The sequence below is a fragment of the Desulfatibacillum aliphaticivorans DSM 15576 genome (genome assembly GCF_000429905.1).
Lineage (GTDB): Bacteria > Desulfobacterota > Desulfobacteria > Desulfobacterales > Desulfatibacillaceae > Desulfatibacillum > Desulfatibacillum aliphaticivorans.
The window spans coordinates 57,672-270,186 of sequence record NZ_AUCT01000007.1 but is presented as its reverse complement, the minus strand read 5'-3'; the positions used below and the strand labels follow the sequence as shown (position 1 = coordinate 270,186).

The following is a 212,515-nucleotide window of genomic DNA, read 5'->3' as shown; positions in this document are numbered from 1 at the left end:
TTGGTGAGCAGAACAGCGGAGACTATCGTATCAATTTTCAACTGGATTCCGTGGATTCCACGGGCTTGTCCGTGGTTGGCGTGGCTCTGGACTCTATGGCTGACGCCCAGTCTTCCATGGACTTGATAGATAATGCCATGGACGCCCTGAACGCCTCCCGGGCCGACATCGGCGCTATCCAGAACAGGCTGGACTACACATTCGCCAACCTGAACATCGCCATCGAGAACAACACTGCTGCAATGTCCGTCATCCAGGATGTGGATATGGCCGCGGAAATGACCTCGTTCACCAAAAATCAGATCCTGATGCAGTCCGGTACAGCCATGCTCGCCCAGGCGAACTCGGCCCCCCAGACAGTGCTTCAGCTCATCGGATAATCTGATCCAGAGCTTCGACAAACCGGCCCGCCCCCGTAAATCCTCAGGGGGCGGGCTTTTTTCGTTGCGGCCCGCTTCTTGCAAAACCCTTAAAAAGCCTTAAGAAATCGGCAATATTTTCCGATAGGACATATAGGCTTACACCCTTAATTCGGGGATGCTGGGAAATTTTTTCCCTCCCCCGGATCATGACCAAGAAATAACCCGGATTCTCAATGGAGGAGGGTCGGATAATGTCCAGCACAACTTCAGTTTCAGGCCTTGCCAGCGGATTTGATTGGCGCTCTATGGTCGATCAGCTCATGGAAGTGGAGCACGGCACGGTCGATCTTATGACGAAGAAACAGTCGCAAGTGTCGAATGAGCTCAGCGAATGGCGCTCCCTCAACACCCGGCTTCTGGCGTTAAAAACCGCCGCTGAAAACCTTACGAAAGCAGACGACTTTTATGACTACTCCTCCACCATGTCCACGGATTCCAGCACAGTGGACGCCGAAGACCTGGTTTCCGTTTCCACGTCGTCTACTGCTTTGTCCGGCACATACAACATCAAAGTGGAGAAGCTCGCCACCGCGCAGAAGCTGTCCTCCACCTCCTTTACGGACTCCAGTACAGCCCTTGGCTCCGGCTACGAAGGGGAAATCCTGCTGAACGGCAAGGTGGTCAGCATCACGGCTTCCGACACCCTGAAAGACGTGCGCGATAAAATCAACAACGCCAACTCCGGCTCCGACCCCTCTGGGATCACCGCCAGCATCGTCAGCTACGGAACCAATGACACCCGCCTGGTCATTACCAGCGAGGCCACGGGCGAGGACGGCATGGGCATCGCCAACGGCTCCGCCTCGGACCTTATTGAGAAATTCGGATTCGTGGATTCGGTCTCCAGCGTGAAAACATCCATCACCGGCGGCGCCCAATCGGATCAGTTCGACAGCTCCACTCAGGCGATTAAAAGCATTTTCGGCCTTTCAGCCAATCAGTCGGGCAGCGTGACCATCGCCGGGACCGCCGTGGCCATCGACCTGTCCTCGGACTCCCTGGAATCCATCAAGAACAAGATCAACAGTGCAGGGATCGCCGGGGTCTCCGCCTCCATCGTCAGCCAGACCGACGATGACGGAAACAATCTGTACCGGCTGCAGATCGACGGGACCCAGACCTTTACGGACGATCAGAATATTCTGGAAACCATAGGGGTTCTTCAAAAAGGCGTTTCCAGCGTGACCGGAACCACCAGCGCCAACGCCATGACCTCGGAAGGCTCGGTGATCACCGCTTCCACCCTTTTGAGCGACATTGACGGGTACAACACCTTTACGGCCGGAGACTCCATTGACATCACGGGCACGGATCATTCAGGCGGTGCGGTCAACACCAGCTTCACCATCACCGCCTCCTCCACGGTCCAGGATTTTTTGGACTCCGTGGAATCCGCCTTTGGAGACGTAAACGCATACATCACGTCTGACGGAAAGATTGAAGTGGCGGACCAGATCTCCGGCGCCAGCTCCCTGAGCGTCAGCCTGGCAAGCAATCTCGCGGACGGAAACTCGACCCTGGATTTTGGCGCCTTTTCCGCTTTGGATACGGTGCGGGAGCGGCAGCTTGTGGCCGGATCGGACGCCGAAGTCAGCATCGACGGCGTGACCGTGAACAGCTCCGATAATATCATCGACGACGTGCTCGCCGGGGTCACCATCGATTTGAAGAAGGCCGATACCGACACCACCATCTCCCTGACCATAGGGCATGACTACGACTCCATCATCTCCAAAATCGAAAACATGGTGGGCGCATACAACGACGTGGCCGCCTTCATCACGGACCAACAGACCTACGATGAGGAAAACGACACAACCGGCGGACCGCTTTTTGGAGACGGCACCCTGTCCTCCATCAAACGGAACCTGACCTCGGTTCTGATTGAGTCGGTCTGGGGCGTAAACAGCGAATACTCCACCCTGGGCCTGGTGGGCATCAGCGTGGACACGGAAGGCCAGTTGAGCATCGACGAAGGGGAGCTTCGGGGATACCTGGAGACCAACTTCAATGAAATCAGGGATCTTTTCGTAGCCCGGGGAACCACGGATACAGGCTCCCTGACCTATGTGACCTCCGACAGAAACGCCAATTCCGGGGATTACGCCGTATTCATCACCCAGGCCGCCACCCAAAGCACGGCGACGAGCGAAAACTCCTATGCGGGAGCTTTGGGCGCCGACGAAACCATTACGGTGACGGACGGAGACAAAGTTTCCACCGTGGATTTGACTTCCACCATGACCTTGTCCGACGCGGTCAATGCCCTGAATACGGATTTCGACACGGAATACACCCAGACCCTGGCCTCAGGAAACGCCGTCTTATCGGGAGGACTGCCTGCTTCTTCCTCCCTGACCTGGGACTCCATTGACGGGGCCTCTATGGTGGACGGAGACACCATCAATTTTTCCGGAACCTCCCGGGGCGGCAGCACGGTCCAGGGATCCTACACCATCAGCGACGTCACCACGGACACCCTCCAGGACTTTTTGGCGGAGATAGAATCCGTGTTCGGAGACGAAGTCAACGCAGGCGTGGACAGCGAAGGCCGCATAGTCGTCACGGACCGGACTTCCGGCAACAGCAACCTGTCCTTGACTATTGAGGAGCCCGTGGGCAGGGGCTTGGATTTCGGCACGGTGGAATCCACCAACGACGGCGGAACCACGGGCCGCTACGCCCTGGAAGTCACGGCGTCGGTTTCCGCTTCCAACGAGCTGGTCATCACCCATGACTACTACGGCAGCGGCAACACCTTTGAAATCAGCGAGACCGCAGACCTGTTCTGGACGGGCGATCAGACCGTGGATAACGGCCAGGACGTGGCCGGAACCATTAACGGGGAGTCGGCCTCGGGCAAGGGCCAGGTGCTTACCGGCGATGAAGACGAACCCAATGTGGACGGCCTGGTGATCAAATACACGGGAACGGACAGCGGCGTTGAGGTCGGCAACATCAAGCTCACCCTGGGCATTGCGGAGCTGTTCAATAGAACCTTGTTTTCAATCACCGACGATGTGGACGGCTATTTGACCGCCAAAACCGAGTCATTGGAAGACAGAATAGACAGCTACGACGAGAGAATCGAAAAAATGGAAACGCGTTTGACCGCCAGGATGCAGACCATGATCAATCGGTTCATCGCCATGGAGCTGGCTCTTTCTGAAATACAGAACCAGGGCGACTGGCTGACCTCGCAATTAAGCTCTTTGTCTCGTTAAAACTAACAGGCCGCCCGGTTGGGCTGAATGCTAAAGAAATACGGGCGGGGGGCCGATAAGGTATACAGGTGACAATCATATAGGGCCAAGCCCAACAATGTGGAAAGAAGGAGTGACCGATGTACGGGAATAACATAGGCGCATACAAAAAGACCAATGTAGAAACCGCCGATCCTAAAAAGCTTGTAATCATGTGCTACGACGGCGCTATTTTCAACCTGAAAATGGCCAAGGAACGCTACCTGGAGCACAACTACGAAGCCAAATCAGCGGCCCTTTCCAAAGCCATGTTGATCATCGGGGAGTTGAACAGCGCCCTGGACATGGAAAAGGGCGGAGATATCGCCAAGAACCTGAAGGCTATCTACGACTACGTTGTCAGGCGTCTCACCGAGGGGGACATCCACAGGGATTTGACTGCTTTTGACGAAGCCATCACCATCCTGGAAGAACTGGGCTCCGCCTGGAAGGAAATCTTCTACGGCGAGTCCCGGGCCGGAGCTTTGCCGGAGCATACTCCCGCCTGGCAGAGAAAGCCGGCGTCCCTGGTTTGCGCATAAACAACTCCTTCACGCATAGAAAGCGAGGGGACCATGATGCATACGCCAAATAATTCCCGATGCGGTAAAGACCTCGCGGCGCCTTCGTCTCCGGATGAGTTCTGCAATCTGACGGAGCAAAAAGCCGGGCTTTTGGGGAAATACTCCGAGGCCACCCACGAAATCAACAGTGCGCTGGACGAGGAGGACTTCTCCAAAGTTCCCGTGGGCATAAAAAAACGCCGGGAAGTGATAAAACGAGTCAACATCCTGGATAAAAAAATTGAACAGGCCATGTTTGTTCTTCGCATGGACTGCCTGTCCGAAAAGGATCAGGAAAGAGTAGAAGAATCCATCAAGCATATTGAAGAGATCGTCTCGCTGCTAATAGCGGACGAACAAAAATGCCTGTCCCGGGTGAGGGCGAGATACGACGCGGCCAAGTCCGGGATCCTGGACATGCAGGAAAAACGTAAAATGTCCAGGGGATACAGGTTTAATAACGGACCGCGGGCTGCACGATTTGTGGACTCGCAAGTGGGATGAGGCTTTGTATGGCTCGTCCCTTCGCCTGTCGGTCGGGAAGGAGGATTATATCATGATTCTGGAAGCGGTTACTCCAAGGAAGGAAGTCTTGCAGGCCGAACGCGGGCTGCAAGTCGGAACCGCTCCCCCTCCTGTGAGGGAAGTCTCCAGGAAGCAGGAAGAACCGGTTCCTGTCAGGGAAGCGCCGCCGGAAATGGCTCAAAACGATACTGAAGAGCCTAATAAGGATTTGCTTAAAGATATGCTGGAGGTTTTAAAGGCGCACACCGCCGAAAATGCTTCCATGTCGAATATCGGGTTTGAGTACGGGGTTCACGAAGGAACCGGCCGTATGACCGTCACCGTCGTCGATAAGGACACGGACGAGGTTATCCGGGAGATTCCGTCTGAGCGCATTTTGGACCTGATGTCCAAGATGGAAGAGTTGGTGGGAATCTTGTTTGACGCCAAAGCCTGAAAAATCAGGCTCATTCCCAATTGCATACTGGTTTTCCGAACTTTTCAGGGGCCGGTTGTGGATCCGGCTTTCAGTTTGCGAAAAAGTAGTGCTGGAATAAGGACGGTTTTTTGTGTACAAAGGACACGATAGCATTTTAACGAACCGATCCTTGGACTTAGGGAGGCCTTGCAAGATGATCACGGATTTTGGGGACCAGAGCATTCGATGCGTCATTGTTGATGACGACCGGGCTGTTGGAGCTCTTTTGGCGGAACTGGTGGGGCGGGATAATGTGGAGGTGGAAACCTTCACGGACAGCCGCAAAGCCGTGGAAGCCATTGGGGACAGACCGGCCGATATTGTCATCACAGACCTCATGATGCCTGACGTGGACGGTTTGGAGGTGTTGAGCCGCGCCAAGGAGTCCAACCCCGACGTCGTGGTTATTATTGTGACCGGACACGGCACCCTGGAGAGCGCCATTGAGGCGATCAAGGAAGGGGCCTACAACTATATCCGGAAACCTTTCAAGCTCCAGGAGATGGAGATCTGTTTCAACAACGCGGCTGATAAAATCAGTCTGGTTCGCGAAAACAAGCACTTAATGTGGAAGCTGAAGGAGGCGTACCGGGAACTGGTCAAACAGGATGAATCCCAGGAATCTCCCGGCATTAAGGAATCTTCCGAAATCGTTGAAAACTCGGGAAGCATTAACTTTTTCGCCACCCATTTGCCCGGACTCCACCTTATGGAATCCGCCAGGGACCAGGCCAATCAATACGAACGCCTGGAAAACCTCACCCGGTGGCGCAAGGAAGGCCTTCTGAGTGAAAAGGAATTCGTCGCCCTGAAAAGCGAAATCCTTAAAGGCATTGATGAGCATGCATGACTACTTGAAAATCCTCGCCGTGGACGACGATCCCGGCGTTCTGAACGTTTTCAAGACGTATTTTGAACACAGCGACCAATACAGCATAGTCACTGCTTCCGATGGGCCTTCGGCCCTGGATGTCTTCTCCAAGGAACAACCCGATTTTCTATTCACCGACCTGGCCATGCCCGGTATGGACGGCATCGCCCTTTCCAAACGCATCCTGGAGATGGATAACACCATCCCCATCGTGGTCATGACGGCTTATCCCTCCATGGAAAGCACCATCATGGCCCTGCAAACCGGGGTTTCCGACTTCATCGTCAAGCCTTTTAAAATCCGCGACGTGGATTTTATCATCGAAAAGGTCATGGCTCAAAAAGAGATTATGGTGGAAAACCTTCTCTTGAAAAGCCAGCACGCCCGGAAAAAAGAGCTGGAGAAAATCAATATGGAACTGGCCGCCACCGTGGAGGAGATGGAGAAGTTAAACTTCATCCTCCGCAAGGTTGACTGGAAGAAAAACAGCGGAGAGCTTTTCGACCAGTTGACCAACATTTCCTGCGAAATCAGCGGCGGACACCTTTGCTACTTTCAATTGCTGGACGACTCCACGGGAAGCCTGTACCCCCTGGCCCACCACGCTGTGACGGAGGAGTTGGACAATGAGGACGTCCCGGACTTTCTGGACGCTTTGGCCAAGCAATCCCTGGACAAGGCCGGGCCGGCGATCTGGGGGAAAGACCCGGCCAGCGGCTTGATCACGCCTTTGCATGCAGCGGTTTCCATTCCTTTCAACATCAAGGACAAACCCCTGGGGGCCATCACCGTATGCAAGGCCGGGCCGGGGAACGGATTTTCCGAACAGGATCTGCACTACCTGTCCTTTCTGGGCAAGCGGGCGGCTCTGGTTGTGGAAAACACCGCCTTGTACGAAAACCTCTGCCAGAATCTGTTTTCCACCTTGTACGCCTTCGTGGAAGCCATCGAAGCCCGCGATCCATACACCAAGCAGCATTCCGCCCGCGTTGCCGACATATCCTGCATCATAGGCGAACACCTGGGATGCTCGGCAAGGGAATTGGACCTCCTGGATTTTTCAGGCAAGCTCCATGACATCGGAAAAATCGGCGTGCGGGACAAGATACTGCTTAAACAAGCCCAACTGGACGAGGAAGAATTCCGCATCATCAAAACCCATCCTGAAATCGGCGCCAATATCGTCGGACACATGGGCCTGCTAAAAGAAGAAACCCAGGTCATTCTCCACCACCACGAAAGGTGGGACGGCCAGGGCTATCCCAACAAAGTCGGCGGGGAGGATATCCCGTTTTTATCCCGCATAATGTCAGTGGCCGATGCTTTTGACGCCTTGACTTCCGACAGGGCCTACCGGAAAAAGGTGGATGACGCCGCGGCCTGTGAAATCATCAGAAAAAATGCAGGCGCTCAATTCGACCCGGTCGTCGCCGAAGCCTTTCTGGACCTGGCGGCCCAGGGCAAGGTATCAAGCTCCTTATAGTTATTCTACAAAATCCCCTATCAACAGCACGGCCGGCATTTCATTTTGTAACGGATTGTTTTTTTTGCACGCCTACTGGAAAAAGAACGGCATTTGCGACCATGCTTTTCTCATCCTGCTTTGATTTTAAGATTCATAACTTTTGCCCGGTGAATTGTATGACTGTCGGTGAGATAAGTTCATGTCCCCGGAAATCTCATGCACCCACCGTACTTTCGTCGGCCTCAAAAAATCGTCATCCCGGCAAGGGCGACCCGCTTTTCAGGATCGGCCCGCAAGCCGGGACCCAGCGTCATTATTAGACTCGCCCTGGAATAAAATTGCTTGCTTGAAATCGACTTGGTATCAGGCTCTTCACCGATCCCTGTATTGGGCGTAGCCTTTGACATTCGAATAGAAATACGGCAAGGTTGAAGAATGGCCGGTTTGGCAAGGCCGCCCCTTACCCTACATAAGGACCAAACAATGTATCAATGGATATTTCTGGCGATCGCTATTGTCAGTGAGGTGATCGCTACATCGGCCCTAAAATCTTCGGAAGGATTTTCACGGTTGTGGCCATCGGTTATCGTTACTGTAGGTTATATGTCGGCCTTTTACTTTTTATCGCTTACTTTGAAAACCATACCTATTGGGGTGGCTTATGCGGTCTGGGCCGGCAGCGGCGTTGCGCTCATTGCGCTTATCGCCTGGATTTTTTTCGGTCAGGCATTGGATCTCCCTGCAATACTAGGTCTTTCATTGATAGTGGCGGGAGTAGTCGTCCTTAATCTGTTTTCCAAAACCGTTTCTCATTAACAAGAGGATGTCTCCAAAACAATGGAACGAGTTCGGAAAACATGAACCGCGAAAAACATGAGCCTCCCGCAATATCGTCAAAAAAAGTGCAGGCGCTCCATTCCATCCCGCTGTCGCCCAAGCCTTTCTTAGCCTGGCGGCCCGGGGCAAGGCGGCAAGCGCCCTGCAACTGCTTTTTTGTTTAAATCAAATTTCCCATTAAAACAGATTGTTATTCATGGAGTTCCTTTCTCGGAGCTCTCATGTTTTTCCCTGCTCCGTACTCCAATCCCATTCATTGTTCATGCTTTCACTAATGGCACGCTTGTTGCTTCCATGGTTATGACACTGCATAATCAGGAGAAGGATTGCCATGAACAATATCGAAGCATCCGAAAAAAGAGACTATGTGCGCGTTCCTTTTAAAGGAAACGTGACGTTTCGCACCTTAACCGAAGACGAGTTTCAGGCCCAGTACCAGGAAAAGGAAAACTGGAGTGAAAGCGTGAGTCGAGGCCTGATTTCGGAAAACTTTGAGGATGCCAAAAAGGCCGGGGAATCCTCCGTGGATCCCAACCTGGTCCGGTTCCTGCTCCATTTGGAGGACAAGCTGGATCGCATTTTGGGCCTTTTGGGAGACAAATCCCGCAACGGCATGGAGGTGGGATCCGGCATTGACATCAGCTCTTCCGGGATCAAGTTTCGCACCGGCCGCCCCTTGGAGGAAGGCCAGCATCTTGAAATGCGCTTTGTAGTGAGCCGCTATCCCATTGTCTGTCTGGACATCCTCGGCACGGTGACCCGGGTGATCCCCATATACGATCAGGGGGCGAAGCAGTACGAGGTGGCCGCCAACCTGTATGAGTTCGACGGCCAGACGACCGAGGAAATCATGGCTTACGCCTTCCGGGTTCAAAGGGAGGCCTTGCGGTCCAAAAGGAAGCAGTAATCATCGGGGTGCTGATTTGAATATTACCGTGGATATCTCCGATCTCAAGGTGAGCAATAACCCGGATGTCACCTTGGTGACGTACTCCTTGGGATCTTGCATTGGTTTGGCGGTTTGGGACCCGGAGGTCCGGGTGGGGGGCATGCTGCATTATATGCTTCCCGACTCCAGCATCGCCCAGGAAAAGGCCAAGGCCAATCCGGCCATGTTTGCTGACACAGGCATCCCGGCCTTATTCAAGGCCTGCTACAAGCTGGGCGCCCAAAAGCAGCGCATGATCGTCAAGGTAGCCGGAGGCGCCCAACTCATGGACGAATCCGGTTTTTTTAATATCGGTAAACGCAATTACGCCGCGTTGCGCAAAATGTTTTGGCGCAACAAGGTCATGGTCGCGGCGGAAGACGTAGGCGGCATGGTCAACCGCACCATTCGCCTCAATATCGGGACCGGAGAACTGAACATGAAAGTCTCCGGCAAGGGGGAGGGGCTGCTATAATGGACATAGAATCCATACTCAAAGATTTGGAGCAATTGCCTCCGTTTCCAACAGTGGTCGCCCAGGCCCTGGCCCTTTTGGACTCGCCGGACTCCTCGGCCATGGATGTGGTCCAGGTGGTCCAGTACGATCAGGCGATTACGGCCAACGTGCTTAAGGTCTGCAACTCGGCCTATTTCGGCCTTCCCGGCAAGGTGAGCTCCCTTCGGGAGGCGGTTATCAGGCTGGGCAACAAGCAGCTTAAGGAAATCATTCTGACCGGAACCGTGGTCAAGTACTACAAAAACGCCATGGAAGGATACGCCCTGTCCAAGCACGATTTGTGGAAGCACGCCATATCCACCGCCATCATTTCCCGGATCATCTCCAAACGATTTCCGGGCGTGGATGAAGGCGCGGTTTTCACCGCAGGCCTGCTCCACGACGTGGGCAAGACCATCCTGGACGCTGTTGTGGATGAGTATTTCAACCAGATGTTCGCCCTGGTGGGGGAGAAAGGCTATTCCTTCACAGAAGCCGAGCAGGAAGTCCTGGGGCTGGATCATGCGGAAATCGGGGCTCGTATGGGGGAACTGTGGGGCTTTCCCAAAGAAATCGTCCACGCCATCCGTTTTCATCACGCCCCGCCCGAAGGCGATGAGTCCGACCTGGTCACCCAGGTGGTGTATCTGGCCAACGTCATTTGTCTTATGTTGGGCATTGGAGTTGGTCGCCAGGGCCTTCATGTTCGGGGGCGGGACGAAATTCTGGAACAGCATGGCATGGACATCAACGACCTTCAGGTCATCATGGCGGGCTTTTTGGATGAGTACCAGAAGGTGCAGGATATTATCGACCTGGGTTAACGGGCCTTGCTTGCAAGGCGCTGCAGAAACCCAAGGAAAGTAGGATGCGAGGAGATCTATGGGATTCAGACTAATGATTGTGGATGACTCCTCATCCATGCGTTCCATTGTCAAGCGGACCGTCGAAATGTCCGGGTTTGACGTGGAGCAGTTTTTGGAGGCCGACAATGGAAAAACGGCCCTGGAAATCCTGGATAATGAGTGGGTGGATGTGATCCTCAGCGACCTGAATATGCCGGTCATGGACGGAGAAGCCTTTTTGGCCGCTTTGAAAGAAAATCCCATGTTTTCCGAAATTCCCGTCGTTGTAGTGACCACCGAAGGACGGAACGAAAAGCTGCAGCAACTCCGGAACCTGGGCGCCGCCGCTTTTGTAAAGAAGCCGTTCAAGCCGGAAGTCATCCGGGACACCCTGGTCCGCGCTCTTGGCCTGGACTCCCTGGACGGGCTTGGCGAAGACGACGGCGATGACATGGATTTTTAACCCTTAGGAACAAGAGATAGCCTGAGAGGCGATAGGCATGAGTGACATACGCGTTTTGGTTGTTGACGATTCTGCAGTGGTTCGGAAGATCTTCACGGAAGCCCTGTCCAAAGAACCGGGGATTGAAGTGGTGGGCACGGCGCCCGACCCTTACGTAGCTCGGGATAAAATCGTCAGCCTTAAGCCGGACGTCATCACCCTGGATGTGGAAATGCCCCGAATGGACGGCATTACCTTTCTTAGAAAGATTATGAAGTACTACCCCTTGCCCGTGATTATCGTCAGTTCTTTGACAGCCAAAGGGGGGAAAATGGCTCTGGAAGCCATGGAGATCGGCGCCGTGGAAGTCCTGTCCAAGCCGGGCTCCTCATACTCCGTGGGCGACATGAAACAGCAGCTGGCCGACAAAATCCGCGCGGCTGCAAGGGTCAATGTCAGAGCCGCCAGGCCTCAGGCCGCCTCTGCTTCGCCCGTTTCAAGACCCGCCACCAGAGCCCTGACCGAAACCACCAATAAAGTCGTGGCCATCGGCGCTTCCACGGGAGGCACCGAGGCCCTGAAAGCCGTCCTCACCCGTTTTCCCGTCACCATGCCCGGGATCGTGGTTGTACAGCACATGCCCCCCAATTTCACCACCGCCTTTGCGGAGCGGCTGAACGGACTTTGCGAGATAGCCGTCAAAGAGGCGGAAGACGGCGACGCGGTTTTGCCGGGCCGGGCCCTTATTGCGCCGGGGAATTTCCACATGCTCCTCAAACGCAGCGGCGCCCGCTATTACGTCAACGTAAAGACAGGCCCCATGGTGTGCCATCAGCGGCCGGCTGTGGATGTGCTTTTTAACTCCACCGCCCAATACGCCGGCGCCAACGCCGTGGGGGCCATTCTAACCGGCATGGGGTCGGACGGAGCAAAAGGCTTGCTTAAAATGAGGGAGGCGGGCGCACGGACCTTAGGCCAGGACGAAGCCTCCTGCGTGGTTTACGGAATGCCCAAAGAGGCATGGAAGGCCGGCGCCGTGGAAAAGCAGTATCCCTTGGACAGAATAGCCGATGAAATTATTAATCTCTTGTAAAATTAGCCAGGTTGATTGCGAAAGGAATAGCCAAGGTGGAAGACAGGGACCAAGTTCAAAAGATTCTGGATGAAAGCGCTCTATGCGTCGTGACAATGGAGCCGGACGATATTCAGGCTTTGGGTAACATCCTGAATAATTTTGACGCAGTATGCAAAATTGTCCAGGAAACGGCCCCCAAGGCGTGGCTGGATCTATGCGCAGGTTTGAAAGGGGTCGCCGAAAAAATGGCCCTCTTTGAAGTGGATTCTCCCAGCAGGGCCCTGGACGAATTGGGTAAAGGCATTTCCCTTTTGCAGGAAACGCAAAGAGCCGTAGAGGAGGACGCGGGCGAAATCGAAAGGCTTTGCGCATTTTTGCGCGAGTGCCCGTACACGGACTCGACCATGGTATGCGTGGAGCCTTGGGCGACCGGCCCCGAACCGGCTGAGACCGAGGACCAATCCCCTCCCCTGGATTTAAGCCAGGACAGGGAGCTTATCGAGTCGTTCATTCAGGAGTCCATGGAGCACCTTTCCACCATTGAAATTCATGTTCTGGAATTGGAAAAGGAGCCTGATAACCTCCAGTTGGTGGACGCCATTTTTCGTCCTTTTCACACCATCAAGGGCGTCTCCGGTTTTTTGAATCTCAGGGAAATCAACAAGCTGGCCCATCAGATTGAAACCGTTCTGGATGACGCCCGCAGCAAAAAAATTTCCGTAAGCCCCAGTTTGGTGGATATTGTCCTGGACGGCGTGGATTTGGTCACACGCCTGATAGACGATGTGGACGACCGATTGAAAACAGGGCGTTTGGAGCCGGAATACCTTGAGCTTGGCCCTTTTTTGGAGCGCCTGCACACGGTAGGGGAAGGAGTTAATGCGCCTTTGGAGGATGGAGAAGAGGAGAATATTCCTGAGGGCGACGGGCTCGATGTCGGCGAATTGCTGGTAAAAAAAGGCGTTGTTCAGGCCGAGGACCTGGAAGAGGCCCTGGCCAAACAGGCTTCCGGCGAATCCAAGGGCAAAAAGATCGGCGAAATCCTCATAGAGGGAAAAAAGGCCAAGGCCAGAGACGTGGCCCAGGCGCTGCGCAAGCAAAAGGCCGATCGCCAGCCTGCAAAAGCCGCCGGAGGCAACGGCGCCGGCTTCATCAAGGTGGATACCTTGAAGCTGGATAACATGGTGGATATGGTGGGGGAATTGGTCATCAACGAGGCCGTCCTCAAACAGCGTCTGGCCATGGCGGCCGGCAAAGACAGGGACCTGGCCGGAGACCTGGCCCAATTGGGGCGCATCACTTCCGAAATTCAACGCATAGCCATGTCCATGCGCATGATTCCCATGAAAAACACCTTCCAGAAAATGATCCGCCTGGTTCGGGATCTTGCATCCAAGGCCGGAAAAAAGGTCAACCTGGAAATGATGGGAGAGGACACGGAGATCGACCGCAACGTGGTGGATATGATCTACGATCCCCTGGTCCACATGGTGCGCAACTCCGCGGACCACGGTATTGAAATCCCCAAAGACCGCCTTGCCGCAGGCAAGCCCGAAGCAGGGACCATCATATTGAACGCCTATCACAAGGGCGGCAACATGATCATCGAGGTGACGGACGACGGACGCGGCCTGGACAAAGAAGCCCTGACGGCTAAAGCCATGGAAAAAGGATTGATTCAGTCCGCCGAAGGCATGAGCGATCAGGATATTTTCGGGCTGATTTTCCACCCCGGCTTTTCCACCGCCAAAAAGGTGACGGACGTTTCAGGCAGGGGGGTGGGCATGGACGTGGTCAAAGGCGTTCTGGACAAACTCCGGGGAAAAGTGGAGGTCATGTCCCGGAAAGGGCAGGGAACTTCCATTCTGCTTAAGTTGCCGTTGACCCTGGCCGTAATTGATGGCATCATCGTCAGAGCCGGGGAGCAGTCTTACGTCATTCCCACCATCAGCGTTCTGGAGTCCATCAGGCCCAACAGGGAAGACTGCCACACCGTGGTTAACAAAGGGGAAATGATCAAAATCCGCGGAAGTTTGTATCCCCTGATCAGGCTTCACGAGCTGTTTGATTTCCCTCCCAACACCAGAGATCCCTGGGACGCCATTGTAGTCATCGCCGAAAGCGAAGGCAAACAAAAGTGCATCCTGGTGGATGAAATCCTCGGCAAACAGGAAGTTGTGATTAAAAGCCTTTCCGCCATGCTGAAAAATGTAGTGGGGCTGGCCGGAGGGGCGATCTTGGCCAACGGCAGAGTCGGGATGATTCTGGACGTTGCGGGCTTGTTCAGCCTGGTGGAAAGCCAGGCGGAGTATTTGACGGCCTCGTGACGCCGCTGAGCAATTCCCCCTGCCTGGAGGAGGGAACCGGTTGGGGGGAACGATCTTGACGCTTGAACTGACTGACAACGATTTTAAACGCATCAGCACCTTGGTGTACGCCAAAAGCGGCATCAATCTGCACCAAGGAAAAAAGGAACTGGTCAAGGCCCGGTTGGGAAGGCGTTTACGGGCGACGGGGTGTCAAAGTTTTGAAGAGTATTTCGACCTTCTGCGCAACGAGCAGGAGGGCGTTGAACTGGTGAGGATGCTGGATGCGCTCACCACCAACAAGACCAGTTTTTTTCGGGAGAAAAATCATTTCGATTACCTGGAGCAGGTTGTTTTTCCCGAAATTCTTGAACGGAACCGGAAAAAGATAAAGATTCGCTGCTGGTCCGCGGGCTGTTCCAGCGGAGAGGAGCCATACAGCCTGGCCATTTGCATCAGCGAGTATTTTCGCAGCGCGCCGAACCTGGACGCCAAGATTCTGGCGACGGACCTCTCCACGGCCATCCTGAAGCAGGCCGCCGGCGGCGTTTATTCGGAGTCCAAGATGCAGGGCATTCCCATCACCCTGTTGCGCCGGTATTTCCGTAAGGGCTTCGGCAGGCAGGACGGATATTATCAGGTGAAGGAGCGCTTGAGGAATATGGTGACCTTCAAGCGGCACAACCTGATGGAGCAGGCCTCCTTTCTGGAGCCCTTTGATTTGATAATGTGCCGGAACGTTATGATTTATTTTGACAAAGCCACCCAGCACACCCTGGTCAACGGCTTTTACCGGCACTTGAGAAAGGGCGGACGCCTTTTTGTGGGCCACGCCGAAAGCCTGACGGGCATAGAACACCCTTTTACCTACGTCCAACCCACCTTGTATCGAAAATGACGCCTCTTTCGGCTCCCGGCGTCTTTTTCAACCCAGGGAGGATGGACGCCGGGGCGCCGAACGCCCCTCAATTTCAGAATTTGCGACGGCATTCTTCTTTGTCCTGAAGCCCGGCTTCATGGCCGGAGAATGCCGCACTCTGAACGCAACACGGAAAAAAGTGCCGCCGGGAAAATTTGACCCCAATATTTTTCCCGGTTTCGGCTCATTTACACGCTTACCGGAGGTGCGAGCATGGAACCTGACAAGTTTATCGAGGAAACTCTCAGACAAGTGGTCCTGACCGTTTTTGAACAGATGTACTTCATGTTTCCCCAGGAAGTTGGCATGAAAGATGCTTCGGAATGCAAGGGAGACGAAACCTACATTGCCAATGTGGGCCTGAAAAACGGCGGACTGGAAGTGACCATAGCCGGATCCGCCGGGTTATGTGAAAAGATAGCAAGCGCAATGTTCGGAGAAGACAGGGAATTGACCCAAAAAGACGTGGAAGACGTGTTCCGGGAGGCTGCCAACATCATTATGGGCAACCTGATCAACGAGTGCGCCTTTCCGGGGGAAGTGTCTCCGGACATACCCGTGGCCAGGAAGGGAATGGATTTGGAAGACTGCAAAAACGAACATGACTTGAATCTGTTCTTTGAGGTGGAAAACAGCCATTTTTCCGCCCATCTAAAAGGGTCCGCCGCTTCCGATTTAACCTGTTCGGAAGGAAATTTTACGTCCCCCTCGTAGTGAGGAACAGAACTTGCATAACCGATGGCCAAGGGCAAGTCGGGAATGTGGACTTTTTCCAAAGGAGAGAACAAACAATGGATCCGAATTTGAAAGTGCTTGTAGTTGATGACTTTGCCACCATGCGGCGCATTGTAAAAAACATCCTGAAGGATATCGGTTTTACCAATATTTCGGAAGCGGAAGACGGGGCCGTGGCCCTCAAACAATTGCAGGCCGCTCCCGTTGACTTGATTATTTGCGATTGGAATATGCCGAACATGTCGGGCCTGGATCTTTTGAAAGCCGTCAGGGCCGATGAAAAGTTGAAAGCAACGCCTTTTGTCATGGTCACCGCCGAGGCGCAAAAAACCAGAGTGGTGGAAGCGGTCCAGGCAGGAGTGAGCAATTATATCGTCAAACCCTTTACCGCAGACGCCGTAAAGGAAAAGTTGAAAAAGGTCCTGGGATAAGTCCGGGGCGACGCCCCTTTCTTCCGGCTCGGCTTGGGCTGCAGGCTGGAACGGCATGGGGCGCGAGGAGCCAATCCGGCCGATGGCGCCGGAACCTCCGGGAAGCGATTATCGAAGGAGAAGGACATGGTTGACGTAACAAAGATCGGCGGATACTTCATGCCGGACAAACAGGCGCAGAATAAGTCCGGGACATCGGACGGCAGCTTCGGCAACATTCTGGATCAAGTCCGGAAGAACCAGACCTCGCAGGCGACCGAGACGGCTCCCTTGGGGGCGCCCATGCCGGTTCAGGCCGGGCCGGACTATCAGATGATGGCGGCCCAACAGGCGGACAAATTGCTGGGCCTGCTGGAGCAATACACCTCCGCCCTGGAAAATCCGGACGCCACGCTCAAGTCCATGGACTCCATGGTGAATCAAATGGAGCTGGAAGCCGCGACGGCCAAACGTGTTCTAAGCCACGTGGACGCCAACGAAGGCGTGGGCAAAATAGTCAATCAGGCGGCTCTATACGCCAGCGTGGAGGCATTCAAGTTCCGCCGTGGAGATTACGTCTGATCCCCAAGGCGGAGTCATAGTCTGAACATGCGTCATGTTTGATGGGAAACATGCCCTATGATTTGGGGCGGGGGAGGCTTTTCCCCGCCCAATTGTTTTCAGCCCGTTTCGGTTCGTCCGAATGCGGGCTTTTTTAATGAATAAAAAAAAACTTTAATATCGGCGCCTTTTCTTGATTTCCCGCCCATTTTATCATATACTGGGACATTAGAAATAACGAGTTCGCCCAATGGGTCGGTTTTTATTTGTCGGATTTTCTCGGGGCGGCTTAAATAAACTCATTTTAGTTAGGTGAAATTCCCTTCACCAGGACCAGAAAAAATCCTGCCATGGCCACAAAAAAGAAAATGGAAAAAATCCTGTTGGTTGACGACGACCCCGGCGTTCTTGCCACATTGACCGAGGTCCTTTCAGATGCCGGTTATCGCACCCATACAGCGACGGATGGCGCTGAAGCCGTCGCCGAACTGGATAAACAGTTTTTTGACGTGGTGGTCACCGACCTGAACATGCCCGGCATGGACGGAATGGGCGTGCTTAAGCATCTGCAAAAACACTCTCAGGACACCCAGTGCCTGGTCCTCACCGGCTTCGGCAGCATCCGCAATTCCGTGGAAGCCATCAAAATGGGCGCTTTTGACTACATCACCAAGCCCGTTAAGTTCGACGAATTGCTGCACTCCGTTTCCACGGCCATTAAATTCAAACGCCTGGAGCGGGAAAACACCATCCTGAAAAAACAGCTCAAAAAGAAATACCGCTTTGAAAACTTTGTGGGCGACAGCCCTCAGATCCAGCGGGTTTTCGAGCTGATTGAAAAAGTCGCCGACACCGACAGCACGGTCCTGATCACCGGCGAATCCGGAACCGGCAAGGAGCTTATCGCCCGGGCCATCCATTACAACAGCCCCCGGCGGGACGATCCCATGGTGATCATCAACTGCGGCGCCATTCCCGAAGAGCTTTTGGAAAGTGAATTGTTCGGACATGAAAAAGGCGCTTTCACCGGCGCCCATAAAACCCGCATAGGCCGCTTTGAGGTGGCCAACGGCGGAACCATCTTCCTGGATGAAATAGGCGACATGAGCCCCAATCTCCAGGTCAAGCTCCTTCGGGTGATCCAGGAGCAGGCTTTTGAACGCATCGGCAGCACCCGCACCATGCACGTGGACATCAGAATTCTGGCCGCCACCAACAAGGACTTGATGGAAGCGGTGGAAAAAAAGGAATTCAGGGAAGACCTCTATTATCGGTTGAACGTCATCCCCATCGAGGTGCCGCCTCTCAGGGATAGAAAGTCCGACATTCCCCTGCTCATCGACTTCTTTATCAACAAACTGGCCGCCGAAAAGGAAAGACCCGTCAAACGCATCAGCCAAGCCGCCATGAACGCCCTCATGGGCCACCACTGGCCGGGCAATGTGCGGGAGCTGGAAAACGTGGTGGAACGCGTTCTCATCCTTTCCAGCGGAGACACCATCGACAAGGAAGACCTTCCGGCAACCATCCTCGGCCTGGATTCCAAGGAGCCCGAGGCGGGCCTCAAACTCCCCTCCGGCGGCATACGCTTTGACCACGCCGTGGAAGAGTACGAGAAGAACCTTATCGTCCAGGCCCTTGAAGAAGCCAACTGGGTCAAGACCCAGGCCGCCAAGCTGCTCCATATCAACCGGACCACTCTGGTGGAGAAGATGAAGCGGAAAAATATCCGGGGGCCCAACTAAAGGGCTTGCAACGGCGGCCTCTCGCCGCCAGTTTTCCTTTGTCAAAAATATGACGACAAATCGTCCTGCACCCGTCATGGAGGCGTTGATTCACGCCTCCATTCTTTTTTCTTAACTTTTTCTCCCTTGTTTCTCCCATTATTTCAGTTTGTTATTCTGATTTTTCTTGGCCCCTAATCCGTGGCACATTCCTTGCCTTATTACCTGTGCACTAGACCAAGCCTCTGGCTGCATGCCGTTACGGATTTTCCTGGCAGGCTTAGTGAGGCGGAAAACTCAAGGCCGGTGCGACTGTCGTTTTATGCAAAATTTCAAACTAAAAAAAGGCTGCTTACTGATTCTGGCGTTCTTCGCCCTGGCTTCTTCCAGCCTGGCTCAGGGGCAGGTCCGCAAAGTGGAAGCTCGGCTCGTTGACGGCAAAACGCAAATGCTCGTTTCCCTGTCCGACCCGTCCTCGTACACGGTAATCAGGCTTTCTAAAAACGAAGTGCTTTTGGCCTTTCAAAACTCCTCTCTGGGGCCGGGCGCCAACAAGCCCTTTTGGGCCAAGGACTCCCTGATTAAGGATCTGTCCGTTTCCCAAAAGCGCCAGGACGTGGTTTCCATTTTAGCGCTGCTCAAAGAACCGGCCGTCACGCTGGATTATTCCCTCAATAAGGCGAAAACCAGGCTGACTTTGGAAATGGCGGGAAACGCCCCTGCGCCTTCGGCGCCAAAACCCGCCGCCGCCGCGCCTGCGCCGCCTGCCGTAAAGCCGCCGGCGGCGCCCCTGACATCCACCGGAGGGACGGTTATAACCAACGGCCGCTATGATATCGAGGGCAGGCCGACAATTATCAGGCCGGAATCAGCTCCCAAGCCCGAACCACCGCCCGAACCGGTCAAGATTGAGGAAACGCCTCCTCCTGTGGTCAAGCCGCCGGGGGATTCGCGCTATCCCATCAAGCGGCCTTTGAACCCGGCCACGGCGGGGCATGACTTTTCCTACGACGGCCCTTTGTTGAGCGAGGCCAACGGTTCGGGAACTCCCGACCAGGATCTTTTCTCCAAGGCCGTGGAGGAATACAAAACCGGCCAGTGGCAGGACGCCATTCGAGACTTTTCAATCTTGGAGCAGAGCTATCCTCTTTCCGAAAAATTGGAACCGGCGATCTTTCTGACGGCCAGGGCCTATCACGGATTGTACGGCGCAAACCTTACAAAGCGGTTTGTGGACGTGGCCGAAAAATATCGCCGCGCCGTTAAACAGTTCCCCAATTCCCGCTTTGCGCCCCAGGCCATTGTTTATCTGGTGCAGATGTACAAAAAAGTAGGCAATTATCCCGAGGCGGCGGCCTATGCCGACTTGGTCTGGGATAAATATAAGGACCGGGCCATGAGCCCGGATTTTATGCTTTTGCGCGGTCAGGCCTTACTGGCCAACGGGCAAAAGGACCTGGCCCTGGGCGTCTTTGACATGCTTTTAGGCTACTACCCCGACTCCGAATACGTGGAAGCGACCCTCCTGGAAAAAGCCAAAGTCATGCACGAGGAGAGAGCTTATAAAAAGTCTCTGGAAATGCTTCAGGAAATAGAAAAAAAGGAACCTCAGGCCCGGTTCATATATCCCGACTTCTCCCGATATATGGGGGAAAACTACTACCAATTAAAGGCTAATCCAAAGGCCAGGGAGTTGTTCTTTCAAACGGTGAACACCTTTCCCGACACCCCGGATAAAGACATCCTGTTCACCCAAATCGGGGATTCCTTCAAGGACCAAGGCATGCAGGATAAGGCCGCCATGATTTATAAGATGGTGGTCAGCAATTTTCCCGGAAGCGACGGAAGGCTGATAAGCCTTGTGCGCCTGGCGGATTATATTGACGAAAATCCTGATTCGGACATCATGGAGGACAAGACGCCCAAAGACATCCACCAGGAAATCGTCCGCAATAATCCCGACCATCCCCTGGCTCAGGTGTCCATGATCAAATTGGCCCGCCTGGCCCATGATGAAAAAAGATACGAGGACTCGGTTTCCATTCTGTTGGGCCTGCTTGCCCGCCATCCATTCACCAAGCTCCATGACGACGTGCGGGAGGCTCTTCTGGCCTCTTTGGAGGCAATTTTTACAAGGGATCACAGGGAAAAAGATTTCGCCCATATTGTGGAATACTATGACAAGGTTCGGGACGTGGTTCCCTTTGAAGAAATGCCCCAGCTTATGTTCATCGTAGCCAACGCGTACAGGGAGACGGGAATGTGCTCCTGGGCCTTGACCCAACTGGAAAAGGTCTCCCGGTTTTATGACGATCCCAAGCCCGCCGATATCATGTTCATCATGGCGGATTGCAACAAAAAGGTCGGAGAAATCGAAAACGCCCGCAGGCTTTTTGAAACCTTTGTCCTGCAATATCCGGGCGAACCCCGGTTTGTGGAAGCCTATCATCAGTTGGCGGATATTTATCTGGAACGCGGGGAGACCGATCCCGCCATTCAGGCTCTTCGCGTCTGCCTGCGCCCCGGGACTCAATACAGCGATGATTTTAACCTTATGTTTCAATATGCCAAATTGTTGAAAAATAAAGGCGAATATCAAGACGCCGTAGAAGCCTTCAACAAGGCCGTGGATCTTGTAATGAAAAGCGATCCCCCCAACACCCAGGCGGCCGTGGATATTCAGGAAGGCATCGGCGACTTATACGAGGAAATGGAGCTGACAAGCAAGGCCGTAGAGCATTTTGAACAGGCCTTGGAACTGTCCGGAGGCCCCAACTCCTATCCTGCTTTGGAATTCAAGCTGGCCCGTTGTTACGCCTCTTTAGGCGAGGCGGCCAGGGCGACGGAAATACTGGAGTCTTTGGTCCAGTCCGGCGAAAATGTCTGGGCTAAGGCGGCCAAAGCCAAACTGGAGCAGGTTCAGGTGAAAGGGGCCTGGGATAAGACCGGCTGATCTATTTTTTTCAAAAGATTTTGGGCGAGTCAAAATGGGCCGCCTTTCATAGACGAGCGCATCCCAGGCGGCGAAAGAAACATGGAAAAAGACAGCATACTATTGGTGGAACATGAATATCAGGACAGGCTGGCCTGGTCTGATTTTCTGGAAAACCGGGGATACGACATCCAGGCGGTGGGCGACGGCGCTCTGGCCCTGGAAAGGCTGAAAAGCAATGAGTACAACCTGATTATCGCCAATGATCAGGCGCCCGGCCTGAGCGGAGCCGACATCGTCCGCAAAATGGACGGCAAAATCCCCGTAATCCTCGTTTCATCCAACGCCAGCGTGGATCAGGCTGTGGAGGCCATGAAATCCGGCGCCCGGGATTTTCTGCTTAAGCCGGTTAGCGCTCAGATTCTGGGGGCGGTGGTGGGCCGCGCTCTGGGCGTTTCCAAATCCAACGGAACCCCCAAGGCCGCAGGCAAGTCTCCGGTCAAAATCATCACCCAGGATGACCGCATGAAGCGCTGCCTGGAGGTCGTGGACTCCGTGGCCGACAGCAAGGCCGCGGTGCTCATTTCCGGCGAGTCCGGAACAGGCAAGGAGCTTTTCGCCAGACAAATTCATTACAGCAGTTCCCGCAAGGACAAAAACTTTGTGGCCGTTAACGTGGCCGCCTTGCCGGAAACCCTTCTGGAAAGCGAACTCTTCGGGCACGAAAAGGGCGCTTTCACGGGCGCCATCAACCGCAAAATCGGCAAGTTCGAACTGGCCAGCGGCGGCACGCTGCTGCTGGACGAAATCACGGAAATGGACATCGGCCTTCAGGCCAAACTCCTGCGCGTGCTTCAGGAATCCGAAGTGGACCGGGTAGGGGGGACTGCGCCCGTCAACGTGGACGTGCGGGTGGTCGCCACCACCAACCGGGACGTGGAACAAGCCATCGCCGACGGCAAATTCCGTTCGGACCTTTACTATCGGCTGGCGGTCATTCCCCTCAAACTGCCCCCTTTGCGGGAGCGGTCCAGCGATGTGATCCTGCTGGCCGAGCACTTTATCAGGAAGTATAACGCCCGGGACGGGAAGAACGTCAAAGGTTTGACGAAAAACGCCCAAAACACTCTCCTGAATCTTGACTGGCCCGGCAACGTCCGGGAATTGGAAAACACCATCGAACGCGCTGTGCTCCTTTGTAAAGGCGATCAAATCGATCACAACGACCTTTTTATGGAGCCTCCGCCCCCCAAAGCCCTGCCCGGGCAGGACTCTATACCCAGCGTTTCCACCACCTTGCGCGAAATGGAGGAGCAGATGATCTATCAGGCTCTTGACCAGACCGAAGGCAACAGGACCCATGCCGCGCAAATCCTGGGCATTAGCGTGCGCACCCTCCGCAACAAGCTCAACGAATACCAAGCCAAGGCTTAAAGCCTGTTTTCAACTAAAATTTTGTGCGTTTAGTCTAAAAATCTTGAAGCGCGGCGTTAACCCGCTAAAACAGGCATGGAATTTGCTTTATCCAGGAATAACTAAGGATTGCAACGCAAAAAGGGGAAAATCATGCCGGATGCAAGAATCATAGGGAAAACCATTCAGGACCTGGTTCGCAGCCTGGACATCTCCAGAAAGCGCCAGGGATTGATTTCGGGCAACCTGGCCAATATCGAGACGCCGGATTATCACGCCAAGGATCTCGACTTCCGGGAAAGCCTGCAAAAAGCCATGCAAGGCGGATCTAAGGATCTCTCCCGGACCCATTCCAAACACTACAATGTGATGGAGGGAAGCAGCCCGGAAATCACGACCGCTGCGAACGCCGGAGTGGATATCGACCAGGAAATGGCCAATCTGGCGGAAAACAACCTGATGTACCGCTCCAGCGTGGAATCCCTGTTAAGAAAATTCGCATTGATCAAATACGCCATCAATGAGGGAGGCAAATAATGGACCTGTTAAACGCCATGCACGCCAGCGCCAGCGCATTGTCCGTCAGCCGGGCTCAAATGAACGTGGTTTCCGAAAACCTGGCCAACGCAAACACCACGCGCACCGCCAACGGGCAGCCGTATCAGCGTAAGTTCCTTGTTGTGTCCCCGGCCCCGGTCAAGGAGCATGAAAATCTGTCCGTAGGGGAGCAGGTGGTGGAAGGGGTCAAGCTGGTGGATATTGTCGCCGATCAAAGCCCCTTTCCCATGGTGTACCGGCCCGAGCATCCCGATGCGGACGAAAACGGCAACCTTCAGTTGCCCAACGTCAATGTGGTCACCGAAATGGCCAACATGCTCATGGCCAAAAGGGTGTACGACTCCAATGCCGCGGCGTTGAGCACGGCCCGTTCCATGGCTCTCAAAGCCCTGGAAATCGGCAAGTAAAATATGAAATTTTCGGCCTGCAACGGGCCGGACAAGCATAGGAGCAAGTTATGAACGGAGTAACCGGAGTAGGGGGCCAAAGCGTAATCGCCCAGGAAGTAAAAAAAGCGGCGGCCGGAGAGGACGGTTCGTTCGGGTCTGTTTTGAAAAAGATGGTCGATTCCGTGAACGAATCCCAGATCAAGGCCGACGATACGGTGGTCCAAAACCTGGACGGCAAGACCGGCATTCACGAAGCCATGATCGCCCTGCAGGAAGCGGACATCAACATACGTTTTCTCCTGCAGGTGCGTAATAAAGCATTAGACGCCTATCGCGAAATCATGCGCATGCCCTTTTAATCTCTCTTACGGATAAGCACGGTTTAAATGAACGATCTTCTTCAGCGGATAGCGCAAATATTCCAGTCCATGACTCCGGGGCGCAGAATCGCCCTGGTGGTGGTCCTGGCCGGTTTGGTCGCAGCTTTTGCGGCCATGTTTTTCTGGGCCGGAACCCCCGAGTACCAGGTCTTGTTTTCCCAGTTGAGCCAGGAGGATGCGGGGAAAATCGTGTCCAAGCTCCAGGAGCAGAGGATCCCCTATCAGCTCGCTCAGGGCGGAACCGCAGTCTTGGTTCCCGGAGAGCAGGTGTATGAATTGCGTCTTTCCCTGGCTGCCGAGGGGCTTCCCAAAGGCGGAAGCGTGGGCTTTGAAATTTTTGACGAGTCCAGCTTTTCCACCACCGAATTCGTTCAGAAGCTGAATTACCAACGCGCCCTGCAAGGCGAGTTGTCCCGGACGATCGGGCAGTTCAACGAAGTCCGCTCCGCCAAGGTGCTCATCGTTCCCGCCAAGGATACGGTGTTTGTGGAAACCACATCCCCGGCCACGGCTTCCGTTCTGCTGGATCTCGTCCGTCCCTTATCCTCCGGACAGGTCAGCGGCATAGTCAATCTGGTGGCCAATGCAGTGGAGGGCCTGGGAACCGAGCAGGTAACCGTGGTCGACACCACCGGCAAGGTCTGGTTCAAGGGCGCCGGCGAAGGGGACGACGCCGCTCTGGCGGCTAACAATCGTCTGGAAATGCAGCAGCAGACCGAAGACCGTCTTGCCAAGCACGTCCAATCCATGCTGGAGCAGATAGTCGGCCCGGGCAAAGCCATTGTGCGCGTTCGCGCTGAAATGGATTTCGACCAGGAGGAATATTCGGAAGAGACCTACGATCCCGATTCCGTGGTTGTCCGCAGCCAGCAAAAGCGCACGGAGGACACAGTTAAGGAAACTCCCGGCGGGGCCACGGTCAATACCATGAATAACCAGCCTGGAATGGCCAGCGGGGCCGCCTTGGGGCAGTCTCGCACCCAAAAGCAGGATGAAGTCACCAACAACGAAATCAACCGGGTTCAGAGGCGCGTCACCAAAGTGCTGCCCACAATCACCCGATTGTCCGTCGCCGCCGTCCTGGACGGCACATACAAAACCGTTGAAAATCAGGACGGAGTCAGCACCGCCCAGTTCGTTCCCAGAACCGCCGAAGAACTCAAGCAGTTTGAAGGCATTGTCAAGAACGCCATGGGCTATTCCGAAGACCGGGAAGATCAGGTGACGGTCTCTTCCTTCCAGTTTACATCCTTGCCAGGGGCGGACATGGCCGCAGCCGAAGCTCCCAGCGCCATAACAAAATACCTGAACATGTACGGCAAGTGGGCCTTGCTGACCCTGCTTATGCTCCTTACCTTCGTGTTTGTGGTGCGGCCCATCCTCAAAAGCGTCAAGCCGCCCGAACCTGAAAAGGAAGAAACTCAGGCCCTGGAGCATCAAGAAATGGCTCTCCTGCCCGAGGCCCCGGAGGAAATTGACATTTCGTTGCGGGCCAGGCAGCTTGCGCTCGACGAGTTTGAAAAAGCGGAGCAGCTTGTTAGAGGCTGGTTGGGAGAGGTGGAGCAATGAGCGGCAAGACATTAGATCCTGAAAAACTGACAGGTCCTGAAAAAGCGGCTATTTTTCTTCTGGCCATGGGCGAGGACTACGCCTCCAAGGTTATGAAAAACATGGCCCCCAAGGAAGTCAATCGAATCGCCAACTACATGCGGGAAATCCAGTTCGTTCCCTCCAGCGTGCTGACCAAGGTCTACGAGGAATTCGTGGATAAAGTCGAGCGCAAGGACGAGTTGATGATTCAGGGCGACCAGTTCGTGAAAAAGGTGGTGCATTCCACCTTTGACGAACTCACGATCAAAGAGATTTTTCAGGATCTGGACGCCGAGGAAAGGGAAGAGCCCTTTGCTTATATTGAAAAAATCGATCCCCAGGCCCTCATCCGCATTCTTTCCGGCGAGCATCCCCAGACGGTGGCGCTGGTCCTGGCCCATATGAAGCCCGGCCAGGCCGCTTCCGTACTTGCCGGCATGCCCAAGGAAGTGCAGGCCGACATCGCCATGCGCGTTGCCGACATCAATCAGGTTCCCATAGAAATTATCCACGAGGTGGATTCCTCCCTGCAAAAGGAGGTTCTCACCATTTCCGATTCCGGCGGCAGGGAGATCGGCGGCGCCGAAGCCCTGGCCAATATCCTCAACGAGGTGGATAAGGCTACGGAAGAAACCGTCATGACCACCATGGAAGAAGAGCGCACCGAGATTGCGGAGAAGGTCCGCCAGCTCATGTTCGTGTTCGAAGATTTGCTCAAGGTGGACGACAAGGGCATGCGCGAGATCCTCAAGCAGGTGGACACCAGCGAATTGGTTGTGGCCCTCAAATCCGCCTCCGAGGCCATGAAGGACAAGGTTTTCGGAAACCTTTCCCAACGCGCTGCGGAAATGCTGCGGGAAGACATGGAAGTCATGGGCCCCACGCGTCTGGCCGAAGTGGAAGCCGCCCAACAGGGCGTCATTCGCATTGCACGGCAGTTGGAGGCCGAGGGCAAGGTGGTTATAGCCCGCGGCTCCGAGGATGTCCTGGTCTGATATGGATAATCCGAAACAAGAGAAAAGTATGCAATATCAGCCTTTTTTGTTGAATGAACTGGCCAGACCCGAGCCCCCCAAGCCTGCCAAGCCTCCCCGGCATGCCATGCCTGAGGATGAGGGGCGCGAAGAACAGGCTGAGCCTGATCTGGAGCAATTCCATCAACAAGCCCAGGAAATCCTGGAGGAAGCCCGCAAGCATGCCGAGGAAGTAGAGCGGGAAGCCTATGAGCAGGGCTTTAAGCAAGGGGAGAAGGACGGGCAGGAAATAGGGTCCATGAAGCTGGAAAAAATCCTGGACCGCATTGAACAGATTTCCCGGGACCTGGATTCCTATCACGAAACATTCGTCCAAAAACACGAAAAGGAAATTCTATCCCTGGTGTCGGCCATTGCAGCCAAGGTGATCAAGGCTCAGGTGGACCTGGAGCCTGAAACCGTCAAAAATGCAGTCATGGAAGCCCTCTCCGTGGTCTCGGACTGGCAGGAGGTGACCGTTCGCGTAGACCCTTCGGATTTTGAGTTCCTAGATGAAATGAGGCCGGAATTTTTTGAAAAGGTCGCATCCCTTCGCTCCATCAACATCGTGCCCGACTCCTCCGTGGAAAAAGGCGGCTGCATTGTCAGCTCCGATTTCGGAGAGGTGGACGCCAGCATCGAGTCCCGCCTGGACAAGGTCTCCCAGGCTATTATGGACATTTACTACTCCAGGCGATAAGGCGCGTCTTCATGGATTTTTCAGCATATCAGGAAGCGATTCAAATCTCCCAGCCCGTGTTGCCGGAAGGCAAGGTGGATCAGGTGGTGGGCTTGATCGTGGAGGGCTACGGCCCTCAGATGAGCGTGGGCGCCGTATGCGACCTTGTGACCACCCAAGGCAGGCGCATTCCGGCCGAAGTGGTGGGATTCAAGGAAAAACGCATGCTCCTCATGCCTTACGGCGAGATGCAGGGCATCCAGCTAGGGTGCCGCATTGTGCCTCGCCAGCAGCAGCCCCTGGCGCCCGTGGGCGACGCGTATCTCGGCAGGGTCATCGACGGCCTGGGCCAGCCCATGGACGATAAAGGCCCCATAGCCGCCACGGACATGTATCCCCTATATGCAGACGTGGTAAACGCCCTGCATCGCAGGTCCGTCAATCAGGTCTCCGACGTGGGCGTCCGGGTGATCAACTCATTCATCACCGTGGGGCAGGGACAGCGGGTGGCCATCATGGCCGGCTCCGGCGTGGGAAAAAGCGTGCTCATGGGCATGATCAGCCGCCACATGGCTTCGGACGTGTGCATCGTGGCCCTGATTGGAGAGCGGGGCAGGGAGGTAAAGGATTTTGTGGACGAAATCCTGGGGCCGGACGGCATGGGCCGATCCATTGTGGTGGCCGCCACCTCCGACACCTCCCCCCTCGTGCGCATGCGCGGGGCTTACCTGGCCACCACCCTGGCCGAGTATTTTCGGGATCAGGGCAAAAACGTCATCCTTATGATGGACTCCGTCACCCGCTTCGCCATGTCCTCCCGGGACGTGGGCCTGGCCGCGGGAGAGCCTCCCACGGTGAAGGGCTACACGCCTTCCTTTTTCGTCAAACTGCCCAAGTTGCTGGAGCGCGCCGGCAGCGTGCAGGGCAAGGGCAGCATCACGGGCATTTACACGGTTTTGGTGGAGGGGGACGACATGAACGACCCCGTGGGCGACGCCGTGCGATCCATTGTGGACGGACACATCGTCCTTTCCCGCAAGCTGGCCAATCAGGGGCATTATCCGGCAGTGGACGTGCTGGCATCGGTCAGCCGCGTCATGCGCGCCACTGTATCCGGCGAACACACCCGTATGGCCCAGCGGTTTCGCGAGGTTTTGGCCGCCTACCAGAACGTGGAGGACCTCATTTCCATCGGCGCTTATGTGGACGGCAGCGACCCCGACGTGGACTACGCCAAGTCCATGATTGGCAAGATGAAGCAGTTTTTGCGCCAGGACATGATGGAAGGGGTTTCGTACGAGGAATGCGTGCAACAACTGACCGCCTTGTTCGGCACGGTGGAAAAAGCTGCAAAAAAATAGCCGAATGAGACATGTTGGCAGGAAACTTGAAAGAGTTAATCGCACGAACACGGTTTTACGCAGCAGGATTTATAAGGTCTGTTTGAAAGGCCCCCTGAATGAAAAAGTTTCAATTTCGCCTGGAGCCGGTTTTGAAGCTCCGCAAATACAAGGAACGTACAGCCCAAATGGAGTTGGCCAAAGCCCTGGCCGCACTCCAGGAAGCCCAGGCGTTTTTGGAGCAGTCAAGGCTGCAGGAAATAAGCGCTCAGCGGAATTGGGATGCAGGTCTGGAAAAAGGAATGTGGGAAAATGAGTTCAGGATGCACGCGGACCATATTCGAGGACTGAAAGCCCAGACCATGCGGGCTGTGGAAAACGAAGCGCGCTTAAAAGGCGTTGTGGAAAAACGCAGGCAGGAGCTGGTGCAAGCATCGGCCAGCCGGAAATCCATGGAACTCCTCCGGGAGGAACGCTTTACTCAGTATAAGCTGGAAACCGGCAGGATGGAGCAAAAGGAGACGGACGAAATGGCCAGCCTCCACAGATCCACGCAGGAGCGGTTGTAATCATGAAAAATAAGCGCAATCTCAAAGGCGCCCCCATTTTTATTCTGGTTGCGGCGATCATCCTGGCCAAACTTGGGATATCCCTGGTGCTCATGGCCCAGCCCGACCTGAAAGTCAACCTGGAGCCCAGCATGGCCATGGCTCAAACTCCGGCGGAGGAAGCCGCCGCCGCTGATCAACCCAATCAAGGGGGGCGGGACTCTACGGCTCCAGCCGCCGCCATGGGCGAGGGCGAAGCCGCTGCTGAAGATTCCAATATGGCCTTGACTCCCCAGGAAATGGAAGCCCACAAGCTGGAAAGGGAGCGTAAGGAATTGGAGCTCCTTCGTACGGAAGTGGAAGGAAAGATCGCGGAATTGGAAGCCATCCAAAAAGAAATCTACGCCCAGTTGGAGCAACTGGAAGGGGCCTTTAATGCGCGGGAGAAGCACCTTATCAAAATACTATCCGAAATGCCGGCTAAAAAGAGCGCTCCCATGATCGACAAGCTGGAAATTGACCTGGTGGTCAAACTCTTCTCCAAGATGAAAAGCGACAAAGTCGCCTCCATCCTGCCGGAATTGGATCCTGCCAAGGCCGCGGAGATCGGCGAAAAGCTGACGAGCCGGTAATGAGTGGGGGTTTCATAGAAATTATGCAAAAAGATCGACAATCCGGCCTTTACCGGCGGGATCCGCATAGGTTGCTTCGTGGGAGCGGATTTCCACAAGACGCAGGGGAATGGGGTTTTCGTTGGCTTTTTCAGAACGAAAGGATCGGGGGGAACGGTCGGAGCGCGAAGAGTCCGGTTCTCTGTTGTTCAGCCGCTTAGCTGGTTCAATTCTGGGCGTCGTTCTTGGTTGGTAGACGCTGGGGAGGTTCCTGATCCCGTTGGTCATCAAATTTCCCGGTCTTTCTAATGGACTTGTGGCGTCCAGAGTGCGGTGCAGCGTTCCTGCAAATGATTCAGGTTATCAATAAACTGTCTTCTGGTCAATTCATTTATACCGTTTTTTTACTCAGAGCTCTCCGCAAATAGTCTTTCGATGATGGTTTCGGTTAATGGCCTCAGGCTGGGGCGGTCCAGAGCGCTGATGGGCATCCCTTCAAGGCTCCTGCACAATCGTTCCATTTCCTCCGGCTCCACCTTGTCGGCCTTGTTCAAAACGCGGATGGTGGGGATGGCCGATACCCCGATGTCCTCCAGGATTTTGTCCACCGACTCCACCTGCTCGGCCATTCTGGGGTTGCTGGCGTCGATGACGTGAAGCAAAAGGTCGGCGCTTTTCAATTCCTCCAGGGTGGCGGCGAAGGCGGTCACCAGATCCTTGGGCAGATCCCGGATAAACCCCACGGTGTCGGTGATGATGATTTCCTTGTCTTCGGGAAAGCGCAAGCGCCGGCTTGTTGGGTCCAGGGTGGCGAACAGCTTGCTTTCCGCCAATACTTCCGCCTGGGTCAGGGTGTTCAACAGAGTGGATTTTCCCGCGTTGGTGTAGCCCACGATGGAAACGATGGGCAGCCCTTTACGTTCCCTGGCGGATTTTTGCGTCTGCCTGCGTTTGGAGACGTTTTTCAGGGACTTTTCCAAGCGGGTGATACGCTCCCGCACCCGGCGGCGGTCCACCTCCAGCTTGGTTTCCCCGGGACCGCGGCCGCCAATGCCGCCCATGAGGCGCGACATGGCCGTGCCCCGGCCGAGCAGCCTGGGCAGCATGTATTTCAACTGGGCCAGTTCCACCTGGAGCTTGCCTTCGGACGTCATGGCCCGTTGGGCGAAGATGTCCAGGATAAGCTGAGTGCGGTCAATGACCGGCAGTTCCACCTGATTGGTTATGGCTTGAATCTGGGAGGGGTTCAGATCCTGATCGAAGATGACGATGTCCACGCCGTATTGCATGGCCGCAATGGTCAGCTCGCGGATTTTGCCCTTGCCCATAAGAAACCGGGCGTCCATTCTGGTCCGGTATTGAATCATTTCCGCAGCCACAAAGATGTCGTTGGTCCGGCAGAGCTCCTTCAACTCCGTCATGGAATCCGTAGCCTCGCGCCTGGGGGCGTTGGTGACGCTCACCAAAAAAGCGCTGGCCTGCTGCTTCTGGGACTTGGTCACCCCCGAGGAACGGACAAGCTCCGCCTCCAGTTCCCTGACAAAGGCTCGAAAGCTGATATCCCGGGAGCCGGGATCCATGGGGGGCAATACTTCATACGGCGTTTCGCCGGGCTTGCTCGGGATCAGGTGCGCAGCGTGGAAACGATGGGGCGCGCCCGTTTCGTCGAGAGTTACGGCGGTGATGAGGTCCAGCCGCAATAAGGCGAGGTCCGTCAGGTCATCGTCGGTCAGGGGCTCGTTTTTCAGGTGGGTGTGGATTAGGCGCAGGCCGTTCAGGCGCCCCATGGCGGCCCGGTAGTCGTGGAGGCTGGGGATGTTGATCTGGACGCCGTCCCCCACCATCACAAACCGGATTCTTCCCAGCCTGTCCACCAGAATGCCGATCTGCCGGCGGATTTCCGCAGACAGCCTGCCCATGTCCAGGGCCAACTCCTGAGAAACGATCAAATCGGGCGCAACCTTCCTGTTGTAGAATTTTTCCAAATGCTTCAACTGGGCGGTTTTCAACCCTTTGGTATATCCGTATACCTTTTTCACATTCTTCCTAAGTAGGCCAAAAGCAAGCCTCCCGCCATTAAAGCCAGGCCCATTTTGCGAAGATTGGCCGGAGGCATTTCAGTTAGTTGAAGTAAAAACTCCCGGTATTTTTCAGGATTGGCGAACCAGGGAACGCCTTCTATGAACATGGCGACTCCCAGAACGCAGAGCAGGAATTTCATGAAACCCTTTCTTTTAATTATCGGAGGCTGTTTCGCCAAGCGGCGTCCATTGTTTTGGGAAACTAATCGCGACGCCTCCGTTTGTCAAAACAATTTGCTTTACATGGGTGATAAGCTGCAATCCATGCTTGACATCCTCGGTGGTTGAACTAAAAAAGGCATTGGCAATGTACATTAGTGTTTGGCTTGTTGTATGATCCCTGTTTGATAATTTGGCGAACTGAAAAAGCGGAGACATTTACCATGGAATTTGAGGCGGTGATCGGACTGGAAGTGCATGCGCAACTAAAGACCGAATCCAAGATTTTTTGCGGCTGTTCCACAGCCTTCGGCGCTTCCCCCAATACCCACACATGCCCTGTGTGCCTGGGTATGCCGGGATCGCTGCCCGTCCTCAATAAAAGGGTGGTGGATTACGCCATGCGCATGGCTCTGGCCACCCAATGCTCCATTTCTCCTTACAGCAGGTTCGCCCGCAAGAACTATTTCTACCCCGACCTGCCCAAGGGGTATCAGATTTCCCAGTACGAACTGCCCATCGCCGAACACGGCCACTTGATGGTGGATACGGACCAGGGCAGAAAGAAGATCGGCATCACCCGAATCCATATGGAAGAGGATGCAGGCAAGCTGACCCACGACTCCCATCGCCCCGTATCCCGGGTGGACCTGAACCGCACCGGCACGCCCTTGATCGAAATCGTCAGCGAGCCGGACATGAGATCGCCTTGGGAGGCTTCGGCTTACCTCAAGCAGCTTCACGCCATTTTGCGGTATCTGGACATCTGCGACGGCAACATGGAGGAAGGCTCTTTCCGGTGCGACGCCAACGTGAGCGTGCGCCCCAGGGGCCAGGAAGAGTTCGGCACCCGGGCGGAAATCAAGAACATGAACTCTTTCCGCAACGTGGAAAGGGCCATCGCTTACGAAATCGACCGCCAGTCCACGCTGGTGGAAGAGGGCGGGGAAGTGATTCAGGAAACCCGCCTGTGGGACGCCGAAAAAAATCGCACTTTCTCCATGCGCGGCAAGGAAGAAGCCCACGATTACCGCTACTTTCCGGATCCCGACCTGGTTCCTTTGGTCATTGACGAAGCATGGATTGAGCAGGTCAGGGGGCTTTTGCCTGAGCTGCCCGAAGAGCGCAAAGCCCGCTTTTTGGAGCAATACGGGCTGGCCCAGGACGACGCCGTGTTCCTGACAAGCGCCCGGGAAATGGCCGATTATTACGAAGCGTGCGTGGAAATCTTCAACGATCCAAAACAGGTTTGCAACTGGGTGACGGGCGCCCTGGCCGCCTTGCTGAACGCCAAAGGCATCAGCGTGACGGAATCGCCCATCAGCGCCCAGCGCCTGGCCGCCTTGCTCAAACTCATCAAGGACGGCGTCATCTCCGGCAAGATCGCCAAAACGGTTTTCGAGTGCATGGAAACCGATGAGCGCGACCCGGAGGCCATTGTCAAGGAAAAGGGCCTGGTGCAGGTCTCCGATTCAGGGGAAATCGAAAGCATGGTCCAGGAAGTTCTGGACGCCTGCCCCGAGGAAGCGGAAGCCTACCGCGGCGGCAAGAAAAAGCTCATGGGATTTTTTGTGGGCCAGATCATGAAAAAAACCAAGGGAAAAGCCAATCCCCAAACCGTCAACCAACTGCTTAAGGAGAAATTGGATAAATAGTGGACCCACTTGATCCCCCCGTTAAGGGCGTCGAATTCCAAGAATCCGGCCATTGGTCGGATGCGCCGTGCGTAAACGTCTACTTGGCGTTTTGTAATTTACGTTGTCCGTGGTGCAATGCCGCCGAATTGGTAGTGGGGCCGCAGACCAAAGAAACTATTTCTCCCGAGGAGTTGTTTGACGAACTTCAAACCATAAAAAACAAACATCCGGAACTGAAAGCAGTTTGCTTTACAGGGGGCGAACCCACCATGCATCGGGGCTTGCCGGACTTGCTCCGTCGAGTGTGCGACATGGGCTTGGAGACGTGCGTGGAAACCAACGGCACACAGCCCCACTTATTGGACTATGTTATAAATGACGGAATTTTGAATAGGATTTTGTTAGATCTTAAAGCGCCGCTTGAAGATGAGCCTTACTCTATTGCCGCGGGAGTCCCCATTCCTGCAAGTATAATCAAGGAAAGTTTGATTATTATAAAAAAAATGGAGACAGGCCGGATTCTCCGTACTACAGTGGCGCCTGACATTTGCGGCGAGCAGGAAATTCTCCTCATGGCTTCGCAACTCAAAGAATTGGGTTTTTCCAGGCTCACTCTCCATGGATTCGTTCCCGGAGAGGTCCTGGACCCGGACATGAAGGACCTGACGCCCTACACGGAAGACGAGATAAAACGCCTGCAAGGAGCGGCAGACGCAGTTTTTTCGTGAACATCCCAAACGGTGTTCGTTTAAGGAGGTTAATACCTTATGGTCACAATTCGTTTTCTCCCTCACGAAAAGGAAATCAAGGTGGAGCCGGGAACCATCCTGCTGAGAGCCGCCATGGAGGCGGGGGTGCACATCAATGCATCTTGCGGCGGGGAAGGCGCGTGCGGAAAATGCCGGGTGCACATTGAAGAAGGCGAAGTAGAAGGAGGAGGCAGGGAGAAGCTCCGTCCGGAAGACTGGGAAAAAGGCTACCGCCTGGCCTGCAAATCCGTGGTCAACGAAGACCTTACGGTCCTGGTTCCCGTGGAAAGCTCGGTGGATTCAGCGGTTCTCAATATGGCTTCCACTCCCAGGAAGACCGCCCGGATTCAGGAAATGGATATGGATTACCTGAAGGAACAGGGTCTGTTCATTCCTCCTGTGGAGAAAAAGTATCTGGAGCTTACGCCTCCGACTCTCGGGGATAATGTCTGCGACATGACCCGTTTAATCAATCATCTACGCATGCAGGAAAATGAGCACGGCCTGGAAGTGAATCTGCCCGTGCTGCGCAAGCTGCCGGATGCATTGCGCGAAGATGACTTTAAAGCTACTCTCATCCTGGCGCGCCCGGTCCGCAGCGAATGCGGCAAAACGCGCATTATTAATGTACAGTCCGGAAACACCTCGGACAGAAACTTCGCCTTGGCCATCGACATAGGCACCACCACCGTTTACGGAGAGGTGGTCAACTGCCTTACCGGCGAGATTTTAGCGCAATACGGGGAGTTTAACCGCCAGATCAGCTTCGGCGAAGACGTGATCACCCGCATCATGTACGCTGATAAGGCCGGGGGCCTGGACAAGCTGCACCAGGCGGTCATCGACACCATCAATAGTATCATCGCACGGCTGATCAAGCGGTCCAAGATCGATGTGGACGACATATCCGCGGTGGCTCTGGCCGGAAACACCACCATGACCCAGCTTTTGCTCAAGGTCAAAACCAAGTACCTGAGGCTTTCGCCCTACGTCCCGACCTCCACGCTTTATCCGCCCATCAAGGCCGAGGATATCGGCCTTAATCTGGCGCCCCATGTAACGGCGCTGGTTTATCCCTGCATCTCCAGTTACGTGGGAGGGGACATTGTGTCCGGCGTCATGGGGTCGGGTATGTATCTGACCGACGAAACCACTTTGTTCATTGACATAGGAACCAACGCGGAAATCGTGGTGGGCAACAAGGACTGGATGATGTGCGCGGCTTGCAGCGCCGGACCGGCCTTTGAAGGCGGCGGCGTGGAGCACGGCATGCGGGCTTCCAAGGGCGCCATCGAGGATTTTTCCCTGGATCCCATCACCTTTGAACCCATGAGCCTCACCATAGGCAACACCAAGCCCAAGGGCATCTGCGGCTCCGGCCTGATCATCATGCTGGCCTCCATGTTCGAAATGGGCCTCATAGACAACCAGGGCAAGTTCAACCGGAATCTGGATACCAAGCGAATTCGGGAAAAAGACGGCATCTGGGAATACGTGGTGGCCTGGGCGGACGAAACCCAGATTGATCGGGACATCGTGTTCACGGAAGTGGATATTGACAACCTGATCCGGGCCAAAGGCGCCATTTACTCCGGCTGCCACACCCTGCTCAACGAAGTGGGCATGGACATGCAGTCCTTGGACAGAATTATCCTGGCCGGCGGGTTTGGATCTTACATTGATCTGTCCAGCGCCATGACTATCGGTCTTTTGCCGGAACTGGACCCGGGAAAGGTGACATTTGTAGGCAACGGATCCCTGCTTGGCGCCAGAATGACAGTTCTGACCAATAAACTCAGGCAGGATGTGGTGGATGTTACTAATAAAATGACCAATTTTGAGCTTTCGGAAACGCCGTCGTACATGGACCATTACATGGCGGCTCTGTTCCTTCCCCATACGGAAATGGGCCTGTTTCCCAAACTCAAAGAGCGCTTGGACGCCCGGCAGGCATGGAGAGAAGGAAAATCAGATAGTTAGCTTTATATTTTTCCGTTTTTTCCGCCGTCCGTGAAAAAAATGGAGCGCTCCCGCATGGGTAATAATCGGACCAACGGGGTAAAAAGTAGCATTTGTTGGGAATTATTATTGACAAAAATGCTCCATTTGGTAATACGGCAACGTTTATTCTTATCAAAAGGCCCGCAAGGCTTTCATGAGCCCTGCAGCCCGGGTGGGGGCCCGGGAGGTCTTGCAAATATAGGTTTTGATTTTTTTAAAAAGAAGTTAGGCCGGGCAAGGCCGAGACAAATAAAATAACTCGAAGCGCCCCATGGCGCTGCAGCGGTTATTTGCATCGGAACCATCAACAGCAGCATTCAAGGAGGATGCAATGGCATTTGAAGTTTACAAAGAATCGTACACAGGCAGCATTAAGGAAGTTACCCTGGGCAAGGGGGACAAGGCTGTCAAGGTCGGAGGGGAAAATTGTTACCCCTTCTATCTGTTCGAAGGCGCAATGCCCAACAAGCCCGTTATTGCCATGGAAGTGTGGGACATGGTTCCCCCGGAATGGCCGGAAGCCGTCAAGGCGCCTTTTGCCGACGTTCTTGACAACCCTGCAGCTTGGGCTAAGAAATGCGTCGAGGAATATGGCGCTGACATGATCGTTCTCCAACTCAAGAGCACCGACCCCAATGACCAGAATGCTGACGCTGCTTCCGCAGTGGCCACCGTCAAGGCGGTTGGCGAAGCAATCGACGTACCTCTGATGGTCTGGGGCGTTGCCAATCCTGCTAAGGACGAAGAAGTTCTTAAAAAGGTCGCAGAAGAGTGCACGGGCATGGATCTGATCATCGGGCCCGTTGAAGATAAGAACCACAAGGGCATCGGCGCAGCCGCCCTGGGCTTCAAACAAAGCGTGGTTTCCTCTTCTCCCATCGACGTTAACTTGGCCAAACAGGTTAACATTCTACTCGAAAACCTGGGCATGCCCATGAGCAAGGTCCTCATCGACCCCACCACCGGCGGCTTGGGCTACGGCATGGAATACTCCTATTCCATTATGGAGCGCTTGACCATGGCCGCTTTGGCCCAAGGCGACGACAAGCTCCAGATGCCCATGGTCAACAACCTGGGCCAGGAAGTGTGGAAGTGTAAAGAAGCCAAACTGACCGGCGACGAAGCCCCCACTCTGGGCGATCCCGAAAGCCGCGGCATCATGATGGAAGCCACCGCTGCAGTGACCTACCTGCTGGCCGGCGGCAACGTTCTGATCATGCGGCACCCCGAAGCCGTTCGCATGGCCAAGGGCTACATCGACCTGCTGATGGACGGCGGCGCATCCTCCATCGCCGGCATCTCCAAGAAGTTGGACGCTTACGAAGCCGACCTGGCTGCTCTGGCGCCTGCTCCGGACCTGACCATGGAAGAAATCAAAAAGGAAGCGGCTCCCAAGAAAGCCGCTCCCAAGAAAGAGGCTCCCAAGGCCGCCGCTCCCAAGGCTGCTGCTCCCAAGGCCGCCGCTCCCAAGGCTGAAGCTGCTCCGGCTCCTGAAGCCGCTCCGGCTGCTCCCGCCGCTCCTGCAGTAGATGCTGAAGCCGCCGCCGCCAAGGCTGCCGCCGACGCCGCCGCCAAGGCCGCTGCTGACGCCGCCGCCAAGGAAGCCGCCGAAGCCAAAGCCAAGGCTGACGCCGAAGCCAAAGCCAAAGCCGAAGCAGAAGCCAAGGCAAAAGCCGAAGCCGAAGCTCGCGCCAAGGAAGTGGCCGCCCGTGAAACCGAAGAAAATGATCTTCGCGCCAAACGCGCTGCAGAGAAGGAAAAACGCGACGCTGAAAGAGCCGCAGGTCACGAAGTTGAGATCAGCCACACAGCCGCTGCGGTCCAGAAAACCAACCTGGACAAACTGCTTGACAAGATTGACTGGGCCAATTTGCGGAAATAGGCAAAGGACTTAACGGCCTGGACCAAAATGGCAGGCCGCTGCATATAATATTGATTCTTTTTATAATTATGAGGAGGAACCTCGTATGGCGGAAGAAAAAAAAGCCAAGGCCCCGAAAGTGGCTGATCCCGTTGCAGCATCTTATGATGTCGCAACTCAGGAAATGATCAAGCGCGCCCAGGATTTGGGCGTTGAAACTTGTTTTGATCGTGCTGTCACTCTTAAACCCTGTAACATCGGCGCAACCGGCATCTGCTGCAAGAATTGCGGCATGGGCCCCTGCCGCCTGCCTCTGCCCAAGGGCGGAATTGAAGGCGAAGACACCCGTAAGGGCATCTGCGGCGCCAGCCCCAACACCATTGCAGCCCGTAACTTCATTCGTATGATCGCAGGCGGCGCCTCCGCGCACTCCGACCACGGACGTTGCGTTGCCGAGGTTTTTCTTTCCGCAGCCCGGAAGGAAACCGACACTTACCAGATCAAGGACATCCAGAAACTTCTCCAGATCGCTCCTTACCTGGACGTGGCCATTACCGTGGAAGAAGACGGTGAAGTGAAGGATCGCGATATCGATGAAATCGCCCTGGAAGTGGCCGAAGTGGCCATTAACGAATGGGGCAAGGCCGAAGGCGAGCTCAAGTATTGCAAGCGCGCTCCTGAAGCCCGTTATGAATTGTGGAAGAAAATGGGCGTTCTGCCCCGCAACATCGACCGCGAAGTGGTCGAGATCATGCACCGCACCCACATTGGCGTGGACCAGGATTACAAAAACCTCATGAAGCAGGGCACCCGTTGCGCCATCGCCGACGGTTGGGGCGGCTCCATGCTGGCCACCGATCTCCAGGACGTCCTGTTCGGCACGCCTTATCCGCTTCAAAGCGAAGCCAACCTGGGCGTCATGAAGAAAGACCATGTCAACCTGGTTATTCACGGTCATGAGCCTGTTCTGTCCGAAATCATCGTGGCAGTGGCCCAGGGTCAGGAAATGATCGACTACGCGAAAAAAGCTGGCGCCAAGGGCATTCAGCTCTCCGGCATCTGCTGCACGGCCAACGAAATTCTGCAACGCCACGGCGTGCCCCTTTGCGGCACCTTCCTGCAACAGGAATTGGCCATCATCACCGGCGCCTGCGACGCAATGGTCGTTGACATCCAGTGCATCATGCAGAACCTGGCTAACGTAGCCAAGTGCTTCCATACCAAGCTCATCACCACCCATCCCATCGCCAAGATGGAGCAGGACAATGTCATCCACATTGAATTTGATGAACATCATGCTGTAGAAGACGCCACAAAAATCGTCAAGATGGCCATCGACAACTTTGCCAACCGCGGTGAAGACGTTGTAATTCCGCAGCACAAAAATCCGGTCATCGCCGGTTTTGGCGTGGAATCCATCGAATATCACCTGGGCGGTTCTTTCCGCGGCTCTTACTACACCCTGAACGACAACATCATCAACGGCCGTATCCGCGGCATCGGCGCCGTCGTTGGCTGCAACAACGTCCGCACCCGCCACAATTACGACCACATCACCGTTGTCAAAGAACTCATCAAGAACGACGTTATCGTTCTGACCACCGGCTGCAACGCCATTGCTTGCGGCATGGAAGGCCTCCTGACCCCTGAGACTGCTCAGGTGTTCTGCGGCCCCGGTCTGGCGGAAGTCTGTGAAACCGTCGGCATCCCGCCTGTCCTGCATGTGGGCTCCTGCGTTGACAACAGCCGCATCCTCCTGGCAGCCGCTGAAGTTGTGAAAGCCGGCGGCTTGGGCAAGGATCTCTGCGACGTTCCAGCCGCTGGCTCCGCTCCTGAATGGATGAGTGAAAAGGCCATCTCCATTGGTCATTATGTGGTTGCTTCCGGCATTTACACTGTGTTTGGAACCACCTTCCCGACTTCCGGCGCTCCCGTCTTCCAGAAATACCTCTTCGAGGATTTCGAGAAAATGTACGGCGGCATGTGGGATTTCGAGCCTGATCCGATCAAGCACGCTCACAAGATGATCGCCCACATTGACAAGAAGCGCGCTGCTCTTGGCATTGACAAGGCAAGGGAAAGGGTCCTGATGGACATGGCTGACAGGCAGAAGCTGGACGTCGCCTAAGTTAAAAAGAACCACAAATCCTCAACGAAGGAGGAAAGAATATGTCTAAGCTGGTTGCTTTCGCTGCTATTCAAGGCGGCTACAATATCGTTTCTAAAGCAGAAGGTGAGCTCAAGCAGGCTCTGGCGACCTACGATGCTTCCACCAAGGTGGAATTTCCGAACACCGCCTACTATCTGCCCGTTATCTACTCCTTGACCGGAATCAAGGTGCAGACCATTGAAGATATGCAGAAACCCCTGGAAATCGCCAGGAATCTTCTGCCCGCCCACGTCAAGAGGGTGAACCATCTTCCTTACCTCGGCCCCCTGCTGGACGCTGGTATGGCTGCCCTGTTTGCTTTTGAAATTCAGGAAGCTCTCCGTTACGTCAGGGAGCCCGACTTCTACCTGCCTCAGGAAGAAGTGGACCTGGACGCCGGTAAAATCTGGCTGGGCGCCGCCGACGACACCGTGTTCCGTAAAAGGGGCGTGGAATTCGTGGATGGTTCCGCTCCGGGCTTCGCCGCCATCGTCGGCGCCGCACCCACACCGGAAATCGCCAAGGACATCATAGAAGATTATCAGAAGAGAAACCTGTACATCTTCCTGGCCGCCAACCAGAATGGCACCACCTGTGCAGAACAGCTTATTGAAGCTGGCGTGCAGATCGGCTGGAACACCCGTATCGTGCCCTTCGGCCCCGATATTTCTTCCGCCATTTTCGCCCTTGGTTTCGCCAACCGCGCAGCCATGGCTTTCGGCGGCATCGAAGCCGGTGATTACAAACGTATGCTGCTTTACAATAAGGACAGGATTTTCGCTTTCGTCAACGCCCTTGGCGACGTTAACGCGGAATGGGCTGTCGCGGCCGCCGGCTGCGTCAACTGGGGCTTCCCCACCATCGCCGACACCGACATCCCCGAAATCCTTCCCACGGGCATCTGTACTTACGAGCACGTTGTGGGCAACGTTTCCCACGACGAGATCGTGCAGAAATCCATCGAAACCCGCGGCCTCAAGGTCACGGTTTCCGAGATCGACATCCCCTTGTCCTACGGCCCGGCCTTCGAGGGCGAGCGCGTTCGCAAGGACGACCTGTACTGCCAGTTCGGCGCCAAGGAACAGTGCACCGAGTTGGTGAAGATGGCCGAGATGAACGAAATCGAAGACGGTAAAGTCACCGTCGTCGGTCCCGACATCAAGGACTGCGAAGAAGGCAAAGCCTACCCCCTGGCGATTTTCGTCCAGGTTGCAGGCCGCGAATTCCAGGCGGACTTTGAGCCCATCCTGGAACGTCAGATCCACCATCTGACCAACTACATCCAGGGCATCATGCATATCGGACAGCGCGACATCGCGTGGGTCCGCGTGAGCAAGGCCGCCGTGGAAAAGGGCTTCTCCCTGGAGCACATCGGCAAGGTTCTCCATGCCAAGTTCCATCAGGACTTCACCAAGATCGCTGACAAGGTGGAAGTCACCCTGTACACCAAAAAAGAAGACGTGGACAAACTGACTGCCACAGCCCGCGCTGAGTACAAGATGCGCGATGAGCGCGTGGAGAAGATGACCGACGAATCCGTCGAGACCTACTACTCCTGCACCCTGTGCCAGTCCTTTGCTCCCAACCACGTTTGCACCGTCTCCCCGGAACGTACCGGCCTGTGCGGCGCTTACAACTGGATGGACTGCAAGGCTTCTTTCGAAATCAACCCCACCGGCCCCAATCAGCCCATTGAAAAGGGCGAGTGCCTGGATCCTGTCCTGGGCCAGTGGAAAGGCGTCAACGATTTCGTATACAAAGCCTCCCGCGGCAACGTCACCCATTACAACTTCTACTCCATGGTTTACGATCCCATGACCACCTGCGGTTGCTGCGAAGCTATCGCGGCCATGCTGCCTATGTGCAACGGCATCATGACGGTCAACCGTGACTACATGGGCGAAACCCCCTGCGGCATGAAGTTCACCACCCTGGCTGGCGTCATGGGCGGCGGCGCTTCCTCCCCGGGCTTCGTGGGTCACTCCAAATACAACGTGACCCAGAGGAAGTTCATCGCGGGCGACGGCGGCATCAAACGTCTCGTATGGATGCCCAAAATATTCAAGGAAGAAATCAAGGACAGACTCATCAAGCGCGGTGAAGAAATTGGAATCCCCAACTTCTACGATATGATTGCAGATGAGACTGTGGGAACCACCGAAGAGGAAGTGTACGAATTCCTCCAAAAGGTCGGCCATCCCGCCCTTGAAATGGACCCCATTGTTGGATAAGGGCGCCGAGCCTTTACGTGCGGCTTAATAGAACGGGAGGGCCTTCCTGCAGGGCCCTCCCGCAGCCAAGCCGTTTCTAAGATAGAAAAAGGAGACTAAAATGGCATTAACCGGAATTCAGATTTTCAAACTGCTTCCGAAAACAAACTGTAAGGAATGCGGCGTCCCCACATGTCTTGCCTTTGCCATGAACCTGGCATCCGGAAAGGCGGAACTGGACCAGTGCCCTTACGTTTCCGACGAAGCCCGGGAACAATTGGCGGAAGCCTCTGCTCCCCCCATCAGGCCTGTCAAAATTGGTAACGGCGTGCGCGCTTTTACCGTGGGCGGTGAAACAGTCCTGTATCGTCATGAAAAGACCTTTTATAATCCCACAGCCTTGGGCGCCCTGGTTGCTTCGGACATCGCGGACGCTGACCTGGAAAAAATGCTTAAGGAATACAATGCATTCCAGTATGAGCGCGTTGGTCTGAACCTGCGCCCCGAATACCTGGCTGTTAAAGACGTCAACGGCGACGCCGCTGCTTTCGCTAAAGTAGCCAAGACCATCGCCGAGACTTCCGAATTCTGCGTTGTTCTTCTCACCGAAAATGCTGACGTGATGAAGGCCGGCGCCGAAGCCTGCGCCGCCAAGAGGCCTTTGCTCTGCGGCGCTAACGCAGACAACGTCGATGCTATGGGCGCTCTGGCCAATGATATGGGCCTGCCCATCGGCGTGAAGGCCGACGGCGCGGAAGCCCTGATCGCTCTGACCGACAAGTTGACCGGCATGGGCATCAAGGACATCGTCATCGATTCCGGCGCTCGCGAAATCAAGAAGGCTTTCGAAGATCAGGTGACTATCCGCAGGGCGGCCCTCAAATCCGGCAACCGGAGCTTGGGCTTCCCCACGATCACCTTCCCCTGCGAAATGGCTGACAACCTGGCCGTGGAAACCATGTTCGCCGCCACCTTCATCGCCAAATACGGCGGAATGGTGGTCTTGAGCGAACTCAAGGGCGAGAGCATCTTCCCCTTGCTGCTGGAAAGGTTGAACATCTTCACCGACCCGCAACGCCCCATGATCGTTACCGAGGGAATCTACGAGATCAACAACCCCGACGAAAATTCCCCCGTCCTGGTCACCACCAACTTTGCACTGACCTACTTCATCGTCTCCGGCGAAATTGAAGGGTCCAAGGTGCCTTGCTGGCTGCTGATCAAAGACTCCGAAGGTCTGTCCGTTCTGACCGCTTGGGCCGCTGGAAAATTTGCCGGCGACGATGTGGGCATGTTCGTGAAGAAATGCGGAATCATGGACAAAGTCAAGCATCAAGAACTCATCATTCCGGGATACGCTGCCGCAATCGCCGGCGACGTGGAAGAAGAACTGCCGGGCTGGACCATCACTGTCGGCCCCCGCGAAGCAGCTCATATTCCGGGCTTCTTAAAAAATAGGTAAAGGGAGGCGATTATGTTACTCATTGGCGAAAGCTTGAATGTTATCTCCAAAAAAATCGGCAAGGCTTTCAAGGAAAGGGACAAGGGCCCCATCCAAGAAGAAGCCGTATTTCAAAAAGAAGCCGGTATGGACTACATTGACATCAACTTGGGTCCTGCTAAGAAAGACGGCCATGAATTGATGCCTTGGGTTGTTGAAATGGTTCAGGAAGTTGTGGACGATGTTCCGCTGGTTCTGGATACCTCCAACATCGACGCTATTGCTGCGGCTCTGCCCGTCTGCAAGCTGACCCCCATCATCAACTCCATCATGGCACGGCCCGAGCGCTACGAAAAAATGGTGCCTCTGGCTGTGGAACACAATGCCGACTTCGTCGCCCTGATGTGGGGTCCCGACGGACTGCCCAGGGACGAGAACGAACGTGCAGCCCTGTGCGTTGAGCTTCTTTACTTCGCCAATGAAGCTGGCATTCCCAACGAAAAAATCTGGGTGGATGGCATCGTCACCCCTGTGAACATTCAGCAGCCCCAGGCTATCAGCCTCATGAATTTCCAGGGAATGATTCCGGATATGTGCCCCGGCGCCCGGAGCACCTGCGGTCTGTCCAACATCTCCAATGGCCCCCCGGACCACCTGCGTCCCATCCTGAACCAGACTTACATGGTCATGCTGCAAAAATATGGGATGGAATCCGTTATTTCCGACCCCAGAGACACCATGCTCACTGATATCGCCAAGGGCAAACGTCAGGACATCGTAGACGTGATCTACGCTGTCATGGACGGCAATGCTCCCGATATGGGCGGCCTGACCAAGGAGCTCCAGGACTACGTGAAGACCACCAAGGTTATCCTTGGCGAGTCCCTGTACTCCGACTCCTGGCTCGAAATATAGCCAAACCATGCTCGATCAAGGCCCTTCCCTCCTTGCGGGGGAGGGGCCTTTCTTTTTTTGGGCCCTGTTGCAATGCCTCCCGGCCCGCCAGGGAGGCATTGCAACGGGTTTTCGCCTAAAACAAGGCGGTTCCTGCCTTGACATGTATAAAAAAACGGCAGCGGCTTGGCCGCTCCAGGAGGTGCGTTATGGCGCGTGTCGACGATTATTTTAATGCAAAGAAAATCGCCGTGGAATCATTAAGCAAGGAATCCTTTGAAGAACTGGCTGCAAGCTCCGGTTTTCAAAGCCCTGCTGAAAATACCCTCACAGTCCCTTTTTTAACCAGAACCTATAAGGTCGACTTTCCTTCTTTCGACTTTACGGACCAGGACGATCCGGAGGCGGAAGTTCCCATTCAGGAGCAGGTGCTTATCCTGCATTATATGATGGGCGACAAAACCGCCCAGCCTTCCGAAGACTGGGTGGCTTACCGCGAAATTCCCGGGGCGACCTTTTACTTCTCCGCCTTTTGCAAAAGGGCCATCGATCCTTTAAAGAATGTTTTCGAGCATAACCTGGAAGGCCTGGATAAAGGCGCCCAGATCTTGGAAGCCTCGGAGTTGGATTTCGGCGACGCCGGCTATGAGTTCAAACCCTTTCCCCGGGTTCCGGTTCGCATGATCCTGTATGTGGGCGATGACGAGTTTCCCTCGGAAGCCAATATCCTGTTTGACAGCAGCGCCGGAGACCTTCTGTCTCCCGAAGACCTTGCCTGGCTGGCGGGCATGATCGTTTACCGCCTTATGGCCCTTGCCAGATAATCATTTATCTTCCAAAGGAGAAAATATGAACTGGAACGCTCACGGCGCTAAAATTCTCGACATGATCCGGAATTCCAAGCCTTTGGTTCATCACATCACCAATCTGGTGGTGATGAACGACACCGCCAACGTGACCCTGCACATCGGCGCGCTTCCCGTCATGGCCCACGCTGTGGAGGAAATGGAGGAAATGACTTCTATCGCCGGCGCTTTGGTTATAAATATCGGCACGTTGTCCAAACATTGGATCGAGGCGATGTTCAAAGCCGGAAAGACCGCCAACGACAAGGGCATTCCCATTATCCTGGATCCTGTAGGCGCCGGCGCCACCTCGTACCGCACCGAAACCTGCCACCGTTTATTGGAAGAGCTTTCCGTTTCCGTAATTCGCGGCAACCTGGGCGAAGTTTCCATCCTGGCCGGCCTGGGCGGCGAGGTTAAAGGCGTGGAGTCTGTGTCCGCCGGCGGAGACGCCGTGGATGTCGCCAAGGCTTTGGCCGCCAAGCAGAATTGCACGGTTTCCATCACAGGCAAGGAAGACGTCATCTCCGATGGAACCCGAACCGTGCTGGTGGACAACGGCCATGAATGGCTGACCACCCTGACCGGCACTGGATGCAGCTCCACCACGGCGGTTGCGGCTTTTTCCGCCGTGGAAAGAATTCCGGTCACCGCCGCGGCCTGTGCGCTCATGTGCTACGGCCTGGCCGCGGAAATCGCAGCGCCCCAGGCCAAAGGGCCCGCCAGCTTTAAGGTCGCGTTTTATGACGCCCTGTACAATCTCAACGCCGAGCAAATCGAAAAGGGCGGCAGAGTGAGAGAAGTTTCCTGATTCATAAATCCAGGAGGCGCATCATGGACATATCCCAATTGGGCGAGTTTGGCTTGATTCATCGCATCGCCGAACATCTTAAAACTCCGGCCGCCGGGCTTGTTAAAGGCATAGGCGACGACGCCGCCGTGTTTGAAGGGCCTCCCGGCTGGGAGATTGTCATCACCTGCGACGCCCAGGTGGAGGGCGTGCATTTCCTCCCTGAGTCCATGACTCCGGATCAAATTGGCCGCAAAGCCGCCGCCATCAACATCAGCGACATCGCCGCCATGGGCGCCCAACCCACCTTCATGCTCGTTTCCTTGGGTATGCCCAAAACCACGCCGGTTTCCTTTGTGGATGGTTTGTATCAAGGATTCAAACAGGAATGCGACCGCTTTGGCGCTTCCATTATCGGCGGAAACATGGCTCATTGCCCGGAACGCATCTTTATAGACATCACCCTTTTAGGACAGGTGGAAAAGGGCAGGGCGCTTTACCGGTCCAATGCCAAGCCCGGAGACCTGGCTGCCGTCAGCGGCCCTTTGGGCGACTCCGCCGCAGGCCTGGCCCTGCTTCTGGCGCCCGAGGTTCGGGTGGACGAAAAGGTTCGTGCGTCGGTCCTTAAAGCCCACTTTACTCCAAACCCCAGAGTGGATTTGGGGCGCGCGCTCTCCGCATCGGGCCTGATCACCGCCGCCTTGGACGTTAGCGACGGCGCCGCCCAGGATCTGGGCCATATTTGCGAGGAGTCCAAGCTGGGCGCCGTCTTGTGGGCGGAGAAGGTTCCTTTGTCCCAGGCCTGCAAGGAAGTCGGAAAGGCGGCCGGCAAAAATCCATGGGAATTCGCCATGTTCGGCGGCGAGGACTACGAGCTGCTATTCACATTTTCCGAAGAAAATCAGCCGGCCGTCCAAAAAGTTTTGACCAAGGCCGGTTTTTCCATGACCATCATCGGCCGGATGGAAGAGGGCGACCCCAAGGTTCGCATCCTGGATGCCGACGGCTCAGCCTGGAATCCCAAATCCACCGGCTGGACGCATTTTTAGCAGAATTTCCAAATTCAAAATTATAAGGAGGACCCATGGCCCGCATTCCCCTGTTGGAAAAAGACCAGGCAGACCCCATCATGCAGGAACTCTACGAGAGAACCGAAAAAGGCGGTTTTCCCGTCCTCAACCTGTTTAAGGCCGTGGCTCACAGCCCCAAAATGGGCCGGGATTTTTTGCGTTTGGGCACCGCTATTTTAACCAAAGGCGATTTGGATCCCATTTTGAGGGAGCTTGCCATCCTCCGCATCGGCTACGTCAACAAGGCTCATTATGAATTCACCCAGCATGTGCGCATCGGCAAAAAAGTGGGGGTGTCGGACGAGCAAATCCAAGCGGTCAAGGATTGGAAAAACGCCGCAATCTTCACGGAAGAGGAAAAGGCCGTCCTGGATTACACTGACGACGTAAACTTGAACATCCGGGCCTCTGAAGAGAAATTTCAAAAGATCAAGGACCTGTTTGGCGACCGCGTCGCCGTGGAACTGACCCTGACCATCGCCTATTACGGCGCTGTCTCCCGCATCCTGGAGTCCCTGGCCATCGAACTGGAGCCGGGGGTGGCAAGGGAGGATTAGATGTCCTTAAAGGATGACGGACTTAAGGCGAGGAAGCGGGACGCGGAAAGACATGAGCAAAAACAAGAAACTCTGGCCTTATTGAAAATTTTGGAGTTGGGGAACCGGCAAATACAAGCGGGAAATGTTCATCCAGCTTTGGAAGAAATCGAAAAAATTCGTAGGAGAAAAAAAGGCCGTATAGCTTGATTCGCTCAAGGTTTTCTATTGTTGGGTTTCGCAAGCTCAACCCAACCTACTGACTTTTTTAAGAAATCGTAGGTTGGGCAGAGCATGGAAAGATTTTTGTAAGTTCAGCAGGGCAGACCGTGGCTTTGTCTTTTTTAAAAGCCTTATCCCTATCCGCGAAACCCAACAATGGGTATTTAATCCTTCTAAAACTTGGGAAAACCCTCCAAATTAGGCTTCATGGCCGCGCCCAGCCAGGCTATGGTTTCACCCAGGTTTTTCATGTTCAAAAGGCCTTCCTCGTCGGACTTCACATCGCCTTTTTCCAGGCCCACGCCCAGGTTCCAATAAATGGAGCCGGGAACGATCATGCGGTTCATGAGAAACATATGGTTGATGGTGTCGTACACGTGCACCGCGCCCGCTCTTCTGACGGCGACGACCGCCGCGCCGATCTTTCCGGCGAACGCGCCGCCGTTGGCCAGGGCCACGTAACCCGAACGGTCGATCAGGGCTTTCATTTCAGCGGAAACGTCCGTGAAGTAGGTGGGAGAGCCCAAAATAATGGCGTCGGCTTTAATCATTTTTTCAAAGATATCATTGAATACATCGTCCTCGAAAACACAACGAAGATTTTGCCTTTGACCGCATTTTTCACAGGCCATGCAGCCCCGGATAGGCCTCCCGCCCAGTTGAAGCAACTCCGTCTCCCATCCTGCGGCTTCTATGGGAGCCAGGGCGTGTTTTAAAAGAGTCTCCGTGTTTCCGTTTCTTCTCGGGCTTCCGTTAACGGCCAGTGCGTACATAGTTTAAACTCCTGTCTAATTGGGTTGTTTTTATTGGCAGACGCCGTTTGCGCGCCTCCCTCCCCAAAGCGCACATGTACAAAATAGCCAGGATTTCCAGCTTGGCAAGTCCGCATAAACAAAAAAATATACTCCATAGTTTACTTATCTGTAACATTTTGGAATTTTGAATGATTATACAAATATGCCGGCGATTGAACTCCCTAACTAAATTCAAACGAAAAATATACTCCTTGTAAAAAACACCGTGCTATACTTAAGTATTGACCGTCGGTTCAATCATGACTTTGGTTCCCATGCTTATCGAGAGAAATATTGTTTCATGCGTTGTTTTGCCGGAAAATTTTTGTGCTTGCTACTCGCTGTATTTTTTTTGAATTCGTACGGCGTTTCTATGGCTGGGGAATTTTCCGAGGAAGATCCGGCCAGTTCCATGGAGAGAAAGGGGGATTTCGTCCAGGGAGACAAACTGACCGTCATTCAACGCCCCATCCACTCCATCCCTCAATTATGCAATCCAGGGCAGGTTTTTGAGATTTGGGCGTCTGCGCCCGAGGAAACCACGGGCTGGCAGGCCTTTTTGCAATACGAAGAGTACTCTATCGACCTGCCTGTTACGCAAAGCGCTTATGACGAAACGACGGAATGGCATATTCTGAACGTGCAGGCGCCGATTCCGGATTTTTATGAATTGTTCGACTTGGTTGTGCTGGCCAATGGAATCGAGGCGGACACGGCGGTCAACGCGGTCCGAATTGAGCCTGAAACGGACGACTCGTGGTATTTCATTCAGATAACCGACACCCACCTGACCACGCACCGGTATTCCTACGAAAGCGGATACATCAACGACATGAGTGAGTTGGGCGACTTTTTCGCCGTGATTGACGATATCAACATCATCAACCCGAAGTTCGTGCTCCATACCGGGGACGTCATCAATGAAGGCGAGTTGGAGGACTATCTGAACATTGGCTATTTTTCTGCTGCCAAAAACGCCATGCAACTGCTGAACGTTCCCATTTACCTGGTTCCCGGCAGCAACGACATCGGAGGATGGGACGCCACACCGCCGCCCGACGGAACCGCCCGCAACAACTGGTACGACTTTTTCGGGTGGGACATCCTGAAAAATCCCAACGGCTTGTATCCCTATCGCACGCAAAACTATTCGTTTGTATACAATGGCGTGAAGTTCATCGGCCTGGAAGCCTATGAAAACTACGAAAACTTTCAGCCGGACGTTTTCGGCGATTTCAGCTTTACAATCCCCCAGATGAACTGGCTGATTACGGAGTGCGGAACCTCCGAAAGCAGCAAAGTCCTGTTTTATCATTATGACTTTTCCAACCAGCTAAATCTTGAAGTCCTGGGCGTGGACGGCGCGTTGTGGGGTCACATCCATGCCGACAGCGGAAGCGCATCGGCCAGGCCTTTTAACCTGGCTACCGCCAAAGTGTGCGACGGCGAAAGATCCTATAGACTGATCAAAGTGCAAGACGGAGTATTGACGCCCCAGGATACATGCCAGGCCGGAAGCGCCGGCCAAAATCTTACTTTGTCCTATTCCCAGCCTAACGACGGGACCAAATACTCCAACACCGCGATCATAGACAATAACCTGTCCCTGGATTTGGAGCACTGCCTGATTAAATTCCGAACGCCCGCTAACGCCGTGGAAATTCAAACGTCCTATGGAATCATCTCCCAGGCGGCCATAGCAGGGGCCGTAAAAACAGTGTATGTAGAGGCTTTTGTTCCGGCTTCCTCCGAAGTGAGCATTACCCTAAGCTCCAATTCGGGGTCCTGCGACGTCAATTCCGACGGCCGAACCAACCTTACGGACGCCATCCTTGTTTTACGGATGTTATCCGGATTTCAGCAAGAGGACGCCATTGACCTGAATGTGGACGTGAATGGAGACGCCATGCTGGGTTTGGAGGAAGCCCTGGCAATTCTTGGCATCGTTTCCCATTGATTCCATAAAGGGTTAAATGCTCCGAAAGCTCCCTTAGGTAAAGAAACCGTTAATATTGTAGATCAGCGGCTTTGTCCGAGTACAGCAGTTGATGCTCCTCGCTGGCTTCCGCCCAGGATTTACTACTCAGGCTTCCAGTTTGTTCCAATCCGGAATCGCATGGGCGAATTCTTCCTGGAAAGCGGGACGGCGAACATTATCCTTTTTTACCTTGCATGCAAATTCCATCCAACGGGCTTTGTCCTTGATGACGTCCAGCAGCACCTGCCGCACCTTGGCCATTAGCCGGGCTTTTGCCGCGTAGATTTTTCGGGGGTGATTGCTGTTCAAGTCTTCCAGGCCGGAAAGATAGAATCGTAGAACCTCCTCCGGGTAAAGAGTTTTCAGTTCCTTGGCGGCTTCAACGGCGGTTCCAAAATCCCAGCCCAACGGGTATTTCATTTGCTTAAACAGGCCTATGGCCTTGTCGTATTCCTTGCGATGCAGATATATTTCCAGTTGATTGGATTTTTCCGCGGATTTCAGCTTTTTGAGGAATTGTTTTTCATACTCCGCCCACTCTTCCTTTGTACACTTCTTTTTGAATTTCCGGTATGTTTCCAACGTAATGCATTGCACGGCAAGGTCAAAATGAATCGCCAGGTATTTTTTCCGGTCTCCGGCTTCCAGGGCGCGCTCGGCCGAGAATTTCTGTAACTCGTCCATTCTTCCCTGTGCCCTGCGCAACCCCTCCTCACAGGTTTGGATGGCTTTTTCCTTTTCTCCCATCTTCCAGTAGTAGGCAGTCAGGTCATAGTAGTCGGAGCCATAGTGCATGTCAGACAGCCTGAGTTCCAGGTATTTGTCCCTGTCTCCTATGGAACGATAAATACTTCGTGCGCAGTGTTTTCTCCAGGAACTGTTCATTTTTTCAAACTCATGAGCCAGGTTTCTCCAGTCGCCGTCGTCATAGCAAGCGGCTTCCGCCACCTCGTCAAGCAGATCCTCCAGCCCTGAATTTCCGTTTTCGATATAGGGGAGGATTTCCGCTATAAGCTCGCTGCGGCTGTCCGCATCCACATCCTTTTTTTTTAAATGATTGATGATATCGCCCAGCAGCCCCCAAACGCGTTCCTCCTGCCTGTATTCCCCGCCTCCGTATTCATCCAATTCATGAATGTCGAATTCCACCTCCATCCAAAGCCCCATGACGATATCTCCCTGGCTCTTTGCATGGATCTCCGGCGACGCCGGAATTTTGGACTCAAGGAATTCCAGGCATTGGCGTTTTACTGTGGAGTTACCCGCTGCCAGATTATGGATCAGTTCCGTCATGATTTCCCTGGATGCGCCATCCAAAAGCACCGACAGGGCGTCTATTTCCTGCTTTTTCTTTTTCGCCATTTTTGTTCCTTAAAAAACATCTTTTCCGCCGCATCAACCCGCCTAATCCCAATCCGCGTACTGGGGCGGGCTTGCCCCGATCCGGTCCGTAATTCTTGGATATTTTCCCCGACCCGGCTTGGGTTTGATTTCCTGGACATTGATTTGATGAAACCAGTCGTCTCCGAAATCGAACCAATAGCCAAAAATGTCATCCTTTTTCAAGTCCAGGGAGCCAACGGTTTGGAGGACGGTTCCGGCCGGTTTTCCGCCTCCACAGTCTATGTCGTGCTCCGTGGGCAGGACATATCTGTCGGCTTTGGGGTCCATCGGCCCTTCTCCGTTAAGTTGGAACTCGTACATATGCTCTTCCTTGCGGTTGAATGCCTTGAAAATGGCTATGTGCAATTCTTCCAAAGTCTGGTCGCCGCGAATTTCAATGGTGCGGCAAATGGACGGATTCTTTTCCATGAATGCCTGGGTCATGGGGCCTTGAAAAATGCAGACATCCAAAACAAAAACCCTGGGGTCAATTTTAACCCATCTCCCTTTTCGCGTAGTGTCATTTGGCATGGATATTGTTCCTACCTTTCTTTGGTTAACGGTTATGTGAAGTTCGGCGGCTGCCTTAAGTAATGCCCGGTTTTATTCTGAAGCGCCCGGCCCAAGGCGATGAGCTTGGATTCTTCGTGCAGGTTTCCGGTCAGGATGATGCTCACAGGCAGGCCTTGGGCGTTCAGGCCGTAAGGCATGACCAGTTCGGGATGACCGGTTAAATTGCCTTGCAAGGAGGAAACAGTCAACCTGCCCAGCAACACGTCCACATCGCCCATTTTGTCCTCCACCATCTGCATGAGGACGGACCTGGCCCGGCTGGCCTGGACGTATTCCACGGCAGGGATGAACCGGGCCGCCCGAAGCCGTTCCGGCCAGTTGCTGTGCTTAAAGGCCTCGGGGCCAAGATCCTGCATCAAATCCTCGTGGGCTGCCGCGGCTTCCACCGCCATGCATATGGATGCGGAATACACCAGTTTATCAAACGTCCCTGGTTCGAATGGCGGCAGGGGGACCAGTTGAGCCCCCAAATCCCCAATGGCCTTCAGAGCGGTCTTGTGCGCGTTTAAAATATCCGCCATGTATTGATTCTGGGGAGGCATGCTGAGCAGTTCCCTGACGTAACCGACTTTCATATGCCGGACGTCTGGGTATCGATTAAAGCCGCAAGGCAGATCCACCGTGGAGTGGTCCCGGTCGTCACGGCCTGCGATGGCGTCCAGGACCAACGCGCAGTCTTCCGCAGAGCGGCACAAGGGCCCGATTTTGTCGAAGCTCCAGGCCACGGTCATGACGCCGTAGCGGCTGACCCTGCCGAATGTGGGACGCAGCCCCGTATTGCCGCAAACCATGGCCGGGCCCACCAGGGAGTTGTTGGTTTCCGTGCCAAGGGCGAACCCGACCAGACCGGCTGCAACGGCGCTGGCCGAGCCGGCCGAGGAGCCTCCTGAGCCGGTTTTCGGGTTCCATGGATTGCGGGTTCTGCCTCCGAACCACCGATCTCCCGTTGCAAGCTCGCCCAGGGACAGCTTGGCCGCAAGCACGGCGCCCGCCTTTTCCAGCCGCTCCACTGCAGCCGCGTTTTCATCGATGATCCGATCCTTGTACGCCTCCATGCCCCAGGATGTGGGAATCCCCTTGGTTGCAAACAAGTCCTTCACCCCCCAGGGAATGCCGTGCAAAGGCCCTCGATGCTTTCCGGCGGCTCTTTCGCTGTCCGCCCGCTTTGCCTGCTCTATGGCTAAATCCTCGGTCAGGGTTACCACGCATTTCAAGACGGGATCGAACTTTTTCAAGCGGGCCAGATACATCCTGGTAAGGTCCAGGGAGGTGATTTGCCTTTGCGCCAGCAGAGCTGACAATTCAGTTACCGGTAAAAACGCCGCGTCTTCAATGCTTTTTACTCCCTCAACCCGGGGCTCCGGGGCGGGGGAGTCGCCCGATTTTATGTCCGGAAGCCCCTTTCCTGCCGGCAGGGGATTGAAGTGCAGGGGGGAGGGCGTCTGGTTGCCTAATCGCAAGTCCCTGAGGGCTTTGAATATTTGTTTTTGATAACTCAGCCGTTCAACAATCTCACGGCGCTCCTCCAGGGTAAAGGATAGCCCGGCCAGGGCTTCGGCCTGTTCCATCATTTGCAATGTAACGGCTTCTCCGTCCGGAGCCACTGCCGCCAAAGCAGCGGGCAGGCCAGTGGAGGCAAGCCCCAAACCCGAGCAGACAGCCAGAAAAATACGGCGATTCACTCCTTTACTTGTGACGTTGTCAGGCTTCATGGCAGGCCCCCTGGAAGAAAAAAATGAAGATTTATCTTCCCCCTATATCCCCTTTGACGCTCAATGTCCAGACTTCCCCTTGATATTCCTTTGATTTCAGAATATTAGCCTAAACTTGCTCCCGATTATGCAAATGAAAATTTTGCCGCCTAAAAAACGGCCAGGAAGAGGTGATTCGTTGAAATACTACCGTTCTCTTCGATTGGTAAATTAGAATCATAACGCCGGATTTTATGAATTGCAGAGGCCTTCAAGAATTCGTCTTACGATACCGCGTAATTTCAAGACCTTTTAAATATTCCTTTCAAATCAAAGTCGGGACGGCATAGCTGATGAATATTTTGCCTTGACCTTTTTCCCCCCCCTGACTAAGAATTTTATATAGTATAGCTCAACGCTATAAATCATTTCAGCGGGCTGGCGGGGGATTGGTTTAAATCCGGCTGAAATGGAACAGGTCCTTAGTCGGCCGAAATATGCGGTTGACATAAATATACCGTTCAGTATAATTCACCTTCCCTCTTAAGATCGTTTGGACGGCGGCGGGGCCGTAAAAACGCCTTAATAAGAATCCCCCAAAGCATTTCGCCTGCAATCGGCAACAGCGTTAAACACGCACCTGAATTGCAGGCGGCAAAGGAAAGGAAGGCTTCATGAGCGAATACACCGCTATCAGGACGTGCCCTCTCTGCGAGGCGACTTGCGGGCTGGAGATCGATGTGAAGGACGGCGTCGCCGTCAAGGTTCGCGGAGACAAAGAGGACGTGTTTTCCAAAGGATACCTGTGCCCAAAAGGCGCGGCATTGCATGAATTGCATAATGATCCCGATCGGTTACGCCGTCCTTTGGTGAAGAAGAACGGCGAGTTTGTTGAGGTTTCGTGGCGCGAGGCTTTTGAAGCGGTGGAAGCCGGGCTTTTGCCCCTGGTGGAAAAATACGGCCGCGACGCCGTGGGCGCCTACCTTGGCAACCCCTGCGTGCATACCATGGCCGGGATTTTGGCTTTGCGGCCCATGCTGAAAGCCATTGGCAGCAAGAACATGTTTTCCGCCAGCACGGTGGATCAGATACCCAAGCAGGTTTCCAGCGGGCTTATGTTCGGGTCCGTGGCGAACGTTGCTCTCCCTGACATTGAACGCACCCATTTTCTCCTGATATTAGGCGCCAATCCTTTGGAATCCAACGGCTCCCTGGCCACGGCGCCCAACTGGCCCGGCAGGCTTCGCGCCATCAAGGACAGGGGCGGGCGTCTGATTGTGGTCGATCCCATCAAGACCCGGACGGCCGAACTGGCCCACGAGCATCTCGCCATTAAGCCCGGCGGAGACGCCTTTTTGCTCATGGCCATGATCCGGGTTTTGTTTGAGGAAAACCTGGTTGACCTGGGCGGCCTGGACGACGTTTTAAACGGCGTAGAGGAAATCAGGGCTCTATGCCAGTCTTTTACGCCCGAGGCGGTTTCCCAACGCACCGGCCTGGAGCCGGATCAAATCCGCAACCTGACCCGGGAATTGGCCGCCGCCGAATCCGCCGTGGTTTACGGCCGCATGGGAACCTGCACGGTTCCTTTCGGCGCGCTCACCAGTTGGCTGGTGGACGTGGTCAATGCGCTGACCGGCAACCTGGACAAGCCAGGCGGCGCCATGTTCGCCACCCCCGCCCATGCGCCTAAAAAGACCAAGGCGGGCGGCAAAGGGTGGAGCCTGGGCCGTTGGAAAAGCCGGGTGAAAGGTTTGCACGAGGTCATGGGCGAACTCCCTGTCTGCACCTTGTGCGACGAGATGGAAACCCCGGGCGACGGGCAAATCCGGGCGCTCATCACCGTGGCGTCCAACCCGGTCATCGCCCTGCCCAATGCGGCTCGCATGGAAAAATGCCTGGAGAATCTGGATTTCATGGTCTCCGTGGATTGGTACGTCACCGCTTCCACACGCCACGCTAACGTGATTCTGCCCCCGACAGGGCCTTTGTCCACCGGGCAATACGATTTCGGCTTCTACGGCCTGTCCGTCCATAATATCGCCAATTATTCCCCGCCGGTCATCCCCAAGCCTGAGGACGAACTGGATAAATGGGAGATTCTGTACAAGCTGGCCATGATTTTCAGCGGCCAGGGCGCGGCCGGAGATCCGGCGGCCATGGACGAGTTCATCATATCCATGATGGTGGGCGGCGCTTGCAAGCGGGAAGGCTCGCCGCTTTTCGGCAAGCAGGACGAAATCCTCCAGGCCTTGAGCCAATACAAAGGCATGGAGCGTATGCTGGATTTTATGCTCAGAACCGGCTGTCACGGCGAAGGCTTTGGCCTGAATCCCAAAGGGCTCAGCCTGAAAACGCTTTTGGATAATCCCCACGGCCTGGACTTGGGGCATTTGGAGCCCCGTCTGCCGGGCATTTTAAAAACCCCGTCGGCCAAGGTGGAACTGGCCCCGGAGGTTTTAGTCAAGGATGTGGAGCGCCTGGAGCAGGCCCTGGCTTCCCCCCAGGATGACATGGTCCTGGTTGGGCGGCGCCATATCCGCACCAACAATTCCTGGCTGCCCAACATACCTTCCTTGCTGAAAGGCCCCCCGCGCAGCGTCTTGCAGGTGAATCCCCAGGATGCGGACAGGCTTGGACTCAAGCAGGGAGGCATGGCGGAGATAGAAAGCCGGGTCGGCAAACTGACCGTCCCGGTAGAGATAACGGAGAACCTCAGACAAGGGGTGGTCAGTTTGCCCCACGGCTGGGGACATGACCTTCCGGGCGTCCGCATGAAGGCGGCGCGCGCCTACGGAGGCATCAACAGCAACTTTTTGACGGATGACCAGGCATTTGACCCGGTTTCCAACAATTCTGTTCTGAATGGCATCCCCGTGGAGGTGCGCGCCCTGGATTAGGGCCTCCTCCCAGAACCCCCCAAGACCCAGATTTGGAAAGGACTGCAAGATGGAAGAAAAATTTTGGCACAAAAGTTATGATCCCGGCGTACCCGCTTTCATTAACTATCCCAAGGTTGGAGCCCATGAGATTTTGTCCATGACGGCTTTTTCCTGCCCCAATAAAGTAGCTACTTCTTTTTTCGGGACCGAAACCACGTTCATCGAACTGAAAAGGATGTCCTCCCGTTTTGCAAACGCCTTGAAAAACGCCGGCGTTAAAAAGGGAGACCGGGTCGGCCTGCATCTGCCCAACAGCCCCCAGTACATCGTCGCCTATTACGGAGCCTTGAGCCTGGGCGCCATCGTGGTCAACCTGAACCCCATGTACACCCCGGAAGAATTGACCGCCCTGTGCAGCAACACCGGCGTCAGCACGCTCATCTCCTTTGATATGGTCGTGCCTTTGATCCAGGAAGTGGCCAAAGCCGCGAACATCGAACGGGTTATCATCACCAAGGTTACCGATTTCATCAACGGCATGCCCCAGAGCACGCCTGAAGAACTGAAGCTGGAAAAGGAATGGTTCCATTTTTCCCAGTTCCTGGCCGATTGCACGGACACAACCCCCAACAGGCCCCGGATCGACGGCGAAGACGCCGCCCTCATCCAGTTTACCGGCGGCACCACCGGCCTGCCCAAGGGCGCGGTCCTGACCCATAACAACCTGATCGCCGCTTGCTTCAACCTCAAGTTCTGGTGCGATCCGGCCTGGGAAATGCTGTCCGTGGACAAGCGCTACACCCTGTCCGTCCTGCCTTTCTTCCATGTGTACGGCGACGTGGTGGCCATGAACATGTCCATCATGACCGGCGCCACCCAGATCGTGGTTCCGCGTTTTGACATCGAGGAAATCATGGGCATCATCGGTCTCATGGAGAATCCCATGTTCCTGCCTGCGGTCCCGACCATGATCAACGCGATCCTGAATCATCCCAAGGCCAAGGAACTGGAACTGGACCGCCGGTTCACCTTCCTGAACAGCGGCGGCGCCCCCATCGCAGTGAGCCTGCTGGAGCAAGGCCGCGACCTGGGCGTGAACATGTCCGAAGGCTGGGGCATGAGCGAAACCACTTCCGTGGGCCTGGGCACCCCGGTCCAGGGAACCACCAAGCCCGGCTCCGTGGGCATTCCCATTTCCAACATGGAAATCAAGCTCATCGACCCCGAAGACGGCGTTACCGAAGTGGGGCCGGGCCAGAAGGGCGAGCTTTTGATCAAGGGCCCCGTGGTCATGAAGGAATACTGGAACAACCCCGAGGAAACCGCCGGACAGCTTAAGGACGGCTGGCTCCACACCGGCGACGTGGCCATCCAGGACGAGGAAGGCTACCTCTCCATCGTGGACCGCACCAAGGACATGATCATCGCTGGCGGATACAACATCTATCCCCGTGAAATCGACGAAGTCCTGTCCACCCATCCTAAGGTCGCGGAAGTCGTGACCGTGGGCATCCCGGACGAATACCGCGGCGAGACCGTCAAGGCCTATGTGGTGCCCAAGCCCGGCCAGGAACTGACCGAGCAGGACATCATCGCCTTCAGTAAGGAAAAGCTGGCGCCTTACAAGCAACCCAAGATGGTGGAATTCCGCGAGGAACTGCCCAAGTCCGCCGTCGGCAAGCTGCTCCGCAAGGTGCTTCGCGCCGAGCACGAAGCCAAAAAGAATCAGTAAAAGCTCCTGCGGCGCCCCCAGCAAGAGCCGCAAAAGCGCCATACCTAAAAAAACCCGCTTCCCTGTATTGGGGGAGCGGGTTTTTTTGCGTCTTGGCAATTTTTTTCGGTCCGACCATTAAAAAGCCACGAAACTACCGACCAATTTACTTATTAATTGTCCGTTTTAATATAGTATATTGATATTCTGTCCGTCTGCTAAGCCTTTCTGTCAAGGCGCCTTGACAAGGCGCCGGTCTTGTGTCAGGATTCAATGGCAGGACCATTCAGGAGGATGTTTTCTCCGTTTCTGTGCAAAAATATCTTGCCCTGAGAATATAACCGATATAAAATATTTGTTATATTTTTTCATGGCAAAGTTGTTTTCAAGAGTTTGGTCTTTTTAAATGTAGGACCTTTTGGGAAAAATGGTTCTACCGATAGGAACCCGAATTTATGAAAGATAATCCCATGTTTTCCCCCGTCAGGGTGGGCAGGGCCGGCGAAGACGTGGCCCTGCAAATTGAAGCGGCCATCATGGACGGCCGGGTTAAGCCCGGAGAACGCCTGCCCAGCGAACGGGATTTGCACGTCCAGTTCGGCGCCAGTCGGGGCGTGGTGCGGGAGGCCCTTCGGGCGCTCAAGCAAAAAGGGCTCATTGAGATTAAAAAAGGCGCCAAGGGCGGGGCCTTTATTAAAGAGGCGGAGCTTCATAACGCCAGCGAGTCGTTAGGCTTGTTCCTCAAGCTTCAACGCATCAGCGCCCAATCCTTGATTGAGTTCCGCGAAAGCATGGACCGGACCATCACAACCCTGGCCATCACCAGAGCCGACGCCGAAGAGAAGCAACAGCTTCTGGAAGGCGCCATCCAACTGGGAAACCTGCTTAACAAGGAAGATCCGGACATGGATGCGGTCCATGAACTGGACCGGAGGCTGAACATCCGGCTGGCCAGGATGACCAAGAATCCGGTTTTTGAATGGATTATGCGGGCCGTGCAGTTGGGATTAAGCTCTCACGATGCGGTTTTGTACGAAGACGACGAGTACCGTTCCAGAACGGCGGGCAACTGGCGGGAGACCGCCCAGGCCATTGCCGACAACGAGCCTCTGAAGGCGTTGTCCTATATAGGCTACCATTACGTCATGCTGCAAAAATGCCTGGAGGACAGGGAAGTCCAGGAAAACAATCTACGGGCCGAGGGCCAGGACGCGGATTTTTGGGCGTCCACGCCCGACATCCCCGGTCCCTGAAATCAGGGCGTCAGCCCGTTAAATCGGGCGAGGAAGGTTTATTGTGCTAGAAGCAATCCATCTTACCAAAAAATTTGGAGAACTGGTTGCAGTCAACGACTTGAGCTTTAAGGTGGACGAAAACCAGATCTTTGGCATAGCCGGCCCCAACGGCGCCGGAAAATCCACTGTATACAACCTCATCACCGGATTTTACCCCTTTGACGGCAAGCTCCTTTTCAACGGCAAAGATATCGCCGGCAAGAAGCCCCACCAAATCGCAAAAATGGGCATAGCCCGCACCTTTCAGGTTCCCCGCACATTCCCCTCCCTCACCGTGGAGGAGGCGCTGAGCGTAGGCTCGCGCTTTGGGGATGACAACGGCTTTGACTCCCAGTACGTGGATTTTTTGCTGCACTTCCTGAATTTCGAAGAAGATCGCTCTTGCAACACCGGCGCCCTGGACCTGTTGGGCAAGAAAAAGCTCATGATGGGCGCCGCCCTGGCTACAAGGCCCAAGCTCCTTATGCTGGACGAGCCCATGGCAGGCTCCAACGCCCATGAAATCCAGGAGTTGATGGATTTCATCCGCCGCATCAACGAGGAAATGGGCGTCACCATCATCATCATCGAGCATTTCATGAAGGTGCTGACCGAGCTGACGGAAACCCTGCTCATCATCGAGTCCGGCGCAAAGATCGCCAGCGGAGATCCCGAAAAGGTCACCAGCAACAAGCAGGTGGTGGAATGCTACCTGGGGGACGCCTATGCTTCAGACAACTGATCTCAACGCATTTTACGGCCAGTTTCACGTGCTGCACGACGTTTCCATCCACGTCCGGGAGCAGGAAGTGGTTGTGATCCTGGGCCCCAACGGCCACGGCAAAAGCACCTTGCTGAAATCCATTTGCGGCCTGGTGGATCAGGTGCAGGGCGCCATCACCTACAAGGATCGGGACATTACGGGCAGGCCCGCGGAAAAGCTGGTGAACGACGGCGTTATTTACATTGCGGAAAACCGGGAGTTGTTTCCCGAAATGAGCGTGCTGGAAAACCTCAAGCTGGGCGCCTACTCCAAAAACGCCCGGCCTTTTGAAAAGAAAAACCTGGCCAAGGTTCTGGAGCTTTTTCCCAGGCTGGAAGAGCGGAAAAAACAGCTTGCCAGCACCCTGAGCGGCGGCGAAGCCCGTATGCTGGCCATCGCCCGGGGGCTCATGAGCAATGCGGACTTCATGTGCATTGACGAGCCCTCCCTGGGGCTTCAGCCCAATTTACGGGTGGAAGTCTTCAATATTATCAAAGAAATCAACAAGCAGGGTAAATCCATCCTTTTAGTGGAACAGAATATTCCTCAGATTGCTGAGCTTGCCGACCGCATTTACATGCTGGAGGAAGGCCGGATCACCTTTGAAGGCACAGCCCAGGAAGCCGGGGAAAACGAACATTTAAAGGAAATTTTCTTGGGGATGTAATGATGAAATCAATACGAAAAACATGCGAGGCCCCGTTTTAAAATGCTTATGGAATATGTGGACGTATTCATAAGCGGACTGACCAACGGCTCGGTCTACGCCCTCATGGCCGTGGGCCTCACCCTGGTCTACGGCGTATCCAAGGCCTTTAACTTCGCCTACGGCTCCTTTTACAGTCTGGGCGGATACCTGGCCTGGGTGCTTTTGGCCGGCATTGGAATATGGGGCGGATACATCTCCGTGTTCATCGTCGCCCTGCCGCTGCTCATGGTCTTTGGCTACGTGACGGAAAAGCTCATTGTCGCGCCTTTGCGGAGCCGCTCTGACTGGGAGATCAAAGTCATGATGATCACCCTGGGCCTGGCCTTGTTCATGGACAATTTCTACCAGGTGGTTTTTGGATCCCGGATGAAATCCCTGCCGCCCATCGTGGACGGGGTTTGGGATCTCGGGGATATCGTGATTTCCTATCAGGATATAGTGATCCTGGTGCTGTCGGTCAGCGGCATCCTGGCTTTTCGCTGGATTCTCAATAACACCCGCATCGGCATGGCGGTTCGGGCTGTGGCCCAGAACCCGGAAGGCGCCAGGATCGTGGGCATCCCCAAGGACCGGGTTTTCGCCGCCACCTTCGCCATTTCCACGGTCATGGTGGGCGCGGGCGGGGTTTTGCTGGCCCAGAAATATTTCGTCTCCCCCACCGGAGGATGGGACATCCTGGTCAAATCGTGGGTCATCACCGCCTTCGGCGGCATGGGCTCCATCCAGGGCGGCCTGTACGCCGCGTTCATCCTGGGCATGCTGGAAGCCTTTGTGGGCTATTGGTTCGGCATGACCTGGGTTCTTTTTGCATTGTTTGCAGTTCTCTTAGCCACCCTGGCCGTCAGGCCCCAGGGGCTGATGGGCAAATGGGGGTAGTACTATGAGTTGGCAGCGCATGGGCGGCCTTATGGCCATAATATACGGCGGGCTGGCGATTATGCCTCTTTTTGTCGGCGGCGTGGATTACATGATGCATATCCTGATCATGATCCTGATTTGGGGCGTAGTGGCCTCGTGCTGGGACCTGATCATGGGTTTCGCAGGCATTTTCAGCTTCGGCCAGGTGGCTTTTTTCGTCATCGGGGCTTACGCCTCGGCCATTGTATCCAATAAATTCGGCATTCCGCCGTTTTTTTCCATATTCATCGCGGGCGGTATAGCCGCCGTGCTGGGCGTTTTGGTGGGGCTGCCGTGTTTGCGTCTGAAAGGCGCCTACGTGGCTTTGGTGACCTTCGCCGTGCACATGATCCTGGAGCCTTTTCTGAAGGGACACATGGGCCGGGCCATCGGCACGGGCGGCTCCCGGGGCATCCTGACCATCCCCCCCATCAATATTTTCGGATATGCATTCACGCCGGATAACAAGGTGGCGGTGTTCTACCTGACCCTGGTTCTGGCCGTGATTTGCTCCATAATCATCCTCATGGTCATCCGCTCGTTTTGGGGCACGGCCTTTCTGGCGCTGAAAGACAGCGAGGATTTTTCCGCCAGCCTGGGAGTCAGCGCCTTCAAATACAAGCTGGCGGTGTTCGCCCTGACCAGCTTCCTCACCGGCATGGTGGGCGGCTTCTACGCCCATTATGTGGGCATGCTGTCCACACGGATGCTTGGCATAGACCTGTTCGTCACCCTCATGATCATGCTGGTCATCGGCGGAATCGGGCAGTTTCCCGGCGCCATCCTGGGCGCCATAGTCACGGTTACATTGAACGAAATGCTGTCTCCTCTTGGGCCTTACAGGCCTTTGATCCTGGGGGGGCTGGTGGTGGTCCTGGTGCTTTTGCTGCCAGATGGAGTGATCGGCCTTTTACGCCGCATCTTCAACGGAAAAAGCAAAACCCGGGAAGCGGAGGCATGACAGGACGTCTGTTCTTTCCACCCCCAATACTAATTATAACCAAGGAGGTTCCATTGAAAAAGCTGGTTAGTTTGATTCTGACGATCACAGTCGCCCTGGCGATGGCCGTTCCGGTCATGGCCGCGGACACCATTAAGGTTGGCGTTCCCCTGGCTATGACGGGCGCCTACACGGACACCGGAGACAATTACTGGAAAGGCATCAAGATTGCCATCGACGAAATCAATGCGTCCGGGGGGCTGTTGGGCAAACAGCTTGAGCCCGTGCGGTTCGACACCCAGGAATTCGCCCCGGAAAGGGTTATGCAGGGCGCCGACTATCTGTGCGGCAAAATGAAAGTCGATTCCGTGCATGCGGGATGGGCCGGTTGGGGCCAGGACGTGCGCGCCTACGGCAAGTACACCGCTCCTTTCTTCGCTGACGACGGCTCCCAGTCCGCGGTGGACGTATTCAACCAGGATCCCAAGAAATACTCCAACATCTATCAGCTTACGGACACGGACATCAACCAGGCTTCCAGTATGTTCCGGGTTTTGATGGCTCTGCCTTACGAGTACCCCAACAAGAAAGTCGCCATCATCACGGCGGACGACGCCTGGGGAACCGGCGTGGGCGAAACCCTGGCCAAAAACTTCAAGAAGGAAGGCTGGAAAGTGGCTCTGCATGAAGAAGTGCCTTACGGCACCCGTGAATGGGGACCCATCCTCACTCGGATTCGCAAAGCCAAACCCGCTATCATTCATCTGGAAATCGTCAGCGCTCAGGAAGTCATCACCTTCTTCCGTCAGTTCATGGAATCCCCGACAAAATCCATCCTGAGCTACGGCTACTCCATTGTCCCCAGGGAAGTGGTCCAGACCATGGGCACGGAAGCCGACGGCATCATCGGCGAAGTTCCCACTGCCATGCCCACCCCCACCGCACCTACGCCCGAAGCTCAGGCCTGGGTGGAAAACTTCAAGAAAATCTGGGGCCATCAGCCTCAGGCCGGCTCCTGGGCAGCCTATAGCGGCGTAAAAGCCTGGGCCGCGGCCGTGGAAGCCGTGGGCGATGCAAAGGACCATGCAGCCGTTTGCAAATACATCTCCACCAAGGGCTACAAAGGCGAGACCGGCTGGTGGAAATGGGACAAGAGCAACGTCATGCGCGCCGGCGGGGATGTGCCCATCGGACATTATCAGGTGCAGGGCGGCGAGTTGGTGACCATCTTCACCGATCCTCCGGTCAAGCCCTACAAGGACTTCAAATTCCAGACGCCCAGGTGGTGTAAATAGGAATTTTATCGGTATATGGCCAAAACCTTTTTTATCAAGACTAACTTTGACCTGTGCACGGGTTGCAGCCTTTGCCAATTGGCCTGCTCCCAGCGCCTCTTGGGGGGCTACAACCCGCACAGGGCGTTGCTCCGCATAACTCACAAGGCGGAGAATCTCTACCACTTTCCCACGGTTTGCAATCAGTGTGAAAACGCCTACTGCGCCAATGTCTGCCCGGCCAAGGCCATCAGCCGCGATCCCGAAACCCGCGCCCTGGTGGTGGACCGCGATAAATGCATAGGCTGCAACATGTGCCGTAAGTATTGCCCCATTGAAATGGTCGGCGTGGACCCGGACCTGAAAAAATCCGTCAAGTGCGACTTGTGCGGCGGCGATCCCGCTTGCGTGGCAGCCTGCCCGACAGGGGCCTTGGAACTGGCATACAGAGTTGTCCCTGATGAGGAAGAGGAGGAGCCCAATGGCTGATTCCTATATGGGAAAATTTCTGCTGGTGGATCTGACCAATGAAACCTCCCGCACCGTTCCCACGCCGCAATGGCTGAAGGACCAGTTTGTGGGCGGCAAGGGATTCGGCGCCAAACTGCTTTACGACCTCGTACCCAAAGGCGTGGACGCTCTGTCGCCCGAAAACGTGCTCATGTTCTTTCCCGGCCCTCTGACAGCCACGGCCGCTCCAAGCATGCGGGCCTGCGCCGTCACCAAGTCGCCGCTTACGGGAACCTATCTGGATTCCTTTTTCGGCGGCAGGCTGGGGCCTGAAATCAAGTACGCGGGATACGACGGCATTATCATTTTCGGCAAAGCCCCCAAGCCGGTTTACCTTTGGATCAACGACGATCAGGTGGAAATCCGGCCCGCCGGCACGATCTGGGGGACGAACGCCCTGGAGGCCAACGCCCTTATAAAAGAAGAAATAAACGAGCCGGATGCCATGCTGGCCGCCATCGGCCAGGCCGGTGAGAACCAGGCTTTATTTGCCCTTATCTGCTGCGAGTACAATCGCCAGGCGGGCAGGGGCGGGGCCGGGGCGGTCATGGGCTCCAAGAATCTCAAGGCCGTGGCGATCAAAGGAAGCCGGTTAGTCAAAGTGCATGATCCGGAGGCTTTTGATAAGGCCTGCAAGGGCGCATGCGAGGAAATCGCCCTGAGTGCGGAATGCGCCACTTATACGGACGGAGGCACAAGCTCGGCCGTGCCCTGGTCCAATGAAATCGGAACCCTTCCGTACAAAAATTACTACACCCAATCCGATCCCCAAGCCGACAAGATCGGCGACGAGGGGCAGAAGAAACACCTTTTTTTGGGCAAAGCCGCCTGCTTTGGCTGCCCCATACGATGCAGCCAGATGGGAGCGGTCCGCACCGGCAAATACTCCCATTTCATTACGGATATTGTGGAATACGAATCCGCGGCTTTGCTGGGCTCCAACCTGGATATCCACGATCCCAGGGCCGTGGCCCATTTGACCAAGCTCTGCGACGAATACGGCCTGGACAGCATGAGCGCCGGAGGCGTCATCGGCTTTGCATTTGAAGCGGCCGAAAGGGGCGTCATCCAGGCCCCCGACGGGGTTGTCCTTGCTTTTGGCAACGTCCAGGGCGCGGAATACCTGATCAAGTCCATGGCTTTTCAGGAGGACGATCTGGGCAGGCTGCTCTCCCAGGGAGTCAAACGCGCCAGCGCCGTTCTGGGCAAGCAGACCATGGATTACGCCATGCACGTCAAGGGCCTGGAATGCCCTGCCTGGGGGCCGCGAGGCACTCCCGGCATGGGGTTGGCCTACATGACCGCCGATCGCGGCGGATGCCATCAGCGGGGGTTCATGATCGGCTACGACATGGGCGATGAGTACAACGGCGAGCCCGTGGAGATGTATCAGACCAAGGGCCGCGCCGGCATTCTGATCGAGTTGCAGAACTTTCTCGCTGGGACAGACGCCCTGGTCAAATGCGACTTCAGCCAATGCGGAGTCTCCCCCGAGAGCTTCGCCGCCATGCTGTCCGCAGCTACTGGCAGGCAGGTTGACGAAGATTATTTTGATCTCCTGGGCGAACGAATTTGGAATCAAACCCGGATGTTCAATGTCCGGGAAGGCTTTTTGGCAAAGGACGATACGCTGCCAAGGCGTTTCGTCAAACAAGTTCTTCCCGACGGCCCTCACAAGGGACATCGCGTGAGCGAGGCCGACATGGATTATATGCGCCGGGATTATTATAATATACGAGGCTGGGACGAAGAAGGCCGTCCCGAAAATGTGACATTACAAAGACTGGGTCTGGACAAGGCGCCGGTTTTCAAGGAAAGGCCCTAGGCCTGAAAAAATGAAGCAGGAGCAATTATGGCACGCAACTATTACGACTACATCATCATCGGCGGCGGTTCCGCAGGCAGCGTCCTGGCCAACCGCTTGAGCGTCAATCCGTCCAACAAGGTGCTGGTCCTGGAGGCGGGCAGGCCGGATTATAAAATGGACTTCCGCATTCATATGCCCGCGGCCCTGACCTTTCCGCTGGCGGGCAAGACGTATAACTGGTGGTACGAGTCCGAGCCCGAACCCTACATGCATAATCGCCGGGTATACCAGCCCAAGGGCAAGGTGCTGGGCGGGTCCAGTTGCATCAACGGCATGATTTACATCCGCGGCAACGCCCTGGATTACCAGAAATGGGCCAAGGAAGACGGCCTGGAAAACTGGGATTACGCCCATTGCCTGCCGTACTTCCAGCGTTTTGAATCCCGGTGCATGGGCGCGGACGCCTACCACGGCGTGGGCGGCCCCCTGTACCTGACCTCGCCCGACCTGGACAATCCGCTCTTCACCGCTTTTTTCAGGGCCGTCCAGGAAGCCGGATACCCCATCACGGAAGACGTGAACGGCTTCCAGCAGGAAGGCTTCTCCGGCTTCGACAGGACCTGCTACCGGGGGCGCCGGTGGAACGCGGCCAGGGCTTACGTGCATCCGGTGAAGCATCGCGAAAACCTGAAGGTCCGCACCCAGGCGGCCGCTACCCGCATTATGTTCAAAGGCAAAAAAGCCATCGGCGTGGAATACATGAAGGGCAAAACTTTGAACCAGGCCTTTGGCGGCGAAATTGTCTGCTGCGGCGGCTCCATTGCATCCCCCCAATTGCTGCAGGTTTCCGGCGTTGGAAACGGCGAGGATCTCCAAAAACTGGGCATCAACGTGGTGCACGACCTTCCCGGCGTGGGCGAAAACCTTCAGGATCACCTGGAAGTTTACGTTCAATACGGATGCAAGCAACCCGTGAGCATCGCCCCCGCGCTCAAGTGGTGGAGACAGCCCTGGATCGGCTTCCAATGGTTGTTCATGCGCAAGGGCATCGGCGCCAGCAACCATTTTGAGGCCGGCGGATTTATCCGCAGCAACGACGAAGTGGAATATCCCAACCTCCAATACCACTTCCTGCCCATCGCCATCCGCTATGACGGCTCCGTGGCTCAGGAAGGCCACGGCTACCAGGTGCATGTGGGCCCCATGAACACGGACGTGCGCGGTACGGTCAAAATCAAGTCCGCTGACCCCAGGGAATACCCGGCCATCCAGTTCAATTATCTCTCCACGGAGCAGGAGCGGAAAAACTGGGTGGAAGCCATTAAGAAAACCCGGGAAATCATGACCCAGCCGGCCTTCGACGAATTGCGCGGCGACGAACTGGCGCCCGGGCCTCAGTGCCAGACCGACGAGGAAATCCTGGACTTCATCGCCCGGGAAGGCGAGAGCGCCTATCATCCGAGCTGCACCTGCAAGATGGGTACGGACGACATGGCGGTGGTGGATCCCGAACTCCGGGTGCACGGCATCGAGAACCTTCGGGTGGTGGACGCCTCCGTCATGCCTTACGTCACCAACGGCAATATTTACGCGCCCACCATGATGATTGCCGAAAAAGCCGCGGATCTGATTCTGGGCAACACGCCCGCGCCGCCGGTGGAGGTTCCCTACTACACCAAAGGCCAGGATGAAGCAGCTTCCGAAGATTAGCAGCTGAAAATAACCACATTCCTTGTATAGATAAAGAAGCCCTTGGCGAATCTACTCGTCAGGGGTTTTTTTTTATTTGGAGTAAGTCAAGACTCCGCGGGACTGGAAGCCGTGAAATACCAAAAGGCCATTGTAATTTATGCCTGAAAAATTCAAACAGAGGAGCCAATATTAAAAAAATCGCCCGTTAAATAGTTGCTTGTTAAAAAATTGGGGGGTATATGGAACGATGAACAGACACCTATTTTTTATTAAGAATTATTAGCAAATTCAAGATAATCCATTTTTATGCCGATCGTGGTTGTTAGTCGTCCACATTATTGTATTGGCATTAAGATGAAATCTATACAGTGTCGAATTCCTTTGCGAGGTAAAAGGAAATGCAGCGTAAACCCACCTACGAAGAATTAGAAAAAACTGTGGAGTCATTGGAAAACGCACTATCAAGGGAAGGTCTGTCCGGGAATCTTTTTCGGACTAAACAAGGCCAGGCTCCCATGAACCAGAGTTGGTACACTAATCTTTTTGAAAAGCATCTCGACGCCATATATTTGATTGGGCAAGATGGAAGGATTTTGGACGCCAACAAGGCTGCCTGTCGAGCATTAGGGGTAAGCAAGGAGATGATGCGTGATTTATTAATAATGGATATTGATCCAAATTTTTGCATAGAATCCTTTCAATCCTTCTGGGAAGGACACCCTAACGAACTTCCCCGGGTTTTTGAATCTACTCATAAAAATGCTGAAGGAGCAGCGTATCCAGTTCAAGTGATGGGGATTCCTTTTACTGAACATGGACATAAAAGGTTTTTTGGAATTGCCAGGGATATGTCTCATCGTAAAGAGGCTGAGGCAAAAATAAGGGAAAAGGAATCAAACTTTCGGGAGTTGATCGAAACAATTGAAGACATGGTTTTTATATGCACCCTGTCTGGAGAAGTTGTATACGCCAACCCTTTTGCCCGCAAAAGGTTGGGCTACTCTCGGGATGATTTCCAAAATTTGGCTTTTTGGGATTTGTTCCCTGAAGACACTCATGCTGATGCTAGGACCTTTTTTAAGGCAGCCATCACGACCAAGCAGGACTTTCCTTTACCGTTACGAAACAGAGACGGTAGGCGAATTGCCTCAGAAACATGTGCATGGAAAGGGAAATGGGGCGAAAAGGACGCCATATTTCTCGTTTCCAAAGACTTGTCGGACTTACAGGAGAATCTTCATCTTTTTGAACGCCTTTTTAGGGATAATCCTATCCTGATGGCGCTTACAACAATTCCTGAAGGACGGTTTGTTGATGTCAACGTGGCATTTATAAATATGCTTGGTTATTCAAAAGCGGAGATTCTCGGCAATACCGTAGCCAATCTTGGATTGTTTGTTCATCCGGAAAAACAGGCGAATGTTTCAAAATTATTGAGGAAGAATGGAAACTTGAACAATGTTGAACTTCAGGTCGTTACCAAACACGGATCCATCCTCGAGGGCCTGTTTTCAGGAGAAGTTGTGTACTCTAACGGAACCCCGTATTCTCTGACAGCCATGTCCAATATTACGGAGCAAAGAAAGATAGAAAGCGCCTTGAAGCTGCAGGCTATGGTTCTTGATCAAATCCATGATTATGTCACAGTAACGGATACTAAGGGGGTTATCACATATGTGAATAACGCGGTAAAAACGAATCTTGGCTATACGCAAGGGGAGCTGGTGGGGCTATCCACCGAAGTATATGGAGAAAAGTCAGGCCATGGCGCCACGCAACAGGAAATTTTTCAAAAGACGCTGCAGGATGGCAGGTGGCACGGGGAGGTTGTTAATCGAACTATTCATGGACGGGAAGTTTTTTTGGACTCCAGGGTGCAAAAAGTTTTTGATGACTCCGGGGAATGTATTGCTCTTTGCGGCGTTTCCACAGATATAACAGAACGCAAGAAAATTGAACAGGATCTCATAAAAAGTAAAGAACAATATGTATTGGCCATTAATGGCGCCCGCGACGGCATCTGGGATTGGGATTTGCACGACAATAGCCTGTTTTTGTCCCCAAGGTGGAAGGAGATGATAGGCTATTGCGATGAGGAACTGCCTAATATTTTCTCTTCTTTTGAAGACCGCCTGCATCCTGAAGATAAACCCGTTGTACTGAAATATGTGGAAAACTATCTCCTGGGCAAAACGCCTGCGTACTCCATTGAGTTCCGGCTTCGTCATAAAGACGGCTCTTATCGCTGGATTCAAGCAAGGGGGGGGGCCCTCAGGGATGAAAACGGGGTTCCGTATCGAATGGCCGGGTCTCATACGGACATCACGGAACAGAAGTCATTTGAGGAGAAAATTCAACAAGCTCAAAAAATGGAATCCATTGCAAATCTGGCAAGCGGAATAGCACACGATTTTAATAACATTTTAACGCCAATTATGGGCTTGGCGGAAATGCTTACCGAAGATCTGCGCACAGGCAGCCCGGAACAGATTAAGGTAAAAGAGATATTTAAAGCCAGTGAAAGAGCGCGCGATCTGATTTCACAAATTTTAGCTTTTGGCCGCAAGTCGGAAGAAAAGCTGGGCCCTGTAAAGTTTCAATATATACTTGATGATGTGTTAACGCTTTGCCGATCCTCCATTCCAAAAAATATTGAAATTCAGAGTGCAATCCAGAAAAACTGCGGAGCAATATGGGCGAACGCCACTCAACTGCATCAAATTGCGATGAATTTAATTACTAATGCTTATCATGCCATGGAGAATATGGACGGGGCGAAAATTGAGGTGTCTCTCAGAGAGGTGGATCGAGGTTCTGATGATCATGGCTCCTCTGAAATATTGGGGGATAGGCAGTTGTTGTTTTCCGTAAGCGATACAGGCGCTGGCATCCCTCCAGAAATCATGGACAAAATTTTCGAGCCGTATTTTACGACTAAAAAGCAGGGAAAAGGCACGGGGCTTGGTTTGGCAGTTGTTTATGGGATCCTAAAAGAATATGGGGGGGATATCAGGATAGAAAGTGATGTGGGAAAAGGCTCCACATTCCATCTCTATTTCCCCATGATGGAAAAACCAGGTGAATTTGAAAGATCCACCGAAATCCCCAAAATCAAAACTGGTCATGAGCATATTCTTATAGTGGACGATGAGCCCGCTTTGGTCAATTTAGTCAAAACACTGCTGAATAGATTGGGATACCAGGTAACCGCAAGATTGGGGGCAATGGAGGCATTGGAGGCCTTTAAGGCTAATCCTGAAAATTATGATGCAGTCATTTCAGACATGGCTATGCCTAAAATGACCGGGGACCGGCTGGCCGCTGAAATGAAAAAGATTCGGCCTGACATTCCTGTCATGATATGCACAGGATTTAGTGAACGGCTTAATAAAGAAAAAGCGGAAGCTATTGGCATAGAAGGATTTCTTATGAAGCCGTTTAACAAAAATAACCTGGCGGTGATGCTTAGAAAGGTTTTGGATCAGGCAAAAAAATGATATTTCGTCTAAACCTTTCCCTCATGTGAACCCTTGCCCAGGCTACAATAGCACATATAAGGATTCACATTTTCTCCACCCGGGAAAAAACGTCCATATTCAGGGGCGCGCGTTCTCCGGCGACGAGTTTGTAATATCCTGCGGCGGCGATCATGGCGGCGTTGTCTCCGCACAGGGAGATGTCCGGCAAGTGCACGCTCATGCCTGCCTTGGCCGCCAATTGGGTCACACGATCCCTTAAGCAGGCGTTGGCGGCCACGCCTCCCGCCACGGCCACTCTGGGGCAGCCAATGCTTTTGGCTGCGTTGATCAGCTTGGTCGCCAAAACTTCCACCACGGCTTCCTGAAAACTGGCGGCGATGTCCGCCTTCTCATCCTGCCAGGTTTCTTCGTGCACCTGCATATACCGGCCCACCGCGGTTTTGATGCCTGAAAAGGAAAAGTCGAATTTTTTCTTGTCCAGCCAGGATCTGGGAAAGCTGATTTTGTGAGGGTCTCCGCTTTCCGCCAGCTTGCTGATAATTTCGCCGCCCGGATACCCCAGGCCCATGGCTTTGGACACCTTGTCAAACGCTTCGCCTGCAGCGTCGTCCCGGGTCTGGCCCATGACTTCCATGTCCGTGCGGGAGCTTACTTTATAGATGCTGGTGTGTCCGCCGGAAACCAGCAACGCGGCGAATGGGAATTCAGGAGGGGAGGGCGACATAAGGACCGAGTGGATATGCCCCAAAAGATGGTTCACGCCCACCCAGGGGACGTCTAAAGCCAAGGCGTAGGCTTTGGCGAAGGAGAATCCCACCAGCAAGGCGCCCACCAGACCGGGGCCGCGCGTTACGGCTACTCCGTCCACTTGATCCCGCGATATTCCAGCCTCTTCCAGGGCTTGCTCCACCACGGGGGCGATGCTTTCCAAATGCTTGCGTGAGGCCAGTTCCGGCACCACACCGCCGTAAGGGGCGTGCACCTTGATTTGGGAGGCGACCACCGAGGATAGGATTTCCGTTCCGCGGCTGACCACGGCGGCGGCGGTTTCGTCGCAGGATGATTCGATTCCAAGGATTGTTTTCATGGATTTTAAGCTATACTTCAACGTCCTCTATGCAAACGCTGAATTTTTTTAAGAATAATTGGTTCTTCCTGCAGATCTCCCTGAGCCGCGCCATGTTTTGCTCCGAAGGATTGATATAGGCGATGATTATCCCCCGAACCTCTTCCTTGGCAAGCAGGGCGTCAAGGTCTCCCTGGGCGGCGTGCACCGGGTATCCCTGGAGCCGCTTGCCCGCCTTCATGGGATCGTCGTCCAGGAAGCCCGCCGGCACAAGATGTCTGTGCTTGTTGTTCATAATTTCCCGCAGGAGAATTTCTCCGCCTCTGCCTGCGCCGTACAAAAGCACCCGGTCTCCTTTGAGGCTGCTGCGCTTCATGGCGTCCATGAACAGCCGGAAAGAGCCTCTGGTGAGAAGAACCAAGCCCGTGAGGCCAAGCCAGTCGATCACAAACAGGCCTTTGGAAAAATCCTGAAACCGGAACACATAGGTGATTAAAACCACGCTAAGCAGCGTGCCCAGCAGGGTGGCTTTGATGTGCACGTAGATATCATTGAAGCTGAACGAGTCCCACACGCCGCGATACACGCCCATGGCGTAAAAGGCGGTGATTTTGCATCCGATGATAATGGGCAGGCTTTGGAGGAAAACCTCGAAGTAGAACTTGAAGTCCTCCAGATTGAAGCGCAGCCGGTACGACATGTAATAGGAAAAGGCGATGAGCCAGAAATCCAGCACCACAAGGGCCAGTTGGCGCTTGTAGGTCAGTTCCATCAGAACCGGCGTAAAGGTTTTATCCCTAAGTACGGAGAACTCTTTTTCCGGATATACCCGCAACTGAGATAGGTACACGCCCATGAGCAGAATGGCCAATGCCAAAGGGACCAGCACCAGGGGCGTGCTCAGGGTGTCGTGCTTGTCCACGAACATGGCCGCCAGGCCGGAAATGGAGGCGATGGCGTACAAAGCCAGGGCCGCTTTTTTTTCCGACAACCCAATAAGCACCAGCCGGTGCGAGGTGTGGTCCTTGCCGCCCATGGAGGCTTTTCGCCCGGATAGCAGCCGGATGAAGGTCACCAGAGAGGTGTCGAATATGGGGACCATCATCACCATGATGGGGCATGCATATTTGGCGATGCCGTGGGGGGGCGCCGAAAACCCGGCGTAGCAAATGCTCAAAAAAGCCAGGGTAAAGCCGATCACCAGGCTGCCGCAATCTCCCATGAAAATGGAGGCCGGATTGAAGTTAAACACCAGAAAGGCCGCCAAAGACCCGCATAAAATCAGGCACATGACAGCCAGCATAAAGTTGGTGTCCCACAACAGCATGGCCAGGAAAAACGAGGCCGCGGCCCCGACTCCGGCGCAAAGCCCGTCCATGTTATCCAATAGATTCAGGGCGTTGGTTATGCCGACAATCCAGAACACGGAAATCATTGTGTCCAGGGTCATGGACTCGAACCAGCAAAGCCGGTATCCGAAAAAGGTCGCCATCAAGGCCACCAGAATCTGGCCCAGCAATTTGCTTTGGGGCTTGATTTTTAAAAAATCGTCCACCAGACCCAGGATGAAAAGCAGGGTGACCCCAAGCCACAGCACGGCGCCCGCGTGGGGGCCTGCGTGCATGGGGGCGATGCCCGGGACAAAGCTCTTTTCTATGGTGAAGTCCGAAAGAATGTATAGGGGAATGCTGATGCCCGCATAAATGGCGATGCCTCCCATGAGAGCGGTGGGCTTCTGGTGCCACCTGTCCGCCGTGGGATGGGCGAGCCAATCCCTTTTATGCGCCATCCATTGAACCGCGGGAGTGGCTGCAAGGCAAATCAGAAAAGCGGCGAGGGGATAATATAATGCGAGCATTTTTTAGTTTTATTTTCTGGGCGCCTGCCCGGCGCCGGACCGTCTGGGCCCTCAGGAGGCGCAGGTTTGATTCTCCGCCCCCTTGGCGATCCAGGCGAAAAACCGCCCCAAGAAGGTTTTGGGTTTGGCTTTTGGACCTGGAATCGGACAGGATTCGCCTGATTCTTTTATTTCCATTCTATGCGATCGTCATTTTCGCCGCGGGCGGCAATTTCGCCTATGACATAGGCTTTTTCGCCCATGGCCTGCATCAGCTCCAGGGCTTCCTGGACCTGGGGTTCGGGTATGACGGCGACCAGCCCAATGCCGTTGTTGAAAGTGCGCATCATTTCCATTTCGTCGATGTCCCCGGCTTTTTTCATGAACGGGAAAATGGCCGGGTACTCCCAGGAGCCTTCCCGGATAATGGCCTTACAGGACTGAGGAATGGTTCGGGGCAGGTTGTCGATGATGCCGCCGCCGGTAATATGGGCCATTCCGTTAACATGGATGTCCCGGATAAGGTTCCGGACTATTTCCGCATAAATTTTGGTGGGTTCGAGCATGGCTTCGCCCACGGTCATCCCCAGGTCCTCCACGTAGGAGTCCACCTTCAGGTCCAGGTGATCGAAAAACACCTTTCTGGCCAGGGAATACCCGTTGGAATGAAGCCCGGTGGAGGCGATGCCCAAAAGCACGTTGCCCTGGCCCACGTCAGAACCGTCCACGATTTTGAAATTGTCGGCGATGCCCACGGCGAAGCCTGCCAGATCGTAGTCGCCGTCTTCATACATGCCGGGCATTTCCGCGGTTTCTCCGCCTATCAGGGCGCAATTGGCCTGGCGGCATCCTTCCGCCACGCCCTCGATGATATCAGCGGCGGTGTTTTCGTTCAGTTTTCCCATGGACAGGTAGTCCAGGAAAAATAAGGGCTTGGCGCCTTGAACCAGAATGTCGTTCACGCTCATGGCCACCAGGTCGATGCCTATGGTGTCGTGCTTGTCCATCATGATAGCCACGCGCAATTTGGTTCCCACGCCGTCCGTGGAGCTGACAAGCACAGGCCTTTCGTATTGCTCGGTGTTCAGGGAAAACAATCCGCCGAATCCGCCAATGCCGCCGATCACTCCCTGGCGGGGGGTTGATTTGACGATTGTTTTGATCCTGTCCACCAACCGGTTGGCTTTATCAATGTCGACGCCTGCATCCGCGTAGGAAAGGGACTTGGCCATGTATTTCGTACTCCCGCAAAAATTGTTGATATAAACAGGCCGTTGGAGCGGCTTTGGCGCTATGCCGCCTGTCCAATGGCGCCTGGCGAACCCGGGCTTAAGCCCCGGGCTCCCTCCTGATTTGAAAAAGGCCCCGGATTATCTTTCCAGGTTGCGGCTTTCTTGTATCAGCCAAGCCTAAATGGTAGACTTGGCAGGCCCAAAAGTCAAAACAATTTTTTTGACATGCAAGCCGGGGTGGTGTATCAGTATCAACTTTGACAACAGGCGCCATGATGCCTGTAAAACCTTAACCTTATCTTAATAGAGGATTTGCCATGAAAGAGTTCGCCAGATTGGACAGATTGCCCCCCTATGTCTTCGCCCAAGTCAATGAGATTAAGATGGAGGCGAGGCGAGCGGGTGAGGACATCATTGATCTGGGCATGGGAAATCCCGACCTGGGAACTCCCCAGCACATTGTGGACAAAATGGTTGAGGCCGCCCAGAAGCCCCACAACCATCGGTACTCCGCATCCATGGGCATCCGCAAGCTGCGCATGGCCATCGCCGATTGGTACAAACGCCGCTACGATGTGGACATTGACTACGAAAACGAAGCCATTGTCACCATCGGCGCCAAAGAGGGCATCTCTCACCTCGTGCTGGTGACCATCAGGCCAGGAGACGTTGTATTTTCCCCCAGCCCCACCTATCCCATTCATCCGTTTTCGGCGATAATAGCGGGCGGGGACGTACGTCAGATTCCCCTGGGGCCTGACACGGATTTTTTTGAAAACCTGATCACGGCCACCAGGCAGACCTGGCCCAAACCGAAAATGATGGTCCTATCCTTTCCCCACAACCCCACGGGAGAGGTCATTGACCTGGAGTTCTTCACCAAAATCGTGGAGTTCGCCAAAGAACACGACATCATGGTCGTGCACGATTTTGCATACGCAGACCTGACCTACGACGGCTACAAGGCCCCCAGCTTTCTCCAGGCGCCCGGCGCCAAGGACGTGGGCGTGGAGTTCTTCTCCCTGTCCAAAAGTTACAGCATGGCCGGCTGGCGCGTGGGCTTCTGCGTGGGCAACCCGAAAATCGTAGCCGCCTTAAGGCGCATCAAAAGCTATCTGGACTACGGCATTTTCCAGCCCATTCAAATCGCCGCCATCATCGCCTTGAACGGCGAGCAGGAATGCGTGGAAGAAATTCGCCAGACTTATAAAATGCGCCGCGACACCCTGTGCGACGGCCTTGCCAAAATGGGCTGGGACGTTCCTCCGCCCAAGGGCACCATGTTTGTATGGGCCAAGATTCCCGAGCAATACCGGAGCATGGGCTCCGTGGAGTTTTCCAAGATGCTCGTCAAGGAAGCCAAGGTGGCGGTGGCCCCCGGGCTCGGCTTCGGGCATTACGGCGACGATTACGTCCGTTTTGCACTCATCGAAAACAAAATGCGCACCCAGCAGGCATTGCGGGGCATTCGCAACGTCCTGTAACTTCATGGGAGACTATAATGGATAATCTTTCCGGAAACTCCATTTCCGTGGGACTCTTAGGCTGCGGCGTAGTGGGCGCGGGAGTGGCGAAGCTCCTGGCCCAGAACGGCGATCTCATCGCCTCCCGCATCGGCATGGAGATCAAGCTGGCCAAAGCGGCGGACATCAACCCGGACGCCGTTGCCGACCTGAACCTGGCCGACGGGGTTTACACCAACGATGCCATGGATGTGATCAACGATCCGACCATTCCCATCATTGTGGAGCTCATCGGAGGGCAGGGGATCGCCAAGGATTTTGTCCTGGCGGCCCTGAACAAAGGGAAGACCGTGGTCACCGCCAACAAAGCGCTGATTGCGGCCTATCGGGACGAAATCGCCGAAGCCTGCGAAAAGTCGGGCGCGGATTTTCTGTTCGAAGCCAGCGTGGGCGGGTGCATGCCCGTGATAAAAAGCCTGCGGGAGTCCCTGGTCTCCAATAAGGTGGATTCCATTTTCGGCATTTTAAACGGGACGTGCAATTACATCCTGACCCAGATCACACAGGAAGGCATGCCTTTTGACCAGGCCCTGGCCCAGGCTCAGGAACTGGGTTTCGCCGAGGCCGACCCCACCCTGGACGTGGAAGGCATGGACACGGTGCACAAGTTGGCCTTGTCCGTGGCTTTGGCCTTCGGGACCCGGGTGAACTACAAGGAAATCTATGTAGACGGCATCACCCGCATTACGCCCTTGGACATCACCATTGCGGCGGAGTTCGGGTATTCGGTCAAGCTGCTGGCCATTGCAAAGAACCATGGAGACTTTGTGGAAGCCAGGGTGCACCCCACCATGATACCCCACGACAATCTCCTTTCCTCCGTGGGCAGGAACATGAACGCGGTGAAGATCGTGGGCGACGCCGTGGGCGAAATGGTCCTTTACGGCGCGGGCGCCGGCATGATGCCTACGGCCAGCGCCGTAGTGGGCGATATCGTGGACGCTGCCAGGAACATCCAGTTGGGCTGCCATCCCAGGATTCCGGCGTTTTCCTATCAGCCCGCGGCTATCAGGGAACTGCCCCTCATGCCCATGGACGAGTTGGTCTCCCGCTACTACGTACGCTTTTCCGCCCTGGACAGGCCCGGCGTGCTGTCCAAGGTTTCCGGCGTGCTGGCCAAATACTCCATCAGCATCGCCAGCGTGCATCAAAAGGGCAGGCATACGGAAGGCCCTGTGCCCATCGTCATGCTCACCCACGAGGCAAAGGAAGCGAACATCCGTAAGGCTCTGGAAGAGGTCGGCAGCCTGGACGTGATCGCCGAAGCCCCCATGCTTATCCGGATAGAGGATGAAAACCAGGAATAGGCCTTTATCCCCTTGCGCCGGTGGGCCAGGGTAGGGCGATTTCGTGAAGGAATGTAAACATGGACATCATTTGTTGCGATTTGGAAGGGGTTTTCATCCCTGAAATTTGGATTAACGTCTCCAAAAAAACCGGTATTGAAAAGCTCTCCCTCACCACGCGGGATATATCCGATTACGACGTGCTCATGAAAATGCGCCTGGAAATCCTGGATGAAAACAATCTGAAACTGGCCGACATCCAGGACGTGATCGGAGCCATGGACCCCCTGGAAGGCGCCGTGGATATGGTGAACTGGCTCAAGGAGCAGGCTCAGTTGATCATTGTGTCCGATACTTTCGCCGAGTTCGCCGGCCCCTTGATGAAAAAACTGGGCTTCCCCACTCTGTTCTGCAACAGCCTGGAAGTGGACGGCCAGGGCATGGTCAGGGACTACACCCTCAGGCAGCAGGACGGAAAAAGGCACGTGGCAAAGGCTTTGAAAAACCTGAATTTTCACGTGATCGCATCAGGCGACTCTTACAATGACGTGACCATGCTCCAGGAGGCTCATCACGGGATTTTGTATTCCCCGCCCCAGAACGTGATCGACGAGTATCCGCGGTTTCCGGTCACCCGCAACTACGAAGAATTGAAAAAGGCTTTTAAGGACGTATTAGGCTGCAAATGCCATCATGGCGGCTAATAAAAAGCTGCTTTTTCATCGGTATTTTTAAGGGCGTCAATCTCATGGGTTGACGCCCTTTTTTTGTTTTTAATACCGTATTGTTTAAGTCGATACCAAAAAATATCTGTTTTTCCTTGACTTTTTGTGGATTCGCGATATTGGTGAGTGCATCCGTTTTTATAAGGCAAGGGAGATTATTTTTACATTGGTTTGGAGGAAAATCATGAAAAAATCCATGGTGTTTTTAGCTTTCTGTTTGGCGGCCTTTGCTTCCTGCGCAGGAACCGGCTCTTATCGTCAAGTGTACAACAATACTCTGTATTCGAATTATATGCCCAAAAATGAAATTCAGGTGGCGGACTCCATGCAGTACGTTGGAAACGTGGATGACAAGGTCCTGGTTTCCACTTTGAATGATGTGCACACATCCCGTAGCAAAAGCCAGGACCAATGGTTTTTTGTGGAGTGCGAGCAAAATGCCAACAAGCAGCTTCTTGTTAAAAGAGGGCTGACAATTATTGTCCAGGAGCTTGCACCCAACGTAAAAGCCAGGTTTGTAACGGACAGTTTTACAGGTGTTGAGGGTTACCTTGATAAGGGACGGGATGTCATTTTAGGCCAGAATTACGACTGGATAATCATCCCCACCGACTCGCCCCTGCCGGAAGCCGAAGCCAAGGCGCTGGAAGCGAAAGGATATGTCATGCCCAAGGTTTTCATGACTAAATACTCCATCCGCAAGATCAGCGGAAGAGGGGTTATTAATTTTATTTATTTTGAATGTATTGACGACAATCGCTCCCTTTATGACGGGGATGTTAAGCCCTACAACGCCGAACAGAGTGGATGGGACCGGGATTTTGCGGCGGCATTTGCCAAAAGAGCCGCATCCGCCATGGAAATCCGGGAATACACCGGCGAAGGGCTGCCGCAGACTCCGCAGCAATAAATTCGGCGTTAATGGGTTGGAGAAAATAGATCATTCAAACTCAGGGACGAGAATAATGAAAAAATCCTACATATTATTGGTTGTGTCCGTGATGCTGTTCGCCTCCTGTGCAGGCAGGGGGGCCGGACGTTTTGTCCATGGAAACGCCTTTTACTCCATGTATACGCCCAAACTCGAGGTGCTCGTCAGTCCGTCCATGCCCTTTATTGAAGGCGGGGAGCGGGTCGGGATGGGATCGGACTCGGATGAGCCCCATGTCGGCACTAGCGTCAAGAAGCCCTGGTGGTTGTTTGGCGAGCTTAGCCGTTACCGTGAGGCCCCCCTGTATGTAAAGAGGGGCGTTTTGATTGAAGTGGAGGAGCTTCCACGCACCTCCAATTGGGCTTTTCATTCCGATCTTTTGGCAGGCTATCGAAACAAACTGCACCAGGGCAGCGAGGAAATTCTCGGCAAGAATTATAACTGGGCGCTCATCGCGCCTTCGTGGCCTTTCACCAAAACCCAAAACTCAATCCTGGAAAAGGCCGGCTATAAGCTGCCTTATCCTTGCGTCATGCATGTTCTGATTTGCAAACTCAGCAGGACGTCCATGTACTCCGTGACTTACTTTGAAAGCATGGAGGATAACGCCGCCTTTTTTAATAAAGAAAGAGCGCTTGATCAAAGGGATGCGTGGAACAGCAAATATATGACGGAGTTTGTGAAAAGGATGAAAAAAGCCTACGAAATTCTTCCGCTTAATCTGGAGGACGCCGCCAGGCCCCTGCCGCAGGAGCCTGAAGTTCCTTCCGTGGATCCCCCTCCGCCGCCTTCCTCCGGGGATTTCGCGCCCCCTTCGTCGGAAGAAGCATAAAAGGCTCCAGCGGGAGGGCTCTTTCTTGACGAGCCTATGCTCTTCAGGCGGCGAAGATGGATGATGAGGTTTCATTCTCTTGGAGGAATGGTATGAAAAAATATTTGCTCTTTGCTATTTTATGTCTTGTCATGACAACCTCATGTCAAAGTTCCAAGTCGGCGAGATACGTCCTGGATAATGTCCTTTACTGCCATTTTAACCCCAACCTTGTTGTGGCGGTGGACCCGGAGATTCCCTTCATAGCCGGAAAGCAGGAAAACAGCACGGCGATTAGCGCAAACTCCATGAGTTCTTTCACCTGCGTTAACAGTCCTTGGTGGGTGTTTGCCGACTCCGGGGTATACGGGGATTCCGATAATTATATGGAACGGGGCGTTTTGGTGGAACTGAGCATGTTGCCTGCCAACTCCAACTGGGAGGTTAGAACCAACTCTTTAAACAGCTTCGAAAACGCCCTGATGGCCGGCAGCACGCAAATGTTCGGCCATAGTCATGATTTTGTTGTGGCTTATTCCGGCCCCCCATGCGACGAAAAAAAGATCAAATACCTTGAAGAGCAGGGCTATAAAACGCCCGGCGCATGTATAGAGCTCATCCTTTTCAGGAAGGCAGGCCGCAGGACTTTTTATTCCATCACCTATTTTGAAAGCTACGAGGGCGAACACCTCTTTTTTGGGGAGACGCCTCCTTTTCGGGAAGAAGTCATTGGTGGAGAGTCCTTTTACTCGTTGAATGAGGATTTTAGCGACGAGTTTTTAAAAAGAGCCTCCGCCGCCTTTGCAGTGAGCGATATTTATCATTTGCGCAGGCTTGAAAGGGAAGCCCAGGGGGCGCAACAGCCGGAGTCTCCTTCGGCCGAAAGCTCTCAATCTCCGATGCCGGAAGATCCTGCGTCATCAGCGCCGCAGGAATCCTGATCCAAAGGCTTGCTGCAACAGACCAAACGCGCCCCGGCCGACTCGGTTTCGGGAAAAGTTTGGGGCTCAACGGGATTGGAAGTAATGCTTTGAAATCAAGTGCTTATATCTGCGGCTCAGATCTACCTATATATCAGAGCCCGAGAGTCATGGTCCCTTACCCCCTGGCGGGGGAAGGACAGGATGGGGGGGAAACTATCTGGAATAATGTACAATATCACCCCCACCCCAACCCCCCCGTCAAGGGAGAGGGAGTTTTTGAGACGTCGGCTTTGATGTTTGATGCCTCATAGCCTACTGTGCACTCTCTTGAATATGTGAAGAATACTTGATTCCCTAACTCTATGGTCGTTTATTCGTTAGCATTGGCCGCCAATAACATCCAAATCAGAACATGGGATAAATAAAAGGCGCCACGGAACTGCTTTCGGCAAAAAAGATCAACACACCCAAGAAAGCCAAGACAATGACGATCGGCAGCAGCCAGTAGCGTTTGCGAACCTTCAAGAACTCCCAGAACTCAATGATGAACGCTTTGTTTTCAAACTCTTCCATGGCCGGAGTTTTCCATTAAGGGTCGGTTGAATTATACGATTCTGCCTGAGGAATTCACAAGGGAAATCTTGTCCGCGGCAATGCCGGCGTCTTCCAAAAACCCCCTGATTTTGGAAGCGGATTCAGGCGCAGTGATCAGGTAATGTTCGCATCCCAAGGATTCAGCCTGGCCGAGCGGCCTGACCGGTACGCCCAAAACGCGGCTTTTAGAGCATTGGTCGTCTATTATGCAAACCAGGGAAATGGAAGTCTCCTGCAAAGAGACGTAAGCGATTTCCGCCAGTTCCCCGGCGCCGCAAAAGGCCGCGGTCTTTACTCCCCGGGCTTCCAGTTCCTTGAAAAATTTTCCCGTGTTTTCCCGGACTCTTTTGTAAAAGGTAAAGGAATACTGGATGAATTCGTAGGTCAGGCGGGCTTTTTCCGCCGCTCCCTTGGGCGTGAGAATGTACTTCACCCGATTTCTGGGAATCGTCGTGACCTTAAAATACCCCTTTTGAGTCAGCCGTTTGATAAAGGAGTTGACCAGCCCTAAAGAGACGTCCAGCTTGCCGGCAAGGTCCCTTTGGCTGGGCGCCTGTCCGTTTTCGATCTCCTCCAGAATTTTTAAGGTCCGTATGTCCTGGGTGTCCATGGTCTGCAATTCATTGAGGTTAACAAAGACAAGGCCTTGGCGCCTCTGTGTTCAATAAGTGAACATCCCTGAAATTCGCTTACTTGACGCAATTAGTCAAGAAAAATATCCAAGACCGGCCTGGCCGCCTTGATTTTATATCAGCAGGGTCCATATTATAAGTTGAAGAAAGATTAATAAGAGGGATATAATCAAATCATCCGAGAGGGCGATGCCTGCTCGGACCGGGAGAACACATGTGGAAGGTTCAAATCTAACGCGGCGTTATATTTAGATAAGGAGAGTGCTTATGTTCAAGAAAATCCTGTGTCCTATTGACTTGTCCGACGTGTCCCCGAAAATGGCCCCGTTTATTATTGAAATGGCCACGAAGCACGAGGCGGAAGTCCACCTGCTTTTCGTGGTTCGCGTTTTGGAGCATTTTACGGCCTTGTACGTGCCGGATCTTTCCATCAGCAAGCTGGAGCAGGAAATGATCGCCGGCGCCGAAAAGCGTTTGGAGGAGTTCACCGCCGAGAATTTTTCCTCGCTGCCCACGGTAAAGGCCTCCGTGGTCCTGGGCGACGCCTCCGAAGAAATCGTGAACTACGTGAATAAGGAAAAAATGGACCTGGTGATCGTGGGAACCCACGGCCGCAAGGGACTGGAAAAAGTCTTTTTCGGCAGTGTGGCTGAAAAAGTCGTCAAGACCTGCCCTGTGCCGGTGCTGAGCATCAACCCGTACAGGGAGCGCGAAGCATAAACCGCAACTAACGCACAAAAAAAAAGGCGCTCCGCCGCATTTGGCGAAGCGCCTTGAGTCGTTTCCGGTATAGGCCGGGTGGGCCTATTCCCCGGATCCTTTAAAGTACTTGAGGAATTCCGAATCCGTGGATAGCACGATGCTGCTGTCCTTCTTCAAGGTTACTTTATAGGTATCCAGGGTTTTCATAAAGGAATAAAATTCCGGATCCTCGCCGTAGGCCTTGGCGTAAATGGCCGTGGCTTTCGCGTCGGCCCGGCCCTTGATTTCCTGAGCCGTCTTGTAAGCCTCGGAATTGATGCGCTGCAGCTCCTTTTCCATGTCGCCCTTGATGCGGTTTGCGCTGCCCCGGCCCTCGGACCGGATTTTTTCCGCCTTTTGCTTACGTTCGGCGATCATCCGTTGATAGGCTTCATCACGCACGTCCTTGGTGTAATTGACCCGCTTGATTTTGACGTCCAACACTTCAATGCCGAAATCCGCCAGATCCACATTGACTTGATCCTTGACGCGGCGCATGACTTCCGACCGGCCCAGCTTCACCTCGCCCAGAGACCGGGCGTCTTCAAAAACTACGGAAATCGCGTCGTCGCCGGTTTCGGCGCTTTCCTTGTACGCCGCCTTTTCCTGATCCGCGGCGGTTTGGCTGGCCACCATAATTTTCCGATTGGTCATGCGCACGGTTTCGATCAAGGAATTATTGGTTATTTCATCCCTAACCTTGGCGTTGATGATTTCCGAAATTTTTATTTTGGCCTTATCGATCCTGGCTTTGTCGCTCAAACCCTGCACGTTGGTCAACTTGTAGAATTTCAGAGGATCGATGATCTTCCAGCGGGCGAAAGTATCCACCCAAAGGAGCTTTTTGTCGTCCGTGTTGATTTTGTCCGCATCCCCGTCCCATTCCTGCAGGTTTTTGGGGAAATGCACGGCTTGGTGCAAAGGCCAGGGCAGTTTGAAGTGAATTCCCGGATCCGTAATGGTGTCGCCAACGGGACGCCCGAACCAGGTGATAATCACCTGCTCGGTTTCATCTACGGTATAGGCGCAGCTATAAACGACCACGGCGGCGATTATGAGTATAACGACAATGACTTGTTTCATTATTTTATCGCCTCCTTTTGATCGGAAAGGTTCAGGAAAGGAAGCAGGTTTTTCTGGTCCGAATCCACGATATACTTGTCCCCCATGCCGGGCAGGACTTCCCCGATAGCCTCCAGGTACAAACGTCTGCGCGTCACCTCCGGGGCCTTCTTGTATTCTTCATAAAGGCTTAAAAAGCGGTTGGCATCGCCCTCTGCACTGTTGACCCGATCCAGTTCATAGCCTTCCGCAGACCGTATGATCCGTTCGGCCTCGCCCCTGGCGGCGGGAATGGCTTTGTTGTATTCCTCCCTGGCCTGCAGGATGATTTTTTCCCTTTCCTGGTCGGCCCGGTTTTCTTCATTGTAAGAAGGCTGGACCGGCAAGGGCACCATGGTTTTTTCCAGGTTGACCGCAGTCACTTCCAGGCCGGTTTCCGCTTCATCCAGTTCCTTTTGCAGCAAGGTTTTGAATTCCTGTGCTATCGTGCTGCGCTCCGTCAAAACTTCATCCACGCTGCTGTCCCCCACCACAAGGCGCATGGTGGCTTCGGACAGGTCCTCCAGGGTGCTTTCCGGATTGGCGACCTTAAAGCAATAATTGTACGAGTCCTTGATCCTGTACTGGACGCTCCAGGGGACCAGGGCCACGTTCAGATCGCCGGTCAGCATTAACGACACGCTGGCCGTGTCCGATTCCCGTCCTTGAAAGCGGGAGCTGTCTCTATCCGGCGTCTCGTCAATTCCGAACTTGGCGGTCTCGCGCCGGTCCACGGGAACAAGCCTGACGGTTTCAATGTTGAAGGGAAATTTGAAGTTCAGGCCGGGGCCTGTGGTTCTCACATGTTCGCCAAAGCGCTGAACCACGGCCTCTTCATTGGTCCCAACCGTATACATGCTGCTGGCGGCCACGCCCACGATAACCGCCAGAATGACGATCAGCCACCACATGTCCGGCAGTTTGGTCCCTTTGAATTTGTCCAGGATCTCCTCCCAGTTGGGAGGCTCCGGTCCACCGCCTCCGCCGCCCTGTCCGGGAGGCGGGGGCGGTTGCGGTTTGCGCTTGTTTTGCTGTTCTTTCAGTTTTTCCCAGTCCCAAGCCATATTAACTCCTCGTTTTTGCAAGTGTTTGGAAGATGTAAACAACTTATAGGGAAATTACCCCCAGGGGTCAAGGAAAACCGGACCGGAACTCACACGGAAATCCCGGCGAAAAACATGTCTTCTCTTGACAGAACACACGGTTCATATTCATAACAAGATATGGCAGAGAAACGAAAAGTCAAAAAGATCCCCGAAGAGTTGTCCGCAATCCTGGAACGCATCCTGAGCGCGACGGACAACAAGTTGAATCCTGAAATCGACAAGATCTTCGCCGTATGGAGCCAATGCGTGGACCCGGACACGGCCAAAAACGCCCAGCCCGAATCCTTCAAGCAGGGCATGCTCATGGTCAAGGTTTCCAGCGCCCCCTGGAGCCAGCAATTGGAGTACGAAAAGCGCTTGATCATGGAGAGGATCAACGCTCTCATTGGCGCCAGGCTGGTCACGGAAATCCGTTTCAAGACAGGATCCACCCGCAAGAAGACGTCTTCCAAAAAGGCCCGTAAAAATGGTTGACGAAAACGCCCCGGGCCGGGACAATCTGACCAACGACTCCATCCTTGGCGGAAAAATCCGTATATTTCAGGAAAAAAACGGGTACCGGTTTTCTTTGGACGCCGTGCTTTTGCCTCATTTCGTCCAGTGCGGAAAAGATTCCTTAATCGTGGACCTGGGGACGGGCGCGGGAGTCATCCCCTTGATTCTGACAAGCCTTTATCCGGATATCAAAGTCTATGGGGTGGAAATCCAGGATTCCCTGGCCGGCCTTGCGGAACGCAATGTCCGGGAAAACGGCCTGCAAGACCGGATAAGCGTTATACGCCATGACTTGAAAAAATCGCCCATCCAGGGCCTTTCCAAAAATATTGATTATGTGGTGAGCAATCCGCCCTATCGCCGCCTGGGGTCAGGCAGGATCAATCCTGACTCCCAAAAAGCGGCGGCCAGGCACGAAATCCTGGCCAACCTGGAGGATACGGCGGGCGCCGCCGCCCGTTTGTTGGGCAAGGGGGGGCGGTTCGCCGTGGTTTATCCTGCGACCCGAACGGCCGAGTTAATCCATTGCCTGACGAAAAACAGCCTGGAGCCCAAGCGTATGCGGGCGGTGCATTCCAATACACTATCCCCGGCCCGTCTGGTGCTGGTGGAGGCGGTCAAAGGCGCCGGTCCTCAGATTACCGTGGAAAGGCCCTTGTTCATCTACCGGGATGACGACGCTGACGCCTACACGGACGAAGTCCAGGCCATGCTGTATCCGTCGTGAATAAGAAAGGGGAGGGGGGCATGCCGTTAATTGATGCCGTGGACATCCAAGACGCCCAGGGCGAACTGGAGAAGGAATATCTCCATTTCCTTACCTCTATGATTGAGGTTCCGGAGCACTATCGCATGTTTTCTTCCAGCGTGGGGCTCATGAAAGCCAGGCGGGGCCTGGAGGACTATTATCTAAGCCATTCCAAGTTTTCCTTTAAGCTCGTTTGTTTCATACGCCTTATGGCCGCACACGCCCTCAAATTCGAGCCCTGCAAGATTTTCAATCTGAGGCTGCTAAAAACCAAGGAAGGCCTTTTGGATAAATGGGCCAATATGCCCCTTAAAGATTTCAAGGAAACCCCGTTGCCGGAAAACGAAAAAGCCATGCTGCTTTTTGCGATTAAAAGCCTCAAATCCCCCAAATCCATTAAACCCCGCGACCTGGAACCCCTCCGCGCCTTCGGCTACACCGACGGAGACATCCTGGACGCCGCTCATCTGGCCGCCATGGTCAAAACCGAAAAGGAACTCTTCGCCTTATTTAAAATGGGAAAATAGCAAACGGAAGGGATTCAACAATCCCTCAGGGCGTTTACAATCCATTCAATCAGGTGCAGAGTTCCCTGGGCGCCTAAAAGGCATTTGTGCACCACGTCTATATATCCCATGGTAGGCAGGGCGATTTCAACGCCTGTCATCATGCCTTCCGGGTTGGGAATTTGAGCCAGCGAAGCCCCGTCCGCAAAAACCATATCCACGCCGGAAAAATCCGTAACGCCCAGAGCGTCCAGGGCGCCGGCCCGGTTCAGGACCTCTTTCATTTCAGGCATGAGCGGGGAGTCGGCGTCGGTCAGGTCAACCGCAGCAGGCGCCATTCCCAGATAATCGTGCAGCCATTGGGTGAGGGGCAGGGCAATGGAAACCGGCGCTCTGACCGCGAATGTCGCGCCCTTGGGAAGCCCCGTGAGGGAGTTCAGCCTTTGGATGTAGGTCACCCCGCGGATGCGGGCCTGGTCTATGGCTTCAATGGCCGGTTGCGGCGAGACGCCTACGGCCCGGCAGACTCCCCGCACCCATTCTTCGGTCCGGTCAAACCCTATGGGGGCGCCGTTTATGGGACGCATGGTCGGAAGGCCCAGACGGGATTCGCACCACTCTGCAATGCGGCCTCCCAATTCCTCATGCACCATCACATTGCATTGCGAGTTTCCCATCGCCATGATTTCCTCGAAGCTCGATCCCGCGCACACAACCGCACCAACGTTTACACCGCATAGGGCGAGAAGCCGGGTCAGCTCCGCAATGTTTCCTTCCCAATGCTTTTGGAAGATGGAAATCCCCAGAAGGTTTACGGTGCGCTCCAAAGATTTTTTCTGCTGAGGCTTCAAGGTCCGTAAAGTCTGGATGACAGCTTCCTGGAAGCCTTCCTCCATGGTTCCGGAATACCCCGTGGATTCCACGGCGACGCAAGGGATGTCCAGGTTGGCCGCCTGGATGAACCGGTTCAAATCGTCCCCGATCAGGGCCGCGCCCGGGGAATTGACCACCGCAATCAATGAATGGCCTTTGGCGGCGACGGTCGGCAGGATGCGTTCCAGCTTGGCCGAAGCGCCGAACACGTAGTCGTCGCCGTCCAGGTAGGTGGCTGGAACCCGCGGCTGTCCAAAATAAAACTCTTCGAGAAACTGCAAGGGGTCGAAGGAGCTTTCCCGCGGCAATTGCCCTTCCACAATGGCGCCGTGATAGAATTTGCAGCCCGTGGGGCCGTTAAGCAGCACGGCCGCGTCGCGAATGCCTTCCATAGCCATAATGGCGCCGGTCAGGCTGTCAGGAGGCAGACAGGCGTTTGCTTGTTTCATAAGGCGCCTCCCTGATTCACTCCTTCAGCCCTCATAAGCCTGGCTTCGTCCTTGCGCCAGCCCTCCTGCAACGGAGCATTAATCAATCGCCGCCAGCGCTGGGCCAGGGCCAGGCCTCCCAAATGGCCCGTGTTAGGGCATAGGGGGACCGTATCATAATGGGTGGTCTCCGGCAGCCCGGAGGGCTGGTAGTTGCCTAAAAACAAGTCCGGCTTCAGTTTCATGATGTCATCGGCCCGCCTTTGGGGATCGTATCCCACATCAACCGTCAGCCGATCCTTATAGCGCGTGCGATAGCGGTTGTCCTGGGTGTAGTTCAGGATGCCCACCTTGACGACTTCCATGTCCAGGTCAAAAGCCGTTTCCAGAATCCAGTCCACGTCGTGAATATACGTCACCAGCATCAGGCGTTTTCCCGCCAGGTGCGGACGCAAATCGTCGATGGCCTGGAGGTATTCCCCGCGCAAGGCGTCAAAGGCCTGCTCGGCAAGGCTTCCCCGGTCGAAAAAATCGGCGATTTCCCGCAGCCACCGCTCCGTCTCGTGAAAGCCGGAGGGAAAGGGATTTTGTGTGAATGTGCAGCCGAACTTGCCTGTGAGAAAATCCTGGAGCACGCGCCCCAGGTGGTCGAGGTAAGCGGGAAGCTGGAGCGGCGCCCGAAGCAATTCCCGCAATTGCCGCACCGAACATTGGCGTACAAACCGGCAGTTCACCCGCAATCCCAGCATGGACAGCAGGCGTTCCATTTCCCGAAAATTGGACTCGGCGTTCAGGGCGATGTTTTTCTCCGCCACAATATTCACGCAATTTTCGTCGGGCTGAATTTTCGGATCGATAAGCCCGCCCGCGCCTTCCAGACAGGCGTTGATAACGCCCTGCAGATAGTCGCCCTCAATGTCGCCGTCCGTGGTTACTCGCAGGATCTGGGGCGTTGATGCATCCTTGGCGGGCAATGCCTGGTCCACGTCGTCGCCGATCACTCCCGCCGGGCACGTGGTCGTGACGAAAATCGCTTCCGGCTCCATGGCCAGGGCTTTGCCCAGACCGGCGCGAAAAGCGTCCATGCCCCCGTGAATCATGGCGTCGTCGGACATTTCCGTGCCGATCAAAACCGGATTCAATTGTTCGGGGATCCGTACGCCCCGGCTGCGTAACGAGGCCATGCCGCTGGATAGCATAGTGCTGGCCGCAATATGGCTGCAGCTTTTGGGGCCGTGAGCCAGGGTCACGGCGTCGCGAATTTGCGTGAGCGTGTTTACGGCGCCGGTAAAGGCGCAGCCGTGCAAAGGCTCCCGGGCCAGCAGGCTTTTGGATAAAAACCGGGAAGCGCCCTGGCGATTCTGCGAGGAGGCGTGCCCTGGCGTCAAAGGCGTTAATAGGTTTTGCGAGGCTTTATCCGTTCCGGAAAAAGCGGCGGGCTTGGAATTCCGCCCCAGCAGCAGTTTCTCCAGGGCGCTGTCCTCCAAAGGCCGGGGCAGGCAGGGTTTCGCCTGAAACACAGCCTGTGCAAGATTGCGGATGATTTCGGCTTCCGGACTTTCGGGACAGGCTTCCGCCAGGGTTTGCGCCTGGCTTTCCGCGTCATGAAAAGCCCGGCTGCGGGGAATCACCGCAAGAATAGGCGCTCCTACGGCTTGGGCGAAGCGGCGCACGTCCTCGATGTCCCCCTCCCGCTCCCGGCGGTTTACCACCAGTCCCACGGCCCGGGGCTCGCCTTGCTCCATGTTGCAAACGCCCCGGAGGATGTTGTTGGCGGCGTAAAGGGACATGAATTCCTCGGAGGTTGCCACAAGCACGGTTTGGGCGTAGCCTTTGCGCAAGGGCACGGAAAACCCTCCGCACACCACGTCGCCCAATACGTCGTAGATGATGGCGTCGTAGTCGCTCCAGGCGCAGCCCAGGTTTTCCAGGATGGCAAAGGCGCTCAGGATGCCGCGGCCGGCGCAGCCCACGCCCGGCTCCGGGCCGCCCGCTTCCACGCAGTGGACGCCTTTCCAGCCCCTATGGAGAATGTCGGCCAATTGCTGCTCTTCCCGCCGCGTCTCCCGCAGATACTCCAGCACAGGCCTTGGATGGGTTCCGCCCAACAGCAGCCTGGTGGAATCCTGTTTGGGGTCGCACCCGATCTGCAGCACCCGCTTGTCATCCTGGGCCAGCGCCGCCGCCAGGTTCGCGCTCAAGGTGGATTTTCCAATCCCTCCCTTGCCGTATACTGCTATTCGCATGAAAAAGAATTCCTCCGGCAATTCCTCAGAACAAAAAAAATGTCCGGTATCCGGACGTACGAATTGATCCGGAAAGCTAACACAAACGCTCTCACATTGCCAGTGCGGGCCGGGGAAGGATTTTGCACGGCTTTTGACTAAAAAATTCTTTACGGACCATTGCGCCGCTTAATGTCAGCATGAAAATGGTTGTCACATGGCATAACCTCTTGTATAAAAATCGCAGTTCCATCCTTCATTCGAATACGTATTGTAAAAAAAATGCAGACTTTTGGAGATTCCATCATGCCCGACGATTTCACCATTCTTCATATTTCCGACTTGCATATTGAAAGCAGCAAAGCCAAGACCTTTGACCGCTCCGTGGTTCTCGATCCCCTGATTAAAAGGGTGAAGGAGGATGCGGAAGAGGGCCTGGCGCCTGAGATCATCGCCGTGACGGGCGACATCGCCTTTAAGGGGGTAAAGGAAGAATACGCCCTGGCGAAAGATTTTTTCAAAGAATTGTTGGACGCCGTCGGCTTGTCTTACAAGAGCCTATACATCGTCCCCGGAAACCACGACGTCAACCGGAAGAAGTACCGCCCCGGCGACATTCCCCGATATGACGACATGCAAAAGTTGGACGAGGAGTTGATGCATTACCGGGATGATCTGTTAAAGGGCATGCGGGAATATTTTACCTTTGCCGGAGAGCTTTGCCCGCATCTGGAGCCTGTGGAAATGGATCTTGCTCCCTTTGCGAACATCCATGAAATCAAAAATGGCGGGAAGGTAGGCTTGGTCGGCCTGAATTCCGCCTGGATGTGCCGGCAACTGCCCGAGGATCAGGAGGACAGGTTCCAAATCGCCGTCGGCCGCTATCAAATGGAGCAGGCCATGAAAGCCTTGGAAGAAAAAGGCCCCGCGGACGCCAACATCTGCCTGTTCCATCATCCCTTGTCGTGGCTGTGGTCCAGGGACAGCCGGTTGTGCATCAACCGCCTGAACCAGTTTTTCGTCCTGAGCGGGCATTTGCATGAAGCGGACGGAAGCTTTGCCAATACCTATGACGGCCAGCTTTTCAGTTTTCAGGCTGGGGCCGCCTATTATTCCACTCAATTTCCCAACCGGTTTCAATACATCACCCTGGATTGGGGAAGCAAAAAAGTGCGCCTGGATTTCAGGAAGTACGTTTCGGAACGGGGAATATGGTCCCTGGACGCCGATACGGGCGATGACGGCAAAAAAAATTTTGACGTTCCTTTTTGGGAAAAGGACGCCCCCGAACCGGCCTGCCCGGCCCATGCACTGGAAATACCCCAATCTTATCTCGCCTGGATCAAAGATAAATGCGTTTATGTGGACGCGGACCGCCTGCAGGCGGACGGCGATGCCGTCCCCATCGAATTGATGGATATTTTTATCCCGCTATTCTGCCAGACTCCAAAATACATAACGGAAAAGCAGGGTGATGAAATAGAAAGAGATGAAACGTTTGATCAGCGCAAGATGGAACCGGAATTTATCGCGGATACACTTGGAAAAATTACAAAACGATATTGGGCAGTGGAAAAACTTGTTTCAGCTATGCCCCACATGCTTTTGGAAGGCCAGCCCGGTTCGGGCAAGACCACCCTGTTCAAGCACGCGGCCTATTGCATGGCCAATGAGGAGTGCCCCTATCCTTGGTTCCGGGACTTGTGCGGGCGGCTGCCCGTGCTTGTTTTTTTGACCCGATTGTCTACGTTCCTCCAAAAGTGCGACCCCGCAGAGCCTTTGTCCGTCCAAGCCATTCTGGAGCATTATTTTTCCCACATGGAAAAGGTCCTGGATTATTCGGTCATCGAACAATTCTCGGCAGCGGGCAAGGCGGTCTTTCTTTTGGACGGATTGGACGAAATTCCGGAAGCATCCCGCAAACCGGTTATAGAGGCGTTCAGCAACTTTTCCCATACCCATCCGGGGATCAAACTGGTCTGGTCCGGCCGCCCTCACGGTTTAAGGGGCGAGGCCCTCAATCCGTTTCGGCGGTATCATGTTCAAATAGAACCTTTGAATTGGGAGCAAATTCAGGAGTTCATCCAGAAGTGGTTCGCCTTTGTCAATCTAAAGGCCTCGGGCATGGGGGCGCGCACGGCCCAGGACCTTATTGCAGGCATCCGGGATCATGAATCCATTTCGGAGCTCACCCAAAGCCCGTTAATGCTCACGGCCATCTGCCTGCTGTATTATAATGACAAGGAGCTTCCCGGCCAACGGGCGGAACTCTATAAAAAATTCGTGGACAATCTACTGGCCCGCCGTTTTGATGATCCTGGGCCGGTCATGGACTTTTTAAGCGCCTTTGCCTGGAAGATGCATGAAAAGCATGCAAAAGCCGAGGATCAAACTTTTGCATTGAATTTGCTGGCCCAGGCGTTTCCAGCACTAGAGAAAGAAGCAGAAACAAAATACAGGCGGCGCCTGGAGGCGGAATTCCATCGCATCGAACCCCGCTGCGGCCTGCTGAAAAGGGATAACGGCGCCTATGGATTCGCCCACCTGACCTTTCAGGAGTTTTTATGCGCCCATTGGTTGAAAGCCAATAGCCTGGATTATTGGAAGGCGATCCAGCCTTTCCTGAATGACGAGTGGTACAAGGAAGCCGTGGAATTGTTCATCGGCCTCTTGAGCGAAGACAACCGGAAGTGGTCCCACGCCATTGTAAAGAATATTCTGGAAGGCGCGGACCGGGAGCCTTTTCATAAGTGGCGACTGGCGGCCAGGGCCTTGAAGGACATGCACCCCAAAGCCCGGACCGTTGATCTTACGGACCTTGCAACGGAAAAAATGCGCAAAGCCATTGCATCCCGTACCCTGGAGCCTGTTCCCAGAGCCGACGCCGGGGAAATCCTGGGCCGCCTGGGGGACAGGAGGGACTTGGAGGCCTTTGTCAGAATTCCAGGCGGGACGTACCGTTTTAAAGACGGTCAAGTGGAATTGGAGGAATTTGAAATATCCCAATATCCGGTTGCAAACCAATGGTACAAAAAGTTCATGAAGGACAGAGGATATGCTGAACGCAAATATTGGACAAAGCAGGGCCGGTTGTGGCTGAACGAAGAAAAAGAAAAGCAGCCCCGACTTTGGGAGGACAGGCAGTTCAATTGCCCCAACCAGCCCGTGGTTGGGGTTTGCTGGTATGAGGCGGCCGCTTTTTGCAAATGGCTGACAATATCCCGAAACGACGGATTCCTCTACTCCCTGCCCACGCAACAGCAGTGGGAGACGGCCGCCGCAGGCAGGGAAAAGAGGGAATACCCCTGGGGGAAATGGCAGGACGGTTTCTGCAATACCAGTGAAACAGAAATAGCAAAAACCTCGGCCGTAGGCGTCTTTCCCCAAGGCGCAACGCCTGAAAAAATCCACGACATGGCGGGCAATGTGTGGGAGTGGACTCGAAGCCGGTATGATACAAGGGAAGACTTTGATGGAAATGAAACGCCTGTGCTGCGCGGCGGCTCCTGGGTCGGCAGTCAGTTCAATGCCCGTTGCGCGGGCGGCGGCAGGGACGATCCGGCGGGCAGGGGATACGGTGTCGGGTTTCGTTGCGTCAGGACCAAAAAATAACCCTTTGCACTTTTACCCTTTTACCCTTTGCCCTTGAATTGGAGCAAGCCCATGCCCTCGGAAGTGGGTGTTGGCGGCGCCAAGAATAGTTGGTGACAGGCTTCCGCGCCTGTCCGTTATCAGGGCGGCCCCGGCACAGCAGTATCCTGCCGGGGTTGCGCCAGCAACAAAAGGGGCGGCCTGGGATGCTTGTCTAAACGGATAACATCCGGCGGCCGAAAGGTGTTTGTCGAGGCTGTCTTTTTGTAGGTTTTGGAAAAGATATGCCGTTCGTCCAAAATAGATGGAATTTCAATTTCTCCCAAGTCGTTCCTTTTGTCCTATCGGACCCATGCAAAAAACCGCCTTGCCTGGGCCACCCTGTGCTGAGGCGCCCCAGGCCATCATGCAGCAACAGGCCCTTGCGTCTGCTCTTTTATTGGCGCCTTCGTCCATAGCTTTCATTCTTTTATGAAAACAAATGATTGCTGGGGCCGGGCGCCCCACACCAAAGGCGCCCGGCCGAACAAAGCAGAACGGGTTCGTAGCTTAAATCACCGAATCCCGGCCTTCCCAGTACTTCTTACGCATTTGGGCTTTCAGGGCCTTGCCGATCATGGATCTGGGCACCTGATCGATGAACTCCACGCTCTTGGGCGTTTTGAATCCGGCCATGTTTTCCTTGCAATAGGCGATGAGGTCTTCCTCTGAGATTTCCGAGCCCTGTGCCTTGACTACCAGAGCCTTGACCGCCTCGCCCCATTTATCGTCGGGAACCCCGATGACGGCCACGTCGGCCACGGCTTCGTGGGCCATGAGCACGTTTTCGATCTCCACGGGATACACGTTCATGCCTCCGGTGATAATCATGTCGTTCTTACGGTCCACGATGTAAAAATCGCCGTCCTCGCCCTGGCGGCAGATGTCGCCGACGGTTCCCCATTCATGATCCAGGAACGCCTCTTTGGTGGCTTCGGGCTTGTTCAGATAGCCTTCCCACATGCTGTAGCCTCGGCCGTAGAGCACGCCAGGTTCGTTGACGGCCGCCCGGTTTCCGTTTTCGTCGAACACAGCCAGTTCCAGGTCAAAGACCGGCCTGCCCACGCAGCCTTCGCCCGCCGGGCCGTTTTCGTAGGTATAGCGGGAGATGAACCCGAACTCCGAGGCGCCCAGCCAGTTGGAAACCTTGGCCTGGGTAAAGCTGTCGATCATCTTTTTTGCGGTGGCGTTATGCAAAGGAGCGCCGCAAGACACCACGTGGCGCACCGAAGATACGTCGCTGGCGCCAAGGATGTCCGCCGGCGTGCTCAGCATCCACTCGTACATGATGGGCACCATGAAAATCCAAGTGGCCTTGACCCGTTCAATCTCGGGAAAAATCTGGTCCGGGATGAAAGCCGGCAGAATGGCCAATGTCCCGGCGCTCATCATGGTGGAAAAGGTGTATCCCATGCTGGCCGCCGCATACATGGGCGCCGCCGCCAGATACACGTCGTCAGGGGTAAGGCCCAATTCGTGGATCACTGCATTGGCCATGTGATAGTCGCTTTTATAGGTCCGGGCCGCGGCCTTGGGCTTGCCCGTGGTGCCGGAGGTGTACATGAGCAAATGCACGTCGCCGGGATCGGTTTCCACGCCGGGTTCTTCCGCAGGGGCTTGCGCCAAGAGGGATTTATAATCGAATACGCCCTCCAGAGCGCCGTCTTCCACCATGATGACGTGCTCCAGAGACGGAACCTGATCCTTGACGGACAGCACCGTCTCCAGTTCCGCTGCGCTTTTCAAGATGACGGCCCGGGCGCCGCAGTCGTTCAACTGATACGCCACTTCCGGCGCGGTCAGCCGGAAGTTGCAGGCCGTGGCCACGCATGCGGCCTTGTTAATGCCCAGGACCACTTCCGGGTATTCCCGGCAATTGGGCAGCAGAATCAAAACCCGGTCATGCCTGTTCAAGCCCAACTCAAGAAGGGCGTGGCCAAGCCGGTTGCTGTTTTCCCAGACATCGGTCCAGGTCATCGTCTGATCCCCGCATATAACCGCCGTCTTGTTGGGGTATTTGGCGACGTTCATGCGGATGGTGCTGATGTAATCGTCCGCAAAGCTCTTTTTTCCCGGTATTCTTCCAAAATCAAAGGACATAATTGAGGCCTCCTCCCTGCCTTGAAAAGTGAGTCAGAATTCTTTTTGAAATGTTTCACAGACTACGGTCTGTGAAAATGACACAACTCATTGTTCCTGGCAAGAAAGAATTGTTCTGCAGCCAAAACCGCAAGCGTTTTTCATGCAAACAGGCAGTTTGCAGGGCGCCTGCACGGGATTACGGTGTTATAAATTTTTCAGGGGCGGTCAGCAGCTCTTCCAGATGCCGTCCAGAATGGCGCCCACGGTCTTTTGCATGAAGGAGACGATGTTGTAGCTGCCTCGCAGAAGACACCAGTCGTAAATCACTCCGCGGGCGGTGAGGAGTATGATTGCTGTGAGTTCGTCCGGGGGCAGGGGAGAGGCGATTTCCCCGTTTTCCAGGCTTTGGGTGATGAAGGTTCTAATTTGTTTATAAAAGGGCCTTTCCGGGGATACAAAAAAATCCGTGCCCTTTTCCAACTGGCTTCGATAAATTTGGCGGCAAAAGCTGTGGCCCCGGGACATTGCCGTGGTCGCCATGAACTCCGCGACCCACAGGATGCCTTCCTTGGCAGGCAAAGGCTGGGGCGCGCTGTCCATGGAGTTGACGAAATGCCCGTCGATAAGCCGGTAGGTCTCCACGACCAAGTCGTCTTTGGATGGAAAATGGTGGTAGAACCCCCCTTTGGCCACCCCGGCCGCCTTGCAGATTTCATCCACCGTCACATTATCGAATCCTTTTTCCGCAATGAGTTGGGATGCGGTTTCGTAAATGCGCCGATGGGTAATCATGGCTTGTTCCTGCCGTTTTGTCAGTTTGTTGGGGTCTTTAGCCACATTTTCCTCAATCATAAAAAGGTTTCGTCCTTGGGACTTCGGCGCACAGGCCGCCTTTTATCCCTGCGTTCCAAATAATAACCTTGTCAATGGCGTCGTGCCTCCAGACTAATTCTCCGCTTCCAAAAAATCAAGAAAAGAGGAGGCTGAAACATGATTTTTCCCGTTTGATTTGTTGATGAGGCGAGAATTCTTTACAGATGGCGAGTTATTTGATATCGATATTTCTACATGCGGAAAATTTTATCCCGGCGGATGAAGATTTTCGGGCCTTGCATCCTTCCCAAACCAGACGACATCAGGAACTCTTCTTATGTGCATGGATCATGGCGACTCCCTTTGTTCCAACCCTCAACTTCCCGTGGAAATGGAGGAAAAGCTGCCTGCCGTCTTGCGTGAGCTAGGTCATTTGGCGGCCCACGTAAAAGATCTAAGGTTGTCGGCCAATCCTGAACCCTTGCCGACTCAATTGGATCATGTTCGGAAAAACCATGTGATTCTTAATGTGCTCAAGGCGGCGTTGACGGAGGATCGCCCGGGCCTCAAGCGTCCCGTGGCCCAGCGCATGGCAAGCAGGATAGGGGATTACTTTTTATGGAATCGGGCCACGTCCATGCCAGTGATTCACGAACTGGGCGCCTTAAGCGCATGGTGGACCGACCAGGCGCCCCTGGAAATCATCCACAAGGTGCGGGATATCGCCCTGGATTTCATCCTGAACGGGCGGGTCATGCCTATTCAGGAAGTGTGGAAGGATTTGCTGGAGGCGGACCTGGTTTATATGGGGCATTGCGTCTGCAGAAGCTCCGGGATAGCCAATGATTTTAAAGACTCCAAGGGGCGTATTTACACCCTTACTTCAACCAAGGAAAGCCAAAGGCTTTTAAACAGGCTGGTCAACAGGTACGAACACCTTGTGCGAATGCATGGCCGCGCCCCGAACACGGACGACAAGTACAGGCAACTGTTCGAGCGTTTGATCGCCTATCGAAAGGCCGGCGATTCCCGCTACTCCATCCATACCCTCCTGGAGGAAACCTATCCGGCGTGGGAGTTTTTGCCCGTCCTGAAAAAATTCACCCAGTCCTGGATTCGAGGCATGCATAAAAACCGCAAAGCCCATCAAATCCACAAAACCCTGGCCGTGGAAATGGCCAACATTTTCTTTCTTGCCAGGGGCAACATGTTCACCTCCATGAAAATTATCGACACCCCCTACACCATTTGCTCCTGCCCCTCTCCGGACACAGGGGGAGGGTGCACTCTCACCAACTGGTATTACCATGGGCTTTCCAACACCTCTCTCATTCCGGGCAAAGATCCTTCCGCCCGCCGCAGGGACAAAGAGGGCGCCGTCCTGCCTTGCAACCAGTTCCCGGGCAGAGCCCACAGGGAGTGCATGGGCTGCGGATGCAAACACGGCTCTTCCAATCCCCGGTCCGTGGGCGCCGTCCTTAGGCAAGCGGACATTCTCCTTAAAGAACACGGCCTTTCCATTTACAAATCGTAGGTCGGGTTACGAAGTCCGGCAATAGCGCTTCATACGCGCAAAAACGCAGTTGGACTTCAAACCCGACAAATATTGTTCTTTGAATTTTTTTCTTGACGGGATGCGCCCGGCTGTTTTATTTGTTTGGTCAACCAACCAAATAATACTGGAAAAGAAATATCATGGGACGAAAAAGCAACGCAGCCGCCAAACGGATTGAAATCGTGGAGGCCCTTTATGAATGCTTATCTCAAAAAGGGCATGAGACCGTCACCATCAAGGAAATCGCCGTTCAGGCGGGCGTGGCGCCGGGCGCCATCCATTATTATTTCAAATCCAAAGACGAAATCGTGGCCTGCCTTATGGAGTATTTGGCTGAAAAGTACCAGTCCTTGTTTTCCGGGGAATTCTCAAAAATTCAAGGATTAGAGGATTTCGGCGAGCGTTTCGCAGATTTTTTATGCGAGGAGTTCATCTTCAACGTTCCCTTGAATCGGGTTTTTTACAACCTGGTTCAGATGGGGTTTGAAAGCGTGGTGGTGCAAAAGCCTTTGCAGCAAATGATGAGCGTGTATCGGGAGCAATCCCTGGTCCGCTTTGGCGGCCCAGATTACGCCTTTGACGAAAAAGGCTATCTGCTGGTGGCCGTGGTGGAGGGGTTGGCCCTTCAGTGGGTGATAGAACCGGCGCCCAACGAAAAGGAAGGCATTCGCAAAATAGTTCGTTCGCTCATGGATCAACTGGACGGATAATCAAAGAAATAAAGGAGGGGAGGTTATGAAAAAGGAAGATTTTCGCACCAAAAGTTATTGGCTTTCGTCTCGGGAGTACGCCCCCGGCCGCTCCTTGTCCGGCGACATCAAGGTGGATGTCGCTATTGTGGGCGGAGGGTTTACGGGCTTGTCCACGGCGCTGCATTTGAAAAAGGCCGAGCCTGACCTGCGCGTAGCCATTTTGGAGTCTCAGGTGATTGGCTTTGGCGCCAGCGGCAGGAACGGAGGATTCAACATGACCCTGTTCGGCCTGACCATGGGCCTCACCGCGTTGCGTTTTGGGAAATCCAAGGCCAGGGAGGCGCACCTTTACATGGAGCAGGCTGTGGATCTTTTGAAGGACCTGGTTGCGGAGCACTCCATTGACTGCGACTATGAGCATCCCGGATTTTTACGCGCAGCCACGTCCCAGGCGTACAAAAAGCGAATCATGCATGAAGTGGAACTGGCCCATTCCCTGGGTTTGGAGGGCATTGAATGGATTGACCGGGACGCGGTCCGGGAACAGGTGAACAGCCCCATGTATCTTGGCGCCTGGTCCGAGCCGCGATGCGGGATACTGAATCCCGCCAAACTGGCCTGGGGGGAAAAGGACGTGGTGGAAAGCCTGGGCGTGGAGGTGTATGAAAACACCCCGGTCCTGGGGCTTGAACGCACTGCCGGAGGAGCGGTCCTCAAGACGCAAAACGGCTCCGTCTCGGCGGACAAAGTGGTTTTGGCCACCAATGCATGGTCCCACCTTGTTCCCCAGATCAAATGGAAGCAAGCTCCTGTGTGGACCTACATCGTCCTTACCGAACCTCTGTCCCGGGAACAGATGGAGCCCATTGGCTGGAAGAATCGCCAGGGAATCGAAGACGCCAGAAACATGGTGCATTATTACAGGCTTACGGCGGACAACCGGCTTCTTATGGGAGGCCGGGACATAGGCCTGACTTACGGCGCGGACATGGACAACGACTTGAATCCAGGCATATTCGCGGGCCTGGAAGCAGACGTTAAGAAAACATTTCCCTCTTTGGAGAAAGTAAATTTTACTCACCGCTGGGGAGGCCCGGTATCCATAACCGTGGACATGGCGCCCGCCATCGGGTATGTTGGGGATCAGCGCATTGTCTACAGCCTTGGCTGCATGGGCCATGGGGTCAGCCTGACCCATTTGAACGGCGCCACAGCCGCTGATCTAATCCTGGAGAAAAAGACCGACCTGACCGACTTTTTTTTCGTCAATCGAAGGACCATACCCTGGCCGCCCGAACCCATTCGTTTGGCTGCAGCCAAGGCCATTTTGGCCGGCATGAAGTTTCAGGATCGTTTTACGGATCAAAAACGGCTTTAACAGCTTTGTTTTCTGCAGACCAAGCCGGCGGAGCCCGGACAATGCGCGGCCTGTTAAACCCCCTCACCCGATAGGAGATCGACATGCCCCATCTTAAGGAAATCGCATTTATGGACGCAATGGCCCAGGCCGAATTGATCAGGAAAAAGGAAGTCACCCCCCTGGAGTTGGTGGACGCCGCCATTGACCGCATTGAAAGATTAAATCCCCAGCTTAATGCGGTAATCACGCCCATGTACGAACAGGCCCGGGAGGAGGCCAAGGGCGAATTGCCCCAAGGCCCATTCACCGGCGTGCCTTTTTTGCTCAAAGACATAGGGGCCATGGCCAAGGATGCGCCCATGGCTTTGGGCAACAGGGTTTTAAAAGGCGTTTTCAAGCCGGATCATGACAGCGAATTGACGGTGCGCCTGCGCAAGGCCGGCTTTATTATAGTAGGCAAGACAAACACCCCGGAGTTCGGCGCGCTGCCCACCACCGAGCCCCTGGCCTTCGGCCCGACCCATAATCCCTGGGATTTGGAACGCACTCCCGGCGGGTCTTCAGGAGGCGCGGCCGCGGCCGTGGCTTCCCGCATGATCGCCGCGGCCCATGGCAACGACGGGGGCGGATCCATCCGCATTCCGGCTTCGTGCTGCGGCGTGTTCGGGCTCAAGCCCACCCGCGCCAGAAACCCGGCGGGGCCCGATTTCGGCGACATGCTTTCGGGCCTCATCGCCGAGCACGCCCTGACCATGTCCGTGCGGGACAGCGCAGCCATCCTGGACGCCACCTCCGGGCCTGACATCGGCGATCCTTACTGGGCGCCGCCCAACGCCCGGCCTTTTTTGGAGGAACTAGGGGCTAATCCCGGCAAACTCCGCATCGCCGTGGACATAACCACTCATTTGGAAGAAGATCCGCATCCGGACTGCATTAAGGCGGTCGAGCACACCATCAATTTGTGCCGGGAGTTGGGCCACGAAGTTAAGGAAGCCTCGGTGGAATCCACAATCAAGCCCCTGGATTTGCTCAGGGCTTTTGACACCTTGTGGACATCCAATGCAGCCAACACCGTGGGAGCCATTGCCGGCATGGCCAAGATCGAACCTTCCACGGAGTTTTTCGAGCCCCTCACCATGGCTATGTATGAAATGGGGAAAAAGCAGTCCGCCTCGGACTATATGCGGGCCGTCACGCTCATCCAGCGCTTCTCCCGCGAAATGGCCCGCTTTTTTATGGGTTGCGACGTACTCTTGACCCCCACTCTGGGCGAGCCTCCCGTTAAATTGGGAGAGTTTGACGCTTCGGGCGAAAATCCCATGGAGGCCTGGAAACGCATGGGCAGGTTCACGCCCTATACGGCCAAGTTCAACGCTACGGGCCAGCCGGCCATGTCGATTCCTCTGTATTGGAACGGGCAAAATTTACCCATCGGCTCCCATTTTGTGGGCCGGTTCGGAGACGAAGCCACGCTGTTCAGGCTGGCCGCCCAATTGGAAAAGGCCTGTCCTTGGGCGGATCGCCTGCCGCCTGTGTGCGCGTGATTTTTTGAGGGATTCTGTAAAACAACTTGCCGGGTCCGGCCAAAATGCCGCTGAAAAGCCGCAGATAGGCCGGGCCCGGAAAAAATTAGCAGGTGCCCATGGGATCCATGGAGTCCAGACGGTAAGCGGACTCGTTTGCAGTGCTGAGGCTGTCGATTCTCCTCTTTTTCCGCAATTCCACCATGTGGGTGATCTTGGAAATCAATATCCAGCGCAGCATAAGTCCTATGGCGTATTCCTGGCTTTCATCCATTTTCTTCAATTTCAGCCGTTCAATGATCTCATCGATGGCGGGCGCTACTTTCTGATAAATCTCCTCCTGGACCGGAGAGAGTTCGCCTTTTTCCTGGCCTCCCCAAACGGCTGGCACAATAAACCCGTTGGGTTCAAAGCATAGGCGTCCCTGGTGGGCGTTGAATACGTCCATGACAAGATTGTCAATCTTGTTGGCCACCACGCGTCCCAGATGGGTGATATCTTGTGTAGGTTGGGGATTCTCCTTAAACAGCTTCTTAAAAAAATCCATGTTGCTTCCCCTTCATTCTGGCGAAAGAGCCTTTCGTTACAGTTAAAACTGTATATCTGCGGTTGCAATATCCCTGCCAAGTATCCTATACTGTCTTGGCGCGGTTCTGGTTTGCTCTGCTTATCCTATCGGCAGGTAGGCGCAAAAAGTTTATCCCTATGACAAGAAAGGCTCTCCAAAGCTATCATGGACTACGAAGGAAAATTCGCCCTGGCGGAAAAGAACGTGCAGGCAAAAATGAGCTTTTACAAACACCTGACTTTTTTTTGCGTGGGGAACGGCGTTTTGGCGGGGGGGGATTTTTTAACCACTCCTGGGTTAATTTGGTTCCACTGGCCCTTGTTGGTCTGGACTCTCATACTGGGCGTTCATGGTAAAAAGGCTGCAGGCAAGAAAGAAAAGCAGTGATTTTTTCGTTATTACCAATAAGACAGAACGGTAGTTAATTGAAACAGGTTTTGGGGAGGAAAGTGGTCCTGGCCTACAGGATTTTTTGTGTTTGCGACCCCGTTGAAACTGCGCGTCAGCCGGAAATTGGAAGATTTGACAAAAAGGAGTCCCCAGCCGTTTTAACGGTTGAAAACGCAATTTTTCAGCCGGGATTAAGACAAAGCGTCAATCCCTGAACTCAAATTAATCTCATACTCTTAATGGATTAATTGCCATCTCTTCGGCAAACTCCTTGATTTCGCCGTCCCGGAATTTTCTGGTCTTTGCAAAGCGCTTGCACCAAGCCAGAATTTTGGTGGACTTTTCCCAATAATTGTTGGGATAGGGAAAAATCTTCCGGTAATGGATGTTTTTCTGTAAGGCTCCATTGCGTTTGGCTTCCACATAAACGGGTTCGTCCTTATAATAAGGCCAAACCACCATGTCCGCTCCCTTTCCTTCCAAAAGGAACCTCCAATCGCCGTTTGTAACAACTACCAATTCTTCCATAGAACTCTCTTTTCGAATTTATTGTTTCTTAGACGGTGTTCTTCACCGGCTGTGCACCTACGTTCCGCGCCACTATTCTTATCGGTTCGTCCGGCGAAATATTGAGGCGTATTTAAGTCTTGCATGATGGTTATAAGCCTGATATTTTGCTTATAAGTTACCAAGACTGTTCCAAATAACGCAAATTAACAGAACTTGCTGTTTATAACGCCCCATAGTGTTGCATATTGTAACGTAATAAGAGCTTCACTGCGTGAAAGATCAGGCCCTCATTGCAAAAGGATTTTGAATACTCCGTAAGCCGAAAGGATGCGTTTTTCGCTGACCTCAAAGGGGAGCAGGAATTCCGCAGCGCTTTGACGGCTTTGATAGATTCTCCCGTCCGAATCATATACACGTTCAACCGGTCCACGGTGATCTCCATCAGGACGGACGCCAAGGGGATTAAAGCGCTTCGACTACAACACGCCTTCCGGGCGGCCGATTTTAAGACCATGGAGGCCCTGGCTTTTTTCGTCGATGGCAAAGAATTCGATAATAAAATTATTGATAACTTTTTATCAAAAAAACAAGATCTTGTAAAGTTTTTTTCCCGGCCTCGCGCGGAAATGCAGTCGATTGTTTACAAAGGTAAATTTAAAGACCTCGAAAAGGCGCTAAAAAAGGTGACAGCCGACTACGATATCCCCTTGAAAGGCATCAGGATTGCCTGGTCCAAGCCCGGGAAAATCCAAGGCAAACGCCGATCCATACGATTCGGCAGTTTTTCCGCTCAAAGAAGTTTGATAAGAATTCATCCTTCTCTTGACAGTCCTGAAATACCGGACTATTTTGTGGAATTCGTAGTGTACCATGAATTGCTGCATGCTCTTTTTCCTCCGAAGCTGGCAAAAAACGGAGGAAGAAGACGCGTCCATACACCGGAATTCAGAGCCATGGAACGGAAGTTCAGGGAGTATCGGCAGGCCGTGGAATTCGAAAGAAGGTTCATCAGCAAGCATTTGGGCTAAGGGGGGGAAACATTGGCGAATATCCTGATTATCGACGACGATGAAGCCTTGTGTGACATTCTGTCCCGGCGCGTCAAGCAGATGGGGCACGATCACACTTGCGCCTACACCCTGAAAGACGGATACGAAAAAGCGGCTTCGGGGAGCTACGATGTAGTGTTTTTGGACGTAGGCCTGCCTGACGGCAACGGCCTGGACGCCCTGCCCAGGATCCGGGGCCTGGACAATTGCCCGGAAGTCATCATCTTCACCGGGCAGGGCGACCCGGACGGCGCCGAACTGGCCATCAAGTCCGGCGCGTGGGACTATATTGCAAAGCCGCCTTCCCTAAAGGAAATCGTGCTGCCCCTGTCCCGGGCTCTCCAATACAGGGAAGAGAAAAAGCGCAGTTCCTCCAAGGTTCTTATCAAGACCGAAGGCATCGTGGGAAACAGCACCCAGTTGCAAAACGCCTTGAACCTTCTGGCCCAGGCGGCCAGCAGCGATGCAACCACGCTCCTGACCGGCGAGACCGGCACAGGCAAGGAGTTGTTCGCCACGGCCATTCACGCCAACAGCGACCGGGCCGGCAAGGACTTCGTGGTGGTGGACTGCGCGGCTTTGCCTGACACGCTGGTGGAAAGCGTTTTGTTCGGCCACGAAAAAGGGGCGTTCACCGGCGCGGACAAGGCCCATCCCGGCCTGGTGAAGCTGGCTGACGGCGGCACTTTGTTCCTGGACGAAGTGGGCGAATTGCCCTTGTCCTTGCAAAAGCCCTTTTTAAGGGTGTTGCAGGAGCGCAGGTTTCGCCCCGTGGGCAGCCAAAAGGAAGTGACCAGCAACTTTCGCCTGGTGGCTGCAACCAACCGGAACCTGGAGGAGCTCGCCGAAGCCAAACTCTTTCGCCAGGACCTCCTGTACCGCTTGAAAACCCTGACCATCGACCTGCCGCCTTTGCGCAGCCGGGTTCAGGACATCAAGGACCTCACCATATTTTATATGGGCAAGCTCTGCGAAAAATACGGCAAGGGCGCCAAGGGATACTCCCCGGAGTTCCTGGAAGCCCTGGCCGCCTATGAATGGCCCGGCAACGTGCGTGAATTGATCAACGCTCTGGAGCGGACCCTCATCGCCTCGGCCGAAGAGCCCACGTTATTCCCCAATCATCTGCCCACCCACATCAGGGTGAAGCTGGCGCGGGAGTCCTTGCGTCAAAGCACGGCCGGCAAGACCAAAAGTTTCCAGGGGGAAAACCCCCAGGAACTGCCGTCCCTCAAGGATTACAGGGAAGCCGTGGTCTCCGAGGCGGAAGCCAAATATCTGGAAGACCTCATGCTCCTGACCAATCGGGACATCAGGGCCGCCTGCAAGATTTCCGGCCTGTCCCGGTCAAGGCTGTATCACCTGCTGCAAAAACACGGAATCAAGGGGTCCCGTTGACGTCAGGCCAAAAGGCCAAGCCCCAAAACGTGTTGGATTTTAATCATTCCGGAAGATTTTTTTCATGATTTCCAAGGAAAATGTTTTTGGAGAGTTTGTCCGGGAAAAACGCCTTGCTCTTCACCAAGAGGACAAGAATTATTCCCTGCGAAAAGTCGCCATGCGCATTCAGGTGGAGCCTTCCTACCTGAGTAAGGTGGAAAGAGGAGAACAGCCCCCTCCGTCTGAAGCCAAAATTGTGCTTTTGGCCGAGGACCTGGGGGAGGATAAAGACGTACTGCTGGCTTTATCCGGTAAAGTTTCTTCGGACATTCAAGAGGTTATCCGTAAACGACCGGCATTGTTCGCCCAGTTGATCCGGGACCTGAAAGACATGCCGGATAACGCCGTCCTCAGAATTATCAGGGAGGTGCGCGACGGCAATTGGTAGAAGGGAGTATGACCATGATCGAGCTCATGAACGATTCCCTATGCTTTTCGTTTCCTCAGGTTCATCCCTGCGCTAAACTGGGAATTTCTTTTATCCGCACCCTGCGAATTCCCGACGACGGCGCCGCCTATCCCAACCCTCCCCGATTGGGCGCCTTTCCCATGGTCCACGTGGACGACTACGAAAGCTCCGTGCCCGCCCAATGGCTGGAATGGGGCGGCGTCATGCTTCCCATGTATCAGTCCGAAGCCCTTTTGGTGCAGTTTGATCCCGGCAAAACAAGGTACCCTTTCGCCGTCAAACTGGCGGCCGGCAAAATCAACGCTCTCACGGGCGATGCATGGACCAACGATTTGACGCCGCATCCCCAGGACTACGCGGTTTCCCCCCCTCAGGAGGAAATCAGCGGCTATTGCGTGGGCAGGGGCGTGGTGAGGCAATTCATCGCCATGCCTTTGGGCCTGGGAAGCACCGCCGAAGAACAATTGGCCGGCAATCCTAAGTACGGCGGCGTCCAGGTTTGCGCTTATCCCATGAAAGCGGAAGCGTTCGAGCGCTTTTCAAAAAGCCCCGATGAGTTTGAAGTGATGACCGGGGTCAACGAGGAGCAGGCGCCCTTTCATGCAAAAATGGGCCTTGGCCTGGGCGGATTATTGGGCCAGAACGTCAAGCTGGATCCCTTTGGCTATGACGTCTGGGATCGCCAAAATAGGAGCCGCTGCTTCGTCCACTTGACGGATTCCGCCTTGTGGACCGCCATCACCGGCCAGGATCCCCCGGTTGCGCCCCCAAGGGCCATGCATTACAATCTGGCCGGCCTCCCGTATCATGAAGAAATTTATGCGCCCACGCCAGTCCACGAAGGCTCCCGGATTCTGGAAAAATTGCGCACCATTGAGACTCAGGCCGGGGATTAGCCCTTCAGGTCGTTTTATTTGAATTTTCCCCAATGGGGCTTGTCGTCGGACTCTTGCTCTGCAGATTTGGCGCGACGCCTGTCCTTGGCCCGGATTTTGTCGTCATCAACAGCATCCAGCTTGACGCGAAACAAAATCACCCAGGCCAAAGCCGCACAGACGGGAATCCAGACAGGGTAGGGGAAGAACATCCGGCAAAACCAGATCATGGCGGCGCTGCATATTATCTTGACTATTAAAAACAATGTGTTGTTCATGCGCCGCTGACGTCCTTGAGGGTGCAATGAAGGCTTTCTCCGCCCCCATTCGTATTAAAAGGATTCTGGCTCTTTCGGCCGTAGCTTTATGCCTGTGGAGCCTTACCGCTTTTGGCGGACGGGAATTCGTCCGCGTGGAACGCGTCCTGGATGGAGACACGATCATCCTGGCTGACGGCCGCCACGTCCGCTATATTGGAATCAACGCTCCTGAAATCGCCCATGACCACTATCCCGCCGAACCCTTGGGCGATCAGGCCCTGGCGTGCAACCGTGCGTTGGTGCAGGGCGAAAAAGTGCGGTTGGAAACGGACCTGGACCGTAAGGACCGGTATAACAGGCTCCTCGCCTATGTATATCTTAAGGACGGCGTGTTTGTGAACAGGGAAATCATCAGCCAGGGGATGGCCTATTGTTTGTATCGGTCCCCCAATGAAAAACATTTCGCAGCGTTGTTAATGGCCCAGCGCAAGGCCATGCAAACGCAAAAAGGCCTTTGGGCCGGTCTTCACCCCATAAATCAGCCATATTTGGGCAATTCCCGATCAAGGCGCTTTCATCTGCCCCAATGCAAGTCGGCCGCCAAAACCAATCCCAAAAACCGCAGGGACTTTGATTCCATGTGGTCCGCATTTTACGAAGGCTACGCCCCTTGCAAACGCTGTTTGGGGGATTGGCAATCCAGGAAATAAAAAGGTTATCCTATATCAGTCCTTTTTGTTTTCTATCCAGCGCATGAGGGTGGGGGGCGTGCTCATGCAGCTTGAAACCGGCTTCCAGTAGCAATGGGCGGTCAATTCCACGCCGGATTGCAAAATGGAGACCGGCCGGTCCGAACTGACAACAATCACAATCAGGTCGTCGTACATGGCCGTAAACCTGAGGGCGGAATTAAAACGGGCGCCCCTGGCACGGTCTTCGCCGGGGATGGCCCTGCCGTCCAGAATGCATGCAAAGCTCCGTAAAGTCCGGTCCGGCCTGATGTGCAGGGCGCCGTCCACCTTGGAGAGATTCATGGCCAGCGCCAGATAATCGTCCCGGGAGATGTCCAGGGGCTTGTCCAGTTTTTGCCCTGCAATATCAATGGGCTGCTGGCTAAGGTCTATGACCAGGGTGCATCCGTGTTTGTGGTCTTCTGCATGATGCACGATTTCCTTGATGGTCTTCAGCAGTTCACTGGATTGGGTGGGGCTTAAGGAGTACTCCAGCAATATTTCCTCCACCTGCACCAAATTGGCCCTTCTGGAGGAGGAGTGGAACCTGCCGTCGAAAAAACTGCACAGCGCTTCTCCGTCAAAGGACACAAAGCCGTGGGGCCCTGCAAAATCGGCGACAATGGAGTGGGGCGGCATCTCGCCTGAACCGATTCCCGCAATCAGAGACCCGTCGGAAACCAGAAAGTGGTCCGACGACTCTTCCACCGCCTGCATGAGCTTGCGTACGTGCTTGAAGTTGCGCAGGCTGGGGCGCTCCAGTTCGGGGAATAAAACCAGATCCTGGATGTTCTGTATATGGGCCTTCAGGACAAAAGCCAGCTTTCCTCTGGGCCAGAAGCCTTCTTCCATCGTCTTGGAAATATTCAATATCGCGTCTAAAATAGGGTATACCCGCATTTGGATGTCCCATCCCACCCGCATATTCAGTTCGTCCACCAGGCAATCGCGCACGGCGTGGGTGGCGTACTCCCGCAAAATGTAATCGGACATGGAGGAGTAAAACTCGCTGCACGTGGCCAGGTCGTGGGAAAGCAGCCACGTGGCGTGCTCCAGCCAACGTCTTGTGGGGCCGGGGTTGCAAATGTCCGGGTGATGCTCGGTGAACCACATTTGATAATAGGCGGATTGGGACATGCCGCCGAAGGAGATCAATCCGGTCAGGCCCAGGTCCTGGGCCGGGAGCACAGGGTCGAAGAGTTTCAGCGCCTGCACTCTTTCTTCGTCCTGCTTCCAGTCGCACGAATCCAGGTAGATTTTTTTTAAAAGGATTTCGTGGCCGTCCAACAGGTTTTGGGGGTCGTAAATGCGCAGAGGCTCCCCCGGGCTCACAGCATAGATAAGAGCTATTCTGCTTACGCCGGAAAAATGGGAGAGGCCGTCCGCCAATCCGTCCGCAATATGGAATATGCTAAGATTTTCGGTATGCTGCTTGGAGCCTTGACCTCTATGATTTTCCGGATAATGATTATTTTGCATTTTGTATAAGTTCCAGGGCCCTTTCCGCCACGGCGTCATCAGCCAGGCTTTCCATGGCCCGCACCAGATCCTTGGGGGCTTTTTGCAAGCGCATGTTATCTGTGATGGAATTCAATGCGGATTTTCGATTAAAATCATCCATGGACAATATGGCCGAAATTTGTTTCCGGAAGTCCGGATCCTGACGGGCGATTTGCATCAGCGCGACGAAAGTTTCGTTTTCCGAAACAGGCTTTTTTTTCCCAAACAAAAACGGCATAATTAAAATCCTGGGCCTTCCTTTGAAAAATATGATATATGCACACAAAATATTTGTATATTATTTAATGCCTGCGTGTTCCTGTCAATATTCTTTGTGGAGTGAAATATGGCTCTAAACGGCAATCTCGATAGTTTCTTTTTCGCCAGCCTGTTGCAGCACCTGGCCCGGGAGAAACTTACGGGCGTCCTGCGCATTGTGGACGGCCAGGAAGAAGCCCGGGTTTTTGTCAAAGAGGGAACCATCATTTACGCCGTCGGCTCCCACAAGGAAGCACGCCTCGGCCATCTGCTCCGCTCCCAGGGGATAATCAGCGTGCAGGAGCTTCAAAAGTGCGCCGAGACCGCCAAAGAGGAGAAAAAACTCCTGGGCAAGGTGCTGGTGGAAAAGGGCTATATCTCCTCGGATACATTCAAAAAATTCATCGAAAAGCAAATCAGGGAAATTCTGTATAACCTGTTCTTCTGGAAAAAGGGAGAGTTTCATTTTAAGGAAACCCCTTTAAAGCTGGAAGAAGACGTGGTGGTCAATTTAAACACCATTGATGTGATCCTGGAAGCCTCCCGCCGCATTGACGAACTGGACATCATACGCAAACAGCTTCCCGATGAGGATGCTGTCCTGAAGATTTCCGATAAAAGCCCGGATAAAAAAGAAATCAAGCTGGATTCCAACGAGTGGCACATTTTGTCCCTGATCGACGGCAAAAAAAATGTGGGTCAAATCGTCCAGCAAAGCGGCTTTGAAACCTATCCTGTTTACAAACTTTTGTTTTCGCTCCTGTCCTCCGGGCTGATCCGCAAGGTGGAGACCGTGGGGCTTACCGGCAAAAACAGGATTTCCGATCAATCCGGCCTGATCATCGTCCATAACGACGTGCTTGGCGTTGTATACAAGGCCCTGCATACCGAGTTAGGCGCCCAGGCGAATTCGGTTTTCGACAATTCCAAGTCAAAGCTCAGCGCCAAAAAGCGCATTATTTTTCATAAGTTCAGCCCAACCAATCCGGCCATTACCAACGTGCAGGTCGTACGCGAAGGCCTGGAATCCCTCAAGCTGGGCGACCAATCCAAGGCTACGGAGTTTTTGTTGGAAGCCTTGAACGACTACCTGACTTTCGTCCTGGAAAGCACACGAAGCCAGATCGGCGCTTCTTTGACGCAGGACGCCATTGCAGAGGCGCAAAGGGTGTTGTCTTACGTGGATAAATATCACGAAGATTCCGACGAAAAGGATTACGTGGTCTCCCAAATTCAGGAAGTGCTGGCCGAGGCCATTGAAAAGGTCGGGGCCGGAGATAAAGATAAGAAATCAGGCGGGTTGTTTGGCCGGTTCAAAAAAAAATAAAAAAACGGTCTTTCGCCCCGCCGGCGAAAGACCGTGGATGTTCTCCATGTTGTCCGAGCTTAATCGCTTCCTATCCGAATGCCCCCAAAGGCCAGAAAAGCCAATGCCGCAGCTCGTAAAATCACCTGCACCGCAAACAAGACGTTGTCGGGAAACAAGCCGGTAAGCACCTGGGCGTAATCCGAACAGAAAAGCAGCAGCGTGGTTATGAGGATCAGGTTGATCATCTCGCCCACTTTTCCCCCGGCGTATTTTGTTCTGGCTTTGTTAAAGGCGACGAGAATCAACAAATAAATAATCAAAAAGAACAGATACACAACAGTCTGTGCAGACATGTTTCCCTCCGGTCGTTTATATTTACTGGAAACAAGTGGACGTTAAGCGCTTACTGGAATATTATTTCCATACCATTTTCAATGGAAAGAGGCAAAATTTTTTGCTGGTGTTTATTAAAATTTTTGCATATGTACGCCCTATGAATACGAAACGCAACATAACAGGTTCTTATAAAAAATCGCCCGGAGATCCCATGGAGCTCTTTGTCTCTTGCGGCCGGAAAACCGCGCCCATCCTGGCTGAAGAGCTGAAAGGGCTGGGCATTGAGAATATTTCGGAAAGCGCGGCCGGCGTGCGTTTTGACGCGGACCTGGCCACGGCCTATAAAGTGATTTTATGGTCCAGGACCGCTTCTCGGGTGCTCATGACCGTGGCCAAGTTCAAAGCCGACAACCAACAGGCCTTGTACGAAGGCATCCGGGAAATCGACTGGACCGAGCATCTGGATTACCGGAAATCCATCGCCGTGGACTTCACATCCACCCGTTCAGCCCTAAGCCATACCCAGTTCGGCGCCCAAAGGGTGAAGGACGCTGTGGTGGATCAGTTCAAAAAGGACGTGGGCGACAGGCTCATGGTCAACACAAACAGGCCCGACGTCCGCATTAACGTGCACGTTCAAAACGACGAGGCCGTCGCGTCCATCGATCTTTCCGGAGACAGCCTTCATAAAAGGGGGTACCGCCTGGAGGGCGGGGTTGCCCCTTTGCGGGAAAACCTGGCCGCCGCCATTCTTCTGAGGGCCGGATGGCCGGAAATCGCCCAAACGGGCGGGCCTCTCATCGACCCTATGTGCGGATCCGGCACCTTTGTCATCGAAGGCGCCCTCATGGCCGCAAACATTGCTCCCGGCCTCTTGCGCAACTATTTCGGCTTTGTCGGCTGGAAAGGGCATGACAAGTCCCTGTGGGCTGGCATGGTGGGAGACGCCTCGCGTTTGGCCGAGGAAGGTAAAAAGCGCCTGCCCCCCATCGTGGGCTCCGACCATCATCCCAGGGCCGTGGAACACGCCAAGGCCAACGTGACCCGTGCAGGCATGACCGGCTACGTCAAAATCGAGCATCGCGAAATGGCCAAGGCCCGGCCCCCCATGAAAGCCAAAATGCCGGGCCTGGTAGCTGTCAACCCGCCTTACGGCGAAAGAATAGGGGAGTCCGAGGAACTCGCGGCTCTGTATAAGGAACTGGGCTCCGTCCTGAGCAAACGATTCCGCCGCTACAAGGTGGCTCTCATCACCGGCCACCCCGAGGTGGCGAAAAACATAGGCCTTGGCAAACGCAAAGCCAGCACCCTTTTTAACGGCCCCATTGAGTGCAAATTGTACCGGTATGAAGTGGATTAAGCAAACGCCGATAAGTATTATTTCTTTTCAATCCACTTCCCTCCGAGGCCGGCCCCGGCATGTAATGCCAGGGGCCGAAGGCCAATAAGTGCGGCCCGGAAGGATTGTTTGAGTTGGGGACGATGAGCGGACGAACAGTCTCACTCGACTTCCTTTTGTTGGGTTTGAAACCCAACAAATTTGGTCGTTTATTTATTAAGAGCTTATCGGTTGGTATAGTCGGTTTTTTCTATTCCTCATTGTGAAGTGAATTCCATGCGCAGTCTTCTTAACTCCCTAATAATCGGATTTTGTTTCCTGTTTTTCCTATCCCCGGCGCCGGCCCAGCCGGCCATGTATCCCTGGCTGCAGGATGACGCCGTACTTCTGACCCTGGGGGATCGCATATCCCCTCCCAAAGGATTTGAACGGGAGGAAGTGCGGCCCGCCAGCTTCGACTTCTGGCTCCAATGCTTTCCTGTCAAATCCGGGAATCCGCCTGTCATGCTGTTTGACGGCGGGAAAAAAGGGAACCAGTCGGCTCACCATCTGGTCCTGGATTTGGACGTGGGAAACAAGGACCTCCAGCAATGCGCGGACTCGGTCATTCGCCTGTGGGCCGAATATCTCTATTTTACCGGTCAATACAATCGCATTCATTTCAATTTTACGTCCGGGGACAGGGCGGATTTCACCCGGTGGGCCGAGGGATATCGGCCTGTGGTCCAGGGCAGCAAGGTCTCCTGGGTTCAAAAGGGCGACAAAGGGAATTCCTACGAACAGTTTCGGGCTTATCTGGAAAACGTCATGATGTACGCAGGGTCCGCCTCCTTGAGCAAGGAAATGATCCCGGTGGAGGACATGGAAGATATCCGGGCAGGTGACGTGTTCATCCAGGGGGGATTTCCCGGTCATGCGGTGATCGTCATGGACACGGCCGTTCATCCCAAGACCGGCGAGAAGGTGTTTTTGCTTGCCCAGGGATTTATGCCCGCCCAGGATATGCACGTTCTGAAAAACCTGAACCACCCTGAAATCTCGCCCTGGTACAAAACCAACTTCGGGCAGATCCTTTCCACTCCGGAATGGGACTTTGCAAAGACGGATCTCAAACGCTTTCCGCCCCAATAAGAAAAGGAGCCAAAGGCGGCGTCGGGGACGAGTCGCCGCCTTCGGCTTGTGGGGCCTCTAACTATTGGCCGGGGATGCTAAAGGGGGCGTTGGTATGGCATCCCAAGCAGTATACAGTTGAGGCCAAGTGGCCTTTATGGCAAACCGCGCAATCCAAATCTCCAAGGTGAGATTTATGGGGATTGCCCCATTTGCGGGCGAATTCCTCGTCCACCACTCCAGCGAGGGCTTCCCGGCTTTCATGGCAGGCCAGGCATTGTTCGGCTTCCGCCGGATCGTCCCAGCCCGGTTGGGGGGCGCCGTGGCAATCCTGGCAAGACACTCCGTTCTGATAATGCAGCCCGTCCAGATAAGGTGAGGAGTCAATTTCCTGGGAAATCTCCCGGATCATGTTCAACTCCTCCTGGCTTAAAGGCTTGGCGTCGCCCGCCCAACCGGCGGCGGCCCACGTCATAGCCAATAAGCACAGTATGATTAGACGCTTAACAAACTGTTTTTTCAAATGATGCTCTCCCGTTAGAACCAGTCGGATTTAAACCTTGGCCGCGTTCCTGCCCGCAATCCGGCCGAATACCACGCAATCTGGTATGGCGTTGCTGCCCAGCCTGTTGGAGCCATGGATGCCGCCGGTCACCTCGCCTGCTGCGTACAGTTTGGGGATGACCTTGCCCCAGATGTCGATCACCTGGGCGCTCGGGTTGATCCGCAGGCCGCCCATGGTGTGATGCACGGCCGGCCATTGGGCCACGGCGTAAAACGGGCCTTTTTCCAGGGGAATCATTTTGTCGGTGATGGGCTTGTTAAAGTCCGGGTCCGATCCTTTTTTCAGATATTGATTGTGCTCTTCCACGGTTTTTACCAGGGCCGCGGCGGGGATCTTCAGCTTGCCGGCCAATTCCTCGATGCTGTCGGCCTTGATGAATCGGCCCCGTTCCAGGCCTTTGTCCACGTCTTCCTGGGCGCCGCCCATTTTGACGATCATTGCTTCATTGAAAATGGAATAGGTGGGCTTTTCACCCAGGTTGATCTGGGCCTGGGAGCAGACGTCCCGGCGCTCCAGTTCATTGACGAATCGTTTGCCTTCCTTGCTGACGTAGACCAGGCCGTATCCCACGCCGTTAAAGGGGTACACGGCGGGTTTATCCAGAACGCCGGTTTCCGGTTCGGCAAAGGGGTATAGCTGGATGAAGCAAAGTTGCAGCGTGTCCGCGCCGATGGCTTGGGCATAACGGATCATCTCGCCGGTGGCGCCGGGGTGATTGGTGCAGTTGATCTCCGGCACGACGGAGGGGTTGTATTCCCAGCGCATTTTGATGTCTCGGGAGAAGCCTCCGGAAGCCAGAACCAGAGCGCGGGAAACCTTGATATTGGAAACCCTTCGCCCTTTCTTGATCTCCACGCCCAGGACGGGTCCGGTTGCGTTCTCCCGCCAGATCCAGGTGACTTCCACGCCCAGGCGGATTTCAGCCCCTTGAGCCAGGGCGATTTTCCTCAACGGCTCGGTATAGCCCCGGCCCACGCCTTCGGTGCTTGTATGGGTGCGGTAGGCTGTGTGGCCGCCTGCGCGGGTAAGGGCGGGACGTACGGTGCAGCCGCCTTTGTCCATCATCCAGTTCAGGGCGTCGGTGGCGCCGTCAGCCAGAATTTTCACCAGCGCGGGGTCTCCGTAGAAATCGCCGCCTTTCAGGGTGTCCTGGGTGTGCTGCGCCGGGCTGTCTTCGCCCAGTTTCAGCTTTTCCCGCAAATGCAGTTCGTCATCCCACGAGGCGTAAACGCCGCCGTTGATAATGGAATTGCCGCCATAAGAAGGCATTTTTTCCAGGATGACGGTCTTGGCGCCGGTCGCAGCCGCCTCGGCCGCTGCAGCCAAGCCGGCAAAGCCCGATCCGATAATCAGCACGTCCACGGTTTCGTCCCATTGCTGGGGCAGGGCCCGGGCCGCCGCCTGGGCGTCTTTGGCGGTCAGGTTTAAAGCAAGCGGCGCCATGGTTACGGCGGCTCCGGTTCCAAGGATTCCTTTAATGACTGAGCGGCGTTTGATGGTGGTCGATTTTTCTGTTTGGCTCATATTTTCCTCCTCTTTGCGATTGAGCTGCAATCCGGCTGTTTGTAAGGCAAAGCGCATCTTTGCGCTGTGCTTTACCCAAACGGCAAGGGTCATGCCATCGGCGACGCAGGAGAAAAATATATAAATATAAATTTGAATAATAAATTTTATTTCAAATAGTTATTCATAAAAACATAAAGTAAAAGATTAATATCATATCGGGAAATAAAAAAAGGATGCTCTCCGGTGTTGTGTCGGCATTTTTAACCAAATGGAAAGAAACTTGCCGAAAATATCCGGTGAAAAAGTCCTTTTTAAAAATTGGTGAAAGCTATTTATCCAGTCAAAAGGCTATTCCGGCTTCTTGCCCACAACCAGGAAATGCTTGGGCATGCCGTCTTCATAAGCCCGGACGTTCTCAAAGCCTGCCTGCGTTAACTGATCCGCCGCTTCGCTGGAAAGAAAGCGGATATTCTGGGGAGGGCCTTCGTCCATCTCTTTTTTCAGCCAGTCAGCCGCAAAAAAGGCTCCGCCCGGCTTGAGCAGCCTGTAGGCTTCCTTGAGAACGGCCAGATGATCTTCCAACTCATGATGCAGGTTGATGGTAAAAACCAGGTCGGCCAGGCCGTCGTCAAGGGGCAGGGCGGATTCCTCAGTCTTCACGGGGATGACGTCGGGATTTTCCGGTGTGATATTCTCTTCAATCCAGTTGAGCATGATCTGAGACAGGTCGCAGGCGTAAATCACGGAGCCTGTGTACATTTCCTGGAAAGCCTTGGAAAAAAAGGCCGTCCCCGCCCCGATCTCCACCAAAACCTTGGGGTTTTCCAGATTGATCCTGCTTTGGATATATTCAGGAGGGATGTCTTTCAACCTCTCGGGATTATTGAGTTTTTGTAATTTCTTCGCATTGAATTTCCTCTCGTTCATATTATCCTCATAATTACTGCGTTTGTTGCACTTTAAGACAGTCAGATGCATTCCTTGCATAACGCCTTGAGTTTTCTCACGATGAGATTTTCCGGGGGGCCATGGCGTCTCTCCGATAACATGCAACTTTCTCGTTTCCATGTTGCACGTTGGAACGCCTATCTACAATTAATACTGAGCCTTATGAATTGAATGCCCCCATATAACTTCCCACGGGGACCGCGGGAATGAAGGGCCGCAAGTCATTGTCTCTTGATGGAACTGGTAAGGCAGTATCTTGCTAATATTGCGAAGTGACAGCAGGTTTGTCAAGAATCTTACAGCTTGTAAAATCGCCAATGGCAGCCAGCAGTACGTCCAGCTATCCCCTTATTCCCCCCCCTGAATGTAAACAGGCAGCCATTCTCGCTGGATTAGTGAATCCTCAGCCTTGAACCAAATAATGACGTCATAACTTTGGCCGAATTTACCTATATTCTTGGGATTGGAAAGGGTGAGTTCAAAGTCCACCGTAGATCCCGGCGCAACATCAGTGTATTTTGCAGGAGTAAGGCTCTTAATAAACTCCCCTCCGGTAATCTCCTGCCAGGAAACATCAACAGAGGACTGGATTTCGTCCATGGCTTCTGCAATCCTGTCGGCCATCTCAGCGGAATCGGAGGAAAGGTCAAAAAGAAATCCGTCGGTGGCATCCACCACGTCCTGCAGGTCGCCTTCCGTGTCCCCGCTTTCCAATCCGATGACGATTATTTTTGATTCTTGCAGTTTGGTAAGGGTTTCACTGAAAGTCGGACCGGGATAGGCGGGTTCAGCGCTGCTATCATGAAAAGGAGCGTCCGTGCTGAGTACTATTATTTTTTGAACCCCGTCCCGCCATCCTACAAGAGTGGGAGGTATGTCTCCCAGGTCCTCGAAGGATCCGTTTCCATCCACATCTCTCCCCGATCCCCCGGCAGCCTGATACAGCGCCTCCAATTGGGATTCAGGCAAATCGCCTCCATGCCTGAGGGGCTGATCCAACAGGTTAACGGCGTTTATGACGTCCGTTTCCTGATCCGTGATTGACTGGAGCAAAACGAACGCCTCGTCATCGTATTCGCTATATCCGTATGGATCGATGGGGAAGTCAGAAAAGGCAGCTACCCCGAACTGAATATCCAAGTCCCGGTCGGTCAGGTCTTGAATGATAGCGGCGGCGTCCTTCTGGAATGTGTCGATATCATCATAGTAACTGCCTGAAATATCAGTTATAAAAAGTATGTCCGCTCCTGAAATTCCTGAATCGGGAACCTGGACTTGTATAGTGAGGTTTTTTTCCTGGTTCATATACGTAAAGGCTTGTTCAGATTCTTCTTTCAAAACTACGTTCTGGGTGAGCATGGCGCTTTTTACTGCCGCTCCCATATCCAGGTGTTTTTTGGGAGAATAACTGGTAGTCACAATTTCAGGAGCCGTGGAGGTGACGATATGCTTGATTTCCGGGGGCAGCAGGGTGGTGTTGAGGCCTTTCACCAAACTACAGGCGCCGGCTACCAGGGGAGCCGCGTAAGAAGTGCCGTCGCCCGTGCGGCCGGGTGTGATCACATCCACCCCCCCCTGAGCAAAGCCAACTATACATCCTGGAGCCAGGATATCCACAACATCGCCCATTCTACTTCCGTTCCATTCAAAAATGGAGTCGTATCCGGGAGTGCCACAGGTGGCGCCCACAATGATTGTGTAATTTTTCCACATTTCCTCCATGGTCGCCTCTTTTTGAGCGTCGGGAAGATCAAAAAGGTTATCGTCGTGCTTATAAGAGTCATTTCCGGCCGAGAACATCAGCAAGGCGCGATTCTTTCTAGCCACCTGGACAGCTTGGTTTATTCCCGCACGCCATTCTTCCCGCTGTGTTTCCTTACAATCGTTATTAGGGCAGTCTTTTGTGTCTATCCCTATAGAAACATTCACTATATTTGAACCTTTGAAGATGGCTGTCTCTATGCCATATAGGACGTTAGTGATTGCCGTGCTGTGCAACCAGCACAAGTCGGTGAGCGGGAAGCAAGTGTCCCCTATGTCAGGCTCGTACTCAATTTTCTTTTTGCCAACATCCACTAAAACGACTTTGGCTGCCTGATTAACGCCCCTGACATTATGTCCATTTTGGTCATCGTAATTCTCAGCGTCATCCATGTATCCTGCAGCAAAACCCGTGACCCACAGCCCGTGGTGCCCTTTGTAAAAGTTCCAAGTATCGTCATCTTTAATTTTGTGTCCCAAATAGTCATATCGCTCAAGCCTGTTCTCATCCAGAATTTCCTGCCCTGCCTTGAGGCCCGTGTCAACGATCCCAATGGTTACCGCCGCTGATCCAGTGGTTATATTCCAGGCTTCCTGAGCGTTGATCTTCTCTATCCACCAGTCCCCATCCCCATACAAATCGGGAATTTCTACAGCCGCGGACAAGGCGCACACCATATTCAGGCCTGCTCCGTTTACACCGTCCATATTCTGCAAAGCATCAATCAGTCCCAATTCATTGTCGGTTTCAACCTGTATAACTAATAGATCCCGGTCCGAACCAATAACGGTTCCGCCAAGGTCCTTGATTTTAGCAACAAGTGCGTCCAATTGAACCTGGGTGACATCGCTGGAAACATATACCAGCATCTGGTCGGCAGCCGCTTTCACGTCGTAGCCGTCGACAGAAAAAGTCTCTATCCCTTGAATCTCTTGAAATGTGGCTGATGGGGAAAAAACGGCCGCGTTGGAGGAATCGTTCTCTACACTTGTACTTTTATCACTGTCAATGCCGCCGCTAGTGGCCACAATGGTCAATACACCAAGAATCAAAATAAAGAAAATCCCAACGGTTCTATATATTTTTTCCATCTTTTCCTCCAAAATTTAAATACAAATCCTAATCCACCACTTCCATTGATGGGTCCCGGCTATTTTATACTGGGAGGTGAGTACCTTAAGGAAAAAGAAATACCCCGCTAAAATGAATACGCCATGGAAGCGGAATAGGAATATCCTGAAAAATCGGCCTGGCTTTGATTAAAAACAATTGTGTCATCCGTTGGCGGATTATAGCCAAACCTGATATCGCGGTATAAAAAGTCGGCGTCGATTTTAAACTTAGGCCGAACCAGACTAATGCCAATGCCTGATTCCATTCCAAATGCAGTGTCGAAATCTCCCGGCGCGTAATCCCAGTCGAACGAGCCATAAACAGCCCCCAAGCTGATATGGGGTTGAATTCCATGAGGTAACTCGTAATCCAGCTTGGGGCCTAAAGATATAAAGAACACATCCAATCCGTCTGCCGTCACCAACTCCGGCCTGCCTTCCAAACAAAAATGCTCGTTAAAGCGATAAGAAGCTGGAAGTGAAAAGATGTACGCGTTGGAGCCGGCGAATTTCCATGTTTCTGTTTTAGTAGAACCCGCTTTTTTTACTTTAAAATCCTCGATATCCGGGGCGGTATAACCACCCACACGTATGCCAACAGAAACTTTTTTTGTTCCATCAACAGCTTTTTGCTTTTTCTCGAAACCACCATCATGGGCAGGGGAAGAAACTTCTACGTTTGGATCTTCCTTTCTAACCTCTTGAATTTCCGCAGGCGAAGAATTCGCGGCGGCCTGCGGTTGAGACATGGCAACAAGAGGGGGGGGGGTTATATTTTTACCTTTTGGATTCTGGGCAAACATTTTTGTGACTGAATAATAACCCCACATGCCATCGGCTTTAAGAGTATGCATCATTTCTTTTGCTGAAACTGAATCGGCGTATTCACCGACAAATACCATGTACCAGTTGCCCCTGTCTGGAGCGGTCTGCCGTTTTTGAAAGGCGTCCAAACCTTTGGCCCTTAAATTATAGACAAATGCGTCAGCGGCATCCGAGCTTCGAAAGGACGCAATATGTACAGAATAGAAGACATAGTCCCCTGCGGCATTGTTGTGTTTCTCCATACTGGTCTGACCGGATGAATCAGATCCCAAAGGCGCCTGGAGGGCAGCAGCCTGCTCCCCGGCCCCAAATGCCGCATCTTTATTAATCTGCCGAGATTCTGACGGCATAGTATTGACAGTGGTCTGAGGTAAAGACTCGGCTTCAAGGGGCTTTTTATCTTTTTGATGGTCTTCAAGCATCTCAGTGACTGAATAATAATCCGATATGCCATCAGCCTTAAAAGAGAGCATCATTTTTTTGGCTGAGGCTGAATCGGCATATTCACCGATGTATACCCTGTACCAGTTACCCTTGCCCGGGATCGCCTCATATTTTTGAAAGGCATCCAACCCTTTGTTTTTTAGCTGAAAAATAAATTCATCAGCTGCATCGGAGCTTTTATACGATGCAATATGTATGGAATAGAAGGTATTGGCGCCGGCACACATTAACAGTTGAGGAGAAAGCAAAAGTATTGCGATGGCGGCCAATACACCAATTATAGAGGCTGCGAAATTTATTTTCATAATCATCCATTGCCAGGCATAGGAGAACGCCTGTTCCAGACCACAGTCTGCGCCGGTTTGTAGAATTTGAAACTCAAATAAAAGCAAATTATATGCCAAGTGCCATGGGGTGCGGAATTGCCTGCATATCAATTTGTAATGATGATAAGAACATTCTAAAGATTTTAAGATGGGCAAGTCAATTTTTGTCAGGGCGAAATATAAATTTTATTATTAGGGAGGAAGCAGCAATGCTACTGTATGCCGCCAATAGTTTGACAATTCCCGCAGGCTGGGGGGGATCGTTAGGTGGTAATCAATTATGTACTATTTTGAAATAATATATGATTTTTTGCTGAATAGGGCTTGACATTCAAGTCCTTCCCCTTGAACCAGAGGTATATATATAAACCCGGATAACCTCCCAAAAATACCCTCAACTTTTAAACCCGAACGGCATCTACGGGTTATCTTTTAACCGATTTTATAAAACACCCCCCGCTTCCCTCGCCTTCATCTTCGGAACTGCTCGAGCCTGAATCGCCGCCCGAATCATCTCCCGAATCACCACCCGGATTATCGCCTGAATCGTCTCCTGAGTCATCAACGCATGGATCGCCGACATCTCCTATGCCCAAAAAAATCGCAGGATGAAGAAGGGCCAAGAAGGCATCGAAACCGATGCCGTACATTTTGTAGTCGCTGTCTTCAATGGTGTGGGCGGCCAACTGCACCCAGTCATTGGCATTATCGCTATTGATTCGATAATAGGAAGTTAAGGTTCTGGCATCGTTGCTGATAGATATTTTAAGATCGATGGTGGTCGTTGCCGGATCCATATTTTCCAGTATCAGTCCGCCGCCGCTACAAGGTTCAAAATCCCAGGATAGTGAAGAGGGGGCATCGTCGGCGGGAGCAATTCCTGTTTGCAGCACCAAGGCGGATTCTTTTTGAACGCCGTTGATTTCACCATCGTACCAGACGCCACAAACGCTGGGGGCAACTTCTTTAAGGTCCCAGCTTCCCGCAGCGACTTGAAAGGAATAAAATCGGCCGGGAGTGAAGTCTACCCCGGTAAAATTAGTAAAACGGGCTTCCCACTCCCACACTGTGGCAGGGGCTATGAGGTCGGCGCCCCAGCCGATAGAAACGAATCCGTCATCTCCAAGTACCTCCACGCTGTAAAGGCTGTTTGCAACGTCAACAGCAAGGTCTCCATTATTAGTTTCCCAATAAAAATCCCCGTGTTCTTCATTGGAAAGAGTCACGTTGCCATCCGGAATTTCCAGGGTGACACCCTCACTATTCCAGGCTGGCGTGTACAGATCATTGGTTGTGGCGCCCGAAAAATCCCAGGCAATTGTTCGATTCAGGTTGTCGGTATAGTCGAAAGAATCGATATCCACACTAAACGCCAGGGCATGGGTTCCTGCAAGACACAGCAATAACGTCAATCCAATGCACACAAAACGACTGTAAATCATAACTCTTCCTCTTAAAATCATTATTTTTACAATTAAGCGTTAATCTGACATAGAAAAAAAGCAAGTATATGCTATAACTTTTGCTTGTAAAATCAGCGGCTTTTTTACTGGTCAGCATGGATGTTGGATTTGAGTTAATTAGAATATAGCAGTGTTAAAAATATCATAAGATATTTATTCATGACAATTAAAAAGGATATGTATTGCTCATAGAATGGATGCGGATATTGGGCGTGTTGACATTGTGAGCAGCACAATGTCACCCAATAGAAGCGTCTTTATCCGGCCGTGTTGACAGGACTCAAAGCCCTGTCAACATGGCCCGGATTGGGGTTTTATTTCTTTTTTCCGTTGAAGAGGAGGTCTGGGGAATGCGAGGCAGATCAGGCTGGATCCTTGCCTTCCGCCGGCTCCAGACCGGTATCTGCGGGAGCTTCGACCTCTGCATCCTGAGCTTGCACCGGATCTTCCTCCTGCTTTTTGCCGGTGACAAGGCGCTTTAAAAAGCCGAAGACCTTTTTAATCCCGCGCCACAACTTGGGCAGCAGCCAGACCAGCATTAAAAGAAAGATAATCAGCAGGCAGATAAAGACAAGAGGGTAGTGCAGGGCGGCCCACAGGCCGGCGATAACCGCCATGTCCTCGCCTATGGAGGCGGCCCAGTTTGTGAAAGGTTCGGGGGATGTGTTGATCAGCACCCGGGATCCGGCCTTGGTGGCGTGTGTGGCGGCGGCGACGCCTCCTCCCACGATTCCGGCGGCCACCATGATAGCGGGATTCACGTCTCCCACGGCGCCTGCGGCCAAAGCCGCGCCGGCGGGAATGCGGATGAAGGTGTGGATGGCGTCCCAGCCCGTGTCTACGCCCGGGGTTTTATCGGCGAAGAATTCCACCATGAACATGAAACCTGCGGCGAAAAGCACGACAGGCTCGTTAAGCACATGGAGGGTTTCGGGCAGGGCGATGTTGCCGGTGATGCTTAAAAGGCCCAGGACCAGGATAGCGGCGTACAGGTTGACGCCGCTGGCCCAGGCCGCGCCCATGGATAGGGCGATGGCGTCCACGATCTGTTTGTAATCGTCCATAATGTTTACGTACAGTCCTCCTTGTAGTCATGCCGATAATGCCATTGCAGGATTACTGTAGCTAAAAACTGTACTTGATGTCAAAGAACACGCAATCGTTGTCCTTTGCATAGGCGTAATATCCGTCGTCGTCCGCGCCGTACCCGACCACGCCCAGGGTGAAGGTCAGGTTGTCGGTCCAGTCGTAAGCGGATTCCCCGCGGATAAACCAGCCGTCCTCGGCGTCATGCCCCATGGCTGTTGCCAAAAGGGTGATATGAAAGGTGTCGTGCCGAAAATCCCTTTGCACCCTTAAAGCCGCCTCGGGCTGGCTTTGGGGCGTGTTGTCCGGCGCGTTTTCCAACACATCCACGTAGCTGGGGACGTAACGCACCGCCGCGTCCAGGCTGATGGTGGTGTCGGTGAATCCCGAATATTCCAGGCCGATTAGCCCGTCAAAGCGGTCCCGGTCTTCGTTGGGCTCGTTAAAATACTTGAGGCCGGTAAAATAGGCGGCCTCGGCCTTAATCAACCAGTTGCCCAGGGCGATGGCCGTGGAAGCGCCGTACATCTGCACCCGCGCGTAGTGGTATTCATACTCGGGAAATTGGATGACGGGCGGTAGAATGGTGGCCGGGGGTATGAATATGGGCGGCCGGATGAGCTTGAATTCCACGGTTTCCTTTAAATACGGAAGATCCATGTACACGTCCGCGAAATACAGGGACACGTCCCAGCCGGGAAGATGCCCGGATATGCGGGCGCCGTATTCCATGTTTTCTATGGAGTCCACAGGCGGATGGTCGTCCGGCAGTTTGTTTCTTGAGGGGTAGTACATGCCTCCGTAAGGCGGCTGCTGGGCTGGGCGGATTTCCGGGATGACCAAACCCGTGATGGTCCAATAGCCGATGGTGTAATCCGCCCTGGCCATGGCCGTGGGAAGGCGCAGGCCTTCGATGTCCACCATGCCCATTTCGCGGAGATCCAGGGGATTGATCACGTCGGTCACCCGGATATTCTCCGAGGTTCCCCACACCACAATCTGGCGGCCCAGGCGCAGATCCAGGCCTTTGAACAAACGGCCTTCCAGATAAGCCTCCCAGAGTTCGGACTCGGACTCCATTTCGTCCAGGGTCTCCTCGGTGAAATCCTCCCGATCCTTTATATCATAGGCGAAATCGTACCAAAACCGTCCGCCCACCCGGGCTTTCCAGGTTTCATAAATATCCACGTCCAGCTTGGCGTCCAGTTCCGGGCGAAGGCGGTACAGGCCCCGGTAGTCGGCCTTGCACGGCTCCGGGGCGGGCTGGTCGTAGGTGAAGACGGAGGACAGCTTACCGTATCCTGAAACCCGAAGCCGGGACGGGGATTCGGGAATGGCTTCCTCATCCACCACGATTTCCTCGTCCGCTTCTTCAAAAGCGTCCATGGCCTGATCAAAATCGTCCGCCCAGATAGGCGGGGCCGCCAAAAGGCCAAAAACCAATATCAACGCTGCTATCAGTGTTTTGATCGATAAATTAGTCACTTGCGCGCCCCCTCCTGACAAAGATGATGAGAATTACAGTCCGGTTTCCATGCGGCGAGTGGTGAACATGGTTTCATCCATGGGCTGATTGTATTTGATGCTGGTGGTCCTTAAAAGGGTCTGATGGACGATTTCCTTGTTTTTCATGGTTTTCATGGTCATTTCCAGGGCCGTCCAGATTCCGTCGATCTGCTCCAGCTTTTCCACCCGCATTTCCTTGAACTTGTTGCCCTTCGCCCACTGGAACTGGGCGCGGACCACCACGTAATTATCCTGCCTCACAAAAGCCCGGGACTTGAGGTAGCCGTACTCGTCCACCACGTCGTCGTTGATGGGCGTGGACTGGATGACCCAACATTTATGGCCGTCCACGTCCTCTTCCCGCACCATTTCATAGGAGAACTTGGATAATGCCCGTTCGGTCATATCGCCGTAGGTGAAGTCCGAACCCATGAAGGCGCCGTCCTTGTCCGAACTGGCGATGCGTTTGACCTTTTTCAGGGCCGGCAGATACAGCCATTGGTCGTCATCCTTGGATTCGTCGTCGTAATCGAAAGTCAAAAAGGAGGTGTCGCGAACGTCCGCCGGCTCTTCAAAAAACAGGATGCTGTGGGTGTCCTCCCCAAAATCCTTGCGGAAACTCTTGATCTTGCGAACGCGTTGCTTGCCCCGTTTGTCGATGAGGATCATTTCCTCTTCGGAAACGGCGTTGTCTCCGTCGTCCCGGTCGTTGACCTTTTGCATGATTTCCCGGGCCTTGGCGTCGTCTGCGTGAGCGCAAGGAGCGGCCAGGAATAAAGCGGCGAGTGCGAAAAACAACAAAGTCGTGATGGATCTCATGATTTACTCCTTGAATATTTGTGTGTGGATTGTCTCAAAGTCTTTTAATTACCGGTTTATCAAGTCCTGTCGGTTCTTTCAACCGTGCTGAGCCGCCTCCTTGAATTTTGGGCCGGCCGAAACCCCGGAGCCTGCGGAAGCCCGTTTGTCCCTGAAGACCAGGGCCAGCAAGGCGGGGACCACCAGAAAGTCCGCCAGCAGGGCCAGGCTGATGGTCAGGGCGGCCAGGGAGCCGTATGTCATGAGGTTTTTCATGGAAGCCATGAGGAACACGATGAACCCGGAAGTCAGGGCTATGGTGGTGAATAGCATGGCCCGGCCCGTGGTCTGCATGGTTTCGTGCACCGCCCGCCCAGTGTCCTGAAACTGGCCGTAATACCGTCTGAAATTATGCATGAAGTGGATGGTGTCGTCCACGGCCAGGCCCAAAGCCACCGAACCAATGAGTATGGTGAAGGCGTTCAAGGTCAGGTCCAAAGCGCCCATAACGCCCAGGCACACCACAATGGGGGCGATGTTGGGAATCATGGAGATAAGCCCCAAACGGAGGTTGCCGATCATCAGTATCATGAGTACGGTGATGACCAGAATGGCGATGATGTAGCTCTCGGCCATGGTGTGCATGACCGCGTAAAATGTCGAATACAAGAGCTTCATAAGCCCCGTGACCGTGACCTTGTCGTTGGGGAAGGCCTCCTTGAACCAGGCGCTGATTGCATTCACAAAATCGTGGTAATAGACCATGTCCACGCTGGGAACCTTGATGGTGAACCGGGCCTTGGAAAAATCCGTGTCCAGCACCTTTTGCAGGTCGTCGGACCCGGAATTCTCAAAAAGCAGAAATTCCTGGGCGGCCAGTTCCCTGTCCTGGGGAATGCTGTAGTGCTCCGGCTTGTTTTCATGCAAGGCTTGGTTGATTTCCTTGAGAATGTCCGCCGGGCTGCGGGTTTGTCCCACAAACACGCTTTCCGAGGTGAAAGGCTCTATTTTATCCGCCATGGCGGATAGGGCGTTCAACCGGTTCGGCTCGTAAAACCCGTTTTCCTCGCCCGAGTTTACAATGACTTCCATGGTCAGGGTTCCGCCCATTTCATGGTCAATGGTCCGGGTGGAAACCACCAAATCCGAGTCCTTGGGAAACCAGGCCAGGGTGTGGTGGGAAAAATGAAGCTGGGTGATTCCCACAGCCGAAGCCGCCATGATGATTGCGGTGACCGTCAGGATGGTTTTGGGTCGTCCTACTGCGAAATCCCCTATGGCGGATAAAAAAACGTCCAGCCTGGAAGCGCCGTTGTTGGAATGCCTTTGCTCCCCGGAGGGAAAAATGGCGATCAATGCGGGCATGAGAAACAGGCTGAACAGCAGGGCCAGCACAACTCCGGCGGCGGAGAATACTCCCAAGTCCGCAATGGGGGCGATTTCCGTCCGGGAAAAGGACAGCAGGCCTCCGGCCGTGGTCAGGCTGGTCAGCAGCACGGCCAGGCCCGAATGGCCCAGAGCCTTGGCGATAGCCTCGTTGCGCTCCAGGCCCATTCGTATGTTCCGGTAATAGATGGCCAGGATGTGCACGGAATCCCCCACGCCCACCGCCAGGATGAAAGAGGGGAGGATTTGCGTGGGCAGTTTTAAGGGAACCCCGAACATGGCCATGAGCCCCAGGGTGCAAGCCAAAGACAGGATGACCGTGGTGAGCGGCCAGACCACCCCGGCCCAGGTTCGGAAAGCAACTATGAGCAACAGGGCTATCAACAGGATGGCGGCTGCGGAAAATCGGGCGATGTCCCGAAGCATATAATCCCGCAAGTCTTCGGTGAGGACCGGAGATCCCGCCGTATATAATGGAAATTCCGGGCTGGAATGCCTTGCAACCACGGCCCGGACCGCCCGGACTATTTCGGAGTTTTCAGCGTCGGACAAATATTCCGGCTTGACGGACGGGGCGTTAAGGCTGTCGGAAAAAGCGTCGAAACTCGCCCCGGCCATGGGCTTGTACGCGCTGGTTTCAATGGTAATGGCCGTGTAAGTCGCGTCTTCATTGATCAGCATGTTGCGGTAGATGGGCGTGGAAAGAGCCCGCTGCTTGAGCGCCTCCATTTCCCGGGAGGTTTGGGGCCATTCCTCGAACAGGTCCTCCACTATCAATTCGTCCCCCTCGCCCCGGGTGGACCGGGCGTTCAAAACACTGGTCACCTCCTCCAAATAAGGGACGCTATCCTCTAAATCCTGATGGAGGGCCTGAATTTTTTCCAGAACCGGCTGGGAAAACACGTCCACAGGGCCCACGGCAACCAGGATCATCTCGTCCCGGCCGAACTGATCCCGGAACTCGTTGTAGCGGACCATGGCAGGGTCGTTCTCATGGAGCATGCCGGTGGGCGAGGTGTCTATGGTTGTTTTGGGAAGTTGAAAAAGGAGAAAGCCCGACAAGCAGGCGAAGAAAAAGACCGTGATGAAAGGATGTTTGCAGATGAGGCGCCCGGTTTTTTCGAACCAGGCTTCGATGTTGTCCCGCCATGCTTTCATAATGCCGTCCTTATGTGAATGAGTAATCACATCTTTGCGGTCAAGGGGAAATGGCCTCCACAAAGATGTTCCAGACCTTGTGGATGTGTGCCACCAGGTCGAACCGGCCGCCGATGATGTCGTAAATTTCGTCCACGGGCTTGAACAGGCCGATGAACATGACCGCCGTCTCCACCGGGGTGACGTCCGTTCTGATAAGCCCCTGGTCCTGGCCCTGCCGGACCACGTCCTGGAGCCTTAGAATATGGTTTTTGAATATGTCATTGACCTTTTTTTGCAGCTCCGGGTACTTGTAGAGGATCTCCTCGGAATACAGCAGCCGGGGGATGCTGCGGTGCTCCATGATGAACCGCACCCGCTGCATGAGGAAGTACCTGAGGGAGTCCAGGGCGTCCCGGCCGTTGTCCAGGGCCTCCTGGATTTCGTTGGCGAACTGGATGTCCAGAAGATCCAGGACCGCATCCAGCATTTCCGCCTTGTTTTTGAAATGTCTGTACAAGGCCGAAGGGGAGATTCCCACCAGCCGGGAGGTCCGCTCCATGGTCATGGCCGCCACGCCGCGGGTGGAGACCAGGGTGAGGGCGGCCTGGACGATTTGTTTTTTTCTTTCCTGCGTTTTCAGGCGGGGGGTGGCCATGATTCAGGCTCCATCTAAGTGAATTTATGTTCACATATACCGGGAAAGTGACCCTGAGTCAAGGAAGAATTTGTACGCCCGATAAAATTTTGGCCGGCCATCCCCCCCGACTCCTATTTGATTTGCAAATAACAGGAGCCCTGTGGTATATTATCATTTACCTTTCGTAGCAGCGGTGTTTTTTTCGGTCTCATAGGCGGCGTTTCCGCCGCAGGCGTATCCAAACCTTAAAAAGTTGAGGCGCACATGCCCCCGAATACCGATCCGCACCACTATTCCAAAGCCCCCAAGCAAAAAGATCCGGCTTTAATAGCCCAGGACATGGAAGAGCTGTTGAAGCTGGCCCTGGATAGAGGCGCCCGGGAAGTGCGCCTGACCTCCGGCAGAGCCCTGGTTTTTGACGAAAGCCTGGCCCGGGTCGATCCGGCCTTGGAAGATCCCGACAACCTGACGGAACATTGGCCCGTGAGAATGCCCCTGGACTCCCTGTGGGACTCGTTGCGCTCTTTCAAATACGGGGTGTTTTTTTGCTGCCTGGCGCCTTTGGGGATGCCGGACCAGGGGCAGGGGTGGATCGAAGACGTTTATTACAGGCAGGCATGCCTGCAGGCCGCGTCCATTATCACGGCCCTGGAGTCGGACGCCTTCAACAGGGGATACCACATGACCTCGGGTTTTGGGGCGGGAAACTGCCGGTCCGTGTTGTGCCATAAGGAAAGCCGCTGCCAGGCCCTTGTGCGGGCCAAAGGATGCATCCACCCCTACAAGGCCAGGCCCACTCTGGCCGCCGTGGGCATCGACGCAAAGGCCATGGCCCGCAATCTGGACGTCCCCCTGGTTCCCGACCGGGTCAACCTCTACGGCCTGGTGATGGTAGGGTGATCAATCAATTATCCGTCCCGTTCATCCAAACCGTTCATCCATTCGCTGATTACGTTGAACACCAAAGGAATGTTTCCGCACTGGCAATGGTTTTCCGCCTGCTCGGCCTCGGTGAAAATCCGTCCCGTAAAAGAACGCACGTTGGTCAACTCCCGGGCCTGCCGGTGGTAATGCTTGAGCGGAATGAAATGATCCCGGGTTCCGGCCAAAAGCAGAAAGTCCTGCCGCACCTTGCCGGAAACGCCTTTCATGGAGAAATTCCTGGCGTATTGCAGAAAATCATAGGGCGTGGGCTTGCCCATGACGAACATGCCGTGGTTGATCCCCCATTTTGCAAAAGGATCCCGCTCCATGCGCAGGGCCGCCATGCGGTTCAATGCCTTTTTCGCCCTCAAGGCAATGAGGCTTTTCATGCCGATTTCCATGGCCTTGCCTCGCACCGAGGTCAGCACCTCGAAAAAATCGTACATCACGCCCCAGGCGACGACCCGATTGATGCGCGGCTCAAACGCCGCCGCACGGGGCGCCAGATATCCCCCTAAAGATGCACCCACCAGGGCGACGCCCACCAGGCCGTAATGATCCAAAACGGCGCCCACCGCCTTTTCCCATTCATAGGTCATGTGCAGGCCGTTTTTCACCAAAGCCTCGCCCTGGCCCGGACCCTCAAACAAATAAACGTCGTACCCCTGCTGGCGGACGAAGTCTGCGCTGGGATAAAGCTCTTCCTTGCTGGAGTCGTATCCTCCGTGAAGGACTATCGTTCCTTTAAATCCCACGCCTTCCTGCGCCGGAAGCCTGAAAACAGGCAGGCGGCTTTTTTCATAAGGCGCCGCTTCCACATTCAAAGCGCCGCTCTCCAGGTCGTCTTTGACAATTTTTTGAAAAAGCGCCGCGGCCTGGTCGTAAGCCCATTCCTTGTCGGGATCGCCCGGAGTCATGAAAAACTCCGCCCCCCGATAATAGGAGGCGGCATTTTCCCAGCGCTCCTCCTGCTCCGCCAGACGGGCCAACGCCAAAAACTCCCGCTTCCAGTCGTCCAGGTTTTTGATGTTGGACGAGACCGCCCGAATGTCCTCCATGCGGCCTCCGCCCAGGGATATCTGGCGGTTCAACTGAAAGTTGATGTTGGATTCGGGATGAAAATCATATGTTCCTACGCGGAATGAATGCTCCATGCGACCCTCCTTAATGTGGTTCACGTCGTTTATCTTGACAACCCGGGAGAATAATATAAGTAATTGCTCATATTTTCTACTCGCATTGCAAGAGGGGAGGAACGGCATGCTTGATAATGCCTCAAACGTACGCAAAACGCCCATTCAGGGCCGTTCCAGGGAAACGGTGAGCGCCATCCTGGAGGCGGCGGCTCAGGTTTTGGAAGCCAGGGGATACGCCGGGACCACAACCAATCACATCGCTGACCGGGCCGGGGTTTCCATCGGCTCCCTGTATCAATATTTTCCTAACAAAGAGAGCATCGTGTTGAGCCTCATGGAGGCCCACATGGCGGAAGCCGCCTCCGGGACGGACGCACTCATGTCCCGGGTGGAGACGAGGGGGTGCATCACTCCGGACGATGTGAGGGAATTCGTCCAACTGGCCATGGAGCTGCATAAGCGGGAGCCGGGGGTGCATCGGGCCATTGTGCAGGACATACCCATCACCGGAAAAATATGGTGGGAGGCGTTCATGAACATGGAAAGAATCATGGCGGACCGCCTCCAGGTTCTTTTGGACAAGACGCCGGGCGCCAGAAAAACAAAGGGCGGGGCGGCCGCCAGGATGATCATCCGGGTGTTGGAGTCCCTGACTCACCGCCAGGTTATGGATTCGGCGGACCGGCTGGACCAAAAGGAGTTTCTGGAGGAAACGACGGACATGCTTTGTAGGTATATTTTCAACGCCGATAGGGATAAAAGCTGAAACGCGGCCTTTATCCTATGATTTCAAAACCTGACGGATGGTCACGGCCATGATGTGGCGGTCCACGGGCTTGCTTAAAAAGGCTTTGGCGCCCATTTCCTTGGCTTTGAGGGCGTCGATTTTTTCATTGAAGCCCGTGCAGATGATGGTCTTGACGTCCGGGTTCACATTCATCAGCCGATTGATCAGAAGGTCGCCGGTCATCTCCGGCATAGTCAGGTCCGTGATGATCAGGTCAAAGCCTGCGGGGTTTTCTGTATACATTTCAAGGGCTTCCAAGGGGGATTCCACGGCGGTGACCTTGTAGCCCAATCTTTTCAGCCGTCCTTTGATCATGTCCACGATGGGGGGCTCATCATCCACGAATAAGATGCTCTCCGTACCTGTGGGGGTTTCCTGTTGCTTTTGCGGCTCGGAGGGAGCGCCTTTTCCCGCGGAGGGAAAATAGCACTCCACCAGGGCGCCTTTTCCGGGAGCGCTGGAAATGCGAACGCCCCCCCCGTGGGCTTTCATAATCCCCTGCACCACGGACAACCCCATGCCCGACCCTTTGCCCACGTCCTTGGTGGTGTAAAAGGGGTCGAAAATCCGGCCCAGGTCCTCTTTGGCGATTCCATGCCCGCTGTCTTTAACCTCCAAGGACACGTAGTCGCCCGGCAGTAGAACCTGGTCGAAAAAAATCTCCTCGGTGCGGGAGAACACGTTTCTGGCCCGGATGGCCAGGCCGCCGGAAGCGCCTTCCATGGCGTGGGCCGCGTTATTGACCAGATTGATGATTACCTGGCGGACTTGAGTGGGATCGCCCAACACCTTATGGCACTCAGGAGAAATGTCCACGTGAAAGGCGATGTAGGAAGGAATGGAGGCCCGTAAAAGCCCCATGGTCTCCCGGATGGACGAAGGAATGTCCACCAGCTTTCTTTCCGGCGCGGCCGGCCTGCTGAAGCTAAGCAGCTGCCTGACGATTTCCTCTCCCCGTTTGGAGGCGATCTTGATTTCCTCCAAGAACTCCATGGCTTCGTTATCCGCCGGAACGTCGTCCATGGCCATTTCCACATTGCCCAGAATAATGGAAAGCAAATTGTTGAACTCATGGGCCACGCCGCCGGATAGGGTGCCGATGGCTTCCAGCTTATGGGCCTGCTGAACCTGTTGTTCCAGTTCCTTTTGATGCGTGATGTCCCGGAGGAAGTTCAAGGTGGCGTTTCGGCCTTCCCATTCCACGCGTACGCTGGACAACTGCCCCCACTTGACCTGGCCGTCCTTGGTAATGAATCTATGGGAATAGGTGCTGGGAAGGCTTTCCCCCCGGGACCTGCGGACATGCCTGTCCACGACCATGTCTCTTTCGTCGGGGTGAATAAGATCCACAAAGGAGACGGAGCTGATTTCATCCATGGAATATCCCGACACCTGTACAATGGCTGAATTGCTGAACTTGATGTACTCGTCCTGGGCAATGAAGATGACGTCCATGGCGTTTTCCACCAGCGCACGATACTGCTCCTCACGTTTTTTCAGTTCTTCTTCGGCTTTTTTTTGCGGGGTGATGTCAATCAGGGTTAGAAAATCCGCAGGCTTGCCCTTCCAGATTACGGATTTGGAGTATTGCTCGACCCAGCGCTCCTCCCCCTGTTTGGTCAGTAGTTTGTATATGTAATGATGAACGACGCCGTTTTTTTCCCCCGTCATCTTTTTTAAGCCCTGTTCTATAACAAATTCTCGAAAATCAGGGTGAATCAGCTTGGCCATATCCTGATAGTTCATCCGCATGAACTCTTCCCGTTCATACCCGGACATCTTGATCGCCGCGTCGTTGACATATTTGTATATACCGTCCTGCAGCACGATGATGCTCATGATGGCCTGCTCGGAAAGCAGTCTGAATTCCTCTTCGCTTTCCTTGGTCAGCTTTTGGATTTCCATCAGATCGCTTTCCAGTTTTGTGGAATTCAGTTGGATCAGGGCGAAAACAAAAAAGATGCTGAATCCAATGAGGGAAAACATCACCAGTGCATTGACCTGGTCCTCAAAAACAATGGGTTCGGTTGCGTCGAGATGGGACAAGAACACCAACCCCCGGATCATAAGCAGGATTGCGGCCGTCACCTCCAAGCCCATTAAAAGGGCGTAAGTTTTTTCCGGCCGGCTTTTATAAGCCTGCACCGTCTTAAGCAGGCTCATAAGAAAATAGGCTGCGCAAACAAGGGATATCATTGAAACCCTGGCGCCCCTGTTGGGGTATACGGCGGAAAAAATAAATTCGTTGATTCCTGCCAGGGCAAAGACGACGGCGGCATGGATATAGGTGTGGGAGGATTCCCCCATGTATTTTTTTTGGCCTTCGAAAAAAAGGGCCATTGCGGAGCATATCAATCCGTTGGCAATGACCATGGAGGAGTATATTATCGCCTCAGCCCTTAATCCCTCCAACAACAGGCCTGCGCCCATAAAAAGGGTCATCAGGGTCCACTCCCTGAACCCGGGATATGTGCGCCGCATAGCGTTATACGCCAGCATGCACAATCCGAGGGTCAGTATAACTGTTCCCAACACAATAAATATAGTCCTAAGGTCCAGAACCAATGGCTGCATTTGGTTTTAACTTTTCTGCTGAAGGAGCGTTTGACGTTTATCAGTGCTAAATACACAACATGTGAGACGATCTATCTTTATTGGCAGGTTGTGTACGTAATCGAGGTTTGGGTCTGTTAATCTCAAATTGTACCACCAGTGCAGGCGCCAGGACCAGAAAAAAAGGCGAATCCTTGTAAAATGCGCAAAATTGTTGCATGCCGGGCCGCCAGGCAGGCCAAAATGCTTTTCTCCTTGACACGGATGGGAATTATTATAATAACTCCTCATAAATACAGGTGTCCGGAAGCCCGACAGGGCGTCGGGGAAGACGGTGAGAAACCGTCGTGGTCCCGCCGCTGTAAGTGGGGACGAAAGCCGCAAAAAGCCACTGCCGAATTCAAGTCCGGCGGGAAGGCGCGGCCGGTAGATTGATCCATAAGCCAGAAGACCCGACCGGACATATATTTCAAAGGTTTGCGAGGCAACGGACCTGAGAAGGACGCTTTTATGGCGTCGCATTTTAAGGATGAAGAAGCAGGGTGCAATCCTTAAGCCTTATTGTTGTAGGCTTAAGGATTTTTTTATTGGAGCGTTTGCGTGATTTTTCCTAAAAAACGGCTTATTCCGATATGTTTGTTCTTTCTGTTCACCCTGGTTTTATCCGCCCATGCGGAGCAGTCCGGAGTTGGCAAATATTCCCGCATCATATCTTTAGGCCCCAGTATTACGGAAAGCCTTTTCGCCATTGGGTGTGGAGACCTTATTGTCGGCGTTTCCGACTATTGCATCTATCCCCCGGAAGCCCTGGAAAAGCCCAGGGTGGGAGGAATCCTGAATCCCAACATGGAGCGTTACGCTATTTTGCGGCCGGACCTGGTCATTTTTCGGGGCAAGCTGGATAAGGTGAAGGATTATTGCCTCTCCCGGAATATCGACGTCATGGAAACGGAAATGGACTCCATTGCAAGCATCTCCGAGACTGTCAACATTCTGGGGGCCAAGCTGGGTCAGGAGGAAAAAGCAGGGGAGGTGATCGAAAATATTCGCAAGGAACTGGATGAAATCAAGCAGGAGGTCGCAGGCTTGCCCAAACCAAAAGTCTTTTTGTGCGTGGCAAGAACGCCGGGCGGCCTTTCCAGCATTTACACCTGCTCCAAAACCAGCTTTGTCAGCCAGGTGCTGGAAATCGCCGGAGGCGAAAATGTTTTTTCGGACATCCCAACAGCCTACCCGGAAGTCTCCAAGGAAAGCCTGATTCGCCAGGCCCCGGACATCATCCTGGAAATGCGCCCGGCCGAAACCTTTAGCAAAGAGCAAATGGATCGCATGAAAGATGAATGGGCAATTTTGAGAACCCTGCCCGCCGTCAGGAACGGACGCATTCATATTATGACTCAGGATTATCTTTTGGTTCCCGGTCCCAGAGTGGGGCGGGCGGCCCGCGCCATTGCGGACGTCATTCATTCCAATCCGGCTGGCGGAGAAGAATAGCGGACATGACCCAGGAACTGCTGACCCTGCATAACGCAACTTATCAGTATCCGGACAACCCATGGCGTCTGGAACCCTGCTCCCTTGCGTTTAAATCCGGGGAAGTCAAAGCCGTGATAGGCCCTAATGGGTCTGGAAAAAGCACGTTATTGAAGCTGGCCGCCCATGTCATCAAGCCGGGCTCCGGCAAGGTCGTCCTGGACGGCCGGGAGATGAAAAGCATATCCAACCGGGAGCGCGCCAAGGTGCTTGGCTACTTGCCTCAGCACGTCCAGACCCATCTGGATTACACGGTGGGCGAAGTGGTTTCCATGGGACGATTCGCCAGGCTTCGCGGCGCCGGATTTCTGGATTCCAACGACTTGGCCATTGTGGAAAATTGCCTGGCGCAAACCCGTACAACCCACCTGAAGGATCGTTCTTTCACCAATCTTTCCGGCGGAGAACGCCAAAGGGTTGTCCTTGCCTCGGTGCTGGCCCAGGAGCCTCGGGTGCTTCTGCTTGACGAGCCCACCAGCGCCATGGACATGCACCACGAAGTCAGCTTTTTTCAACTTTTGGATCAACTGGTCAAAGGCGGCATGGCCGTGGGCGTGGTGACTCATGATCTGAATATCGCCTCGGTCTTCGCCCACACCCTCACGCTCATGCGCGACGGGGCGATTGTGCAGGAGGGAAGCCCGCGGCGAATCATTACCCCCAAGGTCCTGGGCGAGGCCTACGGCCCGGGCATCGAGGTCATGCAGCATCCGACGCTGGACGTCCCGGTGGTTTTTCCCGCGCCCGGACTTACAGGCGAAAAAGGGGAGGGCAGATGACCAGGATTCTCACCTCCCGGCAATTTTACGGCATTATCGCAATCTACGCCATTGGGGCGGGCGCCATTTTCTTCATCTCGCCCTTTTTAGGAGGCGAAACCCTGAATATGACCAATGTCATGAACGGCCTTTTTCATAACGCCCCCAATGTGGACGCGGACATTTTTGTCTATCATCGCCTGCCCAGAGTGTTGCTCGCCTTTATCGTAGGCGGAACTTTGGGCGTGGTGGGCGCCGCACTCCAGGTAGTGCTGAAAAACGTGCTGGCCGAGCCGTACATCCTGGGAATCGCAGGCGGAGGCGCTGTGGGCGCCGTAGCCGCCATATCCATTCCGGGCATGTTTTTTCATTTCGGGCCGTTCACATCCATCCAGTTTTTAAGCCTGGCGGGATGCATGTTCTGCATCGCCGGCCTGTATTGGCTGGCCCAAAGGCCTACGGGAATTTCCATGAACACCATCCTGTTGGCCGGGGTGACCTTTAATATTCTTTGCGGCGCAGCCATTTTGTTGATACGCTATCTGGTGAATCCTCACCAATTGGTGGCTATGGACCGGTGGATGATGGGCGGATTGGACGTGGTGGGCTACCAGGATCTGGTTTCTCTCACGCCTTTTCTCATTCCCGGCCTGCTCATGGTTTTTATGCAGGCCAATTCGCTGAATCAGCTTGCTTTTGGCGAGGATATGGCACATGGAAGGGGCGTTGACGTGCAACGCGTCCAAAGAATGGTTTTCCTGGGCGCAGGACTGGCTACGGCCGCAGCCGTATCCCTGGCAGGCCCCATAGGTTTTGTGGGGCTGGTGATTCCTCACGCAGTCCGCCGCCTGTCAGGCTATGACCATAGAGTTGTTTTGCCCGCATCTTTTTTATTGGGAGGCGGCGTGCTGACTTTATGCGATCTGGTTGCCAGGACCGCCGTGCATCCCACGGAAATGCCCGTAGGGATTATTACCGCCATTATAGGCGGACCGGTTTTTTTAAGAATATTATTAGTCAAAAAGTAATATATGTATTGGAGCGACATTTTTAACCAAGCAGCGGGAGGATTATTGCTGCGCTTTACTTTTCGAGTGTTTGTGCACACTGAGGAGGAGATGAAAACATGAAGAGGCTATTGATTATTGCTGTACTGCTGGCCTTCGTCGGGGCTGGAAACGCCCTGGCCGCCTGGAATTACGAAGATCTTCCGGCATTCGACCCTGCGCCTGACGCCTGGAACCCATCTGCGGTCTTTGTAGATAATGATGTGCTTACAAACACCCTTTTGCTGTACGCCTCCGGCGGAAAAGTTTACGGCTGGGACCCGGAAACCCTGGAAAGCCAACTTGTGGTGAGTCCCACTCTCCAATCCACCTGGGCTGCAGGCCCGGCCGGAATGGTTCTTGCCTACGATGGCTCGACCTTGTATTTCCACGACAACGGCGGACCTACGAAGTATTTGTACAAGTTTGTTTTCGGCAACGACCCTGAGACCTACACCACATTTAATACGAATTGCGAAGGCTCCATCTATGAATTGGCCATCAATCCCTGGACCGACAGGCTGTGGTTTGTCTCCGGGGATTACGACACCCAGAAAATGTACCTGTACGAAATTGTTGGCGTAGGCACAAAAAGAACGATTAACCTTAGGATGGAAATTGATAATGCCATGACCGATGCCGGCGTTGGTCCTATCGTCTTCAAAGGCCCGAATACGGTCCTGGTGGGCGAAGCCGTCTACGCGACCGAAGGGGCCTTCCAGTGGGTGTATCCTGAAGGCGATCTGGTTGTTGACGACCAGTATGCATATTTTTCCGGAGGCCTTTCCGACGCCGTCCTGGGGTACAGCAACAGGCCTTTCGTGGCCACGGGTTCAGGACAAAATGTCAGTTACATATACAATGGCATGGTTGAGCAGGTCCTGACCCATACCGAAACCGTCGGCGGTCTGGCCTTTGACGGCAGCCAGTTCTATATCGGAACCACCCACGTGACATCCGGCACAGTCAGCTTCGGCGTTTTGAGCGACACGGAAAACGTGAACCTGGTCTCCCCCGCCGAGGGCTACCGCTACGCCCCCATGGACCTCCCGGCAGTGGGACTTCAGGCCTGGAATAATTCCCTGGCCTACTACGGCGATACGATTCTGTATGCGGGCGACAACGGCGGAACCGTCGACATTTACGCCTACAACACCATTTCGGGAACCTGTGAAATGTGGGCGGACGTGGACTTTTCCGAAGGAAGCGATTGGGCGTTCGGCCCGGCCGGCCTGACCGCCGGCAGCGACGGATACCTGTATTACCATGACAATGGAGGTCCCACCAAGTTCCTGTACAGGAACAAACTGTCCGATCCATCCGTCAAAAAGACTCTGTCCCTGTCCGGAACCATAGAAGGCTCCATCTGGGATATAACCTGGAACCCCTGGAGCGAATCCCTGTGGATCGCTACAGCCGATCTGGATGCTGACGTCTTCTACCTGTATGAAGTGAACCAGAATTTCTCCGGAATTGTGGGAGACGGCATTTCCTTTCCCATCCCCCATGCCGCGGACGGCGGCGCCAGCGGCCCCATCATTTTCGGCAGTGAAAAATACTGCTATTACGGCGAATCCGTTTGGGGCGTGAATGGATATATCCACAAAGTCAACGTAAACACAGAAAGGGTCTACAAAGACGTTTTCACCCTGACCGGTGGACTCAATTCCGCCGTATACGGCCCGGATCAGGGCGTTTACGTCAGCACCAGCGAAGGTAACTCCATTTACAAAATCAACACCCTGGACGACTCCAGCGAGTTGGTTGCCGAAACCGCCGGCTCCATCGCCGATCTGGCCAATGACGGAACCTCCCTCATCGTCGCCGCAACCGATCCTGCCACCTATGCAACCGACCTGATGACGATCTGGAAGCCTTGGCTTACCGGCATACCGGACGACCAGGCGCCTACCAATGACCTGGATCAAACCGATTTCACCGTTCAGACCGGCACTGACTCCACAGACAGGGTTGGCATCCAGGGCGGAGCCGGAACCACCATCGAGTATTTCCAATTCCTGGATCCCACGGACATGGATCTTCCGGCCGGCGGCCCCTATAACCTGCGCTACGGCCTGTTGGACTTCCGCGCCAAGGTGGCTGAAGTGGGCGGAACCGCAACCATCTGGATTCGTTTCGGCGAAAATTTGGCGGCCAATCGTCAATGGTGGAAGCTGGATGCGTTGAGAGGATGGTATCAGCCCGAAAACGCCGAATTTATGCAAGCCGGCGATGCCGTCAAACTCACCATTGTTGACGGCGGTGAAGGCGATGCCGACGGCGTAGCCAACGGCTACGTGGTCGACCCTGCAGGACCCGGCTACCCTGCTGCGGACGATGACGATGATACTGTCATTGACGACACCAGTGACTGCTTTGTGCAAACCGCATCCCAGGCCCATACCGGGGCCATGGGGCTGATTCTCCTTCTGGGCGTCGGCACGGCGGCTTTGCTGAAAATACGCTTTGCAGCCCGTTCCTAAACTAAATACGCTCCGGCCAGGCCTTTATCCCGGCTTGGCCGGCCGCTTAAAATCAAGCCAAACTCCGGGGGAGGAATTTAAAAAAATTCCTCCCCCGGCTGTTTTTTCGTCCCTGAAAAATCAACCCGCAGCCTTGACACTTTTTCGCAAAACCGTTAACTACACAGCCAGTAATGGTTAACGACGGGCCCGAGGCGGCCTTATACAACGGCATCAAAGCGCCCTTTGGTTTGAAAGAAAGACCGTCTATATGGATTTAAAAAAATGCCTCGAAATGGCCGAAGCGGCGAAAGCCGGCCTATTGCCCGAAATATCCGACCTGGAGGATCTGGCATGCCTGCCTGAGCACCATGTTTTGGACTTGCTGCCCGCGGCAAATGCCGTCAGGAGGCATTTTTTCGGGGATCAGGTTCATTTATGCTGCATCGTGAACGGCAAGTCAGGTAAATGCAGCGAAGACTGCGCTTTTTGCGCCCAGTCCGCCCACGCTAAAACCAGCGCGCCCGTTTATCCGCTTATTGATTCCGGCAAAATTTTCCAGGGCGCCTCTTACGCCCGGGAGAACGGCGTGCACAGATACTCCCTGGTGGCCAGCGGAGGGCGGCTGCCCAAAGCCGAAGTGCGGACCGTCGCTGAATCTTTTTCCCGCATGGGCGGCGACGGGGTAGGTTATTGCGCTTCCCTGGGAATCCTGGACGCCCAGGATTTCGCCTTGTTAAAGGAAGCGGGCGTGGACCGGTATCATCACAATCTGGAAACGGCGGAAAGCCATTTTAAGGAAATATGCACGACCCATGCTTACAGAGACAGAGTTCAAACCATCCGGGAAGCCAAAAAGGCGGGCATGAGCGTATGCGCCGGCGGCTTGTTTGGAATAGGGGAGAGCGACTTGCAGGTCTTGGAGCTTGGGCTGGCCCTCCGGGACTTGGAGGTGGATTCCGTCCCTGTTAACTTCCTCATCCCCATCAAAGGAACCCGTTTGGAAAAAAGCTCCGACTTGTCGCCTTTGCGCTGCCTGAAGATCATTTCCTTGCTGCGTTTCGCCTTGGGAGGCAAGGAAATCGTCATTTGCGGAGGCAGGGAGTCCAACCTGGAGGAGCTGCATCCACTGGTTTTTTACGCCGGGGCGTCCGGAATTATGACGGGTGACTATCTCACGGCCCCGGGACGCAATCCGCAAAAGGACCATGCCATGATCCGCCGCCTGGGCCTGACCGCTTTACGGGAGGGCGAATAAAAGGCTGTTTTTTTCATAAAAAAAATCCCCGTGTTTTTTTTCCGGTTTAAATTCTATCATTTGCCCCTGAAAAGATTGTGTGTTAAGGAATTATATCCAGAGGGCGGGGCGCCGCAATCCAATGCGGCGCAAGAGCATTCAATCGCAATTCAAAATAAAATCGACAATCCTAAGACAAGCTCCAGCAAGCATAAAAGGAGGGGGAATGGGTATGCCCAAGAGGAATATTCGCATGATGGGGATCGGCCTTGCATTGGTCTTGCTCCTGTTCGGCGCCGCGCCGGCGTTTTCGGCCCTTACGCCCGCTTATGACCAGTATTCTGCCTATAACGGCATTCCGTCGCTTGACCCGGCGCCCAAGCAAGACGAGGGCTCTTTCGCCGTTTATCAGGATTACTTGATTTATCTGGCCTATGACAACGACATCTATGGATACAACCTGGAAACCGGCAATATTCTCAAGGTCTGCAGTTCTGCCATTGTGGCGGACGAAACCCATACCGTAGGCGGGCTGTTTGTCTCCAAGGAAGGCTTTTTGTTTTTCCATGACAGCCAAAAGACCATTTATTACGCCAACCTGGCCGGTGAGTGGCCTGCCATAAAAAGGTACTACGGTACGAGTTGCACCGGCCAACTATATGGCTTCGCTCAAAATCCCTGGACCGGAGCGGTATGGTACATTTCCACCACTATCGTTCATACGTATTTTTACGAGCTGTATTCGGACAAAGATTCCGCTAAAAAGCATATGGTTTATGATCTGCCCCACGACGGAAACCAGGGTCCTATTGCCTGGCTGGGGCCGCGTTCTTTGCTTTCCGGCGAGCAGGTTGGCGATACGGGTTATTTTCATTTGTTGGACCCGGCTTATCCCGGAACTCAGGAAAACGAAAGAGAGATTGAAGCGAATTTTCTGGAATTTCCCGGAGGCGTCTCCGGGGCGGCCCGGGCTTGGTACAATATGGTATACGCGGCCTCGGGTGACGGCCAATCAGTTTATTTAATCCAAATGCCATACAATGGAGACGATGCTTTTAACTATGACAAGATTGCAAGCGCCGACCGCCCGTTGGGCGGGCTGTTTTTTTACGGTGACGAACTTTTCGCAAGCCAGTTTGAGGCGGAGTCAGGCCGGAAAGACGCCGGCGACCTCAGCTACAGCTCTCTGGTAGACGATTACGTTTCCGAAGGGCTGGAATTGCAGGGTAATTATGAAACCTACTACATGGGCTTTCCGGACTATAATCCCAGTTTTGATCAATTCACGGTGCTGGGCAGGAAGATGTACTATCCCAGTTCCGGAAACGTCTACGAATTTGATCTGGATAACTCCGATGAGACGGCGTTGATCATAAAGGACTCGGAAAAGCAAGATCTGGACGGCGTGCTCCCTTTCCAACTGCTGGCCGCCCAAAATGATAAGCTCTATTTTCTGGATTATAACGAAGATCCCAGGTCTTCCATTTATGAGTACGCGTTTGAGGACAACGAAGACAACATCTCTTCCGTGATTACCGGCTGCACCGGCATTCCCGCGGTGCTGGTCGAACATCCGGAAACCGGAGACTTGTACGTCGCTTCTTATGAAGACGGCGGCGATAGGCTTTATTTCAGCCATATCGAGATCGACGGCAGCGTCATAACAAGAACCGTCGTTGCTGATTTTGACAGGTTCCACGGCGGAAATAACGGCCCTGCGATTTTTTCCGGAAGTCAGACCGTTCTTTATGTTGAGAACACCGGAGAAAAGGCCTATTTCCATGAAATCGATACGGAAAAGGGAACCGTGGACCAAGACGTCATGGTTTGGGATTATCCGGTCCGTTCCATGTCTTACGGCCCTTATAATTCCATTTTCATGACAGATGGAGACAACGGCGGGCTTTATGAAATCAAAGCCGGCCAGGCGATTTCCGTGGCGACGGCATTGAACGGCTCGGCTTCAGGCCTCTGTTATGACGGCTATTCCTTGATTATGATGAAAGGCGGTTTTGGCAAGGATTACGATGTGACCGGTCTCTACCGGGTTTGGGAGCAGCCCCAATTCGGCGTCCTGGCTGATGAGGAATGTCTGAATGAAACCATCTCCACCAGCGCCGATTTTACGGTGCTGACCGATGACGGCGAAGCCAGTATAGGCATAAGAGGCGGCACCGACGTTACGGTGCAGTATTTAAAGGCCCTGGATGACGAGTATCTGGACAGCCTGCCGTCCAGGCCTAACTTGCCTTTGGGCGCCGTGGACTTTCGTCTGGCCTATGACGACGACATCATCACCGGAACCATTACGATTTATTTTTCCAAGGAAATGCCTGGAGACACGTTCTGGTGGAAGTACGACGAGGCCAAAGGGTGGTATAAGTACGAAAATTGCACCGTGGCCGACGACGGCATGAGCATGGAGATTGTACTTATAGACGGAGGGGAAGGGGACGCCGACGGAATCCAAAATGGATACGTTGTAGACCCGGGCGGACCGGGCGTTCCGGATAACAACAACAATAAAAAAGTCTGGGGCGATTTCACCGACGATTGCTTTATTAAAGGCGCCCAATCCCGGATTAACTCCGCACTCCTCGCCGTTTTCGCCCTTTTGGCGGCGGCGTTTTTAGGCGCAAACGCCATCCGCAGAAAAATTTCCGCATAAAAAATCAAGCAGCCCCCTTTGCAGGAGCTTTACGCATCCGGCAAAGGGGGCTTTTTCCGTCTTTTATCCCCATAAAGAAGCATTAGGGCCAGCCCTGCTATTGACACCCTGCCTTGTTGGATTTACATATATCCTTTTGCCACAAGGGCTTTGTGCAAAGCCCTGAACTAACGGTTATAATCAAGGAGTCAGAAAAAATGGATTGGATAAAGCGGTTTTCTCGCCGTTCCTTTTTGTGGGTTTTATTTTGGAACACCCTCTTGTGCGCAGCCTTGGTCGTCCCCGCATGGCTGGGCCTGGATGTGCTTTTGAGCTTAGGCAAAGAGGCCGCAGCCCTGCAGCCCGAAGCCAACGTCTCCGCCCGAATCACTGAACTCATGGGCTTTCTGGGAGGCTTCAGGCTCTACGCCGTGGGCGTCATCTACGCCGTGTTCTTTCTTTTTTCTCTGATTCTGTGGCTTTGCGTGAGAGGCAGCGCCAAAAAAGCCGCCGCCCTCGCCGCTCCTCCCGAAAAAGAAGAAAAGTCCAAACCCCAAGTGGACGAAAAAAGCGCCCGTCAAAAGCAAATGGACGATCAGCGCAGGGCCTTGCTTCTTTTTTCCATGCTGCAGCGTGAAGGCCGGCTTATGGACTTTTTTGCGGAAGATCTTAGCTTGTACGAAGACGATCAGATCGGCGCCGCAGCCAGGGGCGTGCAGGAAAGCTGTAAAAAGCTCATTGAAAAGCATTTCAATCCCCAGCCGGTCCTGGATCACGAAGAGGGCGAAGCCATCACCATTGAGGAGGACTTCGATCCGGCGGCTATTAAGCTCATCGGCGCAGTCTCGGGCAAACCGCCTTTTAAGGGGGTTTTAAGGCACCGGGGGTGGCGTGCAGGCCGTTTTGAAATGCCCACGCTTATCGCCCAGGGAGACCCCCGTTTGATCGCCCCGGCCGAAGTGGAATTGGAATAGGGACGGGGCTTGCCGCGCCAGGTTCTATTGTAGGGGCGCTGCTTGCTGCATCAGGTTTCATTGCAGGGGCAGAGTATCCCTGCCCAAATAGGCGCCTCATCCGGTTTTGGGGTTTTACGTTGACAATGGTTTGATTTTGTTGGGTTTCGCATGCTCAACCCAACCTACATCGCTTCTTGCAGAGCCGTAGGTTGGGTGGTTCTGCTGCGAGAATGTAATTGGTTTTTGGCAATGCGCCGGGTGGTATGGAGTAAACGAAATCCTTAGACGTGTTGCAGGTTCACCCAACAAAATCAGCCTGGGAGGCAAGTTTCTACCGTATGCATTCCCGCCCAAATGAGCATTACAATCGGATAAACGCTAAATAATTTGAATTAATAAATTAAACAGAGGGGAAAAAGCCGAAAGTGCCAGACCCGACATATATTATCGGAATCGACTTGGGAACCACCAACAGCGTGGTATCCTACGTCCCAGTCAATACGGAAGAGGGAAAGCATCCGGATATCCGCTTGTTCAAGGTTCCTCAACTGACGGCGCCGGGCGCCATGGAAGAGAGGGAAACCCTGCCGTCATTCGTTCTTTTGCCGGGAGCCCATGACGTACCTGCGGACGGCCTCAAACTGCCGTGGAACGAAAACTCCAATCGCGCCGTGGGCGCTTTCGCCCGGGACCGGGGCGCTGAAATTCCCCATCGTCTCATATCCTCGTCTAAAAGCTGGTTGTGTCAGACCGGGGTGGGGCGGAACAATCCCATCCTGCCTTGGGGATCCAGGGATCAGGACTTGGAAAAGATGTCTCCGGTGCAGGCCAGCGCCGCCATCCTATCTCATATTCGGGACGCCTGGAATCATGTGATGGCCAAGGACGATTCTTCCCTGAGGCTGGAAAACCAGGAGATATTCCTTACCGTGCCTGCGTCCTTTGACGCCGTGGCCCGGGAGTTGACCGTTCAGGCCGCTAAAATCGCCGGCCTGGAAGCCACCTTGCTGGAAGAGCCCCAGGCCGCGTTTTATTCCTGGATTTGGGCCAGTTCCGGCAAATGGCGCGATCAGGTGAATGTGGGCGATCTCGTCCTGGTCTGCGACCTTGGCGGAGGCACCACGGACTTCAGCCTCATCCATGTGAAAGAGGAAGAAGGCGATCTCGTCCTGGAGCGCGTTGCCGTCGGCGATCATCTGCTGGTGGGCGGCGATAACATGGACCTTACCCTGGCTCACTTGGTGGCCGGCAAAGTCGGCAAGTCCGGTAAAAAGTTGGACGCCTGGCAAATGCGCGGTTTGTGGCAGACCTGCCGCAGCGCCAAGGAAGGCTTGCTTTCCGGCCATGGGCCTGAGTCCGTACCCATCAGCATCCTCGGAAGAGGCAGCGGCCTTATCGCCGGAACCATCCGTTCCGAACTGATCAACCAGGAAGTCCGGGAAATCCTGACCAACGGCTTTTTTCCGGTTGTTCCCAAGGACGCCATGCCGGCGACCCAGGGCAGGGCGGGCATGCGGGAAGGCGGCCTGGTTTACGCTTCGGACCCGGCTATCAGCAAGCATCTGGCCGGTTTTCTTTCCCGGTCCGGCGAGAAAATGCCCACTGCCGTGTTGTTCAACGGCGGGGTCATGAAATCCACCCATTTCCGCTCCCGCGTTCTGGATCTTTTAAACTCCTGGTCCGGCGGAGAGAGCGCCGGCGTGCGTGAGTTGGCAGGCGCCAACTTCGACCTGGCCGTGGCCAGAGGCGCCGCGTATTACGGCCTGGCGCGCAAAGGCGGCGCCGTTCGCATCCGGGGCGGCCTGGGAAAATCCTATTATATCGGCGTGGAAGCGGCCATGCCCGCCGTGCCCGGCATGCCCATCCCCATGAAAGCCCTGTGCGTGGCGCCTTTCGGCATGGAAGAGGGAACCGAGGCCGACCTGACGGAAGAGGAATTCGGTTTGATCGTGGGCGAGTCCGTCCGGTTTGAGTTCCTGGGCTCCTCCGTGCGCCATAACGATAATGTGGGGACCGTGGTGGACGACTGGGAGCAGGATATCGAGCCCATCACCCTGGTGGAAACCGTCCTGGAAGACGACGACAAAGGCGCGGTCCTGCCCGTTCGCATTCACGTGAATGTCACGGAAGTCGGCACCCTGGAGCTTTGGTGCGTCTCCACATTGGACGACCGCCGGTGGAAGCTGGAATTTGACGTACGCGAAAAGGAAGACTTTGAGGCTTAAAGCCTGTAATGGGTTTGGCCGGGGAGACGAATAGCTTTGGATATAAACGAAGACCAGATCATAGTAGGCATTGACCTGGGAACCACTAACTCCGCTTTGTCCTACGTGGACCTGACCGGAAAAAACACGGCATCCAAGATCAAGATGTTCCGCACGCCCCAGGTGTTTGCGCCCGGGGAGCTGGCGCGTCTGTCCGTGTTGCCTTCCTTTTTGTATTTGCCCGGCCAGTACGACGTGGACCGGGAAAACTTGAAGCTCCCTTGGAAGGACGAGGAAATAGGCATCGTAGGAACCTTCGCCCGCGAGCAAGGCTCCAAAGTGCCCGGAAGGCTGGTTTCGTCCGCCAAAAGCTGGCTGTGCCATTCCAAGGTGGATCGCACCGCGCCCATTCTCCCTTGGAACGCGGACAAGGAAGTCCAAAAGGTTTCTCCTGTCTTTGCCAGCGGATCCTATCTTAAGCATTTGCGCATCGCCTGGAACCATCAGGCCAAAGGCGTGGACGAAAAATTCCTGGAAAGCCAGTTCGTCATCATTACCGTTCCCGCGTCTTTCGACGAAGTGGCCAGGGATTTCACCATGGAAGCGGCCCGAACTGCGGGCATCGGCGAAGTCACCTTATTGGAAGAACCCCTGGCGGCCTTTTACTCCTGGCTCGTATTCCACGAAAACGACTGGGAAAACTACGTCAAGCCCGGAGAATTGATCCTGGCGGTTGACGTGGGCGGCGGCACCACGGACTTCACGCTCATCACCTTGCGGGAGGTTGACGGCAGTCCTCGGTTTGAGCGCATAGCCGTTGGCGACCATCTTATTTTGGGCGGCGATAACATGGACCTGGCCCTGGCCCGCAAGACCGAAGCCAGCTTCAAAAAAGCCCCCTCCCAATCTTTGAACGCCAACCGCTGGCAGGCCTTGTGCCACCAGTGCAGGCAGGCCAAAGAAGCCATTTTGGGCGGCGAGGTGGACAAAAAGACCGTCACCCTCATGGGCGAAGGCCGCGGTCTCATTGCCAACACCCTGTCTGCAACCCTCACCCGCGATCAGGTGGAGGAAACCATCCTGGACGGATTTTTTCCCGTAGTGGATTCCGATTCCCAGGCGCCCACGGCCCGCAAAGGCGGCATTACCGAGTTCGGCCTGCCCTACGAGCAGGACCCGGCGGTCACCCGTCATATGTGCAAATTTCTGGAGCGCCACGCCCAAAGCGTCAAGGACATGCTGGGCAAGGAAGTTCCGTTCCCGGATCTATTGCTCTTCAATGGCGGCAGCCTGAAACCTGAAGTAATTCAGACGCGTATACGGGAAGGTGTAAAGTACTGGTTTAAATCCGACCGCCTGCCCGGAGTCCTGGAAAACCCCGACCTGGACCTGGCGGTGGCGCGGGGCGCCGCCTATTACGGCCTCGTAAAATCCGGCCTGGGCGTCAAAGTCGGCAGCGGCAGCGCCAGGGGCTATTATTTGGAGGTTTCGGGCGCCGAAGGCCAAAACGGCAAAGGCAAGGCCTTATGCCTCTTAGAGCGCGGCGTGGAAGAAGGCACGCGCATCAACCTGTCCCAGCGCCAGTTCCAGGTCTTGGCCAACCAGCCCGTCAGCTTTCAGGTGTACAGCTCCAGCTACCGCAGCGGAGACAAGGCCGGAGACATCATAGACATCGACGATACCCTGACTCTTCTGCCCCCCATCAACACGGTCATCCAATTCGGTAAAAAGGGCGCGCAAACCCAGATTCCCGTGGAGATTGAAGCCCATTACACCGAAGTGGGAACCCTGAGCCTGTGGTGCAAGTCCGTGAACACGGACCATAAATGGCGGCTGCAGTTTCAGATTCGCAAGCAGGAAGCCGCTCCCCAGGTGGAGGACGCCCAGGTCTTTGAAGAATCCGTGGTGGAAGAGGTCTTTTCCAAAGTCGATGAAGTTTTCGGTAAGAAAAAAGGCGAATTGCCGCCCGAACGCCTGCCCAATGTGATTGCGGAAATCGTGGAATTGCCCCGGGAAAAATGGCCCTTATCCTTGGTGCGCCGCATTGCCGACGATCTCTTGAAAAAGCAGCAGACCGGCCGGGCTCACGGCGCGGATTACGAAGCTCGCTGGCTTAATCTCATGGGCTTTTGTCTGCGACCCGGCTTCGGCGACGCCCTGGACGAACACCGCATGCGCACCTTGTGGAGTTTTTACAAAAAAGGCCCCGTGCATCCCAAGAATCCCCAGGTTATGCTGGAATGGTGGGTCTTGTGGCGCAGGGCGGCGGGCGGCCTGACTCCCGGCCAGCAACGGCAGGTGTTCCAGGACCTCATGCCCCAGATGAAAAACGCGAAGGCCGGAAAACTAAAAATTCCGCCCCAGCAAAAGCTGGAAATGTGGATGCTTCTGGCCAACCTGGAACGCCTGCACATCAAGGACAAGCTGGAATGCGCCAAGCTGCTCATGGAGGAGTTGCATCCCAAAAAGGCCAAGCCTCAGCAATGGTGGTCCCTTTCCAGGCTCGGCTCGCGGGAATTGCTGTACGGCCCCCTGGATCGCGTTGTATACTCTAAGGACGCAACCGCCTGGATCAACACAATCCTGGAAACCGAGTGGAAAAATCCCAAGCCGGTGTGTCAGGCTTTGGCCCATCTTGCCAGGATGACGGGCGATATTAAACGGGATATTGAAGAAACGGATCGGGCCAAGGTCCTGGAATGGATGAAGAACAAGGGCGCGGCCAAATCCCTGACCAAAATGGTCGCCCAGGTGGTCGCCATGGATCGTCAGGAGGAGGATTCCATGTTCGGCGAGGCTCTTCCCGCTGGAATCGTACTGCGGGATTAACGAATTCGCCCTTAAACCGGAGAGAGCTATGCGCGTAGGATATGGATACGATGTGCACCGTCTGGTGGACGGCAGGCCCCTGGTTTTAGGCGGGGTGACTATCCCCTTTGATAAAGGACTCAAGGGTCATTCCGACGCCGACGTATTGCTTCACGCCGCATGTGACGCCTTGCTGGGCGCTGCCGGCCTGGGGGATATCGGCATGCATTTTCCGGATAAGGACCCAAAGTATAAAAACATCGCAAGCACGCGTCTGTTGGAGGAGACAGGCCGAAAAATTGCGCAAGAAGGTTATAAGATTGTTAATTTAGACGCCACCCTGGTGGCGGAGGCGCCGAAAATCGGCCCCTATAGACAGGAAATGGTTTCCGTGATAGCCAAATGCCTTGGCCTGGAAAACCGGCAGGTTAACGTCAAGGCCACCACCACCGAAGGCCTGGGAATAACAGGCAGAGGGGAGGGCATGGCGGCAACTTGCGTCGCCTGCCTGGAATAGCGGATCCAAAGGAGAAAAAAACAAAATGGCACTCACCCTGTACAACACCCTGACCCGGCAAAAAGAAACCTTTAAACCCCTTAAACCCGGGCATGTGAGCATGTACGTCTGCGGCCCCACGGTCTACGACTCCAGCCATATCGGACACGCCAGGTCAGCCGTGGTTTTCGATATTGTTTTCAGGTATCTGCAGGAATCGGGATACGAGGTGACCTACGTCCGGAACTTCACGGACGTGGACGATAAGATCATCAACCGGGCCAATGAAAGGGACATGGACTGCCAGGCCCTTTCCGAAATCTACATCGACGAGTTCCATCGCGATATGGACGCCCTGGCCGTGCTCAGGCCCACCCTGGAGCCCCGGGCTACTGAATTCATCAAGGAAATCATCGAGGTCACCTCCAAACTCGTGGAAAAAGGCCATGCCTACGTGGTGGACGGAGACGTGTATTTTGACGTCCGCTCCTTTGAATCCTACGGCAAGCTCTCCGGCCGCAAGCTGGAAGACATGGAAGCCGGCGCCCGGGTCAAAGTGGACAGCCGCAAAAAGGATCCCTTTGACTTCGCCCTGTGGAAAGCCAAAAAGCCCGGCGAGCCCGCCTGGGAAAGCCCCTGGGGAGAAGGCCGGCCCGGCTGGCATATCGAATGTTCGGCCATGAGTTGGTCCCGTCTGGGTGAAACCTTTGACATCCACGGCGGCGGCCAGGATCTCATTTTTCCCCATCACGAAAACGAAGTGGCCCAGTCAGAAGCGGCCTTTGGTCAGCAGTTCGTAAGATATTGGATGCACAACGGATTTGTGAACATCGACTCGGAAAAAATGTCCAAGTCCCTGAACAACTTTCTCACGGTCAAGGAAATCCTGGACCAGTTCCACCCCGAAGCCGTGCGCCTGTTCCTCCTGTCCAAACATTATCGCAGCCCCGTGGATTTTACCGAGCAGGCCATGAAGGAAGCGGCTTCCGGCCTGGATCGCGTCTACTCCTGCCTGCAACGAATCCTGGAAAGCGTAGGCGGCCTGGACGACGACTTCCAGATCAGCGGCCATTGGTCCCGTTTTTGCGCCTGCATGGACGATGATTTCAACACTGCCGGCGCCCTGGGCATCCTCTTCGAGGCTGTACGCGATGTAAACCGTTTACTGGACGGCGACCTCACAGGCGACGATCAGGTCCGGGCCACGGAAGCGGGGGCGGCCATCGTAAAGATGGGCGGCGTGCTTGGCATGTTCCAGGAAGATCCTGGCGCCTATTTTGAAGGCAAAAAGGAACAAGCCGCCCAGGACGGCGGATTCGATCCGGCCATGGTGGACGATTTGGTCGCCAAGCGCTCCCAGGCTCGTAAGGACAAGGATTGGGGTACGGCTGACGCCATCCGCGATCAGTTGACCGAAATGGGCGTGGCCATTGAAGACACCCCGGACGGCACCATCTGGAAAATGGCGTAGGGGCGCTGCTTGCCGCGCCCGTAATTGCCTGTTTAATAAATAGATTTTGTTGGGTTTCGCATGCTCAACCCAACCTTGTCGCTCCAAGCAAAGCCGTAGGTCGGGTTACGAAGTCCGGCTTTACGCTTCTCATAGGCGTAAACGCTGGCGGACTTCAAACCCGACAATAAATTTCCGTCATTCCTGCGAAGGCGGGATCTTTTAGCGTTTTCCCCGGGCTGAAATTTTCAGCCCTTTTTGCTTTTTCTGCACTAATTGGGATTTTAAAATAAATCCCGAAAGTCGAGTTTGTTCCAAATATGTCCGCCAAAAAAGCGGAGGCGTCCGCCCCGCCCAATCTGGAGGAATTCACTGAATTTCAGGTGGTCTCTCCTTTCGAACCCAAAGGGGATCAGCCCGCAGCCATAGAGTATCTGGCCAAAGGGGTTAACGAAGGCAAAAAGCACCAGGTGCTTTTGGGCGTCACCGGTTCGGGCAAGACTTTCACCATGGCCCACGTGGCCGCCCGATGCGGCAAGCCGGTCCTGGTTTTGGCGCCGAACAAAACCCTTGCAGCTCAGCTGTACAACGAATTCAAGCAGTTATTCCCTCACAATGCGGTGGAGTATTTCGTCTCCTATTACGACTATTACCAGCCTGAAGCCTATTTGCCCAACAGCGACACCTATATAGAAAAAGACTCCAAGATCAACGAAATGATCGACAAGCTCCGCCACGCCGCCACCGTGGCCGTGCTCACCCGGCGGGACGTGATCATCGTGGCCAGCGTGTCGTGCATCTACGGTCTGGGCGCGCCGGAAGATTACATCGCCATGCGCCTGGAGCTCACCGTGGGCATGGAGCTTTCCCGGGAAAAGCTGCTCAAGGATCTGGTGGCCATGCTCTATGAACGCAACGACATGGATTTTCACCGGGGCGTTTTTAGAGTGCGCGGGGATCGGGTGGAAATCTACCCGGCCTACTGGGACGATCAAGCCATCCGCATCGAGTTCTTCGGGGACGAGGTCGACTCCATCTCGGAGATCGACCCGCTCCGCGGCGTTGTGATGAAAAAACTGCAGCGTACCATGGTCTACCCGGCCAGCCATTACGTTACGTCCAAGGAAACCTTAAAGCGCGCCATGGGCGCCATCACGGAAGAGTTGAAGGTGCGGGTGGCCCACTTTCGGGACACAAACCAGTTGATCGAAGCTCAACGCATCCAGGAGCGCACGGACTACGATCTGGAGATGATGCACGAGCTGGGCTATTGCACGGGCATTGAAAATTACGCCCGCCATCTGACCGGCAGGAACGAAGGCGAGCCGCCGCCTACGCTTATCGACTTTTTTCCTGAAGACTTTCTTATGTTCATTGACGAAAGCCACATGGCTGTGCCCCAGGTGCGGGGAATGTTCCGGGGGGACCGGTCCCGCAAGGAAACTCTGGTCCAGTTCGGATTTCGCCTGCCGTCGGCTTTGGACAACCGCCCGCTTATGTTTGAGGAATTCGCCGAAAAGGTGAAACAAGTGGTGTACGTTTCCGCCACTCCGGCCGACTATGAACTGGAAGTGGCCGACGGCGCCATTGCTGAGCAGATCGTCCGGCCCACGGGCCTTATGGACCCGGAGATCATCGTCCGGCCCGCAACCAATCAGGTGGACGACCTTTTGGAGGAAATCCGCGTACGGGTGGAGAATAACGAAAGGGTGCTGATAACCACCCTGACCAAGCGCATGGCCGAAGACCTTTGCGACTACTACGAAGGCCTGGGCGTGGCCGTGCGGTATCTTCACTCCGATATCAAAACCATGGAGCGCATGGAAATCATCCGGGATCTCCGCCTGGGCGAATTCGACGTGCTGGTGGGCATCAACCTTTTGCGTGAGGGCCTGGACATCCCGGAAGTTTCCCTGGTGGCCATTCTGGACGCGGACAAGGAGGGCTTTCTCCGGTCCGCACGCTCCCTGATCCAGACCGTAGGCCGCGCCGCCCGTAACGTGAATGGCAAGGTCATCCTTTACGCCGACGCCATCACCCGCTCCATGAAAATGGCCATGGACGAAAGCCAGCGCCGCAGGGACCTTCAGGCCGCCTATAACGAGGCAAACGGCATTACTCCTGAAAGCATTAAAAAGGAGATCGGCTCCATTTTCGACTCCGTGTACGAGGCCGATTACGTCACCGTGGAAGCGGACAAAAAGGAAGCTCAGGAAGCCATCGAAAGCAAAGACCTGGACCGCCTCATCGCCATGCTGGAAAAGGAAATGCAGCAAGCCGCCAAGGAGCTTGCCTTTGAGCGCGCCGCCGAACTCCGCGACCAGATCAAGGATCTCAAACGCCAGGATTTGGGGATTTAAAGAAACGCCGTTTTATATGATGTTCCCGCTTTTCATTGAGTGAAACCTGGGTGGCATGGCGCCATTATCCTCTCTATCAAACTCCAATCCAATTCCTGCTTCCATCTTTGATCCCTTCTTTGTATAATTCCATGCAAGTTTTTCAAAAACTCAATCAAGAATTTTCACAAAGGAGGGGTTATGAGCACGTATATTAAGACGGAACAAAACGGAAAGTTCGCAGAGGTCGTCCTCAGCCGGCCCAAGGCTTTCAACTCCTTTCATTTGGAAATGATCACGGAACTGGCCCAGGAGCTTACCCGGCTTGCTGTTGATGATTCGGTTCGGGGCGTTTTGATCACCGGCGAAGGCAAGGCATTCTGCGCCGGAGGCGATCTTAGATGGGTTACGGAATTCGCCGAAAAGCCCGGCGCCTCATTCCATACCCTGGCCGCCCAATTTCATAACGCCATTGTGGAAATCAGGCGCATGGAAAAGCCGGTGGTTGCGGCCGTCAATGGGGTTGCAGCCGGAGGCGGATTTTCTCTCGCCCTGGCCTGCGACCTCCGCGTTATGGGAAAGTCCGCCGTGCTAAAACAGGCGTACACCTCCAGTGGGTTGTGTATAGACGGAGGCGGCACCTACACCTTGCCCAGGTTGGTGGGCATGGCTCGCGCTCTGGAAATCGCTGTCTTTGATGAGCCTATTTCCGCGGAAAAAGCCCTGGAATGGGGCTTGGCCACCAAAGTTGTGGAGGACGAGGCTGTGCTGCAGGAGGCGCGCGCCATGATGGGCGTTTTGTCAAAAAAATCCATGCATTCCATTGGCTTGTCCAAAAACCTCTTGAACGACGCTTTTAACAACACCCTGGAATACCAACTGGAGTTGGAGCGGCAGGGCCTCGGCGCCTGCGGCGATCATCCGGACGGCAGGGAAGGCCTGGCCGCCTTTGCGGAAAAGCGCAAGCCGGAATTTGGCAAATAGAGCTGCCTAAGAAATACAAAATGTCATAAACGCCGGCAGCCCGGGCCTTTTAAAATGCTGCGGCCGGAGTTGTCAGGCTCCACCTGGATTTGGCAGGGGATGCAGTCCTTCAAGGCCTGCACATGGGATATAACGCCGATGAGTTTGCCGTCCTGTTTTAAATTGCTCAGGGCGGATAGGGCGGTATCCAGGGTTTCATCGTCCAGGGTTCCAAAGCCTTCGTCCAAAAACAGGGAATCCACCCGGATGTTTTGGCTGGCCATGCCGGACAGGCCCAAAGCCAGGGCCAGGCTGACGATAAAGCTCTCGCCGCCGGACAGATTTTGCGTGGATCGCACCTCGCCCGCCTGATAATTGTCGATGACGTTCAAATCCAGAGGCTCGTTGGGATCCCTGATCAACAAGTAACGGTCGCTCATGGTTTGCAAATGCTTGTTGGCGTGGGAGACCATGATTTCAAAGGTCAGGCCCTGGGCGAAATTGCGGAATTTCTTTCCGTCGTTGGAGCCGATAAGATCGTGGAGCCTGCCCCATTTTTCGCATTCCTTTTTTTGCGCGTCAATTTCTTGTCGAAGGTTCTTGTATTTGTCTTCAAGTTTTTCGTGGGCGGAGAGCTCCTGAGTGATGGCGCCGATTTTCTCCTGGGCGGCCTTGGCCTTGTCGGATAATTCATCATTCTCGCCTTTAAGGCTTTCCATGTCCCGGTCCGTTTTGTTCAGGCTTTTTTCTTCCTGCAGGGTTTTGATTTGCTGCTCCAGCAGGGTTGCCAGGCGGATTTTCTCTTGGTTCAGGCCTTTCTTCAGGTCCTCCAGCCTTTTTAACTCGTCTTTGGATAAAAGGGCGGCGGCATAGGCTTTTTCATCATCAAATCCCGACGCCGACAGATTGGCTTGAAACGCGGCCCCAGCCTTTTCCAGCTTATTAGCGCCTTCTTCCAGACTTTTGGCAAGGTCTTGCAAACGGTCTTGCAGGGATTTTTTTTCGGATTCCAACTCAGCGCATTTTTTTTGGGCGGCTTCCAGCTTTATAGCCGCTTGCTTGACGGCTTGCGCCAGGGCCTTTTCCTCCTGATCCGGGTCTTTGTCTCCGAATATGGACCGGCGTTCCTTGCTTAACTGATCGAAGTCGGCCTTGCGTTCCGTTCTTTTCTGCGTGGCGGCTTCCAGTTCCTTTTGACCGGCTTCCAACAATGCCGCGAAGGATTTTAGACTGGCTTCCAAGCCGCTTAGTTCTTTGAAAAGCTCATCTTTCTCCTTCAGGCGCTTGTCATATTCCTTTAACCGGTTTTTCAGACTATCCAGGATGGTTTTTACGGATTTTGCGGAAATCTCGAACGATCCGTAAGGCGCTACGGCTTCATGCAGGTCTGATTGCGATTTATCCAAACGGAGCCCGGCCTGGGCCAAGTCCTCTTCTGAACGCGTTTGGTTTTCCAGGGCGCTTTCCCGTGCGTGCAGGGCGGATTCGGCCTTTTGGCGGAAGTCCGGGAGCTTTTTTTCAGCCTCATGGAATTTTTTCTCCAACTCCTCCACGGCGTCTTTCTTATGCCTGGCCTTGGAGATGATATCCAGGCAGGTTTTGTTTTCTTGATTACAGCGCTCTATATCTTCCATTACGGTAAGGGTGGCGTCTTTCAGGTCTGCGGGCAGTTCAAGGCTTTTCAATCCGTCCAGAATCTTGTCTTGTTCTTTTTCCAGGTCCGCTTTTAAGGCATTTAACCCGTTGTTTAGCTGCTGAATTTCCGATTCCAATAGGGAGTAATCCTGAGAGGCTTTTTGAATGCTCTGATTGATTTCATTCAGAATTTTCCGACTTTGCTCTAATTCCCGGCTTGTATCTTCCTTTTGGGGGACGTTGCCGACTGCATAGGGATGCTCCAAGGCGCCGCAAAGAGGGCAGGGGGCGCCGTCAGACAGCTTTTTCCGTTCCTTTTCCATGTCGTACACTTTACAAGCATCGAGATGTTTTTCCTCAGCATTGCAAACTAACGCTTCTTGGACGCTTCGTTTTTCTTTCAGACTTTCAATGGTTTTTGAGAGTTCCGGCAGTTTACCTTGGTTCGCTTGCAGAGTTTTTTTATCAATCAGGGTTTTCTTTTTCGCCTCATCAGCTCTGGCGCAGGTGGAGTTCAGGTTGGTCAGTTTTTCAAGGCGAAGGTTGAGGCTTGAGTTATTTTCCTTCCAATCTTCCCACGATTTACCCTGCAGAATTTTTTCCAATTCCTCTTTACGGGTTTTCAGGCTCTTTTCCGACTTTTCCAGTTGCAGTTTTTCGGATTCATATTGCTTATGCAATTTTTCGTGCTTGGTTTTGGCTTTGGAGGCCGCCGCCTTGGCTTGCGTCAGGCTTTTCTTTTTGCCGGCGTGATCATTGCTCGCCTCTTGAAAGCGCCCGGCAATCTGCTCAATGCCGGTAAGGCTTTTTCCCAAGGACTCGCAATCCTTGTTTTTCCGTATAAAGGCTTCTTTTTCGCTGAGTTTTTCCTTCGTGGCCTGGATTTGGCTGCGGGCAGCCGCAATTTCCTTTTCCTGCTTGCGAGTGGAATCCTTGCGCTCCAGCACCTTTTTTTCCGCTTGCTCCAGGTCCTCACCGGCGCTTTTAAGCCGGGTGTCCAGAGTCCGAACATCCTTGATGATCCTGGCTTCCTTTTCCTGATTCTCTTGGGTGGATTTAAGGGCCGCCGCAGCCGCGTCCTTGGCGGCGCTTCCATCCTTCAAGGCCTGCCGGTTATTTGTGAGCTTTTCTTCAAAGTCTGCTTGAACTTTACTCCCTTCCTCTTGGCGCTTTCTCAAGTCCTGGAGCTTGTCATAATCCGCTTCTAAATCGTGGGCTTGCCTGCCCGTCTTCAGCCTATCCAGGTCCGGCCTGGCCTGGGCTTGCTTCTCATCAAAGGCGGCTTGCTGTTGCTTCAAATTCTCCAAGCCCTTGGATAATTTGTCCAGATTTTCCAGCCAGGAGATTTTTTCCTGAACCTCTTTGGCTTGGGCCGAAACGGCTTCCACCTCCTTTTGTTTGATAATGCGGGTATTCTTGAGCTCCTGGATTTCCTCCGGGGAACGTAGGCGGATTTCCCCCAGCCGTTCTTCCAAGCGGTCCTTGGTTTCGTTTTCCGCCCGTTTCCGTTCATGCACCGCTATGGATATAGTGGTGTAAATATCCGTGCCGGTAATCTGTTCAAGCAGCCCGGATCGCTCGTCCGACTTTTCCTTTAAAAAAGCGGCGAAGTTGCCCTGGGCCAGCATTACGGAACGGGTGAACCGCTTGAAATTCATGCCCGTGGCTTCTTCCACGCAGGAGGCTGTCTTGCTGGGCTTGTTTTCGATAATCTCGCCTGAGTCCGCATATGCCAGTTCGTGTTTATAGCCTTGCAGATTGCCGTCGGGTTTATTCCGGGCCCGGCGCTGGCTCCAATGGCAGAGGTAATGGCCTGAATTGGCGCTGAATTCCACTTCGGAGAAGCATTCCCCGGTATGGCGGGTCATGATTTCGTTGGAAGAACCGGTGATGGAAGGCAGCCGGGGCGTCTGGCCGTACAGGGCCAGGCAGATAGCATCCAGAACGGTGGTTTTTCCCGATCCCGTGGGTCCGGAAATGGTAAAAATGCCCGAGGACGTGTAATCAACGGAATTGAAGTCTATTTCCCACTCACCCGGAAGGGAGTTTAAATTCTTAAATCGCAGCCGTAAAATCCGCATCCCAATCTCCTATTCCGCCCTGATGTCCTGCTCATGAATTGAGGCCAAAATTTCCTTAAAGGCGTCCATAAGCTCTTCGCGCTGAAGTTCAGGCACGGACCTGGCCTCCATACACCGGGTAAAAACCGCTTCTTCGGAAAGTTCGCTCAGGGTTTCCAAGGGCGTCTCCCGGCCCATGATCCGAGAGGCCATTCTGAGATCGTTCGTGCGAACCACTTCCATGCCGGTTCCCTCAATCAGGGATTTAACGTCTTCCAGCAGGATTCCTGCGCCGGTTTCGTCGGTGTATTCCAGTTCCAGCCAGGCCTGGCTGCCTTGCTCCTTCATATTTGTGACGGCCTGCATCAACTCGTCATGCCCGCCGCGGATTCGCTTTAACTCACGAAAGCAAGGCGTCGCCAGTTCCCGGACTTGGGGTTGGGTTCCTGTAAATTCCACTTCCAGGACCATTTTATTCTGTTCGGACTCTTTAAAGCTCATGGGCAGGGGCGAGCCTGAATACCGAAAATGATCCCGCCCCCCGACTGTTTGGGGAATGTGCAGATGGCCCAGGGCCAGATAGTCGATTTCCTCCGGAAAAATTTCCGGGCGGGCTTGGCCCAAACCGCCCACATACAACTCCCTGACCCCGTCCTCCTTTTCCGTGCGGCCTCCCGCCGTGAATAAATGCCCCATGGCGACAATGGGGACGGGTTGGTCCAAAGCGTCCCGGGCGGCCTTGGCGGCGCCGCACACCCGTTTGTAGTGCTCCTCGATTCCGGCAAGCATTTTTTGAGCTTTGTCGTCCATGGATTCTCCGGCTTCCGCCAAACGGACGTCCCGATCCCGGAGGTAGGGGACTGCGCAGACGATCAATTCCGGCCGGCTTTTATCATCATTCAAGACCAGCGCTTCGTTTGCAGGATCTTCATCGATCCCTCCCACAACATGGACGCTTTGGTAGCGAAGCAGGGTTTTAGGGGCGTCAAGAAAAGTCGGAGAGTCGTGATTGCCTGCGGTTATGACTACGTGGCGGCAGCCCGTCCGGGATATCTTTCCCAGAAACCGGTAATACAATTCCTGGGCCCGGTTGCTGGGCGTCCCGGTATCGAAAACGTCCCCGGAAACCAGCAAGGCTTCCGCTTGCCTTTCGCGGATGACTTCCAAAAGCCAGTCCAGAAATTGCTCGAATTCGTCGTACCGCTTTCTTCCGTAAAGAGAGCGGCCCAGGTGCCAGTCGGAAGTGTGGATCAGTTTCATTCCCGCTTTAATCCTTAGAGCTTAAAAAATCGACGTGGGTTTTCGCCGCCGGTTAGGGGTATGGTTAAAAACAGTGGTTCTGCGTATATTTATGCTGATTTTTATATAACAAAGGAAGCGGATTGAAAAGGTTCAAATCTTGCCGGAACGCCCGGCGCGTGTTATTATTTGAGTATGGATGCGCGAGCGTAATTGCGTCTGATTTCCTCATGATGGAGGCGGCGGACTTTTGTCTGAAATAGAAAAAAAACTGGCCACATTATCCAACGGACCCGGGGTGTATCTCATGAAGGACGAGTCCGGGGAGATCATCTATGTGGGCAAGGCCAGAAGCCTGAAAAAACGGGTGTCTTCCTATTTTCTGGAGAAGGCCAACCGGGACCTGAAAACCGGCATCCTGGTCAAGAAGATCGCCTCCTTTGACGCTATCCTGGTGACCACGGAAAAGGAAGCTCTGATCCTGGAAGCCAACCTCATCCGCAAGCATAAGCCCCGCTACAATATCCTGTTAAAAGACGGAAAACGCTTTCCCTCCCTGCGAATCGACGTGCGCACGTCCTATCCGCGCCTGGAAGTGGTTAGAAAGGTCAAAAAGGACGGCGCCATTTATTTCGGGCCGTTTTCGTCGGCGGGCAAGCTAAGAAGCACATTAAAGATCATCAACAAGACCTTTCAACTCCGCAAATGCAAGCAAAAGGAGCCGCCCAAACGCAACCGGCCGTGCCTGAACTATCAGATGGGGCAATGCCTGGGGCCTTGCTGCCTTCCCGTGGACCGGGACGAATACCTGGACATGGTGAATGAGGTGATCCTGTTTTTAAAAGGCCGCACAAATGATTTGCTCCAAAAAATCAAGGAGCAGATGGCCGCCGCTTCCGAAAGGCAGGAGTACGAACTGGCTGCTCGCCTGCGGGATCGCATGTTTGCCATTCAGGCCACGGTGGAAAAACAGGCGGCCGTAACCACGGATTTTGTGGACCGGGACGTGATCGGCATCGATAGGGAGCCGGAAGGTTCGGCCATCTCCGTGCTTTACGTCCGGGGCGGCTTTTTGTTGGGGTCCCGGAACTACAACTTTGATGAAGTCCTGGGCACGGACTCGGAAAGCATTCAGGCATTTTTACGCCAGTATTATGACAAGGACCGGTTCATCCCTGACGAGGTGTTCGTTCCCTGCCAATTGGAAAACATGGAGTTGATGGAACAATGGCTTACCGAAACCGCGGAAAAACGGGTGGTTCTCCACTGGCCGCAACGGGGCGAAAAAACCCGCCTCATTGAAATGGCCAACGAAAACGCCCACGAAGCCCTTAAGGACCGCATTTCGTCGGAAAATGTGTTCAAAAGCCTGCTGGAAAGGCTGCAAAAGCGTCTGCGTATGGATCGGCCGCCCCGGCGCATCGAGTGCTTTGACATTTCCCATACCGGCGGAAATCAGACCGTAGCTTCCATGATCGTCTTTGAGGACGGCAAGGAAGCCAAGTCCGAATACCGCACCTTTAATATCGACAGCCTGGACCACCCGGATGATTACGCGGCCATGCACGAGGTCATGGCGCGGCGGTTTTCGCCGGACAAGGATTGGCCCACTCCCGACGTTCTTTTGATCGACGGAGGCAAAGGCCAGCTTTCCATTACGGCGTCCGTTTTGGACGGCCTGGGCGTCATGGGCGCTTTTGAGGTGATCAGCATCGCCAAAAAAGACGAAGCCAAAAAGGAAACCATGGACAAAATCTACCGCCCCGGGCAGGCCAACCCCGTGGTTTTCGGCCGGGACGGGGACGTGCTTTTGTTCCTGCAACGGGTTCGGGACGAAGCCCACCGCTTCGCCATCACAACCCATAGAAAAAAACGGGCCAAGACCATTCGAAAATCCGCCCTGGATAGTGTGCCCGGAATAGGGGAGAAGCGGAAAAAAGCCCTGTTGCGGCATTTCGGCAGCATAAAACGCCTGAAAGAGGCCAGTCCCGAGGACATCGCCCAGGTTCCGGGCATCAGCGTCAAACGCGCCCAGGAGATCCTGGAGGCTCTGGACGCCTGATAACTAAATTGCGAAAGGTTACAAACCATGCCTGATTCAACCATTCCTGTCGTTCTAAGCATCGCCGGATCCGACTCCGGAGCGGGAGCCGGAATTCAGGCGGATTTGAAAACCTTTGCAGCGCTCGGAGTATATGGAACGACCGCCATTACGGCCATTACCGCCCAAAACACCCTTGGAGTGCAGGATTGGCAAGAGGTTTCGCCCGATTTGATCGTCGCTCAAATTCGCGCCGTGGCTTCGGACATGCGTCCGAAAGCCGTAAAAACCGGCATGCTGGGCGGGCCTGAAACGGTTCGGATCGTGGCTCGGGAAATCCGCGATTTGGGGCTTGAGAATCTGGTGGTGGACCCGGTCATGAAAGCCAAAGGCGGGAAGGATCTTTTGCTGCAGGAAGCCTACGAGATTATGGTGAAGGAGTTGTTCCCCCTGGCTCGGGTTGTGACGCCCAATCTGGACGAAGCGTCAGAACTGGTGGGGTATGACGTCAAAGATTTGTCACAGATCAAAGAGGCGGCCAAGGCCATCCAGACCATGGGCCCTGCTGCGGTGGTGATCAAGGGCGGGCACTGCCAGGGTCAGCCCAACGACTTATTGTATAACGGAAGTGAATTTTTTGAGTATCCGGGCAAGCGAATCGACACGCCCCATTCCCACGGCACGGGCTGTACATTCGCCTCGGCCGTCGCCGCGGGGCTGGCTAAAGGCATGAAAGTGCGGGAAGCGGTTTTTCGCGCCAAGGAGTTTACGACAAGAGCCGTCAAACACGGCTTGCCTTTAGGCGGAGGACACGGCCCGGTCAATCATTTTCCCGATTTGCTGAAACAAAAAATACCCGAGGAGTAAAGCAAGCCGGCCGCCTCATTTATTCCAACACAAAAACGGTTCCCGGCCCTTGCGCCCTGGCTTGAGCGAGAGCTTGCTCGGCATTTTCCATCCATCTTTCCATGGTTTCGGGCTGGCCTCCAACGTGCTCTACGATTCCTGCCGTAATGCCGATATCCATGGTTTTACCAAACCAGTCAAAAGGATTCTGTTCAATGGCCTGAGTGAGGCAATGACACCATTCCCGGGCCTCGTTTTTATCCCTGCCCGGCAGGAGAACGAGAAATCGGTCGCCGAACACCCTGGACGGCAGGTCCTCTCTGTGGGAGTTTCTTCGCAAATGCTTGCCAACGAATAAAATGGCGTGATTCAAACCTTTTGGGCCGATTTTTTCCTGAATGTTTTCCATATCTTCCACGTGAATGGCGAGCAGCGAAGAAGTCCGCTTCATGGTCTCCGACCTGGGGATTTCCTTGCCCACGGCTCTTTTCATGATGGAGTCCGTGACAAGGCCGGTCAGGTCGTCCTTAAGGGCTGTATTGCGCAGCCTCAACCGGGCGTTGTTTGCTTTTTTACGAAAGTAGCCGACTTCGCATACCTGGGTCAAAATTTGTAAGCATTCGGATTCAGGCGCCCAGGCAGTCATAACTCCGTCCGCCTGGCCTATGTTGACTATCTTGCAGGCCCCGGGCATATCCCTGCATTCCGCCGTCAAGACAATATTTTTATCCGCTTCCCTGGCCGCCTCGATCCATGATTGCCAATCATGCCCGGTGGAGTATTCCGCGACCACAACGTCCGTTTCCACGGGAATTTGGTCGCCGACAGCCCTGGCCCCATGAATTTTGGGATATCCCTCCAAAACTTTGGAAAGATGCTCGAATATGTCGCCATTGGCGCCGGCGAATAAAACAAACAGGCTGCGTCCGTCCGCCTCAAAGACCCCGTCATTAGCCCAGTGTTCATGCCGCAAGTCCTGAATTTGCTTGACGATATAAGCGATTTTTTCGCCCGACTCATCCACCCGGTCAAGGTATTTCAACACCTTTTCCGCGTCGTCCTTGTTCATGCTCATCAGTTCCAGGTGGCCCAAGAGGCTGGTGAGAGGCTGATTAACCTCGTGGGCCGCCACCCCGATCATGCTGATGATATTTCCCAGGCGTTCGGCTGTCTCCCGATTTTCCCGCAAGTAGTTCATGCGGGAACAGGCCTTACCTAGATCCTGGATTAATGCATGGGTTTCCAGGGCATGGTTCAGGACCATCTCCAGGGACGCTGCGTTAGCGGCGTCTTTTTGCAGACGGCCGCAGACTGAAGGGATCGGCTCATTTTGGGTTTCGTCGTCGTCCAAAAGCGTCAATGGCAGGCCCAGGGATTGGGCCAGGATTTTTTCCTGAAGGGTAGGGGCGTGATCCAGCAAAACCGCATGAACGCCGCCTTGGGCGGCAAGCGATTGCAATTCGTCCGTATTGCGGGCGACTCCGGCGCATTGGAAGGCTTCGGCCCTTTCCAGAATGCGCTCCATGGATTCGCCTGTGTCGGGATTATTGGCGAGAATGCTGACTTTAAGCAATTGAATTGGCGTATCAGAAGCCGTTTTAAAAGCGCCGGCCATGTACACAACCTCCGTGAGAGAATCAGTTTGGGAATACTGCGAATACAGCATGCAAAAAACATCCCAAAATTTTTGAGCAAGAGCTTCCTCATTAGGGTCCGGTGGAAAAAACGAAAGGAAACGCATAGAAACAGATATAAAATACCAAAAAGCCCAAAGATCGCCAAGGGATTTCGCGTCTGCAGCATGCTAAGACTTGACAGCGGGCGTCAAAAAGGCGATTTTATACGTTAGCGAACAATCACGAAGGCTTTACAGCCCTTGAAACCTTTTGAGGCAATTCTTCCTGCGCAAATCTATCCGGCCTTATTGCGTATAGCGTTGCCAGCTGTTTAAAATTTATCCAATCGATAAATTTTGCCGGATTATCGTTAACCTGATAAATCACAAATGGAGGAAGTAATGATCGAAACCAAACTCACCAAGCTGCTGGGCATCAAATACCCCCTCGTGGGCGGAACCATGATGTGGATTACTACGGCCGACTTTGTGGCCGCCATTTCCAACGCAGGGGGGCTGGGCGTTTTGGCTTCCGCGGTTTATCAATCCAAGGAAGAGTTTGAAGTCGCTGTAGACGCTATCCAGAAGAAAACGGACAAACCCTTTGCCGTGAACATCAATCTGTTTCCGGCCATGCGCGCGATTGACAATAACGAGTACGTGGACGTCATGATCGACAAGGGCGTCAAAATCGTGGAAACCTCCGGCCATTCGGCTCCCGAAGAACTGTGCAAGCGCTTCAAGGACGCCGGCATGACCTGGATTCATAAATGCGTGGGCGTCAAGTACGCGCTTAAAGTGCAGGGCATGGGCGCGGACGTGGTCACCGTGGTGGGGTACGAAAACGGCGGCGCCACGGGCAGGCTGGATATCGGCACCATGGTTCTGGTTCCCACGGTTGTGGACGCCGTGAACCTGCCTGTGATCGGCGGCGGCGGCATTTCCGACGGCCGGGGCGTTGCAGCCATTCTCTCCCTGGGCGCCGAAGGCGTGATCATGGGTTCTCGCATCATGGCCACCAAGGAATGCCCCATCCACGACAACCTCAAGCAAGCCTTTGTGGGCGCTTCCGAACTAGACACCATGCTGGTCATGCGCAGCATCAACGCCACGCACCGCGTCTGGATCAACGACGCGGCCCAAAAATGCCGCGAACTGGAAGAGAACCAAGCCTCCTTTGAAGAGCTTTACGAAGTCATCAAGGGCGATAACGCCAAAAAGATGTACGACGAAGGCGACTTGGGCGCGGGCATCGTCTCCTTGGGCCAGGGCGTGGGCATGACCCACGACGTTCCCACGGTGGCCGAACTGTTCGAGCGGATCATGAAGGAAGCCGAGGAAAGGCTCGTAAAGTTAAACGGCCAGATTAAGTGATCGGCTCAACCGCCTGCTATGCCGACAAAAACAGGAGAAATGAATGAGCGACGATATATTAAAGGTGGAAAAAGAGGGGCATATTGCCTGGCTGGTGCTCAATAACCCTCAAAAACGCAACACCATGACCCATGCCTTTTTTTACGGCCTGATCGACATATTCAAGGAACTGGACGCAGACCCGGACGTCCGCGTGGTCGTCATTCGGGCCGAAGGCAAATCCTTTACCGCGGGCCTGGATCTTGTGGAAGCGGGCCAGTCCCTGCTGGGAGGATCCGGGGCCGACGACCGGGAGAATCTCCGCGCCCATGTTCTGGAGTTGCAGGAAAGCATGAACGTCATTGAAAAATGCCGCAAGCCGGTCATTGCAGCCGCGCACAGCCACTGCATAGGCGGCGGCATCGATATGCTCAGCGCTTGCGACATCCGCATCTGCACCAAGGACGTAACGTTCAGCATCCGGGAAACCCGGATCGCCATTATCGCCGACCTGGGCACGCTCCAGCGCATGCCCACCTTGATCGGCCATGGAAGATTCCGTGAACTGGCGCTCACAGGCCGGGATTTCGGCGCTCAGGAAGCCCTGGACATGGGATTTGTCACCCATGTTTGCGAGGATCAGGACGCTTTGATCGCCAAAGCCAGGGAGCTTGCCGAAGACATTGCAGGCCTGGCGCCATTGACGGTGCAAGGGGTCAAGGACGTCATCCTGCACGGCCGGGATAACGGCGTGTATCAAGGCCTGACCTATGTAGCCCAGAAAAACGCGGCCCAGCTTCCCTCCGAGGACGTATTGGAAGCCGTCGCCGCTTTTATGGAAAAACGCAAGCCCGACTTCAAGGGCAAATAGCCTTCACTTAATCATTTTCAAGGATTGTACACGGGCGCGGGGCTCAAGCCTTGCGCCCGTTTTGTTTCATGGCTTTTAGTTTTCCTTTGCCCCTTCCCGGGCTTTTGGTTTCCCTTCAGATTTCCTTCCAAACAGGCACAAACCTTGCAATCAAAAGATAGGCGCTCCTATCCGTCTTCGCATGGGATCTGTTTGTATTTCTTGGGCGCCCAACGCATATTCCTTTTCTTCGGTCCGGTAACGATGCTTGATTCCCGAGGACGCCCAGCCAGCCGGCGCTGTGTATATAGGGCCCCAGCTATTGGCTCACTAAATCAACTGGCAAGCCGCTATGTCCGCGGTCTTTTTATTCATGCACAAACTCGAATGAGGGGTACAAATGAAGATTAAAAGTATTCAGCAGAAGATCGCTTTATCAGCCGCTTTGTCCATCCTGGTTCTGGTAGGAATTATTGTCGCCTTTTTCACCTATGAAATGAACCTGACAGCCGCTGAAAACCGGGAGCTGGCGGAGAAGCAGGGCGTCAAGGATGTTGCGGAAGAAGGCGAAAAGATAGCCAGGGAGATTGAAACGAAGCTTGACCAGTCCTTGTACTTGGCGCGGTCCCTGGCCCAGATGTTATCCGGAGTTAAAGATCCTGACAGGCCCTTGAAAATGTATCGCGATGAATTCACCATCATCCTGAAAACAATGTTGGAGAACAACCCCCAACTCCTCGGCATTTACACCGCCTGGGAGCCCGACGCATTTGACGGCCTGGACGATTTGTACATGGGCGTGGAAGGGCACGATCAAACAGGGCGATACATCCCGTATTGGCACAAGGGAGATGACGGCGAGCCGGTTTTGGAGGCTTTGGTGGACTATGATAAAGAGGGCGCTGGGGACTATTATCAGATCCCCAAAAAAACAATGAAGGAATGCATCCTGGAACCTTATATCTATGAAATTGGCGGCAAACCCGTACTGCTAACCTCCATGGTTGCACCCATTATTGTAAATGACGTTTTTTACGGCATCGCCGGGGTGGACATGAAGCTGGACTCCTTCCAGGCCATGGCCGACAATATGAACCAGTTTTTTGACGGTCACGGGCGGGTTGTCCTGATCAGCAATAGTGGAATTCTTGCCGGAGTCACCGGGAAGCCGGGGCTTGTCGGAAAGCATATGCAGGAAGTGCATAATGATTGGAAGGCTGATATCGGGCATGTTCAGAGCGGAAAGCAAAAAATTGAGGTGGAAGAGGGAAATATTGAAGGATTCATCCCTATTCGCATTGGCCAGACCGGCACCCCCTGGAGCGCTAATGTGCTTGTGCCGGAATCTATTGTAACGGCGCAGGCGGTCGCCAAAGCCGCCAAGGACAGGAAATTGATTATTATAGCTGCTACGGTCAGTGCTTTTTTGATGGTCGTTTGCCTGATTCTGATGTGGTGGGTGGCGGGCCGCATTGCAAAACCCATCAAGAAAGCGTCGGCGTTGATGGATCGCATTTCCATAGGAGACCTGAGCGCCAAAGCCCATATTCAAGGGCGCGACGAAGTCGCCGCCATGGGCGCTTCCATTGATAGATTTGTGGACGGCATGCGCGCCTTTTTGGGACTATTGGAGGAAGTGGCCAACGGAGACCTGACGGTTTCCTTTCCACAAAGGGATGAACAGGATGACATCAGTCCTGTGGCTCAGAAAATGGTGGATTCGCTCCACGCCCTGGCCAGCGAAGTGAATAATGCTTCCGAGCAGGTGCATGCGGGCGCCGGACAAATTTCCTCGGCCAGCCAGTCCTTATCCCAGGGGGCCACGGAGCAGGCGGCTTCTCTTCAGGAAATTACGGCTTCCATGTCGGAAATCGCCAAGCAAGCCAAAGAAAATGCGGAAAACGCCCGGGAAGCTAACAATATCGCACACTCCGTGGGAGAATCCGGGGATAAGGGCGCCTCCCAAATGGAGGAAATGGTTGCTTCCATGGGCGGAATTGAACAGGCGAGCAACGACATTTCAAAAATCATCAAGGTCATTGACGATATCGCCTTCCAGACAAACCTGCTTGCCCTGAACGCTGCCGTGGAAGCCGCCAGAGCCGGAAAACACGGCAAGGGATTCGCCGTGGTCGCCCAGGAAGTGCGTAATTTGGCGTCCCGCAGCGCCAAAGCTGCAGCCGAGACTTCTGAACTGATTGAAGACTCCATCAGGCGAGTGACTGACGGCTCCCGGGTCGCCTCAGAGACGGAGGAAATACTAAGGGAGGTATTGGACGGCATTCATAAAGTAACCAATCTGGCGGGAGAAATTGCAGAGGCCTCCAATGATCAGGCTCAAGGCGCCGCCCAGATCAATCAGGCTCTGGGACAGATTGATTCGGTAACCCAGCTAAATACAGCGAATGCGGAAGAAACCGCATCTTCCGCCCAGGAACTGTCGGCCCAGGCCTCCACCTTAAAATCTTTGATTGGGCGTTTTAAAACAAATGCGCAACGCCGTTCGGGTGATAGGGCGCTCATTTCCGCAAACGACAGTCGCAGCATGCCGGAATTTCCCATGCTGGACGCGCCTGACGACGCCTGGGGATAAAAGCAGCCGCCTTCACCGGCTTGGCGCCGAGCCTTGCTGCGCCAAGCCGGTTTTTTTATACAATACGCTGATTAAAGCGATTTCCCATGTAATAAATCCATGCCCGAGCAAAACTATAAGGAAAGAATTGCCAAATCCTTTCTCATGTCCTATTTTTAGAAAACACAGAAACCTGTAGCCAAGAGGTGAGGACATGACCCAGGAAAACAACAAGGTGAGCAACCTAAGCAAAGTGACCTTATTGCTTGAGGCGGGAACCAGCGAGGACAATATGGATCTCACCCCGGGCAAGTGCCATTTTGAATTTATATTCGGCGTGGCTGTGGAGGGCATGACTCCGTTCGAATACCAATTGCTGGACAAGGAAGTTGGCGCCTCCGTTGTTTTACCCTTGCGCCAGTCCGAATTGGGAGATATTTTCGGACATATCGACGTTCCGTTGTTCCGTCAGATCGATGAAGGCTCTTTTTTCCTCAAATCCACCGTGGACAAGGTGGAGAAAGCGGAAGACCGCGAAATCGTCAAAGCCGTTGCCATGGCCGGCGGACACGGAGAAGCCTGCGGCTGCGGGTGCGGCTGTGGAGGATAATTTGACCAAGGCGCACAGCGCGCTATGATTAAACCGGCGGGGCGAACGTCCCGCCTTTTTTTTGTATCCAAAATGAAGAGGGGTGAACCATGAGCGACGACATTAGAATGTCTGTGGAAATGAGAACCGATTACGACTGTGAAGCCACGGGGTTTCCCGCTGAAAGATGGGGCGAAGCGGTTTTTACCATCGCCGAAGAGGAGATCGCCATTGAGGTGAGCGTGGAGGAAAAAATCACCGTGGCCATTATGGCGGGCGAAACGGGTAAGGAAGCCGTCTGGAAAGGCACCTTGGAGGGCTTAAAAAAGCTCCTGACAGGAGAAATCGCCGGGCGATAAGAGGCGTCGATTAAACCAAGTCCGGAAAGTCCTTTTTCCGAGCCGTAAAAAATGCGTAACCCGCCTGGCAGACAATCATGGACCCTATCCACGCCAGGAGCAGGGCCCAAATGCCGGGCGGGCGGCCCCATACCGCGGCGTTGCGAAAAGATTCCGTAATAAAGCACCATGGATTCAGCCAGGCTACCAAACGGTATGGTTCGGGAACGGCCGTGACCGGGTAGAAAATCGGGGTCAGAAAAAAGAGCATCAACAACCCGATGTTCACAATGTGGGCGGTGTCCCGCAAATAGACTCCCAGAGCGGCGATGAACCACGCCAGGCCGGTGCACATGAGGATAATCGGCGGATAAATCAGAGCTAACAACAGGACGGTCCCCGGAATGCTTCCTCGTATCAGCCAGGTTCCCGCAAGCAGGATGCACAGGCTGCAAAGAGACTGGACCAGAACCGCGCCTAAATTGGCCAATGGCAGGATTTCCAGGGGAAAAGCCGTTTTCCGGATATAGGTCCGGTAGGAAAAGACGGCGTTTGGCGCAGCCTGAAGGGTTTCGGATAGAAAATTAAACGGGATGAGTCCCGCGAAAAGGGCCAGGGCGAACTCGCTGTGGGACCCTGCGCCCTGGGGCCAGCGCGTTTGCAGGATTACGGAAAACACAAAGGTGTAAATGCCAAGCAAGGCCAGAGGATTCAATAGGGTCCAAAAAAATCCCAGGTGCGAACCTTTATAGCGGGCCGCCATTTGACGCCTGACCAGGGGCCTAAGCAGCCAGCGGGAGTTCCAAAGGCTTTTCGCCGTCTCCGCGGGATTTAGGCGGGACGCCAGACTGCGACTCTCCGCCGTAACAACGGTTATTTTTTCCGCTTGATTTTCCACCCCGTCCCCCTGGTTCTATCTACTTGAATTCAAAGGCCTTTAATTTTGCAGGTCCAAAAACAGACAGGTGAAAAGCGTCTGAGCGCAATTCACCTGTCTTGATTATACCGATACTGCAGTTTTTGCAAACATCTCTGGGTTGGCAATGCCTAAATTACGGAATCCTGGCTAGATGGATTCTTTCAAGGCCTTGCCGGGTTTGAATTTAACCGCATTGGAAGCTTTGATTTTGATGGGTTCGCCGGTTTGAGGGTTACGACCCTTGCGGGCTTTTCTGCGCACTTTGGAAAATGTGCCAAAGCCAACCAGAGTCAGTTTGCCGTCCTTTTTCTTAAGAGCCATTTTGACTCCTTCGGTAAAGGACTTGAGGGCCGCGGCCGCCTGGGCTTTCGTGATTTTGGCGTCTTTGGCCATCTTTTCGATCAGTTCGGGCTTCGTCATGTTTCTTCCCCCCTTTCGTAGTAAGAAAACGTGAAGTGGAACTAATGAAATACTGTACCTCTTGTGGAAATTTAGCAAATTTTAAACGCATTCAAAACGAATGTCAATCCCAAAATGCCGAAAAAGCCCGAAATTCGGGCTTTTTTGAATTTTGAACCCTATTAAAAGCCTTAAAACAGGGCTTTGATGAACTCCCTGGCTTCAAATTCCCTTAAATCTTCTGCTTTTTCACCCAATCCGATATATCGAATGGGAACGTCCATGTCGTGGCATATGGAAACCACAATGCCGCCTTTGGCCGTACCGTCCACCTTGGTCAGGATCATGCCCGTCACCCCGATCGCCTCGTGGAACAACTTGGCCTGGCTTACGGCGTTCTGCCCGGTATTGGCGTCAATGACCAGCCAGGTTTCATGAGGCGATCCCGGCAGGCTCTTGTGGCAGCTCCGGCGGATTTTCTTCAATTCTTCCATCAAGTTGACTTGGGTGTGGAGCCTGCCCGCCGTGTCGATAATCACCACGTCCATGCCCCGGGCTTCGGCGGCTGCCACGCCGTCATAAGCCACCGCCGCCGGATCGGAATTATCCCTGTGACGCACTATCTGGACGCCTGCACGTTCAGCCCAGATTTCCAACTGCTCCACGGCGGCCGCCCTGAATGTATCGGCCGCCACCAGCATGACCTTTTGGCCCTGCTTTTTGAAATTGGCGGCCAGCTTGCCGATGGTGGTGGTTTTGCCCACGCCGTTCACGCCCACGACCATGATGACCAGGGGCTTTTTGTTGGGCAGCTCCTTGTTTTCATGGACCGGCTTGATCAGGTCCAGCATGGCGTCTGTAAGGGCGGCCCGCAACTCTTTGGAATTGGTGATCTGCTTTTTGTTCACCTTTTCGGCGACGGGCTCCATCAGATCCATGACCGTGTTCACGCCCATGTCCGCCGTGATCAGCGTTTCTTCCAACTCCTCCAGGGAGTCTTCCGTCAACTCGGTTTTTGTAATGAAAAAATCTTCGATGGGAGTGTTGAGGACATCCCGGGTCTTGGCCAGCTTGTCCTTTAACCTGGCCCCCAAGCCAGCCTCCTGCCTGGGAGAAGCGGGGGGCGCATCCTCCTCGGCCGGAGCGGCCTCTTCAGCTCCGGCGATTGGTTCCTCCGCCTGGGCTTCGGGGGCTTCCTGTTCCGGATTTTTATCTTCGTTCGCCTCTTGGGCTTTTTCCGCCTTGTCTTTTTTTTTAAACCAACTCATGCCGCTTCCTGAGCTTTTTCCAGGTTGACCGACACCACTTTGGAGACGCCTTTGTTCTCCATGGTGATTCCATATAGGATGTCGGCGAATTCCATGGATTTCTTGTTATGGGTTACCATTACGATCTGGGATTTCTCCCCGATCAGCTTCAATAGTTCATTAAAACGCGAAACGTTGGCATCGTCAAGAGGCGCGTCAATCTCGTCCATAAGGCAGAAGGAGGCGGGCTTGATCAAAAAGATGGCAAACACAAAGGCGATGGCCGAAAGGGCCTTTTCACCGCCCGAAAGCAGGCTCATGCGGGTGATCTTTTTGCCCTGGGGCCGAATTTCGAATTCCACGCCGGTTTCCAGGGGCTTGTCCGGCTCGGACAGCTTGATTTCCGCAGAACCTCCGTGGAACAAACGCGGAAAAACCAGGGCCAGCTTCTCGTTGACCTTCTGGAAGGTCTCCATGAATTTTTTCTGGGTGAAGCGGTTGATTTTGCGGATGACCTTTTCCAACGACTCGATGGCGTGCATGAGATCGTCCCGCTGCTGAGTCAGGAATTCGTAACGCTCCTGCAGGGCCTCGTACTCGTTGATGGCGCCCAGGTGCACGTCGCCCATGCGGCCGATCTTCTGGCGCAGGTCGTCCATTTCCATGGCCGCTTCGTCCGCCAGCTTGGGATCGCTGACGTCGGGCAGGCCCTCGTCGTTCCTGGCCTGGGTCAAAGGACGGCCCAGCTTCTCCAGAATGCGGGAGGCCACGGCTTCCTGACGCACCTTGCGCTGGGACTGGGAAAGCTCCAGGTCCCGAACCTTTTCGCGATGGCTTTCCCGCTCGTTCTTAATCCTGGCCTGCATGGCGTCGCTTTCCTTCAGCGAATTCTCGATCTGCTGACGGGAGATTTCCACCTTCTCCAAGGCTTCCTTGGCCTGGGTCAATTCCGTATAAGCATCCGTAAGGCGGGATTCCAGCTCTTCGATTTTATCCGAAGACTGGCCCGAGGACGAACGCCGCCTAAGGGCTTCGCGCTCCGTATATTCCAGGCGCTTTTGGTTTTCCTCTTCAAACTCGGCCAACCGGACGTAAGTTTCCTTTTGGTTGTCCAGGCGGGCGGACAGGGCGCTTATTTCCACGCGAAGATCCGTGGTTTTTTCCGAAAAGCCGTCCAACTCGGCCTCGGCCTGCTCCACCTGGATGGCCGCCTGCTTAACCGCTTCTTCAGCCTGCTGGACCTCGTTTACAGCCTCGTCCACCAAGCCTTTATATTTGGACAACTCTTCTTCCGCGTCGTCTTCTTCGCCCATGAGCTGGTCCTGCTCCGAAATGACGATCTGATGATGCCGGGCCGCCAGCTTTGTGTCTTCTTTAAGGCGCGAGACTTCCTTTTGGGCTTCCATTTCCTCCCGGCCCAGATCCCGCAGGCCTTCCACCATCCTCTGGAGATCGGTTTCCAGGCCCCGGGTTTCCTTTTCCAGGGTTTCCTGGCTTTCCTTGGCCGTCTCCAATTCCTCTTCCAAAGAAGCGATGGTCTCTTCCAGCTGGGTCAACTGCTGCCTTTGGGCCAGGATGCCGGGACCGGAGTGTTCCTGCCCCCCCCCGACGATTCCCCGGGGAGAAACCAGCACCACGCCGTCCTTGGTGACCACGGTCAGATCATTGTAGCCGTTTTTCAATTCCACGGCCGCCTTGGCGTCCTCGGCCACCAGCACGTCGGAAAGCAGCGATTTGATCAGATGCCCGCATCCGTCGGCGGCCTCCACATGCTGAAGCAGGGAAGATGCATGATTCAAGGAGCCGGGGGTGAAGCCCGCATCCACCCAAGAGACGGGCATGAAGCCGGCCCGGCCTTTTTTGGCCTCGGCCAGGTGCTCCATGGCGTCCAGGGCGGTTTGCTTGTCCTTGACGATGACGAATTGCAGAGCCTCGCCCAAAGCCGCTTCCACGGCTTCTTCGTAGCCTGGCTCCGGCTTGACCACGTCGGCCAGCACGCCCAGAATCCGGGAATCCTCCTTGTTGGCTTCCTGATCCCAGGCGACCACCTCGCGCACGCCTTTTTGGAACCACTCCATGTTGCCTTCCATCCTTTTAAGGGCGCTCAACTGGGACTTGGACTTGCTGCGCTCCATGTCCAGGGTCTGGACTTTTCTCAACTGGTCGCCCAGCTCCGCACGCTTTTCCTCCAGGGCCTGTTCAATGTAGACCAACTCGCCCTTGACGGATTCGGCTTCCTCCAGGATGCCTTCCAGGTTTTCTTCCGCGTCGGCCAAAGCCCGCTTGGTTTCCTGCTCACGCTGGCCGGCCCGGACCACTTCTTCGGAAAGCTGGCGGAGCCTGCGGGCGATATCCTGCTTGGTGTTGGCCGCGTTCTGGTAGATGTTGCTGTATTTGGCTTCGTTTCCCAAAAGCTGGGTCAGGCGGGATTTTTCCTCTTCCAACGCCGCCTTGTACCGGGCCAGATTTTGCCTGACGCTCGTGACAGCCTGTTCGTCGTCCGTCAAAAGGGCCTTGGTCTGCTCCAGGTCCCGGGCCGCTTTTTCCATGTCTTCGCGGCACTGGCTCCTGTCCTGGACGATGCGCTCCTGCTTTTCGCGAAGCCCGGCCAACTGGGATTCCAGTTCTCCGGCCTCCTGAGCCAAACGGGAGGACTCGGTCTTGGCGTATTGGAGATCCTTCTCCATCCGGTCCACCTGGCGCTGGAGCTCAAAGCACCGGATTTCCTTTTTATTCACGTCCTCCGCCATGGAGGCGCGTTCCTGGCGGATCTCCTCCATGGCCGCGTCCAGCTTGCTCAACTGGGTGACGTGGGATATTTCCTGGTCCTTCAACTCCTGGAGCAGCCGGTGAGTTTCGGAAATTCTCTGGGTGTACCGGTCGAATTCCAACGCAGCCAGGGCAATGTCTATTTTTTCAATGCGCTTTTTGTATTCCTTGTACCGTTCCGCCTTTTTGGCCTGACGGCTCAGGGAGGCCATGTTGCGCTCCACTTCCGTAATGATGTCCATGACGCGCAACAGGTTGGTGCGGGTGCTCTTGATTTTGGACTGAGCTTCCTTTTTTCGGGCCTTATATCGGGTGATGCCCGCCGCTTCCTCAATAAAAATCCGCCGTTCGTCCGGGCCAGCCTCAGTGATGGCGCCCAGGTTGCCCTGCTGGATCACCGCGTAAGTGCCGGCGCCGATCCCGCTGCCCATGAGCAGATTCTGGATGTCCTTAAGGCGGCAGGGCTGCTTGTTGATGAAATACCCGCGTTCGCCCGACCTGTACAAACGGCGGGTCACCATGATTTCGGAAAAGTCGCGATACTCCTCCGGGCAACTGCCATTATCGTTGGCGAAGGTTATGGAAACCTCGGCCATGTTGACCGGCGGGCGGCTTTTGGAACCCGAAAAAATGACATCCTCCATGGATTTCCCGCGAAGCTGCCTGGCTCGCTGCTCCCCGGTGACCCACTGGATGGCGTCCACGATATTACTCTTGCCGCAGCCGTTCGGCCCCACAACCGCCGACACTCCTCCCGGAAAGGGAATGGTCGTCTTGTCAGGAAAGGACTTGAAACCGCAAAGTTCAAGCTGCTTGAGTTTCATGGAATTTCCACGCTCCTTGAATGGAAACTTGCCGTAATCTCTTCGATGTATTGCAACCGCGGCCGCCTCGCCCCCTTTTTCAGGTTCGGGCCCGCAGTTTATTAGAATGACGCACGGATTTTAAGGACGCCCCCGGCTGATTTTGCCGAGCCCCCTTTAATTTCTTTGGATACTATGGCGCATTTACTATGCAAGTGATGTCCTATTTATCAGAGCTTAGGGCCCTTGTAAAGGAAAAAACACAACAGAGGGTGTTTTGAAAATATTTACTCTACTATATGTGGTGTTTTGATAAGCCTTAGCAATTGGGCTTGGAATTCCAGTCAAGACAGTGGGTTGGAGGTATCGCCGGTTTAAAAAAGGGCCGGCGGGGTAAAAAAAACCGATGGCCATATTTTTCCGCACAGTCTTTTGACTGTAAGCCTGGCGGACGGCTTGCCGTTTATTTATGCTCCGTGCTATATGTTGGAAAAATGTTAAAGCAACACCCTAGGTAGAAAGTTCGAATTGCTGGTTCCCGCCTTTAATGCATAGCAAGGAGAAGATTCCGCACATGGAGCAAGACCGCTTTACTCTGTTGTTCTCCGGTCAGGTCGCCGCTGGCCGTGCGCCCCAGGAAGTTAAAGATAACCTCGCTAAAATGTTCAGGATGACCCCTGACCGCGCAAACAAACTGTTCAGCGGTAAAACGGTTGTCATCAAAAGAGGCTTAACCGCGGAAGAGGCCATGAAATATCAATTGGCCTTTGAAAAGGCCGGCGCCATATGCAGGCTTGCCGCGGAAGCAGGGCAGGCGCCCAAACAGCAGGCGCCGGTTAATGCGGCGCCGGAGCCCATCAAACCCGCGCCCAGGCCTTCGGCGCCCCCTGTTACAAACGCAGAGGACGTGGAGGAGAGCGAGGATGGGGAGGAGGATAGCTCTCTGGAGAAAGAGGAAATTCTCGCCAAGGCCAAAAAGTTGTACATCCTGTTTGACGAAGCCTATGACCGGGCCTTAAAAAAGGATAATGCGGAAAGAAGCGCCAACATCAATGTGGGCATCGGCATCGTGTTTTTGGCGCTTGTGGTCGCGGTCTGGTATTTCACTTCCTTAAAATGGTATTGGGCGCTCCTGATGATTGTGGTTATTTTGGGCGTCATGGGGCTTGCCATTGATTCCGCCGGCGCCAAATTCGTCCGCGGCATTCTGGAGCCTGTCATGAAGCAATGGGATGACAAGGCCCTGGTTCTCGCCGCGTTTGAAAGGTGGAAGGAGTATGTGGGGGACTCGCCCATAAAGGACCAGTTCGGCATGGTCGCCCAGGCTTTGGAAAAGGAAAATCCCCGTTTTAGAAGCCGGTTGAAGAAGTACAGAAAAATTCTGGCGCCGAAAAAGAAAAAGAAGCCTGCTCAGGAACAGGCGCCGCCCCTTGCGGCGGCCGCTCCCGCCGCACCCGCGGCCGCCCGACCTGCCCAATCTGGCGGGAAAGGCTCCCGGCAAGCGCCTGAAGCCCATGAACCTTTCCAATCTGCGCCGCAGGAGGCCCTTAAAGCCCGGCCGTCCCCCGCTGCCCCCCCGGCGCCCCGGCCTCCTCAGGAAGACCCTCTATACAATGAGATACGTTTGCACCTGAGCGAACTGCTGGGCGGGAAAGCGTCCAAACTTACCATGGACGCGCCTTTGCCCTTGCATGCCAACCCCATGATTGCAAAAACCCAGTTGGAAAGCATCCTGGAGGGCATGGAATCTATTTATTCCATTGTCCTGCCCTATAACGCCCAAGAGGGAATGTCCACAGTTGGGGATGTGGTCCGGGCCGTTCACGAAGAAATGGAAGCGGAAGGAAAGTTGGAATCCCATGATTCACCGGTCACCGTAAACAAGCGCGGAGAGCCCGAATACATAAAACCCGAAAAGCCCGGCTGCAGGCATATTATGGGAGGCGTCATCGGTTTTTTGATCGCGGGAGTCTTCGTGGTGCCGCTGGTCCAGGCGGGCGCCAAGGCCGCCGGCCTGTCCGGGGACTGGCCCTGGATCGTCGCCATGATCGCGGGCGTCTCCGCCTGGGGCGCCATCGCCGCCATGATCCGCGGGGAATAAGTTTGTTTTGATATATCGTCTTTGTTGTGTATAATAGATTCTATCCTTAAAAACATCAAAAATTTTATATTAAGGTGGGGTCTGTTATGGACGAATCCAAATTTGAATCTATTCCAGAGAATATTAAACCTTATTTAAATGAAATTGCTGACCGCCTACAGTCCGAACAAGCCGCTGTTATGGTCGGTGCAGGGTTTAGTAAAAACGCCACGCCAAACAGCCCTGCATGCTCAGGATTTCCAGATTGGAACGAGTTAGGAGATACCTTCTATTTAAAGGCTCGCGGTAAGAAGGTGGACTATGAACAACGATACCTCAATGCCATGCGTTTGGCGGGAGAGGTGCAGGCGACATTAGGAAGACCCGCCCTAAATGAATTATTAAAAAAATCCATTCCGGATGAAGAATATGAGCCTTCCAACCTTCATAAGATGTTGCTAGAACTACGATGGACAGATATTTTTACCACTAATTACGATACATTACTTGAAAGGGCTCGTGCTCTGGTCCCTCTGAAAAAGTATGATTTAGTGGTCAACAAAGAAGACTTAATTAATGCAAATAAACCACGAATAATCAAATTACATGGCAGCTTTCCTTCTGAAAGACCGTTTGTCATTACAGAGGAAGATTACAGACGATATCCTACAGACTATGCTCCATTTGTAAACACAGTCCAGCAATCGCTATTGGAAAACACCCTTTGTCTTATCGGGTTCTCCGGGGATGATCCGAATTTTCTGCAATGGATAGGCTGGATCCGGGACAATCTTGGTCCCAAAAATACACCCAAGATTTATTTGGTAGGGGTTCTTAATTTATCAGAAGCACAAAAAAGGCTTCTCTGTGAACGCGATATTGTGGCCGTTGATTTATCTCAATGCCCTGAAGTTCATGGTGATTATCAAAAAGGACTGAAGTTTTTTTTAAATTTTCTCAGCCGTAGGCAAACGGAAGATGACCCTCTGGAATGGCCAAGGGACCCCAAGTTTATGTTTGCCGATTCTAAGAAAAATAAGGTTGAACAATTGAATGAAGTCTTGCCCGTATGGCAAACTCAACGTCTGTATTATCCAGGTTGGGTAATAGTCCCAGAAGATAATCGAAAATCCCTTTGGATTTATACTAATAGCTGGATTAAATTGATTCCCAAGAATGATGAACTCCCTGGCTTTATGGATTTGGAATATGCTTACGAGTTAAATTGGAGAATGGAAAAATGTCTTTGCCCCCTAAATGACTCACAAGCTGAATTTTTTCAAAATATTTTGAATAAATATATGGAACGATATTTATTGAATAACTCTAAAGTCACATTGCCAATACCGTCATCTTCAGATGCTGATTGTTTTTCAGAACGAGTATTGAACAAAAGTGAAATTGAAGATAGGTGGTTCAGTCTTTCCATATCTGTTATGCGCTTTTATCGTGAAGAGGGTTTAATAAACGAATGGAGTGATACCGAGAGGACCATGCAAAGATTAGCAGGGCGATTATCTCCAGAGCAAATTGCTTGCTTGGGTTATGAATGCTGTCTTTTTGCCTTATCTATATTGGACATTCCTGAATTAAAAAAAAGGTTGAGTGACTGGCCCATCAATGAGTCTTTGCCATTCTTTGAAGTTAAAAGAGCGGCTTTATTGATCGAAATTGGGGAAACAAGTAATGCTAAAGAGATTATTGAATCATCTTTAAAAAGAACTAGAAGTCTGCTTAATCAAAAACCAATATCAGATGACTATTCTTTGGCTTCTCAAGAATCCATTGTTATGCTTATCTATGACCAACTTAAATCGGCGCTTGATTTTAGTTATGATAATGAACCACCAACTGCTGATGAGGAGGAATTGGCAAGAGAACTATTTCTATTGTATCGAAATGATCAACAGAAAGCACAAGGAAACGAAGATATTTCAAAATCAATTCTTGTAAACCCAAAATATGATTTTGACCACATTACCCCTGAGAGTGAATGGGAATCTTTGAAAGCAGATTCAGTATGTTCCCCCAAATCGTATTACGATCATTGGATTCGTAAAGCAAAACATGAAATCAGAAAGCGAGAAAAGAGAGAAGCAAGAAAGCGTCGGAATGACCTAAAAAAATACCGTTGTGATCCTAAATATGAATTAAAAATATTTGATATTGGCTTGCAGGAAAGACCTATAGAAAAGCCTGCTCAATATTCAAAAAAATATTTTGATATTGGAGTCAGTGTTCCTATGATTCGTTTTAGGGGGGAGTCTCCTGAAATATTGGATGCATATGCTTTTCTAAGATTTTGTGAAGATACAGGTATTCCATTTAAAATTAGGAATATGTCCGTTGCAACGACAAGTGCAGCAGAAGCATTGCATCGTGTCTCCAAATACTCACCCTATTGGGGACAGTCTATCATGATGCGCCTTGGTGATGACAAGGCCATAGAAAGGCTTTTTAGCAGGGATGTCCTCCATGATATGCGCGTATCTGTAATTAATAGTTATATAGATAGATACTTAGAGTCTTTTAAAAATAATATGGATGAATTTCAGAAAGGAACTCCTCTTGCGTTACTTCTCCCGCGAATGGTGCCGGAAATACTATCTCGTTTATGTTGTAAATGCTCTACTGAGTCAAAGCACAGAATTTTTGATTTCTTGTTGCGTGTTTATCAGTCCAATCATAAAAACAAGTATTCTGGGGTAAGGAGTCTTTTGGATAGGCTCTTGAGTTCATTTTCGATTCGAGAAAGATATAGCTTAATTCCAAAATTACTGGATTTCCCCATACCAACAAATATTGATTCTTATCAGGAGCGTGATTTTCTTCATCCTTTCCTTTTTCTTCACGTCGAGAAGGGTGTGAATATTGTCAACAAGGCAATTCCGGTTTCAAAAGAGCGTATCACATCTTTAATTGATGGAGTTTCGTCTTTGGACACAAGTGAAAGGAAATGGGCAATCTGTTCTTTGAAGGGATTGTATGACTTGCATTTGCTTGAGCCTGAGCAAGAGAATTATTTTTCTAAGGCTTTATGGGAAAGGGTTGATGACACCGGCTTTCCAGTAGATACGGGCCTTTTTAAATTTGTTCATTTGATACTTCCTTACCCTAAAAATACTGATGTCGTATCTCTTTTTAAAGAGTATGTCCAAGGAGCTTCATTTTCGGTTCAAGGATCTGCGGGGGGCAGTATTACTATTGTCGGTTGGAATTGTCCACTGTGTTCAGAACTCCTTGGGGCTAAAGGACATATCCAATGGACAGAAGAAGAAATATTATCCATTTTTTATCGTCTTGTGGAGTGGTGGGATGCTGACAAAGATTATCTCAAGACAGATGACAAACCTACTCTTTTTGGGTCAAAAGCCAGTGAATTTACATATCGTTTTAAAAAGTTGATGGATGTTCTTGTAGCTGTTATCTCGCCCAATATATCTTCTGACATTAGTAAAGAAATTTCAACTGAACTTTCACGGGTAATCAAGGAAATGGGCGAGTACGATTTGTCAACCCTGCGGTTGGAAAGCGCTTTTGCACATGTCCTCAATCAACCATTGGAAGAGTTATTCGCAAAAATATATGGCGCATTAGTTTCTTCCAATCAGGAAGTCGTCATAGACGGATTGAAAGCAGTTCTTGCCATTTTTGAAAACTTAGAATTGAATGGAATTGAAGAATCTGATCTATTCGATCTATTACGGTTATTGGGTCAAATGGTCCTATGGCGAAAAAATACGGCGCTATTTTCCGCCTTGACAGCAGTGCGAGGCATTGTGGCTGACAGCCCTGGCTTTTTTTCCGGCGCGTTTGAAATAGACGTGCTGACAGGGTTGGAAAACATTGCCTCAGATCCTATTGATGACTACCTGGACTTTGCAGACTGGCTGGCTATTCGCAGAGAGGCTGCTAGTTTGGCCTATTGCCTTTACTCCAATTACATTAAGCAGGAAAACGAAGTTCCTCCTCAGATTATCCAGTGGCAAGAAATTTGTCGTTCCGAAGACGAGTTTGCCGAAATTCAAAATCAGTGGCTGGAATAAATACGACAACCTATCCGTTCCTCTTTTATCTATAAATGGGTTGCACGCCAATAGCCGCCCATGTAATATGGGGGCGACTTATGATTAATAGGCTAAGATCATGCTATTTTTTCAGATGGTTGTGGAGTAATAGGCCATGGCCGGGGACGGCCGGGACCTTAGCGGCCGTCTGCTTTCCTGCATGATCTGCAAACAAGCAACCGCTTAATAAATGATGGATAGCGCATGAAACCCTGGTTGATAGTAGGCGGCCTGTTCGCCGCCGGTTTGATCCTGGCTTATGTTTTGGGAAAAACCATCGTCATCGCCCTCATAGGGGGCGCTGCGGGCGGCTTGGCCGGCGCTCTGATCGCATGGTTTCTTAAGGGCAAGGATGCGGTCCAGCCCGCTCCGGAGCCCCAGGCTCCGGTTGACCCCACCGTACCCCTGATGCAGGGGCTGGTGATTTTGAACGTCAACATCCGGGAGCAGGCGATTCCCTCCCAGGCTTTGGAAGCCGTGGAGCGAATCATCGACAAGCTCCGGGACCTTCTGCCTCAAATGAACTCGGACTACAAAGGCAACGACCTGACCTGGGAGGTCAACCGCTCCGCCGAGGACTACCTGTTCCGCATCGTAAAACCCTACATGGCCCTGAATCCAGCGGACCGTCAGGACAAGCTGGACGAATTTCTCCAAGGCCTGGGCGCCATGGAAACCGCACTGGATGAAGTCCTGGACGTGGTTCGGAACCACAAGCAGGGCGAGTTCTCGGTCAAGGCCAAGTTCCTGAACGCCCGTTTTGCAAGATAACGGGGAAAACCAGTTTTTTACAGCGACAGTTTTAACAAGAGGTTGAACCATGGACAACGCCGTCAGAAGAAGGCTGGACTCCCAATTTGCGGCAGCCCGGTCTCTTAATCCCGAAAAGGTCGTCCCCATCAACGATCGGTACAAATACACCATCGAAGACGTGAGCCTGGGCGATTTCATCCGCCTGAATTCCAAGACCTACGTGGTCAAGGAGATTGGCGTATACCGGGAAACCGACGAGGATTTTAAAAAGAAAACAGGCGACCTGTGGACCGAACTCAAGCTCTTTTGCATTGAGGACGGGGAATCCATCCATATTGAATGGGAAAAGGACGACGAGGTGGAAGCCTTTGTCACGGAAAAGACCCTGGATTTCACCCGGATCAAGGATGATCGCGGCGACGGCCTGGACGAAGACGACCTGGACGATCTGGCCGAAGAGGAAGATACCATCTTTTTGGACAAAACTCCCTTTGAGTATGACGACGATTACGCCGCCTTATACGAACGGGAAGGCAAATCCCCGGAAAAAGTGTATTTTTACGACTTCGCGTCCCGGGATAAAAAAATGATCACCATCGAGGAATGGGGCTCGGGCGGCGGCAGGGAGGAGTACCAGTTATTCCTTAGCCGGCAGATCAACCCGGATTCCATAGAGCTGGTAGCCAAATCCTGATGCAAACGGACCAATCCCCATACGTCGATATGTCCGCCTCGGATTTGCGGCTGACACTGTTGGCCGATCCCGTGGACGCCGCCTGTTTTCACGTGCTGGAGGCCGAAAGGCTTGAAGCCAATGGCCTGGAGCTGGAGGCGCGGATCATCGGCGCCAGCCACTGGATTACTTTTCGTACGCCCCAAAATTGCGTGCACGAGTTGTTTTCGTGCCATGAGGCCGTAAACGGAAAGGTTTTAAGCCAATACGGCCCCTTAAAAGCGCCGTTCGGCCCTGTGGAATCGCTTGTGATGGATGAAATGGAGTATTCCTTTCATTACAGGATCGCAAGTCTTAAGGCTTTGGACCCGGAAGCCCGGGAAATCCGGGAAGCCGCGCTCCAGGCTGCAGACAGGGACCGGCAAACGGGCCTGATTTATGATTTTCCGGCGCAAGACGGACTTCCCGCCCCCCAGACCATTGTCTGGGCCTGCCTGGACCCCGGATTGCTGAAACTGGCCACCATCCATTCCTATCCCAACGAAGAAGCCCTGGTTATTACGCACACCAGGATCATTACCAAGTTAGACGGGAGGGCGCCCCAATCATGAAATTGAAGGCCTTATTTATAATACTTTTGGCGCTATCTTTGTCCCTCGCCGGTTGCGGCCTGCCCAAGGACTTGAAACAAGAGGCGGAGGCCCAGGATCAACGGATCAACGATCTGGCCATGAAGATTACGGAAAAAAGAAACGCCTTTGAGCAATTTTCCGGAACCAGTGAGTACGAAAAATACGCCAAGTATGCGGAGCGGGAAGATTGGAAAGGCTGGTTGGACGAAGCTCAGCACATGCTGAACAAGGGCAGGACGGACTATGACCAGAAGGTTGCGCCTTTGTTGGAGGCGAATAAAAAGGATCAGGCGTCGGATTTGATAAGGGCCTTGGGGAATGTGCGCGGCCAGCTTCGCAAAACCGATCAGGCAAGCGAACGGGTGGAAAAGCGCATCGCCTTTTTGAAGAAAACCATGGCCGAAGCGGAGCCCATGGTGGAAAAGGCGGAGCAGGATTTTACCGCTTTGACCAACCAAACGGAGGCCACAACCCAGGTTTTGGAAAAGGCCAAAGCCGATTATCCTGATAAAATCCAGGACATAGACGCCAGGTTCGCCCCGGTTCTTGACCTTAAACAGGAAAGCGCCCAGGCCCTGGACAAGGCCCACGCCCAATTGGAAATGCACAATGCCGCGGAAAACGCTGACTACGCTGTCCTGGGAGACTCGTGCACCCTGATTGAAAAGGATAACGAAACCGTTAAGACTGAATGCGCCGCCCTGGAAAAACGCAGCGCCGAGCTATATAAAAGCTATTCCAAAGTGTTGGAGGATATGCGGGTGGATTATTTTGTCACCATAGGCCGCACATCCTGGGATAACAACGCGGAGTACGACCGGGAAAACGATTATACCTATCCCCCCAAGCAGGTGGACGCGGAATCTTATGAAATTCTGGCGAATCTGCCGGAAAACACCCTCCTGGCCAGGTATCGGGGGAATTTCTATTCCTCCGTGGATTCCCGGGTTTGGAAATCCCTAAATTTCAATCCCACCCTGGAAATGTCCGCCTGGGACGATGAAGCTGAGTTCTGGATTAGTGACATGGACGCCAAATTTTATCATAAGTACTTGATTATAGAAGGCGCCGACCAAAAAAAGACCGATTGGATTGAGGTGGACGAAGACGTCTTTGACAAGTACGAGGACGCCTTGGGCATGACCATCATGTCCAAGCCCTACGGCATGTACGAGGACGAAGCCCTGACCGAACCCATGCCGCCCGGCATGGAGTACGTGGGCAATTCCAAATACGGTGAATGGCGGCAGGATTCCGGCGGCCGGTCCTTTTGGCACTGGTACGGCCAGTACGCCTTTTTCAGGATGCTCATGGGCAACAGGCATTATTATCGCGGAGACTATGACCACTGGCGGCGGGATTACCGGGGCAGAAGGCCGTATTACGGCAGGGGCTCCGACACCTGGGGAACATACTCCAGCCACGGGCGCACAACATACTCCAATTCCCATTACGGACGAAGCGGCGGTTTTTCCAGGTCCACCCCCACGGTCAGGGGCAGCGGACCGGCCTCGCGGGGCGGCGGCCCCGGAACCAGGGGAAAATAAGACAGTTCACGGGCGTTATTTTAAACGCAACGTTTTATCAGGAGGCATAACGGCATGATGCAGGAACTCATATTGACGGGGCACGGATTTGTTTACGCCGTAATCGTTATGGTCTATGTAGTGATCGCCAAAAAAATCATGGATTGGCGCACCAAAGACATGGACGACGACTATGAAATCGAGGAAAAAAGCAACCCGGCCGTGGGCTTGCAAAGGGCGGGGCTGTATTTGGGCATCGCCCTGGGCATGAGCGGCGCTTTGACGGGCGGCTCCATGGGATTCGTCAAGGACATAGTTACCCTGGCCTGGGAAGGCGCCTTGATTGTAATCCTGCTTTTCATAGCCCGCGAGGTGTGCGACCGGGTCATTTTAAGCGGCATAGACAACGACGCGGAAGCGGCCGACGGAAACGCGGCCGTGGGATTCGCCGAACTGGGCGTGTACGTCGCTTCCGGCCTGATCCTCGCCGGAGCCTTTGCAGGGGAGGGCGGGGGCCTATTAAGCGCGTTGGTTTTTTTCGCCTTGGGACAGTTGGTGCTATTTATCCTGTATTTCGTCTATGAAAAAGCCACGCCCTTCAACATTCGGGAAGAAATTAAAAACGGCAACGCCGCCGCCGGACTCAACGCCGCAGGCATGATGGCCGCCCTGGGAGTCATACTCCGCTCGAGCATCGCAGGCCCGGCCATGGGGTGGAGCCAGGATCTTTCCGCCTTCGCCGTCAGCGCCGGAGCAGGGCTTGTTATGCTGTTCATTTTCCGGTGGGTGATTGATTGGCTGCTGCTGCCCAACACGGACTACGAAACGGAAATCAAACGGGATCAAAACATGGCGGCCATCGCCCTCACGGAAGGCGTGCTGCTTTCCGTGGCCATCATCATCGCCGCTGTGCTTTGATCATTTTTTACTGAATAAGTTAAAAAATTCATTCTGTTATAATAGGAAGATAGGGTTGAGAGTCGCTCCAAATACTCCCTCCCCCTTGACGGGGGAGGGTTGGGGTGGGGGTGATGGATTTTAACTTGCTCCCCCCCATCCTGTCCTTCCCCCGCCAGGGGGGAAGGGACGAAGATTTAGCGAATTTAGCCTGAAAAAGGGCAACGGCGTTTAGTCTAAAAGTGGTTTCAATCTTTTTAAATACTTTTCTAACCCATTAATAAACATGACTAAATCAATTAATCAAGAAAACGGCCGCACAGGGAATAAACATCCCCGGTTCGCCTCCTTTTTGCTTGGATTCAGCATGTTCGCCACCGGGGCGTGCGGGCTCGTTTTCGAGTACATCCTCAGCACGGTTTCCACTTACATTCTGGGCAACTCCATTGAGCAGTTCAGCATCACCATCGCCCTCATGCTTTTGATGATGGGCGTGGCCGGATACGTCCAGAAATTCATGTCCGACCGCTATCTGATCGAAAAATTCATATTCCTGGAAACCTTCCTGGCTTTATTGGGCGGTTACGCGCCCATCGCCATATACGCCTCGTTCGGATTCGTCCCGGACCATTTCATGGTCATCAATTATTTTTTCGTCATGGCCATCGGGTTTCTTATCGGCTTTGAAATCCCCCTGGTCCTGCGGATAAACGAAAAATACTCCGAAACCCTGGGAACCAATATCGCCGGGGTGGTGGGGCCGGATTACATAGGGTCCTTTGTGGGCGCCATAGTTTGGACATTTTTCCTGCTGAAGACCTTTCCTTTGACGGAAATCAGCTTTCTGGTGGGCGGAACCAACTTTTTTATCGCGGCGATCACTTTCATGTATTTCATGAAATACGGTTTAGTAAGATACCGGATTATTTGTGTAATTTTAATAGTTATATCCGCCGCGCTTTTGGCTTTTGGATACCTTAGCAACCGGGATTGGAACCTGAATCTGGAGCAAAAGCTCTATGACAGCAAAATCGTTTTTTCCAAAACCACCAAATACCAAAGGCTGGTTTTGACTCACGACGCCCCTTTGAACGACTACCGGTTTTTCATCAACGGAAACCTTCAATTTTCCAGCGTGGACGAAGCCATCTACCACGAGCACCTGGTGCACCCGGCCTTCGCCCTGGTTCAAAACCCGGAGCGGGTGCTTATTTTGGGAGGAGGGGACGGCCTGGCCTTGCGGGAGGTCTTGAAACACCCCCAGGTGAAAAATGTGCTGCTGGTGGACCTGGACCCGGACATGGTAAAAGTGTGCTCCACCAATTCCATCCTGACCCGGCTGAACAATCACGCCTTTGATGACGCAAAGGTTATCGCAAAAGCGTCTGAGGCAATTTCCGGAGACGGCCGGACCCGCGTGTTTCAGGATACGGGCAAGGTACGGCCAAGCGGAGAGCCGGAAACGCAAAGGATCGCTTCGGTAAAAATCATGAATGTGGATGCGGACCGGTTTCTGGATCAGGCCCCCGGCCAGTGGGACATTGTAATTATCGATTTTCCCGACCCGTCTTCCGTGGAGTTGGTCAAGCTCTATTCCCGGGAGTTTTACCGCAAATTGGCCAGGGCCGCAGCGCCGGGCGCCATGGTCGTGGTGCAGGCGACTTCCCCGTATCACGCCAGGGAATCCTATTTATGCATCCGCCGCACCTTGGAATCCGCCGGCTGGAAAACCCTGCCGTATCATGACAATGTGCCGTCTTTTGGAGACTGGGGATGGCTCCTGGCCTGGAAAAACAGGGGCGAGAGTGAAATCCGGGAGAAAATCGCCGCAATGGAATCCTTTGGGGTGGATACAGCCTACCTGACCCCGGATGCGTTCCGCGCTGCTCTGTCGTTCGGAAAAGGCGCTCTTGAAACCAAGGAAACCAGGGTTAACACCCTTATGGAGCCCGCTTTACTAACCTACTATCTGGACGATAGCTGGAAGGCGGAATAGGAGGGTCGCATGGATGTGACTATGTTCTTTATGCTTCTGGGGATGGTTGCAGCGTTGGGCGCTCTCATTTGGTTTCTTGTCAGCGTGTTCATGGCCGATTCCATGCACGGGCTGCTAACCGTGCTTTTTCCCATCTTCGCCATCTATGTCTTGATGGAGCACTGGGCAAAGGTAAAGCGGCCCTTCTTTTTTATGGCCACGGTTTTTACTCTCATAATCTGCATTGCTTCCGTCGCTTGGTATCAAGACGCAGACAATTGCCGGGCCGAGCCTTCCGAGGCTTCCCTAACGCGGCTTACCCAGGGTGATCTTCCTCTAAACCGAAACATATTGATTACGGATCATTACCGGTTTTATTCGGAATGCTATTACGACTATTATGAAGACCTGGAAACCGGAGAAATTGAAGTAGACTGCATCTACTACCAAGTGCTGGCGCTGGATGAGGCCACGGGAGAGCCGATTCCTTCCAAAATTGGCGACCATCTTGTATTCGCCAAAACTGACGCTTACACGGACCTGGAGGATTTACCGGATGACGGCGTCTACGACAGCCTGCAGGGTATTTTTTCGTTTTCGGACGCCGATACCAGGGAACTTGTACTTGAGGATTTTAACAGCATCCATCCTACAGCAGTCTTGATCATTGATCAGGGAAAATGGCCCCTTCCCAGGGAACGTTTTATCTATTCGGCCGTCATTGCAGGATGTTTGTCCCTGCTCTTTCTGGGGCTTTTTTGCTACTCGGTCTACGCCTATTTTAAGCTGAAAAAACGGAAAGAAGTATATTATAAGAATATGGCGCCGCCGCCCTTGCCCCCTGCTTCTCCGCCGCCCCCTCCGCCCAACGTGGAATAACGGAGGGGAATGAGATGCCAGGCCGGGCCGCTGCGGCAGCCTCTATTTATCAGCCTCCGGGCAGAGTCTTTTCCGAAAAGATAAGCTGGTCCTCCAAATAAGGCGGAGGCGGCTGATCTTCCAGGGAGCGCCCGGCTTTCTTATGGATTTTGGAACGGGCGGACTCCATGATTTTTTCGATCTCGGACCACCTTTTGGACACGGGATTCATGCGGGAGTTCAAGTGCCGGTTAAGACGGTAGGTCTGCTTAAGGGCCTCCTGCACCCTTTCGAAATACAGGTCCCGATCTTCGCCTACGCTGGCGTTATAACCGATAATGATATTCTCCAAAGCCTGGTTTATTGCAAAGGCCTCTCCGGCCATGGCGCCCAGGTCTTCCACTACCCCGGGGGCGGCGTCATAGCACTTGATGGCCGCGGCTTCGGCCTTGGCCAGTTCGTTGACCAGGACATCCTCCAAGTCCTGCTTGGAAAACTCAAAATTCTCCGAAGAGGGCAGGGGGGAAGGCATATCCCAGGGCTGGGAGTTTTCCTCCGACTCGGCCTCTTCCTTTTCCCGGCGGGTTTTGATCTTGGCCGAATGGATTTCCTTGAGCGGCGAGGCCGTGGATACCAAAGGCGAAAACGGGTCCGGGCTGTTTATGTCGGCCACGCACTTGAAATATTCCGACCAGGGATAATCTTCCCCGTGTTTGGTGTCCGTGATTCCTACAGTATGAACGCCGGGGTCCATAAAGTCCGGGTATTTCAAAGATAAATACTTAATCTTGTTGTAATAGGCGTTCTGGCGCAGGGACGCAGGCGGGGCGATCCGTTTGGGCTGGCCGCTTCCGAACACCGGATGCATCCAGTGGGGCGAACTGGTCTTGCCGTTGATGGTTTCCACTTCCGTGGCGAATATGTCGTGCACCGGGAATTGTTCCTGCACCACCTGCAGCAAGGCCCGGGGCGACGCGCTGCTTACGATGATTTTTAAGGTTGGAAACGAATCCCTCAGCCATTGGATGTCTTCGGGCTCAATGACCTGACGGTCCGCATGCCGCTTCCACAGGCTTCTGACCAGCTTATGCACGTCCTCCGCCGGAACGCCCGCCATTTGATGCATAAGGCTCAGGCGCATGAGGGCCAGCATCCGGTCCATGGCGTGGGGCCCCAGAGTCTGGCGGATGGTCTTTCTCAGCGGCGATACTTTCCACCCCACCCGGGCCAGGGAATAATACAAAACTCCGGGCAACAGCCATCTTTTGGCCCCTTTTTTGGCGTACCGGCTTTGGGCGGCCTGATCCTTCCAGTTCAGGACGATGGAGCCAAGACGATTTTTATCGTCCATCGTTTCCATATAATCCAGGCCGTAAGCCTGGTAGGCGCACAATTCAAAGCCCAGCATGACGCCGGGGTTGAGTCCTTTATGAAAGGTGCCGTCCAGGTCCAAAACAAGATACCTGGTCTCCGGCCTGAGCAAACGGCCGCACAATTCCCTGAAATCCAGAGACGCCCCGTAGATCTTGTATTTGTCCACGGTTTTCACGTGCCGCCCCTGGTTGTTCCGGTGCATGCCGGGAAAGCGTCCTTCAAGATGTTTTATTTCAGATAGCATGGCCTTTTCCGCGTATTTTGGTTGGGTGCGAAAGTCCGATCCGTTTGAGTACACTCTAAGCAAAAACCTTACCAAAATACCACTTTAACAAACAAGATCTTTTCTGAAAAGCCCAAGGCCCATCCTGACAAATGTTTTACACTATTTTTAAAAGAAAGGCCTGCCCTGGGCGTGTTCACCCAAAGCAGGCCTATGTATTACGATCAATCGTGCGGCCGCAATTTTTCAACAAAGGCGGGATGGCGTTTGACTTGCACCGCCGCTGTTCATCATCCCCCCTTTTGCATGTTGCGGAATTCCTGCAAATGGGCCAGCAGTTCGTCCAGGATTTCCTGGGAGTACAAATCGCCTGCAAGCTCTTCCCACAAGGGGATGGTTTTGGCCTTCAAAAGCTCCATTTCCTCCTTGCAGGGCTGGGCGCATTTAATGCCCCGGCTCATGATGGCTTTCAGATATTTTTCCGACTCCAGGCGTGAGTGTTCGCAAAAGGTCTGGGAGAGCGGAACCCGCATCTTCGCCACCGCTTTTACGTGCTCCGGAGGAACCTGATTCCAAGCGCGTTCAGTTACCACCACAAAGGCCGGAGTGTACCGGATTTTTGCGGAATTGACGTATTCGAACGAGTTGTACAACTGGGTGGCCGCAATCCAAATGGAAGGGGCTATGAGCGCTTCTCCGGCCCCGGACCGGACCGTGGAGGGTATTTCCGCCACGTCGATGGGGATGGGGCTGGCGCCCAGCTTTTCCAGGACCCTTCCTTCCAGGTTTCCGTACCAGGTGATGAATCGGACCTTGCTGAAGTTCTCGCAATGATCCATGGGATATTTACTGGAGTAAATCTGGTCGAAATCCTGGTCCAGCCACTGGAGCACCTTGAATCCTGACTCATCCCGCACGACTGCATCAAAGGTATCGATCATCTTGGTTTTAACGTAATCGATTTCCTCGTAGTTGTTGAACATAAAGGGCAAACCCAGAACAGCAATCTCGTTGGATAGTTCAAAGGTGCCCTGGCCCGAAAGTCCTGCGCCCTGCAACTGGTCGATGCGCATTTTTTTCAGGATTTGCTTGTCGTCCCCCATGACGCCGCCCCAGTAGATCTTAAGGTACAAATCTCCCTTGGTTTGGGCTTCGATTTCAGGCAGCAGAATTTCCTCGAACAATTGGGAATACCCAATGCCCTTGGGCGCCATAGTAGCGGTTTTCCAAATGACTTTTGCGGAGTCCTTGTCGCCGTAGTCTTTGGCAAGGCCCGCAGCGGGTGCAAGTAAGATTAGACAGAGAAAAGCAATACAGATGCGCTTCCACATTTTAAACATTATTCCCCCCCTTGGTTTTGCGTCTATTGTGGTTGGCGATTTTTGATTATGGTTGGATTTTCAGTGCTGGTTGAACTTCTCCTTTCCTAAGGCCTAAACATTTCCATTTGGTGAGAAACCTTGACTTCCAGGCTTTTTGCTTCGGTTATTTCAGGCCCGGGCTCCTCCCCGTCGATCTGGAAGAAGGTTTCTCCGTTCAGACTGATTTTCAGCCAGTCCGTGGATATTTGGTACACCATGGGCGAAAGTTCGTCCAGAGGCATTTTAAAAAATCGCGTCAAATGCATGGCCCACCAATGGCGAATGTCCTTGATGACAGTCACCTCGAACTTACCGTCCGAGAGATCCGTCCTGGAGGATACCTTGGCGCCGCCCGCATAAATGGCGGAATTGGTCACTAATATCCCGTGCAGGCCCACGGGAGCGTTCACGCAGGTTTCCCTGCCGCTGGAGTTTCTGTACCTGATTTCAAAGGCGAACGGGATTGTGTACGCCAGATTACGCAGGCTGAAGCCCGTATACAAAACCTTGTTGATGCCGATGCGAAGCCCGGCCACGGACCTGGGGGTCCTGGGCCGAAAATGGTTGAAGGTGTTGGATATTTTCGCATCATTCCCGATTCCCAAATAGCTGGAAAACAAGTGCTCGCCGTTGATATGCAGCACATCCACCATCTTGGTTTTTCCGGCAAGAAACATGTTGATCATGCCGGGAATGCCCCAGTGCTTAAGCACTTCCAGCACCCCCAGAGACCTTGCGAAATCGTTCCCCACCCCAAAAGGGATAACGCCTATTTTCGGCGGATTGGGCGTTTGCGCCGCAGCCTGAACCAGGGCGCCGAAGGTGCCGTCGCCCCCGGCGCCGATCACAGCCTCGTAATGGGGCGCCAAAGCGCTGGCCTGGGCGGCTATGTCTTTTTCCGTAAAAACAATATCGTACTGGGAATAGGGCACGCGGCCCTTTAACGCATGAGCGATCCGGGAGGCTACAATGGTCCCGGGGCTGCTGCCTGATATCGGATTGACTAAAAACAGAAACTTTTTCATTAACCGATGAACCGGGTAGAATGCCGATAGAAAAATCGCAGTCTGTTAAGAATGAATTCAAATAGTTGATTGCCAATTCCTAACAGAATTGTTAGCGCTTTGCAAGCGTTCAAAAGATGATTTTTTTGCTCCCCCATTGCGGGAAGCGCCATGCCAGGTTATCTTAAAAAGAAAAAAAGGAGGCGCAAAGCATGGAATCGACCCAATGGAATCCCGGCAGTTTGCTTCAACTATCCGGCTATTATTGGAAAACCTGCACCTTGCACGCCGGCGTTAAGCTGGAAGTGTTTTCCTTCTTAAAAGATAAAACCCTGTCCGCGCCCAAGCTTGCTTCCCATATGGACGCGGACCCCAGAGCCCTGGAAGTGCTTTTAAACGCCCTGGCGGGCCTTAACCTGCTAACAAAGTCCGGGGCGGGCTTCTCCAATACGGCAGAGGCGAAAAAATTCCTGTGCAAGGACTCCCCCCAATACATCGGCTTTATGATCATGCACCATCAGCAATTGGTGGACTCCTTCAACAAGATTCCCGAGGCCGTCAAATCCGGCAAGCCCGTCCGCGGCAGGGCTTCATTACAGGACGAGGAAACCCGCAAAAACTTCCTCATGGGCATGTTCAACAACGCCATGGCCATTGCCCCCAAAGTCGCAAAAATTTTGGATCTCAAGGACAGAAAACTCCTCCTGGACCTGGGCGGAGGCCCGGGAACCTATGCCATTCATTTTTGCAAGGAAAATCCCGAGCTCAAAGGCGTGGTCTTTGACCTGCCCACCACCGAGCCCTTTATGCGCCAAACCGTGGAGCGATTCGCCCTGACCGGCAGGATCGACTTCGCCCCCGGCAGCTACCTGGAAAATGACATTCCCCAAGGGTTCGATGCGGCCTGGCTGTCCCATATCCTTCATGGAGAAGGACCGGACGCCTGTCAGGATATCGTATCCAAAACCGCCCAGGCGGCAAATCCCGGCGCCGTGGTGTGGATTCACGAGTTCATCCTGGACGATACGATGGACGGGCCTCTGTTCCCCACCTTGTTCTCCATCAATATGATGTTGGGAACGGAAGAGGGCAGGGCGTACTCCCAGGGCCAGCTAATGGATATGATGCGCAACGCGGGAATGAAAGACATCAAACGGCTGGATTTTAAAGGCCCCACAGACTCCGGGATTATCCAGGGCCTGGTTCCCTGAACGTGGAAAGACATAAAAACGCCGGCCCTCGTTGGAAAGCCGGCGTTTTTTGTCAATCCATTAAAATGGACGTGCATCAGGCGGGGACGGGCCCGTACTGGTTCGACTGGGGCTGGCTGGGGAGCACAAAGAAAATTATAAGAACAATGATTCCAATAACCGGAACCAATCCGATGAGCAGCCACCATGCGGACTTGCCGATGTCGTGAATTCTGCGGAAACCCACCGCCAGGGAGGGAATGAAAACCGCCAGGCTGTAAAGGCCGCTCACCACCCCGGGCAAGCCGAGAATGTTTTCAATGATGCCCAGGCCGACCATGATAAGAAAATTGAACAGCACGAACATCCAGTATTCCTGGCGATGCGCGCGCCCGCTGAATCCAAAATAGTTCTTCAAAACTCCAACATACCAGTTCATTCACTCCTCCTTCACTCAGATTACGTGGTTTAGGTTGGTTCTGATCCAGGTGTAACTATATCATGTCTTACAAGATTTTATCCAATAATGGTCCAGTCCATGGTTTCCTCAGCGGCTGCGGCAATGGACTCCATGTCCTTGTCCCAAGGGCGTCTCATGCCGGCGCCTTTCACGTGAACGACGTCGCCTTTTCTTAGGATGCGCGTCAACGGCCGGTTTATATGTATGGATTAGGAAGCGTTGTTACAGGGAAAGATATACTAATTTTCCCAGGGGCATGCAAGAGGCATTTGGTGAAACACGGGATTTTAACCGGCCATAGTCCCGTTATTTGGAAATAAAACGAGCAATCGCTTGACTAGTTTTTCTCCCTGTTGCACATTCTTCATGGATTGAAGGGTATTGGAGTCACGCATAATACGCACCTGTTTTTACATTTCCATATAGAAAGGCCTGTTTATCATGATCATCACCCAAGCCGGACCGCTTGCAAAAGGGCTGCATATGATAGGTGAACCAGGAGCTCCGGTTTTTTTGCTGGAAGGGGAAAAACCCGTAATATTCGACGCGGGCTTTGCATGCATGGGGCCTCGTTACGTCCGGGAAATCAAGAAGATTTTAAACGGAAACCAGCCCGTCAAATTGTTCCTGACCCATTCCCATTTCGACCATTGCGGCGCCACGGGATATTTCGCCCAGGCCTATCCCGGGATAGAGATAGCTTGCTCGCCTTATGCGGAGTACGTTTTTACCAGACCGGGCGCCGTTCAGGTCATCAAGCAGTTGAGCGCGGTCGCGGAAAAAATGATGGCGGAGAATTCCGGCGAGGAACTGGATGCCGCCCCTTTCATGCCTTTTGAAGTGGGAAAGGTCCTCAAGGAGGGCGACGAGGTCAGGGTTTCCGACTCCCTGACGGTTCAGGTTCTGGAAACTCCGGGGCACACCAAGGACACCCTCAGCTATTATATCCCGGAAATCAAGGCGCTTATCGCCTCGGAAGCCGCGGGAATTCCCAATAAGGACGGCTACATCATTTGCGACATGCTCGTGGATTACGACATGTACCTGGATTCCCTCAAAAAGCTGGTGGCCCTGCCCGTGGAAGTCTTGGTGCTCGGCCACATTTTCGCCTATACGGGAGAGGACGCCGAACAATATCTCAAAAGAGTCATGGACCAATGCGAGGAATTCAAGAACTGGGTCTGGGATCTTCTCCAAGAGCATGATATGGATGAGAAAAAAGTTATGGCGGAAGTTCGGAAAAAAGAGTACGATGACGAACCTTTTCCAAAGCAGCCCGAACCTGCTTATTTGTTGAATCTGGAAGCCAGGATCAGGGCGGTGGCCAAAAAGATGACCAAGGAGTAGTTGGATGAGCGACAAGCCCGCATTAGGAGTGGAACTGGGCGGAGTATTTCTGGATAACCCTGTTATGACAGCCTCCGGCACCTTCGGGTACGCTACGGAGTTCGCCTCCCTCATGGATTTGAATCGCCTGGGCGGCGTCATTGTCAAAGGGTTGTCTCTGGAGCCTTCCCCCGGCAATCCTCCGCCCCGCGTGGTGGAGACTCCCTGCGGCATGCTTAACGCCATCGGTTTGGAAAACATGGGCATCGAGGCCTTTTTCCAGGACAAGCTCCCCGAACTCACCAAGCTGGCGCCGCCGCTGGTCTTGAACATCTACGGTAAAACCAGTGAAGAATACGAAAGACTGGCCGCCCGGATCGACAATGTGGAGGACGTGGCCGGCATAGAGGTGAACATCTCGTGCCCCAATGTTTCCGCCGGCGGCATCGCTTTCGGCGTGGATCCCATGATGGCCGCCCGGCTCGTGGGAAAGGTCCGGGCCAGAACGCGGAAGCCGGTCATTGTCAAGCTATCCCCCAATGTCACGGACGTGACCGCCATCGCCCGCGCCGTGGAGGACGCCGGCGCCGACGCCATATCCCTGATCAACACCCTGACCGGCATGGCCATCGATCTGGACGCCCGCAGGCCGGTTCTGGCCAATATTACGGGCGGGCTTTCCGGCCCGGCCATCAAGCCCGTGGCTCTGCGTATGGTCTGGCAGGTCGCCAAAGTGGTGAAAGTCCCGGTCATCGGAATAGGGGGGATCATGAACGCCAGGGACGCCCTGGAATTTCTTATGGCCGGAGCCTCGGCCATCCAGGTCGGGACCGCTAATTTTGTGGACCCCGCGTCTCCCGTTAAAATTCTCGAAGGCATTGAAGCCTATTTCATGGAAAATCAAATCAAGGACATTTCCGATTTTATCGGTTGCCTGGAAGTATAGTCTGTCATTTACAACTTATTTTAAGTGTTTGAGGAGGCGCCTATGCTTACCACCAAGGAAGCCATCCATCAAAGACGCAGCATCCGGCGGTTCAAGCGGGATTCCTTTCCCGAAGACGACCTCATGGAGATTCTGGACGCAGCGCGCCTGGCGCCTTCAGGATGCAACGCCCAGCCATGGAGATTCAAGATCGTCCGGGACGGCGAAACCAAGCTGCGTTTGGCCAAGGCTGCGTTCAACCAAATGTTTGTCGCCAATGCCCCCGTTATTGTCATGTGCTGCGCGGATGTGCGGGGATATCTGGACGGCTCCATGTCCGGGGTGCAGGATCTGGGAAAGATCACGGCCATTGAGGACCGGATTGCTAAAATCCTGGTTAAGAGAACCGGAGACATGGAATCCCTGCCCGTGGAGCAGATCGGCATACTGGTGGCCCTGAACGTGGCCATCGCCGTGGAGCATATGGTGCTGAGAGCCCTGGACTTCGGCCTGGGAACCTGTTGGGTCAGGCTGTTTGACGTCCCCATGATCAAGGAAATCTTTCATTGGGACGACAATCTCTTTCCCGTGGCCATGCTGCCCATCGGCTACCCGGATGAAGACCCCCAGCCCAGGCCGCGGCTGTCCCTCAAAGAACTGATTTTGGAGTGATTGTATGGAACATGTGGTGATTGCGACATACGTGGCTGGCGCCATAGGCCGCGTGGCCGAAATGCATGCCCGGTATTACAGCGAAAACTGGGGCTTCGGCCTATACTTTGAAGCCAAGGTCGCCAGCGATCTGTCCGAGTTTTTAAACCGGTTCGTCCCGGGCCGGGATTATTTTAAGGTGGCCCTCACCCACGGAAGGGTTCACGGATCCTTGGCCATAGATGCAATCAAGGCCGAAGAAGAAGGCGCTCACCTGAGATGGTTCATCACCTCGTCCGCTTTACGGGGCACGGGAGCCGGCAACCGCCTGCTGCAGGATTCAATCGATTTCTGTAAGCGTCAGGGATACCCGAGCATTTATCTCTGGACCTTCGAAGGCCTGGCCCTGGCCCGCCATCTTTACGAGAAATTCGGCTTTAAACTGGTGGAGGAGCACCCCGGCGACCAATGGGGAGTCCGGGTGAAAGAGCAAAAATTCGTGTTGCCCCTTTAGACGATTTTCGTCTGGCGTCGAAGCTGGTCCATCTTGCGGTTTAGAATTTCCTTCAAAGCCGGAGTGATAACCAGACGATCCATTTTCCCTAAACGGTAGCACTCCAGGGCCTCTTCGACCATGCCTTGGCTTTCATAACAATCCGCCAGCATGTTGTTCACCACAACGCTGTATGGATATAAACTGAGCGCTGTTTTTAAGATGCTGATTTCCTTGCCTTTCTCGCCATTTCTACGGGCGATTGACGAAGCCTTTATCAACAAACACATCAGATCGGTCCATTCCAGGCGGTTTTTGCCTTCCTTTATAACGGCCGACAGATGCTCTTCTTTCAGGCCGACAATTTGAGAGCGGATGTAAAACCGCATGCCCAGGCTTTGCCGGATCAAACGCCCCGTCCTGGATTCAACGCCTTTCATGAGCAGCATGTATTCAAAATAGCCGCGCTGAGCGCCGAAAAACAGATGAAGCGCCTGCCCCTGAAACAGCAAAAAACCGGCAAGGCCGGCTAAAAGGGTGGTTGGAAGCGGGGAGTAAGCCCCGGTTACACAAGAAAGCACAACCCCGGAAGCAATTCCCAAGACGGTAAATGCCAAACTGCGCACGCTCCAGTATTTGATAGTCATATGCCTGAAAAGAGTCATTTTACACGCCATATTCAAAAATAGTTCGATGCCAAACAATTTTTCCGTAAAAAAGCGCATATGAGGATGCGTTAAGAGGACGGTGCGGGGTGGGAGCGCCCCCAAAGAACAGGGCTTATTACTACTGGCGATGCGAAAAGAGGGCCGGAGCGAAAAAGCGTCCGGCCCTTTGCATTTGGATTAGTTTTTTGATTTTTTGTATTTTAAGGCGGCCCCGATAAAATCCCTGAACAAGGGGTGCGGGTTCATGGGCCGGGATTTGAACTCCGGATGGAACTGGCATCCCAGGAACCAGGGGTGGTCTTCGATTTCCACGATTTCCACCAGGGTCTGATCCGGCGACATGCCGCTGATAATCAAACCGGCTTCCTTTAAGGCGTCCAGGTATTCCTGATTGAATTCGTAACGGTGTCTGTGGCGCTCCGAAATCATATCCTCGCAATAGGCTTTGCAAGCCAGGGTATCCTCCACGAGTTTGCAGGGATATTTTCCCAGGCGCATGGTGGCGCCTTTATCCGAGGTCACGTCCCGCTTTTGGATGGTGTCGGTTTTTTCGTCGTACCATTCCTTCATAAGATAGATGACCGGGTCGGGCGTATCTATATCAAACTCAGTGCTGTGGGCGTTTTTGATGCCGGCCACGTGGCGGGCGTATTCGATGACCGCAATCTGCATGCCCAGGCATATGCCGAAATAAGGGACCTTGTTTTCCCGGGCGTATTGGACGGCCATGATTTTGCCCTCCACGCCCCGGGAGCCGAAACCGCCCGGAACCAGCACGCCGTCCGCCTTACTTAAAATGGCGGCTACGTTGCTTTCCGTAATGGTTTCCGAATCCACGAACTCCAGGTGGACCTTGCTTTCGTTGAACACGCCGCCGTGGAAGAGGGCTTCATTCAGGCTCTTGTAGGATTCCCGCAGGTCCACGTATTTGCCCACGATGGCGATGGTCACTTCGTCCTTGGGGTTTTCGATTCTGCGGATCAGATCGTGCCACGCCTCCAGCCTGGGAGCCGGAGTCCACATGTTCAAAAGCTCCACGATTTTTTCATCCAGGCCTTCCTGGTGATAATTCAGGGGAACCTCGTAGATATTCTTGACGTCAATGGCCGTAAAGACCTCGTCCTTGCCCAGGTTGCAGAACAGGGCGATTTTTTCCTTAATGCTGTCGTTCAATACCTGCTGGGTGCGGCAGAGGAGGATGTTGGGCTGGATGCCGATGCTGCGGAGTTCCTTGACGCTGTGCTGGGTGGGCTTGGTTTTGACCTCACCGGCCGTGGCGATGTAAGGCACCAGGGTCAGGTGGATGTATAGGACATTGTCCTTGCCCACGTCCGACCGGAACTGGCGGATGGCTTCCAGGAAAGGCAGACTCTCGATGTCGCCGATGGTGCCGCCGATTTCCACAATAGCCACGTCCACGCCGTCCGCGGCCAGCAGGATGCTGTTTTTGATCTCGTCCGTAATATGAGGAATTACCTGGACCGTGCCGCCAAGGTATTCGCCCCGCCGCTCCTTTTGGATGACGGAGTAGTATATTTTACCGGTGGTGAAGTTGCTGTCCTTGCCCAGACGAACATTGGCGAACCGCTCGTAGTGCCCAAGGTCCAGGTCCGTTTCCGTACCGTCGTCCAGCACAAACACCTCTCCGTGCTGGAAAGGGTTCATGGTGCCGGGGTCCACGTTGATGTACGGGTCCAATTTCTGGAAGGTGATGGAAAGCCCTCTCGCCTCCAAAAGCGCGCCAATGGAAGCGGAAGCCAAACCTTTTCCCAAGGACGAAAGCACCCCTCCGGTCACAAAAATATACTTTGTTTTCTTGTTCATTCCCTGTCCCTCATGTTTCGGAAATATTATAAGGAAGTTTTGATTGTTCAATAGCCCATTAAGCTCGCCTATGTCAACCGGGCTGAAGCCTAAAAATCGTCTGAAATAATTCCCTAAAGGCGAAAACGCATGTGGATTCGGGCAAGTGCGCCGATAAATTTTTTTCAAAATTTTTTTTGGTTTTCTTGATCTCACACTATCGATGTGAACCACTTCATGTGGTATTATAGTCATTGACCACCCCTTCCCATAGTGCTATGAAAGGCCTCCCATAACATCAACCCAACCACGTTTATTGGAAAGGATTTTGAATGAACCCAGAGCATGTAGTCATCGTTTCTACAGAACTTTCCATACCCGCCAAGTCGGTGGAAGCCACGGCCCTGCTGCTGGCGGAAGGCGCCACTGTTCCCTTTATCTCACGATACCGCAAGGAGGCCACAGGCAGCTTGGATGAGGTGCAAATCACCTCCATCAGGGACAGGCTCGCCCAACTGTCGGCCATTGACGATCGCCGGGAAACCATCCTGCGTTCCTTGGAGAAAAACGGCCACCTGACCGACGAACTCCAGGGGCAGGTCATGGCCGCCCAGTCCATGTCCGAGTTGGAGGACATTTACCTGCCTTACAAGCCCAAGCGCAGGACAAAAGCCACCATCGCCCGTGAAAAAGGCTTGGAGCCTTTGGCCATGGTGCTATTGGAGCAGGACGAGTCCATCGATCCCCTGGCTTTGGCCGCCAACCACGTGGATCCGGAAAAAGGCGTGGAAAACGCGGAAGACGCCGTTGCCGGCGCCCGGGACATCATCGCCGAAATCATCAGCGAGGACGCCCAGGTAAGGGCTGATATGCGCGATTTCTTTTTTAAGACCGCCATGTACCGCAGCACGGTGGTCGAAGGCAAAGAGGAGGAGGGCGCCAAGTTCAAGGATTATTTTGAATGGGAAGAGCCCATCTCCAAAGCGCCGTCCCATAGAATTCTGGCCATGCGCCGCGGCGAAAACGAAGATATCCTGAACCTGGAAATGGTTGTGGACGACGACCAGGCCCTGGAAATCATACACCAGCATTATCTCAAGGGCGACAGCCCGGCCTCCCAGGAAGTCAAGCTGGCCATTTCGGACGGTTACAAGCGCCTTTTGTTCCGGGCCATGGAAACCGAAGTGCGCCTGGCCTCCAAGGAAAAAGCCGACGAAGAGGCGGTCAAGGTCTTCGCCGACAACCTCCGGCATCTGCTTTTGGCCTCTCCTTTGGGCCGAAAAAGAGTGCTTGCCATCGACCCCGGATACCGCACCGGGTGCAAGGTGGTGGTCTTGGACCGCCAGGGAACCCTGCTGCATTACACCGCCGTGTTTCCCCATTCCTCGGACCGCCAGGTTCTGGAAGCGGAGGAAACCGTCAAGAATCTGGTGCGGCAGCATCAGATCGAGGCCGTAGCCATCGGTAACGGAACCGCAGGCCGTGAAACCGAGGCCTTTGTCCGCCGTTTGAACCTGCCCCCGGAAGTCATGGTGCTTTCCGTGGACGAAAGCGGGGCTTCCATCTATTCCGCGTCTGACGTGGCCCGCAAGGAATTCCCGGATCACGACGTGACCGTGCGCGGCGCCGTGTCCATAGGCCGCAGGCTCATGGATCCCCTGGCCGAGTTGGTGAAGATTGATCCCAAATCCATCGGCGTGGGCCAGTATCAGCATGACGTGGACCAGACCATGCTTAAAGGCGCTTTGGACGATGTGGTTATCAGTTGCGTGAACAACGTGGGCGTGGACTTGAACACGGCCAGCCCCCAGCTTTTAAGTTATGTGTCCGGCCTGGGCGCACGCCTGGCTCAGCGGATTGTGGATTTCAGGACCGAAAACGGCCCGTTCCGCTCCCGTGCGGCCTTGAAGAAAATCCCCCGCCTGGGACCCAAGGCATACGAACAGGCCGCGGGATTTTTAAGAATTCCCGATGCGGAGAACCCCCTGGACGGCAGCGCCGTGCATCCGGAAAGCTATCACGTGGTGGAGGCCATGGCCAAGGACGCAGGCTGCGAAATCCCCCATCTCATGAGCGAGGAAAGCCTCCGCAAGCAAATCGACCTGAACAAATACGTCACCGACAAACTGGGCCTGCCCACCCTCACGGACATCATGGCCGAACTGGCCAAGCCGGGCAGGGACCCCCGCAAGGCCCTGGAAGCATTCTCCTTTTCTAAGGATGTGACCGAAATGAAAGACCTGGAGCCGGGCATGGAGCTTCCCGGAATCGTCACCAACGTGACCAATTTCGGCGCCTTCGTGGACGTAGGCGTGCATCAGGACGGCCTGGTTCACATCAGCCAGCTTTCCGACGGCTTTGTCAAGAACCCGGCTGACGTGGTAAAGGTGCAGCAGCGGGTTAAGGTGCGGGTGCTGGAAGTGGACTTGCCGCGCAAACGCATTTCCCTTTCCATGAAAAAGAAGATCGATGAACGAGATCTCCAGCGCGGCCCCAAAGGCGGAGGAGGCGGCGGACGTCCTCCCAAGCAGAAAAAGGAAGATGCGCCTTTCAACAATCCCTTCGCCAAACTGGGCAAGCTGGGCAAGTAAAAGCAGCGCCCTTCCACCCCCGCCAAAAAGCGCAAATATCTCAACCCAACCTGCTGATTATATAAAAAATCGCAGGTTGGGTTGAGCATATGAAACCCAACAGCTATAATAATCGTTTAAGGAGCGAATCACATGCGGGCAGTGGTGCAGCGGGTAAAGTCAGCCAGGGTGAAAGTGAACGGCAAGTCTGTGGGCGCTATTAACAAGGGCCTTTTAGTGCTTTTGGGCGTAGCCCCGGAAGATACTTCCAAAGAAGTGGAATACCTTGCCAAAAAGATAGTCGGTCTTAGAATATTTGAAGACGACAACGGCAAGATGAATCTCTCCCTGGACGAAGTGGGGGGCGAGATGCTGGTGGTTTCCCAGTTCACCTTGTACGGCGATTGCCGCAAGGGGCGCAGGCCTTCTTTTGTAGGCGCTGCGCCCCCCGAGTTGGCCGAAAAGCTCTACGAAGAGTTTGTGAACGTGGTGGATTTGCTGGGAATCAAAACAGCCACCGGAAAATTTGGAGCGATGATGGACGTGTCCCTGGTTAACCAGGGCCCTGTAACCCTGATTGTGGAAAGCAAATAAGGAGGTTCCCATGAAAAAAGCGCGCACCGGTTTGTTGACGGTATTGTTGGTTTTGGGGCTTTTTACGGCCAATGCCATGGCCCATTGCGAAATCCCCTGCGGCATATACGACGATCCCATGCGGATCGCTATGCTGAACGAGCATATCGCCACCATTGAAAAATCCATGAAGTCGATCATAGAATTGGAAAGGGCGGATCATCCCCACTACAACCAGTTGGTAAGGTGGATTACCAACAAGGAGGATCACGCCAACCAATTCCAGGAGATCGTGACCCAGTATTTCATGACGCAGCGGATCAAGCTGGACGCCCCTGATTACGATAAGAAAATTGGCGTGCTGCACCGTATGCTGGTATACGCCATGAAATGCAAGCAGACCACGGATTTGCAGAACGTTGTGGTTCTGCGGAGTTTGGTCAAGGAATTTGAAACACTATATTTTGCAAAATAAACAAATAATTAACCATTAATTCCTAAAGTGCTACAGGAGACTTGATGGCCGAAAGTATAACGAAAAAACAAGCCCAGGATTTGTCCAAAAAACTCATGCGCAAGCCCAAGCTGGTTTGGGACGCATTGAGCAAAACCGAGCAGGGCAAAGCCATGAAGTTCGCGGAAGGATACAAAACCTTCCTGGATAACGCCAAGACCGAACGCAGGGCCGTGGCCGAAGCGGAAAAGCTGGCCCTATCCGCCGGATTCGCCCCCGTGGAGGAAGCCGGAGCCAACGATCTTGTCTATAAGGTCTGGAAGAACAAATGCATCATCCTGGCCCGCCTGGGAAACAGGCCGGTTGCCGACGGACTGCATATTGTGGCGTCCCATATAGACTCCCCGCGCCTGGACATGAAAGCCAATCCCTTGTACGAAGAGGTTGATATGGCCTTTTTCAAGACCCATTATTACGGAGGAATCCGCAAGCATCAATGGTTCGCTCGCCCTTTGGCGCTCCATGGCGTGGCCGTGAACGGCAAGGGGGAAAGCATCGACATTAGCCTTGGCGAAGATCCCAATGATCCGGTGTTTACGGTCCTGGACCTGCTGCCTCACCTGGCGCGCAAGCTCCAGGCAGGCAAAAGCCTGGCCACGGCCTTTGAGGCGGAAAAGATGAACATCCTTCTGGGCAGCCTGCCTTTGGGGCCGGAAAAAACCACGGATCGGTTCAAACTCATGGCCATGAACCTGCTGCACGAAAAATACGGTCTGGTGGAAGAGGATTTCCTCACCGCTGAGATTGAAGCCGTGCCAGCCGGCAAAGCCAAGGACGTGGGCTTGGACAGAAGCCTTATCGGCGCTTACGGCCAGGACGACCGGTCCTGCTCCTACTGCGCCATTCAGGCTTTGATGAAGCTGCGGAAAAAGCCGGAATTCACGGGCTTGGCCTTTTTGGTGGATAAAGAGGAAATCGGCAGCGAAGGCAATACGGGCGCAAAATCCAAACTCCTGGAAACCTTTATTGCAGACCTGCTGGAGCTGACAGGGGAGGGCGCTTCCGCCCGAAATATCGGCTCGGCGTTCATGAACTCAAAAGCCCTGTCCGGCGACGTAGCCCCGGCTCTGGATCCCGACTACCAGTCCGTGCACGAAAAAAATAACGCCGCCAGGCTGGGCTACGGCATCTGCATGACCAAATATACGGGCTCGGGCGGCAAATCCGGCGCTTCCGACGCCCATGCCGAACATTTAGGATATGTCCGCAAGGTTTTTGAAGATAACAAAATCATTTGGCAAATCGGCCAGTTGGGAAAAGTGGACGAAGGCGGCGGCGGAACCATCGCCAAGTTCCTGGCCGCCCACGGGATGGACGTGGTGGACTGCGGCCCGCCCATCCTGGGCATGCATTCGCCTTTTGAAATCGGCTCCAAGGCGGATATGTACATGGCTTTCAAAGCCTATGCAGCCTTTTTTGAAGCGGGATAAATTTTCAAGAGAATACGCAACAAAGGCGGGACGGCGCATTCATCAATGCGCCTCCCGCCTTTGTTATTTCATTTTTTATTCCCCTTTAAAATCCGGCTTCCTTTTTTCAAACATGGCGTTCAAGGCTTCCATGTGGTCGTTGGTGTTGTGGCATAAGGCCTGAAAGGCGGCGGACTGCTCCAGAAGATGGGGCAGGGTGAGATACTGCCCCATGTAAAGAAGCCGTTTGGCCATACGCAAGGCTTCAGGCGGCTTGCATGCAATTTTGTCCGCCAATTCCCTGGCTCTTTCCATAAGCTGATCATGCTCCACCACATAATTGACCATGCCTATATCCATAGCGCTTTGACCGTCAATGATATCGCCGGTAAAGGTGATTTCGCAGGCCTTTGCCATGCCCACGGCGCGAGGCAGAAAATAAGCTCCGCCGTCGCCCGGAATAATGCCTACGTTCAGAAAGGTTTCGCCGAATTTGGCCTTGGTGGAAGCCACCCGCATGTCGCACATGAGGGCCAGGTCGCAGCCGGCGCCGATGGCCGGCCCGTTCACCGCCGCAATGGTCGGGACTTCCAAGCCGTGTATGGCCATGGGAATGCGCTGGACGTTCTTTCTGTATCCTTCCATGAGCTTGGACGGGCTGCCGGCGAACATCCCTTCTTTTTTGGCCATTTCCTTCACGTTGCCGCCAGCGGAAAAGGCCGGGTCCGCACCGGTGATAATCAGTACCCGCACGTCAATATCGTTATTGATCATCCGGCAGACCTCTTCGATCTCCTGGATGGTGTTTGCGTTGGTGATGACGTTTCTGGTCTCCGGCATGTTCAGGGTCAGGATTGCGACCCGTCCTTGGGTTTCGAAAAGGATGTCCTTAAATTTCATGGGTTTTCTCTCCGTTGTTTTTGGGCGAAAAGCCGTTTGATGAAAGGTTGATTAAACCCTTATATCATCATGGCTTTGGCCTTTTTTGTCCAGGGGATTTTTTACACACACGGGAAAAATCTATTCTTCCACCTCATACAAATATATGGGATCGTGGTTCAAGGCGCCCTTGGGCTTGATTACGGAGTAAGGGCTCCAGCCGGGCAGGGGGAAATTGGCGGAGGCCGCCTTGGCGCCGGGTTTGAGTTCTTGCTTTAGTTTTTGGGAGAGGTCGTGCATGACGTCGGGAAAGAGGTAGCAAAAAACGTAATCCGCTTGGGAAAGGTCGGCCCGGAAGAAGTCCCGCGCCTTGATTTTTGCTTTGGATAGAAAAAGATTGCGAGCTTTAGCAGTGAGGAGCGCCAAGGGATTTAGGTCATAGCCCACGGCCCGGACTCCGTATTTTTTCACCGCGCCGGAAATCACCCGGCCGTCCCCGCATCCCAAGTCTATAAACAAGGCGTTTTCCTCCATGGGCATGGATTCCAGAAAGGCGTTCACCCTGGCTTGGGGCGTTGCCACAAACAAGGCGCCCCGGGTTTTGGGCAAGACCATGGCGGTGCAAACCACATAGACGAATTTGATCAAAAAAAGCCCCCCAAGCAAGGCCAGGGGGGCGAGAATCCACATGGGCACAGGGTGGCTCCTTCGGCTGGCGGTTTTAATCGCCGCCCTTATACCATAATTTTCACCCCGTGGTCTCTTTTATCAGTCAGGATTTCAAAGGCCGCCCGGTTATTGGTGTACAAATGGGCCGTCTCGCCGTAGTTGTCTATGAGATCGATTTCGCATCGGGCGATTTTTGAATTAAGGCAATGCTTCACTCCGCCGGGAGGATTGTAATAGGTGAGTCCCACAAAATCCTCAACCTGGGCCTCCACACGGCCCTTGATGGAGAAATCCTTGCTCTTGGAATTGAAATTCCAGGTGAAATAGTCAAATTTTCCCTGCGCCTTCAGGCTTTGGGGAATGGTGTTCAAAGCGTACTCTTTGCCTTTGTGGCGAAGCACCACCACTGTCATGTACGGCGTCCAGACAGGCCCGAACTTCAACCGGGCTGTGGCAAGCTCCAAAAAGCTGTCCGGGCTGTTATCAAACCCCGCCACCTGTCCCCAGGCGTAAAGATCGGTATGTTTGGTCCCCCAGTTATGATTCTGGCTTCCGATCCACTCCTCCAACTTCCATTCCTGATCGTTCACCGTGATTGCTCCGGAAAAGGAGGCAAAAGGCAGGGGCACGCAGGCTTTGGCCTTGGGAAGCCCGGCCTCGTATAATTTCTCCGCCAGCAGAAGCAGGGGAGGGGCGTATCCTGTATAGACCAAGTCCCAGGAAATTTCATTGCCGCCTGTCTTGGCGCTGCCCTTAAGCGCCCCGCCATCCAGGGTGCAATCCCCGATTTTGGATTGCAGCCCGCTTTTGGAAAAAGACGTTTGGGTAATGGGAACCTCGTTCTTGGCGGCCGTATGCTTGCCGGTTTCCTTGTCAAAGACCATGGCCCATACTTCGCCGATGGCCTTGTCCGGTTCGTCATTGGGCGAAAAGATGGTGTACCGGATCCAAAACGCCTGCGGCTTTGCAGGATGGTTGGCCCTTAAAAAATAGCTTTCGTAATGTCCTTGCTTTTGCCCCGCTACGTACCGGGTTTTATTCGCGTCTTCCCTGGTTGCCTGCATGGCCTGATCCCCCCTGTTGT

The 212,515-nt window shown here is 53.8% G+C and carries 172 protein-coding genes and 1 riboswitch; of the genes, 119 read left to right on the top strand and 53 right to left on the bottom strand.

Annotated features, from left to right (window positions below):
* The 30 genes from G491_RS0108630 to G491_RS0108485 form a co-directional block, all read left to right on the top strand.
* On the top strand, window positions 1-380 hold a 380-nt coding region (locus G491_RS0108630; protein WP_028314310.1), incomplete at its 5' end, for a flagellin.
* A gap of 233 nt (window positions 381-613) precedes the next feature.
* Window positions 614-3,646, top strand: a complete 3,033-nt coding sequence (fliD, locus tag G491_RS0108625; RefSeq protein ID WP_028314309.1) for a flagellar filament capping protein FliD — start codon at window positions 614-616, stop codon at window positions 3,644-3,646.
* A gap of 119 nt (window positions 3,647-3,765) precedes the next feature.
* The gene (gene fliS / locus G491_RS30010) at window positions 3,766-4,206 is read left to right on the top strand and encodes a flagellar export chaperone FliS (RefSeq protein WP_012609789.1); all 441 of its coding nucleotides are present in this window, start codon (window positions 3,766-3,768) and stop codon (window positions 4,204-4,206) included.
* A 33-nt stretch (window positions 4,207-4,239) separates the two neighbouring features.
* Complete coding sequence (locus tag G491_RS0108615) at window positions 4,240-4,731, top strand: hypothetical protein (RefSeq protein ID WP_139264892.1); 492 nt, start codon at window positions 4,240-4,242, stop codon at window positions 4,729-4,731.
* Window positions 4,732-4,783: 52 nt separating this feature from the next.
* Window positions 4,784-5,188 carry a flagellar protein FlaG gene (locus G491_RS30005; RefSeq protein WP_012609791.1) on the top strand — a complete coding sequence of 135 codons (405 nt, stop codon included), beginning with the start codon at window positions 4,784-4,786 and terminating at the stop codon, window positions 5,186-5,188.
* A 175-nt stretch (window positions 5,189-5,363) separates the two neighbouring features.
* Window positions 5,364-6,059, top strand: coding sequence for a response regulator (locus G491_RS0108605; protein WP_012609792.1), 696 nt, complete (start codon window positions 5,364-5,366; stop codon window positions 6,057-6,059).
* On the top strand, window positions 6,052-7,563 hold the full coding sequence (locus tag G491_RS0108600) for an HD domain-containing phosphohydrolase (protein ID WP_035218201.1): 1,512 nt from the start codon (window positions 6,052-6,054) through the stop codon (window positions 7,561-7,563). Before G491_RS0108605 ends, G491_RS0108600 begins: the two co-directional genes overlap by 8 nt.
* Window positions 7,564-8,028: 465 nt before the next feature.
* Window positions 8,029-8,361 carry a DMT family transporter gene (locus tag G491_RS0108595; protein ID WP_012609794.1) on the top strand — a complete coding sequence of 111 codons (333 nt, stop codon included), beginning with the start codon at window positions 8,029-8,031 and terminating at the stop codon, window positions 8,359-8,361.
* A gap of 352 nt (window positions 8,362-8,713) precedes the next feature.
* Window positions 8,714-9,289 (top strand): PilZ domain-containing protein, encoded by a 576-nt coding sequence (locus tag G491_RS0108590; RefSeq protein ID WP_028314306.1) that lies wholly within the window; start codon window positions 8,714-8,716, stop codon window positions 9,287-9,289.
* 16 nt (window positions 9,290-9,305) lie between these two features.
* Window positions 9,306-9,785, top strand: coding sequence for a chemotaxis protein CheD (locus G491_RS0108585; protein WP_028314305.1), 480 nt, complete (start codon window positions 9,306-9,308; stop codon window positions 9,783-9,785).
* The gene (locus tag G491_RS0108580) at window positions 9,785-10,630 is read left to right on the top strand and encodes an HDOD domain-containing protein (RefSeq protein ID WP_028314304.1); all 846 of its coding nucleotides are present in this window, start codon (window positions 9,785-9,787) and stop codon (window positions 10,628-10,630) included. The genes G491_RS0108585 and G491_RS0108580 overlap by 1 nt, the downstream gene beginning before the upstream one ends.
* Window positions 10,631-10,688: 58 nt before the next feature.
* Window positions 10,689-11,114 (top strand): response regulator, encoded by a 426-nt coding sequence (locus G491_RS0108575; RefSeq protein ID WP_028314303.1) that lies wholly within the window; start codon window positions 10,689-10,691, stop codon window positions 11,112-11,114.
* Between the two features lie 37 nt (window positions 11,115-11,151).
* Window positions 11,152-12,186, top strand: a complete 1,035-nt coding sequence (locus G491_RS0108570) for a protein-glutamate methylesterase/protein-glutamine glutaminase (protein ID WP_028314302.1) — start codon at window positions 11,152-11,154, stop codon at window positions 12,184-12,186.
* Window positions 12,187-12,221: 35 nt separating this feature from the next.
* Window positions 12,222-14,495 (top strand): chemotaxis protein CheA, encoded by a 2,274-nt coding sequence (locus G491_RS0108565; RefSeq protein WP_035218198.1) that lies wholly within the window; start codon window positions 12,222-12,224, stop codon window positions 14,493-14,495.
* A gap of 55 nt (window positions 14,496-14,550) precedes the next feature.
* Entirely contained in the window at window positions 14,551-15,372 is an 822-nt protein-coding gene (locus G491_RS0108560) for a CheR family methyltransferase (protein ID WP_136360558.1), read from the top strand.
* Between the two features lie 234 nt (window positions 15,373-15,606).
* On the top strand, window positions 15,607-16,107 hold the full coding sequence (locus tag G491_RS0108555; protein ID WP_028314300.1) for a chemotaxis protein CheX: 501 nt from the start codon (window positions 15,607-15,609) through the stop codon (window positions 16,105-16,107).
* 77 nt (window positions 16,108-16,184) lie between these two features.
* Window positions 16,185-16,559, top strand: a complete 375-nt coding sequence (locus G491_RS0108550) for a chemotaxis response regulator CheY (RefSeq protein ID WP_012609803.1) — start codon at window positions 16,185-16,187, stop codon at window positions 16,557-16,559.
* Window positions 16,560-16,685: 126 nt separating this feature from the next.
* Window positions 16,686-17,120: a hypothetical protein gene (locus tag G491_RS0108545; protein ID WP_028314299.1), complete on the top strand. Its 435-nt coding sequence runs from the start codon at window positions 16,686-16,688 to the stop codon at window positions 17,118-17,120.
* A 329-nt stretch (window positions 17,121-17,449) separates the two neighbouring features.
* A complete protein-coding gene (locus G491_RS0108540) occupies window positions 17,450-18,844 on the top strand; it encodes a sigma-54-dependent transcriptional regulator (RefSeq protein ID WP_012609805.1) in 1,395 nt (464 codons plus the stop codon).
* Between the two features lie 301 nt (window positions 18,845-19,145).
* The gene (locus tag G491_RS0108535) at window positions 19,146-21,776 is read left to right on the top strand and encodes a tetratricopeptide repeat protein (protein ID WP_028314298.1); all 2,631 of its coding nucleotides are present in this window, start codon (window positions 19,146-19,148) and stop codon (window positions 21,774-21,776) included.
* 81 nt (window positions 21,777-21,857) lie between these two features.
* Window positions 21,858-23,189 carry a sigma-54-dependent transcriptional regulator gene (locus G491_RS0108530; RefSeq protein ID WP_028314297.1) on the top strand — a complete coding sequence of 444 codons (1,332 nt, stop codon included), beginning with the start codon at window positions 21,858-21,860 and terminating at the stop codon, window positions 23,187-23,189.
* Between the two features lie 132 nt (window positions 23,190-23,321).
* A complete protein-coding gene (flgB, locus tag G491_RS0108525) occupies window positions 23,322-23,705 on the top strand; it encodes a flagellar basal body rod protein FlgB (RefSeq protein ID WP_028314296.1) in 384 nt (127 codons plus the stop codon).
* Window positions 23,705-24,133, top strand: coding sequence for a flagellar basal body rod protein FlgC (flgC, locus tag G491_RS0108520; protein ID WP_012609809.1), 429 nt, complete (start codon window positions 23,705-23,707; stop codon window positions 24,131-24,133). Before flgB ends, flgC begins: the two co-directional genes overlap by 1 nt.
* A gap of 50 nt (window positions 24,134-24,183) precedes the next feature.
* Window positions 24,184-24,474, top strand: a complete 291-nt coding sequence (gene fliE, locus G491_RS0108515) for a flagellar hook-basal body complex protein FliE (RefSeq protein WP_012609810.1) — start codon at window positions 24,184-24,186, stop codon at window positions 24,472-24,474.
* Window positions 24,475-24,501: 27 nt separating this feature from the next.
* The gene (fliF, locus tag G491_RS33580) at window positions 24,502-26,064 is read left to right on the top strand and encodes a flagellar basal-body MS-ring/collar protein FliF (RefSeq protein ID WP_012609811.1); all 1,563 of its coding nucleotides are present in this window, start codon (window positions 24,502-24,504) and stop codon (window positions 26,062-26,064) included.
* On the top strand, window positions 26,061-27,080 hold the full coding sequence (gene fliG / locus G491_RS0108505; RefSeq protein ID WP_035218194.1) for a flagellar motor switch protein FliG: 1,020 nt from the start codon (window positions 26,061-26,063) through the stop codon (window positions 27,078-27,080). The genes fliF and fliG overlap by 4 nt, the downstream gene beginning before the upstream one ends.
* 28 nt (window positions 27,081-27,108) lie before the next feature.
* A complete protein-coding gene (locus tag G491_RS0108500) occupies window positions 27,109-27,798 on the top strand; it encodes a FliH/SctL family protein (protein WP_028314294.1) in 690 nt (229 codons plus the stop codon).
* Window positions 27,799-27,809: 11 nt separating this feature from the next.
* Entirely contained in the window at window positions 27,810-29,138 is a 1,329-nt protein-coding gene (locus G491_RS0108495; RefSeq protein ID WP_012609814.1) for a FliI/YscN family ATPase, read from the top strand.
* Between the two features lie 98 nt (window positions 29,139-29,236).
* The gene (gene fliJ / locus G491_RS0108490) at window positions 29,237-29,686 is read left to right on the top strand and encodes a flagellar export protein FliJ (protein ID WP_028314293.1); all 450 of its coding nucleotides are present in this window, start codon (window positions 29,237-29,239) and stop codon (window positions 29,684-29,686) included.
* 2 nt (window positions 29,687-29,688) lie between these two features.
* On the top strand, window positions 29,689-30,297 hold the full coding sequence (locus tag G491_RS0108485) for a MotE family protein (RefSeq protein ID WP_028314292.1): 609 nt from the start codon (window positions 29,689-29,691) through the stop codon (window positions 30,295-30,297).
* Between the two features lie 21 nt (window positions 30,298-30,318).
* On the opposite strand, the gene G491_RS0108480 is transcribed toward G491_RS0108485, so the two are convergent.
* The 3 genes from G491_RS0108480 to G491_RS0108470 form a co-directional block, all read right to left on the bottom strand.
* Window positions 30,319-30,564: a hypothetical protein gene (locus G491_RS0108480; RefSeq protein WP_012609817.1), complete on the bottom strand. Its 246-nt coding sequence runs from the start codon at window positions 30,562-30,564 to the stop codon at window positions 30,319-30,321.
* A gap of 116 nt (window positions 30,565-30,680) precedes the next feature.
* A complete protein-coding gene (hflX, locus tag G491_RS0108475) occupies window positions 30,681-32,315 on the bottom strand; it encodes a GTPase HflX (protein ID WP_012609818.1) in 1,635 nt (544 codons plus the stop codon).
* Window positions 32,312-32,497 carry a DUF2065 domain-containing protein gene (locus tag G491_RS0108470; RefSeq protein WP_012609819.1) on the bottom strand — a complete coding sequence of 62 codons (186 nt, stop codon included), beginning with the start codon at window positions 32,495-32,497 and terminating at the stop codon, window positions 32,312-32,314. Before G491_RS0108470 ends, hflX begins: the two co-directional genes overlap by 4 nt.
* Window positions 32,498-32,740: 243 nt before the next feature.
* Between G491_RS0108470 and gatB the strand changes: the two genes are divergently transcribed.
* The 12 genes from gatB to G491_RS0108400 all read left to right on the top strand — a co-directional run bounded on the left by gatB (window position 32,741) and on the right by G491_RS0108400 (window position 48,720).
* Window positions 32,741-34,171: an Asp-tRNA(Asn)/Glu-tRNA(Gln) amidotransferase subunit GatB gene (gene gatB, locus G491_RS0108460; protein WP_028314291.1), complete on the top strand. Its 1,431-nt coding sequence runs from the start codon at window positions 32,741-32,743 to the stop codon at window positions 34,169-34,171.
* Window positions 34,171-34,881, top strand: a complete 711-nt coding sequence (locus G491_RS0108455; RefSeq protein ID WP_028314290.1) for a radical SAM protein — start codon at window positions 34,171-34,173, stop codon at window positions 34,879-34,881. Before gatB ends, G491_RS0108455 begins: the two co-directional genes overlap by 1 nt.
* Before the next feature lie 39 nt (window positions 34,882-34,920).
* Complete coding sequence (locus G491_RS0108450) at window positions 34,921-36,882, top strand: ASKHA domain-containing protein (protein WP_012609822.1); 1,962 nt, start codon at window positions 34,921-34,923, stop codon at window positions 36,880-36,882.
* 352 nt (window positions 36,883-37,234) lie between these two features.
* A complete protein-coding gene (locus G491_RS0108440; RefSeq protein WP_028314289.1) occupies window positions 37,235-38,785 on the top strand; it encodes an acetyl-CoA decarbonylase/synthase complex subunit delta in 1,551 nt (516 codons plus the stop codon).
* An 85-nt stretch (window positions 38,786-38,870) separates the two neighbouring features.
* The gene (gene cooS, locus G491_RS0108435) at window positions 38,871-40,892 is read left to right on the top strand and encodes an anaerobic carbon-monoxide dehydrogenase catalytic subunit (RefSeq protein WP_028314288.1); all 2,022 of its coding nucleotides are present in this window, start codon (window positions 38,871-38,873) and stop codon (window positions 40,890-40,892) included.
* Between the two features lie 41 nt (window positions 40,893-40,933).
* Window positions 40,934-43,144 carry an acetyl-CoA decarbonylase/synthase complex subunit alpha/beta gene (gene acsB / locus G491_RS0108430; RefSeq protein WP_028314287.1) on the top strand — a complete coding sequence of 737 codons (2,211 nt, stop codon included), beginning with the start codon at window positions 40,934-40,936 and terminating at the stop codon, window positions 43,142-43,144.
* 100 nt (window positions 43,145-43,244) lie between these two features.
* On the top strand, window positions 43,245-44,585 hold the full coding sequence (acsC, locus tag G491_RS0108425; protein ID WP_028314286.1) for an acetyl-CoA decarbonylase/synthase complex subunit gamma: 1,341 nt from the start codon (window positions 43,245-43,247) through the stop codon (window positions 44,583-44,585).
* A 12-nt stretch (window positions 44,586-44,597) separates the two neighbouring features.
* A complete protein-coding gene (locus G491_RS0108420; RefSeq protein WP_012609827.1) occupies window positions 44,598-45,479 on the top strand; it encodes a dihydropteroate synthase in 882 nt (293 codons plus the stop codon).
* 188 nt (window positions 45,480-45,667) lie between these two features.
* Entirely contained in the window at window positions 45,668-46,282 is a 615-nt protein-coding gene (locus tag G491_RS0108415; RefSeq protein ID WP_028314285.1) for a DUF3786 domain-containing protein, read from the top strand.
* A gap of 25 nt (window positions 46,283-46,307) precedes the next feature.
* The gene (thiM, locus tag G491_RS0108410) at window positions 46,308-47,114 is read left to right on the top strand and encodes a hydroxyethylthiazole kinase (RefSeq protein ID WP_028314284.1); all 807 of its coding nucleotides are present in this window, start codon (window positions 46,308-46,310) and stop codon (window positions 47,112-47,114) included.
* A gap of 23 nt (window positions 47,115-47,137) precedes the next feature.
* Entirely contained in the window at window positions 47,138-48,142 is a 1,005-nt protein-coding gene (gene thiL / locus G491_RS0108405) for a thiamine-phosphate kinase (RefSeq protein ID WP_028314283.1), read from the top strand.
* Window positions 48,143-48,177: 35 nt separating this feature from the next.
* Window positions 48,178-48,720, top strand: a complete 543-nt coding sequence (locus G491_RS0108400; RefSeq protein ID WP_028314282.1) for a carboxymuconolactone decarboxylase family protein — start codon at window positions 48,178-48,180, stop codon at window positions 48,718-48,720.
* A gap of 374 nt (window positions 48,721-49,094) precedes the next feature.
* Here G491_RS0108400 and G491_RS0108390 read toward each other — a convergent pair whose 3' ends face one another.
* Complete coding sequence (locus tag G491_RS0108390) at window positions 49,095-49,694, bottom strand: flavodoxin family protein (protein ID WP_028314281.1); 600 nt, start codon at window positions 49,692-49,694, stop codon at window positions 49,095-49,097.
* Between the two features lie 394 nt (window positions 49,695-50,088).
* Here G491_RS0108390 and G491_RS29990 point away from each other — a divergent pair, with 394 nt between their 5' ends.
* Window positions 50,089-51,672, top strand: a complete 1,584-nt coding sequence (locus tag G491_RS29990; RefSeq protein ID WP_051327128.1) for a metallophosphoesterase — start codon at window positions 50,089-50,091, stop codon at window positions 51,670-51,672.
* Window positions 51,673-51,798: 126 nt separating this feature from the next.
* On the opposite strand, the gene G491_RS0108380 is transcribed toward G491_RS29990, so the two are convergent.
* From G491_RS0108380 to G491_RS0108370, 3 genes are read right to left on the bottom strand one after another with little or no spacing between them, the layout of a single operon-like run.
* Entirely contained in the window at window positions 51,799-53,055 is a 1,257-nt protein-coding gene (locus G491_RS0108380; protein ID WP_028314280.1) for a hypothetical protein, read from the bottom strand.
* Between the two features lie 42 nt (window positions 53,056-53,097).
* Window positions 53,098-53,607, bottom strand: a complete 510-nt coding sequence (locus tag G491_RS29985; RefSeq protein WP_051327127.1) for an IS1096 element passenger TnpR family protein — start codon at window positions 53,605-53,607, stop codon at window positions 53,098-53,100.
* A 32-nt stretch (window positions 53,608-53,639) separates the two neighbouring features.
* Entirely contained in the window at window positions 53,640-55,361 is a 1,722-nt protein-coding gene (locus G491_RS0108370) for an amidase (protein WP_035218184.1), read from the bottom strand.
* A 653-nt stretch (window positions 55,362-56,014) separates the two neighbouring features.
* Here G491_RS0108370 and G491_RS0108365 point away from each other — a divergent pair.
* From G491_RS0108365 to G491_RS33575, 12 genes are all read left to right on the top strand, one after another.
* The gene (locus G491_RS0108365) at window positions 56,015-58,240 is read left to right on the top strand and encodes a molybdopterin-dependent oxidoreductase (RefSeq protein ID WP_028314278.1); all 2,226 of its coding nucleotides are present in this window, start codon (window positions 56,015-56,017) and stop codon (window positions 58,238-58,240) included.
* Between the two features lie 49 nt (window positions 58,241-58,289).
* Window positions 58,290-59,954, top strand: a complete 1,665-nt coding sequence (locus G491_RS0108360) for a long-chain-fatty-acid--CoA ligase (RefSeq protein ID WP_028314277.1) — start codon at window positions 58,290-58,292, stop codon at window positions 59,952-59,954.
* Between the two features lie 434 nt (window positions 59,955-60,388).
* A complete protein-coding gene (locus G491_RS36515; RefSeq protein WP_028314276.1) occupies window positions 60,389-61,186 on the top strand; it encodes a FadR/GntR family transcriptional regulator in 798 nt (265 codons plus the stop codon).
* 43 nt (window positions 61,187-61,229) lie between these two features.
* Window positions 61,230-61,949: an ABC transporter ATP-binding protein gene (locus G491_RS0108350; RefSeq protein WP_051327126.1), complete on the top strand. Its 720-nt coding sequence runs from the start codon at window positions 61,230-61,232 to the stop codon at window positions 61,947-61,949.
* Window positions 61,933-62,637, top strand: coding sequence for an ABC transporter ATP-binding protein (locus G491_RS0108345; protein WP_028314274.1), 705 nt, complete (start codon window positions 61,933-61,935; stop codon window positions 62,635-62,637). Before G491_RS0108350 ends, G491_RS0108345 begins: the two co-directional genes overlap by 17 nt.
* 42 nt (window positions 62,638-62,679) lie before the next feature.
* Window positions 62,680-63,555 carry a branched-chain amino acid ABC transporter permease gene (locus tag G491_RS0108340; protein WP_028314273.1) on the top strand — a complete coding sequence of 292 codons (876 nt, stop codon included), beginning with the start codon at window positions 62,680-62,682 and terminating at the stop codon, window positions 63,553-63,555.
* Window positions 63,556-63,559: 4 nt separating this feature from the next.
* Window positions 63,560-64,537 carry a branched-chain amino acid ABC transporter permease gene (locus G491_RS0108335; protein WP_028314272.1) on the top strand — a complete coding sequence of 326 codons (978 nt, stop codon included), beginning with the start codon at window positions 63,560-63,562 and terminating at the stop codon, window positions 64,535-64,537.
* Between the two features lie 53 nt (window positions 64,538-64,590).
* Window positions 64,591-65,811 carry an ABC transporter substrate-binding protein gene (locus G491_RS0108330; RefSeq protein ID WP_028314271.1) on the top strand — a complete coding sequence of 407 codons (1,221 nt, stop codon included), beginning with the start codon at window positions 64,591-64,593 and terminating at the stop codon, window positions 65,809-65,811.
* A 15-nt stretch (window positions 65,812-65,826) separates the two neighbouring features.
* Window positions 65,827-66,279 (top strand): 4Fe-4S dicluster domain-containing protein, encoded by a 453-nt coding sequence (locus tag G491_RS0108325; RefSeq protein WP_028314270.1) that lies wholly within the window; start codon window positions 65,827-65,829, stop codon window positions 66,277-66,279.
* On the top strand, window positions 66,272-68,125 hold the full coding sequence (locus tag G491_RS0108320) for an aldehyde ferredoxin oxidoreductase family protein (protein WP_028314269.1): 1,854 nt from the start codon (window positions 66,272-66,274) through the stop codon (window positions 68,123-68,125). The genes G491_RS0108325 and G491_RS0108320 overlap by 8 nt, the downstream gene beginning before the upstream one ends.
* A 27-nt stretch (window positions 68,126-68,152) precedes the next feature.
* Window positions 68,153-69,817 carry a choline dehydrogenase gene (gene betA / locus G491_RS0108315; RefSeq protein ID WP_028314268.1) on the top strand — a complete coding sequence of 555 codons (1,665 nt, stop codon included), beginning with the start codon at window positions 68,153-68,155 and terminating at the stop codon, window positions 69,815-69,817.
* Window positions 69,818-70,197: 380 nt separating this feature from the next.
* A complete protein-coding gene (locus tag G491_RS33575; RefSeq protein ID WP_051327125.1) occupies window positions 70,198-73,296 on the top strand; it encodes a PAS domain-containing hybrid sensor histidine kinase/response regulator in 3,099 nt (1,032 codons plus the stop codon).
* A 64-nt stretch (window positions 73,297-73,360) separates the two neighbouring features.
* On the opposite strand, the gene tsaD is transcribed toward G491_RS33575, so the two are convergent.
* The 3 genes from tsaD to purM all read right to left on the bottom strand — a co-directional run bounded on the left by tsaD (window position 73,361) and on the right by purM (window position 77,413).
* Window positions 73,361-74,365, bottom strand: coding sequence for a tRNA (adenosine(37)-N6)-threonylcarbamoyltransferase complex transferase subunit TsaD (tsaD, locus tag G491_RS0108305; protein WP_028314267.1), 1,005 nt, complete (start codon window positions 74,363-74,365; stop codon window positions 73,361-73,363).
* 10 nt (window positions 74,366-74,375) lie between these two features.
* Entirely contained in the window at window positions 74,376-76,202 is a 1,827-nt protein-coding gene (locus tag G491_RS0108300) for a glycosyl transferase (RefSeq protein WP_028314266.1), read from the bottom strand.
* A gap of 167 nt (window positions 76,203-76,369) precedes the next feature.
* The gene (gene purM / locus G491_RS0108290; RefSeq protein ID WP_028314265.1) at window positions 76,370-77,413 is read right to left on the bottom strand and encodes a phosphoribosylformylglycinamidine cyclo-ligase; all 1,044 of its coding nucleotides are present in this window, start codon (window positions 77,411-77,413) and stop codon (window positions 76,370-76,372) included.
* 317 nt (window positions 77,414-77,730) lie between these two features.
* Between purM and alaC the strand changes: the two genes are divergently transcribed.
* The 6 genes from alaC to G491_RS0108260 all read left to right on the top strand — a co-directional run bounded on the left by alaC (window position 77,731) and on the right by G491_RS0108260 (window position 83,630).
* Entirely contained in the window at window positions 77,731-78,897 is a 1,167-nt protein-coding gene (gene alaC, locus G491_RS0108285; RefSeq protein WP_028314264.1) for an alanine transaminase, read from the top strand.
* A 17-nt stretch (window positions 78,898-78,914) separates the two neighbouring features.
* The gene (locus G491_RS0108280; protein WP_028314263.1) at window positions 78,915-80,243 is read left to right on the top strand and encodes a homoserine dehydrogenase; all 1,329 of its coding nucleotides are present in this window, start codon (window positions 78,915-78,917) and stop codon (window positions 80,241-80,243) included.
* A 59-nt stretch (window positions 80,244-80,302) separates the two neighbouring features.
* The gene (gene thrH, locus G491_RS0108275) at window positions 80,303-80,926 is read left to right on the top strand and encodes a bifunctional phosphoserine phosphatase/homoserine phosphotransferase ThrH (RefSeq protein WP_028314262.1); all 624 of its coding nucleotides are present in this window, start codon (window positions 80,303-80,305) and stop codon (window positions 80,924-80,926) included.
* A 205-nt stretch (window positions 80,927-81,131) separates the two neighbouring features.
* Window positions 81,132-81,857, top strand: coding sequence for a hypothetical protein (locus G491_RS0108270; RefSeq protein WP_028314261.1), 726 nt, complete (start codon window positions 81,132-81,134; stop codon window positions 81,855-81,857).
* A gap of 55 nt (window positions 81,858-81,912) precedes the next feature.
* A complete protein-coding gene (locus G491_RS0108265) occupies window positions 81,913-82,710 on the top strand; it encodes a hypothetical protein (RefSeq protein WP_028314260.1) in 798 nt (265 codons plus the stop codon).
* A gap of 92 nt (window positions 82,711-82,802) precedes the next feature.
* A complete protein-coding gene (locus G491_RS0108260; protein ID WP_028314259.1) occupies window positions 82,803-83,630 on the top strand; it encodes a hypothetical protein in 828 nt (275 codons plus the stop codon).
* 387 nt (window positions 83,631-84,017) lie between these two features.
* On the opposite strand, the gene G491_RS35845 is transcribed toward G491_RS0108260, so the two are convergent.
* Window positions 84,018-84,185, bottom strand: coding sequence for a DUF5989 family protein (locus G491_RS35845; protein WP_169829409.1), 168 nt, complete (start codon window positions 84,183-84,185; stop codon window positions 84,018-84,020).
* Window positions 84,186-84,216: 31 nt separating this feature from the next.
* Window positions 84,217-84,816 carry a winged helix-turn-helix transcriptional regulator gene (locus G491_RS29975; protein ID WP_157468116.1) on the bottom strand — a complete coding sequence of 200 codons (600 nt, stop codon included), beginning with the start codon at window positions 84,814-84,816 and terminating at the stop codon, window positions 84,217-84,219.
* A 289-nt stretch (window positions 84,817-85,105) separates the two neighbouring features.
* Between G491_RS29975 and G491_RS0108245 the strand changes: the two genes are divergently transcribed.
* Entirely contained in the window at window positions 85,106-85,558 is a 453-nt protein-coding gene (locus G491_RS0108245; RefSeq protein WP_035218181.1) for a universal stress protein, read from the top strand.
* Window positions 85,559-85,642: 84 nt separating this feature from the next.
* Here G491_RS0108245 and hflC read toward each other — a convergent pair whose 3' ends face one another.
* The gene (hflC, locus tag G491_RS0108240) at window positions 85,643-86,662 is read right to left on the bottom strand and encodes a protease modulator HflC (protein WP_012609863.1); all 1,020 of its coding nucleotides are present in this window, start codon (window positions 86,660-86,662) and stop codon (window positions 85,643-85,645) included.
* A complete protein-coding gene (gene hflK, locus G491_RS0108235; RefSeq protein WP_012609864.1) occupies window positions 86,662-87,744 on the bottom strand; it encodes an FtsH protease activity modulator HflK in 1,083 nt (360 codons plus the stop codon). The genes hflC and hflK overlap by 1 nt, the downstream gene beginning before the upstream one ends.
* Window positions 87,745-87,903: 159 nt before the next feature.
* Between hflK and G491_RS33570 the strand changes: the two genes are divergently transcribed.
* The 3 genes from G491_RS33570 to G491_RS0108220 are packed head-to-tail and all read left to right on the top strand — an operon-like array spanning window position 87,904 to window position 89,556.
* Entirely contained in the window at window positions 87,904-88,260 is a 357-nt protein-coding gene (locus G491_RS33570) for a DciA family protein (protein WP_012609865.1), read from the top strand.
* Window positions 88,253-89,008, top strand: a complete 756-nt coding sequence (locus tag G491_RS0108225; protein ID WP_051327123.1) for a tRNA1(Val) (adenine(37)-N6)-methyltransferase — start codon at window positions 88,253-88,255, stop codon at window positions 89,006-89,008. The genes G491_RS33570 and G491_RS0108225 overlap by 8 nt, the downstream gene beginning before the upstream one ends.
* A gap of 20 nt (window positions 89,009-89,028) precedes the next feature.
* On the top strand, window positions 89,029-89,556 hold the full coding sequence (locus G491_RS0108220; protein ID WP_028314256.1) for a carboxymuconolactone decarboxylase family protein: 528 nt from the start codon (window positions 89,029-89,031) through the stop codon (window positions 89,554-89,556).
* Between the two features lie 14 nt (window positions 89,557-89,570).
* Here G491_RS0108220 and G491_RS0108215 read toward each other — a convergent pair whose 3' ends face one another.
* Window positions 89,571-90,857, bottom strand: coding sequence for a nitrogenase component 1 (locus G491_RS0108215; RefSeq protein ID WP_028314255.1), 1,287 nt, complete (start codon window positions 90,855-90,857; stop codon window positions 89,571-89,573).
* Window positions 90,854-93,082 (bottom strand): nitrogenase component 1, encoded by a 2,229-nt coding sequence (locus G491_RS0108210; RefSeq protein WP_028314254.1) that lies wholly within the window; start codon window positions 93,080-93,082, stop codon window positions 90,854-90,856. Before G491_RS0108210 ends, G491_RS0108215 begins: the two co-directional genes overlap by 4 nt.
* A gap of 285 nt (window positions 93,083-93,367) precedes the next feature.
* Between G491_RS0108210 and G491_RS0108205 the strand changes: the two genes are divergently transcribed.
* A complete protein-coding gene (locus tag G491_RS0108205; RefSeq protein ID WP_028314253.1) occupies window positions 93,368-96,673 on the top strand; it encodes an SUMF1/EgtB/PvdO family nonheme iron enzyme in 3,306 nt (1,101 codons plus the stop codon).
* Window positions 96,674-97,201: 528 nt separating this feature from the next.
* Here G491_RS0108205 and G491_RS0108195 read toward each other — a convergent pair.
* Together G491_RS0108195 and G491_RS0108190 are read right to left on the bottom strand one after the other, a co-directional pair.
* Window positions 97,202-98,791, bottom strand: coding sequence for a class I adenylate-forming enzyme family protein (locus G491_RS0108195; protein ID WP_028314251.1), 1,590 nt, complete (start codon window positions 98,789-98,791; stop codon window positions 97,202-97,204).
* A gap of 207 nt (window positions 98,792-98,998) precedes the next feature.
* Window positions 98,999-99,625: a TetR/AcrR family transcriptional regulator gene (locus G491_RS0108190; protein WP_028314250.1), complete on the bottom strand. Its 627-nt coding sequence runs from the start codon at window positions 99,623-99,625 to the stop codon at window positions 98,999-99,001.
* A gap of 298 nt (window positions 99,626-99,923) precedes the next feature.
* Here G491_RS0108190 and G491_RS0108185 point away from each other — a divergent pair, with 298 nt between their 5' ends.
* The 4 genes from G491_RS0108185 to G491_RS0108170 all read left to right on the top strand — a co-directional run bounded on the left by G491_RS0108185 (window position 99,924) and on the right by G491_RS0108170 (window position 104,737).
* Entirely contained in the window at window positions 99,924-101,120 is a 1,197-nt protein-coding gene (locus tag G491_RS0108185; protein WP_028314249.1) for a hypothetical protein, read from the top strand.
* Window positions 101,121-101,281: 161 nt separating this feature from the next.
* Window positions 101,282-101,851, top strand: a complete 570-nt coding sequence (locus G491_RS0108180; protein WP_028314248.1) for a TetR/AcrR family transcriptional regulator — start codon at window positions 101,282-101,284, stop codon at window positions 101,849-101,851.
* 25 nt (window positions 101,852-101,876) lie between these two features.
* Entirely contained in the window at window positions 101,877-103,211 is a 1,335-nt protein-coding gene (locus G491_RS0108175; RefSeq protein ID WP_028314247.1) for an NAD(P)/FAD-dependent oxidoreductase, read from the top strand.
* 83 nt (window positions 103,212-103,294) lie between these two features.
* Window positions 103,295-104,737, top strand: a complete 1,443-nt coding sequence (locus G491_RS0108170; protein WP_028314246.1) for an amidase — start codon at window positions 103,295-103,297, stop codon at window positions 104,735-104,737.
* An 85-nt stretch (window positions 104,738-104,822) separates the two neighbouring features.
* On the opposite strand, the gene G491_RS0108165 is transcribed toward G491_RS0108170, so the two are convergent.
* A complete protein-coding gene (locus G491_RS0108165; protein ID WP_012609876.1) occupies window positions 104,823-105,263 on the bottom strand; it encodes a hypothetical protein in 441 nt (146 codons plus the stop codon).
* Window positions 105,264-105,449: 186 nt separating this feature from the next.
* On the opposite strand from G491_RS0108165, the gene G491_RS29965 reads away from it, so the two are divergent.
* Window positions 105,450-105,671, top strand: coding sequence for a 2TM domain-containing protein (locus G491_RS29965; RefSeq protein WP_012609877.1), 222 nt, complete (start codon window positions 105,450-105,452; stop codon window positions 105,669-105,671).
* A gap of 231 nt (window positions 105,672-105,902) precedes the next feature.
* On the opposite strand, the gene G491_RS0108150 is transcribed toward G491_RS29965, so the two are convergent.
* Window positions 105,903-106,202, bottom strand: coding sequence for a hypothetical protein (locus G491_RS0108150; RefSeq protein WP_012609878.1), 300 nt, complete (start codon window positions 106,200-106,202; stop codon window positions 105,903-105,905).
* A 272-nt stretch (window positions 106,203-106,474) separates the two neighbouring features.
* On the opposite strand from G491_RS0108150, the gene G491_RS0108145 reads away from it, so the two are divergent.
* The 4 genes from G491_RS0108145 (at window position 106,475) to G491_RS29960 (ending at window position 109,978) form a co-directional block, all read left to right on the top strand.
* The gene (locus tag G491_RS0108145) at window positions 106,475-107,212 is read left to right on the top strand and encodes a hypothetical protein (RefSeq protein WP_028314245.1); all 738 of its coding nucleotides are present in this window, start codon (window positions 106,475-106,477) and stop codon (window positions 107,210-107,212) included.
* 12 nt (window positions 107,213-107,224) lie between these two features.
* The gene (locus G491_RS0108140) at window positions 107,225-108,631 is read left to right on the top strand and encodes a sigma-54-dependent transcriptional regulator (RefSeq protein ID WP_012609880.1); all 1,407 of its coding nucleotides are present in this window, start codon (window positions 107,225-107,227) and stop codon (window positions 108,629-108,631) included.
* A gap of 64 nt (window positions 108,632-108,695) precedes the next feature.
* Window positions 108,696-109,061 (top strand): helix-turn-helix domain-containing protein, encoded by a 366-nt coding sequence (locus G491_RS0108135; protein ID WP_028314244.1) that lies wholly within the window; start codon window positions 108,696-108,698, stop codon window positions 109,059-109,061.
* Window positions 109,062-109,069: 8 nt separating this feature from the next.
* Entirely contained in the window at window positions 109,070-109,978 is a 909-nt protein-coding gene (locus G491_RS29960) for a hypothetical protein (RefSeq protein ID WP_157468112.1), read from the top strand.
* 14 nt (window positions 109,979-109,992) lie between these two features.
* Here the strand turns inward: G491_RS29960 and G491_RS0108125 are convergent, their stop codons facing one another.
* Window positions 109,993-110,235 carry a hypothetical protein gene (locus tag G491_RS0108125; RefSeq protein WP_028314243.1) on the bottom strand — a complete coding sequence of 81 codons (243 nt, stop codon included), beginning with the start codon at window positions 110,233-110,235 and terminating at the stop codon, window positions 109,993-109,995.
* 26 nt (window positions 110,236-110,261) lie between these two features.
* Here G491_RS0108125 and G491_RS29955 point away from each other — a divergent pair, with 26 nt between their 5' ends.
* Complete coding sequence (locus G491_RS29955; protein WP_051327121.1) at window positions 110,262-110,927, top strand: thermonuclease family protein; 666 nt, start codon at window positions 110,262-110,264, stop codon at window positions 110,925-110,927.
* Window positions 110,928-110,942: 15 nt separating this feature from the next.
* Here the strand turns inward: G491_RS29955 and G491_RS0108115 are convergent, their stop codons facing one another.
* Together G491_RS0108115 and G491_RS0108110 are read right to left on the bottom strand one after the other, a co-directional pair.
* On the bottom strand, window positions 110,943-112,427 hold the full coding sequence (locus G491_RS0108115) for a DNA integrity scanning protein DisA nucleotide-binding domain protein (RefSeq protein ID WP_028314242.1): 1,485 nt from the start codon (window positions 112,425-112,427) through the stop codon (window positions 110,943-110,945).
* Window positions 112,417-112,686 carry a hypothetical protein gene (locus G491_RS0108110; RefSeq protein WP_028314241.1) on the bottom strand — a complete coding sequence of 90 codons (270 nt, stop codon included), beginning with the start codon at window positions 112,684-112,686 and terminating at the stop codon, window positions 112,417-112,419. The genes G491_RS0108115 and G491_RS0108110 overlap by 11 nt, the downstream gene beginning before the upstream one ends.
* A gap of 108 nt (window positions 112,687-112,794) precedes the next feature.
* On the opposite strand from G491_RS0108110, the gene G491_RS0108105 reads away from it, so the two are divergent.
* On the top strand, window positions 112,795-114,033 hold the full coding sequence (locus G491_RS0108105) for a DUF4388 domain-containing protein (protein WP_028314240.1): 1,239 nt from the start codon (window positions 112,795-112,797) through the stop codon (window positions 114,031-114,033).
* Between the two features lie 59 nt (window positions 114,034-114,092).
* Here the strand turns inward: G491_RS0108105 and G491_RS0108100 are convergent, their stop codons facing one another.
* Window positions 114,093-114,368, bottom strand: coding sequence for a hypothetical protein (locus tag G491_RS0108100; protein WP_028314239.1), 276 nt, complete (start codon window positions 114,366-114,368; stop codon window positions 114,093-114,095).
* 194 nt (window positions 114,369-114,562) lie between these two features.
* Here G491_RS0108100 and G491_RS29950 point away from each other — a divergent pair, with 194 nt between their 5' ends.
* Together G491_RS29950 and G491_RS0108090 are read left to right on the top strand one after the other, a co-directional pair.
* Window positions 114,563-115,711 (top strand): THUMP domain-containing class I SAM-dependent RNA methyltransferase, encoded by a 1,149-nt coding sequence (locus G491_RS29950; RefSeq protein ID WP_035218244.1) that lies wholly within the window; start codon window positions 114,563-114,565, stop codon window positions 115,709-115,711.
* Between the two features lie 255 nt (window positions 115,712-115,966).
* The gene (locus G491_RS0108090) at window positions 115,967-116,821 is read left to right on the top strand and encodes a DUF4846 domain-containing protein (protein WP_028314238.1); all 855 of its coding nucleotides are present in this window, start codon (window positions 115,967-115,969) and stop codon (window positions 116,819-116,821) included.
* A 61-nt stretch (window positions 116,822-116,882) separates the two neighbouring features.
* On the opposite strand, the gene G491_RS29945 is transcribed toward G491_RS0108090, so the two are convergent.
* The 11 genes from G491_RS29945 to G491_RS33565 form a co-directional block, all read right to left on the bottom strand.
* Window positions 116,883-117,323, bottom strand: a complete 441-nt coding sequence (locus tag G491_RS29945; RefSeq protein ID WP_035218172.1) for a cytochrome c3 family protein — start codon at window positions 117,321-117,323, stop codon at window positions 116,883-116,885.
* 30 nt (window positions 117,324-117,353) lie between these two features.
* Window positions 117,354-118,889, bottom strand: coding sequence for an FAD-dependent oxidoreductase (locus G491_RS0108080; RefSeq protein WP_028314237.1), 1,536 nt, complete (start codon window positions 118,887-118,889; stop codon window positions 117,354-117,356).
* A gap of 330 nt (window positions 118,890-119,219) precedes the next feature.
* Window positions 119,220-119,798 (bottom strand): class I SAM-dependent methyltransferase, encoded by a 579-nt coding sequence (locus G491_RS0108075; RefSeq protein ID WP_028314236.1) that lies wholly within the window; start codon window positions 119,796-119,798, stop codon window positions 119,220-119,222.
* Between the two features lie 369 nt (window positions 119,799-120,167).
* A complete protein-coding gene (locus tag G491_RS0108070; RefSeq protein ID WP_028314235.1) occupies window positions 120,168-122,672 on the bottom strand; it encodes a S8 family serine peptidase in 2,505 nt (834 codons plus the stop codon).
* A 107-nt stretch (window positions 122,673-122,779) separates the two neighbouring features.
* Window positions 122,780-124,354 (bottom strand): SPOR domain-containing protein, encoded by a 1,575-nt coding sequence (locus tag G491_RS0108065; protein WP_028314234.1) that lies wholly within the window; start codon window positions 124,352-124,354, stop codon window positions 122,780-122,782.
* Between the two features lie 359 nt (window positions 124,355-124,713).
* Window positions 124,714-125,730, bottom strand: coding sequence for a hypothetical protein (locus G491_RS0108060; RefSeq protein ID WP_028314233.1), 1,017 nt, complete (start codon window positions 125,728-125,730; stop codon window positions 124,714-124,716).
* Window positions 125,731-126,113: 383 nt separating this feature from the next.
* Complete coding sequence (locus G491_RS0108055) at window positions 126,114-126,815, bottom strand: DUF4126 domain-containing protein (RefSeq protein WP_028314232.1); 702 nt, start codon at window positions 126,813-126,815, stop codon at window positions 126,114-126,116.
* A 61-nt stretch (window positions 126,816-126,876) separates the two neighbouring features.
* A complete protein-coding gene (locus tag G491_RS0108050; RefSeq protein WP_157468104.1) occupies window positions 126,877-128,322 on the bottom strand; it encodes a DUF1302 domain-containing protein in 1,446 nt (481 codons plus the stop codon).
* A gap of 33 nt (window positions 128,323-128,355) precedes the next feature.
* Window positions 128,356-129,162, bottom strand: a complete 807-nt coding sequence (locus tag G491_RS0108045) for an outer membrane lipoprotein-sorting protein (protein WP_028314230.1) — start codon at window positions 129,160-129,162, stop codon at window positions 128,356-128,358.
* Between the two features lie 78 nt (window positions 129,163-129,240).
* Complete coding sequence (locus G491_RS29940; RefSeq protein ID WP_051327119.1) at window positions 129,241-131,685, bottom strand: efflux RND transporter permease subunit; 2,445 nt, start codon at window positions 131,683-131,685, stop codon at window positions 129,241-129,243.
* A gap of 40 nt (window positions 131,686-131,725) precedes the next feature.
* Window positions 131,726-132,322 carry a TetR/AcrR family transcriptional regulator gene (locus tag G491_RS33565; protein ID WP_028314229.1) on the bottom strand — a complete coding sequence of 199 codons (597 nt, stop codon included), beginning with the start codon at window positions 132,320-132,322 and terminating at the stop codon, window positions 131,726-131,728.
* Between the two features lie 246 nt (window positions 132,323-132,568).
* Here G491_RS33565 and G491_RS0108030 point away from each other — a divergent pair, with 246 nt between their 5' ends.
* Window positions 132,569-133,204 (top strand): DUF2284 domain-containing protein, encoded by a 636-nt coding sequence (locus G491_RS0108030; RefSeq protein WP_028314228.1) that lies wholly within the window; start codon window positions 132,569-132,571, stop codon window positions 133,202-133,204.
* Between the two features lie 8 nt (window positions 133,205-133,212).
* Here the strand turns inward: G491_RS0108030 and G491_RS0108025 are convergent, their stop codons facing one another.
* On the bottom strand, window positions 133,213-134,382 hold the full coding sequence (locus G491_RS0108025; protein ID WP_051327118.1) for an alpha/beta hydrolase: 1,170 nt from the start codon (window positions 134,380-134,382) through the stop codon (window positions 133,213-133,215).
* A gap of 106 nt (window positions 134,383-134,488) precedes the next feature.
* Between G491_RS0108025 and G491_RS33560 the strand changes: the two genes are divergently transcribed.
* Window positions 134,489-135,130, top strand: coding sequence for a TetR/AcrR family transcriptional regulator (locus G491_RS33560; protein ID WP_051327117.1), 642 nt, complete (start codon window positions 134,489-134,491; stop codon window positions 135,128-135,130).
* Window positions 135,131-135,145: 15 nt separating this feature from the next.
* On the opposite strand, the gene G491_RS29925 is transcribed toward G491_RS33560, so the two are convergent.
* The gene (locus G491_RS29925) at window positions 135,146-137,593 is read right to left on the bottom strand and encodes a PAS domain-containing hybrid sensor histidine kinase/response regulator (RefSeq protein ID WP_169829408.1); all 2,448 of its coding nucleotides are present in this window, start codon (window positions 137,591-137,593) and stop codon (window positions 135,146-135,148) included.
* Between the two features lie 398 nt (window positions 137,594-137,991).
* Window positions 137,992-138,179, top strand: a riboswitch (cobalamin riboswitch).
* Between the two features lie 125 nt (window positions 138,180-138,304).
* Here G491_RS29925 and G491_RS29920 point away from each other — a divergent pair.
* The 13 genes from G491_RS29920 (at window position 138,305) to G491_RS0107945 (ending at window position 158,624) form a co-directional block, all read left to right on the top strand.
* Window positions 138,305-139,198, top strand: coding sequence for an ABC transporter substrate-binding protein (locus tag G491_RS29920; RefSeq protein WP_051327116.1), 894 nt, complete (start codon window positions 138,305-138,307; stop codon window positions 139,196-139,198).
* 5 nt (window positions 139,199-139,203) lie between these two features.
* The gene (locus G491_RS29915; protein ID WP_051327115.1) at window positions 139,204-140,016 is read left to right on the top strand and encodes an ABC transporter ATP-binding protein; all 813 of its coding nucleotides are present in this window, start codon (window positions 139,204-139,206) and stop codon (window positions 140,014-140,016) included.
* Window positions 140,013-141,023, top strand: a complete 1,011-nt coding sequence (locus G491_RS0107995) for a FecCD family ABC transporter permease (RefSeq protein ID WP_035218166.1) — start codon at window positions 140,013-140,015, stop codon at window positions 141,021-141,023. The genes G491_RS29915 and G491_RS0107995 overlap by 4 nt, the downstream gene beginning before the upstream one ends.
* A gap of 98 nt (window positions 141,024-141,121) precedes the next feature.
* Window positions 141,122-143,524, top strand: a complete 2,403-nt coding sequence (locus G491_RS0107990) for a choice-of-anchor U domain-containing protein (protein ID WP_028314224.1) — start codon at window positions 141,122-141,124, stop codon at window positions 143,522-143,524.
* A gap of 250 nt (window positions 143,525-143,774) precedes the next feature.
* Window positions 143,775-144,761 (top strand): biotin synthase BioB, encoded by a 987-nt coding sequence (gene bioB / locus G491_RS0107985; RefSeq protein WP_028314223.1) that lies wholly within the window; start codon window positions 143,775-143,777, stop codon window positions 144,759-144,761.
* Between the two features lie 205 nt (window positions 144,762-144,966).
* Window positions 144,967-147,408 carry a choice-of-anchor U domain-containing protein gene (locus tag G491_RS0107980; protein ID WP_157468101.1) on the top strand — a complete coding sequence of 814 codons (2,442 nt, stop codon included), beginning with the start codon at window positions 144,967-144,969 and terminating at the stop codon, window positions 147,406-147,408.
* Between the two features lie 197 nt (window positions 147,409-147,605).
* Window positions 147,606-148,361, top strand: coding sequence for a DUF2760 domain-containing protein (locus tag G491_RS0107975; protein ID WP_012609909.1), 756 nt, complete (start codon window positions 147,606-147,608; stop codon window positions 148,359-148,361).
* Between the two features lie 407 nt (window positions 148,362-148,768).
* Window positions 148,769-150,568: an Hsp70 family protein gene (locus G491_RS0107970; protein ID WP_028314221.1), complete on the top strand. Its 1,800-nt coding sequence runs from the start codon at window positions 148,769-148,771 to the stop codon at window positions 150,566-150,568.
* 36 nt (window positions 150,569-150,604) lie between these two features.
* On the top strand, window positions 150,605-153,376 hold the full coding sequence (locus G491_RS0107965; protein WP_028314220.1) for an Hsp70 family protein: 2,772 nt from the start codon (window positions 150,605-150,607) through the stop codon (window positions 153,374-153,376).
* Between the two features lie 28 nt (window positions 153,377-153,404).
* Window positions 153,405-153,872, top strand: a complete 468-nt coding sequence (ispF, locus tag G491_RS0107960) for a 2-C-methyl-D-erythritol 2,4-cyclodiphosphate synthase (protein ID WP_028314219.1) — start codon at window positions 153,405-153,407, stop codon at window positions 153,870-153,872.
* A gap of 25 nt (window positions 153,873-153,897) precedes the next feature.
* Window positions 153,898-155,322, top strand: coding sequence for a cysteine--tRNA ligase (gene cysS / locus G491_RS0107955; RefSeq protein ID WP_028314218.1), 1,425 nt, complete (start codon window positions 153,898-153,900; stop codon window positions 155,320-155,322).
* Window positions 155,323-155,621: 299 nt separating this feature from the next.
* Window positions 155,622-157,661: an excinuclease ABC subunit UvrB gene (uvrB, locus tag G491_RS0107950; protein WP_051327114.1), complete on the top strand. Its 2,040-nt coding sequence runs from the start codon at window positions 155,622-155,624 to the stop codon at window positions 157,659-157,661.
* A 180-nt stretch (window positions 157,662-157,841) separates the two neighbouring features.
* Complete coding sequence (locus G491_RS0107945) at window positions 157,842-158,624, top strand: enoyl-CoA hydratase/isomerase family protein (RefSeq protein WP_028314216.1); 783 nt, start codon at window positions 157,842-157,844, stop codon at window positions 158,622-158,624.
* Between the two features lie 23 nt (window positions 158,625-158,647).
* Here the strand turns inward: G491_RS0107945 and G491_RS0107940 are convergent, their stop codons facing one another.
* Both G491_RS0107940 and G491_RS0107935 read right to left on the bottom strand, forming a co-directional pair.
* Window positions 158,648-162,319, bottom strand: a complete 3,672-nt coding sequence (locus G491_RS0107940) for an SbcC/MukB-like Walker B domain-containing protein (protein WP_028314215.1) — start codon at window positions 162,317-162,319, stop codon at window positions 158,648-158,650.
* A gap of 9 nt (window positions 162,320-162,328) precedes the next feature.
* Complete coding sequence (locus tag G491_RS0107935) at window positions 162,329-163,558, bottom strand: exonuclease SbcCD subunit D C-terminal domain-containing protein (protein WP_028314214.1); 1,230 nt, start codon at window positions 163,556-163,558, stop codon at window positions 162,329-162,331.
* 229 nt (window positions 163,559-163,787) lie between these two features.
* Here G491_RS0107935 and uvrC point away from each other — a divergent pair, with 229 nt between their 5' ends.
* Window positions 163,788-165,599: an excinuclease ABC subunit UvrC gene (gene uvrC / locus G491_RS0107930; RefSeq protein ID WP_028314213.1), complete on the top strand. Its 1,812-nt coding sequence runs from the start codon at window positions 163,788-163,790 to the stop codon at window positions 165,597-165,599.
* Between the two features lie 27 nt (window positions 165,600-165,626).
* Window positions 165,627-166,445 (top strand): bifunctional hydroxymethylpyrimidine kinase/phosphomethylpyrimidine kinase, encoded by an 819-nt coding sequence (gene thiD, locus G491_RS0107925; RefSeq protein WP_084511407.1) that lies wholly within the window; start codon window positions 165,627-165,629, stop codon window positions 166,443-166,445.
* A gap of 19 nt (window positions 166,446-166,464) precedes the next feature.
* Here the strand turns inward: thiD and G491_RS0107920 are convergent, their stop codons facing one another.
* Complete coding sequence (locus G491_RS0107920) at window positions 166,465-168,090, bottom strand: diguanylate cyclase domain-containing protein (RefSeq protein ID WP_028314211.1); 1,626 nt, start codon at window positions 168,088-168,090, stop codon at window positions 166,465-166,467.
* A gap of 351 nt (window positions 168,091-168,441) precedes the next feature.
* Between G491_RS0107920 and G491_RS0107915 the strand changes: the two genes are divergently transcribed.
* The 5 genes from G491_RS0107915 (at window position 168,442) to G491_RS0107890 (ending at window position 173,762) form a co-directional block, all read left to right on the top strand.
* Window positions 168,442-169,413 carry an NAD(P)H-dependent flavin oxidoreductase gene (locus tag G491_RS0107915; RefSeq protein ID WP_012609921.1) on the top strand — a complete coding sequence of 324 codons (972 nt, stop codon included), beginning with the start codon at window positions 168,442-168,444 and terminating at the stop codon, window positions 169,411-169,413.
* Window positions 169,414-169,456: 43 nt separating this feature from the next.
* Window positions 169,457-170,263: a crotonase/enoyl-CoA hydratase family protein gene (locus G491_RS0107910; RefSeq protein ID WP_028314210.1), complete on the top strand. Its 807-nt coding sequence runs from the start codon at window positions 169,457-169,459 to the stop codon at window positions 170,261-170,263.
* Window positions 170,264-170,642: 379 nt separating this feature from the next.
* Entirely contained in the window at window positions 170,643-172,835 is a 2,193-nt protein-coding gene (locus tag G491_RS29910) for a methyl-accepting chemotaxis protein (protein ID WP_051327113.1), read from the top strand.
* Window positions 172,836-173,028: 193 nt separating this feature from the next.
* Window positions 173,029-173,424: a hypothetical protein gene (locus G491_RS0107895; protein WP_028314209.1), complete on the top strand. Its 396-nt coding sequence runs from the start codon at window positions 173,029-173,031 to the stop codon at window positions 173,422-173,424.
* 89 nt (window positions 173,425-173,513) lie between these two features.
* A complete protein-coding gene (locus G491_RS0107890) occupies window positions 173,514-173,762 on the top strand; it encodes a hypothetical protein (RefSeq protein ID WP_012609925.1) in 249 nt (82 codons plus the stop codon).
* A gap of 10 nt (window positions 173,763-173,772) precedes the next feature.
* Here G491_RS0107890 and G491_RS0107885 read toward each other — a convergent pair whose 3' ends face one another.
* The 4 genes from G491_RS0107885 to smc all read right to left on the bottom strand — a co-directional run bounded on the left by G491_RS0107885 (window position 173,773) and on the right by smc (window position 179,899).
* The gene (locus G491_RS0107885) at window positions 173,773-174,639 is read right to left on the bottom strand and encodes an ABC transporter permease (protein ID WP_051327112.1); all 867 of its coding nucleotides are present in this window, start codon (window positions 174,637-174,639) and stop codon (window positions 173,773-173,775) included.
* Between the two features lie 168 nt (window positions 174,640-174,807).
* Window positions 174,808-175,080: an HU family DNA-binding protein gene (locus tag G491_RS0107880; RefSeq protein ID WP_012609927.1), complete on the bottom strand. Its 273-nt coding sequence runs from the start codon at window positions 175,078-175,080 to the stop codon at window positions 174,808-174,810.
* Window positions 175,081-175,250: 170 nt separating this feature from the next.
* Window positions 175,251-176,327, bottom strand: coding sequence for a signal recognition particle-docking protein FtsY (gene ftsY / locus G491_RS0107875; RefSeq protein WP_028314207.1), 1,077 nt, complete (start codon window positions 176,325-176,327; stop codon window positions 175,251-175,253).
* Window positions 176,324-179,899, bottom strand: a complete 3,576-nt coding sequence (gene smc / locus G491_RS0107870) for a chromosome segregation protein SMC (RefSeq protein ID WP_028314206.1) — start codon at window positions 179,897-179,899, stop codon at window positions 176,324-176,326. The genes ftsY and smc overlap by 4 nt, the downstream gene beginning before the upstream one ends.
* A 553-nt stretch (window positions 179,900-180,452) precedes the next feature.
* Here smc and G491_RS33555 point away from each other — a divergent pair.
* The 9 genes from G491_RS33555 to G491_RS0107825 all read left to right on the top strand — a co-directional run bounded on the left by G491_RS33555 (window position 180,453) and on the right by G491_RS0107825 (window position 193,360).
* Window positions 180,453-181,979 (top strand): hypothetical protein, encoded by a 1,527-nt coding sequence (locus G491_RS33555; RefSeq protein WP_051327111.1) that lies wholly within the window; start codon window positions 180,453-180,455, stop codon window positions 181,977-181,979.
* Window positions 181,980-182,065: 86 nt separating this feature from the next.
* Window positions 182,066-186,004 (top strand): anti-phage defense-associated sirtuin Dsr2, encoded by a 3,939-nt coding sequence (gene dsr2 / locus G491_RS33550; RefSeq protein WP_028314205.1) that lies wholly within the window; start codon window positions 182,066-182,068, stop codon window positions 186,002-186,004.
* 225 nt (window positions 186,005-186,229) lie between these two features.
* Window positions 186,230-186,796 carry a hypothetical protein gene (locus tag G491_RS0107855; protein WP_028314204.1) on the top strand — a complete coding sequence of 189 codons (567 nt, stop codon included), beginning with the start codon at window positions 186,230-186,232 and terminating at the stop codon, window positions 186,794-186,796.
* Window positions 186,797-186,845: 49 nt separating this feature from the next.
* Entirely contained in the window at window positions 186,846-187,472 is a 627-nt protein-coding gene (locus G491_RS0107850) for a DUF4178 domain-containing protein (protein ID WP_028314203.1), read from the top strand.
* Window positions 187,472-188,062, top strand: a complete 591-nt coding sequence (locus tag G491_RS0107845) for a DUF2617 family protein (RefSeq protein WP_028314202.1) — start codon at window positions 187,472-187,474, stop codon at window positions 188,060-188,062. The genes G491_RS0107850 and G491_RS0107845 overlap by 1 nt, the downstream gene beginning before the upstream one ends.
* Entirely contained in the window at window positions 188,059-189,630 is a 1,572-nt protein-coding gene (locus G491_RS33545) for a coiled-coil domain-containing protein (protein ID WP_051327110.1), read from the top strand. The genes G491_RS0107845 and G491_RS33545 overlap by 4 nt, the downstream gene beginning before the upstream one ends.
* A gap of 54 nt (window positions 189,631-189,684) precedes the next feature.
* Entirely contained in the window at window positions 189,685-190,527 is an 843-nt protein-coding gene (locus G491_RS0107835; RefSeq protein WP_028314201.1) for a DUF350 domain-containing protein, read from the top strand.
* Window positions 190,528-190,792: 265 nt separating this feature from the next.
* Window positions 190,793-192,502 (top strand): polyamine aminopropyltransferase, encoded by a 1,710-nt coding sequence (locus G491_RS0107830; RefSeq protein ID WP_084511403.1) that lies wholly within the window; start codon window positions 190,793-190,795, stop codon window positions 192,500-192,502.
* A gap of 9 nt (window positions 192,503-192,511) precedes the next feature.
* A complete protein-coding gene (locus G491_RS0107825; protein WP_028314199.1) occupies window positions 192,512-193,360 on the top strand; it encodes a hypothetical protein in 849 nt (282 codons plus the stop codon).
* A 49-nt stretch (window positions 193,361-193,409) separates the two neighbouring features.
* Here the strand turns inward: G491_RS0107825 and G491_RS0107820 are convergent, their stop codons facing one another.
* The 3 genes from G491_RS0107820 to G491_RS0107810 all read right to left on the bottom strand — a co-directional run bounded on the left by G491_RS0107820 (window position 193,410) and on the right by G491_RS0107810 (window position 197,322).
* Complete coding sequence (locus G491_RS0107820) at window positions 193,410-194,957, bottom strand: HAD family hydrolase (protein ID WP_028314198.1); 1,548 nt, start codon at window positions 194,955-194,957, stop codon at window positions 193,410-193,412.
* A 269-nt stretch (window positions 194,958-195,226) separates the two neighbouring features.
* Window positions 195,227-196,276 (bottom strand): TRAP transporter substrate-binding protein, encoded by a 1,050-nt coding sequence (locus G491_RS33540; protein WP_028314197.1) that lies wholly within the window; start codon window positions 196,274-196,276, stop codon window positions 195,227-195,229.
* 86 nt (window positions 196,277-196,362) lie between these two features.
* A complete protein-coding gene (locus tag G491_RS0107810; protein WP_028314196.1) occupies window positions 196,363-197,322 on the bottom strand; it encodes a diacylglycerol/lipid kinase family protein in 960 nt (319 codons plus the stop codon).
* Window positions 197,323-197,513: 191 nt separating this feature from the next.
* Between G491_RS0107810 and G491_RS0107805 the strand changes: the two genes are divergently transcribed.
* Window positions 197,514-198,512 carry a methyltransferase gene (locus G491_RS0107805; RefSeq protein WP_028314195.1) on the top strand — a complete coding sequence of 333 codons (999 nt, stop codon included), beginning with the start codon at window positions 197,514-197,516 and terminating at the stop codon, window positions 198,510-198,512.
* 76 nt (window positions 198,513-198,588) lie between these two features.
* Here the strand turns inward: G491_RS0107805 and G491_RS0107800 are convergent, their stop codons facing one another.
* Complete coding sequence (locus G491_RS0107800) at window positions 198,589-198,930, bottom strand: DUF805 domain-containing protein (protein WP_012609942.1); 342 nt, start codon at window positions 198,928-198,930, stop codon at window positions 198,589-198,591.
* Between the two features lie 504 nt (window positions 198,931-199,434).
* Between G491_RS0107800 and G491_RS0107790 the strand changes: the two genes are divergently transcribed.
* Genes G491_RS0107790 through G491_RS29885 form a run of 4 tightly spaced genes read left to right on the top strand, consistent with a single transcriptional unit; the run spans window position 199,435 to window position 202,367 of the window.
* Complete coding sequence (locus tag G491_RS0107790) at window positions 199,435-200,298, top strand: MBL fold metallo-hydrolase (RefSeq protein WP_169829407.1); 864 nt, start codon at window positions 199,435-199,437, stop codon at window positions 200,296-200,298.
* A gap of 4 nt (window positions 200,299-200,302) precedes the next feature.
* Entirely contained in the window at window positions 200,303-201,223 is a 921-nt protein-coding gene (locus G491_RS0107785) for a dihydroorotate dehydrogenase (RefSeq protein ID WP_028314193.1), read from the top strand.
* A gap of 42 nt (window positions 201,224-201,265) precedes the next feature.
* Window positions 201,266-201,874 (top strand): nitroreductase family protein, encoded by a 609-nt coding sequence (locus G491_RS0107780; RefSeq protein WP_035218163.1) that lies wholly within the window; start codon window positions 201,266-201,268, stop codon window positions 201,872-201,874.
* A 4-nt stretch (window positions 201,875-201,878) separates the two neighbouring features.
* On the top strand, window positions 201,879-202,367 hold the full coding sequence (locus tag G491_RS29885; protein ID WP_084511401.1) for a GNAT family N-acetyltransferase: 489 nt from the start codon (window positions 201,879-201,881) through the stop codon (window positions 202,365-202,367).
* Here the strand turns inward: G491_RS29885 and G491_RS0107770 are convergent.
* Both G491_RS0107770 and pyrG read right to left on the bottom strand, forming a co-directional pair.
* Window positions 202,364-203,011 carry a tetratricopeptide repeat protein gene (locus G491_RS0107770; protein WP_169829406.1) on the bottom strand — a complete coding sequence of 216 codons (648 nt, stop codon included), beginning with the start codon at window positions 203,009-203,011 and terminating at the stop codon, window positions 202,364-202,366. The two genes, G491_RS29885 and G491_RS0107770, sit on opposite strands and share 4 nt — an antisense overlap.
* Before the next feature lie 180 nt (window positions 203,012-203,191).
* Window positions 203,192-204,838, bottom strand: a complete 1,647-nt coding sequence (gene pyrG, locus G491_RS0107765) for a CTP synthase (protein ID WP_028314190.1) — start codon at window positions 204,836-204,838, stop codon at window positions 203,192-203,194.
* Window positions 204,839-205,149: 311 nt separating this feature from the next.
* Between pyrG and G491_RS0107760 the strand changes: the two genes are divergently transcribed.
* The 4 genes from G491_RS0107760 to G491_RS0107745 all read left to right on the top strand — a co-directional run bounded on the left by G491_RS0107760 (window position 205,150) and on the right by G491_RS0107745 (window position 209,904).
* Entirely contained in the window at window positions 205,150-207,408 is a 2,259-nt protein-coding gene (locus G491_RS0107760) for a Tex family protein (protein ID WP_028314189.1), read from the top strand.
* 132 nt (window positions 207,409-207,540) lie between these two features.
* Window positions 207,541-207,981 carry a D-aminoacyl-tRNA deacylase gene (gene dtd, locus G491_RS0107755; protein ID WP_028314188.1) on the top strand — a complete coding sequence of 147 codons (441 nt, stop codon included), beginning with the start codon at window positions 207,541-207,543 and terminating at the stop codon, window positions 207,979-207,981.
* Between the two features lie 10 nt (window positions 207,982-207,991).
* Window positions 207,992-208,435 carry a superoxide dismutase [Ni] gene (locus G491_RS0107750; protein ID WP_028314187.1) on the top strand — a complete coding sequence of 148 codons (444 nt, stop codon included), beginning with the start codon at window positions 207,992-207,994 and terminating at the stop codon, window positions 208,433-208,435.
* 44 nt (window positions 208,436-208,479) lie between these two features.
* Entirely contained in the window at window positions 208,480-209,904 is a 1,425-nt protein-coding gene (locus tag G491_RS0107745; RefSeq protein WP_028314186.1) for an aminopeptidase, read from the top strand.
* Window positions 209,905-209,979: 75 nt separating this feature from the next.
* On the opposite strand, the gene G491_RS0107740 is transcribed toward G491_RS0107745, so the two are convergent.
* The 3 genes from G491_RS0107740 to G491_RS0107730 form a co-directional block, all read right to left on the bottom strand.
* Entirely contained in the window at window positions 209,980-210,783 is an 804-nt protein-coding gene (locus G491_RS0107740; RefSeq protein WP_028314185.1) for a crotonase/enoyl-CoA hydratase family protein, read from the bottom strand.
* Window positions 210,784-210,903: 120 nt separating this feature from the next.
* Window positions 210,904-211,452, bottom strand: coding sequence for a class I SAM-dependent methyltransferase (locus G491_RS33535; RefSeq protein ID WP_051327109.1), 549 nt, complete (start codon window positions 211,450-211,452; stop codon window positions 210,904-210,906).
* 44 nt (window positions 211,453-211,496) lie between these two features.
* The gene (locus tag G491_RS0107730; protein ID WP_028314184.1) at window positions 211,497-212,495 is read right to left on the bottom strand and encodes a hypothetical protein; all 999 of its coding nucleotides are present in this window, start codon (window positions 212,493-212,495) and stop codon (window positions 211,497-211,499) included.
* Window positions 212,496-212,515 lie beyond the last annotated feature (20 nt).

What these genes read in the sequence shown, in the direction of transcription:
- G491_RS0107730 (WP_028314184.1), bottom strand. Translation starts at nt 212,495, where the DNA reads ATGCAGGCAACCAGGGAAGACGCGAATAAAACCCGGTACGTAGCGGGG.
- G491_RS33575 (WP_051327125.1), top strand. Translation starts at nt 70,198, where the DNA reads ATGCAGCGTAAACCCACCTACGAAGAATTAGAAAAAACTGTGGAGTCA.
- acsC (WP_028314286.1), top strand. Translation starts at nt 43,245, where the DNA reads ATGGCATTAACCGGAATTCAGATTTTCAAACTGCTTCCGAAAACAAAC.
- G491_RS0108150 (WP_012609878.1), bottom strand. Translation starts at nt 106,202, where the DNA reads ATGGAAGAATTGGTAGTTGTTACAAACGGCGATTGGAGGTTCCTTTTG.
- G491_RS0107800 (WP_012609942.1), bottom strand. Translation starts at nt 198,930, where the DNA reads ATGAACTGGTATGTTGGAGTTTTGAAGAACTATTTTGGATTCAGCGGG.
- G491_RS29990 (WP_051327128.1), top strand. Translation starts at nt 50,089, where the DNA reads ATGGCTGGGGAATTTTCCGAGGAAGATCCGGCCAGTTCCATGGAGAGA.
- G491_RS0107830 (WP_084511403.1), top strand. Translation starts at nt 190,793, where the DNA reads ATGACTAAATCAATTAATCAAGAAAACGGCCGCACAGGGAATAAACAT.
- G491_RS29885 (WP_084511401.1), top strand. Translation starts at nt 201,879, where the DNA reads ATGGAACATGTGGTGATTGCGACATACGTGGCTGGCGCCATAGGCCGC.
- dtd (WP_028314188.1), top strand. Translation starts at nt 207,541, where the DNA reads ATGCGGGCAGTGGTGCAGCGGGTAAAGTCAGCCAGGGTGAAAGTGAAC.
- G491_RS29965 (WP_012609877.1), top strand. Translation starts at nt 105,450, where the DNA reads ATGGACTACGAAGGAAAATTCGCCCTGGCGGAAAAGAACGTGCAGGCA.
- fliJ (WP_028314293.1), top strand. Translation starts at nt 29,237, where the DNA reads ATGAAAAAGTTTCAATTTCGCCTGGAGCCGGTTTTGAAGCTCCGCAAA.
- G491_RS0108360 (WP_028314277.1), top strand. Translation starts at nt 58,290, where the DNA reads ATGGAAGAAAAATTTTGGCACAAAAGTTATGATCCCGGCGTACCCGCT.
- G491_RS0108135 (WP_028314244.1), top strand. Translation starts at nt 108,696, where the DNA reads ATGATTTCCAAGGAAAATGTTTTTGGAGAGTTTGTCCGGGAAAAACGC.
- purM (WP_028314265.1), bottom strand. Translation starts at nt 77,413, where the DNA reads ATGGCCAAGTCCCTTTCCTACGCGGATGCAGGCGTCGACATTGATAAA.
- pyrG (WP_028314190.1), bottom strand. Translation starts at nt 204,838, where the DNA reads ATGAACAAGAAAACAAAGTATATTTTTGTGACCGGAGGGGTGCTTTCG.
- G491_RS0107995 (WP_035218166.1), top strand. Translation starts at nt 140,013, where the DNA reads ATGACCAGGATTCTCACCTCCCGGCAATTTTACGGCATTATCGCAATC.
- G491_RS29975 (WP_157468116.1), bottom strand. Translation starts at nt 84,816, where the DNA reads ATGGACACCCAGGACATACGGACCTTAAAAATTCTGGAGGAGATCGAA.
- G491_RS0107825 (WP_028314199.1), top strand. Translation starts at nt 192,512, where the DNA reads ATGGATGTGACTATGTTCTTTATGCTTCTGGGGATGGTTGCAGCGTTG.
- G491_RS0108370 (WP_035218184.1), bottom strand. Translation starts at nt 55,361, where the DNA reads ATGAAGCCTGACAACGTCACAAGTAAAGGAGTGAATCGCCGTATTTTT.
- G491_RS0108500 (WP_028314294.1), top strand. Translation starts at nt 27,109, where the DNA reads ATGCAATATCAGCCTTTTTTGTTGAATGAACTGGCCAGACCCGAGCCC.
- G491_RS0108225 (WP_051327123.1), top strand. Translation starts at nt 88,253, where the DNA reads ATGGTTGACGAAAACGCCCCGGGCCGGGACAATCTGACCAACGACTCC.
- G491_RS0108070 (WP_028314235.1), bottom strand. Translation starts at nt 122,672, where the DNA reads ATGGAAAAAATATATAGAACCGTTGGGATTTTCTTTATTTTGATTCTT.
- G491_RS0108280 (WP_028314263.1), top strand. Translation starts at nt 78,915, where the DNA reads ATGGATAATCTTTCCGGAAACTCCATTTCCGTGGGACTCTTAGGCTGC.
- G491_RS35845 (WP_169829409.1), bottom strand. Translation starts at nt 84,185, where the DNA reads ATGGAAGAGTTTGAAAACAAAGCGTTCATCATTGAGTTCTGGGAGTTC.
- G491_RS0108550 (WP_012609803.1), top strand. Translation starts at nt 16,185, where the DNA reads ATGGATCCGAATTTGAAAGTGCTTGTAGTTGATGACTTTGCCACCATG.
- G491_RS0107835 (WP_028314201.1), top strand. Translation starts at nt 189,685, where the DNA reads ATGATGCAGGAACTCATATTGACGGGGCACGGATTTGTTTACGCCGTA.
- G491_RS0108570 (WP_028314302.1), top strand. Translation starts at nt 11,152, where the DNA reads ATGAGTGACATACGCGTTTTGGTTGTTGACGATTCTGCAGTGGTTCGG.
- G491_RS0107780 (WP_035218163.1), top strand. Translation starts at nt 201,266, where the DNA reads ATGCTTACCACCAAGGAAGCCATCCATCAAAGACGCAGCATCCGGCGG.
- ftsY (WP_028314207.1), bottom strand. Translation starts at nt 176,327, where the DNA reads ATGAGTTGGTTTAAAAAAAAAGACAAGGCGGAAAAAGCCCAAGAGGCG.
- G491_RS0108045 (WP_028314230.1), bottom strand. Translation starts at nt 129,162, where the DNA reads ATGAGATCCATCACGACTTTGTTGTTTTTCGCACTCGCCGCTTTATTC.
- fliF (WP_012609811.1), top strand. Translation starts at nt 24,502, where the DNA reads ATGAACGATCTTCTTCAGCGGATAGCGCAAATATTCCAGTCCATGACT.
- cysS (WP_028314218.1), top strand. Translation starts at nt 153,898, where the DNA reads ATGGCACTCACCCTGTACAACACCCTGACCCGGCAAAAAGAAACCTTT.
- G491_RS0107740 (WP_028314185.1), bottom strand. Translation starts at nt 210,783, where the DNA reads ATGAAATTTAAGGACATCCTTTTCGAAACCCAAGGACGGGTCGCAATC.
- G491_RS0107940 (WP_028314215.1), bottom strand. Translation starts at nt 162,319, where the DNA reads ATGCGGATTTTACGGCTGCGATTTAAGAATTTAAACTCCCTTCCGGGT.
- G491_RS0108055 (WP_028314232.1), bottom strand. Translation starts at nt 126,815, where the DNA reads ATGGACGATTACAAACAGATCGTGGACGCCATCGCCCTATCCATGGGC.
- G491_RS33540 (WP_028314197.1), bottom strand. Translation starts at nt 196,276, where the DNA reads ATGTTTAAAATGTGGAAGCGCATCTGTATTGCTTTTCTCTGTCTAATC.
- G491_RS0108380 (WP_028314280.1), bottom strand. Translation starts at nt 53,055, where the DNA reads ATGGCGAAAAAGAAAAAGCAGGAAATAGACGCCCTGTCGGTGCTTTTG.
- betA (WP_028314268.1), top strand. Translation starts at nt 68,153, where the DNA reads ATGGCACGCAACTATTACGACTACATCATCATCGGCGGCGGTTCCGCA.
- G491_RS0108415 (WP_028314285.1), top strand. Translation starts at nt 45,668, where the DNA reads ATGGCGCGTGTCGACGATTATTTTAATGCAAAGAAAATCGCCGTGGAA.
- tsaD (WP_028314267.1), bottom strand. Translation starts at nt 74,365, where the DNA reads ATGAAAACAATCCTTGGAATCGAATCATCCTGCGACGAAACCGCCGCC.
- G491_RS0108245 (WP_035218181.1), top strand. Translation starts at nt 85,106, where the DNA reads ATGTTCAAGAAAATCCTGTGTCCTATTGACTTGTCCGACGTGTCCCCG.
- G491_RS0108300 (WP_028314266.1), bottom strand. Translation starts at nt 76,202, where the DNA reads ATGCTCGCATTATATTATCCCCTCGCCGCTTTTCTGATTTGCCTTGCA.
- fliE (WP_012609810.1), top strand. Translation starts at nt 24,184, where the DNA reads ATGAACGGAGTAACCGGAGTAGGGGGCCAAAGCGTAATCGCCCAGGAA.
- G491_RS0108030 (WP_028314228.1), top strand. Translation starts at nt 132,569, where the DNA reads ATGCCCCCGAATACCGATCCGCACCACTATTCCAAAGCCCCCAAGCAA.
- bioB (WP_028314223.1), top strand. Translation starts at nt 143,775, where the DNA reads ATGGATTTAAAAAAATGCCTCGAAATGGCCGAAGCGGCGAAAGCCGGC.
- G491_RS33565 (WP_028314229.1), bottom strand. Translation starts at nt 132,322, where the DNA reads ATGGCCACCCCCCGCCTGAAAACGCAGGAAAGAAAAAAACAAATCGTC.
- G491_RS0108590 (WP_028314306.1), top strand. Translation starts at nt 8,714, where the DNA reads ATGAACAATATCGAAGCATCCGAAAAAAGAGACTATGTGCGCGTTCCT.
- cooS (WP_028314288.1), top strand. Translation starts at nt 38,871, where the DNA reads ATGGCGGAAGAAAAAAAAGCCAAGGCCCCGAAAGTGGCTGATCCCGTT.
- smc (WP_028314206.1), bottom strand. Translation starts at nt 179,899, where the DNA reads ATGAAACTCAAGCAGCTTGAACTTTGCGGTTTCAAGTCCTTTCCTGAC.
- G491_RS0108125 (WP_028314243.1), bottom strand. Translation starts at nt 110,235, where the DNA reads ATGAACAACACATTGTTTTTAATAGTCAAGATAATATGCAGCGCCGCC.
- G491_RS0108195 (WP_028314251.1), bottom strand. Translation starts at nt 98,791, where the DNA reads ATGTCCTTTGATTTTGGAAGAATACCGGGAAAAAAGAGCTTTGCGGAC.
- G491_RS0108270 (WP_028314261.1), top strand. Translation starts at nt 81,132, where the DNA reads ATGAAAAAATCCATGGTGTTTTTAGCTTTCTGTTTGGCGGCCTTTGCT.
- G491_RS0107850 (WP_028314203.1), top strand. Translation starts at nt 186,846, where the DNA reads ATGGACAACGCCGTCAGAAGAAGGCTGGACTCCCAATTTGCGGCAGCC.
- G491_RS0108615 (WP_139264892.1), top strand. Translation starts at nt 4,240, where the DNA reads ATGATGCATACGCCAAATAATTCCCGATGCGGTAAAGACCTCGCGGCG.
- G491_RS0107920 (WP_028314211.1), bottom strand. Translation starts at nt 168,090, where the DNA reads ATGCTGTATTCGCAGTATTCCCAAACTGATTCTCTCACGGAGGTTGTG.
- G491_RS0108215 (WP_028314255.1), bottom strand. Translation starts at nt 90,857, where the DNA reads ATGAAACAAGCAAACGCCTGTCTGCCTCCTGACAGCCTGACCGGCGCC.
- G491_RS0107945 (WP_028314216.1), top strand. Translation starts at nt 157,842, where the DNA reads ATGAGCACGTATATTAAGACGGAACAAAACGGAAAGTTCGCAGAGGTC.
- G491_RS0108175 (WP_028314247.1), top strand. Translation starts at nt 101,877, where the DNA reads ATGAAAAAGGAAGATTTTCGCACCAAAAGTTATTGGCTTTCGTCTCGG.
- G491_RS0107845 (WP_028314202.1), top strand. Translation starts at nt 187,472, where the DNA reads ATGCAAACGGACCAATCCCCATACGTCGATATGTCCGCCTCGGATTTG.
- G491_RS0108185 (WP_028314249.1), top strand. Translation starts at nt 99,924, where the DNA reads ATGTGCATGGATCATGGCGACTCCCTTTGTTCCAACCCTCAACTTCCC.
- G491_RS0108540 (WP_012609805.1), top strand. Translation starts at nt 17,450, where the DNA reads ATGGCCACAAAAAAGAAAATGGAAAAAATCCTGTTGGTTGACGACGAC.
- G491_RS0108320 (WP_028314269.1), top strand. Translation starts at nt 66,272, where the DNA reads ATGGCTGATTCCTATATGGGAAAATTTCTGCTGGTGGATCTGACCAAT.
- G491_RS29915 (WP_051327115.1), top strand. Translation starts at nt 139,204, where the DNA reads ATGACCCAGGAACTGCTGACCCTGCATAACGCAACTTATCAGTATCCG.
- G491_RS33535 (WP_051327109.1), bottom strand. Translation starts at nt 211,452, where the DNA reads ATGTGGATTCTCGCCCCCCTGGCCTTGCTTGGGGGGCTTTTTTTGATC.
- G491_RS0108365 (WP_028314278.1), top strand. Translation starts at nt 56,015, where the DNA reads ATGAGCGAATACACCGCTATCAGGACGTGCCCTCTCTGCGAGGCGACT.
- G491_RS0108325 (WP_028314270.1), top strand. Translation starts at nt 65,827, where the DNA reads ATGGCCAAAACCTTTTTTATCAAGACTAACTTTGACCTGTGCACGGGT.
- flgB (WP_028314296.1), top strand. Translation starts at nt 23,322, where the DNA reads ATGCCGGATGCAAGAATCATAGGGAAAACCATTCAGGACCTGGTTCGC.
- G491_RS0107785 (WP_028314193.1), top strand. Translation starts at nt 200,303, where the DNA reads ATGAGCGACAAGCCCGCATTAGGAGTGGAACTGGGCGGAGTATTTCTG.
- dsr2 (WP_028314205.1), top strand. Translation starts at nt 182,066, where the DNA reads ATGGACGAATCCAAATTTGAATCTATTCCAGAGAATATTAAACCTTAT.
- G491_RS0108420 (WP_012609827.1), top strand. Translation starts at nt 44,598, where the DNA reads ATGTTACTCATTGGCGAAAGCTTGAATGTTATCTCCAAAAAAATCGGC.
- alaC (WP_028314264.1), top strand. Translation starts at nt 77,731, where the DNA reads ATGAAAGAGTTCGCCAGATTGGACAGATTGCCCCCCTATGTCTTCGCC.
- G491_RS0108600 (WP_035218201.1), top strand. Translation starts at nt 6,052, where the DNA reads ATGCATGACTACTTGAAAATCCTCGCCGTGGACGACGATCCCGGCGTT.
- thiD (WP_084511407.1), top strand. Translation starts at nt 165,627, where the DNA reads ATGCCTGATTCAACCATTCCTGTCGTTCTAAGCATCGCCGGATCCGAC.
- acsB (WP_028314287.1), top strand. Translation starts at nt 40,934, where the DNA reads ATGTCTAAGCTGGTTGCTTTCGCTGCTATTCAAGGCGGCTACAATATC.
- G491_RS0108170 (WP_028314246.1), top strand. Translation starts at nt 103,295, where the DNA reads ATGCCCCATCTTAAGGAAATCGCATTTATGGACGCAATGGCCCAGGCC.
- thiL (WP_028314283.1), top strand. Translation starts at nt 47,138, where the DNA reads ATGGACATATCCCAATTGGGCGAGTTTGGCTTGATTCATCGCATCGCC.
- G491_RS0107975 (WP_012609909.1), top strand. Translation starts at nt 147,606, where the DNA reads ATGGATTGGATAAAGCGGTTTTCTCGCCGTTCCTTTTTGTGGGTTTTA.
- G491_RS36515 (WP_028314276.1), top strand. Translation starts at nt 60,389, where the DNA reads ATGAAAGATAATCCCATGTTTTCCCCCGTCAGGGTGGGCAGGGCCGGC.
- G491_RS0108470 (WP_012609819.1), bottom strand. Translation starts at nt 32,497, where the DNA reads ATGAAATTCCTGCTCTGCGTTCTGGGAGTCGCCATGTTCATAGAAGGC.
- G491_RS0107820 (WP_028314198.1), bottom strand. Translation starts at nt 194,957, where the DNA reads ATGCTATCTGAAATAAAACATCTTGAAGGACGCTTTCCCGGCATGCAC.
- G491_RS0107935 (WP_028314214.1), bottom strand. Translation starts at nt 163,558, where the DNA reads ATGAAACTGATCCACACTTCCGACTGGCACCTGGGCCGCTCTCTTTAC.
- gatB (WP_028314291.1), top strand. Translation starts at nt 32,741, where the DNA reads ATGGAATTTGAGGCGGTGATCGGACTGGAAGTGCATGCGCAACTAAAG.
- flgC (WP_012609809.1), top strand. Translation starts at nt 23,705, where the DNA reads ATGGACCTGTTAAACGCCATGCACGCCAGCGCCAGCGCATTGTCCGTC.
- G491_RS0108495 (WP_012609814.1), top strand. Translation starts at nt 27,810, where the DNA reads ATGGATTTTTCAGCATATCAGGAAGCGATTCAAATCTCCCAGCCCGTG.
- G491_RS29910 (WP_051327113.1), top strand. Translation starts at nt 170,643, where the DNA reads ATGAAGATTAAAAGTATTCAGCAGAAGATCGCTTTATCAGCCGCTTTG.
- G491_RS0108265 (WP_028314260.1), top strand. Translation starts at nt 81,913, where the DNA reads ATGAAAAAATCCTACATATTATTGGTTGTGTCCGTGATGCTGTTCGCC.
- G491_RS0108190 (WP_028314250.1), bottom strand. Translation starts at nt 99,625, where the DNA reads ATGATTGAGGAAAATGTGGCTAAAGACCCCAACAAACTGACAAAACGG.
- G491_RS0108210 (WP_028314254.1), bottom strand. Translation starts at nt 93,082, where the DNA reads ATGCGAATAGCAGTATACGGCAAGGGAGGGATTGGAAAATCCACCTTG.
- G491_RS0107910 (WP_028314210.1), top strand. Translation starts at nt 169,457, where the DNA reads ATGAGCGACGATATATTAAAGGTGGAAAAAGAGGGGCATATTGCCTGG.
- thiM (WP_028314284.1), top strand. Translation starts at nt 46,308, where the DNA reads ATGAACTGGAACGCTCACGGCGCTAAAATTCTCGACATGATCCGGAAT.
- G491_RS0108115 (WP_028314242.1), bottom strand. Translation starts at nt 112,427, where the DNA reads ATGCAAAATAATCATTATCCGGAAAATCATAGAGGTCAAGGCTCCAAG.
- G491_RS0108595 (WP_012609794.1), top strand. Translation starts at nt 8,029, where the DNA reads ATGTATCAATGGATATTTCTGGCGATCGCTATTGTCAGTGAGGTGATC.
- G491_RS29955 (WP_051327121.1), top strand. Translation starts at nt 110,262, where the DNA reads ATGAAGGCTTTCTCCGCCCCCATTCGTATTAAAAGGATTCTGGCTCTT.
- G491_RS0108440 (WP_028314289.1), top strand. Translation starts at nt 37,235, where the DNA reads ATGGCATTTGAAGTTTACAAAGAATCGTACACAGGCAGCATTAAGGAA.
- G491_RS0108580 (WP_028314304.1), top strand. Translation starts at nt 9,785, where the DNA reads ATGGACATAGAATCCATACTCAAAGATTTGGAGCAATTGCCTCCGTTT.
- G491_RS0107980 (WP_157468101.1), top strand. Translation starts at nt 144,967, where the DNA reads ATGGGTATGCCCAAGAGGAATATTCGCATGATGGGGATCGGCCTTGCA.
- G491_RS0108205 (WP_028314253.1), top strand. Translation starts at nt 93,368, where the DNA reads ATGCCCGACGATTTCACCATTCTTCATATTTCCGACTTGCATATTGAA.
- G491_RS29940 (WP_051327119.1), bottom strand. Translation starts at nt 131,685, where the DNA reads ATGAAAGCATGGCGGGACAACATCGAAGCCTGGTTCGAAAAAACCGGG.
- G491_RS29950 (WP_035218244.1), top strand. Translation starts at nt 114,563, where the DNA reads ATGGAGCTCTTTGTCTCTTGCGGCCGGAAAACCGCGCCCATCCTGGCT.
- G491_RS0107855 (WP_028314204.1), top strand. Translation starts at nt 186,230, where the DNA reads ATGAAACCCTGGTTGATAGTAGGCGGCCTGTTCGCCGCCGGTTTGATC.
- G491_RS0108605 (WP_012609792.1), top strand. Translation starts at nt 5,364, where the DNA reads ATGATCACGGATTTTGGGGACCAGAGCATTCGATGCGTCATTGTTGAT.
- G491_RS29925 (WP_169829408.1), bottom strand. Translation starts at nt 137,593, where the DNA reads ATGACCCTTTTTATGGGCGCAGGCCTGTTGTTGGAGGGATTAAGGGCT.
- fliD (WP_028314309.1), top strand. Translation starts at nt 614, where the DNA reads ATGTCCAGCACAACTTCAGTTTCAGGCCTTGCCAGCGGATTTGATTGG.
- G491_RS0108080 (WP_028314237.1), bottom strand. Translation starts at nt 118,889, where the DNA reads ATGAGCCAAACAGAAAAATCGACCACCATCAAACGCCGCTCAGTCATT.
- G491_RS0107895 (WP_028314209.1), top strand. Translation starts at nt 173,029, where the DNA reads ATGACCCAGGAAAACAACAAGGTGAGCAACCTAAGCAAAGTGACCTTA.
- uvrB (WP_051327114.1), top strand. Translation starts at nt 155,622, where the DNA reads ATGTCCGCCAAAAAAGCGGAGGCGTCCGCCCCGCCCAATCTGGAGGAA.
- G491_RS0108105 (WP_028314240.1), top strand. Translation starts at nt 112,795, where the DNA reads ATGGCTCTAAACGGCAATCTCGATAGTTTCTTTTTCGCCAGCCTGTTG.
- G491_RS0108480 (WP_012609817.1), bottom strand. Translation starts at nt 30,564, where the DNA reads ATGACCAACGGGATCAGGAACCTCCCCAGCGTCTACCAACCAAGAACG.
- G491_RS0108345 (WP_028314274.1), top strand. Translation starts at nt 61,933, where the DNA reads ATGCTTCAGACAACTGATCTCAACGCATTTTACGGCCAGTTTCACGTG.
- G491_RS0108400 (WP_028314282.1), top strand. Translation starts at nt 48,178, where the DNA reads ATGGCCCGCATTCCCCTGTTGGAAAAAGACCAGGCAGACCCCATCATG.
- G491_RS0107890 (WP_012609925.1), top strand. Translation starts at nt 173,514, where the DNA reads ATGAGCGACGACATTAGAATGTCTGTGGAAATGAGAACCGATTACGAC.
- G491_RS0108165 (WP_012609876.1), bottom strand. Translation starts at nt 105,263, where the DNA reads ATGGATTTTTTTAAGAAGCTGTTTAAGGAGAATCCCCAACCTACACAA.
- G491_RS0107750 (WP_028314187.1), top strand. Translation starts at nt 207,992, where the DNA reads ATGAAAAAAGCGCGCACCGGTTTGTTGACGGTATTGTTGGTTTTGGGG.
- G491_RS0108100 (WP_028314239.1), bottom strand. Translation starts at nt 114,368, where the DNA reads ATGTCTGCACAGACTGTTGTGTATCTGTTCTTTTTGATTATTTATTTG.
- fliS (WP_012609789.1), top strand. Translation starts at nt 3,766, where the DNA reads ATGTACGGGAATAACATAGGCGCATACAAAAAGACCAATGTAGAAACC.
- hflC (WP_012609863.1), bottom strand. Translation starts at nt 86,662, where the DNA reads ATGAAACAAGTCATTGTCGTTATACTCATAATCGCCGCCGTGGTCGTT.
- G491_RS33570 (WP_012609865.1), top strand. Translation starts at nt 87,904, where the DNA reads ATGGCAGAGAAACGAAAAGTCAAAAAGATCCCCGAAGAGTTGTCCGCA.
- G491_RS0107760 (WP_028314189.1), top strand. Translation starts at nt 205,150, where the DNA reads ATGAACCCAGAGCATGTAGTCATCGTTTCTACAGAACTTTCCATACCC.
- G491_RS29960 (WP_157468112.1), top strand. Translation starts at nt 109,070, where the DNA reads ATGACCATGATCGAGCTCATGAACGATTCCCTATGCTTTTCGTTTCCT.
- hflK (WP_012609864.1), bottom strand. Translation starts at nt 87,744, where the DNA reads ATGGCTTGGGACTGGGAAAAACTGAAAGAACAGCAAAACAAGCGCAAA.
- fliG (WP_035218194.1), top strand. Translation starts at nt 26,061, where the DNA reads ATGAGCGGCAAGACATTAGATCCTGAAAAACTGACAGGTCCTGAAAAA.
- G491_RS0108575 (WP_028314303.1), top strand. Translation starts at nt 10,689, where the DNA reads ATGGGATTCAGACTAATGATTGTGGATGACTCCTCATCCATGCGTTCC.
- G491_RS0108180 (WP_028314248.1), top strand. Translation starts at nt 101,282, where the DNA reads ATGGGACGAAAAAGCAACGCAGCCGCCAAACGGATTGAAATCGTGGAG.
- G491_RS0108555 (WP_028314300.1), top strand. Translation starts at nt 15,607, where the DNA reads ATGGAACCTGACAAGTTTATCGAGGAAACTCTCAGACAAGTGGTCCTG.
- G491_RS0108450 (WP_012609822.1), top strand. Translation starts at nt 34,921, where the DNA reads ATGGTCACAATTCGTTTTCTCCCTCACGAAAAGGAAATCAAGGTGGAG.
- G491_RS0108335 (WP_028314272.1), top strand. Translation starts at nt 63,560, where the DNA reads ATGAGTTGGCAGCGCATGGGCGGCCTTATGGCCATAATATACGGCGGG.
- G491_RS0107805 (WP_028314195.1), top strand. Translation starts at nt 197,514, where the DNA reads ATGGAATCGACCCAATGGAATCCCGGCAGTTTGCTTCAACTATCCGGC.
- G491_RS33545 (WP_051327110.1), top strand. Translation starts at nt 188,059, where the DNA reads ATGAAATTGAAGGCCTTATTTATAATACTTTTGGCGCTATCTTTGTCC.
- G491_RS29985 (WP_051327127.1), bottom strand. Translation starts at nt 53,607, where the DNA reads ATGCCAAATGACACTACGCGAAAAGGGAGATGGGTTAAAATTGACCCC.
- G491_RS0108025 (WP_051327118.1), bottom strand. Translation starts at nt 134,382, where the DNA reads ATGGAGCATTCATTCCGCGTAGGAACATATGATTTTCATCCCGAATCC.
- G491_RS0107810 (WP_028314196.1), bottom strand. Translation starts at nt 197,322, where the DNA reads ATGAAAAAGTTTCTGTTTTTAGTCAATCCGATATCAGGCAGCAGCCCC.
- ispF (WP_028314219.1), top strand. Translation starts at nt 153,405, where the DNA reads ATGCGCGTAGGATATGGATACGATGTGCACCGTCTGGTGGACGGCAGG.
- G491_RS0108545 (WP_028314299.1), top strand. Translation starts at nt 16,686, where the DNA reads ATGGTTGACGTAACAAAGATCGGCGGATACTTCATGCCGGACAAACAG.
- G491_RS30005 (WP_012609791.1), top strand. Translation starts at nt 4,784, where the DNA reads ATGATTCTGGAAGCGGTTACTCCAAGGAAGGAAGTCTTGCAGGCCGAA.
- G491_RS0107915 (WP_012609921.1), top strand. Translation starts at nt 168,442, where the DNA reads ATGATCGAAACCAAACTCACCAAGCTGCTGGGCATCAAATACCCCCTC.
- G491_RS0108390 (WP_028314281.1), bottom strand. Translation starts at nt 49,694, where the DNA reads ATGTACGCACTGGCCGTTAACGGAAGCCCGAGAAGAAACGGAAACACG.
- G491_RS0107745 (WP_028314186.1), top strand. Translation starts at nt 208,480, where the DNA reads ATGGCCGAAAGTATAACGAAAAAACAAGCCCAGGATTTGTCCAAAAAA.
- G491_RS33555 (WP_051327111.1), top strand. Translation starts at nt 180,453, where the DNA reads ATGGAGCAAGACCGCTTTACTCTGTTGTTCTCCGGTCAGGTCGCCGCT.
- thrH (WP_028314262.1), top strand. Translation starts at nt 80,303, where the DNA reads ATGGACATCATTTGTTGCGATTTGGAAGGGGTTTTCATCCCTGAAATT.
- G491_RS0108090 (WP_028314238.1), top strand. Translation starts at nt 115,967, where the DNA reads ATGCGCAGTCTTCTTAACTCCCTAATAATCGGATTTTGTTTCCTGTTT.
- G491_RS0108485 (WP_028314292.1), top strand. Translation starts at nt 29,689, where the DNA reads ATGAAAAATAAGCGCAATCTCAAAGGCGCCCCCATTTTTATTCTGGTT.
- G491_RS0108060 (WP_028314233.1), bottom strand. Translation starts at nt 125,730, where the DNA reads ATGATTTACAGTCGTTTTGTGTGCATTGGATTGACGTTATTGCTGTGT.
- G491_RS0107880 (WP_012609927.1), bottom strand. Translation starts at nt 175,080, where the DNA reads ATGACGAAGCCCGAACTGATCGAAAAGATGGCCAAAGACGCCAAAATC.
- G491_RS0108340 (WP_028314273.1), top strand. Translation starts at nt 62,680, where the DNA reads ATGCTTATGGAATATGTGGACGTATTCATAAGCGGACTGACCAACGGC.
- G491_RS0108075 (WP_028314236.1), bottom strand. Translation starts at nt 119,798, where the DNA reads ATGAACGAGAGGAAATTCAATGCGAAGAAATTACAAAAACTCAATAAT.
- G491_RS0108530 (WP_028314297.1), top strand. Translation starts at nt 21,858, where the DNA reads ATGGAAAAAGACAGCATACTATTGGTGGAACATGAATATCAGGACAGG.
- G491_RS0108260 (WP_028314259.1), top strand. Translation starts at nt 82,803, where the DNA reads ATGAAAAAATATTTGCTCTTTGCTATTTTATGTCTTGTCATGACAACC.
- G491_RS0107790 (WP_169829407.1), top strand. Translation starts at nt 199,435, where the DNA reads ATGATAGGTGAACCAGGAGCTCCGGTTTTTTTGCTGGAAGGGGAAAAA.
- G491_RS0108535 (WP_028314298.1), top strand. Translation starts at nt 19,146, where the DNA reads ATGCAAAATTTCAAACTAAAAAAAGGCTGCTTACTGATTCTGGCGTTC.
- G491_RS33560 (WP_051327117.1), top strand. Translation starts at nt 134,489, where the DNA reads ATGCTTGATAATGCCTCAAACGTACGCAAAACGCCCATTCAGGGCCGT.
- G491_RS0108110 (WP_028314241.1), bottom strand. Translation starts at nt 112,686, where the DNA reads ATGCCGTTTTTGTTTGGGAAAAAAAAGCCTGTTTCGGAAAACGAAACT.
- G491_RS0107990 (WP_028314224.1), top strand. Translation starts at nt 141,122, where the DNA reads ATGAAGAGGCTATTGATTATTGCTGTACTGCTGGCCTTCGTCGGGGCT.
- G491_RS0107770 (WP_169829406.1), bottom strand. Translation starts at nt 203,011, where the DNA reads ATGACTCTTTTCAGGCATATGACTATCAAATACTGGAGCGTGCGCAGT.
- G491_RS0108220 (WP_028314256.1), top strand. Translation starts at nt 89,029, where the DNA reads ATGCCGTTAATTGATGCCGTGGACATCCAAGACGCCCAGGGCGAACTG.